This window comes from Actinacidiphila paucisporea (assembly GCF_900142575.1).
Taxonomy (GTDB): Bacteria; Actinomycetota; Actinomycetes; order Streptomycetales; family Streptomycetaceae; genus Actinacidiphila; species Actinacidiphila paucisporea.
This window is the reverse complement of record NZ_FRBI01000001.1, coordinates 120,194-344,899: the sequence shown is the minus strand read 5'-3', so window position 1 is coordinate 344,899 and position 224,706 is coordinate 120,194. Positions and strand designations below refer to the sequence as shown.

Annotated in this window: 215 protein-coding genes, 3 pseudogenes and 1 riboswitch (1 of these 219 running past the window's edge); of the genes and pseudogenes, 77 read left to right on the top strand and 141 right to left on the bottom strand. The window is 72.6% G+C overall.

From position 1 onward, the window contains the following. The 3 genes in view from BUE44_RS01655 to BUE44_RS36290 are tightly spaced (at most 32 nt apart) and all read left to right on the top strand, a layout consistent with a single transcriptional unit that may run on beyond the window. Positions 1-188 carry the 3' end of a MarR family winged helix-turn-helix transcriptional regulator gene (locus tag BUE44_RS01655; protein ID WP_073492797.1) on the top strand. Its footprint begins 370 nt before the window's first position, so 188 of the gene's 558 nt are visible here — the last part of the coding sequence; its start codon lies off the left edge, out of view; its stop codon occupies positions 186-188. Positions 189-220: 32 nt separating this feature from the next. Next, positions 221-793: a sigma factor-like helix-turn-helix DNA-binding protein gene (locus BUE44_RS01650; RefSeq protein ID WP_073492795.1), complete on the top strand. Its 573-nt coding sequence runs from the start codon at positions 221-223 to the stop codon at positions 791-793. Further along, positions 790-1,092, top strand: coding sequence for a hypothetical protein (locus BUE44_RS36290; protein ID WP_073492793.1), 303 nt, complete (start codon positions 790-792; stop codon positions 1,090-1,092). The genes BUE44_RS01650 and BUE44_RS36290 overlap by 4 nt, the downstream gene beginning before the upstream one ends. Before the next feature lie 23 nt (positions 1,093-1,115). Here the strand turns inward: BUE44_RS36290 and BUE44_RS01640 are convergent, their stop codons facing one another. Beyond that, positions 1,116-2,258 (bottom strand): cystathionine gamma-synthase, encoded by a 1,143-nt coding sequence (locus BUE44_RS01640; RefSeq protein WP_073492791.1) that lies wholly within the window; start codon positions 2,256-2,258, stop codon positions 1,116-1,118. 134 nt (positions 2,259-2,392) lie between these two features. Between BUE44_RS01640 and BUE44_RS01635 the strand changes: the two genes are divergently transcribed. Continuing rightward, entirely contained in the window at positions 2,393-2,890 is a 498-nt protein-coding gene (locus BUE44_RS01635) for a hypothetical protein (protein WP_143172455.1), read from the top strand. A 64-nt stretch (positions 2,891-2,954) separates the two neighbouring features. Here BUE44_RS01635 and BUE44_RS01630 read toward each other — a convergent pair whose 3' ends face one another. Further along, positions 2,955-5,018 carry a glycosyl hydrolase family 28-related protein gene (locus tag BUE44_RS01630; RefSeq protein ID WP_073492787.1) on the bottom strand — a complete coding sequence of 688 codons (2,064 nt, stop codon included), beginning with the start codon at positions 5,016-5,018 and terminating at the stop codon, positions 2,955-2,957. Between the two features lie 402 nt (positions 5,019-5,420). Between BUE44_RS01630 and BUE44_RS01625 the strand changes: the two genes are divergently transcribed. Next, complete coding sequence (locus BUE44_RS01625; protein ID WP_235001859.1) at positions 5,421-6,278, top strand: phosphatase PAP2 family protein; 858 nt, start codon at positions 5,421-5,423, stop codon at positions 6,276-6,278. 13 nt (positions 6,279-6,291) lie between these two features. Here the strand turns inward: BUE44_RS01625 and BUE44_RS01620 are convergent. Further along, a pseudogene (locus BUE44_RS01620) lies at positions 6,292-7,013 on the bottom strand (TIM barrel protein); the annotation flags it as partial. Positions 7,014-7,112: 99 nt separating this feature from the next. Here BUE44_RS01620 and xylB point away from each other — a divergent pair. Together xylB and BUE44_RS01610 are read left to right on the top strand one after the other, a co-directional pair. Beyond that, positions 7,113-8,537 carry a xylulokinase gene (gene xylB / locus BUE44_RS01615; RefSeq protein WP_073492785.1) on the top strand — a complete coding sequence of 475 codons (1,425 nt, stop codon included), beginning with the start codon at positions 7,113-7,115 and terminating at the stop codon, positions 8,535-8,537. A 483-nt stretch (positions 8,538-9,020) separates the two neighbouring features. Then, entirely contained in the window at positions 9,021-10,232 is a 1,212-nt protein-coding gene (locus BUE44_RS01610) for an ROK family transcriptional regulator (RefSeq protein WP_079189392.1), read from the top strand. Here the strand turns inward: BUE44_RS01610 and BUE44_RS01605 are convergent. Beyond that, complete coding sequence (locus BUE44_RS01605; protein WP_235001858.1) at positions 10,180-11,535, bottom strand: L,D-transpeptidase; 1,356 nt, start codon at positions 11,533-11,535, stop codon at positions 10,180-10,182. The genes BUE44_RS01610 and BUE44_RS01605 overlap by 53 nt on opposite strands. Positions 11,536-11,915: 380 nt before the next feature. On the opposite strand from BUE44_RS01605, the gene BUE44_RS01600 reads away from it, so the two are divergent. Continuing rightward, positions 11,916-12,179: an LAETG motif-containing sortase-dependent surface protein gene (locus BUE44_RS01600; RefSeq protein WP_073492783.1), complete on the top strand. Its 264-nt coding sequence runs from the start codon at positions 11,916-11,918 to the stop codon at positions 12,177-12,179. A gap of 29 nt (positions 12,180-12,208) precedes the next feature. Here the strand turns inward: BUE44_RS01600 and hutH are convergent, their stop codons facing one another. The 4 genes from hutH to BUE44_RS01580 form a co-directional block, all read right to left on the bottom strand. Next, a complete protein-coding gene (gene hutH / locus BUE44_RS01595) occupies positions 12,209-13,771 on the bottom strand; it encodes a histidine ammonia-lyase (protein WP_073492781.1) in 1,563 nt (520 codons plus the stop codon). A gap of 63 nt (positions 13,772-13,834) precedes the next feature. Next, complete coding sequence (locus BUE44_RS01590; protein ID WP_073492779.1) at positions 13,835-14,995, bottom strand: GGDEF domain-containing protein; 1,161 nt, start codon at positions 14,993-14,995, stop codon at positions 13,835-13,837. 123 nt (positions 14,996-15,118) lie between these two features. Then, positions 15,119-15,919 carry an enoyl-CoA hydratase/isomerase family protein gene (locus BUE44_RS01585; protein WP_073492777.1) on the bottom strand — a complete coding sequence of 267 codons (801 nt, stop codon included), beginning with the start codon at positions 15,917-15,919 and terminating at the stop codon, positions 15,119-15,121. A 122-nt stretch (positions 15,920-16,041) separates the two neighbouring features. After that, positions 16,042-16,599, bottom strand: a complete 558-nt coding sequence (locus BUE44_RS01580) for a TetR/AcrR family transcriptional regulator (protein ID WP_073492775.1) — start codon at positions 16,597-16,599, stop codon at positions 16,042-16,044. 124 nt (positions 16,600-16,723) lie between these two features. On the opposite strand from BUE44_RS01580, the gene BUE44_RS01575 reads away from it, so the two are divergent. Beyond that, positions 16,724-18,166, top strand: coding sequence for an MFS transporter (locus BUE44_RS01575; RefSeq protein ID WP_079189391.1), 1,443 nt, complete (start codon positions 16,724-16,726; stop codon positions 18,164-18,166). A 73-nt stretch (positions 18,167-18,239) separates the two neighbouring features. On the opposite strand, the gene BUE44_RS01570 is transcribed toward BUE44_RS01575, so the two are convergent. Then, the gene (locus BUE44_RS01570; RefSeq protein ID WP_073492773.1) at positions 18,240-19,997 is read right to left on the bottom strand and encodes an acetyl/propionyl/methylcrotonyl-CoA carboxylase subunit alpha; all 1,758 of its coding nucleotides are present in this window, start codon (positions 19,995-19,997) and stop codon (positions 18,240-18,242) included. Between the two features lie 419 nt (positions 19,998-20,416). On the opposite strand from BUE44_RS01570, the gene BUE44_RS01565 reads away from it, so the two are divergent. Next, entirely contained in the window at positions 20,417-20,878 is a 462-nt protein-coding gene (locus tag BUE44_RS01565) for a hypothetical protein (protein WP_107415586.1), read from the top strand. Here the strand turns inward: BUE44_RS01565 and BUE44_RS01560 are convergent. From BUE44_RS01560 to BUE44_RS01550, 4 genes are all read right to left on the bottom strand, one after another. Continuing rightward, complete coding sequence (locus tag BUE44_RS01560; RefSeq protein ID WP_073492771.1) at positions 20,859-21,467, bottom strand: nucleoside triphosphate pyrophosphatase; 609 nt, start codon at positions 21,465-21,467, stop codon at positions 20,859-20,861. The two genes, BUE44_RS01565 and BUE44_RS01560, sit on opposite strands and share 20 nt — an antisense overlap. A gap of 61 nt (positions 21,468-21,528) precedes the next feature. Beyond that, a complete protein-coding gene (mmpB, locus tag BUE44_RS39180; protein WP_265737143.1) occupies positions 21,529-21,660 on the bottom strand; it encodes a morphogenic membrane protein MmpB in 132 nt (43 codons plus the stop codon). An 80-nt stretch (positions 21,661-21,740) separates the two neighbouring features. Then, a complete protein-coding gene (locus BUE44_RS01555) occupies positions 21,741-21,959 on the bottom strand; it encodes an acyl-CoA carboxylase subunit epsilon (protein ID WP_407639981.1) in 219 nt (72 codons plus the stop codon). A 121-nt stretch (positions 21,960-22,080) separates the two neighbouring features. Next, on the bottom strand, positions 22,081-23,670 hold the full coding sequence (locus BUE44_RS01550; RefSeq protein ID WP_073492769.1) for an acyl-CoA carboxylase subunit beta: 1,590 nt from the start codon (positions 23,668-23,670) through the stop codon (positions 22,081-22,083). A 189-nt stretch (positions 23,671-23,859) separates the two neighbouring features. On the opposite strand from BUE44_RS01550, the gene BUE44_RS01545 reads away from it, so the two are divergent. Next, positions 23,860-24,759, top strand: coding sequence for a biotin--[acetyl-CoA-carboxylase] ligase (locus BUE44_RS01545; RefSeq protein WP_073492767.1), 900 nt, complete (start codon positions 23,860-23,862; stop codon positions 24,757-24,759). 118 nt (positions 24,760-24,877) lie between these two features. Beyond that, positions 24,878-25,993, top strand: a complete 1,116-nt coding sequence (locus tag BUE44_RS01540) for an adenylate/guanylate cyclase domain-containing protein (protein WP_073492765.1) — start codon at positions 24,878-24,880, stop codon at positions 25,991-25,993. A 189-nt stretch (positions 25,994-26,182) separates the two neighbouring features. Here BUE44_RS01540 and BUE44_RS01535 read toward each other — a convergent pair whose 3' ends face one another. Together BUE44_RS01535 and BUE44_RS01530 are read right to left on the bottom strand one after the other, a co-directional pair. Then, positions 26,183-27,025, bottom strand: coding sequence for a DeoR/GlpR family DNA-binding transcription regulator (locus tag BUE44_RS01535; protein ID WP_107415585.1), 843 nt, complete (start codon positions 27,023-27,025; stop codon positions 26,183-26,185). A 170-nt stretch (positions 27,026-27,195) separates the two neighbouring features. Further along, positions 27,196-28,656, bottom strand: coding sequence for an NAD(P)H-quinone dehydrogenase (locus BUE44_RS01530; RefSeq protein ID WP_073492763.1), 1,461 nt, complete (start codon positions 28,654-28,656; stop codon positions 27,196-27,198). Between the two features lie 134 nt (positions 28,657-28,790). On the opposite strand from BUE44_RS01530, the gene BUE44_RS01525 reads away from it, so the two are divergent. The 3 genes from BUE44_RS01525 to BUE44_RS01515 all read left to right on the top strand — a co-directional run bounded on the left by BUE44_RS01525 (position 28,791) and on the right by BUE44_RS01515 (position 32,089). Beyond that, complete coding sequence (locus tag BUE44_RS01525; RefSeq protein WP_073492761.1) at positions 28,791-29,228, top strand: gamma-glutamylcyclotransferase; 438 nt, start codon at positions 28,791-28,793, stop codon at positions 29,226-29,228. A gap of 146 nt (positions 29,229-29,374) precedes the next feature. Next, positions 29,375-30,184 carry a purine-nucleoside phosphorylase gene (locus BUE44_RS01520; RefSeq protein WP_073492759.1) on the top strand — a complete coding sequence of 270 codons (810 nt, stop codon included), beginning with the start codon at positions 29,375-29,377 and terminating at the stop codon, positions 30,182-30,184. Between the two features lie 240 nt (positions 30,185-30,424). After that, complete coding sequence (locus tag BUE44_RS01515; protein WP_073492757.1) at positions 30,425-32,089, top strand: phospho-sugar mutase; 1,665 nt, start codon at positions 30,425-30,427, stop codon at positions 32,087-32,089. 75 nt (positions 32,090-32,164) lie between these two features. Here the strand turns inward: BUE44_RS01515 and BUE44_RS01510 are convergent, their stop codons facing one another. Next, positions 32,165-32,869, bottom strand: coding sequence for a PH domain-containing protein (locus tag BUE44_RS01510; protein WP_073492755.1), 705 nt, complete (start codon positions 32,867-32,869; stop codon positions 32,165-32,167). A 755-nt stretch (positions 32,870-33,624) separates the two neighbouring features. On the opposite strand from BUE44_RS01510, the gene deoC reads away from it, so the two are divergent. From deoC to BUE44_RS01495, 3 genes are read left to right on the top strand one after another with little or no spacing between them, the layout of a single operon-like run. Next, positions 33,625-34,635 carry a deoxyribose-phosphate aldolase gene (gene deoC / locus BUE44_RS01505; RefSeq protein ID WP_079189438.1) on the top strand — a complete coding sequence of 337 codons (1,011 nt, stop codon included), beginning with the start codon at positions 33,625-33,627 and terminating at the stop codon, positions 34,633-34,635. A gap of 5 nt (positions 34,636-34,640) precedes the next feature. Then, complete coding sequence (locus BUE44_RS01500) at positions 34,641-36,188, top strand: aldehyde dehydrogenase family protein (protein WP_079189390.1); 1,548 nt, start codon at positions 34,641-34,643, stop codon at positions 36,186-36,188. After that, complete coding sequence (locus BUE44_RS01495) at positions 36,175-37,059, top strand: aldehyde dehydrogenase family protein (RefSeq protein ID WP_073492751.1); 885 nt, start codon at positions 36,175-36,177, stop codon at positions 37,057-37,059. The genes BUE44_RS01500 and BUE44_RS01495 overlap by 14 nt, the downstream gene beginning before the upstream one ends. A 9-nt stretch (positions 37,060-37,068) precedes the next feature. Here BUE44_RS01495 and BUE44_RS01490 read toward each other — a convergent pair whose 3' ends face one another. Continuing rightward, positions 37,069-37,452 carry a hypothetical protein gene (locus tag BUE44_RS01490; protein WP_073492749.1) on the bottom strand — a complete coding sequence of 128 codons (384 nt, stop codon included), beginning with the start codon at positions 37,450-37,452 and terminating at the stop codon, positions 37,069-37,071. A gap of 125 nt (positions 37,453-37,577) precedes the next feature. On the opposite strand from BUE44_RS01490, the gene BUE44_RS01485 reads away from it, so the two are divergent. Then, complete coding sequence (locus BUE44_RS01485; protein WP_235001856.1) at positions 37,578-38,192, top strand: ATP-binding protein; 615 nt, start codon at positions 37,578-37,580, stop codon at positions 38,190-38,192. Positions 38,193-38,281: 89 nt separating this feature from the next. Here the strand turns inward: BUE44_RS01485 and BUE44_RS01480 are convergent, their stop codons facing one another. Continuing rightward, positions 38,282-39,007 carry a SigE family RNA polymerase sigma factor gene (locus tag BUE44_RS01480; protein ID WP_073492745.1) on the bottom strand — a complete coding sequence of 242 codons (726 nt, stop codon included), beginning with the start codon at positions 39,005-39,007 and terminating at the stop codon, positions 38,282-38,284. 209 nt (positions 39,008-39,216) lie between these two features. On the opposite strand from BUE44_RS01480, the gene BUE44_RS01475 reads away from it, so the two are divergent. The 4 genes from BUE44_RS01475 to BUE44_RS01460 all read left to right on the top strand — a co-directional run bounded on the left by BUE44_RS01475 (position 39,217) and on the right by BUE44_RS01460 (position 42,726). Next, positions 39,217-39,894: a response regulator transcription factor gene (locus BUE44_RS01475; RefSeq protein ID WP_198535922.1), complete on the top strand. Its 678-nt coding sequence runs from the start codon at positions 39,217-39,219 to the stop codon at positions 39,892-39,894. After that, positions 39,891-41,426: a sensor histidine kinase gene (locus tag BUE44_RS01470; protein WP_073492743.1), complete on the top strand. Its 1,536-nt coding sequence runs from the start codon at positions 39,891-39,893 to the stop codon at positions 41,424-41,426. The genes BUE44_RS01475 and BUE44_RS01470 overlap by 4 nt, the downstream gene beginning before the upstream one ends. Beyond that, complete coding sequence (locus BUE44_RS01465) at positions 41,423-42,022, top strand: hypothetical protein (RefSeq protein ID WP_073492741.1); 600 nt, start codon at positions 41,423-41,425, stop codon at positions 42,020-42,022. The genes BUE44_RS01470 and BUE44_RS01465 overlap by 4 nt, the downstream gene beginning before the upstream one ends. A gap of 101 nt (positions 42,023-42,123) precedes the next feature. Beyond that, a complete protein-coding gene (locus BUE44_RS01460; RefSeq protein WP_073492739.1) occupies positions 42,124-42,726 on the top strand; it encodes a VanZ family protein in 603 nt (200 codons plus the stop codon). Positions 42,727-42,771: 45 nt separating this feature from the next. Here BUE44_RS01460 and BUE44_RS01455 read toward each other — a convergent pair whose 3' ends face one another. Together BUE44_RS01455 and BUE44_RS01450 are read right to left on the bottom strand one after the other, a co-directional pair. Further along, complete coding sequence (locus tag BUE44_RS01455) at positions 42,772-43,008, bottom strand: hypothetical protein (protein ID WP_073492737.1); 237 nt, start codon at positions 43,006-43,008, stop codon at positions 42,772-42,774. 92 nt (positions 43,009-43,100) lie between these two features. Continuing rightward, positions 43,101-44,294, bottom strand: a complete 1,194-nt coding sequence (locus tag BUE44_RS01450; RefSeq protein ID WP_073492735.1) for an adenosine deaminase — start codon at positions 44,292-44,294, stop codon at positions 43,101-43,103. 101 nt (positions 44,295-44,395) lie between these two features. Between BUE44_RS01450 and BUE44_RS01445 the strand changes: the two genes are divergently transcribed. Continuing rightward, positions 44,396-45,193 (top strand): dienelactone hydrolase family protein, encoded by a 798-nt coding sequence (locus BUE44_RS01445; protein WP_073492733.1) that lies wholly within the window; start codon positions 44,396-44,398, stop codon positions 45,191-45,193. 421 nt (positions 45,194-45,614) lie between these two features. Here the strand turns inward: BUE44_RS01445 and BUE44_RS01440 are convergent, their stop codons facing one another. From BUE44_RS01440 to BUE44_RS01385, 12 genes are all read right to left on the bottom strand, one after another. Continuing rightward, positions 45,615-46,892, bottom strand: a complete 1,278-nt coding sequence (locus tag BUE44_RS01440; protein ID WP_073492730.1) for a thymidine phosphorylase — start codon at positions 46,890-46,892, stop codon at positions 45,615-45,617. Between the two features lie 154 nt (positions 46,893-47,046). After that, positions 47,047-47,448, bottom strand: a complete 402-nt coding sequence (locus BUE44_RS01435) for a cytidine deaminase (protein WP_073492728.1) — start codon at positions 47,446-47,448, stop codon at positions 47,047-47,049. Continuing rightward, positions 47,445-48,731, bottom strand: a complete 1,287-nt coding sequence (locus BUE44_RS01430) for an ABC transporter permease (protein ID WP_073492726.1) — start codon at positions 48,729-48,731, stop codon at positions 47,445-47,447. The genes BUE44_RS01435 and BUE44_RS01430 overlap by 4 nt, the downstream gene beginning before the upstream one ends. Then, positions 48,728-49,837 carry an ABC transporter permease gene (locus BUE44_RS01425; RefSeq protein WP_073492724.1) on the bottom strand — a complete coding sequence of 370 codons (1,110 nt, stop codon included), beginning with the start codon at positions 49,835-49,837 and terminating at the stop codon, positions 48,728-48,730. Before BUE44_RS01425 ends, BUE44_RS01430 begins: the two co-directional genes overlap by 4 nt. Beyond that, complete coding sequence (locus BUE44_RS01420; RefSeq protein WP_407639980.1) at positions 49,834-51,585, bottom strand: ABC transporter ATP-binding protein; 1,752 nt, start codon at positions 51,583-51,585, stop codon at positions 49,834-49,836. Before BUE44_RS01420 ends, BUE44_RS01425 begins: the two co-directional genes overlap by 4 nt. Positions 51,586-51,712: 127 nt before the next feature. Then, complete coding sequence (locus BUE44_RS01415) at positions 51,713-52,798, bottom strand: BMP family lipoprotein (RefSeq protein WP_073492722.1); 1,086 nt, start codon at positions 52,796-52,798, stop codon at positions 51,713-51,715. Positions 52,799-52,951: 153 nt separating this feature from the next. Next, positions 52,952-54,160: an amidohydrolase gene (locus BUE44_RS01410; protein WP_073492720.1), complete on the bottom strand. Its 1,209-nt coding sequence runs from the start codon at positions 54,158-54,160 to the stop codon at positions 52,952-52,954. 188 nt (positions 54,161-54,348) lie between these two features. After that, positions 54,349-55,911 carry a glycosyltransferase gene (locus BUE44_RS01405; RefSeq protein ID WP_079189389.1) on the bottom strand — a complete coding sequence of 521 codons (1,563 nt, stop codon included), beginning with the start codon at positions 55,909-55,911 and terminating at the stop codon, positions 54,349-54,351. A gap of 233 nt (positions 55,912-56,144) precedes the next feature. Continuing rightward, positions 56,145-57,299: a hypothetical protein gene (locus BUE44_RS01400; protein ID WP_073492718.1), complete on the bottom strand. Its 1,155-nt coding sequence runs from the start codon at positions 57,297-57,299 to the stop codon at positions 56,145-56,147. Between the two features lie 76 nt (positions 57,300-57,375). Further along, positions 57,376-58,329 (bottom strand): N-acetylneuraminate synthase family protein, encoded by a 954-nt coding sequence (locus BUE44_RS01395; protein WP_407639979.1) that lies wholly within the window; start codon positions 58,327-58,329, stop codon positions 57,376-57,378. A 49-nt stretch (positions 58,330-58,378) separates the two neighbouring features. Further along, on the bottom strand, positions 58,379-59,629 hold the full coding sequence (locus tag BUE44_RS01390; RefSeq protein ID WP_073492716.1) for an acylneuraminate cytidylyltransferase: 1,251 nt from the start codon (positions 59,627-59,629) through the stop codon (positions 58,379-58,381). Positions 59,630-60,095: 466 nt separating this feature from the next. Beyond that, positions 60,096-61,394: a DUF6716 putative glycosyltransferase gene (locus tag BUE44_RS01385; RefSeq protein ID WP_235001855.1), complete on the bottom strand. Its 1,299-nt coding sequence runs from the start codon at positions 61,392-61,394 to the stop codon at positions 60,096-60,098. Positions 61,395-61,579: 185 nt separating this feature from the next. On the opposite strand from BUE44_RS01385, the gene BUE44_RS01380 reads away from it, so the two are divergent. From BUE44_RS01380 to BUE44_RS01370, 3 genes are read left to right on the top strand one after another with little or no spacing between them, the layout of a single operon-like run. Then, a complete protein-coding gene (locus tag BUE44_RS01380; RefSeq protein WP_073492711.1) occupies positions 61,580-62,608 on the top strand; it encodes a glycosyltransferase family 2 protein in 1,029 nt (342 codons plus the stop codon). Next, the gene (locus tag BUE44_RS01375; protein ID WP_073492709.1) at positions 62,608-63,984 is read left to right on the top strand and encodes a polysialyltransferase family glycosyltransferase; all 1,377 of its coding nucleotides are present in this window, start codon (positions 62,608-62,610) and stop codon (positions 63,982-63,984) included. Before BUE44_RS01380 ends, BUE44_RS01375 begins: the two co-directional genes overlap by 1 nt. Then, complete coding sequence (locus BUE44_RS01370; RefSeq protein WP_079189388.1) at positions 63,981-65,216, top strand: acyltransferase family protein; 1,236 nt, start codon at positions 63,981-63,983, stop codon at positions 65,214-65,216. Before BUE44_RS01375 ends, BUE44_RS01370 begins: the two co-directional genes overlap by 4 nt. On the opposite strand, the gene BUE44_RS01365 is transcribed toward BUE44_RS01370, so the two are convergent. Then, positions 65,192-66,772, bottom strand: a complete 1,581-nt coding sequence (locus BUE44_RS01365) for an acyl-CoA mutase large subunit family protein (RefSeq protein WP_073492707.1) — start codon at positions 66,770-66,772, stop codon at positions 65,192-65,194. The two genes, BUE44_RS01370 and BUE44_RS01365, sit on opposite strands and share 25 nt — an antisense overlap. Before the next feature lie 217 nt (positions 66,773-66,989). Between BUE44_RS01365 and BUE44_RS01360 the strand changes: the two genes are divergently transcribed. Continuing rightward, entirely contained in the window at positions 66,990-67,898 is a 909-nt protein-coding gene (locus BUE44_RS01360) for a L,D-transpeptidase family protein (protein WP_073492705.1), read from the top strand. Between the two features lie 157 nt (positions 67,899-68,055). On the opposite strand, the gene BUE44_RS01355 is transcribed toward BUE44_RS01360, so the two are convergent. Further along, complete coding sequence (locus BUE44_RS01355; protein WP_073492703.1) at positions 68,056-68,982, bottom strand: hypothetical protein; 927 nt, start codon at positions 68,980-68,982, stop codon at positions 68,056-68,058. Positions 68,983-68,991: 9 nt separating this feature from the next. Further along, positions 68,992-69,765: an RNA polymerase sigma factor gene (locus BUE44_RS01350; RefSeq protein ID WP_235001854.1), complete on the bottom strand. Its 774-nt coding sequence runs from the start codon at positions 69,763-69,765 to the stop codon at positions 68,992-68,994. A 145-nt stretch (positions 69,766-69,910) separates the two neighbouring features. On the opposite strand from BUE44_RS01350, the gene BUE44_RS01345 reads away from it, so the two are divergent. The 7 genes from BUE44_RS01345 to BUE44_RS01315 all read left to right on the top strand — a co-directional run bounded on the left by BUE44_RS01345 (position 69,911) and on the right by BUE44_RS01315 (position 75,996). After that, entirely contained in the window at positions 69,911-70,861 is a 951-nt protein-coding gene (locus BUE44_RS01345; protein WP_073492701.1) for a DUF4253 domain-containing protein, read from the top strand. Positions 70,862-71,102: 241 nt separating this feature from the next. Then, positions 71,103-71,873, top strand: a complete 771-nt coding sequence (locus BUE44_RS39465; protein ID WP_073492699.1) for a 2-oxo-4-hydroxy-4-carboxy-5-ureidoimidazoline decarboxylase — start codon at positions 71,103-71,105, stop codon at positions 71,871-71,873. A gap of 50 nt (positions 71,874-71,923) precedes the next feature. After that, positions 71,924-72,304, top strand: a complete 381-nt coding sequence (gene sdhC, locus BUE44_RS01335) for a succinate dehydrogenase, cytochrome b556 subunit (protein WP_073492696.1) — start codon at positions 71,924-71,926, stop codon at positions 72,302-72,304. A gap of 3 nt (positions 72,305-72,307) precedes the next feature. Further along, positions 72,308-72,787 (top strand): succinate dehydrogenase hydrophobic membrane anchor subunit, encoded by a 480-nt coding sequence (locus BUE44_RS01330; RefSeq protein ID WP_073492694.1) that lies wholly within the window; start codon positions 72,308-72,310, stop codon positions 72,785-72,787. Between the two features lie 27 nt (positions 72,788-72,814). Then, positions 72,815-74,572 (top strand): succinate dehydrogenase flavoprotein subunit, encoded by a 1,758-nt coding sequence (sdhA, locus tag BUE44_RS01325; protein ID WP_073492692.1) that lies wholly within the window; start codon positions 72,815-72,817, stop codon positions 74,570-74,572. After that, positions 74,572-75,354: a succinate dehydrogenase iron-sulfur subunit gene (locus tag BUE44_RS01320; RefSeq protein ID WP_073492690.1), complete on the top strand. Its 783-nt coding sequence runs from the start codon at positions 74,572-74,574 to the stop codon at positions 75,352-75,354. The genes sdhA and BUE44_RS01320 overlap by 1 nt, the downstream gene beginning before the upstream one ends. 204 nt (positions 75,355-75,558) lie before the next feature. Then, positions 75,559-75,996, top strand: a complete 438-nt coding sequence (locus tag BUE44_RS01315; RefSeq protein WP_073492688.1) for a hypothetical protein — start codon at positions 75,559-75,561, stop codon at positions 75,994-75,996. 28 nt (positions 75,997-76,024) lie between these two features. On the opposite strand, the gene BUE44_RS01310 is transcribed toward BUE44_RS01315, so the two are convergent. Next, positions 76,025-77,104, bottom strand: coding sequence for an aminoglycoside phosphotransferase family protein (locus BUE44_RS01310; protein WP_073492687.1), 1,080 nt, complete (start codon positions 77,102-77,104; stop codon positions 76,025-76,027). Between the two features lie 212 nt (positions 77,105-77,316). Here BUE44_RS01310 and BUE44_RS01305 point away from each other — a divergent pair, with 212 nt between their 5' ends. After that, positions 77,317-78,039 (top strand): TetR/AcrR family transcriptional regulator, encoded by a 723-nt coding sequence (locus tag BUE44_RS01305; protein ID WP_079189385.1) that lies wholly within the window; start codon positions 77,317-77,319, stop codon positions 78,037-78,039. A gap of 44 nt (positions 78,040-78,083) precedes the next feature. Beyond that, positions 78,084-79,643 carry an FAD-dependent monooxygenase gene (locus BUE44_RS01300; RefSeq protein WP_073492685.1) on the top strand — a complete coding sequence of 520 codons (1,560 nt, stop codon included), beginning with the start codon at positions 78,084-78,086 and terminating at the stop codon, positions 79,641-79,643. Positions 79,644-79,752: 109 nt separating this feature from the next. On the opposite strand, the gene BUE44_RS01295 is transcribed toward BUE44_RS01300, so the two are convergent. From BUE44_RS01295 to BUE44_RS01285, 3 genes are read right to left on the bottom strand one after another with little or no spacing between them, the layout of a single operon-like run. Beyond that, positions 79,753-80,583 (bottom strand): carboxymuconolactone decarboxylase family protein, encoded by an 831-nt coding sequence (locus BUE44_RS01295; protein ID WP_073492683.1) that lies wholly within the window; start codon positions 80,581-80,583, stop codon positions 79,753-79,755. A 24-nt stretch (positions 80,584-80,607) separates the two neighbouring features. Then, complete coding sequence (locus BUE44_RS01290) at positions 80,608-82,143, bottom strand: sensor histidine kinase (RefSeq protein ID WP_073492681.1); 1,536 nt, start codon at positions 82,141-82,143, stop codon at positions 80,608-80,610. Positions 82,144-82,147: 4 nt separating this feature from the next. Next, entirely contained in the window at positions 82,148-82,888 is a 741-nt protein-coding gene (locus tag BUE44_RS01285; RefSeq protein WP_073492679.1) for a response regulator transcription factor, read from the bottom strand. Positions 82,889-83,057: 169 nt separating this feature from the next. Between BUE44_RS01285 and BUE44_RS01280 the strand changes: the two genes are divergently transcribed. The 4 genes from BUE44_RS01280 to BUE44_RS01265 all read left to right on the top strand — a co-directional run bounded on the left by BUE44_RS01280 (position 83,058) and on the right by BUE44_RS01265 (position 87,287). Then, positions 83,058-85,265, top strand: a complete 2,208-nt coding sequence (locus BUE44_RS01280) for an MMPL family transporter (RefSeq protein WP_073492677.1) — start codon at positions 83,058-83,060, stop codon at positions 85,263-85,265. A 179-nt stretch (positions 85,266-85,444) separates the two neighbouring features. Continuing rightward, the gene (locus BUE44_RS01275; protein WP_073492675.1) at positions 85,445-85,879 is read left to right on the top strand and encodes a hypothetical protein; all 435 of its coding nucleotides are present in this window, start codon (positions 85,445-85,447) and stop codon (positions 85,877-85,879) included. After that, on the top strand, positions 85,880-86,461 hold the full coding sequence (locus BUE44_RS01270; RefSeq protein WP_073492673.1) for a thiol-disulfide oxidoreductase DCC family protein: 582 nt from the start codon (positions 85,880-85,882) through the stop codon (positions 86,459-86,461). Positions 86,462-86,471: 10 nt separating this feature from the next. Next, positions 86,472-87,287 carry a TetR/AcrR family transcriptional regulator gene (locus BUE44_RS01265; RefSeq protein WP_073492671.1) on the top strand — a complete coding sequence of 272 codons (816 nt, stop codon included), beginning with the start codon at positions 86,472-86,474 and terminating at the stop codon, positions 87,285-87,287. Between the two features lie 12 nt (positions 87,288-87,299). On the opposite strand, the gene BUE44_RS01260 is transcribed toward BUE44_RS01265, so the two are convergent. Then, on the bottom strand, positions 87,300-87,614 hold the full coding sequence (locus tag BUE44_RS01260) for an SCO4848 family membrane protein (RefSeq protein WP_073492669.1): 315 nt from the start codon (positions 87,612-87,614) through the stop codon (positions 87,300-87,302). 152 nt (positions 87,615-87,766) lie between these two features. Here BUE44_RS01260 and BUE44_RS01255 point away from each other — a divergent pair, with 152 nt between their 5' ends. Next, positions 87,767-89,209, top strand: coding sequence for a D-alanyl-D-alanine carboxypeptidase family protein (locus BUE44_RS01255; RefSeq protein WP_073492658.1), 1,443 nt, complete (start codon positions 87,767-87,769; stop codon positions 89,207-89,209). A gap of 41 nt (positions 89,210-89,250) precedes the next feature. Here the strand turns inward: BUE44_RS01255 and BUE44_RS01250 are convergent, their stop codons facing one another. The 4 genes from BUE44_RS01250 to BUE44_RS01235 all read right to left on the bottom strand — a co-directional run bounded on the left by BUE44_RS01250 (position 89,251) and on the right by BUE44_RS01235 (position 92,411). After that, a complete protein-coding gene (locus BUE44_RS01250; protein ID WP_073492656.1) occupies positions 89,251-90,204 on the bottom strand; it encodes a YihY/virulence factor BrkB family protein in 954 nt (317 codons plus the stop codon). Further along, complete coding sequence (locus tag BUE44_RS01245) at positions 90,192-90,650, bottom strand: GtrA family protein (RefSeq protein WP_073492654.1); 459 nt, start codon at positions 90,648-90,650, stop codon at positions 90,192-90,194. The genes BUE44_RS01250 and BUE44_RS01245 overlap by 13 nt, the downstream gene beginning before the upstream one ends. A 143-nt stretch (positions 90,651-90,793) precedes the next feature. Further along, positions 90,794-91,762, bottom strand: coding sequence for a decaprenyl-phosphate phosphoribosyltransferase (locus BUE44_RS01240; protein ID WP_073493386.1), 969 nt, complete (start codon positions 91,760-91,762; stop codon positions 90,794-90,796). Next, entirely contained in the window at positions 91,755-92,411 is a 657-nt protein-coding gene (locus BUE44_RS01235; RefSeq protein ID WP_073492652.1) for a phosphatase PAP2 family protein, read from the bottom strand. The genes BUE44_RS01240 and BUE44_RS01235 overlap by 8 nt, the downstream gene beginning before the upstream one ends. 496 nt (positions 92,412-92,907) lie before the next feature. Here BUE44_RS01235 and BUE44_RS01230 point away from each other — a divergent pair, with 496 nt between their 5' ends. Both BUE44_RS01230 and BUE44_RS01225 read left to right on the top strand, forming a co-directional pair. After that, positions 92,908-94,290: an FAD-binding protein gene (locus tag BUE44_RS01230; RefSeq protein ID WP_073492650.1), complete on the top strand. Its 1,383-nt coding sequence runs from the start codon at positions 92,908-92,910 to the stop codon at positions 94,288-94,290. Between the two features lie 22 nt (positions 94,291-94,312). Beyond that, positions 94,313-95,068, top strand: a complete 756-nt coding sequence (locus tag BUE44_RS01225; RefSeq protein WP_073492648.1) for a decaprenylphospho-beta-D-erythro-pentofuranosid-2-ulose 2-reductase — start codon at positions 94,313-94,315, stop codon at positions 95,066-95,068. A gap of 49 nt (positions 95,069-95,117) precedes the next feature. Here BUE44_RS01225 and BUE44_RS01220 read toward each other — a convergent pair whose 3' ends face one another. Together BUE44_RS01220 and trpS are read right to left on the bottom strand one after the other, a co-directional pair. Continuing rightward, on the bottom strand, positions 95,118-95,699 hold the full coding sequence (locus BUE44_RS01220) for a 2'-5' RNA ligase family protein (protein ID WP_073493384.1): 582 nt from the start codon (positions 95,697-95,699) through the stop codon (positions 95,118-95,120). 113 nt (positions 95,700-95,812) lie between these two features. Continuing rightward, on the bottom strand, positions 95,813-96,826 hold the full coding sequence (gene trpS / locus BUE44_RS01215) for a tryptophan--tRNA ligase (protein WP_073493382.1): 1,014 nt from the start codon (positions 96,824-96,826) through the stop codon (positions 95,813-95,815). Positions 96,827-97,142: 316 nt separating this feature from the next. On the opposite strand from trpS, the gene rocD reads away from it, so the two are divergent. Beyond that, entirely contained in the window at positions 97,143-98,327 is a 1,185-nt protein-coding gene (rocD, locus tag BUE44_RS01210) for an ornithine--oxo-acid transaminase (RefSeq protein WP_073493380.1), read from the top strand. 198 nt (positions 98,328-98,525) lie between these two features. Further along, the gene (locus BUE44_RS01205) at positions 98,526-99,356 is read left to right on the top strand and encodes a hypothetical protein (protein WP_073493378.1); all 831 of its coding nucleotides are present in this window, start codon (positions 98,526-98,528) and stop codon (positions 99,354-99,356) included. On the opposite strand, the gene BUE44_RS01200 is transcribed toward BUE44_RS01205, so the two are convergent. Then, positions 99,322-99,804 (bottom strand): carboxymuconolactone decarboxylase family protein, encoded by a 483-nt coding sequence (locus BUE44_RS01200; RefSeq protein ID WP_073493376.1) that lies wholly within the window; start codon positions 99,802-99,804, stop codon positions 99,322-99,324. The genes BUE44_RS01205 and BUE44_RS01200 overlap by 35 nt on opposite strands. Positions 99,805-99,853: 49 nt before the next feature. Between BUE44_RS01200 and pdxR the strand changes: the two genes are divergently transcribed. Beyond that, entirely contained in the window at positions 99,854-101,299 is a 1,446-nt protein-coding gene (pdxR, locus tag BUE44_RS01195; RefSeq protein WP_073492646.1) for a MocR-like pyridoxine biosynthesis transcription factor PdxR, read from the top strand. 27 nt (positions 101,300-101,326) lie between these two features. Here pdxR and BUE44_RS01190 read toward each other — a convergent pair whose 3' ends face one another. The 5 genes from BUE44_RS01190 to BUE44_RS01170 all read right to left on the bottom strand — a co-directional run bounded on the left by BUE44_RS01190 (position 101,327) and on the right by BUE44_RS01170 (position 106,894). Continuing rightward, positions 101,327-103,051, bottom strand: a complete 1,725-nt coding sequence (locus BUE44_RS01190; protein WP_073492636.1) for an LCP family protein — start codon at positions 103,049-103,051, stop codon at positions 101,327-101,329. 187 nt (positions 103,052-103,238) lie between these two features. Continuing rightward, complete coding sequence (locus tag BUE44_RS01185; RefSeq protein WP_073492634.1) at positions 103,239-104,228, bottom strand: malate dehydrogenase; 990 nt, start codon at positions 104,226-104,228, stop codon at positions 103,239-103,241. Between the two features lie 193 nt (positions 104,229-104,421). Further along, positions 104,422-105,246 carry a helix-turn-helix domain-containing protein gene (locus BUE44_RS01180; protein ID WP_079189381.1) on the bottom strand — a complete coding sequence of 275 codons (825 nt, stop codon included), beginning with the start codon at positions 105,244-105,246 and terminating at the stop codon, positions 104,422-104,424. Between the two features lie 396 nt (positions 105,247-105,642). Continuing rightward, positions 105,643-106,041, bottom strand: coding sequence for a DUF3017 domain-containing protein (locus tag BUE44_RS01175; protein ID WP_073492628.1), 399 nt, complete (start codon positions 106,039-106,041; stop codon positions 105,643-105,645). Further along, a complete protein-coding gene (locus BUE44_RS01170) occupies positions 106,034-106,894 on the bottom strand; it encodes a bifunctional methylenetetrahydrofolate dehydrogenase/methenyltetrahydrofolate cyclohydrolase (protein ID WP_073492564.1) in 861 nt (286 codons plus the stop codon). Before BUE44_RS01170 ends, BUE44_RS01175 begins: the two co-directional genes overlap by 8 nt. Positions 106,895-107,035: 141 nt before the next feature. Here BUE44_RS01170 and BUE44_RS01165 point away from each other — a divergent pair, with 141 nt between their 5' ends. Next, positions 107,036-107,704 carry an RDD family protein gene (locus tag BUE44_RS01165; RefSeq protein ID WP_073492562.1) on the top strand — a complete coding sequence of 223 codons (669 nt, stop codon included), beginning with the start codon at positions 107,036-107,038 and terminating at the stop codon, positions 107,702-107,704. A 101-nt stretch (positions 107,705-107,805) separates the two neighbouring features. Here the strand turns inward: BUE44_RS01165 and purH are convergent, their stop codons facing one another. Both purH and purN read right to left on the bottom strand, forming a co-directional pair. Beyond that, positions 107,806-109,383 (bottom strand): bifunctional phosphoribosylaminoimidazolecarboxamide formyltransferase/IMP cyclohydrolase, encoded by a 1,578-nt coding sequence (purH, locus tag BUE44_RS01160; RefSeq protein ID WP_073492560.1) that lies wholly within the window; start codon positions 109,381-109,383, stop codon positions 107,806-107,808. Next, positions 109,380-110,018, bottom strand: a complete 639-nt coding sequence (gene purN / locus BUE44_RS01155) for a phosphoribosylglycinamide formyltransferase (RefSeq protein ID WP_073492558.1) — start codon at positions 110,016-110,018, stop codon at positions 109,380-109,382. The genes purH and purN overlap by 4 nt, the downstream gene beginning before the upstream one ends. 302 nt (positions 110,019-110,320) lie before the next feature. Here purN and BUE44_RS01150 point away from each other — a divergent pair, with 302 nt between their 5' ends. Next, positions 110,321-111,088 carry a hypothetical protein gene (locus tag BUE44_RS01150; protein ID WP_073492556.1) on the top strand — a complete coding sequence of 256 codons (768 nt, stop codon included), beginning with the start codon at positions 110,321-110,323 and terminating at the stop codon, positions 111,086-111,088. 576 nt (positions 111,089-111,664) lie between these two features. Here the strand turns inward: BUE44_RS01150 and BUE44_RS01145 are convergent. Further along, positions 111,665-112,882 (bottom strand): cell division protein PerM, encoded by a 1,218-nt coding sequence (locus BUE44_RS01145; RefSeq protein ID WP_073492553.1) that lies wholly within the window; start codon positions 112,880-112,882, stop codon positions 111,665-111,667. A 128-nt stretch (positions 112,883-113,010) separates the two neighbouring features. Here BUE44_RS01145 and BUE44_RS01140 point away from each other — a divergent pair, with 128 nt between their 5' ends. Beyond that, positions 113,011-113,955 (top strand): SigE family RNA polymerase sigma factor, encoded by a 945-nt coding sequence (locus tag BUE44_RS01140; RefSeq protein ID WP_073492551.1) that lies wholly within the window; start codon positions 113,011-113,013, stop codon positions 113,953-113,955. Positions 113,956-114,029: 74 nt separating this feature from the next. Here the strand turns inward: BUE44_RS01140 and sucD are convergent, their stop codons facing one another. From sucD to BUE44_RS01115, 5 genes are all read right to left on the bottom strand, one after another. Beyond that, complete coding sequence (sucD, locus tag BUE44_RS01135; protein WP_073492549.1) at positions 114,030-114,917, bottom strand: succinate--CoA ligase subunit alpha; 888 nt, start codon at positions 114,915-114,917, stop codon at positions 114,030-114,032. A gap of 21 nt (positions 114,918-114,938) precedes the next feature. Then, a complete protein-coding gene (gene sucC / locus BUE44_RS01130) occupies positions 114,939-116,111 on the bottom strand; it encodes an ADP-forming succinate--CoA ligase subunit beta (RefSeq protein ID WP_073492546.1) in 1,173 nt (390 codons plus the stop codon). Between the two features lie 293 nt (positions 116,112-116,404). Continuing rightward, positions 116,405-117,592, bottom strand: a complete 1,188-nt coding sequence (locus BUE44_RS01125; RefSeq protein WP_073492544.1) for a VWA domain-containing protein — start codon at positions 117,590-117,592, stop codon at positions 116,405-116,407. Next, positions 117,585-120,005: a DUF5682 family protein gene (locus tag BUE44_RS01120; protein ID WP_235001852.1), complete on the bottom strand. Its 2,421-nt coding sequence runs from the start codon at positions 120,003-120,005 to the stop codon at positions 117,585-117,587. The genes BUE44_RS01125 and BUE44_RS01120 overlap by 8 nt, the downstream gene beginning before the upstream one ends. Further along, positions 120,002-121,114: an ATP-binding protein gene (locus tag BUE44_RS01115; protein ID WP_073493372.1), complete on the bottom strand. Its 1,113-nt coding sequence runs from the start codon at positions 121,112-121,114 to the stop codon at positions 120,002-120,004. The genes BUE44_RS01120 and BUE44_RS01115 overlap by 4 nt, the downstream gene beginning before the upstream one ends. Positions 121,115-121,252: 138 nt before the next feature. Between BUE44_RS01115 and BUE44_RS01110 the strand changes: the two genes are divergently transcribed. The 3 genes from BUE44_RS01110 to BUE44_RS01100 all read left to right on the top strand — a co-directional run bounded on the left by BUE44_RS01110 (position 121,253) and on the right by BUE44_RS01100 (position 125,553). Further along, positions 121,253-122,608 carry an SWIM zinc finger family protein gene (locus tag BUE44_RS01110; protein ID WP_073493370.1) on the top strand — a complete coding sequence of 452 codons (1,356 nt, stop codon included), beginning with the start codon at positions 121,253-121,255 and terminating at the stop codon, positions 122,606-122,608. A gap of 279 nt (positions 122,609-122,887) precedes the next feature. After that, positions 122,888-124,462, top strand: coding sequence for a DUF5691 domain-containing protein (locus BUE44_RS01105; protein ID WP_073492542.1), 1,575 nt, complete (start codon positions 122,888-122,890; stop codon positions 124,460-124,462). Between the two features lie 245 nt (positions 124,463-124,707). Continuing rightward, the gene (locus tag BUE44_RS01100) at positions 124,708-125,553 is read left to right on the top strand and encodes an LLM class flavin-dependent oxidoreductase (protein ID WP_073492540.1); all 846 of its coding nucleotides are present in this window, start codon (positions 124,708-124,710) and stop codon (positions 125,551-125,553) included. A 124-nt stretch (positions 125,554-125,677) separates the two neighbouring features. Here BUE44_RS01100 and BUE44_RS01095 read toward each other — a convergent pair whose 3' ends face one another. From BUE44_RS01095 to BUE44_RS01065, 7 genes are all read right to left on the bottom strand, one after another. Continuing rightward, positions 125,678-125,920, bottom strand: a complete 243-nt coding sequence (locus BUE44_RS01095) for a hypothetical protein (RefSeq protein ID WP_073492538.1) — start codon at positions 125,918-125,920, stop codon at positions 125,678-125,680. A gap of 122 nt (positions 125,921-126,042) precedes the next feature. Continuing rightward, a complete protein-coding gene (locus BUE44_RS01090; RefSeq protein ID WP_073492536.1) occupies positions 126,043-126,447 on the bottom strand; it encodes a growth inhibitor PemK in 405 nt (134 codons plus the stop codon). 192 nt (positions 126,448-126,639) lie between these two features. Continuing rightward, positions 126,640-127,152, bottom strand: a complete 513-nt coding sequence (locus BUE44_RS01085) for a hypothetical protein (RefSeq protein WP_073492534.1) — start codon at positions 127,150-127,152, stop codon at positions 126,640-126,642. A 12-nt stretch (positions 127,153-127,164) separates the two neighbouring features. Further along, positions 127,165-127,674 carry a hypothetical protein gene (locus tag BUE44_RS01080; RefSeq protein WP_073492532.1) on the bottom strand — a complete coding sequence of 170 codons (510 nt, stop codon included), beginning with the start codon at positions 127,672-127,674 and terminating at the stop codon, positions 127,165-127,167. Positions 127,675-127,716: 42 nt separating this feature from the next. Then, complete coding sequence (locus BUE44_RS37345) at positions 127,717-129,087, bottom strand: hypothetical protein (protein WP_073492530.1); 1,371 nt, start codon at positions 129,085-129,087, stop codon at positions 127,717-127,719. A 13-nt stretch (positions 129,088-129,100) separates the two neighbouring features. Beyond that, entirely contained in the window at positions 129,101-129,613 is a 513-nt protein-coding gene (locus BUE44_RS37750; RefSeq protein WP_200804302.1) for a hypothetical protein, read from the bottom strand. Positions 129,614-129,931: 318 nt separating this feature from the next. Beyond that, positions 129,932-130,339, bottom strand: coding sequence for a cobalamin B12-binding domain-containing protein (locus BUE44_RS01065; RefSeq protein ID WP_073492526.1), 408 nt, complete (start codon positions 130,337-130,339; stop codon positions 129,932-129,934). Positions 130,340-130,940: 601 nt separating this feature from the next. Between BUE44_RS01065 and BUE44_RS01060 the strand changes: the two genes are divergently transcribed. Beyond that, positions 130,941-131,654 carry an esterase/lipase family protein gene (locus tag BUE44_RS01060; protein ID WP_073493368.1) on the top strand — a complete coding sequence of 238 codons (714 nt, stop codon included), beginning with the start codon at positions 130,941-130,943 and terminating at the stop codon, positions 131,652-131,654. Between the two features lie 139 nt (positions 131,655-131,793). Then, a complete protein-coding gene (locus BUE44_RS37745) occupies positions 131,794-133,266 on the top strand; it encodes a M23 family metallopeptidase (RefSeq protein ID WP_073492524.1) in 1,473 nt (490 codons plus the stop codon). 57 nt (positions 133,267-133,323) lie between these two features. On the opposite strand, the gene pcrA is transcribed toward BUE44_RS37745, so the two are convergent. Beyond that, positions 133,324-135,744, bottom strand: a complete 2,421-nt coding sequence (pcrA, locus tag BUE44_RS01050; protein ID WP_073492522.1) for a DNA helicase PcrA — start codon at positions 135,742-135,744, stop codon at positions 133,324-133,326. A gap of 202 nt (positions 135,745-135,946) precedes the next feature. On the opposite strand from pcrA, the gene BUE44_RS01045 reads away from it, so the two are divergent. From BUE44_RS01045 to BUE44_RS01035, 3 genes are all read left to right on the top strand, one after another. Further along, positions 135,947-137,086: a C40 family peptidase gene (locus BUE44_RS01045; protein WP_073492520.1), complete on the top strand. Its 1,140-nt coding sequence runs from the start codon at positions 135,947-135,949 to the stop codon at positions 137,084-137,086. 131 nt (positions 137,087-137,217) lie between these two features. Continuing rightward, positions 137,218-137,374, top strand: a riboswitch (cyclic di-AMP (ydaO/yuaA leader). A gap of 7 nt (positions 137,375-137,381) precedes the next feature. Beyond that, positions 137,382-138,431 carry a C40 family peptidase gene (locus BUE44_RS01040; protein WP_073492518.1) on the top strand — a complete coding sequence of 350 codons (1,050 nt, stop codon included), beginning with the start codon at positions 137,382-137,384 and terminating at the stop codon, positions 138,429-138,431. Between the two features lie 328 nt (positions 138,432-138,759). Beyond that, on the top strand, positions 138,760-139,926 hold the full coding sequence (locus BUE44_RS01035) for a C40 family peptidase (RefSeq protein ID WP_079189380.1): 1,167 nt from the start codon (positions 138,760-138,762) through the stop codon (positions 139,924-139,926). A gap of 70 nt (positions 139,927-139,996) precedes the next feature. Here BUE44_RS01035 and BUE44_RS01030 read toward each other — a convergent pair whose 3' ends face one another. Together BUE44_RS01030 and BUE44_RS01025 are read right to left on the bottom strand one after the other, a co-directional pair. Then, positions 139,997-140,689, bottom strand: a complete 693-nt coding sequence (locus tag BUE44_RS01030) for a LuxR C-terminal-related transcriptional regulator (protein ID WP_073492516.1) — start codon at positions 140,687-140,689, stop codon at positions 139,997-139,999. Continuing rightward, complete coding sequence (locus BUE44_RS01025; RefSeq protein WP_079189379.1) at positions 140,686-142,038, bottom strand: ATP-binding protein; 1,353 nt, start codon at positions 142,036-142,038, stop codon at positions 140,686-140,688. The genes BUE44_RS01030 and BUE44_RS01025 overlap by 4 nt, the downstream gene beginning before the upstream one ends. A 147-nt stretch (positions 142,039-142,185) precedes the next feature. Between BUE44_RS01025 and BUE44_RS01020 the strand changes: the two genes are divergently transcribed. Together BUE44_RS01020 and BUE44_RS01015 are read left to right on the top strand one after the other, a co-directional pair. Continuing rightward, complete coding sequence (locus BUE44_RS01020) at positions 142,186-143,487, top strand: PspC domain-containing protein (RefSeq protein WP_073493362.1); 1,302 nt, start codon at positions 142,186-142,188, stop codon at positions 143,485-143,487. Next, positions 143,484-143,702 (top strand): hypothetical protein, encoded by a 219-nt coding sequence (locus tag BUE44_RS01015; protein ID WP_073492514.1) that lies wholly within the window; start codon positions 143,484-143,486, stop codon positions 143,700-143,702. The genes BUE44_RS01020 and BUE44_RS01015 overlap by 4 nt, the downstream gene beginning before the upstream one ends. Here the strand turns inward: BUE44_RS01015 and BUE44_RS01010 are convergent. The 9 genes from BUE44_RS01010 to BUE44_RS00970 all read right to left on the bottom strand — a co-directional run bounded on the left by BUE44_RS01010 (position 143,650) and on the right by BUE44_RS00970 (position 159,415). Then, a complete protein-coding gene (locus BUE44_RS01010) occupies positions 143,650-144,213 on the bottom strand; it encodes a DoxX family membrane protein (RefSeq protein WP_079189377.1) in 564 nt (187 codons plus the stop codon). The two genes, BUE44_RS01015 and BUE44_RS01010, sit on opposite strands and share 53 nt — an antisense overlap. Before the next feature lie 151 nt (positions 144,214-144,364). Continuing rightward, the gene (guaA, locus tag BUE44_RS01005) at positions 144,365-145,969 is read right to left on the bottom strand and encodes a glutamine-hydrolyzing GMP synthase (RefSeq protein ID WP_073492512.1); all 1,605 of its coding nucleotides are present in this window, start codon (positions 145,967-145,969) and stop codon (positions 144,365-144,367) included. Between the two features lie 417 nt (positions 145,970-146,386). Beyond that, entirely contained in the window at positions 146,387-148,213 is a 1,827-nt protein-coding gene (locus tag BUE44_RS01000; protein WP_073492510.1) for a GMC oxidoreductase, read from the bottom strand. 16 nt (positions 148,214-148,229) lie between these two features. Then, complete coding sequence (locus BUE44_RS00995) at positions 148,230-149,849, bottom strand: succinic semialdehyde dehydrogenase (protein WP_073492508.1); 1,620 nt, start codon at positions 149,847-149,849, stop codon at positions 148,230-148,232. A 338-nt stretch (positions 149,850-150,187) separates the two neighbouring features. Then, positions 150,188-151,726, bottom strand: a complete 1,539-nt coding sequence (locus BUE44_RS00990; RefSeq protein WP_073492506.1) for a serine/threonine-protein kinase — start codon at positions 151,724-151,726, stop codon at positions 150,188-150,190. Positions 151,727-151,836: 110 nt separating this feature from the next. Continuing rightward, positions 151,837-153,825, bottom strand: a complete 1,989-nt coding sequence (locus tag BUE44_RS00985) for a protein kinase family protein (RefSeq protein ID WP_073492504.1) — start codon at positions 153,823-153,825, stop codon at positions 151,837-151,839. 106 nt (positions 153,826-153,931) lie between these two features. Beyond that, the gene (locus tag BUE44_RS00980; RefSeq protein WP_079189376.1) at positions 153,932-155,845 is read right to left on the bottom strand and encodes a serine/threonine-protein kinase; all 1,914 of its coding nucleotides are present in this window, start codon (positions 155,843-155,845) and stop codon (positions 153,932-153,934) included. An 85-nt stretch (positions 155,846-155,930) separates the two neighbouring features. Then, entirely contained in the window at positions 155,931-157,625 is a 1,695-nt protein-coding gene (locus tag BUE44_RS00975; protein WP_073492500.1) for a serine/threonine-protein kinase, read from the bottom strand. Between the two features lie 83 nt (positions 157,626-157,708). Then, positions 157,709-159,415: a glycerol-3-phosphate dehydrogenase/oxidase gene (locus BUE44_RS00970; RefSeq protein WP_073492498.1), complete on the bottom strand. Its 1,707-nt coding sequence runs from the start codon at positions 159,413-159,415 to the stop codon at positions 157,709-157,711. Positions 159,416-159,686: 271 nt separating this feature from the next. Here BUE44_RS00970 and BUE44_RS00965 point away from each other — a divergent pair, with 271 nt between their 5' ends. Both BUE44_RS00965 and BUE44_RS00960 read left to right on the top strand, forming a co-directional pair. Next, a complete protein-coding gene (locus BUE44_RS00965; RefSeq protein ID WP_073492496.1) occupies positions 159,687-160,958 on the top strand; it encodes a nucleotide sugar dehydrogenase in 1,272 nt (423 codons plus the stop codon). A 190-nt stretch (positions 160,959-161,148) separates the two neighbouring features. Next, complete coding sequence (locus BUE44_RS00960; protein WP_073492493.1) at positions 161,149-161,775, top strand: hypothetical protein; 627 nt, start codon at positions 161,149-161,151, stop codon at positions 161,773-161,775. A 95-nt stretch (positions 161,776-161,870) separates the two neighbouring features. Here the strand turns inward: BUE44_RS00960 and BUE44_RS00955 are convergent, their stop codons facing one another. The 4 genes from BUE44_RS00955 to BUE44_RS00940 all read right to left on the bottom strand — a co-directional run bounded on the left by BUE44_RS00955 (position 161,871) and on the right by BUE44_RS00940 (position 166,435). Then, positions 161,871-162,992, bottom strand: coding sequence for a GuaB3 family IMP dehydrogenase-related protein (locus BUE44_RS00955; RefSeq protein WP_073492491.1), 1,122 nt, complete (start codon positions 162,990-162,992; stop codon positions 161,871-161,873). A gap of 333 nt (positions 162,993-163,325) precedes the next feature. Then, positions 163,326-164,825 carry an IMP dehydrogenase gene (guaB, locus tag BUE44_RS00950; protein WP_073492489.1) on the bottom strand — a complete coding sequence of 500 codons (1,500 nt, stop codon included), beginning with the start codon at positions 164,823-164,825 and terminating at the stop codon, positions 163,326-163,328. A 108-nt stretch (positions 164,826-164,933) separates the two neighbouring features. After that, positions 164,934-165,551, bottom strand: coding sequence for a sigma-70 family RNA polymerase sigma factor (locus BUE44_RS00945; protein WP_073493360.1), 618 nt, complete (start codon positions 165,549-165,551; stop codon positions 164,934-164,936). A 272-nt stretch (positions 165,552-165,823) separates the two neighbouring features. Then, positions 165,824-166,435 (bottom strand): response regulator transcription factor, encoded by a 612-nt coding sequence (locus tag BUE44_RS00940; RefSeq protein ID WP_003948568.1) that lies wholly within the window; start codon positions 166,433-166,435, stop codon positions 165,824-165,826. Between the two features lie 474 nt (positions 166,436-166,909). Between BUE44_RS00940 and BUE44_RS00935 the strand changes: the two genes are divergently transcribed. Then, the gene (locus BUE44_RS00935) at positions 166,910-167,212 is read left to right on the top strand and encodes a WhiB family transcriptional regulator (RefSeq protein ID WP_073492487.1); all 303 of its coding nucleotides are present in this window, start codon (positions 166,910-166,912) and stop codon (positions 167,210-167,212) included. 157 nt (positions 167,213-167,369) lie between these two features. On the opposite strand, the gene BUE44_RS00930 is transcribed toward BUE44_RS00935, so the two are convergent. Beyond that, positions 167,370-168,284 (bottom strand): LysR family transcriptional regulator, encoded by a 915-nt coding sequence (locus tag BUE44_RS00930; RefSeq protein WP_073492485.1) that lies wholly within the window; start codon positions 168,282-168,284, stop codon positions 167,370-167,372. Positions 168,285-168,310: 26 nt separating this feature from the next. Between BUE44_RS00930 and BUE44_RS00925 the strand changes: the two are divergent. The 4 genes and pseudogenes from BUE44_RS00925 to BUE44_RS00910 form a co-directional block, all read left to right on the top strand. Further along, positions 168,311-169,213, top strand: a pseudogene (locus tag BUE44_RS00925) (aminotransferase class V-fold PLP-dependent enzyme); the annotation flags it as partial. Positions 169,214-169,578: 365 nt separating this feature from the next. Further along, complete coding sequence (locus BUE44_RS00920; RefSeq protein ID WP_073492483.1) at positions 169,579-170,382, top strand: GNAT family N-acetyltransferase; 804 nt, start codon at positions 169,579-169,581, stop codon at positions 170,380-170,382. A gap of 177 nt (positions 170,383-170,559) precedes the next feature. Then, on the top strand, positions 170,560-171,222 hold the full coding sequence (locus tag BUE44_RS00915) for an MOSC domain-containing protein (RefSeq protein ID WP_073492481.1): 663 nt from the start codon (positions 170,560-170,562) through the stop codon (positions 171,220-171,222). A 25-nt stretch (positions 171,223-171,247) separates the two neighbouring features. Then, entirely contained in the window at positions 171,248-172,057 is an 810-nt protein-coding gene (locus BUE44_RS00910) for an SDR family NAD(P)-dependent oxidoreductase (RefSeq protein ID WP_073492479.1), read from the top strand. A 57-nt stretch (positions 172,058-172,114) separates the two neighbouring features. Here BUE44_RS00910 and BUE44_RS00905 read toward each other — a convergent pair whose 3' ends face one another. The 3 genes from BUE44_RS00905 to groES form a co-directional block, all read right to left on the bottom strand. After that, the gene (locus BUE44_RS00905; protein ID WP_073492477.1) at positions 172,115-172,927 is read right to left on the bottom strand and encodes an SAM-dependent methyltransferase; all 813 of its coding nucleotides are present in this window, start codon (positions 172,925-172,927) and stop codon (positions 172,115-172,117) included. Between the two features lie 92 nt (positions 172,928-173,019). Next, positions 173,020-174,639: a chaperonin GroEL gene (groL, locus tag BUE44_RS00900; RefSeq protein WP_073492474.1), complete on the bottom strand. Its 1,620-nt coding sequence runs from the start codon at positions 174,637-174,639 to the stop codon at positions 173,020-173,022. A 133-nt stretch (positions 174,640-174,772) separates the two neighbouring features. Next, complete coding sequence (gene groES / locus BUE44_RS00895; RefSeq protein WP_033177833.1) at positions 174,773-175,081, bottom strand: co-chaperone GroES; 309 nt, start codon at positions 175,079-175,081, stop codon at positions 174,773-174,775. A 253-nt stretch (positions 175,082-175,334) separates the two neighbouring features. Here groES and BUE44_RS00890 point away from each other — a divergent pair, with 253 nt between their 5' ends. After that, positions 175,335-176,522 carry a class I SAM-dependent methyltransferase gene (locus BUE44_RS00890; RefSeq protein ID WP_073492472.1) on the top strand — a complete coding sequence of 396 codons (1,188 nt, stop codon included), beginning with the start codon at positions 175,335-175,337 and terminating at the stop codon, positions 176,520-176,522. 75 nt (positions 176,523-176,597) lie between these two features. On the opposite strand, the gene BUE44_RS00885 is transcribed toward BUE44_RS00890, so the two are convergent. The 5 genes from BUE44_RS00885 to tsaB all read right to left on the bottom strand — a co-directional run bounded on the left by BUE44_RS00885 (position 176,598) and on the right by tsaB (position 180,075). Beyond that, a complete protein-coding gene (locus BUE44_RS00885; protein ID WP_073492470.1) occupies positions 176,598-177,428 on the bottom strand; it encodes a polysaccharide deacetylase family protein in 831 nt (276 codons plus the stop codon). Between the two features lie 80 nt (positions 177,429-177,508). Continuing rightward, positions 177,509-177,781, bottom strand: coding sequence for a hypothetical protein (locus BUE44_RS00880; RefSeq protein ID WP_073492468.1), 273 nt, complete (start codon positions 177,779-177,781; stop codon positions 177,509-177,511). Beyond that, positions 177,778-178,887 (bottom strand): tRNA (adenosine(37)-N6)-threonylcarbamoyltransferase complex transferase subunit TsaD, encoded by a 1,110-nt coding sequence (gene tsaD, locus BUE44_RS00875; RefSeq protein ID WP_073492466.1) that lies wholly within the window; start codon positions 178,885-178,887, stop codon positions 177,778-177,780. Before tsaD ends, BUE44_RS00880 begins: the two co-directional genes overlap by 4 nt. Next, positions 178,880-179,353, bottom strand: a complete 474-nt coding sequence (gene rimI, locus BUE44_RS00870) for a ribosomal protein S18-alanine N-acetyltransferase (protein WP_073493357.1) — start codon at positions 179,351-179,353, stop codon at positions 178,880-178,882. The genes tsaD and rimI overlap by 8 nt, the downstream gene beginning before the upstream one ends. Positions 179,354-179,409: 56 nt before the next feature. Beyond that, the gene (gene tsaB / locus BUE44_RS00865; protein ID WP_073492464.1) at positions 179,410-180,075 is read right to left on the bottom strand and encodes a tRNA (adenosine(37)-N6)-threonylcarbamoyltransferase complex dimerization subunit type 1 TsaB; all 666 of its coding nucleotides are present in this window, start codon (positions 180,073-180,075) and stop codon (positions 179,410-179,412) included. Positions 180,076-180,208: 133 nt separating this feature from the next. Here tsaB and BUE44_RS00860 point away from each other — a divergent pair, with 133 nt between their 5' ends. Then, complete coding sequence (locus BUE44_RS00860) at positions 180,209-180,757, top strand: hypothetical protein (RefSeq protein ID WP_073492462.1); 549 nt, start codon at positions 180,209-180,211, stop codon at positions 180,755-180,757. A 73-nt stretch (positions 180,758-180,830) separates the two neighbouring features. Here the strand turns inward: BUE44_RS00860 and BUE44_RS37340 are convergent, their stop codons facing one another. The 4 genes from BUE44_RS37340 to alr all read right to left on the bottom strand — a co-directional run bounded on the left by BUE44_RS37340 (position 180,831) and on the right by alr (position 184,095). Beyond that, entirely contained in the window at positions 180,831-180,995 is a 165-nt protein-coding gene (locus tag BUE44_RS37340) for a hypothetical protein (RefSeq protein WP_159450223.1), read from the bottom strand. Positions 180,996-181,151: 156 nt separating this feature from the next. Continuing rightward, entirely contained in the window at positions 181,152-181,694 is a 543-nt protein-coding gene (gene tsaE / locus BUE44_RS00855) for a tRNA (adenosine(37)-N6)-threonylcarbamoyltransferase complex ATPase subunit type 1 TsaE (protein WP_073492460.1), read from the bottom strand. Positions 181,695-181,751: 57 nt separating this feature from the next. Beyond that, positions 181,752-182,960 carry an alpha/beta fold hydrolase gene (locus BUE44_RS00850; RefSeq protein WP_073492457.1) on the bottom strand — a complete coding sequence of 403 codons (1,209 nt, stop codon included), beginning with the start codon at positions 182,958-182,960 and terminating at the stop codon, positions 181,752-181,754. Next, positions 182,953-184,095, bottom strand: a complete 1,143-nt coding sequence (alr, locus tag BUE44_RS00845; RefSeq protein WP_073492455.1) for an alanine racemase — start codon at positions 184,093-184,095, stop codon at positions 182,953-182,955. The genes BUE44_RS00850 and alr overlap by 8 nt, the downstream gene beginning before the upstream one ends. Positions 184,096-184,166: 71 nt before the next feature. On the opposite strand from alr, the gene BUE44_RS00840 reads away from it, so the two are divergent. Both BUE44_RS00840 and BUE44_RS00835 read left to right on the top strand, forming a co-directional pair. Continuing rightward, the gene (locus tag BUE44_RS00840; RefSeq protein ID WP_073492453.1) at positions 184,167-184,589 is read left to right on the top strand and encodes an SRPBCC family protein; all 423 of its coding nucleotides are present in this window, start codon (positions 184,167-184,169) and stop codon (positions 184,587-184,589) included. Further along, positions 184,586-185,047 (top strand): MarR family winged helix-turn-helix transcriptional regulator, encoded by a 462-nt coding sequence (locus BUE44_RS00835; protein WP_073492451.1) that lies wholly within the window; start codon positions 184,586-184,588, stop codon positions 185,045-185,047. Before BUE44_RS00840 ends, BUE44_RS00835 begins: the two co-directional genes overlap by 4 nt. A gap of 342 nt (positions 185,048-185,389) precedes the next feature. Here the strand turns inward: BUE44_RS00835 and BUE44_RS00830 are convergent, their stop codons facing one another. Both BUE44_RS00830 and BUE44_RS00825 read right to left on the bottom strand, forming a co-directional pair. Then, the gene (locus BUE44_RS00830; protein WP_073492449.1) at positions 185,390-186,829 is read right to left on the bottom strand and encodes a bifunctional ADP-dependent NAD(P)H-hydrate dehydratase/NAD(P)H-hydrate epimerase; all 1,440 of its coding nucleotides are present in this window, start codon (positions 186,827-186,829) and stop codon (positions 185,390-185,392) included. A gap of 71 nt (positions 186,830-186,900) precedes the next feature. After that, a complete protein-coding gene (locus BUE44_RS00825; RefSeq protein ID WP_073492447.1) occupies positions 186,901-187,269 on the bottom strand; it encodes a holo-ACP synthase in 369 nt (122 codons plus the stop codon). 106 nt (positions 187,270-187,375) lie between these two features. On the opposite strand from BUE44_RS00825, the gene coaA reads away from it, so the two are divergent. Together coaA and BUE44_RS00815 are read left to right on the top strand one after the other, a co-directional pair. Next, complete coding sequence (gene coaA / locus BUE44_RS00820) at positions 187,376-188,350, top strand: type I pantothenate kinase (protein WP_073492445.1); 975 nt, start codon at positions 187,376-187,378, stop codon at positions 188,348-188,350. A gap of 16 nt (positions 188,351-188,366) precedes the next feature. Then, a complete protein-coding gene (locus BUE44_RS00815; protein ID WP_073492443.1) occupies positions 188,367-189,305 on the top strand; it encodes a DUF389 domain-containing protein in 939 nt (312 codons plus the stop codon). 55 nt (positions 189,306-189,360) lie between these two features. Here the strand turns inward: BUE44_RS00815 and glmM are convergent, their stop codons facing one another. From glmM to BUE44_RS00795, 4 genes are all read right to left on the bottom strand, one after another. After that, positions 189,361-190,719, bottom strand: a complete 1,359-nt coding sequence (glmM, locus tag BUE44_RS00810) for a phosphoglucosamine mutase (protein WP_073492441.1) — start codon at positions 190,717-190,719, stop codon at positions 189,361-189,363. Positions 190,720-191,014: 295 nt separating this feature from the next. After that, positions 191,015-191,530: a 30S ribosomal protein S9 gene (gene rpsI / locus BUE44_RS00805; protein ID WP_073492440.1), complete on the bottom strand. Its 516-nt coding sequence runs from the start codon at positions 191,528-191,530 to the stop codon at positions 191,015-191,017. Between the two features lie 39 nt (positions 191,531-191,569). Beyond that, positions 191,570-192,013 carry a 50S ribosomal protein L13 gene (rplM, locus tag BUE44_RS00800; RefSeq protein ID WP_073492438.1) on the bottom strand — a complete coding sequence of 148 codons (444 nt, stop codon included), beginning with the start codon at positions 192,011-192,013 and terminating at the stop codon, positions 191,570-191,572. Positions 192,014-192,332: 319 nt separating this feature from the next. Then, positions 192,333-193,955: an ABC-F family ATP-binding cassette domain-containing protein gene (locus BUE44_RS00795; protein WP_073492436.1), complete on the bottom strand. Its 1,623-nt coding sequence runs from the start codon at positions 193,953-193,955 to the stop codon at positions 192,333-192,335. Positions 193,956-194,052: 97 nt separating this feature from the next. Here BUE44_RS00795 and BUE44_RS37740 point away from each other — a divergent pair, with 97 nt between their 5' ends. Continuing rightward, complete coding sequence (locus BUE44_RS37740; protein WP_200804300.1) at positions 194,053-195,369, top strand: hypothetical protein; 1,317 nt, start codon at positions 194,053-194,055, stop codon at positions 195,367-195,369. 270 nt (positions 195,370-195,639) lie between these two features. On the opposite strand, the gene truA is transcribed toward BUE44_RS37740, so the two are convergent. From truA to rpsJ, 32 genes are all read right to left on the bottom strand, one after another. Continuing rightward, entirely contained in the window at positions 195,640-196,491 is an 852-nt protein-coding gene (gene truA, locus BUE44_RS00785; RefSeq protein WP_073492434.1) for a tRNA pseudouridine(38-40) synthase TruA, read from the bottom strand. Between the two features lie 81 nt (positions 196,492-196,572). After that, on the bottom strand, positions 196,573-197,085 hold the full coding sequence (gene rplQ, locus BUE44_RS00780) for a 50S ribosomal protein L17 (RefSeq protein WP_073492432.1): 513 nt from the start codon (positions 197,083-197,085) through the stop codon (positions 196,573-196,575). A gap of 290 nt (positions 197,086-197,375) precedes the next feature. Continuing rightward, a complete protein-coding gene (locus tag BUE44_RS00775; protein WP_033177813.1) occupies positions 197,376-198,398 on the bottom strand; it encodes a DNA-directed RNA polymerase subunit alpha in 1,023 nt (340 codons plus the stop codon). Between the two features lie 126 nt (positions 198,399-198,524). Next, positions 198,525-199,151 carry a 30S ribosomal protein S4 gene (gene rpsD / locus BUE44_RS00770; RefSeq protein WP_073492430.1) on the bottom strand — a complete coding sequence of 209 codons (627 nt, stop codon included), beginning with the start codon at positions 199,149-199,151 and terminating at the stop codon, positions 198,525-198,527. 27 nt (positions 199,152-199,178) lie between these two features. Further along, positions 199,179-199,583, bottom strand: coding sequence for a 30S ribosomal protein S11 (gene rpsK, locus BUE44_RS00765; protein WP_006376016.1), 405 nt, complete (start codon positions 199,581-199,583; stop codon positions 199,179-199,181). Positions 199,584-199,652: 69 nt separating this feature from the next. Beyond that, positions 199,653-200,033, bottom strand: coding sequence for a 30S ribosomal protein S13 (gene rpsM / locus BUE44_RS00760; protein WP_073492428.1), 381 nt, complete (start codon positions 200,031-200,033; stop codon positions 199,653-199,655). A gap of 188 nt (positions 200,034-200,221) precedes the next feature. Then, the gene (gene rpmJ / locus BUE44_RS00755) at positions 200,222-200,335 is read right to left on the bottom strand and encodes a 50S ribosomal protein L36 (RefSeq protein ID WP_003956441.1); all 114 of its coding nucleotides are present in this window, start codon (positions 200,333-200,335) and stop codon (positions 200,222-200,224) included. A gap of 29 nt (positions 200,336-200,364) precedes the next feature. After that, positions 200,365-200,586, bottom strand: coding sequence for a translation initiation factor IF-1 (gene infA, locus BUE44_RS00750; RefSeq protein ID WP_003956442.1), 222 nt, complete (start codon positions 200,584-200,586; stop codon positions 200,365-200,367). 168 nt (positions 200,587-200,754) lie between these two features. After that, entirely contained in the window at positions 200,755-201,597 is an 843-nt protein-coding gene (map, locus tag BUE44_RS00745) for a type I methionyl aminopeptidase (RefSeq protein ID WP_073493351.1), read from the bottom strand. Between the two features lie 144 nt (positions 201,598-201,741). Continuing rightward, entirely contained in the window at positions 201,742-202,401 is a 660-nt protein-coding gene (locus tag BUE44_RS00740) for an adenylate kinase (protein WP_073492426.1), read from the bottom strand. Then, positions 202,401-203,717, bottom strand: a complete 1,317-nt coding sequence (gene secY, locus BUE44_RS00735; protein ID WP_073492424.1) for a preprotein translocase subunit SecY — start codon at positions 203,715-203,717, stop codon at positions 202,401-202,403. The genes BUE44_RS00740 and secY overlap by 1 nt, the downstream gene beginning before the upstream one ends. Before the next feature lie 190 nt (positions 203,718-203,907). Beyond that, positions 203,908-204,360, bottom strand: coding sequence for a 50S ribosomal protein L15 (rplO, locus tag BUE44_RS00730; RefSeq protein ID WP_073492422.1), 453 nt, complete (start codon positions 204,358-204,360; stop codon positions 203,908-203,910). Positions 204,361-204,362: 2 nt separating this feature from the next. Continuing rightward, a complete protein-coding gene (gene rpmD / locus BUE44_RS00725; protein WP_031524772.1) occupies positions 204,363-204,545 on the bottom strand; it encodes a 50S ribosomal protein L30 in 183 nt (60 codons plus the stop codon). Next, positions 204,545-205,150 (bottom strand): 30S ribosomal protein S5, encoded by a 606-nt coding sequence (rpsE, locus tag BUE44_RS00720; protein ID WP_073492420.1) that lies wholly within the window; start codon positions 205,148-205,150, stop codon positions 204,545-204,547. Before rpsE ends, rpmD begins: the two co-directional genes overlap by 1 nt. A 52-nt stretch (positions 205,151-205,202) precedes the next feature. After that, complete coding sequence (gene rplR, locus BUE44_RS00715; RefSeq protein WP_073492418.1) at positions 205,203-205,586, bottom strand: 50S ribosomal protein L18; 384 nt, start codon at positions 205,584-205,586, stop codon at positions 205,203-205,205. Between the two features lie 2 nt (positions 205,587-205,588). Continuing rightward, a complete protein-coding gene (gene rplF, locus BUE44_RS00710) occupies positions 205,589-206,128 on the bottom strand; it encodes a 50S ribosomal protein L6 (protein ID WP_033177807.1) in 540 nt (179 codons plus the stop codon). 21 nt (positions 206,129-206,149) lie between these two features. After that, positions 206,150-206,548: a 30S ribosomal protein S8 gene (gene rpsH, locus BUE44_RS00705; protein ID WP_033177924.1), complete on the bottom strand. Its 399-nt coding sequence runs from the start codon at positions 206,546-206,548 to the stop codon at positions 206,150-206,152. Between the two features lie 209 nt (positions 206,549-206,757). Next, positions 206,758-206,943 carry a type Z 30S ribosomal protein S14 gene (locus BUE44_RS00700; protein WP_073492416.1) on the bottom strand — a complete coding sequence of 62 codons (186 nt, stop codon included), beginning with the start codon at positions 206,941-206,943 and terminating at the stop codon, positions 206,758-206,760. A 2-nt stretch (positions 206,944-206,945) separates the two neighbouring features. After that, on the bottom strand, positions 206,946-207,506 hold the full coding sequence (gene rplE, locus BUE44_RS00695) for a 50S ribosomal protein L5 (RefSeq protein WP_033177805.1): 561 nt from the start codon (positions 207,504-207,506) through the stop codon (positions 206,946-206,948). Next, positions 207,506-207,829 (bottom strand): 50S ribosomal protein L24, encoded by a 324-nt coding sequence (gene rplX / locus BUE44_RS00690; RefSeq protein ID WP_033177804.1) that lies wholly within the window; start codon positions 207,827-207,829, stop codon positions 207,506-207,508. The genes rplE and rplX overlap by 1 nt, the downstream gene beginning before the upstream one ends. A gap of 3 nt (positions 207,830-207,832) precedes the next feature. Beyond that, positions 207,833-208,201 (bottom strand): 50S ribosomal protein L14, encoded by a 369-nt coding sequence (gene rplN, locus BUE44_RS00685; RefSeq protein WP_073492414.1) that lies wholly within the window; start codon positions 208,199-208,201, stop codon positions 207,833-207,835. 121 nt (positions 208,202-208,322) lie between these two features. Further along, entirely contained in the window at positions 208,323-208,610 is a 288-nt protein-coding gene (gene rpsQ, locus BUE44_RS00680) for a 30S ribosomal protein S17 (RefSeq protein WP_033177803.1), read from the bottom strand. Continuing rightward, positions 208,610-208,843, bottom strand: coding sequence for a 50S ribosomal protein L29 (gene rpmC, locus BUE44_RS00675; RefSeq protein ID WP_073492412.1), 234 nt, complete (start codon positions 208,841-208,843; stop codon positions 208,610-208,612). The genes rpsQ and rpmC overlap by 1 nt, the downstream gene beginning before the upstream one ends. Then, positions 208,843-209,262, bottom strand: coding sequence for a 50S ribosomal protein L16 (gene rplP / locus BUE44_RS00670; RefSeq protein ID WP_033177801.1), 420 nt, complete (start codon positions 209,260-209,262; stop codon positions 208,843-208,845). Before rplP ends, rpmC begins: the two co-directional genes overlap by 1 nt. 5 nt (positions 209,263-209,267) lie before the next feature. Next, positions 209,268-210,104 carry a 30S ribosomal protein S3 gene (gene rpsC, locus BUE44_RS00665; protein WP_073492410.1) on the bottom strand — a complete coding sequence of 279 codons (837 nt, stop codon included), beginning with the start codon at positions 210,102-210,104 and terminating at the stop codon, positions 209,268-209,270. Next, positions 210,104-210,451 (bottom strand): 50S ribosomal protein L22, encoded by a 348-nt coding sequence (rplV, locus tag BUE44_RS00660; RefSeq protein WP_073492408.1) that lies wholly within the window; start codon positions 210,449-210,451, stop codon positions 210,104-210,106. Before rplV ends, rpsC begins: the two co-directional genes overlap by 1 nt. Before the next feature lie 44 nt (positions 210,452-210,495). Then, positions 210,496-210,777: a 30S ribosomal protein S19 gene (gene rpsS, locus BUE44_RS00655; RefSeq protein ID WP_033177798.1), complete on the bottom strand. Its 282-nt coding sequence runs from the start codon at positions 210,775-210,777 to the stop codon at positions 210,496-210,498. A 12-nt stretch (positions 210,778-210,789) separates the two neighbouring features. Next, complete coding sequence (rplB, locus tag BUE44_RS00650; protein ID WP_073492405.1) at positions 210,790-211,626, bottom strand: 50S ribosomal protein L2; 837 nt, start codon at positions 211,624-211,626, stop codon at positions 210,790-210,792. 46 nt (positions 211,627-211,672) lie between these two features. After that, the gene (gene rplW, locus BUE44_RS00645; RefSeq protein ID WP_073492403.1) at positions 211,673-211,999 is read right to left on the bottom strand and encodes a 50S ribosomal protein L23; all 327 of its coding nucleotides are present in this window, start codon (positions 211,997-211,999) and stop codon (positions 211,673-211,675) included. Next, positions 211,999-212,682, bottom strand: coding sequence for a 50S ribosomal protein L4 (gene rplD / locus BUE44_RS00640; RefSeq protein ID WP_073492401.1), 684 nt, complete (start codon positions 212,680-212,682; stop codon positions 211,999-212,001). The genes rplW and rplD overlap by 1 nt, the downstream gene beginning before the upstream one ends. Positions 212,683-212,687: 5 nt before the next feature. Next, positions 212,688-213,332, bottom strand: coding sequence for a 50S ribosomal protein L3 (rplC, locus tag BUE44_RS00635; protein WP_073492399.1), 645 nt, complete (start codon positions 213,330-213,332; stop codon positions 212,688-212,690). 13 nt (positions 213,333-213,345) lie between these two features. Continuing rightward, positions 213,346-213,654 carry a 30S ribosomal protein S10 gene (gene rpsJ / locus BUE44_RS00630; protein ID WP_073492397.1) on the bottom strand — a complete coding sequence of 103 codons (309 nt, stop codon included), beginning with the start codon at positions 213,652-213,654 and terminating at the stop codon, positions 213,346-213,348. A gap of 542 nt (positions 213,655-214,196) precedes the next feature. Here rpsJ and BUE44_RS00625 point away from each other — a divergent pair. After that, positions 214,197-215,411, top strand: coding sequence for an acyltransferase family protein (locus BUE44_RS00625; protein WP_073492395.1), 1,215 nt, complete (start codon positions 214,197-214,199; stop codon positions 215,409-215,411). Positions 215,412-215,483: 72 nt separating this feature from the next. On the opposite strand, the gene BUE44_RS00620 is transcribed toward BUE44_RS00625, so the two are convergent. Beyond that, positions 215,484-217,931: a peptidoglycan recognition protein family protein gene (locus BUE44_RS00620; RefSeq protein WP_073492393.1), complete on the bottom strand. Its 2,448-nt coding sequence runs from the start codon at positions 217,929-217,931 to the stop codon at positions 215,484-215,486. Between the two features lie 331 nt (positions 217,932-218,262). On the opposite strand from BUE44_RS00620, the pseudogene cpt reads away from it, so the two are divergent. Both cpt and BUE44_RS37730 read left to right on the top strand, forming a co-directional pair. Continuing rightward, positions 218,263-218,775: pseudogene (gene cpt, locus BUE44_RS37735) on the top strand (chloramphenicol phosphotransferase CPT); the annotation flags it as partial. A gap of 69 nt (positions 218,776-218,844) precedes the next feature. After that, complete coding sequence (locus BUE44_RS37730; protein WP_200804312.1) at positions 218,845-219,273, top strand: SRPBCC family protein; 429 nt, start codon at positions 218,845-218,847, stop codon at positions 219,271-219,273. Between the two features lie 23 nt (positions 219,274-219,296). Here the strand turns inward: BUE44_RS37730 and BUE44_RS00605 are convergent, their stop codons facing one another. From BUE44_RS00605 to BUE44_RS00580, 6 genes are all read right to left on the bottom strand, one after another. Beyond that, positions 219,297-220,577: an acyltransferase family protein gene (locus tag BUE44_RS00605; RefSeq protein WP_143172454.1), complete on the bottom strand. Its 1,281-nt coding sequence runs from the start codon at positions 220,575-220,577 to the stop codon at positions 219,297-219,299. A 67-nt stretch (positions 220,578-220,644) separates the two neighbouring features. Further along, positions 220,645-221,415, bottom strand: coding sequence for a hypothetical protein (locus BUE44_RS37335; RefSeq protein ID WP_073492391.1), 771 nt, complete (start codon positions 221,413-221,415; stop codon positions 220,645-220,647). Further along, complete coding sequence (locus tag BUE44_RS00595; protein WP_107415595.1) at positions 221,412-221,900, bottom strand: SigE family RNA polymerase sigma factor; 489 nt, start codon at positions 221,898-221,900, stop codon at positions 221,412-221,414. The genes BUE44_RS37335 and BUE44_RS00595 overlap by 4 nt, the downstream gene beginning before the upstream one ends. A 239-nt stretch (positions 221,901-222,139) precedes the next feature. Then, positions 222,140-223,435 carry an MFS transporter gene (locus tag BUE44_RS00590; RefSeq protein ID WP_073492386.1) on the bottom strand — a complete coding sequence of 432 codons (1,296 nt, stop codon included), beginning with the start codon at positions 223,433-223,435 and terminating at the stop codon, positions 222,140-222,142. Positions 223,436-223,503: 68 nt separating this feature from the next. Further along, positions 223,504-223,770, bottom strand: coding sequence for a DUF397 domain-containing protein (locus BUE44_RS00585; RefSeq protein WP_073492384.1), 267 nt, complete (start codon positions 223,768-223,770; stop codon positions 223,504-223,506). Further along, on the bottom strand, positions 223,767-224,633 hold the full coding sequence (locus BUE44_RS00580) for a helix-turn-helix domain-containing protein (protein WP_073493347.1): 867 nt from the start codon (positions 224,631-224,633) through the stop codon (positions 223,767-223,769). Before BUE44_RS00580 ends, BUE44_RS00585 begins: the two co-directional genes overlap by 4 nt. Between the last annotated feature and the right edge of the window lie 73 nt (positions 224,634-224,706).

Below are 224,706 nucleotides of genomic sequence, written 5' to 3'. Positions count from 1 at the left end.
AGGTCACCGACGGCTGGACGACCGGTGAGCGGGAGGTCTTCACCGACCTTCTCGTCCGGTTCAACACCGCGCTCGCCGACTGGCACGCCGGCCTCGGCCGAGGCGACGACGACGCTCCGGGAGCGGCGGAGGGTGCACCGCGTACGGATGGTGCGTACGAGCCGCAGGGGGACACGCAAGGGGCTTGACCCGGGATACCCGGTTGCCGTCCCATGGCCGCGTGGGCAAGCGCCGGGCGGCAGCGGAGATCCGACGGGACGCCGAATTCGCGGCGTTCACCGCCGGGGCGGCGGGCCGCCTGCTGCACACCGCCACCCTGCTCACCGGCGACCGGGAGCAGGCCGAGCGGCTGCTGACCGCGACGCTGGCGCGTACCTACGCCGACTGGCTGCGGATGGGCGCCGAGGACCCGTACGACCAGGCGCGGGCGGAGCTGGTACGCCGCTTCGCCGGCCGGCCGTGGTGGCGGCGCCCGCGCGGCGGAGTGCTCGCGCGGCTCACCCCGCAGGAGCGGCTCGTCGTCACGATGCGGTATTTCGAGGGCGTCGCGGAGGAGCAGACGGCGGCGCAGCTGGGCCTGGCCACCGACCGGGTCAGGGCGATCTGCGCCAGGGCCGCCGCGACCCTGCGCAGCCACCGCTACGACCCGGCGGGACCGGCCCCGCCGGCCGCCGAAGGCGCCCAGGGCGCACCGCTGCCGGGACGACGCGGGGAACCGCCGCGCACGGTGGCCGAGGCGCGCGACCGCGCGGACCGGGCCGCCCGCCCGCCGGCCGGGCAGGTGGCGCCGTGAGGGCGCCGAACCGGCGGGACGACGAGGTGCGGCAGCTGCTCGACACCCCGCACCCGGCGGTGCCCGCGGGACTGGTCGCCGTGGCGGCCGCGCGGGGGCGGCGTACGGTACGCCGCCGCCGCGTCGGGCTGCACGTGCTGTGGGTGCTGCTGGTGGCCGCGGTGGTGGCCGGCGTCGTCGCCGCGGTGCTCACCTGGCCCGCCCACCGCGCCCCGGCCGGCAACCCCGGCGACGGCACGTGGTGGTCGCCGGTGGGCCTGGGCCGGCTCGCGGCGCCGCGCCTGCCGTGGGGCGAGTAGGGCGCCGCGAGGGCCCTACCGGGTCAGCCCAGCGCCTGGGTCAGGTCGGCCAGCAGGTCGTCCAGCGCTTCGATGCCGACCGACAGGCGTACGAGATCCGCAGGCACTTCGAGGGCGGAGCCGGCCACCGAGGCGTGCGTCATCCGGCCCGGGTGCTCGATCAGCGACTCGACGCCGCCCAGCGACTCGCCGAGGGTGAAGAGCTTCGCCCGGTCGCACACCGCGACCGCCGCGTCCTCGCCGCCGTCGACCCGGAAGGACACCATCCCGCCGAAGGCCCGCATCTGCTTGGCGGCGACCTCGTGGCCGGGGTGCTCGGGCAGCCCCGGGTAGTAGACCTGGTGCACCCGGGGGTGCGCGGCCAGCAGCTCCGCGACCCGGGCTGCGTTGGCGCTGTGCCGGTCCATGCGGACCGCGAGGGTCTTGATGCCGCGCATCACCAGCCACGCGTCGAAGGGCCCGGCGACCGCGCCCATCGCGTTCTGGTGGTAGGCCAGCTCCTCGCCGAGGGCGGTGTCGGAGGTCACCAGGGCGCCGCCGACGACGTCGGAGTGGCCGCCCATGTACTTGGTGGTGGAGTGCACCACGACGTCGGCGCCCAGTGCGAGCGGCTGCTGGAGGTAGGGGCTGGCGAAGGTGTTGTCGACCACCAGCCGCACCCCCGCCTGCCGGGCCACCCCGGCGAGCGCGGCGATGTCGGTGACGCCCAGCAGCGGGTTGGACGGCGTCTCGACCCAGATCGCCTTCGTCTCGGGCCGGACCGCGTCCCGTACCGCCTGCACGTCGGAGGTGTCGGCCACCGACCAGGTCACGCCCCAGCGCTCCACGACCTTCGCGAACAGCCGGAAGGTGCCGCCGTAGGCGTCGTTGGGGATCACCACGTGGTCACCGGGCGCCAGGAGGGTACGCAGCAGGCAGTCCTCGGCCGCCAGACCCGACGCGAAGGCCAGGCCGCGGACGCCGCCCTCCAGCGCCGCCAGGTTCTGTTCGAGGGCGGTCCTGGTCGGGTTCGCCGACCTGCTGTACTCGTATCCGCCGCGCAGGCCGCCGACGCCGTCCTGCTTGTACGTCGACACCTGGTAGATCGGCGTGACGACGGCGCCGGTGGTCGCGTCGGCCGGCTGCCCCGCGTGGATGGCAAGGGTCTCGAAGTGCTGATCGCTCATGCCGCCGAGCGTAGTGCCCCGCGGCGCCCGGTCCGGGGCAGGAATCCACCGGCGTGGCCCCGGCTCTGGTAGTCATGTGCGGTGGCGGGTAGGGCGACTGACCGGGGGTGGGCTGGGTGCACGGGGGCAGGCCGGTGACGATCGACGACACGGTCTGGGCGCGGATGGGGCCGGAGGCGCGGGTGCGGGCCGCGGTGGGTCTGCTCGACGGGCGCGGCGACGCGGCGGGTGCGCGGCCGCTGGGGCTCGGGGTGCGGGAGATCATGGAGATCGAACGCGACCAGCCGGGACCCGTCGGAGCCGCCTACCGCTGCTTCCTGACCATGACCGGCGGCGGCTTCGGCCGTTTCCTGGTCAGCAGCGACGTCTTCTACCCGCTGATGCTGGGCCTGCGGGAGGCCGCGGAGGACCTGCTGGCCGAGCGCGCGGTGCCGTTCCGCTTCGAGGCCGGCGACCGGGTGGTGCTGATGCACCAGGGCTACCGCTTCGACTTCCTGCGCGGCCCCGGGCCCGACCCCGAGGTGTGGTCGTACAACGAGCCCGACGGCCCCTTCGCGGGGCCGAACGCCACCGGTGAGCGCTTCACCGACTGGCTGCGTGCGGCGGCGGAGCGCGAGGCGGGCCTGCGCTGACGGGCGCCGCGCCGCGCCGACCCGGCCGGCCGCTGTCCGGAGCGGCCGGCCGGGGGTTTCGCGCCTACCAGGCGGACGGGGCCGGGGGCGGGACCACGGCCGGGCGGTCGTTGCAGGTGATGGTGTTGGGCAGCTCCCAGGGGGCCAGCCAGGGGCCCGTCGTGCCGCCGCCGTCGTTGCCGCCGAGGTCGGTGACGGTGAACTCGGAGCCGGTGGCGGGGAAGTTGAAGGAGCCGCAGTTGTTGACGCCGACGGCTCCGACATTGCGGGCGTCGACGTTCTCGAAGGTCGCGCCGCCCTTGGCGCGGGCGCTGAGCACCGAGGTGCCGGTGCCGTCGACCTGGATGTCCTTGAAGTGGACGCCGGTGATGGAGTAGAGGTCCTTCACCGGGAAGTCGCTGACCAGCATGATCGCGTTGTAGGTGCTGTCGAGGAAGTGGTCGCCGGTCACCTGGATGTCGGCGTCGATGTTCTTCTCCAGCGCGTAGAACCAGATCGCGCCGAGCCCGATCTTCCAGTTCAGCTCGTACGTACCGGCCCTGACCGTGGTGTTGTCGGTGATCGACAGCTTGCCGGTGAAGGCCTCGGAGCCGAAGCGGGAGCCGACCTGGAGGGCGCTGCCCTCGCGGATCGGGTCGGCGATCAGGTTGGCCGAGACGGTGTTGTCGGAACCGCCGTAGACGGCTATGCCGTTGGCGAGCACCGGGGTCTGCACGGTGTTGTGGTCGATGGTGTTGTCCGCGTCCTCGGTCTTCTCCGACCACATCGCGAGCGCGTCGTCGCCGGTGTTGCGCAGGAAGTTGCCGGCGATGGCCGAATGCGTCACGCCGGTGTGGAAGTTGATGCCGTCGGCGATCTGGTCCACGATCACGTTGTCCGTGATCCGCAGGTTGCTCATCGGCCCGTCGAACCACATGCCGACCTTGGTGTGCTGGATGTACAGCCCGTCGATGGTGGAGTCGCTCAGCGACCCGCCGATCCCGTTGACCTGGTCGGTGTCGATCCGCTCGCGCACGTCGCCCTGGATCGCGAAGCCGGACAGGTGGACGTCGGAACTGCCGCCGGCCGCTGCGTCCTTGCCGTAGAAGCCGACGCCGGTGTGTACAGAATTGTCGGGCGCCGGGGTGGCGAGGTCCACCTGGTGGCCCTTGATGACCGTGTACCAGTTGCCCGCGCCCTCGATGGTGACGTGGTCGACGACGATGTGCCGGTTCACCTGGTAGGTGCCCGGCGGGATGTAGACCTTCAGGTGGGCGCGCCGCGCGAAGGCGACGGCCTTGTCGATCGCGTCGGCCGACTCCCGCCGCCCGGTCGGGTCGGCGCCGAAGGCCAGCACGTTGGCGGCCAGCAGATCGACCTTCGGCGGTGCGACCAGCTGCGAGTCCATCAGGTCCACGGTGGTGGCCGCGGCCCCGGCCGGCACGCTCAGCCGTACGGTCTGGCCGGCCTTGTACGTACGCCCGAGCAGCAGGCGCTGCTCGTCGTAGAAGTGGTTGGGCCGGAAGGGCTTGGCGAAGACCGGCGTCGGCGTGGTGGCCTGCGGGACGCAGCCGCACTCGGTGACCCAGTAGTCGGGGTGCAGGAGGTCGGCGTCGGGGTCGTTGGAGAACGGGTACTGGTTGTACAGCCAGGCATATTGCGAGGTCAGCGTCATGGTCCTGGCCGCGCCGCCGTCGACGGCGACCTTCAGCGGCGAGGTGCGGCCGCCGCCCGCGGGGGCGTCGGGGATGCTGTAGCGCACGTTGATCGCGTTGGCCGCGGCGGGCAGCGTGAAGTCCACGTACTGCCCCGGCTGCAAGGTCACCGCGCTGCGGCCGGACGCCTCGGCGGGCAGCGTGTACGCGTCCCGCCCGGGCCCGATGACGGTGCCGTCGGTGACCGCGTTCTCGGCCTCCTGCTCGGCGAAGCCGACACTCGCGCCGCGCCCCGCGGTCAGTGCGGGGTCGAGCGCGGCCCGGGTCACCACGGCCTTCGCGGCGCTCTTGCCGGCCGTACCGGCGACCGCCGTACCGCCGGCCAGCACGCCGAGCGCGGCCGCCGCGGCGGTCACCGACGCGACGGTCACGACGGCTCTTCGCCGCGGACCTCTTGACCATCTCGCCACAGCACCGGTGATGCTCCGTGACATCGAAAGCTCGATTCTCTCGGGACAGGCTCAGGTGGGGGTTCCCTACGCCCCCGGCGCCCGCGGCCTCCCCGGTCTGACAGCGGTTCACCGGCGGGCGCCGGGGTGAGGCGAATTTAGGTCGGCGCCGTCCGTTTCCACAAGGCTCGTGCGAGCGTATTTCGCAAGTTTGCCGCCCAACTTCATGACAGTGCGCGATTTTTGCGTCCACCGATACGCGCGTTGCGCTCGGCCACCACCGTGCAGTACCCGCGGCCCGCGCCGTGACGCGCTTTCCCGAACCCGCCGTGCGACGTCGGCCTCCCGGACATCGCGTGCGGGTTTTGCGGGGATGGCCGGCAGCGGTCGGCTTCACGTCGGTTCTGCGGGGCAGGCGGTGGGACGAACGCTGGGTCCGGGCTGTCGGTGGAATCGGTGGAGGGGCAGGGCTGCGGTATGGGGTGGGGAATCGGGACGTCGTCGGTCGTCGTCGGCAAGCACCACTTCCCCAGACCCCCGCGGGTCCCGCTGCCCGCCAGACTGCCGCGGCTACTGCCCGAACTGCTGCTGCTCGTCGCCGTCAACGCGGTGTACAAATACGGGCGCAAGGTCGCCAACGGACACACGGACGAGGCATACCGGCACGCCGACTCGGTCTGGTCCTTCGAGCGGGGCGTGCACCTGCCGAGCGAGGCCTCCGTGCAGCGGCTGATGCTGCACAGCGAGACGGTGATCCACGCCGCCAACTACCTCTACGCCACGGTCCACTTCCCGGCCATGGTCATCTTCCTGGGGTGGATGTTCGCCAAGAAGCGTGCGCACTACCTGTGGATCCGGCGGGCCATCGTGATCCAGACGATGCTGGCGCTCATCGGGCACCTGTTCTTCCCGCTCGCCCCGCCGCGGCTGCTCAAGAGCGACGGCATGGTCGACACCGCGGCGGCCTACGGGCCCGCCGTCTACGGCAAACCCGACGGCGACTCGCTGGCCAACCAGTTCGCGGCCATGCCGTCACTGCACGTCGGATGGGCGCTGGCCATCGCGGTCGGGCTGATCGCCGCGTACCGCTCGCGGTGGCGCTGGCTGTGGCTGCTGCACCCGCTGGTCACCATGCTGGTGGTGGTCGGCACCGCCAACCACTACTGGCTGGACTGCATCGTCGGCTGCGCCCTGCTGGGCGTGGGCCTCGCCGTCATCCCCGGCCCGGTCACCGACCCGCCCGAGCTGCCGGCGGACCGCAGGCACTGGGCGTGGCCGCTCAAGCGACGGCCGGTGCAGGACTGACCGCCGGGGTGCCACCGTCGTAGTCCTCGGTGCGCGGCGGCTTGAAGTCGAAGTGCCGCACGCGGGCCCTCGTAGCCCGCCGACCCCAGCAGGTCCACCAGCCAGAACGCCGACCGCAGGTCACCGGCGCCGAAGCGCAGGTCCTGGTCGTACTTGATGCCGGTCTGGCCGTTCAGGTCGATGTGGAAGAGCTTCTTGCGCCACAGCGCCTGGGCGATGCCGTACGGGAAGTTCAGCCCGGCCATCTGCTCGTGGCCGACCTCGGGGTCGACGCCGACCAGCTCGGGGCGCTCAAGGGTGTTGATGAACGCCAACGCGTGGCCGACGGTCGGCAGCAGGATGTCGCCGCGCGGCTCGTTCGGCTTGGGCTCGATGGCGAACTTCAGGTCGTAGCCCTGCTCGGTGACGTAGTCGCCGAGCAGGTCGAAGGCCTCCCTGAAGCGGTCGAGCGCGACCCGTACGTCCTTGGCGGCGCCGGACTCGGCGCCCTCGCGGCCGCCCCAGGCGACATAGACCTCGGCGCCCAGCTCGGCGGCCAGGTCGATGCTGCGGATGGTCTTGCGCAGCGCGAAGCGGCGCACGTCCCGGTCGTCGGCCGTGAAGCCGCCGTCCCAGGTCGATCGTCGCGCGGGTCGCCTCACCGAAGGGGTCGCGTCCCAGCCAGCCCACCGTCCACAGGCCGAAGGTGAACTTGTGCTCGGGTCCCGGGGTGAGGTTCGTCTCGGAAGTCCTCACGGCTCGCTCCTATTCGTCAGACTGTTGAACAAATTAGTATGCGAGGCCGATGATGGGAACTGGCAGCTCGCTACGGGCTCCGGAAGGGACAGGAATCACATGGGGTCGGACAGCGCATCGCACGGACCGGTCGTCCTCGGGATCGACAGTTCCACGCAATCCACCAAGGTGCTGGCGGTGGACGCCGAGACCGGCGCCGTCCTGGCGTCCGGCCAGGCGCGGCACACCGTGAGCACCGGCGCGGCACGGGAGACCGACCCCGAGGTGTGGTGGTCGGCGCTGCAGGACGCGCTCGGCCAGCTGGGTGAATGGGCCGGCCGCGCCGAGGCGGTCTCCGTCGGCGGCCAGCAGCACGGGCTCGTGGTGCTCGACGCGGCCGGGCGGCCGCTGCGGCCCGCCATGCTCTGGAACGACGTGCGGTCGGCCCCGCAGGCCGCCGCGCTGGTCGACAAGTACGGCGCCGGGCACTGGGCCCAGCGCTTCGGCTCGGTCCCCGGCGCCAGCTTCACCGTCTCCAAGTGGGCCTGGCTCGCCGAGCACGAGCCGGCCGCCGCCGAGGCCGCCCGCGCGGTGCGGCTCCCGCACGACTTCCTGACCGAGCGCCTCTCCGGTGCCGCCGTCACCGACCGCGGCGACGTCTCCGGCACGGGCTGGTGGCGCTCGGACACCGAGGCCTACGACGAGACGCTGCTCGCCGAGATCGGCCTCGCGCCCGACCTGCTGCCCACCGTGCTGGGGCCCGGCGAGCGGGCCGGCACCGTACGCGACGGGCTGCCGCTGCGGGCCGGCGCGGTCGTCGCCGCCGGCACCGGCGACAACGCCGCCGCCGCGCTCGGCCTCGGCCTCACGCCCGGCCGCGCCGCCCTCAGCCTCGGCACGTCAGGCACCGTCTACGCCGTCTCCCGGCAGCGGCCCACCGACGCCGGCGGGGTGGTGGCCGGCTTCGCCGCAGCCGACGGCGGGTGGCTGCCACTCGCGTGCACCCTGAACTGCACGCTCGCCGTCGACAAGGTGGCCGCGCTGCTCGGCCGGCAGCGGGAGGACGTCGAGCCCGGCGGCTCCGTCGCCTTCCTGCCCTTCCTCGACGGCGAGCGCACGCCGAACCTGCCGTACGCGTCCGGCCTGCTCACCGGCCTGCGCCACGACACGACCGCCGGGCAGGTCCTCCAGGGCGCCTACGACGGTGCGGTCTACGCGCTGCTCGGCGCCCTCGACCAGGTCCTCGCCGTGGACGGCGGCGCCCCCTCCGACGAGCCGCTCCTCGTCATCGGCGGCGGCTCGCGCGGCGTCGCGTGGCTGGAGACGGTACGCCGCCTGTCCGGCCGCCCCGTCCAGGTCCCCGAGGCCGCGGAACTCGTCGCCCTCGGCGCCGCGGTCCAGGCCGCCGCGGCGCTCACGGGTGAGGCGGCCCCGGCGATCGCGTCCCGCTGGTCCACCACCGCGGGCCGCACCCACCCCGCCCTCCCCCTCGACGAGGCCGCCCACACCCGCCTGGCAGCCGCGCTTCCCTTGGCCGGAGCGTAACCGGGTGCCCCTTGCGCATGTGGCCGCCCCGCAGTGCCCTGCGCCCCTGGGGGCACCTCCAGCGCTTCGCCTGGGGGTGCCCCCACGCGCCCCCGAAAAACGCGTCCCCTCGTGCGCAGAGGTCCAGCCCCCTGGCGGGTGGCAACGCTGGGCGTAGGTGGACGCAGGACCCAAAGGGGCGCGGGGAACTGCGCGCCCCGCCGTATAGGCGGGAAAGAAGGCAACGCACCGCACGGGGCAGCACCCCACGCGAAGCGCTGAGGGAGAACGGAGCGCCCCGCCGTCAAGGCGGAAAGCAAGCAACGCACCGCAAGGGGCGCGGCTGGGGGGGCAGCGGCACCGTCGGGGGTGGGACTCTTCCAGGGGTGCGGGGGGGGTCACCCCCGAAGCGCCGTGGACGCGCGGGCGTACTGGCGACAACCGGACCGGAGGGACATCGTGGGGAAGGGCACGGGCGCACAAGCCGGCCTTCGGCAGCGAAACATGGCACTGGTCACCCGGGCCCTCGCCGCGGGCGAGAAGGTGACGAGGGCCGCGGTCGCCGCGGAGGTGGGTCTGACGCGGGCCACCGTGTCGACGCTCGTGGACGAGCTGATGGCCGCGGGGCTGGTGGAGGAGCAGGGCGCGCAGCGCCCGGGAACGGTCGGCCGCCCGGGAACGGTGCTGGCGCTGGCCGAGACGGGCCCGGCCGGCATCGGGGCGGAGATCGGCGTGGACCACCTGGCGGCCTGCGCGGTGGACCTGCGCGGCAAGGTGCGGGTCCGCGCGCAGCGTCCGGCGGCGAACCGCGGCCGCCCGGCGGCGGCGGTCCTGGAGGAGCTGGCGGAGCTGACGGCCGGGGTCACCGCGGAGGCGGCGAAAGCCGGCCTGCACCCGGTGCGTACGACGGTCGCGGTGCCGGGACTGATCGGCCCGGACCGCGGCACGGTGCTGCGGGCGCCGAACCTGGGCTGGGAGGACGTGCCGCTGGCCGCGGCTTTCAGCGAGGGCGCGGCCGTGGAGAACGAGGCGAACCTCGGCGCCCTGGCCGAGCTGTGGCTCGGCGGCCACGACGGCCGCCTCACCGACTTCGTGCACGTGTCCGCCGAGATCGGCATCGGCGCCGCCCTGGTCGTGGAGGGCCGCCTCTTCCGCGGTGCCCGCGGCTTCGCGGGCGAGCTGGGGCATGTGCCGGTGCGCCCCGACGGGCCGCGCTGCTCGTGCGGTGCGACCGGCTGCCTGGAGACCTACGCTGGCGAGGAGGCGCTGCTGCGGGCCGCCGGCGTGCGTACCGGGCGCGGCCCGGCACTGAAGGCGGCGGCTGTCGCGGGCGACCCCTCGGCACTGCGTGCGCTGGAGGAGGCAGGCGCCGCCCTGGGCATAGCCCTCAGCGGTGCGGTCAACCTGCTCGACCCGCAGGCCGTGGTGGTCGGCGGCCCGCTCGCGGACCTCGCGCCCTGGTTGCTGCCGGGCGTGCGCCGCGAGCTGGCCGCGCGGGTCACGGACCGCCAGTGGCGTGCCCAGGACGTGCTGATCTCCCGGCTGGGCCATGACGGCGTGCTGCGCGGGGCCGCCTACAGCTCGGTGCGTACCGTGCTGGACGACCCCGCGGCGTGGATCCGTACGGTGACGGAAGGCGCTGAGGGCGCCGAGGGCGGGGGGCTTACAGAGCCGAGCCCGCCACCCACTGGCTCCACGTCATGTTCCAGCCGTTGAGCCCGTTGCTGGGCTGGATGACCTTGTCGGGCGAGTTGACGACCGTGACGACGTCGCCGATCAGCGAGTTGTCGTAGAACCACGCGGCGTCGGTGGTCGGGTCGCCGCCGCCCTTGAGGTCCTCGATGCCGATGCAGCCGTGGCTGGTGTTGGCCGTACCGAAGACCGACGGGTCGCCCCAGTAGTTGCCGTGGATGAAGGTGCCGGAGTCGCTCAGCCGCATGGCGTGCGGCACGTCGGGGATGTCGTACTCGCCCTTGCCGTCCGCGTCGGTGAAGCCGACGGTGGCCCCGTTCATCCGGGTGGTCTGGTCCTTCTCCTCGATGACCATCTTGCCGTCGTAGGTGGTGTGGCCCGCGCCGCCCGCCGAGATGGGGATGGTCCTGATGACCTGGCCGTCGCGGACGACGGTCATCATGTGGGTCTTGGTGTCGACGGTGGATATCTGCGAGCGGCCCACGTCGAAGCCGACGGTCTTGTGCTGCACGCCGTAGACGCCGGGGGCGCCCTTGACGCCCTTGAGGTTCAGGTCGAGGGTGACGTGCGAGCCGGCCGTCCAGTACGTCTGGGGGCGCAGGTCGAGCCGCTTGGAGCTGAACCAGTGGCCGACCACCGGCTGCCCGCTGCTGGACGTCACGCTGATGCCGCGCTGCACGGCGGCCCGGTCGGCCTTGGATATCGCGTGGTCGAAGTTGACCGACACCGGCATCCCGACGCCGACGGTGGAACCGTCCTCGGGCGTGAAGTAGCCGGTGAAGGTCGACGGCGTGGCCGCGACGGTCGCGAAGGTGGAGGTCGCCGCGGCGGGCTGGCCCGAGGCGTCGGTGGCGGCTGCGGCGATCGTGTACTGGGTGCTGTGCGACAGCGGGCCGGACGGGGTCCAGCTCTTCTTGTCGGCGGACAGCTTGCCCGCGACCGCGTGCCCGGTGGCCTTGGCCTTCATGGTCACCGACGTCAGGGCGCCGCCGCTGACGGAGACCTTCACCGCCCCGGTGACCTTGGCGCCGGTGGCGCCGGTCTTCGGGGTGATGGTGATCTTCGCGGCGGAGGTGTGCTTGGCCGCCGCGGCGTCCTGGCTGGCCTGGGTGAGCGGGGACGGGGACTGGCTCGGCGTCTGCGTCGGGGCCTGGGCGGTCACCGACGGGCTGGCCGACGCCTTGCTGTCCGCGTGCGCGCCGCCACCGCTGTTGCACGCGGCGAGGGCGACGCTCCCGCCGATCAGCACGGCCGCGGCCGCGAGCGTGCGGCGCCGGGTGATCTTCGGGTGCTTGGCGGGGGCAGATCCGTTGTCGGGCGGCGTCACGCATCTCTCCAATGGGGCTGGGGTCCTCCGCGGCGGCACACCACGGGCTTCTTCCGTCCCTATGGAAACAGCCACCTCTGTGCAAATCACCCTTTCCGGTCATAATTGTGTCCTTTCACACGCTGAGAGGGCGGGCGGCCCCTTGGAGGGGACTCTCCGTGCCCGCGGCAGCCCGCTGCGTGGCGGTGCCGACCCCCCGTCCGCCGCCGCCCGCCGGGAGCCGACGGGGCGCTGACGGGGCGCTGACGGGGCCTTGCCGCCGCCGCGCGGCCGGCTGTCGAAACCGGGCAGGCCAGGCCGGGACACGACTTCCCAAGGGGTGGGCGGAGTCACTACCATCGGCGACCACGGTCAAGTCGTCGCAACCCCTGGGGGTTCCATTGGCCTCGCCCCGCCCTTACGTCGCCGCAGTCGCCGCGTCGGTGCTGGCCGCGCTGTATTTCGTACCGTCCGCGAGCGCCAGCCCCCAGCACGCGCCCGCGACGTCCCGCCATGCCGCACCGGCGTCGGCGCGGCAGCTCGATCTCGCCGACACCGGCAGCATCGACACCACGCCGTACGTCATCGGCGGCTCGGCCTTCCTGGTCCTCGGCGCCGGCCTGGTCGTCGACGCGACCCGGCGGACCCGCCGGGCCGCGCTCTGACCTGCCGCTCACGCGGTGGGCGTCACCCGTTACGCCAGCGGTCCGGTGACGCCCTCCGCCGCGCGGACCAGTGCGCCGGACCGTACGAAGACGTGCGCCGCCTCCAGGTCGGGTGACAGGAAGCGGTCCCGGCCCGGACCCGGCACTCCGGCCTCCCGTACGGCCGCGAGCACGGCGGCCGTGGCGGGCGCGGGCCTGCCGCCGGCGATGGCCCGCAGCTCCAGCGCCCGGGTGGCCGCGAACATCTCCACGGCGATGATCCGCGCCAGCGCGTCGACCGCGGTACGCAGCTTGCGCGCCGCCGACCAGCCCATCGACACGTGGTCCTCCTGCATCGCCGAGGAGGGGATCGAGTCGACCGAGGCCGGCACCGCGAGCCGCTTCATCTCGCTGACCAGCGCGGCCTGCGTGTACTGGGCGATCATCAGCCCGGAGTCGACGCCCGGGTCGTCGGCCAGGAACGGCGGCAGCCCGTGCGACCTGTTCTTGTCCAGCAGCCGGTCGGTACGCCGCTCGGCGATCGACCCGAGGTCGGCGGCGGCGATCGCCAGGAAGTCCAGCACGTAGCCGACCGGGGCGCCGTGGAAGTTGCCGTTCGACTCCACCCGCCCTCCTCCGGGGCCCTCGACCAGGACGACGGGATTGTCGACGGCCGCGGCCAGTTCGCGCTCCGCGACCAGCCGGGCGTGCGCGAGGGTGTCCCGGCCCGCACCGGCCACCTGCGGGGCGCAGCGGATGGAGTACGCGTCCTGCACGCGGGGCGCGTCGTCCTGGTGGTGCCCGGTCAGCCCGGAACCCGCGAGCATCTTGGCCATGTTGGCCGCGGAGGCCGCCTGCCCGGGGTGCGGCCGGATCGCGTGCAGCTCGGGGGCCAGCACCCGCTCGGTGCCGAGCAGGGCTTCGAGCGACAGTGCGGCCGTGATGTCGGCCGCGGTGAACAGCCCGGCGAGGTCGGCGCACGCCATCAGCAGCATGCCGAGCATGCCGTCGGTGCCGTTGATGAGGGCCAGGCCCTCCTTCTCCCGCAGCTCCACCGGCTCGATCCCGTGCGCGGCGAGCAGTTCGCCCGCCGGCCGCACCTCCCCGTCGGGCCCCTCGGCCTCCCCCTCCCCCATCAGCACCTGGGCGCAGTGGGCGAGCGGCGCGAGGTCCCCGGAGCAGCCGAGGCTGCCGTACTCGTGGACCACCGGGGTGATCCCGGCGTTCAGCAGCGCGGCCATCGTCTCCGCGACGACCGGCCGCACGCCCGTGCGGCCCGACGCGAGCGTCTTGAGCCGCAGGAACATCAGCGCGCGCACCACCTCGCGCTCCACGCGCGGCCCCATGCCGGCGGCGTGCGAGCGTACGAGCGAGCGCTGGAGCTGGGCCCGCAGCTCGGGCGAGATGTGCCGTACGGCGAGCGCGCCGAAGCCGGTGGACACGCCGTACACCGGCTCCGGCCTGGCGGCCAGTGCCTCCACGACCTCCCTGGCCGCCGCCATGCCGGCCACCGCGGCCGGCCCCACCTCGACGACGGCCCCGGCGCGGGCCACGGCGAGGACGTCCTCGGGGGTGGCCCCGTGAGGGCCGATCACCACGTTGTGCATATTCATATTCACGCACCCTAGGCACTGAATCCCCGGCTGTCACCCTCCGGGTGCTCCCCTCCGGCGGCCTCATTCGGGGGCGCGGTGCCCGCGCAGGTGGCGGCGGTCCGCGGGCGGGGCGGGCGGCGGGGAGTCCGCGAGGTGCAGGACCGGGTCCTCCGGACCTTCGCGGCCGGCGACGACCGGCTGCGGCGACCGCAGGGCCTTGGCCCGGTATTGGGCCGCGTCGGCGAGACGGAAGAGGCGCCGCGCGGACCGCACGGGCCCGATCGGGTCGGCGGTGGAGGCCACACCGCAGGCGACCCCTTCCCCCACGTCGAGCTCGGCCGCCCGCACGCACAGCTCGCCCGCCGCCCGCACCACCTCGTCCGCGGCACTCCCCACCGCGACGATGCAGAACTCGTCACCGCCCAGCCGCGCCGCCAGGCTGCCGGGGAGCATGGCGCCGCACAGCGAGAGGAGGGACCCGAAGCGCTCCAGCAGCCGGTCGCCCACCGCGTGGCCGAGCTGGTCGTTGACCTTCTTGAGGCCGTTGAGGTCGCAGACCATGAGGCTGACGGCGGTGCCGTCGGCCCGGTGCTGCTCCAGGGCCTCGTCGAGGCGCTGGTCGACGGCCCGGCGGTTGCCGAGGCCGGTGAGCGGATCGGTGAAGGCCAGCCGCTGGACCTCGGCCAGCCGCTCGGTCTGGGCGATGCCGGACGCGATGACCGCGGCGAGCACGGTGGCGAAGTCGGCGTCGGGCCGGGCGAAGGGCGGCTCACCGTGGCCGCGGGCGACGTACACCTCTCCCCACGCGCGCCCGTGCAGCACCAGCGGCGCCACGACGCAGCTGCCGCGGCCCCGGCGGCGCAGGGCCGCGGCCCGGCCCCAGCTGCTGCCCCCCGGCGAGGCACCCGTGCCCTCCGACGTCTCGACCCAGGCGTGCGGTTCGCCGCCGCGCGCCCAGCTGCCGTGCAGGAATTCGGCGATCTCGGGGAAGTCGTGCACCGAGTACGTCTCGTCGGCCGGCTCGGGCTCCTCACCGGGGGCCAGGTCGCCGTCGTTGACCAGCACCCGCAGCCGCCCGGTCTCCCGCTCCCACGCCGAGACCGCCGCGAAGGACCCGCCCATCGCCAGCCGCGCCCGGTGCGCGCCCGCGCGGGCCGCGTCCTGCGGGGTCTGCGCGGTCGCGAGCGCCTGCGCCAGCTCGACGACAGCCCGGAGCCGTACGTCGGCCGTCCCGTCCACCATCTCCCCAGGCTAGAGAGCTTTGCCCGACTTCGAACGCCGGATACGCCGAACGGCCGCCCGCCCGGACCCGGCCCCCGGGGACGGCCTCGCGCACCGGCCCGGCCGCCGTCCGGCCGGCCCGCCCTACGGGTTCGGCCACCGCGGCGGTCGGCGTTCGTTGAAGGCCGCCACGCCCTCCGCGCGGTCGCCGGAGAAGGCCACCGTGCGCCAGGCCGCGTCCTCGACGTCGAGGCCGGCGCGCAGGTCGAGGCCATGGCCCAGGCGCAGGGCGCGTTTGGCGGCACGCAGGCCGACCGGGGAGTTCGAGGCGATGCGTGCGGCCAGGGCGAGCGCGGCGGTCCTGGCGGTCTCGCCCTCGGGGGCGAGCTGGTCGACCAGGCCCAGGTCGAGGGCCTCGGGCGCGGGGACGCGGCGGGCGGTGAAGACGAGTTCGGCCGCGCGGGCGGCGCCGACGCGGCGCGGGAGGAGCTGGGTGCCGCCGCCGCCGGGGATGACGCCGACGGAGACCTCGGGCAGGCCGAGCACGGCCGAGGCGTCGGCGACGATCAGGTCGCAGGCGAGGGCCAGTTCGAAGCCGCCGCCGAGGGCGTAGCCGTGCACGGCGGCGACGGCGGGCATCGGCAGGTCGAGCACGCCGGTGTACGCGGCGCGGGCGTACGGCCGCTGGCGGCCCAGTTCGGCGTCGGTCAGGGAGTTGCGCTCCTTGAGGTCGGCGCCGACGCAGAAGGCCTTCTCGCTGGAGGAGCTGAGGACGGTGACGCTCACCGTCCGGTCGGCCGCGAGCGCGGCGCACGCGGCGGCGATGGCCTCGGCCATGGCCGTCGAGACGGCGTTCATGGCGGCGGGCCGGTCGAGCACCAGCTCGGCCACCCGCTCACCGTGGCGCTCGACCCGCACCCACTCGCCGTACCGCACCTCACCCATCGGACCGCCTCCCGGTTAACGACCGTGAACGCGGCCATCCTCCCACGGGCCTCCCGGGCGGGCCGCACCCCCGCCAGGTGCGGCGTGACCGCCCGTCACCGCGAGGGCCTGTCCGACAAGGCCTAGGCCGGCGGGGCCTCGCGGGGCGCCAGGATGCCGTTGACGGCGAGGGACATCAGGCGGTCGAAGGTCTTCCTGTCCTCGGGGTTCTTCTCGGCGCACAGCACGAGCGCCGACGTCAGCTTGAGCAGGTCGGACACCTCGATGCCGTCCCGGACCGCGCCGGACTCCTGCGCCCGGCTCAGCAGCGCACCCCCGGACTGGCGCAGCTGCGCCTTGCACTGGAGCATCCGGCCGTCGGACTGGGCGAGGATCGCCGAGGACAGGCCGCGGTACATGGCGGAGTGCGCGCCCACCGCGCGCAGCCAGGAGAAGAGCGCGTCGGCCGGGTCGTCCGCGCTGATCAGGTCGTCCGCCCGCTCGCTGAGCGATTCGAGCTCGCGGATGAAGACCGCGTTCATCAGCGAGTAGCGGTCGGGGAAGTGCCGGTAGAGCGTGCCGATCCCGACTCCTGCGTGGCGGGCGATGTCCTCTAGCGCGACGTCCGTGCCGTGCACGATGAAGGCCTGCTTGGCCTCCTCCAGCAACCGGTCGTAGTTGCGCTGTGCGTCTGCCCGCATTTCCGTCCCGCCTCCCGGGTGCCGGGGATCGCTTCCCCGAATCCGATTGTAGAACCGGAGGAAGTCTCCGTATAGTTACCGGAGACGACCTCCGTTTGTCTTCTCCGCTGGAGGCTTAGCAGCCATGTCCACGCACGCCGTGCGCGACCAGAGCTCGACCACGACCACCACCCGCGAGCCGGCCCCCTCCCGCTTGCACGCATTCTTCGCCCTCGCCGCGATCCTCGGTACCCAGTTGATGCTGCTTCTCGACGCCACCGTGGTGAACGTCGCCCTGCCCGGCATCGGTACCCACCTGGGCTTCTCGCCCACCGGCATGTCCTGGGTGCTCAACGTCTACACCCTCGCCTTCGGCGGTCTGCTGCTGCTCGGCAGCCGGATCGGCGACCTGATCGGCCGGCGTACCGCGCTGGTCTGGGGAGTCGCGGCCTTCACGCTCGCCTCGATAGCCGGCGGTGTAGCCAACGACTCGACCACCCTGCTGGTCGCCCGCGGCTTCCAGGGCGCCGCCGCCGCGCTGGCCGCGCCCAGCACCCTCGCGCTGATCGCCACCTCCTTCCGCGAGGGCAGCGAGCGCAACCGCGCGCTCAGCGTCTTCTCGGCGATCTCGGGCGCGGGCTCGGCGGTCGGCCTGACCGTCGGCGGCATGCTCACCGACTGGGGGTCCTGGCGCTGGGTGTTCTTCGTCAACATCCCGGTCGGCATCGCCATCGTGCTGCTCGCGCCGCGCTTCATCAAGGAGACCGAGCGGCACCGCGGCGGCCGCTTCGACATCGCCGGCGCGCTGACCGGCACCCTCGGCATGGCCTCGCTGGTCTACGCCTTCATCCGGGTCGGCGAGAGCAGCTGGAGCGACACCCGGGCGCTGACCACCTTCGTGATCGCCGTCGCGCTGCTCGCCTCCTTCCTGGTCAACGAGACCCGGGTGGAGCGGCCGCTGGTGGTGCTGCGGCTGTTCGCCGACCGCAACCGGGCGCTGGCCTACGCGGTGATGCTGCTGCTGGTGGCCGGGATGTTCGGCACCTTCTACTTCTCGACGCAGTATCTGCAGACCTTCCTCGGCTACAGCCCGCTGAAGACCGGCTTCGCCTTCCTGCCGCTGGCCGGGCCGCTCTTCCTGGCCGCCAGGATCGCGCCGCACGCCCTGGCCCGCTTCGGCGCCAAGCGGGTGGCGGCCGTCGGCTCGTCGCTCACCCTCGTGGGCGCCGTCTGGATCACCCAGCTGAGCGCGTCCGACGGCTACGCGCAGGGCATCCTGCCGACGCTGATCCTGATGGGCGTCGGCATGGGCTGGACGGTGATGCCGCTGAACACCTTCATCCTGTCCGGTGTCGAGCCCAAGGACGCCGGGTCCGCGTCCGGCCTGCTGCAGACCATGCAGCAGGTCGGCGGCAGCCTCGGCCTGTCGGTGCTCGTCACCGTCTTCGGCACGGTGTCGCGGCGGCACACCCAGAACCCGTTCATCCACGGCGCCACGGCCGCCTTCACCCTGTCGGCGGTCTTCACCGGCATCGCGCTGGCACTGGTGCTGTCGCTCAGGCAGCCGCGCGTGCAGGTCCTGAACTGAGCCGTAGGTAGGGCACACAAAGCGGCGCGGCACCCCGGTCCGGGGTGCCGCGCCGCTTTGTGTGCCCTACCGATCAGTCCTTGATCTCGCAGATGACCGCGCCGGAGGAGACCGACGAGCCGACCTCCGCCTTGAGGCCGATGACGGTGCCGGAGCGGTGCGCGTTGAGCGGCTGCTCCATCTTCATCGCCTCCAGCACCACGATCAGGTCGCCCTCGCTGACCTGCTGGTTCTCCTCGACCGCGACCTTGACGATGGTGCCCTGCATCGGCGAGGCCAGCGAGTCGCCGGACGCCGCAACGCCGGCCTTGGCCGCCGCCCGCCGCTTGGGCTTGGCGCCCGCGGCCAGTCCGGTGCGGGCCAGCGTCATGCCCAGCGACGCGGGCAGCGACACCTCGAGGCGCTTGCCGCCGACCTCGACCACGACCGTCTCGCGGCCCTGGGCCTCCTCCTCGTCCAGCGCCGGACCGGTGAAGGGCGGGATCGTGTTGACGAACTCGGTCTCGATCCACCGGGTGTGGATGGTGAAGGGGCCCTGCGGCGGCGCGAACGCCGGGTCCCTGACCACCGCGCGGTGGAAGGGGATCGCGGTGGCCATGCCCTCGACCTGGAATTCGTTCAGCGCCCGGGCCGCCCGCTGGAGCGCCTGCTCCCGGGTGGCGCCGGTGACGATCAGCTTGGCCAGCAGCGAGTCCCAGGCCGGGCCGATGACGCTGCCCGCCTCGACACCCGCGTCCAGCCGCACACCGGGTCCGGAGGGCGCGCTGAAGCGGGTCACGGTGCCGGGCGCGGGCAGGAAGTTGCGGCCCGGGTCCTCGCCGTTGATGCGGAACTCGAAGGAGTGGCCGCGCAGCGGCGGGTCGTCGTACCCCAGCTCCTCGCCGTCGGCGATCCGGAACATCTCCCGCACCAGGTCGATGCCGGAGACCTCCTCGGTGACCGGGTGCTCGACCTGGAGGCGGGTGTTGACCTCCAGGAAGGAGATCGTGCCGTCCTGGCCGACGAGGAATTCGCAGGTGCCCGCGCCGGCGTAGCCCGCCTCGCGCAGGATCGCCTTCGACGCGGCATACAGCTGCGCGTTCTGTTCCTCGGTCAGATAGGGGGCCGGGGCCTCCTCGACGAGCTTCTGGTGGCGGCGCTGGAGCGAGCAGTCGCGGGTGGAGACCACCACGACATTGCCGTGGGTGTCGGCCAGGCACTGCGTCTCGACGTGCCGCGGGCGGTCCAGGTAGCGCTCCACGAAACACTCGCCGCGCCCGAAGGCGGCGACCGCCTCGCGCACCGCCGAGTCGTACAGCTCGGGGACCTCCTCCAGGGTGCGGGCGACCTTCAGGCCGCGCCCGCCACCGCCGAAGGCGGCCTTGATGGCGATCGGCAGGCCGTGCTCCTTGGCGAAGGACACGACCTCCTCGGCGCCCGAGACCGGGTCGGGCGTGCCGGCGACCAGCGGCGCACCGGCCCGCTGGGCGATGTGCCGCGCGGCGACCTTGTCGCCCAGGTCGCGGATCGCCTGCGGCGGCGGGCCGATCCAGGTCAGACCGGCGTCGAGCACCGCCTGCGCGAATTCGGCGTTCTCCGACAGGAAGCCGTAGCCGGGGTGCACGGCGTCGGCCCCCGACTCGGCGGCCGCCCCGAGCACCTTCGCGAAGTCCAGATAACTGGTGGCTGGTGTGTCGCCGCCCAGTGCGTACGCCTCGTCGGCCGCGCGGACATGCGGCGCGTCCCGATCGGGGTCCGCGTAGACGGCTACGCTGGCGATCCCGGCATCCCGGCAGGCACGGGCGACGCGTACTGCGATTTCACCGCGGTTGGCGATGAGCACCTTGCGCACGATGGCTCCCTCCATGAAACAAGCCGAGTTTAGGTACTGGCCACACTTGGTGCCGAGGCACCCCTGCACGTGAGCTTGCCCACACGGAGGGTGATCCACGGGCCACAACAACCCGTGAACGCCTGCTCAGTCCACGGTACGGCCCCGCTCCCACCGATGTCCCGCACTACCGGGCGTGGGGGGCAACTCGCTTGAAGTCCGTGCACCGCGCTGACGTTCTTTTGTGGGAACCCCACGAATAGTGCGCGAAAACTTTGCGGCCGGCTCGCCCTGAAGAGTGACGCCCCGCGCGCCGCCGGCCCCCCGGCGGGCGGCCGGTGACCCGCCGTCGGCCGCCGGCCGGTGCGCGGACCCTTGCCCGCGCTCTTACTCGTGAGTAGCCTGCGACGCGCAGGATTCGGCCGCGGAGGGGGACAAGTGTGCGCAGAGGTATAGCCGTCGGCACCGCCGTGGTCCTGGTGCTCGAAGCCCTCACGATCGGCTTCGTGAACTGGATCATGGGCCTGGCCGTACGGCACCAGAAGATGTCCCTCGGCGGGCTCGACCCCGACGCCATGGCTGCCGGATCCTGGGTGGGCGGCGGGCTGTTCGCCCTCTTCCTGATCACCTGCGCGGTCCTGGTGGCCCGTATCGCGCTGCGCGACCGGATGTCCGGCCGGGTGGGCCGCATCGTGCTCATCGTCTGCGCGGTGGTGCACGGCGTGGTCGGCGCGATCGTGGTCGGCCTGGTCGGCTGGTACGCCTTCGTGGTGCTGATGCTGGTCCTCGCCCTGCTGGTCGGCACGCTGCTGCTCTACGCACCCGAGGACCGTCAGGAGGCCGCCCCGCCCGCCGCTCCGCCGGCGGCGCCCGGCGCCCCGGTCACGTCCACAGGTCCGTGATCCGCACCCCGAGGTCGGACAGCAGCGAGCGCAGCAGCGGCAGCGACAGGCCGATGACATTGCCCGGGTCGCCGTCGACGCCCTCCACGAAGGGCGCGGAGCGGCCGTCCAGGGTGAAGGCGCCCGCCACGTGGAGCGGTTCGCCGCTGGCCACGTAGGCGGCGACCTCGGCGTCGTCCGGGGTCCCGAACCGCACGGTCGTGGACGCCGTCGCCGACACCTGGCGGCCGTCGGCGGTGTCGATCACGCAGTGGCCGGTGCGCAGCACGCCCGAGCGGCCGCGCATCGCCTGCCAGCGGGCGGTCGCCTCGGCGGCGTCGGCGGGCTTGCCCAGCGCCTCGCCGTCCAGGTCGAGCACCGAGTCGCAGCCCACGACGATCTCGCCGCCGTCCAGCATGCCGCCGGACGCCACCGCGGCGGCCTTCGCCTCGGCCAGCACCCGGGCCAGCTCGGCGGGGCTGTCCGCGCTGATCGCGTCCTCGTCCACCCCGCTGACCAGCACCCGCGGGTCGAACCCGGCCTGCTTGAGCAGGCCGAGCCTGGCGGGGGAGGCGGAGGCGAGGACGAGCACGCGGCGATTCGACGTCATCGCACCATCGTAGGCAGCGCCACCGGCCGCCGGACGCCCGTCCCCGTACGTCCGGTGGCGCTCACCATCGCAGCAGCGCCAGGGCCATCAGCCCCGCGACCACCGCGGCGACCAGCATCGCCCGGCGCAGCATCTTCAGAGCGTGCCGCATCTCCGCGGAGGGCTCGTCGCGTTGATCGTCCGGCCACAACATGTCTCCCAGGTTGCTCCGGGGGGCACCGCCGCGCCTGAGTACGCGTACTCAGCCGCGGCGGGTCGCTCAGGCCGGGCAGTTCAGGCCGGGCCGCCCGGCCACGCCGACATCCGCCACGCGCCCGGGCCGGGGGCGGGCAGCGCCCGCGGGACGTTGCGGGCCGGGGCCGACCAGCCGGCGGGGCGACCGGCCGGGCCGTCCTGCTCGACCTCCAGCGCCGCGACCCGCGCCTGGACCAGCGCCACGACGGCGGCCAGCTCCTCCGGCGTCGGCCTGCCGCGCTCCACCTTGATCACCACGGAATCGTTCCTTCCCGGTCGGTGCCCTGCCCGCTCTGATGCCCTGACGCCCCGCTGTCCCCGCTGCCCTGCCGCTCCCGCCGCTCCCGCCGCTCCCGCCGCTCCCGCCGCTCCCGCCGCTCTACAGCGGGATGTTGCCGTGCTTCTTCGGCGGCAGGCTCTCCCGCTTGTTGCGCAGCGTCCGCAGCGCCTTGACCAGCTGCGCGCGGGTCTGCGAGGGCGCGATGACCGCGTCCATGTAGCCCCGCTCGGCGGCGATGTAGGGGTTGAGCAGGTGGTCCTCGTAGTCGGTGATGAGCTGCTGGCGCAGCTCATCGGCGGCCTGCGGGCTCTCCGCCTCGGCCAGGGTGCGGCGGTGCAGGATGTTGACGGCCCCCTGCGCGCCCATCACGGCGATCTGGGCCGTGGGCCAGGCCAGGTTGAGGTCCGCGCCCAGGTGCTTGGAGCCCATCACGTCGTAGGCGCCGCCGTACGCCTTACGGGTGATGATCGTGATCAGCGGAACCGTGGCCTCGGCGTAGGCGTAGATCAGTTTGGCACCGCGCCGGATGATGCCGTCCCACTCCTGGCTGGTGCCGGGGAGGAAGCCCGGGACGTCGACGAAGGTGACCACGGGGACGTTGAAGCTGTCGCAGGTCCGCACGAAGCGCGCGGCCTTCTCCGACGCGTTGATGTCCAGGCAGCCGGCGAACTGCAGCGGCTGGTTGGCCACCACGCCGACCGGACGGCCCTCGATCCGGCCGAAGCCGGTGATGATGTTCGGCGCGAAGAGGTCCTGGGTCTCCAGGAACTCGGCGTCGTCCAGCACGTGCTCGATGACCTTGTGCATGTCGTAGGGCTGGTTCGCCGAGTCCGGGATCAGCGTGTCCAGCTCCAGGTCCTCCGCGGTGACCTCCAGGTCCGCGGCGGCGGCGAAGGAGGGCGCCTCCTCCAGGTTGTTGCTCGGCAGGTACGACAGCAGCGCCTTGACGTACTCGAAGGCGTCCTTCTCGTCGCCGGCCAGGTGGTGGGCGTTGCCCGAGGTGGAGTTGTGGGTGCGCGCGCCGCCCAGCTCCTCCATGCCGACGTCCTCGCCGGTCACCGTCTTGATCACGTCGGGACCCGTGATGAACATGTGCGAGGTCTGATCCACCATCACCACGAAGTCGGTGATGGCCGGGGAGTAGACCGCGCCGCCCGCGCACGGACCCATGATCAGGCTGATCTGCGGGATCACCCCGGAGGCGTGGGTGTTGCGGCGGAAGATCTCGCCGTACATCCCGAGCGAGGTGACGCCCTCCTGGATGCGGGCGCCGCCCGAGTCGTTGATGCCGATGACCGGGCAGCCGGTCTTCAGCGCGAAGTCCATCACCTTGACGATCTTCTCGCCGTAGACCTCGCCGAGCGCGCCGCCGAAGACCGTGAAGTCCTGCGAGAAGACCGCGACCGGGCGGCCCTCGACGGTGCCGTAGCCGGTGACGACGCCGTCGCCGTAGGGGCGGTTGGCCTCCAGGCCGAAGCTGGTCGAGCGGTGCCTGGCCAGCTCGTCCAGTTCGGTGAAGGAGTTGTCGTCCAGCAGGAGTTCGATCCGCTCACGGGCGGTCAGCTTGCCCTTGGCGTGCTGTTTCTCCACCGCCCGCCCGGATCCCGCGTGGTTGGCCTCCTCGATACGGCGGCGGAGGTCCGCGAGCTTCCCCGCGGTCGTGTGGATGTCGTGGTCCGGCTCGGCCATGGAGGTTGGCTCTCCTGCTCTCGGCGGCTCTTCTTAACTCGTGAGTAACGCTGTGTTCCGTAGCGTAGTGGCGACTCTCGGGTACGGGCACTGCGGCGTTCACCACACTGCACCACCGTGCCCCCGAGCGGGCGGCGGCACTCCCCCGGCCCGGCGTGTCACCGGCGGCCGCGCTCGTAGGGTGGACGCATGACGTCCAGCCGCTGGTCCGACCTCGCCCGACCGCCGCTCAACGCCGCGGCGCTGCGCCGAGCCGTGGTCACCCCCGACTCGCTGTGGACCGCGCTCGACGTGGTCGAGGCGACCGGCTCCACCAACAGCGACCTGACCGCCAGGGCCGCCGAGGGCGCCGCGGAGGGCGCGGTGCTGGTCGCCGAGGAGCAGACCGCCGGGCGCGGCCGCCTGGACCGCCGCTGGTCGGCGCCCGCCAGGTCGGGGCTGTTCCTCTCGGTGCTGCTGCGGCCGGGCGAGGCGGCGCCCGCCCCCGACGGCCGCGGCGGCGCAGGGATGGCGGCCGGCGTACGCGAACCGGTGCCCGTGCACCGCTGGGGGTGGCTGCCGCTGCTGGCCGGGGTCGCCACCGCCACCGCGCTGTCCCGGGCGGCCGGCGTCGACACGGCACTCAAATGGCCCAACGACCTGCTGGTCACCGTCGACGGCGAGGAGCGCAAGGCCGGCGGCATCCTCGCCGAGCGCACCGGCGGGACCGGCGTGGTCATCGGCATCGGCGTCAACGTCTCGCTGCGCACCGAGGAGCTGCCCGTTCCCACCGCCGCCTCCCTCGCGCTGGCCGGCGCCCAGGGCACCGACCGCGACCCGCTGCTGCGGGCCGTCCTGCGCTCCCTCGCCGACTGGTACGACGCCTGGCGCGCGGCCGACGGCGACCCGGCCGCCTCCCGGCTCCAGCAGACCTACGCGGCCGGCTGCGCCACGCTGGGCCGCCAGGTGCGCGCCGAACTGCCCGGCGGGCGCGAACTGGCCGGCACCGCGGTCGCCGTCGACGGCGACGGGCGGCTGGTGATCGCCGGGCCGGACGGCGAGCAGCCGGTCGGCGCCGGCGACGTCGTGCACCTGCGGCCCTCCAGGTGACGCAGGGCGCCGGCGTCCCGGTGACAGTGAGGTGCGGCACACCTGCCGTATCGTGGACTCGCTGCGTCGTCTCGATGATCGGAAGGGCTGTGCGCAGGAGTTCCTCAGGGGCCGGGCGATGAGCGTGGACGACCCGGGCCCGCCCGTTCCGGACGAGCCGTCCGACGTCGATCCGGGTGCGGAAGCCGACCCGGACGGCGAAGCCGTCACGGACACCGGCGAGCATCCGCTCGCGCTGCGGCTCGAAGAACTCATCCTCGGCGCACCCCGCCAGTACACCCCCTTCCAGGCGGCCCGCGCCGCCGGCGTCTCCATGGACCTGGCCGCCCGCTTCTGGCGGGCCATGGGCTTCGCCGACATCGGCCAGGCCAGGGCGCTCACCGAGGCCGACGTGCTCGCGCTGCGGCGGCTCGCCGGCCTGGTCGAGGCCGGGCTGCTCTCGGAGTCGATGGCCATCCAGGTGGCCCGCTCCACCGGCCAGACCACCGCCCGGCTCGCCGACTGGCAGACCGACTCCTTCCTCGAAGGCCTCACCGAGCCGCCCGAGCCCGGCATGACCCGCGCCGAGGTGGCCTACCCGCTGGTCGAACTGCTGCTGCCGGAGCTGGAGGAATTCCTCGTCTACGTGTGGCGCCGCCAGGTCGCGGCCGCCACCAGCCGGGTCGTCCAGTCCGACGACGAGGAGGCCGTCGACCGCCGCCTCGCCGTCGGCTTCGCCGACCTCGTCGGCTTCACCCGGCTCACCCGGCGCCTTGAGGAGGAGGAGCTGGGCGAGCTGGTCGAGGCCTTCGAGACCACGGCCGCCGACCAGGTCGCCGCGTACGGCGGCCGGCTGATCAAGACCCTCGGCGACGAGGTGCTCTTCGTCGCCGACGACCCCGGTACGGCCTCCGAGATCGGCATCCGGCTCATCGAGACGATGACCGGCGACGAGACGATGCCTGCGCTGCGGGTGGGCATGGCCTTCGGCACGGTCACCACCCGCATGGGCGACGTCTTCGGCACGACGGTGAACCTGGCGTCCCGCCTGACCTCGATAGCGCCACGGGACGCCGTCCTGGTCGACGGCGACTTCGCCGAGGCCCTCGCCGAGGCCGGGGACGCGCCGCTGTCCGAGGCGGACGTGGACGCCGCCGACGCGGAGAAATACCGCTTCGCGCTCCAGCCGATGTGGCGCCGCCCGGTCCGCGGGCTCGGCGTGGTCGAGCCGTGGCTGCTCACCCGGCGCGGGTGAGCGGCCGCGCCGCTGCCGCGTGATCCGCGGTCGGTCCGCGCGCGGCGACGTATGCGGTGCGCCGCGAGACGGAGGGCCGCGAGACGGAGGGCCGGTCTCGTACCCGGTCGTCCCCGCACGGGCCGGGCAGCGCCGCAAGGCGCCGTAAGCCGTGGCCGCGTGTCCGCCGGGGGTGGCGGGAGGCAGCCCTCAGCGCGGGCGCAGGTCCGCCAGGCGCGGTACGGACGGCGGGCGCAGCGGGTGCGGGCGGCGCGGGGTGGGGAGGGGCGGCGCCGATTCGCTAGGGCACGCGGGGGCCACCGCGAGCTGGACGCCGCGGTCGGCGAGCGCCTGGAGTTCGGTCGCCGCGCGCTCGTCGCCGGGCGGCGGCTCGTCGGTCACCAGATGGGTGATCAGGTCGGTCGGCACGGTCTGGAACATCGTGTCGGACCCGAGCTTGGTGTGGTCGGCCAGGACCACGACCTCCGCCGCGGCCTGCACCAGCGCCCGGTCGACGCTGGCCGACAGCATGTTGGACGTGGACAGCCCGCGCTCGGCGGTGAGCCCGGCGCCGGACAGGAAGGCCCGGGAGACCCGCAGCCCCTGCAGGGACTGCTCGGCGCCGCTGCCGACCAGGCCGTAGTTGGAGCCGCGCAGGGTGCCGCCGGTCATGACCACCTCGACCCGGTTGGCATGCGCCAGCGCCTGGGCGACCAGCAGCGAGTTGGTGACCACGGTGAGGCCTGGCACCCGGGCCAGCCGCCTGGCCAGCTCCTGTGTCGTGGTGCCCGCGCCGACGACAATGGCCTCGCCCTCTTCCACGAGCGAGGCCGCGAGATCGGCGATGACCGTCTTCTCCGCGGTCGCCAGGTGGGATTTCTGCGGGAAGCCGGACTCACGGGTGAAGCCACCCGGCAGGACCGCACCGCCGTGCCGGCGGTCCAGCAGTCCTTCTGCCTCCAGCGCCCGCACGTCGCGGCGCACGGTCACTTCGGAGGTCTGGACGACGCGGGCGAGTTCCCGGAGCGACACCGCTCCGTTGGCTCGCACCATTTCGAGGATCAATTGGCGACGTTCTGCAGCGAACACGGAACCGACAGTAACCCCAACCACAGCTACTTTCAGCGTTTTGCACCAGATGGAGGAAGTTACGCGTGAATCAGACCGTCCCGTGCTATACGCCGACCGTACGTTCGCTTGCGCCGTAGCACCGGCGCCGGGGCCTACGACAGGCCCTGGTCCTGGCCGCCGGCCTTGCGGTTGTGCAGCTGCCGCGCGACCTCGGCGATCGAGCCGGACAGCGAGGGGTAGACGGTGAAGGCGTTGGCGATCTGCTCGACCGTCAGGTTGTTGTCGACGGCGATCGAGATCGGGTGGATCAGCTCGCTCGCCTTGGGCGCGACGACCACGCCGCCGACCACGATGCCGGTGCCGGGGCGGCAGAAGATCTTGACGAAGCCGTCCCTGATGCCCTGCATCTTCGCCCGCGGGTTGCGCAGCAGCGGCAGCTTCACCAGCCGCGCGTCGATCCGGCCGCTGTCGACGTCGGCCTGGGAGTAGCCGACGGTGGCGATCTCCGGGTCGGTGAAGACGTTCGAGGAGACCGTCTTGAGGTTCAGCGGGGCCACCGCGTCGCCGAGGAAGTGGTACATCGCGATGCGGCCCTGCATGGCCGCGACCGAGGCGAGCGCGAAGATGCCCGTGACGTCACCGGCCGCGTAGACGCCGGACGCGCTGGTACGGGAGACCTTGTCGGTCCAGATGTGGCCGGACTCGGTGAGCTTCACGCCCGCCTCCTCCAGGCCCATCCCCGAGGTGTTGGGGATCGCGCCGACCGCCATCAGGCAGTGCGTGCCGGTGATGACCCGGCCGTCGGTGAGCGTCGCCTCGACGCCGTCGCCGACCCGCTTGACGGACTGGGCGCGGGAGCGCGACATCACGTTCATGCCGCGGCGCCGGAAGACGTCCTCCAGGACCGCCGCGGCGTCCGGGTCCTCGCCGGGCAGCACCCGGTCGCGGGACGACACGAGGGTCACCGTCGAGCCGAGGGCCTGGTAGGCGCCGGCGAACTCCGCGCCGGTCACGCCGGAACCGACCACGATCAGCTCGCGCGGCAGCTCGTCGAGGTCGTAGACCTGGGTCCAGTTCAGGATGCGCTCGCCGTCGGGCATGGCGTCGGGCAGCTCGCGCGGGCGCGCGCCGGTGGCGACCAGCACCGCCTCGGCGGTGAGCCGCTGCTCGGTGCCGTCGGCGGCGGTGACCACGACCGTACGGGTGCCCTCGGCGGTCTGCGGCCCGTCGAGCCGGCCGCGGCCGCGCATCACGGTGGCGCCCGCCCTGGTCACCGCGGAGGCGATGTCGTGCGACTGGGCCAGCGCGAGGCGCTTGACCCGGCGGTTGACCTTGCCCAGGTCCACCCCGACGACCCGCGGGGCGCCGTGCAGCGGCGGGGTGTCGTCGGCGACGATGATGCCCAGCTCTTCGTACGACGAGTCGAAGGTCGTCATCACCTCGGCGGTGGCGATGAGCGTCTTGGACGGCACGCAGTCGGTCAGCACCGACGCACCGCCCAGCCCGTCGCAGTCGACGACGGTCACCTCCGCCCCGAGCTGCGCTGCCACCAGCGCCGCCTCGTAGCCGCCGGGTCCGCCACCGATGATCACGATCCTTGTCACGTACCCCATTGTCCCGCACGCGCCAAGTGTTCACCGCCAGGGGGGACGGCCCCGGCTTCCTGTTCGGGTTCCCGCCCGGGGGCGCACCTTCCCCGCGCGCTTCGTCGCGCCGGGGTCCGGGCCGCTCCCGTACCCTCGTCCTCATGTCGCTCTACGCCGCTTACGCAGGCAACCTCGACGCGCGGCTGATGACCCGCCGCGCCCCGCACTCCCCGCTGCGGGGCACCGGCTGGCTGGACGGCTGGCGGCTCACCTTCGGCGGCGAGCAGATGGGCTGGGAGGGCGCGCTCGCGACCCTGGTCGAGGACCCGGCCAGCCAGGTCTTCGTGGGCCTGTACGACATCGCGCCGGTCGACGAGGAGTCGATGGACCGGTGGGAGGGCGTGCCGCTGCAGATCTACCGGCGTACGACCGTACGGGTGCACACCCTGGACGGCGACCTGGCGGCGTGGCTCTACGTGCTCAACGACTACGAGGGCGGGCTGCCCTCGGCCCGCTACCTGGGCGAGATCGCCGACGCCGCCGAGTCGGCCGGGGCGCCGCACGACTACGTGATGGGGCTGCGCAAACGCCCCTGCTGACCTGCCGCGGACCCGCGGAGGCCGCCGCTCGCGGCCCTCGCGGCGGCCGGGCGCGGCGGGCCGTCAACTGTCGGATGCTCCTATTTCGGGACTGGTCCATGTCAGGCCGTCTACGCGCGTAGGCCCTGACAGGTTACGCTCAGCGCGTGAACGCTTCTGTGAATCCCGACCCCTATGCCGCGGCCGACGCCGCCGCCGCCAGTCTGCGCGCGCTGACCGGCGCGCAGACGCACGACGTCGCCCTGGTCATGGGCTCGGGCTGGGTGCCCGCCGCCGACCAGCTCGGCACCGCGGACGCCGAGCTGCCGATCACGGAGCTGCCCGGTTTTCCGGAGCCCACGGTGGCCGGCCACGCGGGCCGGGTCCGCTCGGTACGCGTCGGAGGCGTCCGCGCCCTGGTCTTCCTGGGCCGCACCCACCTGTACGAGGGCCGGGGCGTCGCGAGCGTCGCGCACGCGGTGCGCACGTCGGTGGCCGCCGGCTGCAAGTCGGTCGTCCTCACCAACGGATGCGGCGGCCTGCGCCCCGGCTACCGCCCCGGCCAGCCGGTGCTCATCAGCGACCACATCAACATGACGGCGACCTCGCCGATCGCCGGCGCGAACTTCGTCGACCTGACCGACCTCTACTCCCCCCGGCTGCGCGCCCTGTGCCGCGAGATCGACCCCACCCTCGAAGAGGGCGTCTACGTCCAGCTCCCCGGCCCGCACTACGAGACGCCGGCGGAGATCGGCATGGTCCGCGCGATAGGCGGCGACCTGGTCGGCATGTCCACCGCCCTGGAGGCGATCGCCGCGCGCGAGGCGGGGGCGGAGGTGCTGGGCATCTCCCTGGTCACCAACCTCGCCGCCGGTATGACCGGCGAGCCCCTCAACCACGAGGAAGTGCTGGCTGCGGGGCGCGAGTCCGCGACCCGCATGGGCACGCTTCTGGCCGGCTTGCTGGCCCGCCTATGAGGCTGCCGCTGGGCTTGGGGGGTGCCACTTGCCGTGGCGGTGCGTCTTTCCCACCGATGGGGGCTGGGCGACCCGCCACAACGTCGCCGCAGGCAGGCGACGCACCGCACGGGGCAATCACCCCAGGGGCGCAGGGAACTGCGCGACCAGCCACGACGTCGCCGCAGGCGGGCGACGCACCGCACGGGGCAATCACCCCAGGGGCGCAGGGAACTGCGCGACCAGTCATGACGGACCTGCATGGAGGCAACCGTGGAAGACCTGCTGGCCGAGGCCCAGGCGTGGGCGGCGGAGGACCCGGATCCGGAGACTCGGGCGGAGCTCGATGACCTGCTCGCCCGGCAGGACGTCGAGGAGCTGACCGACAGGTTCAGCGGCACGCTGGAGTTCGGCACCGCGGGCCTGCGCGGAGCGCTGGGTGCCGGGCCCAACCGGATGAACCGGGCCGTGGTGATCCGCGCCGCCGCCGGCCTGGCGGCGTACCTGCGCGAGAACGGCGGCACCGCCGCCGTGATCGGCTACGACGCCCGCCACAAGTCGTACGACTTCGCCCGCGACACCGCCGCGGTGATGGTCGGCGCGGGCCTGCGCGCGTACCTGCTCCCCCGCCCGCTGCCCACACCGGTGCTGGCGTACGCGATCCGCCGTCTCGGCGCCGACGCGGGCGTGATGGTGACCGCCAGCCACAACCCGCCGCAGGACAACGGCTACAAGGTCTACCTGGGTGACGGCTCCCAGATCGTGCCGCCGGCGGACGCGGAGATCGCCGCCGGGATCGCGGCGGTCGGCCCGCTCGCGACCGTACCGCTGGCCGCGGACGGCTGGGACGTGCTCGGCGAGGACGTGCTGGACGCCTATCTCGACCGCGCGGTCGCGGTCCTCGCGGAGGGCGGCGCGCGCGAACTGTCCACCGTCTACACGCCGATGCACGGCGTCGGCCTCGAAATCCTGGCCGCGGCCTTCGCACGGGCCGGCTTCCCCCCGCCGCTCGCCGTCGCCGAACAGGCCGCGCCCGACCCGGACTTCCCCACCGTCGCCTTCCCCAACCCGGAGGAGCCGGGCGCGATGGACCTGGCCTTCAAGACCGCGCGGGACGCGAACCCCGACCTGGTCATCGCCAACGACCCGGACGCCGACCGGTGCGCGGTGGCCGTGCCCGACCCGGCCGCGGACGCGGGCTGGCGGATGCTGCGGGGCGACGAGTTGGGCGCGCTGCTGGCCGCGCACCTGGTACGGCGGGGCGCCGCGGAGCCCGGCCGGGACGTCTTCGCGGCGAGCATCGTGTCGTCGTCGCTGCTGTCGAGGATCGCGGCGGCCGCCGGTGTCGGCTACGAGGACACCCTGACCGGTTTCAAGTGGATCGCCCGCGTCCCGGGCCTGCGGTACGGCTACGAGGAGGCGCTCGGCTACTGCGTCGACCCGGCCGGGGTCAGGGACAAGGACGGCATCACGGCGGCGCTGCTGATCGCGGAGATGGCGGCCGAACTGCGGGCGGAAGGCCGCACGTTGGGCAACGTCCTGGACGAACTGGCCGTCGCGCACGGTTTGCACGCCACCGACCAGCTCTCGGCGCGGGTCGCCGACCTCTCCCTGATCGGCGACGCGATGGCGCGGCTGCGCGCCCACCCGCCGGCCCGGCTCGCCGGCCTGGACGTGGTGTCGGCCGAGGACCTCCAGCAGGGCGCGGACGGCCTGCCGCCCACCGACGGCCTGCGCTACCGCCTCGCCGGGGAGGCGGTGACGTCGGCCCGCGTCGTGGTCAGGCCCAGCGGCACGGAGCCGAAGATCAAGTGCTACCTGGAGGTCGTGGTCCCCGCCGGCACGGACGTGCCCGCGGCCCGCGCAAGGGCGGCGGCGCTGCTGGCCGCCATCAAGCCCGACCTGGCCGCGGCGGCGGGGCTGTAGACCGCGCCGCGAGGAGGCGGCCCTCCTGAGGGCGCTGCGCCGCTGTGTCAGCGAAAGGGCCGGGCCAAAGGGTCCTCAGCCGATCGCCAGCAGGACGATCAGGACGATCGCGCCGGCCGCCGCGGGGGCCAGGACCTCCCAGCACCAGCGCACCACCGGCCTGGTGGACTCCTCGGCCGCCGGGGTGGCCTCGGCCCGCTCGGCCAGCTCCCGCAGCTCGGACAGCGCCTGGTCCGACCAGGCACGGATGGTCGGGTCGGCCCCCGGCACGGGCCGCGATGTACGGCCGTACGCGGGCCGGCGCCCCGCCCCCGGCGTGAAGGCGTCGTCACCGGCCGCCTTCACCTTCGCGTCCTGCCGAGCGGCACGCTTGCGCGCGCGCAGCGAGACCGGGATGGCCCAGAGCTGGTACTTCTTGCCGCCCGCCAGCAGTTCGGTGGAGTACGAGGAGCGCACCGCGTCCACTCCCGCCCACGGCACCGTGATCGAGCGGAACGGGTTGCGGATCCGGATCCGGTCGGCGTTCGCGAAGACCGCGGGGCGCAGCGTGAGCGCCACGATGAGCGGCAGCGCGAGCAGCAGCGCCGCGATGGCCAGCCACGGGGTGTGGCCCTTGCCGTTGGCGATGGCGTCGCCGCCGAGCCAGCCCGCGACGACGATCAGGCCCACTCCGCCGACCATGCCGGCCATCGAGCGGTAGGCGCGGTCGGCGTACTGCGGCTGCCCGGTGCCGCCACTGCCGGTGGGCGGTGTCGGGCGGTCGGACCTGGGACTCGTCATAACGACCGATTGTGCCTGACGGCGGTGCCTTGCCGGGCCACGACCCGGTTGCGTTCCCGTCTCGACGGTGCGGTCGCTGGCCGCGGGCCGAGCCGGCCACCGGGGGCTGGGCCCCTTCCCTTTGCCAGGGGTCCTCGCGGCCCTGCCCCTCGCGGGGCGTTGCCTGGCTGCCGCCGCATGATGACTGGGCGCGCAGTTCCCCGCGCACCTAGGCCCTGCCCCTTGCGGCATGCGCTTGGCTGCCGCGCCGCCGCGGTTGCTCGCGCAGTTCCCCGCGCCCCCTGGGGGTCCTGCCCCTTGCGGAACGCGCTTGGCTGCCGCCGCATGATGACTGGGCGCGCAGTTCCCCGCGCCCCTAAGCCCTGCCCCTTGCGGCATGCGCTTGGCTGCCGCGCCGCCGCGGTTGCTCGCGCAGTTCCCCGCGCCCCTCGGGGTCCTGCCCCCTGCGGAGCGTGGCTTGGCTGCCGCCGTAACGTGGGCCCCCACCCCGAGGCCCTGCCCCCTGCCGAGGGTTGCTTGGCTGCCGCGCCGCCGCGGTTGCTCGCGCAGTTCCCCGCGCACCTCGGGGTCCTGCCCCCTGCGGAACGCGCTTGGCTGCCGCCGCATCGTGGCTGGGCTCGCAGTTTCCCGCGCCCCCGGGGGGCCCGGCCACCGGGGAGGGAGCGGGTGGCGGCGCGTCGTGGCTAGGGGGGTCGGGGGAGGCTGACCCGAGGGTGGTGTACCGCTACGCGCGTAGATATGCTGGGCTGGTGACCATGTCCTCAGTTGTTCCCGCATATGGCCCCGACGCCCCCGGGCGGCTGGCCGGCCTTGCCGATGTCACGGCGTCGGATGCCGCGCTGCGGCGGTTCCTGCACGGGCTGCCCGGCGTCGATGCCGTCGGCCTCGAAGCCAGGGCCGCCGGCCTCGGCACCCGGTCGATCAAGACGACGGCGAAGGCGTACGCCATCGACCTGGCGATCTCGATGATCGACCTGACGACCCTGGAAGGGTCCGACACCCCCGGCAAGGTCAGGGCGCTGTGCGCCAAGGGCCGCCGGCCCGATCCGACCGATCCGGGGACGCCGCACGTCGCGGCGATCTGCGTGTATCCCGACATGGTCGCGGTGGCGCGCGAGGCGCTGGGCGAGGATTCGGGGATCAGCGTCGCGTCGGTCGCGACCGCCTTCCCGGCCGGGCGCGTCGCGCGCCCGGTCAAGCTCGCCGACACCGCGGACGCGGTCGCCGCGGGGGCCGACGAGATCGACATGGTCATCGACCGCGGCGCCTTCCTGTCGGGTCGCTACATGGAGGTCTTCGAGGAGATCAGGGCCGTCAAGCAGGCCTGTGTGCGGCCCGGAGGTCCCGAGGGAGGGACGGCCGCGCACCTGAAGGTGATCTTCGAGAACGGCGAGCTGTCGACGTACGACAACATCCGCCGCTGCTCGTGGCTGGCGATGCTGGCCGGCGCGGACTTCATCAAGACCTCGACCGGCAAGGTGGCGGTCAATGCCACCCCGCCGAACACGCTGCTGATGCTGGAGGCGGTACGGGACTTCCGCGACGCGGTCGGCGTGCAGGTCGGGGTCAAGCCGGCCGGCGGCATCCGTACGTCGAAGGACGCGATCAAGTACCTGGTGATGGTCAACGAAACCCTCGGCGACGACTGGCTCTCGCCCGACTGGTTCCGCTTCGGCGCCTCCAGCCTGCTCAATGATCTGCTGATGCAGCGGCAGAAGCTCAGCACCGGCCGGTATTCCGGTCCCGACTACGTCACGGTGGACTGATCGTCATGGCCAACCAGAAGCCCAACCGGAGTGCCGACGCGAGTGCCGGCCCGAGCGCCGGCCGCAAATTCGCCTACGCGCCCGCACCCGAATCGCGCGCGGTCGTCGATCTGGCCCCGTCCTACGGGCTGTTCATCGACGGCGAGTTCACCGACGCCGCCGACGGCACCGTCTTCAAGACCGTCTCGCCGTCCAGCGAGGAGGTGCTCGCCGAGGTCGCCAGGGCCGGCGAGGCCGACGTCGACCGGGCCGTGAAGGCGGCCAGGAAGGCGTTCGCGAGCTGGGGCGCACTGCCGGGCGCCGAGCGCGGCAAGTACCTGTTCCGTATCGCCCGCATCGTCCAGGAGCGCTCGCGCGAGCTGGCCGTCCTGGAGTCGCTGGACAACGGCAAGCCGATCCGCGAGACGCGGGACGTCGACCTCCCGCTGGTCGCCGCGCACTTCTTCTACTACGCCGGCTGGGCCGACAAGCTCGCCTATGCCGGCTACGGCCGGGACCCGCGCCCGCTGGGCGTGGCCGGGCAGGTCATCCCGTGGAATTTCCCGCTGCTGATGCTGGCCTGGAAGATCGCGCCGGCGCTGGCCGCGGGCAACACCGTGGTGCTGAAGCCGGCCGAGACGACACCGCTGTCCGCGCTGTTCTTCGCGGACATCTGCCGCCAGGCGGGGCTGCCGCGCGGCGTGGTCAACATCCTGCCCGGCTACGGTGACGCGGGCGCCGCGCTGGTCGCGCACCCGGACGTCGACAAGGTCGCCTTCACCGGCTCCACGGAGGTCGGCCGGGCCATCGCGCGTACGGTCGCGGGGTCGCGCAAGAAGGTCACGCTCGAACTGGGCGGCAAGGCCGCGAACATCGTCTTCGACGACGCGCCGATCGACCAGGCCGTCGAGGGCATCGTCGACGGCATCTTCTTCAACCAGGGCCATGTGTGCTGCGCCGGGTCGCGGCTGCTGGTGCAGGAGTCGGTGCAGGAGGAGGTGCTCGACGCGCTCAAGCGGCGGATGGGCACGCTGCGGGTCGGCGACCCGCTGGACAAGAACACCGACATCGGGGCGATCAACTCCGCCGAGCAGCTGGCCAGGATCACCGCGCTGGCCGAGGCGGGCGAGGCCGAGGGCGCCGAGCGCTGGGCGCCGGCCTGCGACCTGCCCTCCGCGGGCTACTGGTTCGCGCCGACCCTCTTCACCGGCGTCACCCAGGCCCACCGGATCGCCCGCGAGGAGGTGTTCGGCCCGGTGCTGTCCGTGCTGACCTTCCGCACCCCGGCGGAGGCGGTCGAGAAGGCCAACAACACGCCGTACGGCCTGTCGGCCGGCATCTGGACCGAGAAGGGCTCGCGCATCCTGTCGATGGCGAGCAAGCTGCGGGCCGGCGTGGTGTGGGCCAACACCTTCAACAAATTCGACCCGACCTCGCCGTTCGGCGGTTACAAGGAGTCCGGTTACGGCCGGGAAGGCGGCCGTCACGGCCTGGAAGGCTACCTGGCCGACGCGGCCGACCTGACGGGCGGACCCGCGAGCGAGAAGGAGAGCGCGACCCATGAAGGTGTCTGAGCAGCAGTCGCGCCTTTCGGTGTTCAAGACCTACAAGCTGTACGTGGGCGGCAAGTTCCCGCGTAGCGAGAGCGGCCGGGTGTACGAGGTGACGGACCCCAAGGGCGGCCGGTGGCTGGCCAACGCACCGCTGTCGTCGCGCAAGGACGCCCGTGACGCGGTGGTCGCGGCCCGCAAGGCGGTGCCCGGCTGGTCGGGCGCGACGGCGTACAACCGCGGACAGGTGCTCTACCGCGTCGCGGAGATGCTGGAGGGCCGCCGCGAGCAGTTCGCGCGCGAGGTCGCCGAGGCCGAGGGGCTGTCGAAGTCCAGGGCCGCCGCCGCGGTGGACGCGGCGGTGGACCGCTGGGTCTGGTACGCCGGCTGGACCGACAAGATCGCCCAGATCGCGGGCGGCGCCAACCCGGTGGCCGGCCCCTTCTTCAACCTCTCCACCCCGGAGCCGACCGGCGTGGTGGCGGTGCTGGCCCCGCAGGAGTCCTCGCTGCTCGGCCTGGTCTCCGTGCTGGCCCCGGTGATCGCCACCGGCAACGCGGCCGTCGTGGTCGCGGCCGAGCGGTCCCCGCTGCCTGCGCTGTCCTTCGGCGAGGTCCTGGCCTCCTCCGATGTGCCCGCCGGTGTGGTGAACATCCTCTCCGGCCGCACCGCGGAGCTGGCCGCCCCGCTGGCCGCCCACCAGGACGTCAACGGCCTGGACCTGACCGGCGCGGCCGCCGACCTCGCGGTCGACCTGGAGGTGTCGGCGGCCGACACCCTCAAGCGCGTCCGCCGCCCCGCGCCCGCGCCGGAGGACTGGACCGCCGACCCCGGTACGGGCCGGCTGACGGCCTGGCTGGAGACGAAGACGGTCTGGCACCCGATCGGCGTCTGACGCCGGTGCTCAACTGCCGGTCAGCGCACCGCTGGCCGGGCCGACGACCGGCAGGGTGGCCAGCGAGCCGCCTCGCGTGACGGGGTCGGTGACCGCGGTGGTGGACAGCGGCTGGAAGTCGGCGACCTGCGTGCCGAGGCCGTTGTCCAGCGGGTCCACGCCGGTGTTCGAGAGCGGGTCGAGGGTCAGGTGGCGGACCGGGTCCACGCCGGACGCCAGCGCCCCGGTCGCGGTCCCGGTCGGCAGCGTGTCCGGCGGGAGCGCGGATTCGAGGGCGGTCGTCCCGGCGGGCGCCGGGGCGACCGGGGTGGCGGCGGCCGCGGCGCCGACGGGCGCGAGGGTCGCCGCGGCGGCGGTCAGGGTGAGGGCGAGAGCGGTACGCAGGGAGGGCATGGGCACCTGGGCTTGGTCGGGGGCGGAGACGGGTCGTTCTGGCTCAGCGTAACGGAACGGGCGCGATACGTAGTTACCCGGTGGCGGGGGATCACCCGGGCGGGGATGCGGGAGAATGGCTTCCCGTGAGTTCACTTCCCGCCCGCGTGATCCTGCTCGCCGGGCCGTCCGGCTCGGGCAAGTCCTCGCTCGCCGCCCGCGCCGGGCTGCCGGTGCTCGCCCTCGACGACTTCTACAAGGACGGCGACGACCCGTCGCTGCCCGCCCTTCCCGGCGGTACGGGGACCGACTGGGACGCGCCGGGCTCCTGGCACTCCGCGGCCGCGGTGGCCGCCATCGCCGCCCTGTGCGCGGAAGGCGCCGCGGACACCCCGGTCTACGACATCGGCGCCAGCGCCGCCACCGGCCGCGCCCGGCTGGACCTCGGCGGTGCGCCGCTCTTCGTCGCCGAGGGGATCTTCGCCGCGGAGATCGTCGGCCGCTGCCGCGAGCTGGGTCTTCTCGCCGACGCGATCTGCCTGCGCGGACGCCCCTCCACGACCGCCCGCCGGCGTTTCCTGCGCGATCTGCGCGAGGGCCGCAAGGCGGTGCCCTTCCTGCTGCGGCGGGGCTGGCACCTCATGCGCGCGGAGCGCGCCATCGTCGAGCGCCAGACCGCACTGGGCTGCCACCCCTGCGACGGTGCCACCGCGCTGGCCCGCATCCATGCGATCCCCGTCGCGGAGCCCGTCGCCCCGTAGATAGGCACGTACGGACGCACGTACGGACACAGCAGGGGGCCGGACGGCATCCCCCCCGCCGTCCGGCCCCCGTCCCCCGTTCCCCCCGTCTAGGCGACGAGCTCACCGAAAGCGGCGTCCTCGTCGCGGCCGAAGCTCAGCGCCTCGTCATCGCGCATCCGGCGCAGCGAGCGCCAGATGCTGCTCTTGACCGTGCCGACGCTGATGCCGAGTATGTCGGCGATCTCCGGGTCGGTGCGGCCCTCGTAGTAGCGGAGCACCAGCATCGTGCGCTGCTGCTCGGGCAGCCGGGCCAGCGCCTGCCACAGGACGGCGCGCAGTTCGGTGCCGCCCATCTCGTCGGTGTCGCCGACCGTCTCGGGCAGCTCCTCCGTCGGGTACTCGTTGAGCTTGCGGCGCCGCCAGGCGCTGATGTGCAGGTTGGTCATGGTGCGGCGCAGGTAGCCGCCGACGGCGGCCTTGTCGCTGATGCGGTCCCACGCCCGGTAGGTGGAGAACAGCGCGCTCTGCAGCAGGTCCTCGGCCGCGAAGCGGTCCCCGGTGAGGTGGTACGCGGTCGCGTAGAGGGAGGCGCGGCGCTCCTGGACGTAGGCCGTGAACTCCGCCTCCGCGTCCGTGGAGGGCGCCGGCGCGGCCGGCTCCAGCGGTGCGATGTACACGGGCCGCTGCCTGGCCACCGTGGTACCCGGGGTGCGTCCGGCGCCACGGGCGTACCCCCGTCCGCTCGCGGCGCCGGACATCTCGGTGGCCCTGGCAACGGAGTGCGCACGCGTCGAGTGGACCGCGGCGCTGGTGGTGCTGAGCAGTGCGTTCATGTCGCGCCCCCGTCGATGGAACCTGCAGCGTGGTTTCCGGCGTCGCAGCCTGTGCGGCGTGCGCTCTTCCGATGTGGCACCAGATTGCCGGTCCAGTTTCATGGGGCTGTCCGCCGAGTGTCACAGGCCCGCAACAGAGGTCCCGCGCGCCGGGCATGAGTCGTCCCCGCACTTCATCAGGCCACCAGAGGTAGGCAACAATGTCCGGCGTGCCCTTCCTGTTGCTGATCGAGGATGACGACGCCATCCGTACCGGTCTCGAACTCGGACTGTCCCGCCAGGGTCACCGCGTGGTGGCCGCGGCGACGGGCGAGGACGGCCTGAAGCTCCTCAAGGAGCAGCGTCCCGACCTGATCGTGCTCGACGTGATGCTGCCGGGGATCGACGGCTTCGAGGTGTGCCGGCGCATCCGGCGCACCGACCAGCTGCCGATCATCCTGCTCACCGCGCGCAGTGACGACATCGATGTGGTGGTCGGACTGGAGTCCGGCGCCGACGACTACGTGATCAAGCCCGTGCAGCCGCGGGTGCTCGACGCGAGGATCCGGGCGGTGCTGCGCCGCGGCGAGCGGGACAGCACCGACTCCGCCGCCTTCGGCTCGATCGTCATCGACCGCAGTGCGATGACGGTGACCAAGGACGGCGAGGACCTGCAGCTCACCCCGACCGAGCTGCGGCTGCTGCTGGAGCTGAGCCGCCGGCCCGGACAGGCGCTGTCCCGCCAGCAGCTGCTGCGGCTGGTGTGGGAGCACGACTACCTCGGCGACTCGCGCCTGGTGGACGCCTGCGTCCAGCGGCTGCGCGCCAAGATCGAGGACGTGCCGTCCTCGCCGGCCCTGATCCGTACCGTCCGCGGTGTCGGCTACCGCCTGGACACGCCGCAGTGACCTCTGGCCCAGGCGGTGGCAGGTGGGGGTCGCGCTTCCCGCGCTGGACGAGCCTGCGGCTGCGGCTGGTCGCGGTCTTCGCGGCGGTCGCGCTGACCGCCGCGGTGTCGGTGTCCGGCATCGCGTACTGGCTGAACCGTGACGCCGTGCTGACCCGTGCCCAGAACAGCGCGCTGAACGACTTCCGCGACTCCTTGCAGCGCAACGCCGCGCTGCTGCCGGTCGCCCCGACCTGCCAGTCGCTGCAGACCGCGGCGGGCCGCATCGGGGGCCCCGACACCTACCAGGTGGTGCTGATCAGCACCGGGCCCGACGGCCAGGAGTGCGCGGCGCCGTCGAACCGCGACGTCTTCACGCTCGACGACGTACCGGCGACGCTGCAGAAGGCCGTCAACACCGTGCACGGCAACGACCGGAAGTACCACCTGCACTGGGAGCGGATCTCCCTGCAGAGCCGGCCGTATCTGGTGGCCGGCGCGCGGATCAACGGCGACGGGCCGACCGGCTACATGCTCAAGTCGCTGGACGCCGAGCGCAAGGACCTCAACTCGCTGGCCTGGTCGCTGGGCATCTCCACGCTGCTCGCGCTGATCGGTGCCGCGCTGCTCGCGCAGGCCGCCGGCGCGGCGGTGCTGCGCCCGGTGCGGCGGCTCGGCGAGGCCGCGCAGCGGCTGGGCGAGGGGCATCTGGACACCCGGCTGAAGGTGTCGGGAACCGACGAGCTGGCGGAGATGTCGCGGACGTTCAACAACGCGGCGGAGGCGCTGGAGAACCGGGTCGAGGAGCTGAGCGCCCGGGAGGCGGCGAGCCGCCGCTTCGTCGCGGACATGTCGCACGAGCTGCGTACCCCGCTGACCGCGATCACCGCGGTCAGCGACGTGCTGGAGGACGAGGCGGAGGCGCTCGACCCGATGATCGCGCCCGCGGTGCGCCTGGTGGTCAGCGAGACCCGGCGGCTGAACGAACTGGTGGAGACGCTGATGGAGGTCACCCGGTTCGACGCGGGTACCGCGAAGCTGCGGGTGGACGAGGTGGACGTCGGCGAGCAGGTGATGGCCTGCATGGACGCCAGGGCCTGGCTGGACTCGGTGGAGCTGGACGCGCCCCGCGGGGTGCTCGCCACGCTCGACCCGCGCCGGCTGGACGTGATCATGGCGAACCTGATCGGCAACGCGCTCAAGCACGGCGGCTCGCCGGTCCGGGTCACCGTCCGCGGGGACGGCGAGGGCGACGGCGACATCGAGGTGGCGGTCACCGACCACGGCCCCGGCATCCCCGAGGACGTGCTGCCGCACGTCTTCGACCGCTTCTACAAGGCCGACGCCTCCCGGGCCCGCTCCGAGGGCAGCGGCCTGGGCCTGTCCATCGCGCTGGAGAACGCGCACATCCACGGCGGCGGCATCACCGCCGCGAACGACCCTTCCGGCGGTGCCGTCTTCACCCTGCGGCTGCCCCGCCACCCGCGCGAGGAGGAGGCCTCCGACGCGGTCAACGGCGGTTCCCCCGACGGCCTGCCGGGCGGTACGCGATGAGCCGGCGTTCCGGCGCCGCGCTGCTCGCGGTCCTGTCACTGGCCGCCGGCCTGACCTCCGGCTGCGGCATCCGTACGACCTCCGTCCCCGTCGACGCGGGCCCCGCCCCCTCGCGGGTGTCCTGCGCGGTGCCGTCCCCGGAGAATTCGCCCGACGTGGCGGACGCGCAGGTCGTGCAGGTCTACCTGGTGTGCGGGATGCAGACCACGCCGGTGCCGCGGACGGTGCAGGTACGCCCCCGCCCGGCCGACCGGGTCGAGCAGGTCAGGGAGCTGGTCGCGCAGCTCCAGCGCAGCGTGCTCGCGGCCGAGGCGAAGGCCGACTTCAGCACGACCGTCCCGGGCACCCTGGAGGTCACCGGGCCCGAGCCCGGCGACCCCGCCGACGCGCTGCGCCTCGGGGAGCCGATCGAGGACCTGCCGTCCTTCGCGCTGGCGCAGATCGTCTGCACGATCGCCGCGAGCCCGCTCGCCTCGCCCGGCCGCAGCGTCGTCCTCGGCGGCACCGAACACGGCGCCGAGCTCCGCCGCTACACCTGCACCCCCGACCTGCGGACGCGTCCGCAGGCGGCGGACACCGCCGGCAGCCAGACCTGACCGGGCGGGCTCCCGCCGCGCCGGCGGACGCCCCGGGGGCGCGGGGACGTGCGGGGGGTCACACCGGGGGAAGGGGAACCGAACGGTCACATTCCCGCGTCTTGGGCGCTGTGCAGCACGATGGCTCTCCGTACCGGGTGCGCGCGGCCGGGCTCCTGCTGACCGCCGCGTATCTCGCTTTCGCCGCCTGGGTGCTGCTGCGCCCGCACTACGTGCCCTGGGTGCCGTCACCGAACCTGCGGCCGTTCGGCACGATCAGGGCGGACCTGGCGATGGGACCCGGGCAGGCGGCACGCCGCCTGCTGGCCGGGCTCGGCCTGCTCGCCCCGCTGGGCATACTGCTGCCGACGGCCGGCGGCCGGGTCGACACCTCGGGCGTGGCGTCCTTCGTGCGTACGGTCTTCGCCGGGCTGATGGTGTCGATCTCGGTCGAGTTCTCCCAGACCATGGTGCCGGGCCAGCTCTTCGACGTGGACGCGCTGATCCTCAACACGACAGGGGTCGCCCTGGCCCACCTTCTCGTCGTCCCGGCGGTCCGCCGTCACCTACGGCGGCGCGGTGCCCCACAGGGGCGCGTGGACATACCCCGGGGCGAGGCTCCGAGGAGCAACCGGGCCGACCGGCCCGCCACCGTCGCACGGACCGTCACCGACCCGAAGGGGCCGTTGCTGCCGCAGCCGGACCACCGGCCGGTGGGCGGCTGACCGCGCGACTCCACGCGCCCCCGCCGGGTGCGGCCTCACCCGGCGTCAGCCACCGAGCGGCAGGCCTCCGAGGAGCCCGGAGACGGGAGCGACATGGTTGCCGTCGAGGTGGTTGCCGTGGGGCAGCAGGCTCGTGGGGTTGGCCGGGAGGGCCGACGTGCCGACGGGGAGGGCGCCGAGCACAACGGGGGGAGAGGTGGCGGACGCGGTGCCCGCGGCCGCGGCGGCAAAGGCCAGGCCGAGCGCGCCGGCCGCGAGAGTCTTCTTCGATCGAGTCTGCATGACTCCGGAACGTAGCCATCTCCTCGCCCGCCGTGCAACCGGCGTGGCGTGACCGCGCCGCCCGCGGGAACTCCCGGGGGGGCGCCCGCCCCTCAACCCTCGCCGACGGCGGACCCGCTGGCCAGCGGCCTTTCCGCGGTCGTCTGGTCGAAGAGCCATTCGGCCTTCAACTCGGCATAACCGGGCTTGATCACCTCGTTGATCATGGCCAGACGTTCATCGAAAGGGATGAACGCTGATTTCATCGCATTGACGGTGAACCACTGCATGTCGTCGAGGGTGTATCCGAACGCCTCGACCAGGTGCTCGAACTCCAGGCTCAGACTCGTCCCCGACATCAGGCGGTTGTCGGTGTTGACCGTCACCCGGAAGTACAGCCGCCGCAGCAGTCCGATCGGATGGTCGGCATACGAACTGGCAGCACCCGTCTGCAGATTGGACGTCGGGCACATCTCCAGCGGTACGCGCTTGTCGCGGACGTACGACGCAAGCCGACCGAGCGAGACCTGGCCGCCGGGCCCGGCCTCGATGTCGTCGATGATCCGCACCCCGTGGCCCAGCCGGTCCGCACCGCACCACTGGAGCGCCTGCCAGATCGACGGCAGGCCGAACGCCTCACCGGCGTGGATGGTGAAGTGGTTGTTCTCCCGCTTCAGGTACTCGAACGCGTCGAGGTGCCGGGTGGGCGGGTAACCCGCCTCCGCGCCCGCGATGTCGAAGCCGACGACACCCGAGTCGCGGTAGGCGTTGGCCAGTTGGGCGATCTCCTGCGAGCGGGCCGCGTGCCGCATCGCGGTGAGCAGCGCCCCCACCCTGATCCGGTTGCCCCCGGAGCCCCCGGCCCGGAAGGTGCCCCCCTCCCGCGCCCGCCGCTCCCCCTCGCGGAAGCCGGCGTTGACCGCCTCCACGACCTCTTCGAGGGTGAGGCCGCCTTCGAGGTGCTGCTCCGGCGCGTACCGCACCTCGGCGTAGACGACGCCGTCGGCCGCCAGATCCTCGGCGCACTCGGCGGCGACCCGGAAGAGCGCGTCACGGGTCTGCATCACCGCGCAGGTGTGCGCGAAGGTCTCCAGATACCGCTCGAGCGAGCCGGAGTCGGCGGCTTCCCTGAACCACGTCCCGAGCTTGTCGGGGTCGGTCTCCGGGAGCGCGTCATAGCCCGTCTCACGTGCGAGGTCGACGACGGTGCCGGGACGCAGGCCACCGTCCAGGTGATCGTGCAGCAGCACCTTGGGGGCACGTCGGATCTGTTCCCGGGTCGGAACGCCCGGTTTCGGGTTCTGCATGGTCGAAACTGTACGCCCTACGCGCGTAGAACTCGCGGACAGGGCAAATATTTTCCGCCCGGCCATACTGTGCACACCCCCGGGTCTGCCATCGTTGCGCCATGGCTTCACAAGCATTACCGGCGCGTGGCGCACGGCTCGGGCGCCCGGTCGCGCCCGGCCTCGTGCCGCCGGCCCGGCAGCGCGGGAGATCCGACGAGGGCGCCACCGGCGCCACCGTCCGCGCCGTCGTGCTCGCGCTGCCGGGCGGCGACGCGCTGAGCACCCGGCGCCGCTCCCCCGTCGCCGCCGCCGTCATGTGGCCGCTGGCCAGGCACCTGGTCCGCCAGGGCCACGCCGACGGGGTCGCCGCGCACGTCGTCCACTACCGCTTCCGCGGCTGGAACGGCGGCCACGCGCATCCCGCGGAGGACGCGGAGTGGGCCGTGGGCGAGGCGGTCCGCCGGTACGGCGACGTGCCGGTGTGCCTGCTCGGCATGGACATGGGCGCGCGCGCCGCACTCCACGCCGCCGGGCACCCCGCGGTGGGCTCCGTGGTGGCCCTCGCGCCCTGGCTCCCAGGCGGCCCGGAGCCCGAGCCGGTCAAGCAGCTGATCGGCCGCCGGGTGCTGCTCGTGCACGGCACGCAGGACGATTCCACCGACCCCGACCTCTCCTACCGCTTCGCGGAACGGGCCAAGAAGGTCAACCGGCAGGTCTGCCGCTTCGAAGTGCACTCCGACGGCCACGGTCTCCACCAGCACCGGGCCGAGGTCTTCGCCCTCACCACGGACTTCGTCCTCGGCTCCCTGCTCGACCGCCCGTACGCCCGCCCCGTCGCCGACGCGCTTGCGGCTCCGCCGCCCCTGGGACTGCGCATGCCCCTGGCCACGGGTTTCGGCCGCTCAATGCGCCCCTAGCGCCGGCAGGACCCCGCAACTGCCCCTTGAGGTGCGCCCCTTGCCCGCGGCCGCGTCCCCTGAGGTGACTGCCCCTTGCGGTGGCGTTCGCATCTTTCCCGCCTTCTCGGCGGGGCGCTCCGTGTCCCCCAGCGCTCCGCCTGGGGTACCCCCACGCGCCCCTTTGGGTCCTGCGTCCTCCTACGCCCAGCGATGGCCCCTGCCACGGAGCCAGCCCCTTGCGCAGGAGGGCACGCGTTTTTCAGGGGCGCGGGGAACTGCGCGCCCCGCCGAAGAGGCGGGAAAGGAGCAACGCACCTCAAGGGGCAGCCCCCAGGGGCGCGTGGGGGTACCCCCAGGCGGAGCTCGGAGGGAGAACTGCGCGCGCAACCGTCGTGCGGCGGCACCCGGGGGCCGGGAACGGCGACCCCGCAGGGGGTGTTCAGGCGATCCGGTCCAGCACGATCGGCCCCGCCGTGAAAGCCGTGGGCTCGGGCGAGACCGAGAAGGCGCCCTCCAGAGCCTCCTGCGCGTACGGGAACTTTTCCGGCGTGTCCGTGTGGAGCGTCAGCAGCGGCGTGCCCTCCTGGACGTGGTCGCCCGGGCGGGCGTGCCATTCGACGCCGGCTCCCGCCTGGACGGAGTCCTCCTTGCGGGCGCGGCCGGCGCCGAGCCGCCACGCGGCGACGCCGACGGCGTAGGCGTCCAGCGCGGTGAGCACCCCGGTCGCGGGGGCGGCGATGACGTGCTGCTCGCGGGAGGTGGGCAGCGCGGCGTCGGGGTCGCCGCCCTGCGCGCGGATCATGCGGCGCCAGACGTCCATCGCGGAACCGTCCGCGAGGGACTTGGCGGGGTCGGCGTCCGGGAGGCCGGCGGCGGCGAGCATCTCGCGGGCCAGGGCGAGGGTGAGTTCGACGACGTCGGCGGGGCCGCCGCCGGCCAGGACCTCGACGGACTCGCGGACTTCGAGCGCGTTGCCGGCGGTCAGGCCGAGCGGGACGGACATGTCGGTGAGGAGCGCGACGGTGCGCACGCCGTGGTCGGTGCCGAGGCCCACCATCGTGGCGGCGAGTTCGCGGGCGTCGGCGAGGGACTTCATGAAGGCCCCGGAGCCCACCTTCACGTCGAGCACGAGCGACCCGGTGCCCTCGGCGATCTTCTTGGACATGATGGAGGAGGCGATCAGCGGGATCGCCTCGACCGTGCCGGTGACGTCGCGCAGCGCGTAGAGCTTCTTGTCGGCGGGTGCGAGGCCGTCCCCGGCGGCGCAGATGACCGCACCGGTGTCGCCGAGCACAGCGAGCATCTCCTCGGTGGACAGTGACGCCCGCCAGCCGGGGATGGACTCGAGCTTGTCGAGGGTGCCGCCGGTGTGGCCGAGGCCGCGTCCTGACAGCTGCGGCACGGCGGCGCCGCACGCGGCGACCAGCGGGGCCAGCGGGAGGGTGATCTTGTCGCCGACGCCGCCGGTGGAGTGCTTGTCGGCGGTGGGCCGGGCGAGGGAGGAGAAGTCCATCCGCTCGCCGGAGTCGATCATCGCGGCGGTCCAGCGGGCGATCTCGGCGCGGTCCATGCCGTTGAGCAGGATCGCCATGGCGAGCGCGGACATCTGCTCGTCGGCGACCACGCCGCGGGTGTACGCGTCGACCACCCAGTCGATCTGCTCGTCGCTGAGCCGGCCGCGGTCGCGCTTGGTGCGGATGACGGTGATGACGTCCATGAATGTCCTCGCGGAGTGGGGCCGCCGGGCCGGTCCGCCCGGGTGGGCGGACCGGCGCGGCGGCCGGTGGTGTGGGCGGGCCGCCGGGCGGCGCGGGCGGGGGCCGTAGGGGCGGCGGCGCGATGGGCCGGCCGCCCCGGCGGACAGGGGCCCGCTACCGCCGGAGGTCTTCCGCCCCGAAGGCGTCGGGCAGGATCTCGCGCATGGGGCGGACCCCGGAGGCGGTGTCGACCAGCAGTCCGGGGCCGCCGTTCTCCCACAGCAGCTGGCGGCAGCGGCCGCACGGCATCAGCAGGGAGCCGTGGCGGTCGACGCAGGTGAAGGCGGTGAGGCGGCCGCCGCCCGAGGCGTGCAGGGCGGAGACCAGGCCGCATTCGGCGCACAGGGCGACCCCGTAGGCCGCGTTCTCGACGTTGCAGCCGACGACGGTGCGCCCGTCGTCGGTGAGCGCCGCGGCGCCGACAGGGAAGCCGGAGTAGGGCGCGTAGGCCCGCTTCATGACGTCCCTGGCGGCGGCGCGCAGCGCCTCCCAGTCGACGGTGGCGGGGAGTGTCATCCGCCTTGCCCCTTCCGGTACGGCAGCCCGTCCGCCTTGGGCATCCGCAGGCGTTGCGCGGACAGGCCCATGACCAGCAGCGTGGCCACGTACGGCGACGCCTGGACGATCTCGTCCGCGACGGTGTCGGTGGTCAGGTACCAGACTGCCAGCAGTACCGCGAAGCCCAGCGCGAAGCCCGCCGACAGGTACGCCTTGCGGACGTACTTCCAGATCGCCATCGCCAGCAGCAGCACCGCGAGCAGCAGGAGCAGCGCGTGGACGGAGTCGCTGCCGCTGCGCAGCTGGAGGCTGTCGGCGTAGCCGAACAGGCCCGCGCCCATGGCGAGGCCGCCGGGGCGCCAGTTGCCGAAGATCATCGCGGCGAGGCCGATGTAGCCGCGGCCGCTGGTCTGGCCTTCGAGGTAGAAGTGCGTGCCGATGGCCAGGAAGACGCCGCCGAGCCCGGCGAGGCCGCCGGAGACCATGACGGCCACGTATTTGTACAGGTAGACGTTGACGCCGAGGGATTCGGCGGCGACCGGGTTCTCACCGCAGGAGCGCAGCCGCAGGCCGAAGGACGTACGCCACAGCACGAAGAAGGTGGCGACGAAGAGCACCACGGCCAGCAGCGTCAGCGAGGAGATGCCGGTGACCAGGCCGCCGACGATGCCGGCCAGGTCCGAGATCAGGAACCAGTGGTGCTTCTCCAGGCTCGCCATCCAGTGGGAGAGGCCTGGCACGGTGAAGGACTTGATGTCGTTGATGGGGGGCGACTGCTTGGGCGTGCCGCCCTCGGTCGCCGCCTTGCCGACGTTGAAGATGCGCTTGGCGAGATACGCGGTGACGCCCGCGGCCAGGATGTTGATGGCCACACCGGCGATGATCTGGTCGACGCCGAAGGTGACGGTGACGATCGCGTGCAGCAGGCCGCCCGCCATGCCGCCGAGGATGCCGGCGAGTACGCCCATCCACGGGTTGAGGCTCCAGCCGGCCCAGGCGCCGAAGAAGGTGCCGAGGATCATCATGCCTTCGAGGCCGATGTTGACCACGCCGGCCCGCTCCGACCACAGGCCGCCGAGGCCGGCGAGCGCGATCGGCACGGCGCCGGTCAGGGCGCCGGCTATCTGCCCGGAGGAGGTGACGTCGTCGGCGCCGGCGATGGCGCGCACCGCGGAGACCACGATCAGCGCGGCGGCCACGACCAGCATGATCACCGGGACGGAGAGCCGGGTCCTGCGGGCCTTGCCACCGGCCGTGCTGGGTGCGGCGGGCGGCGGGGTCTGGGTAGCGGTGGCAGTCACGCCGTCACCTCCTGCTTGTCGTCGGAGCCGGCCGCGGCGAGTTCCGCTCCGACCTGGCGCTGCTGCCGTGCGAGCCCGTAGCGGCGCACCAGCTCGTAGGCGATGACGACGGCGAGCACGATGGCGCCCTGGATCACGCCGACGATCTCCTTGTCGTAGCCCTCGAACTCCAGGCCGTTGGAGGCGCGCTCCAGGAAGGCCCAGAGCAGCGCGCCGACCGCGATGCCGATCGGGTTGTTGCGGCCGAGCAGCGCCACCGCGATACCGGTGAAGCCGATGCCGGCCGGGAAGTCGGTGCTGAACTGGTAGGACTGGTTGAGCAGCGTCGACATGCCGACCAGGCCGGCCATCGCGCCGGAGATCAGCATGCTGACGATGACCATCTTCTTCACGCTGACGCCGCTGGCCTGCGCCGCGGACTCCGAGCGGCCCACCGAGCGCAGGTCGAAGCCGAAGCGGGTGCGGGACAGCACGAACCAGTAGACGACGCCGGCGAGGCCGGCGAAGACGATGAAGCCGACCACCGGGTCGGTCTGGGTGGTGAAGTTGAACAGGTGGCTGCCGGACGGGATCGGCTTGGTGGTGATGGTGTTGGCCAGCTTGTCGGTGACCCCGAGTCTGCCGTCCTGCAGGAAGTACCCGATGACGATGCCCGCGATCGAGTTGAGCATGATCGTGGAGATGACCTCGCTGACCCCGCGGGTCACCTTCAGCACGCCGGCGATCGCCGCCCACGCGGCGCCCACCACCATGGCGGTCAGGATGATGATCGGGATCTGGATGATGCCGGGGATCGACATCGAGCCGCCGACGGCGGCGGCGAAGAAGGCGGCCAGGCGGTACTGGCCGTCGACGCCGATGTTGAACAGGTTCATCCGGAAGCCGATGGCCACCGCGAGACCCGACAGGTAGTAGGGGGTCGCCTTGTTGAGGATGTAGACCTGGCTGTCGGACTTGCTGCCGTAGGTCAGCATCACGTGGAAGGCGTGGAAGGGCTCCTTGCCGCTGGCCAGCAGCACCAGCCCGGTGACGATCAGCGCGCCCAGTACGGAGAGCACCGGTGCGGCCAGGCCCAGCAGGACCCGGTCCTTGTCGAACTTCTTCATCGGTCCTCTCCCCCGGACTCCCCGGACTCCCCGGACTCGCCGGGCGCTTCCGGATCCTCCGGCTGGTGTGCGAGGTGGCCCGCGGCCGCTCCGGTCATGGCGGAACCCAGCTCCTGCGGGGTGATGGTGGCGGGGTCGGCGTCGGCGACCAGCCGGCCGCGGTACATCACCCGCAGGGTGTCGGACAGGCCGATCAGCTCGTCCAGGTCGGCGGAGATCAGCAGCACCGCCAGGCCCTCCCGGCGGGCGGCCCTGATCTGGTCCCAGATCTGCGCCTGCGCGCCGACGTCCACGCCCCGGGTGGGGTGCGCGGCGATCAGCAGCTTGGGCAGGTGGCTCATCTCGCGGCCGACGATCAGCTTCTGCTGGTTGCCGCCGGACAGCGACGCGGCCGGCACCTCGATGCCGGGCGTGCGGACGTCGTACTCCTCGACGATCCGCTCGGTGTCCCGGCGGGCGGCGCCCGGGTCGATGAGGAAGCCGCGGCTGTTGGGGCGCTCGGTGACATGGCCGAGGATGCGGTTCTCCCACAGCGGCGCTTCGAGCAGCAGGCCGTGCCGGTGGCGGTCCTCGGGGATGTAGCCGACGCCGTCCTCGCGGCGGCCGCGGGTGGGGGTCCGGGTGATGTCCTTGCCGTCCAGCGTCAGCACGCCGGCGTTCAGGCCGCGCATGCCCATGACGGCCTCGACCAGTTCGGCCTGGCCGTTGCCCTCGACGCCGGCGATGCCGAGCACCTCGCCCTTGTGGATGGTGAAGGCGATGTCGTCGAGGACGGTCCGTTCGACGCCCTCGGAGTCGGTCTCGAACATCCGCAGGCCCTGCACGGTGAGCATCGGCTCGGTCGTGACGGTGGACTCGCGGGTCTCCGGCGAGGGCAGTTCGCTGCCGACCATCAGCTCGGCGAGCTGCCTGGCGGTGGTCTTCTTCGGGTCGGCCCCGCCGACGGTGGTGCCGCGCCTGATGACGGTGATCTCGTCTGCGACGGAGAGCACCTCGCCGAGCTTGTGCGAGATGAAGATGACGGTCAGGCCCTCGGACTTGAGCCCGCGCAGGTTCTCGAAGAGCGCGTCGACCTCCTGCGGGACCAGCACCGCGGTCGGCTCGTCCAGGATCAGGATGCGGGCGCCGCGGTAGAGGACCTTGAGGATCTCCACCCGCTGGCGGTCGGCCACGCCCAGGTCCTCGACCAGCACGTCGGGCCGCACCCCGAGGCCGTAGGCGTCGGATATCTCCGCGATACGCGCGCGGGCGCGGCCGCCGATGCCGTACGTCTTCTCGCTGCCGAGGACGACGTTCTCCAGCACGGTGAGGTTGTCGGCGAGCATGAAGTGCTGGTGCACCATGCCGATACCGCGGGCGATGGCGTCGCCCGGGTCGCCGAAGACGGCCGGCTCGCCGTGGATCGCGATGGTGCCCTCGTCCGGCTTCTGCATGCCGTAGAGGATCTTCATCAGGGTGGACTTGCCGGCGCCGTTCTCGCCCACGAGGGCGTGCACGGTGCCGCTGCGCACGGTGATGTCGATGTCGTGGTTGGCGACGACACCGGGGAACCGCTTGGTGATGCCGCGCAGCTCGACGGCGGGTGGACTCGTGGACGCGTTGATGGCGCACTCTCCTCGGGGGAAAGGCTCGGGGCGGTGGCGGGGCTCGCTGGGGGCGGCGCTCGGGGGTGGTGGTCGAACGTATCGCGGGAGGGAAGGCGAAGGGGCCGCGGGCAGAACGCTACGCGCGTAGCACCGGCTTTTCACAGCACGGATCCGTCACGACCGGACGGACCCGGGCGGAAAACGGTCCGGACCGTGACCGAGGCCCGGCGGGGGGCTGCCGCCGCAGCATCCCCCCGCCGGGCCTCGTCGGCCGTGTCGACTCACCCGGTCACGGGGTGGAGCTGACCTTGATCTGGCCGGAGACGATCTTCTGCTTGGCCGCGTCGATCTGCGCCTGCACGTCGGCGAGGAAGCCGCCGGAAGTGGCGAGCGACACACCGCCGTTGGCGAGGTCGTAGGAGTTGGTGCCGACCTTCGGCTTGTTGTCCTTCTTCACCGAGTTGATCAGGTCGTAGACCGCCACGTCGACGTTCTTGATCGCGGAGGTGAGCAGGCTGTTCTTGTACTTCGCCAGCGCCGGGTCCTGGAACTGGTCGGAGTCGACGCCGATCGCCCAGGCACCGGACTTGCCGGCGACCTTCTGGATCGAGCCGTCACCGGACAGGCCGGCGGCGGTGTAGATGACGTCGACGCCCTTGTCCAGCATGCCCTGGGCCTTGGCGGCGGCCGACGTCGCGTCGTTGAAGCCGCGCGGGTCGGTCTTGTACAGGTACTCGCGGGTCAGCTGGACGCTGGACTTGGTGTCCTTGACGCCCTGGGCGAAGCCCGCGTCGAAGGTGCCGATCAGGGTGTTCTGCACACCGCCGATGAAGCCGACCTTGCCGGACTTCGTCTTCAGCGCCGCGGCCACACCGGCGAGGTAGGAGCTCTGCTCGGTGGCGAAGACCATGCTGTCGACGTTCGGGGCGTCGACGACGGAGTCGACCAGGCCGAAGGTCACGTTCGGGTACTTCTTGGCGGCCGTCGTGACCGACGGGCCGTAGGTGTAGCCGACGGCTATGACGGGGTTGTAGCCCGCCGCGGCCAGCGACTCCAGCCGCTGCACGCGGTCGGACTCGGTCTCGCCGTTGCTGGCGGTAAGCTCCTTGGAGTCGAGCTTCAGCTCGCCGTCGGCCTTGTCCAGGCCGCGGGCCGCGGAGTCGTTGAACGAGTGGTCGCCACGGCCGCCGACGTCGTAGGCCATGCCGACACCCTTGGACTTGCCGCCGCCACCGGCCGAGCTGCTGCTGCTCGCGCTGCCGCTGCCGCCGGTCGAGCCGCTGTCCGACGTGGTGCTGCTGCCGCACGCGGTCGCGGTCAACGCGAGAGCCGCGGACACCACACCCGCGGCAGCGATCTTGGATACCCGGCGCAAGAGGGTCCCCTTCGGTTCGGAGCGCCCCGTCCGGCGCTGGCTAAGCGGGAGCTTAACGCGCGTAGATGTCAGGTAAAGACCGAATGAAGGCCTGTTATCGGATCGACGCATTTCCGCCAGGTGAAGCTCCCGTAGCCACCTCCTCACCCGGTGTCAGACCAGCAGCGCAACCCCGGTGAACAGCTCCACGCCGACCGTGATCGCGCCCTCGTCGGCGTCGAAGTCGCCCTGGTGCAGATCGCGCTTGGCGGTGTCGCCCACCGGCCGCACCCCGAGCCGGGCCAGCGCGCCCGGCACCTGCTCCAGATACCACGAGAAGTCCTCGCCGCCCAGGCTCTGCTCGGTGTCCTCCACCGCGTGCAGGCCGCGCCGGGCGGTCATCGCGTCCCGCAGCAGCTCGGTCGACACCGCCTCGTTCACCACCGGAGGCACCCCCCGCTGGTAGGTGATCGCGCACTTGGCGCGGTACATCGCGGCGACCTGGTCGATCACCTCGTGCACCAGGTCGGGCGCCTCGTGCCAGGCCACCAGGTCCAGGCAGCGGACGGTGCCCTCCAGCTCGGCGTGCTGCGGGATGACGTTCGCCGCGTGGCCGGCCTCGATACGGCCCCACACCACGCTCAGGCCCGAGCGCGGGTCGGCGCGGCGGGTCAGGACGGTCGGCAGCTCGGTGGCCAGCTTGGCGGTCGCCATCACCAGGTCGGTGGTCAGGTGCGGTCGGGCGCTGTGCCCGCCGGGCCCGTCCAGGGTGAGCAGCAGCTTGTCGGCCGCCGAGGTGATCGGCCCCTGCCGCAGGCCGATCCTGCCGACCTCGACCTTGGGGTCGCAGTGGACGGCGAAGATACGTTCCACCCCGTCGAGCACGCCGGCCTTCACCGCGTCGAGCGCGCCACCCGGCATGACCTCCTCGGCCGCCTGGAAGACCAGCCGCACCGGCCGCGGCAGCCGCCCCCGCGCGGCCAGATCCGCCAGCACCAGGCCGGCGCCCAGCACGACGGCGGTGTGCACGTCGTGCCCGCACGCGTGCGCCCGGCCCTCGACGGTCGAGCGGTATTCCACGTCCTTGGTGTCCGGCACCGGCAGCGCGTCGATGTCGGCCCGCAGCGCCAGGCGCCCCCGATCCGGGTCGTCGGGACCGATGTCGCACATCAGCCCGGTCCCGCCGGGCAGCACCACCGGTCTCAGCCCGGCGAACTCCAGCCTGGCCCTGATCTTCTCGGTGGTCCTGAACTCCTGCCGGCTCAGTTCCGGGTGTCGGTGCAGGTCGCGGCGGAACGCGATGAGTTCATGGCGCAGTTCTTCGGACAGCGCACCGGACGGCGCTGTGGGTGAGTCGTTCACCCCAGTCAGCGTAGGCCCCATGAACAGCTCCTCTGGGCTGATCGGACAAAAACACGGGCGTCTGGAGGTGAAGAAGTAGCCCGATCGGCGCATACCCGGTCATCCTCAGGGGTATGTCCTCCCTTTTAGGGTTCGGACGTGAACACCCCCATACTCGCTCAACGAGCAGCCGCCCGCGAGGCAACGCGGCCCCGTACGGCCGGTGGGCCCTACGGCCCCAGCAGGCGGCCGTAGAGGTCGAGCAGCCGGGCCGACTCGGTCTGCCAGGACCATTCCCGCAGCACGTCGACGCGGTCGTACGCCTTCCGGTAGCGGCGCGGGTTGGTCAGCACCGCGCCGACCGCGCGGACGAAGTCGGCGGTGTCGCCGGCCCGGAAGACCTCGCCGTTGCCCAGCTCCAGGGTCGCCGCGGCCATCGCGCGCACGTCGCTGACCACCACGGGCAGCCGGGCGTGCGCGTACTCGAAGTAGCGGGTGGCCAGCACCGACTGGTGGTGCGGCAGCTTGTGGACCGGCAGGACGCCGATGTCGGCCGAGGCCAGGAAGGCCGGGATCTCCGCGACGGGCACGTACGGCAGCACGTGCAGCCGGGCGTGGACGCCGAGCTGGGCGGCGCGGTAGCGCAGGGCGGCCAGGCCGGGGTGCGAGGGGTCGGGGACGACGAAGGCCGCGTGCAGGTCGTAGAGCTTGGGCAGCGCCTCGATGACGGTCGCGGGGCCGCGGTCGGGCGCGACCGGCCCGGCGTGCACCAGCAGCGGTACGTCGGGCGCCAGCCGGCAGCGGTCGCGGACGCCGTGCGGGTGCCGGGGCATGGCCTCGGCCAGCGGCGGGGCGTTGCGCACCACCGCCGGGGTCGCCGGCAGCCGGTGCCTGGCCCGCAGCTCGCGGGCCAGGCCCTCGCCGACGGTCACCACGCCGTCCGCCTCGCGGGCGAACGACCGCTCGTGCGCGTCGCCGGCGACGTCCGCCCTGCGGGTCGGGGCAGGGGTGCGCGGCGGCACGTCCCACACCACCTCGACGCGGTGCCCCGTCCCCTCCGCGCGCAGCGCGGCCCTGATCGCGACGCCCAGCGCCCGGTGCCCCAGCGCGTGGATGAGGTGCGGGCGCACCTCGTCGAGCACCGGGCCGTAGGCGACCTCCTCGTCCAGCAGGCCCGGGTCGAGCCGGCGCCAGGCCCTGCGGCCGAGCAGCAGCCGGGTCAGGTCCGTCATCAGGTTGTCCAGCCGGGCGTCCGGACTGCGCCGCCGGCGTACCGCCGCCAGGTACTGCGCCGCCCGCACCCGCGTCCAGCCGGCCCGCACCCCGTAGCGCACCCAGGCCAGCGCGTGTCCGCACCGGGCGAGCGCCAGCAGCGGCAGCGGGCGGTGCACCAGGTTCAGCTCCGCCGCGCGGGTCACCAGCAGCGCCCTCGCCGCCTCGATCCGCACCGTGCGGTGGTCGTGCGCGCCGGCACTGCGATAGGCCAGCGGCCAGCGCAGGCCCGGTCGCGGGCGCCGCACCCGGTGGTTGCCCAGCACCCCTCGCACGACGACCTGCCGCACGTCGATGCCGCGCGGCGCCACGGTCGCGGGCGCCTGCCCCACGAGGGTGACGCGGTAGCCCGCGGCCTGCGCCGCCGCCGCCACCCGCAGGGCCCGGGAGTCACCGTCGACGCCGCCGCTGGTGACCACCGCGACACCGCGTGCGGCCGGGGCCGCGGCGGAGTCCGGGCCCGCGTCGAGACCGGGGGCCGAGAGGTGCGCGAGTTCGGTGCCGCGTAATGATCCCGCCATTCCCGTACTCAATCCTACGGAGATGATCATTGGGTTACGTGCGGTTGGCCGCGGAGCGAACGAGGCGTCAGGTGCCGCCTGCGCCAGTTGCGGTGTGCTGCTTGTCCGCGGCCGCGTTGTGGCTGGTCGCGCGGTTCTCCCCCAGAGCTTCGCGTGGGGGTACCCCCACGCGCCCCTTCGGGCCTGCGTCCTCCTACGCCCGGCGTTGCCTCGGCCGCGGAGGGTGGCTGAGGTCAGGGCGTCGGGGTGGCCGCCGGGGGGAGGTTGTGGAGGTCGCGGGCGGAGTCGGTGATGTCGCTGAGGAAGGTGTGGGCGCGGGGCGCGGCGCCGGCCGTGAGCCAGGCGGGGTCGATGTCCACGACGGTGATGCCGACGCCCGTACCGTCGAGGACGAGCGGCAGCGTGTGGACGACCGTCGAGGGGAAGGACAGCACGCGGCGGCCGGTCGGGCCGCGGCGGGCGACGAGTTCGAGCGGGAGGTCGGGGCGGACGATCTCCAGGCCGGTCTCGGCGGCCAGCCGGTGCAGCTTGTCCTGCGACTCCTTGCGATGGGCGAAATACCGCTTCGCCCCGTACGTCGCGGCCAGTCCGGTGACCACCGACAGGTAGTGGCCGGGGTCCACGACGCCCGTCTCGACCAGCGACGTCCCGATCAGGTCGGTGCCGTCGAGCACGCCCGGCGGCCCGAAGCGGCTGCGGGTCCACGCGAAGCGGTTGGTGCGCAGCGCCATGCCGGGCGGCGGCGTCGCGGGCATGGCGCTGAAGAGTTCGACGTGCCGCCGGCGGCCGGGGGTGAGCCGGCGGCGGGCGGCGGACGCGAAGATCCCGAAGGCGGCGTCCACCGGGGAGCGGCGCCGCCCGCTGCGGTGCCACCGCACCAGCCGGCCGCCGCGGGAGAGGATCTCGGTGAACTCCATCGTCGCGGTGCCGTCGTCCACGACGGTGAGCCGCCTGGCCCGGCACAGCGGCAGCAGTACCTGCACCAGCCGGGAGAACGGGTCGCCGATGACCAGCAGCCTGACCCGGACCAGCAGGGGCGCGAGCGCGACCGCCGTCCGCAGCAGGCCGCCGCGGCCGCCGCGGGCCTCGTACCAGCGGACGACCGCGCCCTGGTCGCGGGCGAGTTCGGCCATCCGCCGCAGCTGGCCGCGGCTGGTCGGGTCCGCGGGCGAGAGCACCACGACGGTCAGCGGCAGCGCGGCGGGTTCCCGTACGGCAGCGGCGCCGTCGTCGTCGGCGCGGCCGTCACGGGCGGCGGGGATCGCGGGCGGATGTATGTGCGCCCACTCCAGGACGTTGAGCAGCTGAACGGGTGACTCGACCAGCGCTACGGCCCCGGTGCCCGGTCGGGGCGTCGGGAGGGTGCCGGAGGCGGGGGTGTCGGTCATCGACTCGTTCCTTGTCCTCACTCGTGGTCGTCCTGGTGCTTCCCGCGGTCTCCGCCGCCCGTACCGCGTCCGCAGGTCAGACGGAGGCGCTCACCGCGCCGGACTCGGCGTCCTCGGTCTCGGCGACCACGCCGGCGACGCGGCGCAGCTTCTTCATCGGGCCCAGCTCGCCCTCGTAGACCTTCTTGACGCCGTCGCCCAGCGACGTCTCGATGATGCGGATGTCGCGGACCAGCCGCTCCAGGCCGGTCGACTCGACCGAGGCGGCCTGGTCGGAGCCCCACATGGCGCGGTCGAGGGTGATGTGGCGCTCGACGAAGACGGCGCCGAGCGCGACGGCGGCCAGCGTGGTCTGCAGGCCGACCTCGTGGCCGGAGTAGCCGACGGGCACGTTGGGGTACTCGTTCTGCAGGGTGTTGATCATCCGCAGGTTGAGCTCCTCGTGCTTGGCCGGGTAGGTCGACGTGGCGTGGCAGAGCACGATGTTGTCGCTGCCGAGCACCTCGACGGCGTGCCGGATCTGCCGGGGCGTCGACATGCCGGTGGACAGGATGACCGTGCGGCCGGTGGCGCGCAGCGCGCGCAGCAGGTCGTCGTCGGTCAGACAGGCGGACGCGACCTTGTGCGCGGGCACGTCGAACTTCTCCAGGAAGGCGACCGACTCGACGTCCCACGGGGAGGCGAACCAGTCGATGCCGCGCTTGCGGCAGTACGCGTCGATCGAGCGGTAGCCGGCCTCGTCGAACTCGACGCGGTGGCGGTAGTCGATGTACGTCATCCGGCCCCACGGGGTGTCCCGCTCGATCTCCCACTGGTCGCGCGGGGTGCAGATCTCCGGGGTGCGCTTCTGGAACTTGACCGCGTCGCAGCCCGCGGCGACGGCCGCGTCGATGAGGGCGAACGCGTTCTCCAGGTCGCCGTTGTGGTTGATGCCGATCTCGCCGGTGACGTACACGGGCTGGCCGTTGCCGATGTGGCGGGAGCCGACCGGGCGCAGATTGGAGGGCAGGGAAGCGAGGGGAGAGGTCACGGGGGAGTTCCTTACGGGGTTCGGGACTGACGGGGGTGAGGTGGCCGGGTCAGCGGGCCAGAGTGGGGCCGAGCAGCCACGCGGCGATCTCGCGGATCGCGCCGTGGCCACCGTCGACCGTGGTGATCGCACGGGCGGCGGCCCGTACGACGTCGTGGGCTCCCGCGACGGCGACGGGCCAGCCGACAAGGCCGAAGCACGGCAGGTCGTTGACGTCGTTGCCGGCGTAGAGCACGCGCTCGGGCGCTATGCCGTTCTCCTCGCACCACTGCTTGAGCGCGAGGTCCTTGCGGTCGATGCCGTGCAGGACGGGGACGCTGAGCTTCCTCGCCCGGGCGGCGACGACCGGGTTGGTCTCGGTGGACAGGATGAGGACGGGAAGTCCCGCACGGCGCAGGGCCGCGATCCCGAGCCCGTCACCGCGGTGCACGGTGACGGCCTCATGTCCGTCCGCGTCGATCAGCACCCGGTCGTCCGTCTGGGTGCCGTCGAAGTCCAGGACGACCGCGTCGACGTCGTCGCGGGTCGGGGTGGCCGCCGTCGGGTCGAGCAGCGGGGCCAGGGCGCGGGCGCGCCGGAGGTCGGCGGGCTCGTCGATCTCCAGCACCTTCGCGGGGTCGGTGCGGACCAGGGCGGTGCGCCCGAAGAAGCGGTGGCCGGCGGCGCGGAAGCCGGCGGCGCGCATCGCGTAGGCGGCACCGGTCTCCAGCAGGTCCTGCGGGCGGTCCTGGCGGCGCGGGCGGGTGGCCTTGTCGTGGTTGACGCCGTAGGCCGAGCCGCTCTCGGCGACATCCTCGGCCGGCTCGCGCCAGATGAAGCCGTGGAAGGGGGCGACGGTGTGCGCGGTGTCCGCGCCGCCGTCGACCACCGCGGCGACTACGCCGTCGATCTCGTCGGAGGTGAGGAACGGGCTGGTGCACTGGACCAGCAGCACCACGTCGGTGCTGCCGGCGGACAGCGCCTCGTGGGCGTCCATCGCGTGCAGCACCGCGGCCTCGCTGGTCGCGGTGTCGCCGGCTATGGCAACCGGGCGCAGCACGACCTCGGCGCCGGCCGTGCGGGCCGCCTCGGCGATCGACGGGTCGTCCGTCGAGACCACCACGGCGCTGACGCGGCGGGCCCGTACGCACGCCCGGACCGCCCGCACCACCAGCGCCACGCCGCCGACCGGCGCCAGGTTCTTCCCGGGCACGCCCTTGGACCCGCCGCGGGCGGGAATGACGGCCAGCACCCGGGCGCCGGCCTGGACTCCTGCCGCCGGTTCCGCCGCTTCCACCGGCGGGCGGTGCGTCTCACTCATGGGTGACTCCTGTCGTACGTGCGGCTCTTGTGCGGTTCCCCTCCGGGGAGGGGGCGCCTGATAGGGGCGCGGGACTGCATCCGATGTGCGGCCGGCGCCGCGTGGGCACGACCAGCCGTCGACCGGCTGCACGTCGCCACCGTCCGAAAGGGGCTCTTCGCTCCGATCCGGACCACCGGCCGGTGGAGGGTTGCGGGCGCAGTCCTCCCCCAGAGCTTCCGCATGGGGGTACCCCCACCAGAGCTTCCGCATGGGGGTACCCCCACCAGAGCTTCCGCATGGGGGTACCCCCGCGCGCCCCTGGAGGGCACCACCGACGCAGCAGCGCCCCCGCGGCGCCGGCCGCGGATCAGACGCAGCCCCGCGCCCCTGGGAGGCACCCCCTGCCGTGGGGGAACCGCCGAACTGCCGCGCCCCGGGAGGGGGCACCCTGGGCGGCGAGCGCCGCCGCCGGCGCGGAATCGGGTCACAGCTGCCCCCAGCGGCGGATGGTCGGGGCGACCCGCTGAACGCCCTGCCGATAGGCGGTCCTGGCGGAGTTGCGGACGAATTCGCGGACCGCCTGGCGGACCGGGCCCGCCTCGCGGGGCGTGAAGCCGGCGACGGGCTCGCCCTTGGGGGTGAGGCCGTGGCGGGCCAGCAGGCCGGGCAGGTAACCGGGCGCGGTGCGCAGCGTGTAATAAGGGGACAGTGCCGGGAGTTCGGGCAGGTCGAGCAGCGCGGTCACCCGGCCGCGCAGGGCGGCGTAGGGGGCGCTGCCCGCGACGCCGTGGGTGGCGGTCCACTCCGGCGAGGCCTGCGGCAGGCGGCCGTCGTCCAGTTCGTCCCACGAGGCGTAGCAGCCGGAGCCCAGGAAGTGGTGGTTGCCCAGCGACTCGCGGATGCCGAGGTCGGTGAGGACCGCCGTGGGGATGCCGCGGTGCAGCGACTCGAGTGCCGCGGTGGAGCTGACGGTCACCAGCAGGTCGGTGCGGTCCAGGACCTCGGCCATGTTGCCGTAGACCAGGCGCAGGTTGGGCGGCGGATCGAGGGCGGCGACCAGTTTCTGGTAGGGCTGCTCCTCGATGTGGGTGGTGTGCTCGCCCGGCTTGCTGCGGAGCTTGACCAGCACCTCGCGCGACGGGTGCAGCCGGGCGTGGCCGACGGCGCGCCGCAGCAGGTGCAGCCGGTCGGCGCGGCCGTCGGGCACCGAGGGCTGGACGGCGAAGGTGACGGTGAAGGGCCGGCCGCTGTCGGTCCGGTAGGGCTCGCCGCCGAGGAAGGGGAGCGCGGTCTCCACGATGCTGCCGGTGCGGTAGCCGACGCCGTCGTAGACGTCCCTGAACCGCCGTGCGTCGTCCGCGCTGTTGGCCAGGACGACGTCCGCGCCGGCGCGCAGCAGCAGCCCGTCGGCGAGCTTCTCGTAGACCACGCCGACGTATCCGGTCACGACGACCGGGCGGCGGTCGCTGCCCTGCCACGCGCGGGACAGGCCGTGCAGCAGCGCCTGGACGGTGCCGCCGACGCAGGAGACGACCAGCACGTCACAGGTGCCCGCGTGCGTCTCGGCCAGCAGTTCCGCCATGGTCGACTCGGCCATCGAGTCGGCGGGGATACCGAGTTCGGCGAGCTGCCGCGAGGTGGGGGTGGCGCGGCCGCGGAGCAGCCGGGCGTCGAGGCGGGCGTCGGGGTCGATGCGGCGCGCGGTCAGCGCACCCCATTTCCACCGGGTGTCCGAGTCGGCGATCACCGTGACCCGCAGGGGCCCTGTCTTACGTTCTGGCACACGCCGACAGTAGGAAGCAGGCGGGTGGAATGCGCTAATCGCGGGACAACGGGAGGTAAACAGAATGCCGCTACTTCGCGAGTGTTCCGGCGAATTGACCCCCTCACCTGTCGGCCATTTTCCGTTTACCCAAACGTTCCCCTCTCGCCCATCACGCCGCGAGGCGACACCTTAGGATTCGGCGGGTGGTCAAGCTCTCCGTCATCGTGCCCTTTTTCAATGTGCAGCCTTTCGTGCCCGACGCACTGCACAGCCTCCGGGCCAACGCCCGCCCGGATTACGAGTTCCTGCTGATGGACGACGGGTCGACCGACCGGACTCCGCAGCTGCTGGAAGAAGGGGTACGTACGCTCCCAGGAGCGCGCATCATCCGCCGCGAGCACACCGGTGTCTCGGCGCTCCGCAACGCCGGCATCGACGAGTCGCGCGGGCGCTACGTGACGTTCATGGACGGCGACGACTGGTACGCGCCGGGCTATCTGCCGCAACTGGTCGCGGCGATGGACGACCTGGACGTGGACTTCGTCCGTACCGACCACCTCAAGTGCACCGGCAGCCTGCGCAACATCATGCGGGCCCCGCACGGCCGCCGTAACGCGGTGCTCGACCCGCGCGAGACGGTGCTGCCCGCCGACCGGCCGGCGCTGGTCGACTACGCCTACTGCTGGGCGGGGGCCTTCCACCGCCGCATCGTCGACAAGGGCATCGTGCACTTCCCGACCGACCTGCGCACCGCGGAGGACCGTCCGTGGACCTGGCAGCTGCACCTGGGCGCGGAGAGCTGCGCGGTGGTCAACCTCATCGGCGTGCACTACCGGCGCGGGGTCACCACCTCGCTCACCCAGATCAGCGACGAGCGCCAACTGGACTTCGTCCGCGCCTCCGAGCGGATCTTCTCGATGCTGGCGGCCGACAAGGACGGCGAGCGCTTCCTGCCCAAGGCCGTCCGGCAGTTCTGCGCGCTGATCGTCTTCCACCTCGACCAGATCGACCGCTTCGAGCCGGCGATGGCCCGCCGGCTGAAGGCGTCCTGCGCCGCCGCGCTCGGCCGGCTGCCCTCCGACGTGCTGGCCGACGTGCTCGACTCGATGGACCTGGAGCGCAGCGCGAAGATCCGCCGGCTGCGGTGGCGCTTCGGCGGCAGGTCGGAGACGCCCGATCAGGAGACCGGGGCGCAGGACGACGCCGGCACGCCCGGAGCGGTGGTCGCGTGATGGCCGGCGCACGTCCGCACACCCAACTGCTGCTCGCCTCCACCCTCTACGGCGCCGCCACGCTCGCCGCCGCGATCGACGCGGGCGCGCTGCCCGCCGCCGACCGCCGCGTGCTGGTGGTCAGCAACAACTCCGGCGTGCCGGAGACCGCGGAACGCCTCGACGAGGCACCGGGTTTCCGTGCCCTGCGCGGCCGCTTCGACCAGGTGGTGTCCTGGAACGAGGCCATCTCCCCCTTGCACCCCGGCGGTTGGCAGCCCGGCGCCGACGAGGTGCCGATGTGGGAGCGCTACTTCCGGATGCTGTGGGCGCTCGGCGACGACGAACTCGACCTGGTCGTCGAGTCGTTGCAGGTCGCCCCCGCGCTGTCGTTCGCACAGGTCTTCCTCGGCTCGCCGATCTCGGTCTACGCCGACGGCCTGATGTCGTACGGCCCGACCCGCAACAAGCTCGGGCTGCTGGTCGACACCAGGATCGACCGGCTGCTGCACCTGGACCTCGTCCCGGGCCTGGAACCGCTGCTGCTCACCGAGTTCGGGGTGCCCTCGCACATCGTGCCGGGCGCCGACTTCACCAAGGTGCTCGCCGAGGTCGCGGAGGCGGCCGGCGACGCGGGCGGCGACCCCCTGGACGAACTGCCGCACGACGCCGCGCTGCTGCTCGGGCAGTACCTGTCGGCGCTGGGCATACTCAGCGCCGACGAGGAGGAGCAGCTGCACCTGTCGATGGTGCGCGGCGCCGTCGCGCTCGGCCACCGGAAGATCGTCTTCAAACCGCACCCGACCGCGCCCGCCCACTGGACCGAGCCGCTCACGGCGGAAGCCGCGCGGCTGGGCGCCGAGTTGACGGTGCTGAACACCCCGGTGCTCGCCGAGGTGGTCTACCACAAGGCCCGTCCCGCGCTGGTGGCCGGCTGCTTCTCCACCGCGCTGCTCACCGCGTCGGTGCTCTACGGCATCCCGGTGGCCCGCACCGGCACCAGGCTGCTGCTGGACCGCCTGGCGCCGTACCAGAACAGCAACCGGGTGCCGGTCACCATCGTCCACGCGACCCTGCCCGACCTGGCCGACGCCGACGCCGTCCGCGGCTGGTCGCCGCCGTCGCCCGAGCAGGTGGCGGCCGAACTGACGCCGCTGCTGCACACCGTCGGCTACTGCATGCAGTCCCAGGCCCACCCGCGGCTGCGGGACGAGGCCGTGGCCTGGCTCGGGGCGAACCTGACCGCGGAGACCTGGCCGTACTTCAAGCGGCGGCGGCTGACGTCACTGGGGCTGCCCGGGGCGGTCCCGGCCCGGCTCGCGTTCGTGCCCCGCAACCGCACCGTCCGCCGGGTCGCGCGCCGCGCCCGCGCCCTGAAGAAAGCTGCCCTCGGATGAGTCTGCACGTCCCCGACTCGGCCGGTCAGGCCACGGACTCGATCCCCCGGCCCGGCGGCGACCCGGGCGCGCTCCCGGAGGCGCTGCCCGGCCCGCCGGCCGAACCGGCCGCCGCGCCCCGCCCGCGCGGCCGGCTGCGCGCGCTGGACGGGCTGCGCCTGGTGGCCGCGCTGATGGTGGCCCTTTACCACTACGCCGGGCAGGACGGCATCGTCGCCGGCTCCTGGGGCCGTACGCCCCGCGACATCTGGCCGCAGGCGTCGTCGATGTTCAACTACGGCTGCCTGGGCGTCGAGTTGTTCTTCGTCATCAGCGGCTTCGTGATCTGCATGAGCGGCTGGGGCCGCACCGTCAAGGACTTCACGATCTCCCGCATCACCCGGCTCTACCCCGCCTACTGGGCCGCGCTGATCATCTCCACCGTGGTCTACGTGCTGGCGGACTACAAGCGCATCCCCGACACCGACCTGCTGGTCAACTTCTCCATGCTCCAGATGCCGCTGGGCGCCCACCGGGTGCTCGGCGTGTGCTGGACGCTGTGGGCGGAGATGCGCTTCTACGTCCTCTTCGCGCTCGTCGTCGTGTGGCCGGGGGCGTCCAGGAAGCGGGTGCTGCTCTTCTGCGGCCTGTGGATGCTCGCCGCGGCCTACGCGGACGCCTCCGACGCATCGTCCTTCGTCAAGGTCGCGCTGATGCCCGAGTACGCCCCCTACTTCATCGGCGGCATGGGCCTCTACCTGATCTACCGCTTCGGCCACGACGCGGTGTCCTGGGGCATCGTGGTCGGCGCCTTCCTCATCGGCCAGCGCTACGCGGTCGCCGCGAACACCGTCGGCAAGCACGTGCACGTCTTCCACCACCGCACCGCGACCGGGGTGACCCTGGTGGTCTTCCTGTCCTTCCTCGCGGTGGCCGTGGTGACCCTGGTGCCGCGGGTCGCCGCGGTCGACTGGCGCTGGCTGACCACCGCGGGCATCCTGACGTACCCCTTCTACCTGATCCACGAGCACGTCGGCTGGGTCACCATCGACCAGCTGGTGCACCGCACCAGCCTGCCGGACGACGTCATCCTGCCGCTGACCGTCCTGGTGATGCTGGGCGTGGCGTGGCTGGTGCACCTGTCCGTGGAGCGCACGCTGGCGCCGCGGCTCAAGCGGGTCCTGGGCCGCTCGCTCTCCGCCGAGGCCCTGTCCGAGGATCCGGTACGTCAGAAGGCGTCGGTGGGCACGTAGGTGCCCCACACCTCGCGCAGCGCGTTGCAGACCTCGCCGACCGTGGCGCGCGCCCTGAGCGCGTCCTTCATCGGGTAGAGCACGTTCTCCGTGCCCGCGGCGGCTTTCTGCAGCGCGGACAGCGCCGCGTCGACCGCGTCCTGGTCGCGGGCGGCCCGCAGCGCGCCGAGCCTGGCGGCCTGCTGCGCCTCGATCGCCGGGTCGACCCGCAGCGGCTCGTACGGCTCCTCCTCGTCCAGCTTGAAGCGGTTGACGCCGACGACGACCCGCTCGCCCGCGTCGGTCTCCAGGGCGATGCGGTACGCGTTCCGCTCGATCTCGCCCTTCTGGAAGCCGTGCTCGATCGCGGCGACCGCGCCGCCCAGGTCCTCGACCTTCGCCATCAGTTCGACGGTGGCCGCCTCGACCTCGTCGGTCATCCTCTCCACCACGTAGCTGCCCGCGAAGGGGTCCACGGTGGCGGTGACGTCGGTCTCGTAGGCCAGCACCTGCTGGGTGCGCAGCGCGAGCCTGGCCGACTTGTCGGTGGGCAGCGCGATGGCCTCGTCGAAGGAGTTGGTGTGCAGCGACTGCGTGCCGCCGAGCACCGCGGCCAGGCCCTGGACGGCGACCCGTACCAGGTTGACCTCGGGCTGCTGCGCCGTCAGCTGCACGCCGGCGGTCTGGGTGTGGAAGCGCAGCATCAGCGACTTGGGATTCTTCGCGCCGAACTCCTCGCGCATCACCCGCGCCCAGATCCGCCGGGCCGCCCGGAATTTCGCGACCTCCTCCAGGATCGTCGTGCGGGAGACGAAGAAGAACGAGAGCCGCGGTGCGAAATCGTCCACGTCCATACCCGCGGCGACGGCGGTGCGCACGTATTCGATTCCGTCGGCGAGCGTGAAGGCGATCTCCTGCGCGGGCGACGCGCCGGCTTCCGCCATGTGGTAACCGGAGATTGAAATGGTGTTCCATTTCGGGATCTCGGTTTTGCAGTAGGCGAAGATGTCGGCGATCAGCCGCAGCGACGGCTTCGGCGGGAAGATGTACGTCCCCCGCGCGATGTACTCCTTCAGCACGTCGTTCTGGATGGTGCCGGTCAGCCGCTCGGCGGGCACGCCCTGCTCCTCGCCGACGAGCTGGTAGAGCAGCAGCAGGAGGGCGGCGGGCGCGTTGATCGTCATCGAGGTGGACACCTTGTCCAGCGGGATGCCGTCGAAGAGCACCAGCATGTCGTCGATCGAGTCGATGGCGACCCCGACCTTGCCGACCTCGCCGTGCGCGATGGCCGCGTCCGAGTCGTGGCCCATCTGGGTGGGCAGGTCGAAGGCGACCGACAGGCCCATCGTGCCGTTGGCGATCAGCTGCTTGTAGCGCGCGTTGGACTCCGAGGCGGTGCCGAACCCGGCGTACTGCCGCATCGTCCAGGGCCGTCCGGTGTACATCGACGGGTAGACCCCGCGGGTGAACGGATATCCGCCGGGCTCCCCCAGCTTCTCGGCCGGGTCCCAGTCGCCCAGCGCCTCCGGGCCGTAGACCGGCTCGATCGGCAGGCCGCTTTCCGACTCGCGCGTCATGCTTCACGCCTCCGCAGTGCTGGTGGGGTGGGATCGAGGGGGTTCCCGCCACGGACTGTAGCGGCGGGCGTGCACGCCGTGCAGCGCTCCCCGCTGGGACCTTCCTCACAGTCGGCCGCCGGCCGTCGGCCCCGCGTCTCTACCATGGGTGCCGCAACCGCACGGGCCGGAAACGTGTCTAGGGCTGAACAAGGCTCGATCACGGGGATGGAGAGCGATGTCGACCAGTAGGAACAGGGGCAGACGACGGGTCTCGGTGGCGGTGGCGGCCGCCGGCGCGGCACTCGCCATGGCGGTGCTCGCCGCGTGCGGCCCGCAGGACACCGGGGCCGACCCGAAGCCGCCCGCGGCCACGACCACCGCGGGCACCACCGAGCCGGCCACCGGCAGCGCGGACCCGACCACCGCGCCGGCCACGACCGACCCGGCCACCACGCCGCCGACCACCACGGCCGCGCCGACGACGAAGGCGCCGGCCGCGCCGCCGGTCGAGCCTGCCGTCATGAAGGTCGGCTCGACCAGCGCCCAGGTGCGCGAGCTGCAGGCCAGGCTCGGCCAGCTGCGTCTCTTCTCGCGCACTCCGACCGGCTACTACGGCACCGTCACCCAGCATTCGGTCAGCGACTTCCAGGAGCGGCACGGGCTCGCCTCGACCGGCAACGTCAGCCCCGCCACCTGGTCCAAACTGCGCTCACTGACCCACCAGCCCACCCGCAAGGAGCTGTACCCGCCGATCCCGGCCAAGCCGGCGGGCAAGCTGGACGCGCGCTGCATGACCGGCCGCGCGCTGTGCGTCAGCAAGACCAGCCGTACCCTGTCGTGGGTGGTGAACGGCAAGGTCCAGGCGACCATGGACGTCCGCTTCGGGTCGCAGTACACCCCGACCCGTGAGGGCCTCTTCCACGTGGACTCCAAGAGCCGCGACCACGTCTCGACGATCTACCACTCGTCGATGCCGTTCGCGATGTTCTTCAGCGGCGGCCAGGCGGTGCACTACTCGTCCGACTTCGCCGCCCGCGGTTACGCCGGCGCGTCCCACGGATGCGTCAACGTCAGGGACAAGGCCGCGATCGCGAAGCTCTTCGACGAGGTGCGGATCGGCGACAAGGTCGTCGTCTACTGGTGACCCGCCCCCGTGGTGACGGGGAGGAGGCGCGGCCGGGCAGGGGGAATGCACCCGGCCGCGCTCCGTGGTACCCGAACCCGATACGGGGAGAACCGGGGTCAGGGGGGCCGATGACCAGTCGGCCCTACCCCCTACAGCGCACGGACCGTCAGAAGTGTCACCTGCGCGGCGCACGTAACGCGGGGCGCCGCCCGTGGCCGCTGTGGCGGGAGCCGCCGGCGCTGTGCCCCTTTTCCGCCTTTTCCGCCGTCCCCGTCTCGGCGGTCCTGCCGCCGCCGGTCCGGCCCGCCGAGGGTGCCAGGTGCCCGGACTCCTGGTCCTTGTCCGAGGAGTGCCCGTGGCCGGTCCCCCGGCCTGACCCGTAGCCGTGCCCGTGTCCCTGGTGGCCCTTCCCGTGCCGGTGGGCTTCGGCGCCGCCCTGTGCCGGCGGCGACAGCGGCGGCGACAGCGGCGGCCGGCTGCTCCCGCCGAGCGGGCCGGGGCCCGCGGTAAACGGCCCGGCCGTGCTGCCGTCGGGCGACACCGCCGCGGGCGGCCTGGTGTCCAGCGGCCCCGTCCCCGCACCCTCCCCCGGCGTGAACGACCGCGCGACCGCGGCCATCCCCACCGCCACCCCGCCGAGCGCCAGCGCGGAGACCACGGCGGCGGCCATCACCCGCGGGCGCCGCACGGCGAAGGCGGTACGCAGCGCGGCCAGCGGGCGGCCGCGGGACCCGGCGGCCCCGGCCGCCCCCAGGGCGAGCGCGGTACGCAGCACCACCAGCGGGCGGCGGTGCGCCCTGGCGGGCACGGCGCCGCGGGCCCGTCCCGCGGCCGCGCTGCGGAAGGCCGCGAGCGCGGCGGCCTCCCGGGCCGGGTCGAGCGGCGCGTGCCCGTCGCGGGCGGCGGCCAGCAGGCGTACGAGGCGGTCGGCGGGCACGGTCGGCGGGGCCCAGGAAGTGGCGCCGGAGAGCAGCACCTCGGCGGTGCGGGCGTCGGGCCAGGTCCCGGCGCGGGGCGCGGTGGAGTACAGGGGCGGGTGGGGGTGCCGGGCCGGGTGGGGCGGGTCCGTGGATGCGGCTTCGCGTCGAGTGTTGTCGCTCATCCCACTCCCTCACAGCGCCTTGGACGCGGAAAACGTCACATCCGCGTGCGGCCGGTCCGCGGGCCGCTGCTGGGGGACCGCGGCGGTGCCGTCGCCGTACCCGGCCGTCCGGTCGTCTCCGTGTTCTTTCCGGTCCTGCCGGTCAGTCCGGTCCGTCCGATCCGTCCGATCCGTCCGGTCCGTCCGGTCCGCGCGCTCGCCGGGGTCCGCGGAGTCGTACTCCAGGATCTCGGCGAGCCGCCGCAGCCCGCGGTGGGTGGCCATTCTCACCGATCCGGCGCGTTTTCCGAGCACTCGTGCAGCACTGGTCGAATCCAGCCCCATCACCACCCGCAGCAGCACCGCCTCGGCCTGCTCGCGCGGCAGCGCCGCGATCGCGGCCAGCGCCCGGTCGGTCGCGACCGCGTCCAGCGCCTCGCCCGCCGTGTCGGCCCGGTCGGGCAGCTGGACGAGGTCGTCCACCCCGCCGCCGTTCACCGGCCGGCGGCTGCGGGCCCTGATGTGGTCGAGCGCGCGGTTGCGGGCGATCCTGGCCGCCCAGCCTCTTATCGAGCCGCTGCCGGTGCGGTAGTTGGGCAGGTCGCGGGCTATCTGCAGCCACGCCTCCGACGCCACGTCCTCGGCGTCCGCCGGCCCGACCAGACTGCGGACGTAGTTCAGCAACTGCGGCTGGACAGCGCGGTAGACGGTACGGAACGCGGTGTCGTCGCCCCGCTGCGCCGCGCCGACCGCGGCCTCCAGAGACTCGTGCCATTCCACGTCGGGCCCCACCCCCTCGAACACACGGCCAATCCTGCCTCATGAGCGGCTGTGACACTTTTGGTCTGGGATACGCAGTACAAGTCGGCGGCCGGGGACGCTCCTGTGGGGGGAGGCGGCCCCCGGCCGTCGTCACTTCTCCGTGTGCCCCGCCAAGGAGCATTCCCTCATGTCCGTGGCCCGCCTCCCCGACGGCCTCCCCCCGGGGCGGCTGATCGCCGGTTCCTCGCCGGGGCTGTGGATCAGCGAGGAGCCCGTGGTCGCGCCCGGCGGCCTGTGGGCCGCCTGCCAGGCCCAGCAGCGCGCCACCGGCTGGCACCCCGTGCTGATGGCGTGGCCCTGCGCCCACGGCAACGGCCACCGGCCGGCGGAGATCGACGCGGTGGACGTGGCCGAGTCGCTGCACGAGTCGTGGCTGACGTACCGCCAGACCGCGCCACCGCCCGCGGCGCACCGGGGCGGCGCCGATCCGGGGCCGCATCCGGCCCTCGGTGACCCGGCGCAGCGTCACGGCCAGGGCGACCCGGCCTCGCACCCGGGGCTCGCGGACCTCGCGGACCTGGTCGCGCACCCGGCCCTCGCCGACCTCAGCGACCTGACGGAGCTGGCGGCACAGCTCGGCTTCGCGGTGCCGCCGGACCCGAGGGAGACCGCCGCCCGGCTCGGCCCGGCGGGGCCGCCCTACACCCGCTGGCCAGGGCTCGCCGCGCCCGCCGAGCCGCACCCGGGCCCGTCGCCGGACGCGGTGGCGCGGGCCGTCGTCGGCCAGATGCTGCACTACTTCACCACCCGCTTCACCGCGTACGTCGCGCTGGCGCGGGTGGACCGCAGCGCCGACCTGCCCGCCGCGGTGGGCTGGGACGCGGACGCCCCCGCGCTGGAGCTGTCCGCACTGATGCGCAGCTGGGAGGACCGCTTCGGCGCCCGGGTCATCGGCTTCGAGGGCTCGTCGGTCTTCGTGTCGGTGGCCTCCCCTCCGCTGACGTCCCGGCACGCGGCGCACGTCGCCCTGGAACACGTCCTGACCGGCGCGTCGAACCTGAACGACGGCACCTTCCCCTTCTCCGACTACGCGGAGGCGCTGCGCGGCGAGCGGCTGTGGTCCTTCTGGTGGGACTGACGGCCACGCCGACCGGCGCATGACCGCACGGGCCGAGGACGTATACGGGCAGGCCGCCTTACGGGCCGACCGGCGTACGCGGCCAGGCCGGCGCGCCGCGCCCGACCGCGGGGGTCGGCCGCGTCAACACCGGGCCGACGCATGGCTTCGTACGGGTGAAGTTCGCACACCTGCCTGCGCTGTTCGAACCCGCCGCGCCTACAGTGGAGTTCTCCCCCGCCGAATCCGCCGTACGGGGACCGTGCGGCCGTCCCACCACGACCCAGGAGCCCCGCTGCTGTCCAGCGACACCGCGTCCGACGCTCGGCCGTCCCCGCTGACGCGGCTCAACCACGCGCCCCCCGCCGCCGCCGAGGCGGCGCTGCTGGCGTGCTGCGGCAGCCACCGGTGGGCCCGCCGGGTGGCCGCGCACCGCCCGTATCCGACCGTCGAGGCACTGCTGGCCGCGGCGGACGAGGCGGCGTACGACCTGACGCCCGGCGATCTCGCCGAGGCGCTGGCCGGCGAGGCCACCACGGCGCTGACCGACCGCGGCGGCCTGACCGTGCACACAGCGTTGCGCGCCGCCCACGCGCACTACGAGGCGAAATTCGGCCACGCCTTCATCCTCGCCCTCGACGAGCACACCGCCGCCGACCCGGGCGCGGCCCTGGACCAGACCCTGGCGAGCCTCCGCGAGCGGCTCGGCCACGACGAGGACGAGGAGCGGGTGGTCACCGCCGAGCAGCTGCGCCGGATCTGCCGCACCCGGCTGGTCCGGCTGGCCGGCGGAACCGCCCGGTCCGCCCGGTGCGCGGGACCCGCGGGAGCCGGCGGACCCACAGCTTCCGATTCCGGTGGCACCGGGCCGAGCAGCGAGGACTGGCATACGGACCATTCCGAGCGGGCATTCGAGCCGCCCCGTTCACCCGACCGTGCGGGATCGATCACACCTGGCCTACCCCGCGGTACCGACCCCGTATCGCGTCGCTACGATGGCCGGGGCCGGTGGACCGTACCCGGCCGGGCGTGACCGACACCCCTAGCCGGCACCCCTCGCCCCGCTCCCGGAGGGTTTTTTCCGTGCCGGCTGGAACGCTTTACCGCGGCCGGGAAGGCATGTGGTCGTGGGTGGCTCATCGAGTCACCGGTGTCCTCATCTTCTTCTTCCTGTTCGTGCATGTCCTCGACACCGCTCTGGTGCGCGTCTCCCCCGAGGACTACGACAAGGTCGTCGCCACCTACAAGACCCCGATCGTCAGCCTGCTGGAGTACGGCCTGGTCGCCGCGATCCTCTTCCACGCGCTGAACGGCCTGCGGATCATCGCCGTCGACTACTGGACCCAGGGCCCGCGCTACCAGAAGCAGATGCTCTGGACCGTGGTCGGCCTGTGGTTCCTGCTGATGGTCGGCGCGATCTACCCGGTCCTGGGCCACGCCGCACGAGTCCTGTGGGGGAACTGATCCATGTCCACTGACGTCTCCGACGCCGTCGAGCTGACCGGCTCCAGCGTCGCCCCGTACAGCCCGGAGAATCCCGCGCCGGTCATCGAGCCGCCGCGGACCCGCACCAAGCGCACCCCGCGCAGCAGCCGCACGAACTTCGAGATGTACGGCTGGCTGTTCATGCGGCTGTCCGGTGTGGTGCTCGTCGTGCTGGTGCTCGGCCACCTGCTGATCCAGCTGGTGCTCGACGGCGGTGTGCAGAAGGTCGGCTTCGCCTTCGTCGCCGGCCGCTGGGCGTCGCCGTTCTGGCAGTTCTGGGACCTGGCCATGCTGTGGCTCGCGATGCTGCACGGCGGCAACGGTCTGCGGACCGTCATCAACGACTACGCCGAGCAGGCCAACACCCGCGTCTGGCTCAAGACGCTGCTGTTCACCGCAGTGGCGTTCACCATCGTGCTCGGCTCGCTGGTGATCTTCACCTTCGACCCGAACATCCGCTAAGCCAGGGCTGGACAGGGAAAGCGACCCATGCAGATCCACAAGTACGACACCGTCATCGTCGGCGCGGGCGGCGCCGGTATGCGCGCCGCCATCGAGGCCACCAAGCGCAGCCGCACCGCCGTCCTGACCAAGCTCTACCCGACCCGGTCCCACACCGGCGCCGCCCAGGGCGGCATGGCCGCAGCCCTCGCGAACGTCGAGGAGGACAACTGGGAGTGGCACACCTTCGACACGATCAAGGGCGGCGACTACCTGGTCGACCAGGACGCCGCCGAGATCCTGGCGAGGGAGGCCATCGACGCGGTCCTCGACCTGGAGAAGATGGGCCTGCCCTTCAACCGGACGCCCGAGGGCCGGATCGACCAGCGCCGTTTCGGCGGCCACACCCGCAACCACGGTGAGGCCGCGGTCCGCCGGGCGTGTTACGCCGCCGACCGCACCGGTCACATGATCCTCCAGACGCTGTACCAGAACTGCGTCAAGGAGGGCGTGGAGTTCTTCAACGAGTTCTACGTCCTCGACCAGCTGCTCACCGAGGTCGACGGCGTGCAGCGGTCCGCCGGCGTGGTGGCGTACGAGCTGGCCACCGGCGAGATCCACGTCTTCCAGGCGAAGGCCGTGATCTACGCGTCCGGCGGCACCGGCAAGTTCTTCAAGGTGACCTCCAACGCGCACACCCTCACCGGTGACGGCCAGGCCGCCGTCTACCGGCGCGGGCTGCCCCTGGAGGACATGGAGTTCTTCCAGTTCCACCCGACGGGCATCTGGCGCATGGGCATCCTGCTGACGGAGGGCGCCCGCGGAGAGGGCGGCATCCTCCGCAACAAGGACGGCGAGCGCTTCATGGAGAAGTACGCCCCCGTCATGAAGGACCTGGCCTCGCGCGACGTCGTCTCCCGGGCGATCTACACCGAGATCCGCGAGGGCCGCGGCTGCGGCCCCGAGGGCGACCACGTCTACCTCGACCTGACCCACCTGCCGCCGGAGCAGCTGGACGCGAAGCTGCCGGACATCACCGAGTTCGCCCGCACCTACCTGGGCATCGAGCCGTACACCGACCCGATCCCGATCCAGCCCACCGCGCACTACGCCATGGGCGGCATCCCCACCAACGTCCAGGGCGAGGTGCTGCGCGACAACACCACCGTCGTGCCCGGCCTGTACGCGGCCGGCGAGGTCGCCTGCGTGTCCGTGCACGGTGCGAACCGGCTCGGCACCAACTCGCTGCTCGACATCAACGTCTTCGGCCGCCGCTCCGGCATCGCCGCCGCGGAATACGCCCACGCCAACGACTTCGTGCCGCTACCCGAGGACCCGGCCGCCCAGGTCGAGGCCCAGGTCGAGCGGCTGCGCACGGCCACCGGCAACGAGCGGGTCGCCGAGATCCGGCGCGAGCTGCAGGAGTGCATGGACGCCAACGTGATGGTCTTCCGCACCGAGCAGACCATCAAGACCGCCGTCGAGAAGATCGGCGAGCTGCGGCAGCGCTACCTGAGTGTGTCCATCCAGGACAAGGGCAAGCGGTTCAACACCGATCTGCTGGAAGCCGTCGAGCTGGGCAACCTGCTCGACCTCGCCGAGGTCATGGCCGTCTCCGCGCTGGCCCGCAAGGAGTCCCGCGGCGGCCACTACCGCGAGGACTTCCCGACCAGGGACGACGTCAACTTCATGCGGCACACGATGGCGTACCGCGAGGTGGACGACGCCACCGGCGCCGAGTCGATCCGCCTGGACTACAAGCCGGTCGTGACGACCCGCTACCAGCCGATGGAGCGTAAGTACTGATGAGCACCCCGAACTCTCCGACGCTGGACAAGCACTCGTCCGCCCTGGACGCCGCCGAGGCCTCCGCGTCCCACCTGATCACCGTCACCCTGCGGATCCGCCGCTTCAACCCCGAGGTCTCCGACCACGCGGAATGGGTCGACTACCAGCTGCCGATCGACCCCAAGGAGCGCGTCCTGGACGCCCTCCACAAGATCAAGTGGGAGATCGACGGCACGCTCACCTTCCGCCGCTCCTGCGCCCACGGCGTCTGCGGCTCCGACGCGGTCCGCATCAACGGCCGCAACCGCCTGGCCTGCAAGACCCTGATCAAGGACATCAACCCCGAGAAGCCGATCACGGTCGAGCCCATCAAGGGCCTCACCGTCCTCAAGGACCTCGTGGTCGACATGGACCCCTTCTTCCAGGCCTACCGCGACGTGATGCCCTTCCTCATCACGAAGGGCAACGAGCCCACCCGCGAGCGCCTCCAGTCCGCCGAGGACCGCGAGCGCTTCGACGACACGACCAAGTGCATCCTCTGCGCCGCCTGCACCTCCTCGTGCCCGGTCTTCTGGAACGACGGCCAGTACTTCGGCCCCGCGGCCATCGTCAACGCCCACCGTTTCATCTTCGACTCCCGCGACGAGGGCGGCGAGCAGCGCCTGGAGATCCTCAACGACAAGGACGGCGTCTGGCGCTGCCGCACCACCTTCAACTGCACGGACGCCTGCCCGCGCGGCATCGAGGTGACCAAGGCCATCCAGGAGGTGAAGCGAGCGCTCATCACGCGCCGCTTCTGATCCCCGCTTCCCGGCACGAAGGCCCGCTCTCTCGCTGTGCGAGGGGGCGGGCCTTCGTCGTAGCGCTCCGGTGGTTTCAGTGGCCGCCGGTCCGCTGAGTGCGCGGTGTGGCCGGGCTGAAAGCGGGCGGCCGCAAGCTCTGTCCCAGAAGGAAACGGCGAGCCCCACCGGGGGGCCGCGAAGATCCCGAGGAGCAGACCGCCCATGTCCGTCACCGCCACCTCCACCTCCACCGCCACCCTCGCCCTCACCGACCAGGACAAGCTCACCCTGCGCACCGCCGCCTACGGGGCCGTCTCCCTGATGGCCGCCGCCGACGCCGCCGGCTCACCCCACAAGGCCGCCAAGCACGGCTCCATCGCCCTGGCCACCGCGATCGGCCCGATCGGACACGTCCTCGCCGAGAGGTCGCGCATCGGAAACCTCGGCGGCAAGTCCACCGCCGAACTCGCCGACCGCGTCCTGCCCGCCCTCACCGCCACCATGAGCCTGCTCGCCGAGCAGGCACCCGCCGAGGCCGACAACTTCCGCGGCACCGTCATCACCGCCATCACCGCGGCCGCCCGTACCCACAAGGGCGAGGCCGCCCCCGGCATCGCCGAGATGATCCGCAAGATCACCGCGGCCCTGGACGCCGCCTGACCGCACCGGGACCGGCTCGGCGGCCTACCTACGGACGGGCGGCCGGCGCCGGGCCGAGGGTGGGCCAGCGGGTGAGCATCCGCTCGCGGAAGGCGGCGGCAAGGGTGCTCAGGCCGGACAGGTCGGGGTGGCCGGCGGTCAGCCGGCCCACCACCGCCAGGCGGTGGGCGAGGCGTTCACGGGCGGTCACGGTGCCCCAGGTCCAGTCCTCGGCGGGGAGGCGGGACAGGTGGTCCGTGCCGTCCCGGTGGGCGCGTTCGACCAGGGCGTCGCCCCTGACCAGCCAGCCGGCGCACGCGTCGGCAAGGGCAGGGGCGGTGCCGAGGCCTGGGCCGGTGCTCGGGCCTGGACTGAGGCCGGCGCTGAGGCCGGGAAGGTCGGTGCCGGTCTCGGCACGCCAGGTCGCCAGATACGCCCGCTCCGCCCGCTCCAGCAGCGCCTCCGGGGCGGCGGTGACGCACCAGCAGGTGGGGAAGCCGATACGGAGGTAGGCGAGTTCGACCAGGCCGCTGCCCCAGGACGCGTGCTCGAAGTCGATGAACCGGACGCCGTCGGCGGTGTGCAGGTCGTTGCCGGGGCACGGGTCGCCGTGCAGCAGAGCGTGGCCGGGGGCCTCGGCGAGGCGGTCGGTCAGGGCGTCCAGTTCGGCGGGCACGCCGGGCGGGACGGGGACGCCGAGCCGGTCGGCGAGGCCGAGGAAGGCGCCGGTGTCGGAGGCGTCCGGGCCCTGCCAGCGGGGCAGGATCCCGGTGACCTCGGGACCGGCGGAGGCGTGCAGCCGCGCGAGCGCGGTGGCGTAGTCGACGGTCCAGCCGGCGGGCGGCCGCCGGTGGCCCACGTGTTCCAGCACCATGACCCGCGCGTCGGCATCCGTCCCCAGCAGCGCGGGCACGACGGGCGTCTCGGCCCGCAAGGCCAGTCGCAGCGCCGCCACTTCGCGGGCGTAGCGCTCGCCGGCGTCGTCACCGCCGACGATCTGCTTCACGACCGCGGGCCCGGCGCCCAGTTCGACCCGCCAGACCCGCGACCGCGGGCTGCTGCCCAAGCGTCGCGCCCGCCGCGGCGGACCGAGCGCGTCCCGCAACCCGTCCCCGAACGGCAACCGCATCGGCACACCTTTCCTCACCCGGAACGCGTCACGTCCCGTCCCCGCACCACGCGCAAGCCACCGTATCGACACCGGGCGCGGGATCCCTCCCACTATCGGGGTGAGCGTCCCGGCCCCCTTTACGGCGACGACACTGAGATGATCTTACTGATTCGGCAAAGTTGTCCACAGGTCTTTTTTTCCGCGTCGGCAAAACTGCTACGTTGGCAAACATGAACAGCACGGACGGCCCGGCGGACGCGACCGGCATCCCGGAGGGCATCACGGAAGGTGCCACGGCACGCGCCACGGAAGGGCTTCGCGAGCGGAAGAAGCGGCAGACGCGGGCCGCGCTGAGCCACGCCACGATCGCGCTGGCCATCGAGCGCGGCTGGGACGACGTGCGGACGGAGGACATCGCCGCGGCGGTGAATGTCTCGGAGCGCACCTTCCGCAACTACTTCTCCAGCAAGGCCGAAGCGGTCGCCGCCACCCACCTGGACCGGATGCTGCGGGTCGCGCGGGCCCTGGACGAGCGGCCGGCGCGCGAGCCGATGTGGGAGTCGATAAGCGCCTGCGTCCAGGCGGAGTTCGTACCCGAGGGGCCCAAGCCGGTCGACCCGGCGGCGGGCAGGCGGCACACCGACGCGATCTGGAAGCTGCTCTCGGACCCCGCCGTCCAGGGCGAGGTGCTGCGGGCCGACCAGTCCGCGCAGGTGGTGCTGGCCGAGGCGATCGGGAAGCGCACGGGGACGGACCCGCGGGTCGACCTCTATCCGAAGCTGGTCGCCGCCTGCGTGAGCGCCACGCTCGGTACGGCGATGAACCACTGGCTGAAGGCCGATCCCCCGGTCCCGCTGGGCCCGCTGATAAGCGAGGCCCTCGAACAGCTGACGACGGGCCTGCCCGTGCCCGTCACCACCGGGAACCGCCCACCTGACCGTCCGAACACCTGACTGCCTGACCGTCGTACGAGAAGAGTCGAGAGGAGTGCGTCCTGATGGCCGACGAAGTTGATGTCGATGTCGTGGTCGTCGGCGGGGGTCCGACCGGACTGATGCTGGCCGCCGAAGTGGGTCTGCTGGGCGTGCGCCCGGTCGTGCTGGAGAGCCTGCCGGAGTCGGGCCGGGAGCCCCGGGCGAACGGGCTGGTCGGGCAGGTCGTCCCGGCACTGGACCGGCGCGGGCTGTACGAGAGCCTCAGCGGCAGCGCCGGTCCGCCGGCGCCCAACAGGGCCTACTTCACCTTCGCCGGGCTGCCGCTCGACCTGAGCGGGCTGCCGCACAGCCCGGTCTACACGGTGGCGGTCCCGCAACAGCGGATCGTGCAGGTGCTGACGGCCCGCGCGCTCGACCTGGGCGCGGACATACGCACCGGACACGAGGTGACGGGCCTGACGCAGCGGGAGGACCGCGTCGAGCTGGAGGTGACGGGGCCCGCCGGGCCGTACCGCCTGACGGCCCGCTATGCCGTCGGCGCCGACGGGGCCCACAGCGCCGTGCGCAAGCTCTCCGGGATCGGCTTTCCCGGCGTCACCTACGACCGGTCGGTCTCCCGGCACGCGCATGTGAGCGTGCCCGCGGAGTGCGTGGGCCCGGACGGGCTGCGAGTGCCGGGGGTCGGCGCTGTCCCGCCGTTCGTGCCGCGGCGCACCGAGCGGGGGTCGTTCACCTGGGCGCCGCTGCCGGGCCGGCCGCCGCTGATGGCGACCGTCGAGTGGGAGCCCGTCGAGGGCGACGAGCCGATGAGCCTGGCGGAGATGGCGGCGAGCATGGGAAGGGTGCTCGGCGGCGAGGTGCCGGTGGCGGCGCCCGAGGGTCAGGGACCGTTCGTGCTGCGCCGGCTGACCGGAGGCAACACGCGGGTGGCCGAGCGCTTCAGCGAGGGCCGGGTCTTCCTGATCGGCGACGCGGCCCACGTCTACGCCGCCGGTGGCGGCCCGGGGCTGAATGTCGGGCTCCAGGACGCGATCAACCTGGGCTGGAAGCTGGCGGCGCAGCTCGCGGGCACCGCGCCCGAGGGACTGCTGGACAGCTACGGGACCGAGCGGACCGCGGCCGCCCGCCGCACGCTGCTCTCCGCTCAGGCGCAGGCCGCCCTGCTGGCACCGGGAAGGGACGTGGACGCGCTGCGGGCGGTGGTCGGCGAGCTGCTGGCGGACCGGGCGGCGGCCCAGCGGGTCGCCGACCTGATCGCCGGGTCCGACCTGCGCTACGACATAGCCGCCGACGGCGCCCACCCGCTGGTCGGCACCCAGGCCGAGGACCTGCCGCTGACCACTCCGACAGGTCAGCTGCGGCTGGCCGAACTGGCCCGTACCGGACGCCCGTTGCTGCTCGACCTCACCGAGACCGCGACGGCGGCGAAGGCGGCGGCGGCCTGGTCCCCCCGGGTGGACGCGGTGACGGCGCGCGCCCAGCCCCCGGCCGAGGCCGGCTTCACGGCGGCGCTGATCCGCCCGGATGGGTATGTCGCCTGGGCGACGTCGGACCTGGCCCTGGGAGCGGAAGACCTGGCGCAACTGCGGGCGGCGGGTGCCCGGTGGTTCGGGGTGGAGTGAGCGCGGGGGCCCGTGGTCGGCGGGTGTGCGCGGCCCGCGGGCGAACGGGCGGAGGCTTCCGGCGGCTACGCGCGCACGGCCGCTGACGCGCGGACCCGGACGGCGGGTCCTAACCCTTGGCGTCCTGCTCGGCGAAGATCTCCCGGGCGGCGGCGACGCCGTTGAGGGCGGCGGGGAAGCCGGCGTAGCCGGCGAGCTGGGTGAGGAGGGCGATGATCTCCTCGCGGGTGCCGCCGACGTTGAGGAAGGCGCGGAGGTGGACGCGCAGTTGGGGGCCGGCGGTACCCAGGGCGGTGCACATGGCCACGGAGGCGAGTTCGCGGGTGGGGAGGTCGAGGCCGGTGCGGGCGTAGACCTCGCCGAAGACGTGTTCGACCAGGAAGCGGCCGAGGTCGGGGGCCAGGTCCGCCAGCGAGTCCACCACGTGGGGACCGGCCGGGCCGTCGACCTCCTGGAGCAGGGCGATGCCGCGGGCGTAGCGGTCGGCTTCCGGCGTCTTCTCGGTGGCCGGGGCGGCCGCGTCGGGGTCCGGGTGGGCGGCGAAGACCTCGCGGGCCGCGGCCAGGGCGTTGAGCGCGGCCGGGTAGCCGGCGTAGACGGTGGCGTGGATGAAGGTCTCGGTGATCTCCCGCCGGGTGCAGCCGACGTTGAGGGCGCCGGCGATGTGGAAGCGCAGTTGCGGGGCCGCGTTGCCCAGGGCGGCCAGCGCCGCGATCGTGCCGATCTGCCGCTGCCGGGGGGTGAGGCCGGGCTGCGACCAGATGTCGCCGTAGCCGAATTCGACGGTGAAGCGGGCCAGGTCGGGCGCGATCTCGGCGATCGGGTCGAGCACCGCGGGGTGCTCGGTGCCGGTGACCAGGCTGAGCGCGGCCAGTCCGCGGGCGTAGCGGTCCTCGGGAGCGGTGGCGGAGGTGGAAGCGGGGGCGGTCGGTGGTGTCATGGTCAGGACGCTAGAAGCTGGAGTTCACTCGAAGGCAAGCCCGTTCTGCGACACGGCCGCCGGCTCCCGTTTCGGAGCAGCCGGGAGGAGCGGTCCGCGGGCCCGGGGGAGGGTGATGCGGACGGTGAGGCCGCGGCCGGGTGCGGTGTCCAGGGTGACGGTGCCGTGGTGGGCTTGGACGACGGCCTGGACGATCGCCATGCCCAGGCCCGCCCCGCCGGTGTCGGGGGCGCGTTCGGGGTCGGCGCGGAAGAAGCGGTCGAAGGCGCGGGCGGCGTCCCGCGCGGCGAGCCCGGGGCCGGAGTCCGCGATCCGCAGCCGGACCGCGGACGGGTCGGCCTCGACCTCGATGACCAGCGGCGCGTCCGACGGGGTGTGGACGCGGACGTTGCTGAGCAGGTTGCCGACGACCTGCCGCAACCCCGCCTCGTCGCCGAGGGCGTACGCGGTCAGGTCGTCGGCCGGCAGCAGCAGGGTCTGCGGGCGGCCGGGCTGCTGCGCGGCGAGGTCGGCGGCGGCGTCCCGTACGAGGGTGCACAGGTCGACCGGCTCGAAGTCCAGTGCGGGGCGCTCCTCAAGGCGGGCGAGCGCGAGGAGTTCGTCGACCAGGCGGCTCATCCGCATGGCCTCGGCGGAGACCCGGTGCAGGGCGCGGTCCTTGTCCTCGGCGTCGAGCATGCCCTTCTCGTAGAGCTGGAGGTAGCCCTGGACGGAGGCCAGCGGGGTGCGCAGTTCGTGGGAGGCGTCGGCGAGGAAGTGCCGCAGCTGGGCGGTGGCCCGTTCGCTCTCGGTCACGGCGGTCTCGATCTGGTGGAGCATCGCGTTGAGCGCGGTGCTCAGCTCCCTGACCTCGCTCGACCCGTGCCGTGCGGTGGCGATCCGCCGCGACAGGTCGCCCTCGGCGATGGCGGAGGCGGTCTCGACCATGGTCTCCAGCGGGCTCAGCCGCCGCCTCGCGGAGGTCAGCGAGCCGATCGCCAGCAGGCCGAGCAGGCCGAGCCCGGCGGCGGACTCCCACACCAGCAGCTTGTGGATGGCGTGTTCGAGCCCGCTGTAGCGCATGCCCTGGACGACCATGCTGCCGTCGCTGAGCCGGGTGACGATGACCCGGTAGTCGGTGCCGTCGGCGCGGACGTTGACCGCCTTGCCGCTGCGGGCGAGCGCGGCCGGGTCGGGCAGGGCGCGGTTGAGGTCCTCGCGGATGCGGCTGTTGGCGCCGCCGCTGTTCTCGCACACCGACGAGTTGCGGCCGTCGGAGTCCAGCACCTCGAAGAGGTCCTGTTTGAAGGCCTTGGCGAAGGACAGGCCGCTGTCCTTGCCGCCCTGCAGGATGTCGGCGAGCGTGCACAGCTGCTGGAGCCCGTGGGAGGTGACCGGCGCGCTGCTCACCGACCGCTGGGATTCGCGCAGGGTGTTGTCTATCTCGCTGCCGAGCACCGTGTAGGTGGCCATCACGCTGAAGGCGGCGGTCGCCAGCAGCCCGAGCGCGACGAAGGCGACGTTGGCCAGGGTGAGCCGGGCGCGCAGCGTCTTCGGGCGGGGCAGCAGCCGGCTGCTCACGGTGTCACGCCCGTTCCACCGCCCGCAGCCCGTAGCCGACGCCGCGCCTGGTCTCGATCATCGGCGGCCCGAAGCGGTCGAGTTTGCGCCGCAGGTAGGAGATGTAGGTCTCCACGACGGTCGAGGACACGACGGTCTCGTACTGCCAGACGTGCTGGAGCAGCTGCTCCTTGGAGATGATCCGCCCGGCGTGCCGCAGCAGGTGCCGCAGCAGGTTGTACTCGGTGGGGGTCAGCTCGACGGGTTGGCCGGCCCGGCGGACCGAGTAGGTGGCCTCGTCCATCTCCAGGTCGCCGTGCCGCAGCACCCGGTCGGCGACGCCGGTGGCGCGCCGGGTGCGGCGCAGCACGGCGTGCACCCGGGCGACGACCTCGTCCACGCCGAAGGGCTTGGTGATGTAGTCGTCGCCGCCGAGCGCGAGCCCGGCCACCACGTCCCGGGGGGCGTCGCGGGCGGTGACGAAGATCACGGCGAGGTCGGCGGTGCCGGGGTCGGCGTCCCGCTCCGCGGCGTGCTCGGCGCGCAGGGCGCGGCAGACCTCCCAGCCGTTGCCGTCGGGCAGCATCACGTCGAGCAGCACGAGGTCGGGCCGGTGCTCGCGGACCGCCACGAGCGCCTCCCGCCTGGTGGCGGCGCAGTGCACCGTGAAGCCGTTGTAGCTGAGCGTGATGCGCAGGATGTCCGCGATTCCGGGTTCGTCCTCGACGACGAGCACCGTGGGAGCCGTGCCGACAACTGTCTCCATGCGGTCCAGTATCCGCGTACGCGGCCTCGCCGGCGGGCGCGAACCTTGGAGTTCCTTGAGAGAAGTCGTTTCGGCTTGGGTCCGGGCCCGGCGACCGCTGAGTCTGGAGGGGGGCGAGTGGATCCAAGGCAAAACCATGTGTGAAGACAACAGGGATGGGGGATAGATCGTGGCCGCTCTGGCGCGATGGTGCTTCCGGCACAAATGGCTGGTGATCCTGCTGTGGGTGGCGGCGCTGCTGGGGGCCAGCGCTGCGGGGAAGATCGCCGGCAATACGTATTCGAATGTGTTCTCGCTCCCCAACACCGAGTCGAGCAAGGTCATGGACCTGCTGGACAAGGCGGTGCACGAGCAGTCGGGCGAGTCCGACACCGTGGTGTGGCATGTCGACTCCGGCTCGGTGCGGGACGCGTCGGTCCAGCAGCGCATCACGTCGATGCTGGACAAGGTCAAGCACCAGAAGGACGTCGGTCAGGTCGTCAGCGCCTACGACCCCGCGGGGTCCGCGCAGATCAGCAAGGACGGCACGACGGCGTACGCGAAGGTGACGTACGACGTGCTCGGCTCGGCGCTGGAGAAGTCGCAGGTCCAGAACCTGGTCGACACCGCGCACGGCGCGCGCGCCAGCGGGCTCCACGTGGAGCTGGGCGGCGACATCATCAACACGGTCGAGCAGCCGCCGGCCGGGCTGAGCGAGTTCGTCGGCATCGGCGCCGCGGCCGTGGTGCTCTTCCTGGCGTTCGGCTCGCTGTTCGGCATGCTGACGCCGATCGTCACCGCGCTGTTCGCCATCGGCATCTCCTCCGCCATGATCACCCTGCTCACCCACACGATGAACGTGCCGGACTTCGCCGGACAGCTGGCGATGCTGGTGGGTCTGGGCGTGGGCATCGACTACTCGCTGTTCATCGTGACCAGACATCGCAAGGGCATCCTGAGCGGCAAGTCGCCGGAGGATTCCGCGGTCACGGCGGTGAACACCTCGGGCCGGGCGGTGCTCTTCGCCGGCGGCACGGTCTGTATCGCGCTGCTGGGCATGTTCACGGTCGGCCTGAGCTTCCTCTACGGCGTGGCGATCTCGGCCGTGATGACCGTGGTGGTCTCGGTGCTGGGCGCGGTCACGCTGCTGCCCGCGCTGCTCGGGGCGTTCGGGATGCGGGTGCTCAGCCGCCGCCAGCGGCGGAAGTTCGCCGCGAGCGGACCGCATGTCGGCGACGCGGTCGGTCCCGCGATGCGCTGGTCGACGTTCGTGCAGCGGCACCCCAAGGTGCTGGCCTCGGTCGCGGTCGTGGTGATGGTGGTGCTGGCGATCCCGACGCTGTCGCTGCGGCTCGGCTCGTCCGACCAGGGCAACGACCCGACGGCCAACACCACCCGCAAGGCGTACGACCTGCTCGCGGACGGTTTCGGGCCCGGCTTCAACGGGCCGCTGACCATCCTGGCCGAGGTGCCGGGCGGCGCGAAGGACAAGGCGGCGCTCGACAGCCTGGTCACCACGCTGGACCACACCAAGGGCATCGCCTACGCCGCCGCGCTGCCGATGCAGCCGAACAGCAAGGTGGCGCTGGTGACCGCGGTGCCGACGACGTCGCCGCAGGACAAGGCCACGACCGAGCTGATCAACCACCTGCGCGACGACGTGGTGCCGGCCGCCGAGAGCGGCAACACGATGAAGGCCTATGTGGGCGGTCCGACCGCCATCTTCAAGGACTTCGCGTCGGTGCTCGGCAGCAAGATGCCGATCTTCATCGGGGTGATCATCGCGCTGGGCTTCGTGCTGCTGCTGCTCGCCTTCCGCAGCCTGGTCGTCCCGCTGACCGCGGCGGTGATGAACATGGTCGCGGCGGCCGCGTCGTTCGGCGTGCTGGTGGCGACCTTCCAGTGGGCGTGGGGCGGCAGCGTGCTGGGCGCGAGCCGGCAGGGGCCGATCGACGCCTTCCTGCCGGTGATCATGCTGGCGCTGCTGTTCGGCCTGTCGATGGACTACCAGGTCTTCCTGGTCAGCCGGATGCACGAGGAGTGGGTCCACACCAAGGACAGCGCCCGTGCCATTCGGATCGGCCTGGCCGAGACCAGCCGGGTGATCAACTCGGCCGCGGTGATCATGATCTGCGTCTTCGGGGCGTTCGCGCTCAGCGGCGTCCGGGTGCTGGGCATGTTCGGCATCGGGCTCGCGGGGGCGGTCGCGCTGGACGCGTTCATCCTGCGGTCGGTGCTGGTGCCGTCGCTGATGCACCTGTTCGGCAAGGCGAACTGGTGGCTGCCTGCCTGGCTGGACAAGCGGCTGCCGCACATGGCGGTCGAGCCGGCCGAGGACGAGCCGGCTTCGCCGCAGGGCGGGACGCCGGACAGGGCGCTGGTGACCTCCGCCGACTGACGCACACCCGCGGGGTCTCTCCCCCGCCGCTCCCGGCCCGGCTCCGATCCCTCGGAGCCGGGCCGGTTCGTTTTCCCCGCGGCACCCGTGGCTAGCTTGAACGTGTTCAACAACAGCGCTATGGTCGTCCTGTTCGGAGTTTTGAACACGTTCAAGGAATGTCGAGGGGTGGAATTCACATGGACCTGACCGTCCTCGCCTACGCCGTCTACCTGGTGGTCAGCATCGGGCTGACCGTCTGGGTGGCCAGGACACTCAGCACCAACGGCCGGATCTTTCTCGCCGACGTGCTGCACGGCGACGAGAAGCTCGCCGACGCCGTCAACCATCTGCTGGTCGTCGGCTTCTATCTGGTGAACCTGGGCTTCGTCGCCCTCTACCTGAAGTCGGCCGACACGGTGGAGGACGCCCGCCAGGTCTTCGAGCAGCTCTCGGTCAAGCTCGGAGTGGTACTGCTGGTGCTCGGCGTGATGCACCTCGGCAATGTCTACGTCCTCAACAAGATCCGCCGCCGCGGCCTGATGGAGCGCGAGCAGTTCCCGCCGGTGGACCCCGACGGGCACACCGAGACCGCGGGCGGCGGCTGGACCGGCCCGAAGCCCGCGGGGGCCTAGATGGCCGCCGAGGAGGCCGTGGCGGCGCCCAGCGCGCGGGGGCGGGTGCCGCTGCGCGGGCTGACCGTGCTGTACGACCCGGACTGCCGGCTCTGCGCCTTCGTCGGCGACTGGCTGGCCGGGCAGCGCAAGCTGATCCCGGTCCGGCTGGTCCCGGTCGGCTCGGAGCGGGCCCGCCGGCTCTTCCCGGCCCTCGACCACGACGGCGCCACCCGCCGGGAGATCACCGTCGTCGGCGACACGGGCCAGGTCTACGTCGGCGACACCGCCTGGGTGGTGTGCCTGTGGGCACTCGCCGACCACCGCGCCCTCGCCCACACCATGAGCACCCCGGCCGGCCGCCGGCTGGCCAGGGCCGCGGTGCTGGGCGTCGCCAGATACCGCGGCGCCGACCGGACCCCCAGGCAGCCCGGCGGGCACTCCGGCCGCCGGCCGGCGCCCCCGGGGGCCGACCGGATACCGGTCCGCACGGCCCGCATGCCAGGCGACCCGTCGCGTACCGCCTGGGTCTACGAGGGCAACGGCGGCTGGACCGCCCGCAGGCCCGGCGACTGCGCGGACGGGTGCGAACCGCCCGGATAGGCTCACCGTGATGGAGGACAACAGCAGCGGTACGACGACAGGACCGACCCCCGGCCCCGCCACGGGGGCCGGGGCCGCCGAGGAGCTGCCCGGCGGCCGGGCGCGGCCCAAGACCGGCAAGAGCGAGCAGACCCGGGCGCTGATCCTGGAGACCGCGATGCGGCTCTTCAGGGAGCGCGGCTACGACAAGACCACCATGCGGGCCATCGCCCAGGAGGCGGGCGTCTCGGTCGGGAACGCGTACTACTACTTCGAGTCCAAGGAGTTCCTGATCCAGGGCTTCTACGACCGGATGACGTACGCGCACGCGCTGGACGCCACGGCCCGCATGGCGGGCGAGCGGGACTTCGACGCCCGGCTGCGTATCGCCCTGGACTCGTGGCTGGACTGCGCCGCCGACTACCACGGGTTCGCCGCGCAGTTCTTCCGCACGGCGGCCGACCCGGACAGCTCGCTCAGCCCGTTCTCCCGGGAGTCGCATCCGGCGCGGGCCACCGCGGTCGACCTCTTCCGCGACGTCCTGACCGGCTCGGACCTCGCCCCGAAGCTCGACGCCGAGCTCGCCGAACTCCTCCCCGACCTGCTCTGGCTCCACCTGATGGTGGTCGTCCTCTACTGGGTCTTCGACCGCACCCCCGACACCGCGCGCACCCGCGAGTTCGTGCGCCGCTCCACCCCGCTGGTCGCCAAGCTGATCTCGCTGTCCCGCTACCGGGTCTTCCGCCCGATGGTCCGCGACGCCAAGGGCCTGATCCAGGACTTCATCCTGCCGACCTTCGGGCGTACCACCGCCGCCCGCGGCCCGGCTCCCTCCCGGCGCGACTGACCCCGGCGCGGCTCACTTCCCTGCAGGTGCCGGGTCCTGCGGCTGCGGCTGCGGCTCGGTCACCGCGGGCCGCCGGCCGTCCTTCCGCGCGCGCAGCGCACGCAGGCCGCGGACGCCGATCACGCCGATCGCCGTACCGAAGACCGTCGAGACCACCGCCAGCGTCAGGTGGATCCAGAAATACGCCGTCGGAGACGAGTGGTCACCGTGCCGGAAGGCCAGACCACTGGTGTCCTTCCACAAATTCTTGACAAAGGTGACCCAGACGATCCACGACCACACCCCGAAGGCGGCGAGGAACCAGGACACCGGGCGACTGAGCTTCATAAGTCCCAGTATGAGCGGCGTCGCGCCGCACCCGAAGTCCGGGGGCGGGGGGGCCGTCGGAGCCGGGGGCGGCTCCTGGGGCGGAGGGGATCACCTGGGTGCGGGGTAACCCTGGGCAGGGAACGGACAGCTGAGCCCTGTACGTTCTTGCGGTGCCTACGTCTCAGACCGCGCCACCCGCCCGACGCGCGCTGCGCCATCGCATCCTGGCCGTCACCGCGACCGCCGTGCTGCTGGGCGGCACCCTCACGACCGGGGTGGCCACGGCCGCCCCGGAGCGCGGGCCGAAGGTGCCGCAGCCGCCCGCGCGGATGTCGACGGTCGGCGGCGACCGGCTCGGGCTGCCGGGCACCCAGGTGGACCTGTCGGGCGGTGTGCCGGCGCTGCCTGCCAAGCTGACCGCCCGGTCGTGGGTGGTGGCCGACGCGGAGACCGGCGACATCCTCGCCGCGCACAACGCGCACTGGCAGCTCGCCCCGGCCAGCACCCTGAAGATGCTCTTCGCGGACGCCGTGCTGCCCAGATTCCCGTCGACCGAGCAGCACGTCGTCGCCGCGAGCGACCTCAACGGCATGGGCGACGGCAGCAGCCTGGTCGGAATACAGGAGAACCAGGGCTACTCGGTGCGCGACCTGTGGCTCGGGGTCTTCCTGCGCTCGGGCAATGACGCCGTCCACGTGCTGGCGGCGATGAACGGCGGCGTGCCCAAGACCGTCGCGGACATGAACGCCCTGGCCAAGGAGCTGCAGGCGAACGACACCCACGTCGTCACGCCCGACGGCTACGACGAGCCGGGGCAGCACAGCAGCGCGTACGACCTCACGCTCTTCGCCCGGCAGGGCCTGCAGAACGCGGACTTCCGCGCCTACTGCTCCACGGTCGTCGCGCAGTTCCCCGGCGACTACAAGAAGGACAAGAACGGCAAGCCGACGAAGGTCCGCGACTCGTTCCAGATCCAGAACACCGACCGCCTGCTCAGCGGCGACTACGACCTGAAGCGCTACCCGGGCATCGCGGGCGTCAAGAACGGCAACACGACCAACGCGGGCGCCACCTACACCGGCGTGGCGGAGCGCGGCGGCCGCAAGCTGCTGGTCACCGTGATGAACCCGGCGCCCGGGCACAACAACGTCTACCGCGAGGCGGGCGCGCTGCTGGACTGGGGCTTCGCGGCGGACGCCACCGCCAAACCGGTCGGCACCCTGGTGCCGCCGCTGAGCCAGGTGAAGGCGTCGGCCTCGCCAGTGCCGACCTCCTCCGCGGCCAAGCGGATCGACGCGTCGACGAGCACGTCGTCGTCCTCGTCGAGCGGCCTGTGGACGGCCGCCGGCATCACCGCGGGTACGGCGCTGCTCCTGGCGGTCGTCATCGCCGTCATCCGCCGCCGGCGCCCGCTCCCCGGCATCGTGCCGGACGGCGGAACCGGCATCGTGCCGGACGGCGAAACCGACGCCGGAGCGGACGACGAAACCGACGCCGGAGCGGACGACGGAGCGGACGGCGGAACCGGCGGCGAAACCGGCGGCGGGTCGGAGGGCTCCGGCGGGCCGAGCCGCCGCGCCGGCCGTGGAACGCGCCGTCGCAAGCGCGGCTGACCCGGCCGCCCGCCGGTCGGCTCGGCTGCGGCTCCCCCGGTTCACCGCGCCCAGCGGGTCGCGCCCCCCTCGGGCTCGGGCCCGGGGGGCTCGGGCGGCGGCTGGTCGGGGGCATGGCGCGGGGTGACGGTCCAGGCGGCGCAGTACAGCAGCAGCTTGGCCATGAAGTTGAACCACAGCAGCAGGGCGACCGGTGTGCCGAAGGCGCCGTAGATGTTGCGGCCGGCGACCCGTTGCAGGTAGCTGGCCAGGGCGACCTTGAGGACCTCCAGGCCCACCGCGCCGATCAGTGCCGCCACGATCACCGGCTGGCGCGGCGGGTCGACGCCCGGCATCAGGGTGAGGAGGTAGAGCAGGATCAGGAAGTCGGCGACGACCGCGAGGATGTAGCCGACGACGGTCAGCAGGACCCGCCCGCTGCTGTGCTCGGACAGGCCGATGCGGTCGGCGGTCCAGTTGACGGCTGCGGTGGCGAAGCCCGACGCGCCGAGCGAGACCAGCACGGCGACGCCGAGGCCGAACAGGATGCCGGCGTCGGTGAGCTTGCCCACCACCACGTTCTCGTCCGACCGGTCCTTGCCCCACACCGCCCGCAGGCAGTCCCGCAGCGAGCTGACCCAGCCGATGCCGGTGAAGAGCAGCACACCGGACGCGATCAGGCCGACGGTGCCCGCGTTGGCGACCAGCCCGGTGATGTCGATCTGGTCGGCGATGCCGGGGATCTGATCGGTGAGCTTGTGCTCCAGGCGGTCGAGCTGACTCTGCGTCAGCAGCGCGGCGCCCACCGCCGCGGCGACCGTGATCAGCGGGAAGAGCGCCAGGAAGCTGGTGAAGGTCATCGCGGCGGCCAGCCGCGTCCAGTGCACGTCCAGCAGGTGCGCGAAGGCCCGCCAGGCGTGCGTGCGCATCACCCGGTCGACCAGGTGCTTGAGGCGCCTGTCGTACCACGGCCCGAGCCGTGGACCGATCCACGGGATTCGGGTCAGCCAGTCCATGGCGGTCGGTTACCCTGCGCGGGCCCCCGCACGCTCCGCCTGCCCCGGCCGGCGGTACGGAAGACCAGGGTGCGGGTGCCCCAGAAGCGCAGGGCGGTGGCCAGCACCATGCCGACGCCGGCGCCCGACACGATGTCCGCGCGCGGGCTGGTGAAGCCCAGGACGTAGTGCGAACCGGCCAGGCAGAGCAGTTGGACGCCGGCGCCGGCGGCGTTGACGGCGAAGAAGACGCCGTAGCGGCGGGCCCGCCCCGCGGTGGGGGCGCGGCGGCGGTAGGTGCCGAGCGCGTTGCCGAGGTAGGCGATGGTGCAGCCGGCGAAGAAGGACAGCGACTTGGCGGTGAGCGGCCCGACACCGGTGTGGCCGCGCAGCCAGACGAAGAGTGCGAGGTCGGCGGCGAAGGCGGCGCCCCCGGCGAGGGCGAAGCCGGCTATCTCGGGGAGCATGCGGCGCAGCCGGGCCGGGCGGCTGGCACGGCGCGGTGGGCCCGGCGGCCCCGGGCGGCTCGGCGATGGACGCCGGGCCGCCCGCCGCGGTACGAGGCGCGGCGGGCGCCGCAGTGTGCGTCGGGGTGACTCGGTGCGTGCGCTCATCTGTTGACCGCGGCGAGCACGTACAGCGCGCCCCAGGCCAGGCCGATCACCACGAGGGCGCGGTCGCGCAGCAGTACGTCCTCGGGGGCGCCGGCCGAGCCGGCGTCGGCGAAGACCGCGTAGCGCAGCACCGACAGGATGAACGGGATCATCGACAGCTGGCGCCACGGGAGCAGGCCCGAGGCCGAACCGCCGGTCTCCATGGCCCACAGGCAGTACGCCAGCATGCCGACGCCCGCCGCCAGCTGCCACACGAACCGCAGGTAGCCCGGGGTGTACTCACCGAGCAGCGCGCGCGTGGCGCCGACGTCGCCGCCTTCGCCGGAGACCAGTACCAGCTCCGAATAGCGTTTGGCCGCCACCATGAACAGCGCGCAGAAGCCGGAGGTGATCAGGAACCAGCGGGACAGGCCGATACCGAGGGCGACCCCGCCGGCCATCGCGCGCATCAGGAAGCCGGTGGTGACGATCACCAGGTCGACCACCAGCATGTGCTTGAGCCACACGCAGTAGGCGAGCTGCATCACCACATAGCCGGCGAGCAGGCCGGCGGTGTCGGCGTTGCACGTCAGCGCGGCGGTGACGGGCGCGGCCACCGCGAGCAGGCCGCCCGCGGTATAGGCGGCGCCGACGGGCACCTGCCCGCAGGCCACCGGACGCCGCCGCTTGACCGGGTGGGCCCGGTCGGCGTCGGCGTCCCGGGCGTCGTTGATCAGGTAGACGGCCGACGCGCACGCGGTGAACAGCACCAGCACGACGCCGAGCTGTACGGAGTCGCGCAGCGACAGCAGCCGCCCCGCGGCGAAGGGCGCGGCGAGCACCAGCCCGTTCTTGACCCACTGCCGCGGCCGCGCGGTCCGCAGCAGACCCCCGGTCAGCTCCCGTGCGGGCTTGCCCCGCGCCACGACCCCGGCCACCCCGGTGGCGGCGGTCTCCTCGACCAGCACGGCTGAGGGTTCACCCACGGGACCCACCGCCTGCGGCCGCGGCCGGCAGCACATGCGCGGCGACCACCGCCACGGACCGGGCGCCCGCGCCGGTGACGGCGAACCGGGCAGCGGCGCCGGCGCCCGGCAGGACGTGCCACCCGGCTCCCGCGGGCCCCCCGGCGCCCAGCGTCCAGGCACGGCCCATCCGGGCCGCCGCGGCCCCCAGCAGGGCGCCGCAGGCGACGTCGCTGGGGTAGTGGACCCCGGCGACGAGCCGGGAGACGCAGATGGCGGCGGCGAGTACCGGCACGGTGGCCGCGCCCGGGAGCAACGCGCCGAAGGCGACGACGGCGGCGGCCGAGGAGGTGGCGTGCGAAGAGGGGAAGCTGTGCCGCCCTGCGGTCCGCACGAGGGGCGCGGCCCCGGGGATACGCGGACGGGGGCGCCGTACCAGCCGCTTGATGCCCATGCTCGCCACGTGCGCGGCGGCGACGACGGCGGTGGCCCGCACCCACGCGCGGCGGCGCTCGCTGTCGCCGAGTGCGCCGGCGGCGCCCGCGGCGATCCACACGGCACCGTGCTCGCCGGTCCGCCCGAGCACGCGGACCGCGTTCGCGATCCGCGGGTCGCCGCCGCAGTCCCGCAGGAGGCCGACCAGCCGCAGGTCGAGGCGGGCGGCGGTCACGACGCGGCCCTTACGCGGCCGGGCGCCGGGAGCCGTCCGGCGCCGAGGTCCGGCACCGCGCGGCGGGCGCCCCCCGCCGGAGCCGGGCGCGGTCGTCAGGCCGCGGGAGGGGCCGGGCGGGCCGGCCGGGAGCGGGGTGGTGGGCCGGGATATCGAGGTGCCGCGCTGTGCGGCGGAGTCGGATCGGCGCATCGGCGGTTTTCTCCCTCCGCGTGATGGTCCGCGGCATGGGCGCGGGGCGGGTCCCGCGGCGGTGGCCGCGAGGGTCCCGGTCCCGCGTGCGTGGCCGCGGGTCGTCCGCGGAGCTCTTCCGCGGTGCGCACGCCGGGCGTGCGCGCACCGTCCGCACGCGGGGTGCGACGTGTCGCACCGCGATGCGTCCAGCCCCGGGTTATTACCGTGCGGGCCTCCCGCTCACGCAGCGGCACTCACCCTTTACGGTGAGAAACGCCGCAAAACCCCCTTTTGCTATCTTCCGGGCGATACGGTCAGCGATATGCCCGTACCCTTCGCCGCCGACCCTCCCGCCGAGGCCATCTCCGTCACTGGTTGGGGCCGCACCGCGCCCAGCTCCGCGCGGGTGCTGCGCCCCGGCACGTACGAGGAGGCGGTGCGCGCCGTGCGCGAGTGCGGCGGGCGCGGGGCGATCGCCCGCGGGCTCGGGCGGGCGTACGGGGACGCGGCGCAGAATGCCGGGGGCGCGGTGCTGGACATGACGGGTCTGGACCGCATCCACGAGATCGACGCGGTCAACGGCCTGGTGGTGTGCGACGCGGGGGTGTCGCTGCACCGCCTGATGCAGGTGCTGCTGCCGCTCGGCTGGTTCGTCCCCGTCTCCCCCGGCACCCGCTACGTGACCGTGGGCGGCGCGATCGGCGCCGACATCCACGGCAAGAACCACCACACCTCGGGCTCCTTCTGCCGCCATGTCCGCGCCATCGAGCTGCTCACCGGCGACGGCGAGACCCGGCTGGTCACCCCGGAGGACGAGCCCGACCTGTTCTGGGCGACGGCCGGCGGCATGGGGCTGACCGGCGTCGTGCTGGCCGCCACCGTCGAGCTGCTGCCGGTGGAGACGTCACTGATGACGGTGGACACCGAGCGGGCCACCGACCTGGACGACGTGATGGCCAGGCTCACCGCCGACGACCACCGCTACCGCTACTCGGTCGCCTGGATCGACCTGCTCGCGCGCGGCGCGCGGACCGGCCGCGCGGTGCTGACCCGCGGCGACCACGCCCCGCTCGACGCGCTGCCGCCCCGCCTGCGCGCCGAACCGCTGGCCTTCAGCCCCGGCGCCCGCCTCCCCGCGACCCCCCGCTTCCTGCCCGGGGGCCTGCTCACCCGCCGCAGCGTCGGCCTCTTCAACGAGTTCTGGTACCGCAAGGCCCCGCGCGAGCAGCGCGGCAGGCTGCGGAAGCTGTCGTCGTTCTTCCACCCGCTGGACGGCCTGCCCGACTGGAACCGGATCTACGGGCGCGGCGGCTTCGTGCAGTACCAGTTCGTCGTCGGCCACGGTGAGGAGGACGCGCTGCGCCGGATCGTGCGGCGCATCGGCTCCCGCCGCTGCCCGTCCTTCCTCGCGGTGCTCAAGCGCTTCGGCGACGCCGACCCCGGCTGGCTGTCCTTCCCGGTCCCCGGCTGGACCCTGGCCCTGGACATCCCGGCCACCCTCCCGGGCCTGGCCGCCTTCCTCGACGAGCTGGACGACGAGGTGGCGGCCGCCGGCGGCCGCGTCTACCTGGCCAAGGACGCCCGGCTGCGCCCGGACGTGCTCGCCAGGATGTATCCGCGCCTCGACGCCTTCCGCGAGCTGCGAACCCGCTACGACCCGCGCGGCGCCATCACCTCCGACCTCGCCCGCCGTCTGGGCGTGTGACCCCGACTTCCGTGGAGAGCCCATGAAGGACGCCTTCGGTGCCCCGCAGTCCCTGCTGATCCTCGGCGGCACCTCCGAGATCGGCCTCGCGACCGCCCGCCGCCTGATCACCCGCAGGACGCGCACGGTCTTCCTCGCCGGCCGCCCCTGCGAGCAGCTGGAGGCCGCCGCCGAGTCGCTGCGGACGATCGGCGCGCTCGTCACGACCGTGCCCTTCGACGCGCTCGACCCCGCCTCGCACGAGGTCGCCCTCGGCAAGGTCTTCACCGAGGGCGACGTCGACATGGTGCTGCTCGCCTTCGGCGTCCTGGGCGACCAGGCCCGCGACGAGCAGGACCCGCTGGCCGCCGTCCACGTCACCCAGGTCAACTACACCGGTGCCGTCTCCGCCGCCCTGGTCAGCGCGGCCGCCCTGCAGGCGCAGGGCCACGGCTCCCTGGTCGTCCTCTCCTCGGTCGCCGCCGAGCGCCCGCGCCGCGCCAACTTCATCTACGGCAGCAGCAAAGCGGGCCTCGACGCCTTCTGCCAGGGCCTGTCCGACGCCATGCACGGCTCGGGGGTGCATGTAATGACGGTCAGGCCCGGATTCGTCCACACCCGCATGACCGAGGGCCGCCCCGCCACCCCGCTGGCCAGCACCCCGGACGAGGTCGCCGCCGCCATCGAACTGGGCCTGCGCCGCCGCAGCACCACGATCTGGGTGCCGGGCACGCTGCGCCTGGTGATGGCGGCCGTCCGCCACCTCCCGCGCCCCGTCTTCCGCCGCCTGCCGGTCTGAGCGCCCCCGCCGCGGCGGGACGCGACGGTCCCGCCGGACGGCCCCGCCGTCAGAGGCGGGTCGCCTCACGGGGCACCGGGACCGCTTGCTGGTGGGGCACCGTGGGGACCTCCGCGGCGAAAGGGTATTCACGCATCTTGCGCCACACGCCGTCGCCGCCCTGCTCGTAGAGGGCGAAGCCGGTGGTGGTCCATTCGGCGGCGAAGTCGGCGAGCTCGCGCTGGGCGCGGTCCATGGCTGCCTCGGGGATGCCGTGGGCGACGGTGACGTGCGGGTGGTAGGGGAACTGCAGCTCACGGGCGACGGGGCCGGACCTGACCTGCTCCTGGAGGTCGGCGCAGACGGCGGCGCCCTCGGCGAGGCGGACGTAGACCACCGGGGAGAGCGGGCGGAAGGTGTCCGTGCCGCGCAGGCGCATCGGGAAGGGGTGCCCCTGGGCTGCGACCTGGGCCAGGTGCCGCCGGAAGGCCGGGAGCTCGGCGCAGCCGACGTCGGTGGGGGGCAGCAGGGTGATGTGGGTGGGGATGGCGTACGCGGCCGGGTCGCCGAAGCCCGCGCGCCGGTCCTGGAGCAGCCGTCCGTACGGCTCCGGGACCGCGATGGACACGCCGATCGTCGTGGTGGTCTCCAAGGCGTTCACCCCTTTCCCCCAGGTCGGTGCCGGCGGCACAGGTCGTCGCCGTCGTCATGCGCGTCGCGCCTACCCCGTATCCCCGTTGTCCCCCGCCGCTCTTGCGCCCGGTGCTAGTGCTTGGCCGGCACCAGGCCCATCCGGTCGTACGCAGCCGCCAGTGTCTCGGCCGCGACGGCCCTGGCCTTCTCCGCGCCCTTGGCCAGGACGGAGTCCAGGGTCTCCGGATCCCCCAGATACTCCCTCGTACGCTCGTGGAAGGGTGTGACCCACTCCACGAAGATGTCCGCGAGGTCGGTCTTGAGCGCACCGTAGCCCTTGCCCTCGTACTGCTGTTCCAGTTCCGGAATTCCGGTACCGGTGAGGGCGGAGTGAATGGTGAGCAGATTGCTGACGCCCGGCTTTTCCGTTTCGTCGTACCGGATGACCGTGTCGGTGTCGGTGACCGCGCTGCGGAATTTCTTCGCCGAGACCTTCGGGTCGTCCAGCAGGTTGACCAGGCCCTTCGGGGACACGGCCGACTTGCTCATCTTCGCGGTCGGGTCCTGGAGGTCGTAGATCTTCGCGACCTCGCGCACGATGTGCGGCGCCGGAATGGTGAACGTGTGACCGTAGCGGCCGTTGAAGCGCTCGGCCAGGTCGCGGGTCAGCTCGATGTGCTGGCGCTGGTCCTCGCCGACCGGGACGCTGTCGGCCTGGTAGAGCAGGATGTCGGCCACCTGCAGGATCGGATAGGTGAACAGGCCCACCGTGGCGCGGTCGGCGCCCTGCTTGGCGGACTTGTCCTTGAACTGCGTCATCCGGGAGGCCTCGCCGAAGCCCGTGATGCAGTTCATCACCCAGCCGAGCTGCGCGTGCTCGGGCACGTGGCTCTGGATGAACAGCGTGCAGCGGTCCGGGTCGAGACCCGCGGCCAGCAGCTGCGCGGCCGCGAGCCGCGTGTTGGCGCGCAGCTCCGCCGGGTCCTGCGGAACAGTGATCGCGTGCAGGTCCACGACCATGTAGAAGGCGTCGTGCGACTCCTGGAGCGCCACGTACTGCCGGATCGCACCGAGGTAATTCCCCAGGTGGAAGGAGCCGGCGGTGGGCTGGATACCCGAGAGGGCGCGGGGACGTTCGAGGGCCATGTTCACCATTCTCTCAGGTCGGCGCACACTCCCACACCCCTGAACGGAACCGGCGGATCTGCGACGGGACGGGGTTTTCGCCGAAAGGTTTCACGCCAACATCGCTGAGCGACGATAGAAATGGGGCAGCACGCCCCGTGGGCACACCCCGCCCCGCTCCCAGGCAAGGGCCTGGCTCCTGACGCACGACGAACGGAGTACGCACGTGAGCACCAGCACCTCAGGCTCTCCCGCCACCGCGGGCACCTCCTCCCCCGCCGCCTCCCCCGATCCCGCCGCCTCCCCCGGTTCCGCCACTTCCGCCACCGAGCGGCAGATCGCCGCCGCCGAGGCGCACAGCGCGCACAACTACCACCCACTGCCGGTGGTCATCGCCGAGGCGGAGGGCGCCTGGGTGACCGACGTCGAGGGCCGCCGCTACCTCGACATGCTCGCCGGCTACTCGGCACTCAATTTCGGCCACGCGCACCCGCGGCTCATCGCCGCGGCCAAAGCGCAGCTCGGCCGGGTCACCCTCACCTCCCGCGCCTTCCACCACGACCGGTTCGCGCAGTTCTGCGCGGAGCTCGCCGACCTGTGCGGCATGGAGATGGTGCTGCCCATGAACACCGGCGCCGAGGCGGTGGAGACCGCCGTCAAGACCGCGCGCAAGTGGGGCTACCAGGTCAAGGGCGTGCCCGAGGGCCGGGCGAAGATCGTCGTCGCCGAGGGCAATTTCCACGGCCGCACGACGACGATCATCAGCTTCTCCACCGATCCGGAGGCGCGGGCCGGCTTCGGGCCGTACACACCCGGCTTCGAGGTCGTCCCCTACGGCGACCTCGACGCCCTCGACGCCGCCGTCGACGCCGACACCGTCGCCGTCCTGCTGGAGCCGATCCAGGGCGAGGCCGGCGTCCTCGTACCGCCGCCCGGCTATCTCGCCGGGGTGCGGCGGCTCACCGCGGAGCGCGGGGTCCTTTTCGTCGCCGACGAGATCCAGTCCGGCCTCGGGCGGACCGGCCGCACCTTCGCGTGCGGGCACGAGGACGTCGTGCCCGACATGTACGTCCTCGGCAAGGCGCTCGGCGGCGGGGTCGTGCCGGTCTCGGCCGTCGTCTCCTCACGGGACGTCCTCGGCGTCTTCCGTCCCGGCGAGCACGGGTCCACCTTCGGCGGGAATCCGCTGGCCTGCGCGGTGGGCCTGGAGGTCATCGCGATGCTGCGGTCCGGCGAACACCAGCAGCGGGCGGCCGACCTCGGCGACCACCTGCACCGGGAGCTGGGCGCCCTCCTCGGCACCGGCGCGCTGACCGCGGTGCGCGGCCGAGGCCTGTGGGCGGGCCTCGACATCCCCCCGGCCCGCGGAACCGGCCGCGCCATCTCCGAGTCCCTCCTCACTCGCGGCGTCCTCGCCAAGGACACCCACACCTCCACGATCCGCCTGGCACCCCCCCTGATCATCTCCAAGGACGACCTCGACTGGTCCCTGACCCAACTCCGCACCGTCCTCACCAGCTAGCCCCCCGCGTGGGCCGCCACCTGGGGGCGCGTGGGGGTACCCCCAGGCGAAGCGCTGGGGGGAGAACGGAGCGCCCAGCCACGACGCCGGGGAAGGCGACCGCCCACCGCAAGGGGCTGGCCCCCCGGCCGACGGGAACGGCAGGGCCGGTCCGGGACAAGCACGTCACGGCCGTAAGGTCGTGACGTGATCGTCGGGATGGTGGCGGGCCTAGGCGCAGCCATGTGCTTCGGAGTGGCGTCGGTGTTGCAGGCGCGGGGCGCACGCGCGGCGGAGCCGGGCAGCGGGTCGGGGGTGGACACGCGGCTGCTGGCGCGGGCGCTGGCCCAGCGGGAGTACCTCGCCGGACTGGGCCTGGACGGTATCGGGTTCGGGCTGGAGCTGGTGGCGCTGCTGACGCTGCCGATCTACGCGGTCGGCGCCGCGCTCGCCGCGAGCCTCGCGGTGACCGCGGTCGCCGCGACCCGGCTGCTGGGCGCGACCCTGCAGAGGGTCGAGTGGGCCGCCGTGGGCGCGGTCTGCGGCGGCCTGGCGCTGCTCGGGCTCGCAGCGGGCGGCGAGGGCGGCGGCCACGGCAGCAGCGCCCTGCAATGGGGCACGCTGGCCGCGGCGGGCGCGGTGCTGCTGGTGGGCGCCGCCGGCGGCCGGCTGCCGGGGCGAGCGCGGGCCGCCGTGCTGGGGTTGGGCGCCGGCCTGGGCTTCGGGGTGGTCGAGGTGGCGGTCCGGCTTATCGACGGCGTGACCGGACCGGCGCTCTACGCCCTGCTGCTCGGCGGCGGCGCCGCCTTCCTGCTGCTGACCTCGGCCCTGAGCCAGGGCTCGGTCACCACGGCGACCGCGGGAATGGTCATCGGGGAGACGGTCGGGCCGGCCCTGGTCGGCGTCCTGGCGCTGGGCGACGGCACCCGGGCCGGCTGGGCGCCGGCCGCGGTCGCCGGCTTCGCACTGGCCGTGGTGGGCGCCCTGGTGCTGGCCCGCTTCGGTGAGGGCGGCGCTACGACCGCGTCGCCGGCGACATCCGGCAGGTGACGCCGATGCGGTTCCAGGCGTTCATCGCCACGCCCATCGCGATGAGCCGCGGCATCTCGTCCTCGTCGAAGAGCTTCGCGGCCTCGTCGTAGACGTCGTCGGGCACGCCGTGGGCGCCCAGGTGGGTCATCGCCTCGGCGAGGGCGAGGGCGGCGCGTTCGCGGGCGGTGAAGAAGGGGGTCTCGCGCCACACCGTCAGGCCGTACAGCTTCTGCTCGGACACGCCGGCCTTGCGCGCGTCGGCACTGTGCTTGTCGACGCAGTAGGCGCAGCCGTTGAGCTGCGAGACGCGGATCCTGACGAGTTCGCGTACGACCGGGTCAAGGCCCAGGGCCGCGGCCTTGTCGAGGGCGAACATCGCCTGGTAGAAGTCCGGCGCCTTGTCCATCAGGTCGATCCGTCGCGCCGGTGCGGGAACGGCTGCGTCAGCCGGGGGAATCGTGGTCATGCAGCCACCGTAGGCGCGAAGTGGCACCGCCTCGTGGTCCACTTGGGGCATGAACGAGTGGGCCACTCCGCAGCGCGGCAGCGGTAGCTACGACCTGCTGCTCGACCTGACCGGGCAGCGTACCCGGGCGGGTCTGGAGGAGGCGCTTCGCGCGGCCGTACGCGACGGGCGGCTCGCGCCGGGCGCCCGCCTGCCGTCCAGCCGCGTCCTGGCCCACGATCTGGGCCTGGCCCGCAACACCGTCGCCCACGCCTACGGCCAGCTCGTCGCCGAGGGCTGGCTCACCGCCCGGCAGGGCTCGGGCACGACGGTGGCGGCGCGGCCCGCCGTTCCGGTGCGCCGCCCCGCCCAGCGCCCCGCGGAGCCGCCGCGCGACGCGCCCACCGACCTCGTGCCCGGCCGCAGCGGGCTGCCGTACGTCCTGTGGCCCGGCTCGCCCGACCTGGCGTCCTTCCCGCGCACCGCCTGGCTGCGGGCGGCCCGCCGCGCGCTGACCGCCGCGCCCAACGAGGCCTTCGGCTACACCGACCCGCGCGGCCGCCCCGAGCTGCGCACCGCGCTGGCCGACTACCTCGCCCGAGTCCGCGGGGTCCGCACCGACCCCGAGCACCTGGTCGTCTGCACCGGCTACACCCAGGCCGTCGGCCTGCTCGCCCGCGCCCTGCACGGCCGCGGCGCCCGGCGGGCCGCCGTCGAGGCGGTCGGCCTGCCCGACACTCCGACGCTGCTGCGGGCCGCGGGGCTGGAGCCCGTCGCCCTCCCCGTCGACGCGGACGGCGCCCGGGTGGAGGACCTCGGCCCCGGGATCCCCGCGGTGCTGCTCACCCCCGCGCACCAGTTCCCGCTGGGGGTGAGCCTGTCCCCCGCGCGCCGCACGGCCGTCGTGGCCTGGGCCAGGTCCACCGGCGGCATCGTCGTCGAGGACGACTACGACGGCGAGTTCCGCTACGACCGGCAGCCGGTCGCCGCGCTCCAGGCGCTGGCCCCCGACCACGTCGTCTACGCCGGCACCGCGAGCAAGAGCCTCGCCCCGGGCCTGCGGCTGGCCTGGCTGGCCGTGCCGCCGCACCTGCTGGAGGCGGTGGTGCGGGAGAAGCGGTTGGCCGACCACCAGTCCGGGGTGATCGACCAGTTGACGCTCGCGGAGTTCATCCGGGCCGGGGCGTACGACCGGCACGTGCGGCGGGTGCGGATGCGCTACCGCGCCCGGCGGGACCGGGTGGTGGAGGTCCTGGCGCTGCGCGCGCCGGGCGTGCGGGTGTCGGGCATCGCGGCCGGGTTGCACGCGGTGCTCGACCTCCCGCCGGACGGTGCGCCTCTCGACGCGGTGCTCGCCCGCGCGCACCGCCTGGGCCTCGCCGTCCCCGCCCTCACCGCCTTCGGCTCCGCCCCTTCCCACCCGCCTGCCCTGGTCGTGGGTTACGGCACGCCGCCTGACCACGCCTTCCCCACGGCGCTCGGCCTGCTGTGCGACGCGCTCACCGCACGGGCCTGACCCCGTACGCCCGTGGCCCGGTGGGGGTCAGGGGGCGGAGTCCTTGACGCGGGGGGAGATGGCGTACGCGTGGCTCGGGGAGGTGGAGTGGCGTGGGTGGTCCGAGGTGGTGACGTGGCCGGACGCGTCGACGCCTATCACGTCGTTGAATTTGCTCACCTGCGCGCACGCGCCCTTGGCGCTGCCGAGTTGGGAGTTCGTCCCGGTGAGTGCCGACTTCTGGTCGGCCGCGGAGATCGGGGCCTTGCCGCCGGGGAAGGTCGTGCCGGTCGGCCAGTCGGTGCCGAGCAGGAGGACGATGCCCGTGCCCGTGGCGGACTGCTTGAGGGCCGCGGCGGGCAGGCCGAGGGCCGAGGCGACGCTCTTGGCCTGGGCCTGCTGAGCCGCGGGGTAGCTGAGCGTCGTGGTGGTGGACGGGGGGCCGTCGCCGGAGGTGGTCTCGCGGCTGAAGCCGCGGGAGACCAGCTCCGCGGCTATGACGGCGGCCCGGTGGTCGACGCCGCCGCCGTTCTTGACCTGGACCGCGATCGTGGACGGCGGAATCGTGGGCGCGGCGGAAGGCGCCGCCTTGGCGCCGCTTGCCGTGGTGAGCGACTGGTCGTCGGCGATCGTCTTGAACAGCGTCGAGGCACCCGGGTTGACCAGGTGCAGCTCGGAGACACCGTTGACGGTGACGCTGGCGGTCTGGAGGGTGGCGAAGGTGACCCGGTCGGTGGGGACCTTGTTGAGGTCGGTGCCGAGGCCGATCAGCTTGGTGACGGAGTCGAGCGAATTGTCGACGGTGAGCGCCTTGGTCGCGGCGTTGGCGACCTTCCACATCCTGCTGGGGCTGGTCAGCGTGCCGTCGTCCTTGAGCTTGTTGAGCAGCGCGGTCAGGAAGACGTGCTGGCCGACGGTGCGGCCCTCGCTGTCGCTGCCGTCGCCGAAGCCGTGCCGGGTGCGCAGGAACTCCAGGGCCGCGTCGCCCTGCAGGACGTGCGAGCCCTTCTTGAGCTTGAGGTGGCTGTAGGGGTCGTAGATGTCGGCGCTCACGCAGACCTTGACGCCGCCGACCGCGTTGGACATGTTCACCACCCCGGAGAAGTCGACCATCATGAAGTGGTCGATGGGTATCCCGGTGAGCTCGTGGACGGCCACGACACTGCAGCCGGGGCCGCCGGCGAGGGCCGCGTTGATCATCTGGTCGTGCTGCGGGCCCATGCTTCGGTGGCCGTCGTCGTGGCAGCCGTCCCAGTCCGCCCGCAGGTCGCGGGGCACGCTCATGACGGTGGCGTTCGAACGGTCGGCGGATATGTGGACGACCATCTCCACGTCGGCGCGCTGCCCGGACGCCGTCTTGCAGGCGCCGCCGAGCTTGCAGTCCGCCGCGTCGGTGCGGCCGTCGGAGCCGATCACCAGGATGTTGATCGGGGTGCGGCCGAAGGCGTCGGCCTTCTCGTGCCCGGCGCCGTCCTTGCCGTTCGCGGACAGGTCGTCGGACTTGATGTTGCTGTTGAGCTTCCAGTAGACGTATCCGGCGGCGCCGCCCGCGAGGAGGATGACGAAGGCCATGGCCAGCCCGACGATCTTCAGGGCCCGATGGCCGCCGCGCCGCTTCCGCCCCTTGCGGAGGGCGGCCCGCCCGCCCGGGGGCCGGTCGGAACCGCGCCCGCCGGCGGTCGCGGGGGCGTAGGGGGCCGTGCCGGCGCTGTGGGCCCCGGTGCGGCGCCGGTCGGTGCCGCGCCTGCGTGTCCCGCGGGAGGAGTCGCTCATCGTCGGTTCCTTGCGACGTCGGGTCCAGCACAGGCTGGGTCGGCCGACATCTACGACCGGTGAAACCCCCACCAGGTTGCATTCCGCTTACGATTTTCGTTTTGTGTACCTGGACACACGGCGGCCCCGCCGCTGAGAAAACAGCGGCGGGGCCGAGGCCGGGGCCGTACGAGCGGCCGCGTACGACTCAGATCAGGCCGAGCTCGCGTACCGCGGCACGCTCCTCCTCCAGCTCCTTCACCGACGCGTCGATCCGCGGCCGCGAGAAGGCGTTGATGTCCAGGCCCTGGACGATCTCGTAGGCGCCGTCCTTCGTGGTGACCGGGAAGGACGAGATGAGGCCGGCCGGGACGCCGTAGGAACCGTCGGAGACGATGCCCATCGAGGTCCAGTCGCCCTCGACGGTGCCGTTCACCCAGGTGTGGACGTGGTCCAGGGCGGCCGACGCGGCGGAGGCCGCCGAGGAGGCGCCGCGGGCCTCGATGATGGCCGCACCGCGCTTGGCGACGGTCGGGATGAAGGTGTCGGCCAGCCACTGCTCGTCGTCGACGACCTCGGCGGCGTTCTTGCCCGCGACCTCGGCGTGGAAGATGTCCGGGTACTGCGTGGCGGAGTGGTTGCCCCAGATGGTGACGCGCTTGATGTCGGACACGGCCGCGCCGGTCCGCTTCGCCAGCTGCGCGATCGCCCGGTTGTGGTCCAGGCGGGTCATCGCGGTGAAGCGCTCCGCCGGGACGTCGGGGGCGGCGGACTGCGCGATGAGCGCGTTGGTGTTCGCCGGGTTGCCGACCACCAGGACCTTGATGTCGTCGGCCGCGTGGTCGTTGATGGCCTTGCCCTGCGGCTTGAAGATGCCGCCGTTCGCCGCCAGCAGGTCGCCGCGCTCCATGCCCTTGGTGCGGGGGCGGGCGCCGACCAGGAGCGCGACGTTCGCACCGTCGAAGGCGACGTTCGGGTCGTCGGTGATGTCGATGCCGCGCAGCAGCGGGAAGGCGGCGTCGTCCAGCTCCATGGCGGTGCCCTCGGCGGCCTTCAGGCCCTGCGGGATCTCCAGCAGCCTGAGCCGCACCGGCACGTCCGCGCCGAGCAGGTGGCCCGAGGCGATACGGAAGAGGAGGGCGTAGCCGATCTGGCCGGCCGCTCCGGTGACGGTGACGTTGACGGGAGTGCGAGTCATTGCCTTCTCCTGGCCTGTGCTGCGGTCTGCTGCGGTCTGCGCGGGCGCGGGTTGGCCGCTACGGCAGTGGCCCGAGCGGCCCAGAACGCGGATCTCTCGTCGTCAAGAGAGCCACCCGTCAGGCTATCGCGCGCCGCGCCCGCCGTCGGACCGCGGTCGTGTGGCGGCGGTCACCGCCACCGCGCCGCCCGGCTCAGCCGACGCAGACGCCCAGCAGTATCAGGCCCAGGCACAGGCCCGTGTGCGTCGGGCTCGGCGTGGCACTGGGCGTGGCAGTGGCGGTGGGCGTCGCGCTGGGGGCGGCGGAGGTCGTCGTGCCCGGCGCCGTCGGTACGGGGGTACCGCTAGGCGGCGCGCTCGTCGCCGTGGCCGCGGGCGCCGCCGGCGTGGCCGGGCCGGGCGCGGGCGGCACCGCGGCGGCCGTGTCGACAGGGGCGCCCGAGCTGGTGTCGGCGCCGCCGGGCCCGCCCGGGTCCTGCGCCGCCGGCGTACGGCCGCGTGGCGGCGCGGACGGCAGCGGGGCACCCGACGCGGTGCCGCCCTTGCCCGGGGAGTCGGCGTCGCCGCCGGGGGCGCGGCCGTTGCTCGTACCGGCCATCAGCACGACCGCCAGCAGCGCGGCCACCGCCAGCACGCCCGCCGCGGCGAGCAGCAGGAAGCGTCTGCGGCGGGCCGGCATGGCGTCCTGCGCGCTCAACGGGTCGAGCGGGTCAGGCTGCGGCACCGGCTTGTCCCGGCCGCGGTCGCCCGTGCCGGTCGAGGCCTTCTCCGCGAGCTTCCACAGGGCGCCGACGCGGTCGTAGTCCGCGCCGCACGCCTGCGCCAGCACCTCGACGGCGGCCAAGGGCGGCACTTTGGCCGCCGCGAGATAGCCGGCCCACGCGTCGGCGGACTCGGCCGTGCGCGCGGCCAGGGCCGGGACGGTCAGGCCGCTCCTGTCCTTCATCCTGCGCAACTGCGTCGCCAAGCGCCGCATGTCCAGGGGGATGCGGTCTGCCAGTGGCTCCCACTGCCCCATGCCGCACCCTTCGCCGAATACCCAGCCCTACGCTATCCGTTCGTGCCCGCACGAGTGGTCTTACCCGCAAGCTCCCACTCGCGGGGGCCACTTGTGCTAAAGGGGTGCCCCGGCTTTTCCGCTACGACCTGCGCCCAGTTCCCCGCGCCCCCAGGCCCTGCCCCTTGCGGTGGGCGGTCACCTTCCCACCGCCGTGGCTGGCCGCGCAGTTCCCCGCGCCCCTCAAAAACGCTCACCCTCCGCCGCGAGGGCAGCCCCTCAGGGGCGCGAGGATCTGCGCGACAAGCCACGACGCACCGGCAGGCAAAGGCGCACCGCAAGAGGCACGGCCCCAGGCGCGCGGGGGCCACGGGGCCGCACCGGGAAGAGGGGAAAAGCAACCGGCAGGGGACCGGTTCAGCGGACCGAGAAGTGGATGATGTCCTCGAGGAAAGGGATCCGTATCAGCGGATCGGGCTGAGCCATCAGCGCCAGCAGGACGATGGCGACGCCGAGAATCCCGTACGTGATCACATCAGTGAACCGGCTGCGTACGGCGAGCATGCCGACGGACTGCATGCCCCACCTCAGGACTCCGCCGAGGAGCAGGGAGACCCCCAGCACGATCGCGCCGGCGCGAAACGCCCCGGCGGCCGTGGTGACGAGGCCGATCACCGCGCCGGTGATGACCAGGAGGATGGGCCACTGGCGGGCGGGAGCCGGGGCCGTGCCGGGGGCGGCGCGGCCGCCGCCTTCGGGTCGGGGGGTGGAGGTGGTGACGGCGGGGCGGCCGCCGGGGCCGAGGTCGTCAGGCACGGGGGGCCGCCCGTTCGGCCGTTTCCACCACGTTCTGCAGGAGCAGCGCCCGGGTCATGGGGCCGACGCCGCCGGGGTTGGGCGAGAGCCATGCGGCGACCTCGGCCACACCGGGGTGGACGTCGCCGACGATCTTGCCGTGCTCGTCGCGGCTGACGCCGACGTCGAGGACGGCGGCACCCGGCTTGACGTCCTCCGGCTTGACGATGTGCGGCACGCCGGCCGCGGCCACGATGATGTCGGCCTGCCGCAGCTGCGCGGACAGGTCGCGCGTGCCGGTGTGGCACAGCGTGACCGTGGCGTTCTCGGACTTGCGGGTGAGCAGCAGGCCGATGGAGCGGCCGACGGTGATGCCGCGGCCGACGACCACGACGTGGGCGCCGTTGATGGCGACCCCGTGCCGCCGCAGCAGTTCGACGATGCCGTTGGGGGTGCAGGGCAGTGGCGCGGCCACGCCCAGCACGAGGCGGCCCAGATTCGTCGGGTGCAGCCCGTCCGCGTCCTTGGCCGGGTCCATGAGTTCGAGCACCCGGTTGGTGTCGATGCCCTTGGGGAGGGGGAGCTGCACGATGTAACCGGTGCAGGCGGGGTCGTCGTTGAGCTCGCGGACGACCGCCTCGATCTCCTCCTGCGTGGCGGTGTCGGGCAGTTCGCGCTGGATGGAGCCGATGCCGACCTGCGCGCAGTCGCGGTGCTTGCCCGCGACGTACCACTTGCTGCCCGGGTCGTCGCCGACCAGCAGGGTGCCGAGGCCGGGTGCGACACCGCGGGCCTTGAGCGCCTGGACGCGCTCGGTCAGTTCGGACTTGATCGCGGCGGCGGTGGCCTTGCCATCGAGAATCTGGGCGCTCATGCCTCCATACTCCCGGATCGGGGGTGCGCGGGACCAATCCGTCCACTTCCCGTGCACGGTTGCCCCTTGCGCCCCCGACGCGCTGGGCCGGACGATGTGGCGGATCCGTCCCGTCCGTCCCGCTCACTAAGGAACCCGCACGTGAGTCAGCCTCCCGGCCCCCCGAACCCCTACGGCGACCCGCCCCAGCAGCCCTACGGCCAGCCGCAGACCCCCGGCATCCCGCAGCAGCCGTACTACGGCCAGCAGCCGGGTTACGGCTACCCCGCTCAGCAGCCGCCGTACGCCGCCTATCCGCCGGCCGGCGGCCTGCCACCCGGCATGCCGCCGCTGGCGAGCTGGGGGGCGCGGCTGGGCGCGTACCTGCTCGACTTCCTGATGTTCAACCTGGTGCCGACCGGTCTGTACCTGGCGGGGAGCCTGCCGCACAGCAAGAAGGTGCAGGACGCCAAGGACGCCTGCGCCAACCAGGGCATCCCGTCCGGGAACTGCGACGTGCCGAGCATGTCAGGCACCGGTGTGACGCTGGTCCTGGTCGGCGCGCTGCTCAGCATCGCCGTTCTCGTCTTCCTCAGCATCCGCGAGGGCAAGACCGGGCAGACGCCGGGCAAGAAGATCGTCGGCATCCGGCTGCTGCGCGAGGCGGACGGCGCCGCACTGGGCTTCGGCCGCGCCTTCGGCCGCCGCCTGCTGCACGTCCTCGACGCCATACCGTGCGGCCTCGGGTTCCTGTGGCCGCTGTGGGACGGCAAGAACCAGACCTGGGCCGACAAGATGGTCCACACCGTGGTGATCAAGGACCAGTTCTGAGCACCCCGGGCGGCTGACCGCAGGCGTGGCAATGTACCGAGGCCGTACCCCTGGCGCGGGGTACGGCCTCGGTACATTGCGAAGTGCCGCGTGTGGCGAGGTCAGTGGAAGAAGTGCCGCGTGCCGGTCAGGTACATGGTCACGCCGGCCTTCCGCGCCGCCTCGATCACCGCTTCGTCGCGGATCGAACCGCCGGGCTGGGCCACCGCGCGGACGCCCGCCTCGGCCAGGACCTCGAAGCCGTCGGGGAAGGGGAAGAAGGCGTCGGAGGCGGCGTACGAGCCGGCGGCGCGGTCCGCGCCGGCCCGGGCCACCGCGAGCTTTGCCGAGTCGACCCGGTTGACCTGGCCCATTCCCACGCCGACCGTGGCGCCGCCCTTGGCGAGCAGGATGGCGTTGGACTTCACGGCACGCGACGCCCGCCAGGCGAAGGCGAGGTCGGCCAGCTCGTCGGCCGGCAGCGCCTCGCCGGTGGCCAGCGTCCAGTTGGCCGGGTCGTCGCCCTCGGCCTGCAGCCGGTCCTTGACCTGGAGCAGGATGCCGCCCTCGATGGGCTTGTACTCGGCGACCGCGTCGGGCGCGGCGGCGACCCGCAGCACCCGGATGTTCTTCTTGCGCGCCAGCACCTCCACAGCGCCGTCCTCGTAGTCCGGGGCGACGATGACCTCGGTGAAGATGTCGGCGACCTGCTCGGCCATCGCCACGGATACCGGGCGGTTGACGGCGATGACCCCGCCGAAGGCGGACAGCGGGTCGCAGGCGTGCGCCTTGCGGTGCGCGTCGGCGACGTCGGAACCGACCGCGATACCGCACGGGTTGGCGTGCTTGATGATCGCCACGCAGATGCCCTCGTGGTCGTAGGCGGCCCGGCGGGCGGCCTCGGTGTCCACGTAGTTGTTGTACGACATCTCCTTGCCGTGCAGCTGCTCGGCGCCGGCCAGGCCGCCGCCGTCGCCGGTGACGTACAGCGCGGCGGGCTGGTGCGGGTTCTCGCCGTAGCGCAGCGTCTGGCGGCGGGAGAAGACCTCGCCGACGAACTCCGGGAAGGCACTGCTGTCGTCGGCCGCGTAGCCGTCGGCGAACCAGGACGCCACGGCCACGTCGTAGGCGGCGGTGTGCTGGAAGGCCTCGGCGGCGAGCCGCTTGCGGGTGTGCAGGTCGAAGCCGCCCGCCTTGGCCGCGGCCAGCACGTCGGGGTAGCGCGCGGGGCTGGTGACCACGGCGACCGACGGGTGGTTCTTGGCGGCGGCGCGCACCATCGAGGGGCCGCCGATGTCGATCTGCTCGACGCACTCGTCGTCGGCCGCGCCGGACTCCACGGTCTCGCGGAAGGGGTAGAGATTCACCACGACCAGCTCGAACGGCTTGACGCCCAGCTCGTCGAGCTGCCGCCGGTGGTCGTCGAGGCGCAGGTCGGCGAGGATGCCGGCGTGCACCCGCGGGTGCAGCGTCTTGACCCGGCCGTCCAGGCACTCGGGGAATCCGGTCAGCTCCTCGACCGGGGTCACCGGAAGCCCGGCGGCGGCGATCCGGCTGGCCGTCGAGCCGGTCGACACCAGCTCCACACCCGCCTCGTGCAGCCCGCGGGCCAGCTCCTCCAGACCGGTCTTGTCGTAGACGCTGATCAGCGCACGGCGGAAGGGCTTCGTGCCCTGTCCCTGGGTGTCTTCGGCGCTCATGCCGGAATCCGTACCTTTCGTCCTTCGATGCGGTAGCCGTCGCGCGACAGCCGCCCTACGACATCGACCAGCAGCCGCCGCTCGACGTCCTTGATGCGCTCGTGGAGCGTGTCCTCCGTGTCGTCGGCCCTGACCTCGACCACGCCCTGGGCGATGACCGGGCCGGTGTCGACGCCGTCGTCCACGAAGTGGACGGTGCACCCGGTGACCTTGGCGCCGTACGCGAGCGCGTCGCGTACGCCGTGCGCCCCGGGGAAACTCGGCAGCAGCGCGGGGTGGGTGTTGATGAACCGGCCGCCGAAGGCCGCCAGGAAGTGCTTGCCGACGATCTTCATGAAGCCCGCCGACACGACGAGGTCGGGTGCGTACGCGGCGGTCGCCTCGGTCAGCGCCGCGTCCCAGGCGGCGCGGTCGGCGTGGTCGCCGACCCGCACCACGAAGGTCGGCAGTCCGGCGCGCGCGGCCCGCTCCAGGCCCGCGATGCCGTCGCGGTCGGCGCCGACCGCGACGATCGTGGCGCCGTAGCCGGGGTCGGCGTCGATGGCGTCGAGCAGCGCCTGCAGGTTTGTGCCGGAGCCGGAGACCAGGACGACGAGGCGGGCCGGGGTGCTGCGGGCGGGAGTGTGGGCGGCCACTGGCGGGGCTCTTCTCTCGCTGAGATCGTTCGGATGATCGTACGAGTCGGGGATTGGCCGGATTCCGGGGAACCCTACGAGACCGCCGACCGTCAGCAACGATACCGGCACACCGAACGGCCCCCACGGGACGGGGGAGCGCGCGCGAGGTAGCGTCTGGCGGGAGCACGGGACTTCGCGCGCGCTGCGCGCGGGTGAACGTGATGTATCCGACACCTGTGTCACGTATGACTTGTAGAGCTGACGGAGCAGGACGGAGCGGGGCGGCGTTGAGCCCGGTACGAGGAGTCGAGCCCAAGGGGATGGCGCATCACATCATGAGCAGCGGCCGTAATCGTCTCGCGCTGCGCGCGCCCGAGGGCGACCAGGACCAGGACAACCCGTTCGCACCGCCCCCCGAAGGGGCGCCGGACCGGCCCTGGCAGCCCAGGCGGCCCGATGGATCGGGCGACGCCGACCCGGGTTCGTCCGGCGGTACGCCCCCGCCTCCGCCACCCGGGCGGCGGCCCGGGGCGCCCCAGGCATGGGGCAGCCAGTGGGGCAACCGGCAGCCGCAGGACGGCCGCCCCGACCCCGAGCGGGGCCCGAGCGGCCCCCAGGGCAGCGGCCCGCGCTTCGACCCCACCGACCCGGCCCAGCGCCGCTCCCGCTACGCGCTGGTCTGCGGCGGCTGGGGCCTGATCTTCGCGGTCCTCGGCTGGGTCGAGGTCGGCCTGCTGCTCGGCGCGCTCGCCCTCTACTGGGGCATCAGCGCCCTGCGCATGTCCCCGGAGGACCGCGCCCAGGCCCGCGCCACCGCGGCGTCGGCCCTGGCCGACGCCACGCAGACGCCGCGCCCGACCCCGCCGGCGCCCGGGCCGGACGCGCAGCGCTCCTTCATGACGGCGGCGTGGACCGGCATCGTCACCAGCGCGGTGACGATCGCGATCGTCGCGTCGTCCTTCGCGCTGCATCTCGCGTACCGCGACTACTACACGTGCAAGAAGGACGCGTTGACGACGCCTGCGTCCCAGGCCTGCCAAACGCTTCTCCCGAAGCCGTTGCGCAGCGTCCCGGCCTTGCGCGGATAGCCCGCGGGGGTCCCCGCGGCCGTGGGGTGCGTGCCCCTTGCGGTGGGCGGTCGCCCTTCCCACGGCCGTGGCTGGTCGCGCGGTTCTCCGCGCCCCGGGGGGGCAGCCCCCTGGCGTGGGCGGTCACCTTTCCCACCGCGGTGGCCAGAGCTACGCCTGGGGGTGCCCCACGCGCCCCTGAGGGGCAGCGCCTTGCGGCGCGTCGCTTGCCTGCGGCCGCGTCGTGGCTGGTCGCTCCGTCTCCCCCAGAGCTTCGCCTGGGGGTGCCCCACGCGCCCTTGAGGGGCAGCCCCCTGGGGTGGGCGGTCGTCTTCCCCACCGCCGTGGCTGGGCGCGCAGTTCCCCGCGCCCCTTTGGCGCGCGTCATCCGCTGTCCGGCGTTGGTGGGGGGACGACCGGCCGCCGCGAGGGGCAATCACCCAGGGGCGCGTGGGGGTACCCCCAGGCGAAGCTCTGGGGGAGACGGAGCGACCAGCCACCGTGGGCCGCAACCGTGGAATCCGTGGCCGCACCCCGCAGGGGGTGGTGGGGAACTGCGCGGCAAAGCCACCGCGTAAACCGCCCCCTCGGGAGGGGTCAGGTGGGGGGATGGGGCGGCATCGGGGGGTATGCCAGGTGGGCCGGGCGGGTGCGGGTGTAGGAGAGCAGGGTGGATGCCGGGAGGGAGAGGACCAGGGGCCAGGCCGTGGCTGCGGCTGCGGTGAGCCACCAGGCGGGGCCGAAGGACGCGAGGGTGCCGGCGCCCAGCGGGCCGCCGGCGAAGGCGGCCAGGACGGCGCAGGCGGCGCCGCAGACGGCGGAGCCACCCGCGCTGACCAGCGCGGTGCGGCGCACGCCGAGGCGGGCCCTGACGCAGCAGTGGGCGACCGCGGCGCCGGCGAGCACCGGCACCGCGAGTGCGGCCCAGCCCACCGCGTGGGCGCCCGGCGCGGGCACGGCGGCCAGCAGGGGGAAGCGGGGCAGGAGCGGGTGCGGGGAGACGCCGCCGGGGGCGACGGCGTGGCCGGCGCCGAGCAGGAAGCCCGGCCCGAGGGCGTACGCGGCGCACCACACCGCGAGGTTCGGCACCAGGAGGACGCACAGCAGCGCGAGGGCCGCCTGCCCGGCGATCGGTGCGCTGAGCTGGCCAAAAGCGTGTCCGGCGGCGCCGGCGTGCCAGGCGAGGGCGGCGCCGCCGATGAGGGCGCCGCCTCCGACGAGGATCCCGGTGGCGATGCCGCCGGCCCGTAGCGCGAGGGCGGCGTCGGCGCCCCACGGCACGTACCGTTCCAGCGGTGGGCGCCCGCTGCCGGTCCAGGCGCCCGCGGCGGTCACCGCGGCGGCGAAGAGCGGGACGTATACGGCGGCCGAGAGGGCGTCGACCCGCAGCGGCCCGCTCGCGGCGTAGACGGCGACGGGCGCCGCGACGCCGAGGTAGCCGCCCATCACCCAGCCCGCGGAGCGATGCGTGCTGCTCCCCACGGCGGACGCGACCCCGCGGTGGAGCAGCCACGCGGGCAGCGCGGTGAGCAGCAGCGGGGTGACGCCGATGGGGGCCGGCACTCCGGAGAGCGTGCCGTCGCGTACCAGGTCGGCGCCCTGCGCGAGCAGCCACAGGCCAGTGGCGATGTGCAGGGCCCCGCCGAGCCCGCTGTCGGGGTAGGGCGAGGCGACCCAGAGCAGCAGGACGACCGCGGCGAGCGCGGCGAGCGCGAGGCCGGCGGCCGCCGCCCCGGCCGCGACGGCCGACGCGCGGGCCGCGGCGAGCGCCCGGCCGGTCGTGGCGGGCGGGTGCGCCGATGCGTGTTCCGTCATATGGGTCACGACGCCCCATGGTGTCAATAACACCCGTTTCGCCCGAGCAACGGGCGATCGGTCGACGTGTCGCCCATGATGTGCCGTAAACGTGCTTTCTTCGGATCGTCGGATGAAAGGCCTCACCGGTGAGCGGGCGCAAACGGTCACACAAGAACCGGTCCCAGCCGACCCCGCGCCCCGCCACCCGCGGGGCCACGGCGACCACCCCCACTCCCCCGCCGGGCCCCAAGAGCTCCCGCCCGCGCAAACCGGGGCCCGCGACGGGCCGCCCCGGCGCACCCCCGCCCGCGCCGATACGGGTACGGGTCGTCTACCGCCCGGTCGCCGCCACCGTCCTGCCCGCCGAGGAGGAGGCCGCCGACCCCGAGGGCGCCTTCGACGCCCTCTACCGGCACAGCGCCGCGGCCTTGCGGCGGCAGGTCGCCGTACTGACCGGGGACCGGGCGCTGGCAGCGCGGGCCGTCCGGCGGGCGTTCGACCTGGCGTGGCAGCGGTGGCCCGAGGTGGCGCGGGACAGCGACCCGGCGGGGTGGGTGCGGGCGGCCGCGCACACCTACGCCCTGGCGCCCTGGCAGCGGGTGCTGGGCAAGCGGCGGCCGGGACGGCGCAAGGCCGCGACGTCGCAGGACGCCCTGCGGTGGGCGCTGGTACGGCTGCACCCGGAGCGGCGGCGGGCGCTGCTGCTGCACGACGGGCTCGGGCTGAGCCTGCGGGTGACGGCCGCCGAGGTCGAGTCGAGCACGACGGCCACCGCGTCGCGGATCGTCGGCGCCCGACGGGAGCTGGCCGCGGCGGCGCCGGACGACTACGACGGCGGCGACGCCGGACCCCACCTGACGGTCCTGCTGGCGGCGCAGCCCGACCCGCCGGCCGGTGAGCCGGAACCCCGTGGCGTCAGGGAGGACAGCGAACGCGGCACCCGGCGGCGTACGGCCGGCGTCTTCGCGGCGGCCGGCGCGATGGTGCTGGCCACGGCGGTCGGCATGATCGCCCTGCCGCAGCACGGCGCGCCGCCGCCGCGCGGCCCCGCCCTGGAGCGGCCGGCGGACCGGCCGCCGGCGGGCGGCTGACCGGACCGGACGACGAACGGCGTGGGCCCGCACCTTTCCGGGGGCGGGCCCACGCCGTGGCGGGTGGCCTGCGGTCAGCCGACGAGGATCTCGCGGGCCAGCCGGGCGGTCTCGGACGGGGTCTTGCCGACCTTGACGCCCGCGGCCTCCAGGGCCTCCTTCTTGGCCTGGGCCGTGCCGGAGGAGCCGGAGACGATGGCGCCGGCGTGGCCCATGGTCTTGCCCTCGGGCGCGGTGAAGCCGGCGACGTAGCCGACGACCGGCTTCGTCACGTGCTGCTCGATGAAGGCCGCGGCCCGCTCCTCGGCGTCGCCGCCGATCTCACCGATCATCACGATCAGGTCGGTGTCGGGGTCGGCCTCGAACGCGGCAAGCGCGTCGATGTGCGTGGTGCCGATGATCGGGTCGCCGCCGATGCCGACCGCGGACGAGAAGCCGATGTCCCGCAGCTCGTACATCATCTGGTACGTCAGCGTGCCGGACTTCGACACCAGGCCGATGCGGCCGGGCTTGGTGATGTCGCCCGGGATGATGCCGGCGTTGGACTGGCCGGGGGTGATCAGGCCCGGACAGTTCGGACCGATGATCCGGGTCTTGTTGCCCTTCTGCTGCGCCAGCGCCCAGAACGCGGCCGAGTCGTGCACCGCGACACCCTCGGTGATCACGACGGCCAGCGGGATCTCGGCCTCGATGGCCTCGACCACGGCGTCCTTGGTGAACTTCTCCGGGACGAAGATGACGGTCACGTCCGCGCCGGTGGCCTCCATGGCCTCCTTGACGCCGCCGAAGACCGGGACCTCGCGGCCCCCGTCGAAGGTGACGGTGGTGCCGGCCTTGCGCGGGTTGACGCCGCCGACGATGTTCGTGCCGTCGCCGAGCATCAGCGTGGTGTGCTTCATGCCGGTGGCGCCGGTCATGCCCTGGACGATGACCTTGCTGTCCTTGGTGAGGAAGATAGCCATGGTTGTCTGTGTCCTCGTCCCTTACTTCGCGGCCAGCTCGGCGGCCTTGTCGGCCGCGCCGTCCATGGTGTCCACCCGCTGCACCAGGGGGTGGTTCGCGTCGGACAGGATCTTGCGACCCAGCTCCGCGTTGTTGCCGTCCAGGCGTACGACCAGCGGCTTGGTGACTTCCTCGCCCCTGGACCCGAGCAGCGCCAGGGCCTGCACGATGCCGTTGGCGACCTCGTCGCAGGCGGTGATGCCGCCGAAGACGTTGACGAAGACGGACTTGACGTCCGGGTCGCCGAGGATGATCTCCAGGCCGTTGGCCATGACCTCGGCGGAGGCGCCGCCGCCGATGTCCAGGAAGTTGGCGGGCTTGACGCCGCCGTGCGCCTCGCCGGCGTAGGCCACCACGTCGAGGGTGGACATGACCAGCCCCGCGCCGTTGCCGATGATGCCGACCTCGCCGTCGAGCTTGACGTAGTTGAGGCCCTTGGCCTTGGCCTTGGCCTCCAGCGGGTTGGCGGCGGCCTTGTCCTCCAGCGCCTCGTGCCCGGGCTGCCTGAAGGCGGCGTTCTCGTCCAGCGAGACCTTGCCGTCGAGCGCGACGATCTTGCCCTCGCCGGTCTTGACCAGCGGGTTGACCTCGACCAGCAGGGCGTCTTCCTTGATGAAGACGGTCCACAGCTGCTGCAGCACATCGGCGACCTGGTCGGCGATGTCGGCCGGGAACTTCGCGGCGGCCACGATCTCGGCGGCCTTCTCCGGCGTCACGCCCTCCAGCGCGTCCACCGCGACCTTGGCCAGCGCCTCCGGGTTCTCCTCGGCGACGACCTCGATCTCGACACCGCCCTCGACCGACGCCATGGCGAGGAAGGTGCGGTTGGTGCGGTCCAGCAGGAAGGAGACGTAGTACTCCTCCTTGATGTCCGCGGTCTCGGCGAGCATCACCTTGTGGACGGTGTGGCCCTTGATGTCCATGCCGAGGATGGCCTCGGCCTTGGCGACCGCGTCGGCCGGGTCGGCGGCCAGCTTCACACCGCCGGCCTTGCCGCGCCCGCCTACCTTGACCTGCGCCTTGACGACCGCACGGCCGCCCAGTCGCTCCGCCGCCGCGCGCGCCGCCTCAGGCGTGTCGATGACTTCACCGGCCAGCACCGGTACACCGTGCTTGGCGAAGAGATCCCTCGCCTGGTACTCGAACAGGTCCACGCGCGTCCGTCTCCCTTTTCCCTGGAATTCCCTGGAATCCGCTGGATGTAAGCCTGGATGTCATCCGCATCGGCAGGAGGCTGCCGCCATGAGTACAGCGCCGCCTGCCGGCTGGGCGTGCCGCTACGGGCAGGGCGACCGCACGTCACCAGCTGTCACCAGGGAAGCGCACGCGGTGTCCGAGTACGCGGCATGTCCGTCTTGCAGGTTATCGCCGTGCGCGGGTGGGTCCTAAATCGCGGATCACTTGTGAGCGGTGAGAACGGTCACAGGGTGCTGGTCGCTTCGCCCTTTCAGGCCTCGGGTATCGGGATGCGGCGCTTCTCGATCGCCGCGGCCATCACCTCGGGGAAGAGGTCGGGGGTGCAGGCGAAGGCGGGCGCGCCGAGTGCGGCCAGCGCCGCCGCGTGCTCCCGGTCATAGGCGGGCGCGCCCTCGTCGGACAGTGCGAGCAGCGCCACGAACTGCACCCCCGACGCCTTCATCGCCGCCACCCGCTTGAGCATCTCGTCCCGTATCCCGCCCTCGTAGAGGTCGCTGATCAGCACGACGACCGTTTCGGCCGGACGGCTGATCAGCGACTGGCAGTACGCCAGCGCCCGGTTGATGTCGGTCCCGCCGCCGAGCTGGGTGCCGAACAGCACGTCGACCGGGTCGGCGAGCTGCTCGGTCAGGTCCACCACGGCGGTGTCGAAGACCACCAGCCGGGTGTCGATGGACCGCATCGAGGCCAGGACCGCGCCGAAGACCGAGGCGTAGACGACGGAGGCGGCCATCGAACCGGACTGGTCGATGCACAGCACCACGTCCTTCTTCACCGAGCGGTCGGCGCGCCCGTAACCGATCAGCCGCTGCGGCACGACCGTGCCGTGCTCGGGCAGATAGTGCCGGAGGTTGGCCCGGATGGTGCGGTCCCAGTCGATGTCGTGGTGCCGGGGCCTGCTGACCTTCGCCGACCGGTCCAGCGCCCCGGTCAGCGTGGCCCGGGTGTGGGTGGCGAGCCGCGACTCCAGGTCCTCGACCACCTTCCTGACCACGGCCCGCGCGGTCTCCTTGGTCGTCTCGGGCATCGCACGGTTCAGCGACAGCAGGGTGCCGACCAGGTGCACGTCGGCCTCCACCGCCTCCAGCATCTCCGGCTCCAGCAGCAGCGCGGACAGCCCGAGCCGGTCGATCGCGTCACGCTGCATCACCTGGACGACGGAGCTGGGGAAATACCGCCGGATGTCGCCGAGCCACCGCGCGACCTGCGGCGCCGAACCCCCGAGTCCCGCCCCCCGGTCCCCGCCCCGCTCCGGCCGGCCGCCGCCGGCCCCGCCCGAGCCGTACAGCGCGGCGAGCGTACGGTCCATCGCCGCGTCCCGCCCCACCAGCTCGTGGCCCGTTCCCTCGCCCGCGGGTCCGCCGCCCAGCACCAGCCGCCACCGCCGCAGCCGCTCGCCGGCCTCCTCGGCCTCCCGGGTGCTCCCCTTGTCACTCATTGCCCGCTCCCCCATCCCCGCGCGTGCCCAGGTCGGTCGTCGTGGTCGTGCCCAGCAGCAGCCGCACCGTGTGCGCCGCCGCGTCCGCCCTGGCCGGGTGCAGGGTGGGGCCGAACCCGGGCAGGCCGGGCTCCGGCACCCTGCCGCCCGGCTGCCGGGCCGCGGACGGGCCGCGGCGCACCAGCTCGCCGACCGTGCGCCGCACCCCCGGCTCGAACTCGGCGAAGGTCCGCCGCAGCAGCGGCAGCACATCGCCGAACGCCGCCGCCGACACCCCGGCCAGCCACCCGTCCACCAGCGCCAGCAGCTTCTCGTCGTGCACCAGCAGCATGCCGCCGCCGGCCAGGAAGCCCTCGACCCAGCCCGCCGACTCGGCCGGGCCCGTCCCCGGCGACAGGGCCAGGCCCATCAGCCGGGCGGCCTGGTCCGCCTCCAGCCGGCCGTCATCCCGCAGCAGCCGGGCGGCGGCGCCGCGCAGCAGCCCCGGTATGCCGCCGTCGCGCTCGGCCACGCTGCGCAGCGCGGCCGCCCAGCGGTCACGCAGCGCCTGGTCGGGCAGCAGGGCGACCGACCGGTGCACCTCGTCGACCAGCGGGCGCATGGCCGCGGCGCCGTCCGCGTCCAGACCCGCGCAGGCCGGCGGCAGTCCGACGCAGATGCGCAGTGCCAGGCCCGCCGCGACCTCGCCGAGCGCCGCCGAGTCCGTGCCGCGCACATCGCCGTAACGCACCGCCCGCACCAGCGCGGGCAGCGCCGCCGCCAGGTGCGCCACGTCCATGTCCAGCGCCGCCCGGTCGGCCAGCACCCGCATCACCACCGGCAGCGCGTCCGGCAGTCCGGCCAGCAGGCACGCCTCGGCCGTCGCCGTGACCTCGGCGAGGGTGCCGGAGTGCGCCGCCGCGTCCGCCGCCTTCGCCGCGGCCGCCGACGCCACCGTCGTCCCCCATATCCCCGCCTCGGCGACCCGCACCGCCAACTCCGGCTCCCAGCGCAGCCGCCAGGTCTCACGGAAGGTGCCCTTGTTGTCCCGGCCCCTCGCCGGCTCGCCCCAGCCGATGCCGAGCAGCACCAGCCGGTGCAACAGCCGGCTGCGGGCCGCGTCGGTGTCCTTGCGCAGGTCGAGGTCCACCTCGCGCTCCAGCGCCTCCGGCTTGAGCCGCAGGGTGCGCTGCTCCCTGGCCAGGTCGCGGGCCAGCGGCACCGCGGGCGCGTCCGGCGGGACCTCGCCGAGCACGTCGCCGACCACCAGCCGGTCCCTTATCAGCGCGAGCGGCACGTCCGATCCGTCGCACATCACAGCCCGGATCGCGTCGGTGGTCTCACCGAGCCCGGCCAGCGGCCGGCCGCGCATCGCCGCGAGCGTGTCGGCGAGCCGCACCGCCTCGATGACATGCGCCGACGAGACCGGCAGGTCCTCCTCGCGCAGCAGCCCCGCGACCTTCGTCAGCCACCGGGTGACCGGCCGGTCGGCGGCGGTGAACAGATGGCGATACCAGCCCGGCGAGTCGATCCCGGCCCCGTACCCGCTGGCCCTGGCCAGCCTGCGGTGCGTCCAGGGCACCCACGTCGTCTCGACCTTCGCCTTCGGCAGCCCTTTGAGCAGCTGCCGGTCCGCGGCCACCGCCGCACGCCCGGCCAGCGCGGGCACATGCCAGGCCCCGCACACCACGGCCGTCCGCTCGTAGGCCCGCCGGGCCTCCCGCAGCCGGAGCCGCATATGCGCCTCCCGCACCGGGTCGTGGGTGTGCCCGCCGTCGCCGTGGATCGCCCGGATGGCGCCCATCGCCTCGGCCAGCGCGGCGAACGGCGCCAGCGGGTCGCCCGCGTCCGCCCCGCTCCCCCGGTGCTCGACCGCGTCCTCCCACCACCGCTCCGGGTCGTCGTAACCGGCCGTCTCGGCCAGCACCGCCAGCGGGTCGACCCGCACGTCGGCGCCTGCCGGCTCCGCGGCCGCCGGGTCGGGCTCCTCCTCCCCGGTCGCCGGGCGCAGCGCCAGGCTGTGCGCGGCCGGCAGGTCGATGAAGCGCACCTCGGCGCCCGCCTTCGCCGCCCACCGCAGGGCGACCCACTCGGGCGAGAACTCGGCGAAGGGCCAGAACGCGGCCCGCGCCGGGTCGTCCACCACATGCGCCAGCAGCGCCACCGGCGGCCGCATCGCCGGATCACCGGCCAGCCCCACCAGCACGTCGGCCTCCGGCGGCCCCTCGATCAGCACCGCCTGCGGCCGATACGCCTCCAGTGCCCCCAGCACCGCCCGCGCGGAACCCGGGCCGTGATGCCGCACCCCGAGCAGCACGACGTCCTCCGGCGCCGCGGCCGCCTCGTCGGCCGCCTGCGCCACGGCGGTGGCCGCCGCCCGGTCGGCGGCGTCCCGCGGCGCGACCAGGGGCAACCGGTCCGTGGTCCTGGTCATGCCGACACCTCCCGGCAGGCGCGGTAGAAGTCCTTCCAGCCGTCCCGCTCCCTGACCACCGTCTCCAGATACTCCTGCCACACCAGGCGGTCGGCCGCCGGGTCGCGGACGACCGCGCCGAGGATGCCGGCCGCGATGTCGCCCGCGCGCAGCACCCCGTCGCCGAAGTGGGCTGCGAGTGCCAGGCCGTTGGTCACCACCGAGATCGCCTCGGCCGTGGACAGCGTGCCCGAGGGCGACTTGACCTTGGTGCGGCCGTCCTCGGTGACGCCGCCGCGCAGCTCGCGGAAGACGGTGACGACCCGGCGGATCTCGTCGGCGCCGCGGGGGGCGGCCGGCAGGTCCAGGCCGCGGCCGATCTGGTCGACCCGGCGGGAGACGATCTCCACCTCGTCCTCCGCGCTGGCGGGCAGCGGCAGCACCACCGTGTTGAACCGGCGGCGCAGCGCGCTCGACAGGTCGTTGACCCCGCGGTCGCGGTTGTTGGCGGTCGCGATGAGGTTGAAGCCCCGGACGGCCTGCGTCTCCGCGCCCAGCTCCGGTATCGGCAACGTCTTCTCCGACAGGATCGTGATCAGCGAGTCCTGCACGTCGGCCGGGATGCGGGTCAGCTCCTCGACGCGGGCGATCCGGCCCTCGGCCATAGCCCGCATCACCGGGCTGTGCACCAGCGCGTCCCTGCTGGGGCCGTGGGTGAGCAGCTGCGCGTAATTCCACCCGTAGCGGATCGCCTCCTCGGGGGTGCCCGCCGTGCCCTGCACGAGCAGCGTCGAATCACCACTGATCGCGGCGGCCAGGTGCTCCGACACCCAGGTCTTCGCGGTGCCCGGCACGCCGAGCAGCAGCAGCGCCCGGTCCGTCGCGAGGGTGGTGACGGCCACCTCCACGATCCGTCGCGGCCCCACGTATTTGGGTGTGACGACCGTGCCGTCCGGCAGCGTCCCGCCGAGCAGGTAGGTGGCGACCGCCCACGGGGACAGCTTCCAGCGCGCGGGGCGCGGGCGGTCGTCAGCGGCGGCGAGCGCGTCAAGCTCGGCAGCGAAGGCCTCCTCGGCATGCGGCCGCAGGACCTGCTCGGCGCCGGCCGCGGCGCTCGTCATTGCGGTCATGGCTCTCCCCCACTCGTCGGTGCGGACCCTCTCGATCCGCACTTCCACCACCATGCACCCGACCACTGACAATCCGTCACAGCGCGCTATCCGCGCAGGTCGGAGCGATTGTCAGTGGTCGGTCCTAGCGTGGTCGGCATGGAGGAAACGGAAGGTCGGTGGACAGCGGACCAGGTGCTCGCACTCGCGCCTGACGCGGCGTCACAGTCCGCGGGCGCGCGGCTCGCGGCGCCCGCGCCGTGGTCGGGCACGGGCGCGGCGGGCGCCGCGGTATGGGGCCTGTGCGCGGGCAGCGGGAGCAGGCCGTATCAGACGGTGGTCGATCTGAGCGGACCGGCTTTCGCGTGCTCGTGCCCGAGCCGGAAGTTCCCGTGCAAGCACGCGCTGGGACTGCTTCTGCTGTGGGCCGCGGGGGACGGAGTGCCGGTCGCGGCGGGGGCGGCCGCGCCGGAGTGGGCCGAGCAGTGGATGGCCGCGCGGCGCAAGAAGGCGGAAGCGGCCGCCGCCGCGGGGACGGAGGCGGGTCCGGAGCCGGGCGCCGCCGTCCCCGCGCAGGACGCGGCCAGGAAGCGGGCCGAGCGGCGGGCGGTCCGGGTGGAGGGCGGTGCGGCCGAGCTGGAGCAGCGGCTCACCGACCTGCTGCGGGGCGGTCTCGCGGGCTCCGACCGGGCCGGATATCAGCAGTGGGACGAGATCGCGGCCCGCATGGTCGACGCGCAGGCGCCCGGACTCGCGTCCCGCGTGCGGGAGTTGGGGGCGGTGGCCGGCTCGGGGGGCGACTGGCCGTCGCGGATGCTGGAGGAGGCGGGCCTGCTGCACCTGCTGGCCCGCGGCTTCCTCGGCCGCCAGCGGCTCCCTGCGCCGCTGGCAGAGACGGTCAGGACGAGGATCGGCTTCACCGTCGACTCCGCGGAGGTGCTCGCGGGGCCGCTGGTCAGGGCGAAGTGGCTGGTCCTCGCGCAGTACGACACGGCGGACGAGCGGCTGACGACCCGGCGGATCTGGCTGTACGACGGGGCGTCGGGGCGGTTCGCGCTCCTCCTGTCCTTCGGTGCGGCCGGCCGCGCACCCGAGCTGGCGCTGCCCGTCGGCGCGGTGCTGGACGCCGAGGTCGCCTTCCACCCGGCCGCGGTGCCGCTCCGCGCGGTCCTCGGCACGCGGTACGGCACGGGCGTGCCCGAGCAGGCGCCACCAGGTACCACGGTCGGCGCCGCGCTCGACTCCTACGGCACCGCGCTGGCCGACGACCCCTGGCTCGACGCCTGGCCCGTCCTGCTGGCCGACGTCGTCCCCCTCCCCGGCCAGGACCGCTGGCAGGTGGCCGACGCCGCCACCGACGCGGCGGTGCCGCTGCTCGGCGCCGACCACTGGCGCTTGGCCGCCATATCGGGGGGGCACCCCGTCACCCTCTTCGCCGAGGCCGGCGCCACCGGTTTGCGCCCGCTGGCGGGGTGGACCCGGGACTCTCCGAGGGGGGTGGCGTTGCCGGCCTGACGCCAGTGCGCGGGTGGTGACGGCGCGCGGGGGCCGGGCGCGCGGTCTCCCCGAATCGCCGAAGGCGCGAGGGCCGGCGAACGCGACCACGAGGGGCGGGAAAAGAAGGCGACGGATCACAGGGGCCGTCGTCCAGGGGCGCGCGGGAACCCCCGGGCGAGGCTCTGCGGAGAACGGAGCGAGAGGCCACGACGAAGCGTCGTGAGGCCGCGGGCGGTCACCGCCTCGAAGGGGCAGAGGGTCATCGCGGTCAGCAGGCACGTACGAGGAGGGGTTCGGATGGACGGCGGATGGGACGACCTCGTCGGGAGCGCGTTGCTCGGGACGGAGCGGCGGCGGCCGGGTGGAGTGGTCGGGGATGCCGCGGAGGCGGCCGCGGGGCTGCTGGACGCCGCGGCGGCGGGGGTCGTGCGGCGGCGGGCCGGGTTGCTGCCCGGGGTCGCCGGGGAGCGGCCGGCGGTGGCGGCGGACGACCGGCGGGCGGAGTTGCCGGAGGCGGCGCGGCGGCGGCTGGGGCTGCTGCTGGCCGACCGCACCGGCGGGTCCGGCGGCAACCGGCGGGGTTCGGCGCCGAATCTGGCCGAGCTGCTGCCGCAGTGGCTGGCCGCCGCTCACCGGGGGGGCTATGCGGCGCCGCCGGAATTGCTGCCCGCGCTGCTGGACGCGGCCCGGGCGCGTACCGACCTGCGGGCGGACGCCCTGGCCTTCGCCGGCCCACGCGGGCACTGGCTCGCGGGGCTGAACCCGGACTGGAAGTACGCCCTGCGGGCCGGCGCCGGGGCGGTTTCCGGCCCCGGCCAGGAAGGGCCCGAGCAGGCGGAGAAGCTGTGGGAGGAAGGGCTGTTCGCCGAGCGCGTCGCCCTGCTGGGCCGCCTTCGGCTCACCGCGCCGGACACGGCGCTGGCGCTGCTGGCCGCGACGTGGAAGACCGAACGGGCCGAGGACCGGCTGATGTTCCTGGACTCGTTGCGCACCGGACTGTCCGCGGCGGACGAGCCGTTCCTGGAGCAGGCGCTGACCGACCGCAGTCGCAACGTACGGGCGACGGCCGCCGAGCTGCTCTCCGCGCTGCCCGGGTCCGCGCTGGCCGCGCGGATGGCGGCCCGGGCCCGCAGCTGCGTGTCGCTCGGGCCCGACGGCATCGTGGTGGAGGCGCCCTACGAGTGCGACGCGGCGATGGAGCGGGACGGGGTGGCGCCGCGGCCGCCGAACGGGCGGGGTGAACGGGCCTGGTGGCTGGCCCAGTTGGTGGACGCGACCCCGCTGGCGACCTGGCCCGCGCGGTTCGGGGGCCGCACACCCGAGCAGATCATCGCGCTGCCCGTACTGGACGACTGGCAGCCCGACCTGCACGCGTCCTGGTGCCGGGCCGCCGTCCGGCAGCGGGACGCCGGGTGGGCGCGGGCACTGCTCGGACCGCCGCCCGCCGCGGCCGCGCCGCTCGCCGCGGTCGGCGATCCCGCGAAGCTGCTGTCCATACTGCCGGGGGACGAGCGGGCCGAGTGGGTCGCGGCCTTCATCGCGGCGCACGGGCTGTCCGAGGCGTTCCAGATGCTGGGGGTGTGCGCGGTGCCGTGGGCCGCGCCGCTGGGGCGGGCGGTGGTGGACGCGCTGGACATCGCGCGGGACGCGGGCAGTTACCCGTGGAGCTTCAGCGGGGTGATGGGGCTGGCCGAGCGCTGCCTCGACCCGGCCGCGGCGGAGCAGGTCGCCGCGCTGGCCGGGGGCGGGGAGGAGCCGGCGGACTCCGCGCCGGGTGCGGTGGCTTACTGGGGGGAGGCGTTCCAGCGGCTGAGCGGTACGTTGCGCTTGCGCGCGGCCATGCTCAGTGAGCTGCGCCCGACTCAGCTGTGACCACCGGCGGTGGCGCGAGGGACCCGGACCTACCCCCGGGTGAGGGCTCGACGCGTAGTCCCCGCGCCCCTGGGAGGAGCGGCCCCGAATCAGCCTGTCCGCCCGAACCGACTCGCCCTAGGATGAGGTCACTTCGATGAGACGTTCCCCCAGAAGCACGCCGCAGAACGGGAGCGTCCCACCTCGCTGAGGTGCCGGAGGGGCGGCAGTAACTTTGCTGATCCTTCCTTTCGGAGGTCTCTGTCATGAACGTCGGTCTCGGTCTGCCCATCGGCGACCCTGCCACCCTACTCACGTGGGCCCAACGCGCTGATGCCGGCCCTTTCAGCACGCTCGGCCTGCTGGACCGGCTCGTCTACCACAATCCTGAGCCCCTGGTCGCACTTGCCGTCCTCGCGGGCGCCACCTCCCGCATCCGCGTCCAGACCGAAGTGCTGCTCGCCCCGCTGCGCGACACCGCTCTCCTGGCCAAGCAGGCCGCCACGCTGGATCGGATGACCGGTGGCCGCCTGGTCCTCGGCCTGGGCATCGGCGGCCGGGACGACGACCACCAGGCCACGGGCATCGACAAGCGCACCCGCGGCCGACGCCTCGACGAGCAGATGGCGGTGATGCGCCGCCTGTGGTCCGGCGAGCCGTACGGCGACGGCGTCGGCCCTGTCGGCCCCGCGCCCGCCCGGCCCGGCGGCCCCGAGGTGCTCTTCGGCGGCTTCAAGCCCGCAGCGATCGAACGCGTCGCGCGCTGGGGTGACGGCTTCCTCGCCGCTGCGGCGCCCTCCTGGGCGGGCGGCCTGTTCGACACCGCCCGCAGGTTCTGGAGGGAGTACGACCGCGACGGTGAGCCGCGCATCGTCGCGCAGGTCAACGTCGCGCTCGGCCCTGCGGAGGTGATCGCCGATGCCCAGGCCAACATGCACGCGTACTACACCTTCACCGGCATGGCCGACCGGATGGTCGACGGGCTGCTCACCACGCCGGCCGCGATCCGCGAGGCGATCGCCGCCTTCGCCGATCTCGGCGCCGACGAGGTCATGCTCTACTGCTACGGCCAGGACCCGAGCCAGGTGGACCGCCTCGCCGACATCCTCTGAGTGAAGGCGAGTAGGTGACCGGCAGGCCCTCAGCGGCGGGCCTGCCCGCGTTTGCCGCGCAGGATGGCGGGGGTGAGGTCGGGTCCATCGATCTCACCCCCACCATTCCTCCAGGAGGCCGGCGTCACCTGTTCAGCGCGCTGAGCGGGAAGCCGGTCCGTGCGTCGATGTCGTAGGCCGACCAGTCCTTTACTTTGCGGATCGCGAACTCAGCCGGATCGACGTTGACGGCCGCGATGAAGGCAAGGCCGCTTTCGAGTCGCTGATAGCCGACGGAGAATCCCTCCAGCTCCGCGGTCTCCGCGGCACGGGTGTGCGAGTTGCCACAAGGATGGCGACGCAGGAATTCCCTGACTCGTTGAGTCAATGCCGAATTCCGCTTGTGAAGGTCCGCTCCGCCAGAGGCGCGCGGGCCTGAGGTGAAGTCAGGGCCCAGTGGATTGTCTCGCCCGAGATCGCCCACGCCGTCGCGGGCGTCGGCTTCTTCGGCTACCCGAGTTCACCGAGACGGAGGGCATCCCTTATATCGCTGAGCTTCGCGGTCGTGGCCGGGGTCTGTTCCTGCGCTTGTTCGGCGAGTCGGAGGGCGTCGTCAATCTCGCTGAGCTTCGCGGAGGACAGGACGGCCTCCCGCTCTATCAGGTCGTCCCGGGACACGGTGGTCTGCCACGTGCACGGGGTGAAGCCTGGACGCGGGAACGCGAGCCGCAGCACGCCCTCGAACGGCAGTCCTTCACCGGTGCCCACCATCACTTCGATGCCCAGACCGCTGATGTCGACGCCCGCCGGAGCGACGACCTGCATCACCCGGATCCCGGACGTGTCCTCTCCCGACAGCGTTACGACCAGTCTCCGCTCGTCGAACTGAACCCACCAGACTTCGCCACGTTGCACAAGTCCTCCAGATACAGGACGGCAGGCAAACGCTGCGCGACCCTGACGCGCTGTGGAGACAGGTGCGGCCACCGTTGATCATCGGCGTGTGAAGACACACGACCATGCGGTGACCGCAGGACTCGATCCCAGACCGGCCACTACCGGCTGCAAGCCGCTCAAGCATAAGGATCACGACCTACGGCTGGAGTACTAGAGCTTGCCTCGGCGCAGGCCGTGCCAGGTCCAGCCGGCGGTGAGGACGGTCTGCTGGAGGGTGTGCTTGAGGTCGTCGGTGTCGAAGCGGTAGGACTCGCGTTTTTCGTGCGGGCCGGCCGGGGTGCGGGCGAGGTCGTAGCCGACGAACTTCTGGTGGATCTGGCCGCGGGCGTGCGAGGTGGTGCGCTTGCGCGGGGGGTCTTCGCCGGTCAGGGTGAATTCGGAGTGGAAGTCCATCGTGTGGACCTCGGCGGCCTCGGGGACCAGGCGGAGGCGGATCTGGAAGTCCTCGCACTCCTGGACGCGGCCGAAGACGCCTTTCCTGGTCAGCTTCACGAGCTGGAATTCGGCGACCAGGTCGACGCCTTCGGGGGTGCCGTCGCGGATGACGTACCGGGCGTCCGGGGTGTTGAGCGCGAGCAGGGCCGCGCGGACGTCCGCCGCGGTGCGCGGGGCGACGCCGGGGGCGGGCGCCAGGGTGGTGTTCTGGCGGTTGAAGAGGCTCACGAGTCGTCCCGCCTACGCAGTCGGTTCCGGTGCTGACCCGGTGTCCGGGCCGACGGTGCGGACGAAGTCCTGGAAGTCGCCGAGCACGTCGTCGTGCTGGCCGGCGGTGGCGGTCAGGGCCAGCCGGATCACGGCCCGCTGATGCGGGTCGTCGTCGTCCAGCAGGGCCAGGTAGACCTGGGTCTGGAGGAGGGCGTGCCGCACACCGTCGATGACGGTGGTGAAGGACATCTGCTGGGTCAGGGCGGGCGCGGCCTCCGAACCGGTCTCCTGGCGGCCGGTCAGCACGACCGAGTCGGCGATGCCGCGCATGCGCTGGACCGACGCTTCGGCGATGTCGGCCAGCGGGGTGTCGTCGGGGCGGTATTCGCCGTCGATGGTGATGTTGGCGGTGAAATGGCCGTCCGGCTTCGCGTAGAGGGCGACGAAGGCCACGTCGGGGGCGCCGACCTCGTCCGGCGGGGCGGGGCGCCAGTCGTCGGGGAGCCGGAACGCGATCGGCACCGGCAGGGTCGTGGACATGTCGGACTCCCTTTCAACCGGCTGCTTCAGCCGAGCCGTACGTCAGAACAGGCTGCCGATGCCGTGCCCGATGGACTTGGCCACGCCGCCGGCTTCGCCTGCCACCTTGCCGACATCATGCGCGATATTCCCCGCCGCGTCGGCGGCGTCGTTCGCGGCGTCGGCCACCTTGTGCGGGTCGACGGTGAATTCGAAGCCCACTTCGCCGCCGAGTCCGACGGCCGCGCCCACCTTGCCGCCGAAGTGGTATTTGCCGTCCTCGCCCTTGCCGAAGTCGACCTTGGCGTCGGCGCCGACGCCCGCCCAGCCCTCGGCTGTCGTGCCCGCGCCGATCCCGCCGGCCTCGACGCCGCCGGCGACCGAGCCCTTCGCGCCGGCGAAGGCCTTGACCCCGGCGCTGCCGCCCTGGGGGCCGATCTTGACGCTGCCCGAGGCCTCGGCGCCGGCGAGTCCCGCGGCCCGGCCGTAGACGCCGACGTCGCCGGCCTCGATACGTCCTTCGGTCAGCGCCCGTGCGCCCGCGGAGGCCTCGACGGTGGCGCCGACACCCTTCTGGGTGAAGCCGTAGTTGGCGGAGGCCCTGGCTCCAAGGTTGGCGTCGGCGATGCCGGACAGTTTCAGCGAGCCGTCGGTGAGGGTTCCCTTGGCGGTGACGTGGCCGAGGTCGGCGTAGACCTTCGCCGAGCCCTGCTTGCCGTAGGCGGTGCCGCTGGTGGAGACGCCCGCGTTGGGGCCGAGGACGGTGGTCGAGCCGTCGGCGTGCCAGCCGTCGGTTTTGGTGGTGCCGGCCTTGCCGTGGGCCGGGACCGGCGGCAGCTCGGCGTCGGCGTGCGCGTTGAAGCCGCCGAAGCCGCCGCCGTCCGGGGAGGTGTCGCCGGACGCGCGGCTGAGGGCCAGTTTGACGCTCTGGTCCGCGTCGTCGACGGCGTGCACCGCTGTGGCTATCGCGGCGGTCCACTCCCGGGCGGCCTGCGCGTACTGGGCCGTCAGGGTGGCGTAGTCCGGGTCGTGCCGGTAGTCGAACCGTTCCTTCTCGGTGAGCTTGTCGAAGCCGACGTAGGTGGCGGTGCCGGAGCCGTCGACCTTGAAGTCCTTGGCCTCGGCGTCGGCGACCAGGTCCTTGACGGCCTTCTGCCGCGCCGTCAGCTCGGTGTGGGCCTCCTTGAGGATGCCGGCGATGGCCAGCGCCTCGGTCTTGGCCGCCGCGAACTCGAAGGAGGTGGCCGCGGAGCCGCTCTGCTGGGCGCCGAAGGCGACGCCCAGCCAGTTGCCGTTGGCCAGGGCGCCCTGGACGTGCTTCTGGTAGTCGCTCTGGAGTACGCCGAAGCGCTCGCCCATCTTCTGCCAGGTGTCGGACACGTCCGACAGCGGCGACAGGTCGGCGGTCATCACGTCGTGGTAGGTCAGCGGCACGGTCGGTCCCCGGTCACATCTGGTCGAGGCTGGTGGGCAACGGCTGGAACGCGGGGTTCGTACCGATCGGCGGGTCGGTGACCAGCGGATTCGCACCGGCCGCCGGATTCGTACCGACGGCCGGGTTCGTACCGGTCAGCGGGTTCGTCACCAGCGGGTTGCCCGCGGCGGGGTGCGTGCTCAGCAGCGGGTTCGTCACCAGCGGGTTCGTGCCGACGCCCAGGTCGGTGCCGACGCCGAGGTCCTGGCCCTGGAAGAGCACCTTCGTGCCGCGCAAGGCGCTCAGTTCCGACTCGAGGCGGCTCATCAGGCGGCCGGCCTGGCCGCGCCAGGTGGTCATCGCGGTGGACAGGCCGGTGTCGGTGGCCCAGGCGGACAGGCCGGGCAGGCCGGTGTCGGGTTTGGCGTCGTTGAAGATCGGTGGAGGCGCCGGGGCGACCATCGGCGGGTGCACCGCGCCGCCGCCCTCGCCCATGCAGCCGGCCGACCGGGTGTCAGGGAGCAGGTTCTGCTCCATATACGTCACGGCCCGCTGCTTGTCGCTCGCCGAACTCGCCAGCGTCGACCCCTGCGCATGCTGTCCTTCGCTGCCCCCGGAACCCACGGGTCGTCCCCCTCGCGCACGCGCAGCCCCCACCCGCCGGGCGCCGGGCGGGCGCGCAGCGGGTGCCTCGGCAGCACCTTATGGGTGCCGCGAGTGCGGAAGACAACCTTCCAGTGACGCTGGGAACATCCGTGGCCCGAGCTTTGCCCGGGCCATCCCCCGTCACACCAGCACCGCAGCAGGCGGAAGGGCACCGGCCGCGGGCGCGGAAAAAATTCCGGGAACCCGGCCGCGCGGCGTTCAGGCGGCCGTCGGGATGTTCGCGTTGACCCACGCCACGACATCGCCCGTCGGGGTGCCCGGGGTGAAGATCGCGGCGACGCCGAGGGCCTTGAGCGGGGGGATGTCCGCGTCGGGGATGATGCCGCCGCCGAAGACCTTGATGTCCTCGGCGTCGCGGTCCTTGAGCAGCTCGATGACCTTGGCGAAGAGGGTCATGTGGGCGCCGGACAGGATGGACAGGCCGATGGCGTCGGCGTCCTCCTGGATGGCGGTGTCGACGACCTGCTCGGGGGTCTGGTGGAGGCCGGTGTAAATGACCTCCATGCCGGCGTCCCTGAGTGCGCGGGCGATGACCTTGGCCCCGCGGTCGTGGCCGTCGAGTCCAGGTTTCGCGACCACTACGCGGATCGGACCGGACACACCCATCTCTGCCTCCATGCGTATGACTCGCGGCCGTGACTGCGCTGCGTGAACGTGTGTGAACGAACGTTATCGTCCGCGTCCGGTGCCCGTCAGTTTTACGGAAGGCACCGAGGGGGAAATCACACAGTGGGACAGATTCCCCAGATGTCGGGCCGACGGCGGCCTCCCAGGGCGTAGGGACACGTCCGGGCCGTCCGGCGACCCGCCGGGTTCTCTGAGGAGCCGCTGTCAGGACGCCGCATTGCCGCGCTCGCCAGCCGCAGGGCGCGGTGATGCGGCATCCGCGGACCGTCCGCGGGCGCCGGCTTCTGCGATGGCGTCCGGGGTCGGTGCGGACCCCGGCCGCGACGGGAGGTGGGCCATGGCCGGCCAGTCGTCAGGGGCGGAGCAAGGCGCGGGGAAGACCGTGGGTAAGGCCGCGGGCAAGAGTTCAGGCAGGGCCGCGGGCAAAGGCTCAGGCAAAGGCTCGGGACACGGCCCACGGGCGGGCGCGGACCGGGAGGAGGCCCCCGGCGAGGGGTCGGGAAAGGGCTCGGACGGCGCGGGCGCGGGCAGCACGGGGAGCCGCCTGTGGCACGGCGTCGGCCTGGCCCGGGCCACCGCGATGGACCTGGCACTCCTGGCGGGCCATCTGGTGCTCTATCCGACCGGCATGCTCCCGGAGCGCGACCAGGCCCGGGAGGCGGTCAGGGCACACCCGCCCGTGCTGCTGCTGCACGGCTTCGTGGACAACCGTTCGACCTTCGCGGTGCTGCGCCGCTCGCTGCACCAGCACGGCTGGCCGCAGGTCCAGGCGCTCAACTACTCGCCGCTCATCGGTGACATCCGCACCGCCGCCGAGCTGCTGGGCCGCCATGTGGAGGAGATCTGCGCGCACACCGGCCGCCGCCGGGTGGACATCGTCGGGCACAGCCTCGGCGGGCTGATCGCCCGCTATTACGTGCAGTGCCTGGGCGGTGACCTGCGGATCCGTACGCTGGTCACGCTGGGTACACCCCATGCCGGCACCCGGGCGGTGCCGGCGCTGGCGCCGCATCCGATCATCCGGCAGATGCGGCCGGGCTCGGACGTGCTCGCCGAGCTGGCGGGACCCGCTCCCAAGTGCCGCACACGGTTCGTGGCTTTCTGGAGCGATCTGGACCAGCTGATGATCCCGGTGGAGGCCGCCTGCCTGATCCACCCGGACCTGCCGGCGGAAAACGTCAAGGTCAGCGGGGTCGGACACCTCGCGCTGCCGGTGCACGGGACGGTCGTCACCGAGATCCGCCGGGCCCTTGCGGGGACCGGGCCGCTGCGCCCGGCCATCGAGGCGGCATAACGGACACATAACGGTCGAATATCGACCGAACGCCGGGCAAGCCGGACGTCAGGTTACGGGCAGAGATTGTCGCCGCCACCTACAGCGGGCTACAGTCACCGCTAATTCTCCTGCTGCCGAGGCGAAAGAGAAGCTGGCGGTGAACGAACGTCCCCCCTCGGGGTACACCCCCGACTACGACGCCTACACGTACGACGCCTATTCCACGGGCGCCTACCAGGCTGTCGGCACCCTCTTCGCGGACGACACCACGACCGGGACGTACGGGTACATCCCGCCGCAGACCCCCTTTTACGGCTACGACCAGCTGCAGGCCCCGGCCCCGCAGCAGAGCCAGGACTACGCCTACGGCACCGGCTACAGCTACGACCACGGCCGGCTGCCGGACGCGCAGCCCGAGCAGCAGCAGAGCTACGACCCGTACGGCTACCCGGCCGGCGCCACGTACTACGACACCGGGACGTACGACGCCCAGCAGTTCGCGTCGTACCAGCAGCCGCAGGCGCCCCAGCAGGACTGGGACTCCGGCGCCTACCCCGCGTACGGATACGGCTACGCCTACGACGCCAGCGGGGACACCGGGGTCTACGAGCAGTTCCCGCAGCAGCAGTACGAGCAGCAGCAGTACGAGCAGCCCCAGCAGACCCGGCAGCAGCACGCGTACGAGCAGCAGCCCCCGTACGAGTACCAGGAGCCGGCCCCCGAGCCGCAGCACGGGACCGGGGTGGCCGCCGAGCCGGACGCGTACGCGTACACGTACGAATATCCGCGAACGCACGAGCCCGACCTCGCAGCGGTCACCGACCACGCCGAGGAGCCGGCGGCCGCCGCGGAGCGGCACGACTACGCCGCCGACGGCTTCGAGCCCGGAGTGCCGGCGGCCCGCAGCCGCCGCCGCAAGCCCGCCAAGCGCTCCGCGCTGCTCACCGTGGCGGTGCCCTCGGTCGCCGTGATGGGTGTGGCGGCGGTCGGCGCGGCCGCCGTGACCGGGGTGGGCGTGGCGCAGGACACGGGCAAGGCCCAGGCCGACGCCCCGACGGCGACCGGCAAGGCGCCGACGACCCAGCTCGACCGGCAGCTCGCCGGGGTGAGCCAGGACGCGAGCGACTTCGCGGACCGCGCCAGCCGCACCCAGGAGCGGATCGACCTCAAGGACCGGCAGGCGGCGGCGAAGCGCGCGGCCGCCGCGGCGGCGGCCCGCAAGGAGGCGCTGCGGCCGAAGTTCGTGCTGCCGGTCAAGCAGAAGGGCCTGAGCGCCTACTTCGGGCAGGCCGGCGTCAACTGGATGGCCGTGCACACCGGCATCGACTTCCCGGTGATGGTCGGCACCCCGGTGGTGGCGGTGACCGACGGCACCGTCCGCACGCAGTGGAACAGCTCGTACGGCAACATGGCCATCGTCACCGCCCCGGACGGCACCGAGACCTGGTACTGCCACCTGAGCAGTACGAAGATCCGCAGCGGTTCGGTCAAGGCCGGCACCGTCATCGCCTACTCGGGCAACACCGGCAACACCACCGGACCGCACCTCCACCTGGAGGTACGGCCGAACGGCGGATCACCGATCGACCCGCTGCCGTGGCTGCTCAAGCACGGTCTCGACCCGCGGTAGGCAGGCGGCCGGCAGGCCGAACGCGGGGGTAGGCGGGCGCCCGGGTGAGCAGACGCCCTACAGCTTCTCCACCGGCGCATACCGCAGCAGCAGCTGCTTGGGGCGCTCGTCGCCGAAGTCGATCGTCGCCTTCTCGTCGCCCGGCTGCCCGGTGACCGAGACGACCGTGCCCAGGCCGAACTGGTCGTGCGTGACCCGGTCGCCCACCTTCAGCGAGATGACCGGCCGGTCGCCGACCGAGCGCCGGGTCGCGAACCCGCCCGAGGCCCCGCCGCGCCGCCCGCCGTCCGCACCGATCGTGCTGGACACCGAGGCGGCCGCCTTCGACACCGGAGCGCCGGCGGCGGACCCGGTCCGCTTCCACTCGATGAGGCTCTCCGGGATCTCCTCGAGGAAGCGCGACGGCGGGTTGTACGACGGCTGGCCCCAGGCGCTGCGCATCATCGAGCGGGTCAGGTAGAGCCGTTCGCGGGCGCGCGTGATGCCGACGTACGCCAGCCGCCGCTCCTCCTCCAGCTCCTTGACCTGTCCCAGCGCCCGCATGTGCGGGAAGACGCCGTCCTCCATGCCGGTGAGGAAGACGACCGGGAATTCCAGGCCCTTGGCGGTGTGCAGGGTCATCAGGGTGATGACGCCGCCCGCCTCCGCGTCGTCGTCGGGGATCTGGTCGGAGTCGGCGACCAGGGCGACGCGCTCCAGGAAGTCGGACAGGGTGCCGGGCTCGTCCTCGCCCCGCTCCTGCTCGAACTCCAGCGCCACGGCCGCCAGTTCCTGGAGGTTCTCCACCCGGGTCTCGTCCTGCGGGTCGGTGGAGGCCTGCAACTCGGCGAGGTAGCCGGTGCGTTCCAGCACCGCTTCCAGGACGACGGCGGGCCCCGCGCCCGATTCGACGATGGTGCGCAGCTCGTCCATCAGGGTGTTGAACCGCCGGACCGCGTTCGCCGAGCGGGCCGCCATGCCGTACGCCTCGTCAACCCGGCGCAGGGCGGCGGCGAATGACACCTTCTCACGCAGCGCGAGGGCGTCGATCATCGCCTCGGCCCGGTCGCCGATGCCGCGCTTGGGCACGTTGAGGATGCGGCGCAGCGGCACGCCGTCCTCGGGGTTGGCCAGCACCCGCAGGTACGCGAGCACGTCGCGGACCTCGCGCCGCTCGTAGAAGCGGACGCCGCCGACGACCTTGTAGGGCAGGCCGACCCGGATGAAGACCTCTTCGAAGACCCGGGACTGCGCGTTCGTGCGGTAGAAGACGGCGACGTCACCGGGCCGGGCGTCGCCCGCGTCCGTGAGGCGGTCTATCTCGTCGGCGACGAACTGCGCCTCGTCGTGCTCCTGGTCGGCGGCGTAGCCGGTGATGACCGGGCCGTCGCCGGACTGGGTCCACAGGTTCTTCGCCCGCCGCCCGGCATTGCGCTCGATGACGGAGTTCGCGGCGGACAGGATCGTCTGCGTGGAGCGGTAGTTCTGTTCGAGCAGGATCGTGCGGGCGTCCGGGTAGTCCTCCTCGAACTGGAGGATGTTGCGGATGGTGGCACCGCGGAAGGCGTAGATCGACTGGTCGGCGTCACCGACGACGCACAGCTCCGCCGTCTCCTCGCCGGTGCCCACCAGCTCGCGCACCAGGGTGTACTGGGCGTGGTTGGTGTCCTGGTACTCGTCCACGAGGACGTGCCGGAAGCGCCGCCGGTAGTGCTCGGCGACGTCCGGGAAGGCCTGCAGCAGGTTGACGGTGGTCATGATGATGTCGTCGAAGTCCAGCGCGTTGGCCTCGCGCAGCCGGGCCTGATACAGCGCGTAGGCCTCGGCGAGCTTCTTCTCGACGGCGTTCTCCGCCTGGGCGGCGAAGGTCTCCTCGTCGATGAGCTCGTTCTTGAGGTTGGAGACCTTCGCGCTGAAGGACTTCGGCGGATACTGCTTGGGGTCCAGGTCGAGGTCCCGGCAGACCAGGGCCATCAGGCGCCTGGAGTCGGCGGCGTCGTAGATCGAGAACGACGAGGTGAAGCCGAGCACCTTCGACTCGCGGCGCAGGATGCGGACGCAGGCGCTGTGGAAGGTGGAGACCCACATCACCTTCGCGCGCGGGCCGACGAGCTGCTCGACCCGCTCCTTCATCTCGCCCGCGGCCTTGTTGGTGAAGGTGATCGCGAGGATCGAGCCGGGGTGGACGTGGCGGGCCGAGAGCAGGTGCGCGATGCGATGGGTCAGCACCCTGGTCTTGCCCGAGCCCGCGCCCGCGACGATGAGCAGCGGCCCGCCGGCGTGCTCGACGGCGGCGCGCTGCTGGTCGTTGAGCCCTTCGAGCAGCTGCGCGGGGTCGGTGGCCGGGCGCGGGGCGCCGTCGCGGTAATACGCGTCGCGCCCGCCGCCGCCGTCGCCACCGAAACCCCGGTCCTCCGGGGGCGGAGGCGCGTCGGGGTCGGCGGGTTCCGGCGCCACATGCAGACCGGGCAGGAAGTCGTCGTCAAAGAGGCTGCTCATCGCCTCCTGAGTCTAGGCGCCCCCACCGACACCGGGCGCCCGCTTCCCCCTGCACACCCCACTCGTAGCCCTCCCTTACCCAGCGTGACATCCCTCCTTGATTACGAAAAGGTATCGGGCCTATCGGACACCGCTCTTCCCAGCGGTGGCGGCGCCCGGCTACCGTGCCGCACCAGGCAGCGCCGAAAGGAGTCCGCCGGGCATGGCGACACACCGTAAGTCCCGTACCGCGATACTGACCGCCCCGCGCACCGCCGTGGGGCTGACGACGGCCGCCCTGGCCACCGTGACCCTCTTCTCCGAGACCGCGGGCGCCGCGCCGGCCGCCCCCGCCCCGCAGCAGTCGATCGCCGCGGTGCAGGCGAAGGTCGACGCGCTCCAGCACCAGGCGGAGGTCGCCACCGAGGCCTACAACGGCGCCAAGGAGAAGGTCAGCCGGCAGAACGCCACCGTCAACAAGCTGCTGACGCAGGCGGCGCAGAAGACGCAGGCGCTGAACGACTCGCGCCGGCTGCTGGGGCAGTACGCGGCGGCGCAGTACCGCAGTGGCGGCGACGACTCGGCCGGGCGCTACCTGCTGGCGACCGACCCGCAGGACCTGCTGGACCAGGCGCATCTGGAGAACCTGCTGGGGCAGCGGCAGAAGACGGCCGTCGAGTCCTACCGCGTGCAGCAGGCCGCGGCCACCCAGCAGCGCATCGAGGCGGCCAAGAGCCTGGCGACGCTGACCACCCAGCAGGCGCAGCTGCGCAGCGCCAAGGCCGATGTGCAGTCCAAACTGGGCGCCTCGCAGAAGCTGCTCAACAGCCTCACCGCGCAGGAGAAGGCGCGGCTGGCGGCGCTCCAGGCCAAGCGGGAGGCGGAGGCCAGGCAGAAGGCCGCCGCGCTGGCGAAGGCGGAGAAGGCCAGGGCCGCGGCCGCGGCGAAGCTGGCGGCCGCCAAGAAGCCGGCCGGCGGGACGACCACCACCCCGGCCGCCACCCCGGCGAACGCGTCGGTGAGCGCCAAGGCCATCGCCTTCGCGCGCGCCCAGCTGGGCGAGCCGTACGTGTGGGGCGCGACGGGCCCCAGCTCCTGGGACTGCTCGGGCCTGACGCAGGGCGCCTACAAGGCGGCCGGCATCGACCTGCCGCGGACCACCGGTGAGCAGGTCGGCGTCGGCACCCGGGTGTCCACGTCGAACCTGGAACCGGGCGACCTGATCTTCTTCTACAGCGACCACAGCCACGTCGGCATCTATATCGGCGGCGGCAACATGATCCACGCTCCGCACACGGGAACGGTCGTCAAGGTCGCCCCGATCACCGAAATGCCGATCTATGGCGCGGTTCGTCCTTACTAGTCGAATCACCAAAGGTGAGATCACGAAGCGATTTCGGTCACGTTGCGATCCCAAACTTCCCAACTTCCGGCGAAGTTGAGTACGGTAACCCGCTAGGTGACGCGTTCACCGCCGGTGAAAGTGCCGGCACCGCGCCGCCTCCGCTCAATCCGGCCCAGGCCGGAACCGGGGACCCACCACGCAGAATTGGGGTGAATCGGGACAGACGCCAGCTGGTGTCCGACCCGTAGGGCTACCTTTCCAGCCCGAACCCGACAGCTAACCCGGTCGGCGGTTCACGGAAGGAGTCGCCTTCGTGGCGTCGCACCGCAAGCCGCGTCCGCGGATACTCGCCTCGACCGCCCCCCGCGCGGCGGTCGGCGTCACCGCCGCGGCGATCGCCTCGGTCACCCTGCTCAGCGAGAGCGCGACCGCGGCGCCCGCCAAGCCCTCCATCTCCGAGGTCAAGGCGCAGATCGACACCCTGAACCAGCAGGCCGAGGTCGCCACGCAGGACTACGACCAGGCCAAGGAGCAGACCGACACGCAGCGGGCCAAGACCGACCAGCTGCTCGCCCAGGTCGCCCAGAAGACCGAGCAGATGAACGCGTCCCGCCGGGTGCTCGGCCAGTTCGCGAGCGAGCAGTACCGCAACGGGGGCATCGACCAGACCGTGCAGCTGCTGCTCGCCGCCGACCCCGAGCAGTTCCTCAACGAGTCGCACATGGTCAGCCAGCTCTCCGCGACCCAGACCGACGCACTGAAGAACTTCCGGATCCAGCAGGAGCAGGCGTCGATCCAGCGGGCGCAGGCCACCGCGAGCCTGACCCAGCTCACCAACTCGCAGAAGCAGCTGGCCACCCAGAAGAAGACGGTGCAGACCAAGCTGGCGGCCGCGCAGAAGCTGCTCAACAGCCTCACGGCGGCGCAGCGCGCGAAGATCGCGAGCATACACAAGGGCTCGTCGTCGACCTCCTCGTCGAGTCCCTCCTCCTACACCTACAACGGCCCCGCGAGCGGCCGCGCCGCCGAGGCCATCGCCTTCGCGCTGGCCCAGCGCGGCAAGCCGTACGTCTTCGGCGCCACCGGCCCCGGCTCGTTCGACTGCTCGGGCCTGACCCAGGCGGCCTACCGGGCGGCGGGCATCTCCCTCGGCCGGACCACCTACGACCAGGTCAAGGACGGCGTCCCCGTCTCGAAGGCCGACCTGCGGCCCGGCGACCTGATCTTCTTCTACTCCGGCGAGTCCCACGTGGGCATCTACCTGGGCAACGGCCAGATCGTGCACGCCCCGCACACCGGCGCGGTCGTCGAGGTCGCCCCGATGAGCTGGATGCCCTTCGCCACCGCCCGCCGCGTGGCCTGACGGCCGCGGGCGGCCGCCGGCGCGCAAGGCACATCCGCGGGCGCGCGCGGCGGGAAACGGACCTTCGGTCAGGCTGGGTCCGTTTCCCTTGCGCTCACCCGTCGAACGGCGGTCGTTTCCGTGCAGGGGACGACCGATACAGGGCAGTCCCGGTCACCGTGGCCCGGTGCGCCCCCGGGCAGGTTTAGCGTCGCTCCTCAGGTGGCCGACACCCCACTGCCGTCCGGTTTCGGGCGGCACCGGTCACCCCCGCCGAAGGCCCGGCGGTGTCCTGCTCCCCCGTGCAGGCACCGCCGGGCCGTCCCCTCGGAAGGAGTGACGGCCCGCGATGGCCTCACACAGTCCCACCCGCTCGCACCGCGGGAAGCGCCCCGCCTTAACCGGCAGCGGCACCCCGGGGCCCCTCGGCCCCACCCGCGACAGCACCCGCAGCACCACCACCCGCACCACCACCCGCACCACCGCCCGGATCGGCGTCACCCTCGCGCTCGCGTCCGCCGCCTCCGTCTCGCTGCTCGGTGAGACCGGGCACGCGGCGCCGAAGCTCACCCCGGACCAGGTCAGGACGAAGGTGGCCGCGCTCTACCAGCAGGCGGAGCAGGCCACGGAGGACTACGACGGCGCCAAGGAGCAGGCCGCCACGGCGAATTCCGCGGTCTCCGCCCTCCAGGACGAACTGGCCCGCAAGACCGCGACGTGGAACAGCACCAGGGACGCGCTCGGCAGTATCGCCGCCGCCCAGTACCGCTCGGGCGGTATCGACCCGCTGCTGCAGCTCGCGCTCAGCTCGACCCCTGACACGTATCTGGCACGGGCGTCGTATCTCGACCAGGCCGGCACCCAGCAGAGCACCGTGCTGGCCCGACTGGCTTTCCAGCAGCGGGACATCGCCGCAACCCGCGCCCGGGCCCAGGGCAAGCTGGCCGCGCTGCGGGACGCGCAGGCCAGGGTCGCGGACCACAAGCGCACCGTGAATTCCGAACTCGCCGCCGCCCAGGCGCTGCTGGCGCAGCTGACCGCGGCCCAGCGGGCGGCCGTCGCGGCCGACGACGGGCCGGGCCGGGCGGCCGGTAGGCACGCGCCGGGCACCGCGGCCGCGAACCGGAACACCGTACGCGTCCCGCTCGCCTCCATCGCCGCGCCCTCCCCGCGCGCGGCCCGCGCGGTGGCCTTCGCCTACGGCGCGCTGGGCCTGCCCTACGTGTGGGGCGCCACCGGACCGCACGCGTACGACTGCTCGGGCCTGGCCCAGGCGGCCTGGCGTGCCGCCGGGGTGTCGCTCCCCCGCACCACCTACACGCAGATCACCGCGGGCCCCCGCGTCTCCCGGTCCCAACTCCAGCCGGGCGACCTGGTGTTCTTCTACTCGGGCATGAGCCACGTCGGCATCTACATCGGCGGCGGCAACATGATCCACGCACCGCACCCCGGCGCGTCGGTCCGTGTCGCCCCGATCAGCGAGATGCCCTTCGCCGGGGCGGTGCGACCCGGCTGAGCCGGGCGCGGTGGTCGGACGCCCCCGACCGGCGCGGCCCCCCGGGTCGGACGGGACGCCGTGGCGCCCGTCAGACCAGCCGGCGGGCCGTCGCCCAGCGGGTCAGCTCGTGGCGGTTGGAGAGCTGGAGCTTGCGCAGCACCGCGGAGACATGCGACTCGACGGTCTTCACCGAGATGAAGAGCTGCTTGGCGATCTCCTTGTATGCGTATCCGCGGGCGATCAGGCGCAGGACCTGGCGTTCGCGCTGCGTGAGGCGGTCGAGGTCCTCGTCGACCGGCGGGGCGTCGGTGGAGGCGAAGGCGTCGAGGACGAAGCCGGCCAGGCGGGGGGAGAAGACGGCGTCGCCGTCGCGGACGCGGAAGATGGAGTTGATCAGGTCGGGGCCGGTGATGGTCTTGGTGACGTAGCCGCGGGCGCCGCCGCGGATGACGCCGATGACGTCCTCGGCCGCGTCGGAGACGGACAGCGCGAGGAAGCGCACCGGGTGGTCGGGGTCGGCGGCCAGGGCGGCGCAGCGGCGCAGCACCTCGACGCCGCCGCCGCCGGGCAGGTGGACGTCGAGCAGGACGACCTCCGGGCGGGTGGCGGTCACGACGGTCACCGCCTGGTCGACGTCGGCGGCCTCGCCGACGACCTCGACGCCGGTCTCCGCGGTGGCGCCGATCTCGGCCTGCACGCCGGTGCGGAACATCCGGTGGTCGTCCACCAGGACCACCCTGACGTGCCGCTCCCCCTGCGGGGCCGATTCCGTGTCCGTCATGCCGTCACCCTCTCCATCTCAAGTTCGACTTCGGTGCCGCCGCCCGGCGCGGAGCGCAGCCGCGCCTCGCCCCCGTTGCGCCGCATCCGGCCGATGATCGATTCCCTGACGCCCATCCGGTCGTCCGGCACGGCGTCGAGGTCGAAGCCGGGCCCGTGGTCGCGCACCGACACGAAGACCTGGGTGTCCTCGACTTCGGCGTAGACCTGTACGGCCGCCCCGCCACCGTACTTGGCGCCGTTCACCATGGCTTCCCGCGCGGCCTGCGTCGTCGCGACGAGGCGGTCGTCCAGCGGGCAGTCGCCGACGCAGACCACCTCCACCGGTACCCCGTGCGCGTCCTCCACCTCGGCGGCGGCGGCCCGCACCGCGTCGGCCAGGGTCGTCGGCTCGTCGTCGCGGCCGGTGCCCTCGGGGCGGTAGAGCCAGGCGCGCAGCTCGCGCTCCTGGGCGCGGGCGAGCCGGGAGACCTCGCGGGGGTCGTCGGCGCTGCGCTGGATCAGGGTGAGGGTGTGCAGCACCGAGTCGTGCACGTGGGCGGCGACCTCGGCCCGCTCCTGGGCGCGGATGCGCATCAGCCGCTCCGCCGACAGGTCCTGCGTCATCCGCACCAGGTACGGCCCGGCTATCAGCGCGACACCGACCAGGACGGCGAGCGCGGCCTGCAGGATGCCGCCGACGTGGGTACCGGTGCCGCGCACCACGATGAAGCCGGTGACGCCGGCGATGACCAGCGCGACACCGCCGGCCGCTCGTACCAGCGGCCAGAAGCGCTTGCCGTGGCTCATCTCGACCCAGCGGGCCTTGCGGGCGTTGTCGGCCTGCCGCCACACCAGGGCCACGCCGAGCCCGACGATCAGCAGCGGCCACACGGCACGGTTGGCGGCGCCGAGGTTGAGGTTGTCGATGAGGATGCCGGTGCCGACCGCGAGCGCGATCAGCGCCATGACCTGGCCCTTGTCGGGCCGTTTGCCGGCCAGCCAGGAGCGGGCGTCGCGCGGCTCCTTCGCCTCGGCGACACCGCCGATGCCGAGCGGCACGAAGAACCAGAAGACGGCGTAGAGCAGCACGCCGATGCCGTTGAAGGCGGCGAGCACCAGGAAGAGCGCCCGCACCCACAGCACGGGCAGCCCGAGGTGCCCGGCGAGCCCGCGGGCGACGCCGCCGACCATCCGGCCCTCGGAGCTGCGGTAGAGCTTGCGCACGCCGGGGTCGGCGGACTCCGGCGGGTTGAGGAAGGACGCGCCGGTACGGCCGCCGGGGGCGCCCGCGGGCGGACCGGCGGGCGTCCGCGCGCCGCCGCCCGGCGGTCCCGTGTGCGCCCCGGACGGGGCACTGCTCGCTGACATACCCCGATCGTCACACGTATGGACCCGCCGGGGCATCAGGGTCGGACCCCCAAGGGTCGCCCCGGGTGGCGGACCAGGGTCGGATCAGGGTCCGACCAGGGTCGGGGCAGGTGCCGGGCGGCGCCGGGAGGCGCCACCATGGTGGCCATGACGTACGAGCCGCACGACGAGGCAGCACCCACCGGTGCCACCCGCGCCACCGCCGGGGAGGAATCGGCGCCCGAGGAGAGCGCGCGCCGACCGCGTATCGCCCGGGGCCGGGAGCACAAGGTGCTGGCCGGCGTCTGCGACGGCGCGGGCCGCTACTTCGGCGTCGACCCGGTGATCTTCCGTATCGTGCTCGCCGTCCTGTCGCTGACCGGCGGCATAGGCCTGATCATCTACGGCATGGGCTGGCTGGTCATCCCGCAGGAGGGCGAGGAGCAGAGCGAGGCGCACCGGCTGATGTCGGGGCGGATCGAGGGGGCCCCGCTGACCGCGGTCCTGATGGCGCTGGTCGGCTGCGGCCTGTACGCCTCGATGCTCGGCAACGGCGCCAACCAGGCCTTCTCACTGATCCTGCTGTTCGCCACCGCGAGCGCCGTCTACTGGTCGACGCAGCGCAGGCGGGCGCCCGGCGAGGCGGCCTCGCCGGCGGCGGCCGCGGGCGTGGTGGACGCGCCGCCCGCCGTCCAGGCGCCGCCGGAGCCGGGCGGGTCGCCGTCCTGGTGGCGCGACCCGCTGGCGAAGGAGCCGCCGCCGTATCTGTGGGGCCCCGACGACGGGCCGTACGGCGACATCGACCGGCAGGCGTGGCGGGACCGGAAGAAGGCGGTCAGGGCGGGGCAGGAGCGCAACTGGCCGTTCGCGCTGGCGGTCCTGCTGCTGACGGTAACGGCGCTGGCGGTCGGCACCGGGGTGTCCTGGCCGTACCAGCCGGTGCGCGTCAGCGCGGAGATCGGCCTGGCGTCGGCGCTCGGCGTGCTGGGCGCGGCCTTCGTGGTCGGGTCCTTCGCCGGACGGGCCAGGGGCGGCACCGCATTCTTCGCGGTGCTGACGCTGGCGGCGCTGGTCGGCGTCACCTCGCTGCCCAGGACCGGCCACGGCGTGGGCACCACCACCTGGCGCCCGGTCACCGCGGCGGGCGTGCACCAGCTGTACGAGCGCGGCACCGGGCGCGGCCTGCTCGACCTGCGCGCGCTCCCGCTGGACGGCGGCACCGTGCACACCCACCTCAAGGTGGGCGCGGGCCAGGCGGAAGTGCTGCTGCCACCGGGCGCCACCGTGGTGCTCGACTACGACCTCGGCGCCGGTGAGACCGTGCTGCCGGGAAAGGTGAATCACGGCGTGGACGTCAAGACCGGACAGCACCGCACGGTGACGCTGCGGCCCCCCGCGGGCACCGCGTCGACCGGCACCCTCGACCTGCGGGTCGAGGTCGGCGTCGGCCGGCTCAAGGTGGTCCGGTGAACAGGCACCGCTTCGAACCCGCGGCCCTGGTCATGGGCCTGGTCCTGATCACCCTGACCGTCTTCTTCCTGCTGGACGCGGGCGGCGTGTGGGACCTGCGCCCCTCCCGCTCAGGCCCGCTGGCCCTCGGCGGCCTGGCACTGGCCGCCGCGGCCGGCATCGTCACGCAGGCGGCGCGGTCCGTACGGGCCCGCCGTGCACGGCGGCGCCCGTAGCGTCCGCGGTGGCGGTACGCGCCGCCGGCACGGCGCCACCCTGCCGGCGGCGGCGCAGCCACCGGTCGAGGGACACGGTGGGCGCCCCGGCCAGCACCAGCGGCAGCCACGCCATCAGGTACGCCAGGTCGTTGCCGTAGTAGTACGGCGACGTGGACCAGCTCACGGTCAGCCACAGGCTCAGCGAGATCGCCGCACCGCCGGCCGCCGCGACCCGCCCCAGCAGCCCGACCAGCGTGCCGAGGCCGACCGCCAGCTCGCCGAGCGCTATCGCGTACCCGAACGGATGCGGCGCCTTGAGCGCGAGGTCGATCATCCCGGGGATCGCGGCCGAGTCGTGCGACCCGTGCAGGATCTGCACCAGCGACCCGCTGGCACCGTCGGAGAGGAAGGTGTCACTGGTCAGCTTGTCCAGGCCGGCGTAGATGAAGGTCACCCCGAGGAAGACCCGCAACGGCAGCAGAGCATGGCGCCGGGCGGTCTCCCGCCAGCTGTCGATGGTGTCGCGCATCGTCTCCCGCCTCTCCCGCCGCGCGCGTGTCGTCGAGCGGAAGCGGCCTTCCGGTGCGCGGGCGTCCGAGAGTCATACGTACACCAGCGCGCTGTGACTCACCCGAACGGCGAGAAGTCCGCGGGAGGCGCGGAAGACGGCCGCCCGGCGGCTACTCCCACTCGATCGTGCCCGGGGGCTTGCTCGTGATGTCGAGGGTGACCCGGTTGACGTCCTTGACCTCGTTGGTGATGCGGGTGGAGATACGGGCCAGGATGTCGTAGGGCAGGCGGGACCAGTCGGCGGTCATCGCGTCCTCGGAGGAGACCGGGCGCAGCACGATGGGGTGGCCGTAGGTGCGGCCGTCGCCCTGGACGCCGACCGAGCGGACGTCGGCGAGCAGTACGACCGGGCACTGCCAGATGTCCCGGTCCAGGCCGGCCGCGGTCAGCTCCTCGCGGGCGATCGCGTCGGCCTCGCGGAGCAGGTCGAGGCGCTCGCGGGTGACCTCGCCGACGATGCGGATGCCCAGGCCGGGCCCGGGGAAGGGCTGCCGCTGGACGATCTCCTCGGGCAGGCCCAGCTCCTGGCCGACCATCCGGACCTCGTCCTTGAAGAGCTTGCGCAGCGGTTCGACCAGCTGGAATTCCAGGTCCTCGGGGAGGCCGCCGACATTGTGGTGCGACTTGATGTTGGCGGTGCCGGTGCCACCGCCGGACTCCACCACGTCGGGGTAGAGGGTGCCCTGGACCAGGAACTCCACCGGGTGGTCGCCGGGCGCCTCTGCGACGATCTCGGCCTGCGCCTGCTCGAAGACCCGGATGAACTCCCGGCCGATGATCTTGCGCTTCTGCTCGGGGTCGGACACCCCGGCCAGCGCGGACAGGAAGCGCTCGGAGGCGTCCACGACCCTGAGCTGCACCCCGGTCGCGGCCACGAAGTCCTTCTCGACCTGCTCGGTCTCGCCCTTGCGCATCAGCCCGTGGTCGACGTAGACGCAGGTCAGCTGGCTGCCGATGGCCTTTTGGACCAGGGCGGCCGCGACGGCGGAGTCGACGCCGCCGGACAGGCCGCAGATGGCCCGGCTGCTGCCGACCTGGGCGCGGATCAGCGCGACCTGCTCGTCCACCACGTTGGTGGTGGTCCAGGTCGGGGCCAGGCCGGCGCCGCGGTAGAGGAAGTGCTCGAGGATCTGCTGGCCGTGCGTGGTGTGCAGCACCTCGGGGTGGTACTGCACGCCGTAGAGCCGCTTCTCGTCGTTCTCGAACGCGGCGACCGGGACGACGTCGGTGGAGGCGGTCACCGTGAAGCCCTCGGGCGCGGCCGAGCACGCGTCGCCGTGCGACATCCACACCGACTGCTGGTCGGGGGTGCCCTCGAAGAGCGTCGAGGCGGCCCTGGAAACGGTCAGCTCCGTACGCCCGTACTCGCGCGCCCCGGTGTTGTCGACGGTGCCGCCCAGCGTCGTCGCCATCAGCTGGAAGCCGTAGCACATGCCGAAGACCGGCACCCCGGCCTCGAAGAGCGCCCGGTCCAGCGTCGGCGCGCCCGGCTCGTAGACCGACGAGGGGCCGCCGGACAGGATGACCGCCTTCGGGCCCTTCGCCAGCATCTCGGCGACCGGCATGGTCGAGGGCACGATCTCGCTGTACACCCGCGCCTCACGCACCCGGCGGGCGATGAGCTGGGCATACTGCGCCCCGAAGTCGACGACGAGGACGGTGTCCGTCGCGGCCTCGGTGCTGGGGTCGGGGGCGGCGGGGGTCGCAGATGCCACGGGCTGCCTTCCGGCGGTTGCTGCAATGGGGTCGGATACCAATTCTACCGTCGCCCCGATCGGCCCCATGACCTCGCACACCCGGCGACCCTTTCGAGGGGGATCACCCAAACGGCACGTGACCGGGCGGTGGCCCCTTCGTTGGAGGTGGTGTCCGTGCCAGCCAGGGGCGGTAACCCAACACCACGCGTGGAATGGACACCGCCCAGACGCAGCTGGGCGGGGTGTGACCGGTGCGATGAGGCGGGCCGCAGCAATGCGCCCGCCGTGGGACCTCGCCTCGGTGCAAAGGTGACCGGACGGCAGGGGACAGCAGCCCGGTCACGACTCTAAAGAGGCGGTCGGTGCCGGGGACGCCCGGAACCGGCCGCTCTGCGAAGAGAACACCACGCAGCACACATTACAGCGTGTTCCGCACTATTTGTCAGGAACGGTCTGCGCCGGCGGCACCGCGGGAACGGGCAGCAGCGGCAGCCGCAGACCGCCGAAGGCGTCCTCCGGCACCACCGGGGCGGTCGGCCTGACCGCGGCGATCCTGCGGTAGGCCTCGCCCTGGGCCGGCCGCGGGTCCGCCTCGCCCCGGTTCGGCCACAGCGACATCGCCCGTTCCGCCTGCGCGGTGATGGTCAGCGACGGGTTCACGCCGAGGTTCGCCGACACGGCCGCGCCGTCCACCACATGGATGCCCGGGTAGCCGAAGAGCCGGTGGTAGGGGTCGATCACGCCGTGCTCGGCGTCCTCGCCGATCGGGCAGCCGCCCAGGAAGTGCGCGGTCATCGGGCGCTGCGTGGCCTCGCCGACATTGCTGCCGGGGAAGCCGTTGATCTGCTCGGCGATCAGCCGGGCCGCCTGCGCGCCCTCGGGGATGTGCACCGGGTTGGGCTCGCCGTGGCCCTGCCGCGCGGTCAGCAGCCCCTTGCCCAGGCCCTTGGTCTTCCGGTACGTCGCCAGCGAGTTGTCGCTGGTCTGCATGACCAGGCCGATGATCGTGCGCTCCGACCAGCGGTAGTTGGACAGCGAGCGCAGCGCCACCACCGGGTGCTTGACGTTGTTGCCGAGGAATTCCAGCCAGCGCGGCACCCTGCCGCGGTAGGGCGCGGCCAGCAGCGACAGCGAGCCCATCGCGTTGGAGCCGCGGCCGTAGCGGACCGGCTCGATGTGGGTGTGGTCGTTGGGGTGCACCGACGAGGTGATGGCCACGCCCCGGGTGAAGTCCAGCGTCCGGTCCGGGTGCTTCCTGCGGTAGCGGCCCGGCGTGGTCTGGGCGCCGACCAGCGCCTCCGAGTTCGTCCGGGTCAGCTCGCCGAGCCGGGCCGACATCCGGGGCAGCCGGCCGGCGTCCCGCATGGCGTGCAGCAGCGTCTGCGTGCCGTACGTGCCCGCCGCGACCACCACCTGCCCGGCCCGCAGTGCCCGCCGCTCGCCCTTCCTGCGGCGGTCGGTGGGGACGGTGGTGACCCGGTAGCCGCCCTCGGGGTCCTCGGCCAGGTCGACGACGGTGGTCATCGGGTGGACGACCGCGCCTGCCTGCTGCGCCAGGTGCAGGTAGTTCTCGTTGAGGGTGTTCTTGGCACCGTGCCGGCACCCGGTCATGCACTCCCCGCACTCGGTGCACGCCTTCCTGGACGGCCCGGCCCCGCCGAAGTACGGATCGGGGACCTCCTCGCCGGGCTTCGCCTTCTGCCGGCCGTCCGCGTCCTCACCGTCACCGAAGAAGACGCCGACGGGGGCCAGGTGGAAGGTGTCGCCGACACCCATCTGCTCGGCGGCGGCCTTCAGATGCACGTCCGAGGGCGTGACGGTGGGATTGAGCCGCACCCCGAGCATGCGCCGCGCCTGGTCGTAGTACGGCGCCAACTCCTCCTGCCAGTCGGTGATGCGGCCCCACTGGCGGTCCTGGAAGAAGGCGGCGGGCGGCACGTAGAGGGTGTTGGCGTAGTTGAGCGAGCCGCCGCCCACCCCGGCGCCGGCCAGCACCAGCACATTGCCGAGGACGTGGATGCGCTGGATGCCGTACAGGCCGAGCGCGGGCGCCCACAGGTAGTTCTTGACGTCCCAGGAGTTCCTGGGCAGTTCGTCACGGGCGAAGCGGCGGCCGGCCTCCAGCACCGCGACCCGGTAGCCCTTCTCGGTCAGCCGCAGCGCCGAGACGGCGCCGCCGAAGCCGGAGCCGATGACGATCACGTCGTAGTCGTGGCCGTGGCCGTCGTCGCGGCCGCTGTCCTTGGCGTCTTCCTGTGACATCCAGTGCCTCCCGCGCTCAGCGCATCCGGAGCTTCTTCATCAGCCGCAGCGAACGGGTCAGGAAAGCCGCGTACTTCTCGTCGTCCATGCCGAAGGAGGGCGCCATGGGGAGCAGCCGCTGCGTGGCGACGGTCTGGGCCTCGGTGAACTTCAGGATGCCCTCCGAGCCGTGCCTGCGGCCCAGCCCCGAGTCCTTCATGCCGCCCATCGGGGCGTGCACGCTGCCGTAGGCGGCGGCGTAGGCCTCGTTGACGTTCACCGTGCCCGAGCGCAGCCGGGCCGCGATACGGGCGCCGCGGCGGGTGTCCCGGGTCCAGACGCTGGAATTGAGGCCGTAATCCGTGGAGTTGGCCCGCTCGACCGCCTCCTCCTCGTCGCGGAAGCGGTAGACGGAGACGACCGGCCCGAAGGTCTCCTCGGTGCACACCGCCATCGGCGCCTCGACGCCGTCCAGGATCGTCGGCTCGTAGACGTACGGCCCGATGTCCGGCCGCGCCCGGCCGCCGGCCAGCACCTTCGCGCCCTTCTCGCGCGCCTCGTCCACGTGGCGCGTCACCACGTCCAACTGCCGCCGCCCCACCAGCGATCCCATGCCCGCGCCGTACGCCAGCGCCGTGCCGAGCCTCAACGCCTTCGTCCTGGCGGCGAATTTCGACAGGAAGGCGTCGGCCACCGTCTCGTCGACGAACAACCGCTCGACGGAGATGCACAGCTGGCCCGCCGAGGCGAAGCAGGCGCGGACCGCGCCGTCCGCGGCCTTGTCCAGGTCCGCGTCGCGCAGCACCAGCAGCGCGTTCTTGCCGCCCAGCTCCAGGCTCGCCCCGATCAGCCGGGCGGCCGCGCGCTGCGCCACCTCGCGGCCCGTGCGGGTCGAGCCGGTGAAGGACACGTAGTCAGCGTGGTCGACCACCGCGGGCCCGACGACCGGTCCGTCGCCGATCACGATCTGCCACACGCCCTCGGGCAGTCCCGCCTCGATCATCCGCTCGCGCGCCCACAGCGCGGTCAGCGCGGTCTCGGTGTCCGGCTTCATCACGACGGCGTTGCCCGCGACCAGGGCGGGCAGGGCGTCCCCCACCGACAGCTCGAACGGGTAGTTCCACGGGGCGATCTGCCCCACCACCCCGCGCGGCTGGCGCAGTTCGACCGTACGGGTCAGCGTCGGGATCGCGCCCTGGTGCCGCTTCGGCCCCAGATACGCCGGGGCCTTGCGCCCGTAGTGCCGCGCCGCCATCGCGACGACCTGCACCTCCTCGTGCGCGTGCAGGCGGGCCTTGCCCGTCTCGACCTGGATGAGGTCAAGCACCTCGGCCTGCCGCTCCAGGACCAGGTCGTGGAACCTGAGCAGTACGCCGGCCCGCCGGCGGACCGGCGTCCGCGCCCACGCGGCCTGGGCGCTCCTGGCCCTCCTGAACGCCTCCGCGACATCGTCCGGCGACGCCTCCGGATACTCGGCGAGCCGCTCGCCGGTGAGCGGCGTATGGCTCACCGTCCTGGTCTCCCCCAGCAGCCCGCGCGTCAGCCGCGCCACCACCTCGGGTGTGACGACGTCTCCCGCACTCCGCGCCCCGGCCGGTGCGGCCGGGTTCCCGTCCTGCGGTGCGATCGCTTCTGCCAGCTCCGGGGAATCCGTCATGCGGGTGAGGTTACGATGCCGGGTCACTGCGTGGCTACCCGTGAGTAAGCCCCATTCCGACCGTGACCCGATTCCCCGGCCTGCCCGGCCGGGCCTGGGGTAACCCTCGGTAGCGCCACCCCCGTCCCCGGGGGCCCCGGGGGGTGCGTGCCCCTTGCGGTGCGGTGCTTGCTTTCCCGCCTTCCCGGCTGGGCGCGCAGTTCCCCGCGCCCCTGAAAAACGCGTGCCCTCCTGCGCAAGGTCCAGCCCCCGGCAGGGGCCAACGCTGGGCGGAGGAGGACGGAGCGCCCCGCCGAAGAGGCGGGAAAGAAAGCAACGCACCGCAGGGGGCAATCGCCTCAGGGGGTGAAGGTGGTGCGGGCGGTGTCGAAGGTGGTGCGGGTCGATTCGACCTGGGTGACCGGGCCCGACACCCACATGTCGTACATGCGACCGTCCTGCGTCCAGCACAGGTCGAAGGTGCGGCGGGCGCCGCTGCCGTCGGCGAAGCCGTCGTAGGTGAACTCCCACAGCGCGGCCTCCCGGCCGTTCTGCGTGGTCCGGGTGATGACGCCGTCACGGTAACCGGCGTAGGGGCCGTGCGCGCCGAGCGCCTCGACGTGCTGGGCGTGCATGACGGCGTACGGGCCGCCGGGGTCGGGGGCCTGGACGCGCTCGCCGAAGCGGAAGGCGCGGTCGGGCGACCAGTAGTAGACGCGGGGTGCGGCCTCCTGCCGCGTGTAGCCGGCAGGAAGGGCGACGGAGAAGCCGCGCTTGTCGGTGACCGTACGGAAGCCGGCCGGCAGGGCCGGCGCCGGCGTGGTGGCCGCGACCGCCGGCGCCGGGGTGGGCGTGTGCGTCGAGGGCGCGGTCGTCGGCGGCGGTGCTGCGGCCGCGGGGTGGGCGCCGCTGTCCCGGGTGACCACGAGCGCCGCCGTGCCGCCCGCGACGACGGCGATGAGGATGGCGGCCCCCAGCACGGCGAGCACCCGGCGCTTGCGGCCCCGCGGCCGGGGCGGCGGCTCATCGACGGGGAGTTCGGGTGTCGGCGCGTCCGGGGTGGGCGGCTCGACGCCGGTCTCGGCGTAGGCGACCAGGACGGTCTGCACGTCCGCCGCGGCCATCCGGCGGGCCGGGTCCCGTTCGAGCAGCGCGCGGACGACCGGCAGCAGCGGGCCGACCGTCGCCGGCGGCGTGATGTCGGCGAAGGCGACGGCGTGCACGATCTCGCCGATCGACTCCCGCTGGAAGGGCGAGTGGCCCTCGACGGCCGCGCACAGCAGCGCGCCCAGCGACCACAGGTCGGACTCGGGCCCCGCGGGCCGGCCCGACATCCGCTCGGGCGCGGTGTATTCGGGCGAGCCGACGAACGCCCCGGTCTCGCTGATCGTGGCGCTGCCCGGTATGCGGGCTATGCCGAAGTCGGTGAGGACGACGCGGCCGCTGGTGCGGTCGATGAGGACGTTCGCCGGCTTGACGTCGCGGTGCTGGATGCCGTGCGCGTGCGCGGCGAGCAGCGCGCCGGCGACGGCCGCGCAGATCCTGGCGGCCTCGCGCGGTGCCAACGGGCCGTCCTCGCGCAGGACATCGGCCAGAGAGCGGCCCTCGACCAGCTCCATCACGATCCACGGGCGGCCGTCCTGCTCCACGACGTCGTGCACGACGACCACGTGGGGGTGCCGGATCCTCGCGACGCTGCGGGCCTCACGCAGCGCCCGGTCGTGCTGGCGGCCCGACTCCGGGTGCAACTCCTTGACGGCCACCTGCCGGTGGAGCAGTTCGTCCGTCGCCGCCCATACGGTGCCCATGCCGCCGCGGCCGACGCGTGCGGTGAGGCGGTAACGCCCCGCGACGACATCCCGCGGTGCCGCGGCGCCCCGCCCCCCGTCACTCGCCATGCCCCCATCATGCCGCACCCCTCCGGGGCGGCGCCCCGATTCGCCCCGAGCTGCTCGGCCCGGCGGCCCGGCGGCCCGCTGGGCAGCGGCGGCGGTCAGGTCACGTCAGGTCACGGCGCCGTGTAGGTCTCGACGACCTTGTCGAAAGCGCGCTGCACGGCGGCCCGCTGGGAGTCGGGGCCGTAGATGAGGATCACGTGGTAGCGGCCGCCGATCTGGACGGCGAGGTTGCGGGCGTAGATGGACACCTGGTCGGCGTTCCGCCAGGTGTACTCGCCCTCGGCGGCGGGGTGTCCGGCCACGGTCACGGCCTGGAGGCCGGCCGCGGAGGACCAGGAGGACGCGCGGAAGTCGGCCAACTCGGGCTCGACCAGCTGGTAGGCCACCGGGTCGTCGGTGTCGCCGGACGCCTTGTCGCGGCCGGGCACGACCGTCATCGTGAGGTCGCTCCCGGCGTAACGCACCTGCCCCCTGGCATTCTTGCCGGCGCGCTGCCATCCGGTGTGGACCGCGACGGTGAAGCCGGCGGGGTCGGTGCGCAGCGCGAAGTCCGAACCCAGGTCGGGGGGCGGCGGCGCCGCCGTGGTGGCCGCGTGGGTGGGGGGCTTGGCCGGCGGCTTGGCCACGGTGTGCGACGGCGACGCGGACGGCGAAGAGGACTTGGGCTTGTTCCCGCCGGAACCCGGCATCTGCGCCGGTACCGTACGGTCCCCGCCCGAGCCGCCGTTGGTGTCGTCGCGGTGCGGCAGCAGCAGGACCACGAAGACGACGAGCGCGACCAGCACCGCCAGGACCAGCACCAGCAGGCGGGCGCCGAGCCGGCGCGGGACGGCGGAGCCGGCGGCGGACGTGGAGGAGACGATCTGCTCCTCGTGGTAATGCTCCTGCCGGACCTCGCTGCGCCGCACCTTCTCCCGCTTGGCCTTGGCGACCTTGGCCTGCTTGCCGCGGGCGTGCCTGCGGTGCTGGAGGCCGGCGGGGTCGGCGGCCTCGCGGCGGCGGCGCCTGACCAGCTCGCCCTTGCGGCGCTTGACCGGCAGCTTGGCCGGGTCGGTGGGGACCTGGACGGTGTGGGCGCCGATCTCCGGCTCGGGCGCGGAGCGGATGAGGGAGCGGAGCCAGCCGCCCAACTCCTCGGCCTCGGGCCGCTCTTCGGGGTCGGGCCGCAGGAGGGACTCGACGACGGGGCGCAGCGGCCCGCACTCCTCGGCGAAGGCCGGCGGTTCGGCGCACACCATCTGCACCAGCTCGGCGGCATTCTCCTCGGGGTAGGGCGGGTGGCCCTGGACGCTGCGGAAGAGCAGGGAGCCCAGCGCCCACAGGTCGGCGGCGGGGCCGACGGGGGGCGACAACTGCCAGTTCTCGTGCACCGGGTGGGCCTGCTCCGGCGCCCAGCGCTCGGTGACGGCGCCGACGACGGTGATGCGGTTCTGCCGGGCCCGTTCCTGTTCGAGCGCGGAGCGCGGGCCGTGCCAGGCGGCCGGGTCCCGTACGCCCGGCTCCGCCGCCTCCGCGGAGCCGCTCATCGCCGGTACGTGCTCGGGCTGTTCGGGCAGCGGGTCGTAGCCGCAGAGGGCTTCCTGAGCGGCGCCGGCCGCCAGGCCGCCGAGCATGGCGCGGCCGTCGTCGCAGACCAGCACCGTGCCCGCGGTGACATTGCGGTGGGTCCAGCCGCTCGCGTGCAGCGCGCGCAGCGCGGTGAGGACGTCGGAGGCGACCTCGGCGGCGCGGTAGGCGTCGATGGGGCGTTCGGCAAGTAAGGCGCCGAGCGGGCGGCCGGACACCAGTTCGCTGGCGATCCACAGGCTTCCGTCCTCGACGAAGATGTCGAAGACCTGCACCAGCCGCGGGTGGTCGGGTATGGCGGCGGCGGCGCGGGCGGCCTCCAGGGCGCGGCGGGAGCTGTCGTCCAGGCCGTCGGGGTCGCCGTCGTCGGTGAATTCGGCGGCCACCACCTCGGGCAGCAGCACCTGGTGGACCAGGACCTCCTGGCCGCTGTAGGTGTCGAAGGCGCGGGTCTCCACGAGTTCGTACTCGTCCGCGGGCGGCCTGGGCAGCCGGTAGCGGTCGGCGAGCACCCGCCCTGCGTATTCGTCCACGGCGCCCCCTCCCTGACCCGGTCGGACTGCGGTGCGAACCGGTCACGTCCGGGCGGTTCCGGATGCGTACAGTTCGCGCCCCTTCACGATACGTGCTGCGGCACGCTCACTCGGCCGGTTTGAACGTGTAGAAGACGACGTCGCGGATGTGCCGGTTCGCGTCGCTGTTCCACGAGTCGGCGGGGAAGTCGAGCAGCAGCGCGTATCCGTGGTGAGCGTCCGTCACCATGCCCCGGTTCTGGACCCGCACGTGCGTACCCGTACCCGTAAGGGTCCGTTTGTACTCCCAGTCAGCGGCGTCGTATCCGCGGTAGGAGACCTTGTGGACGCCGATCAGCTGGTAGTCCTTCAGCCTCGGGCCGACCGACTGCGAATCGCTCTGCCATTTAGCGAGCGCGCTGGGGCCGGGCTTCGAGGTGAAGTCGATCAGCAGTTCGCCGCCCGCGGGACCCTGGAAGAGCGTGCCCGTGCTGTAGCGGTTCTGGCTCGCGGGCACCTGCCTCCAGTCCGCGGGGATGGCCACCGAGGACTTCCCCGCGCCCTGGACGAGGGTGAAGCCGGTGGGTGGGTTGCCCGGCCCGCCTGCCGGGTCGACCGTCGCGGACGGCGTGCCGCCCTTGCCCGCGGAGTCGCCGGAACCTCCGGAGCCCTTACCGGAGTTACCGGAGTCGCTGGTGGGCGTGGTCGCCGAGGGCGACGGCTTGCTGCTGCCGCCGCCTGCCGTCTTCGGCGCGGACGTCGGAGCGCTCTTGTTGCTGTCGCCGCCTTTCCCGCCACCGGAGTTGGCGAGCGCCATGCCTATCACCGTGCCCAGCACGGCGAGTACGAGGACGGCGACACCGATCAGCAGGGTGCGGCGCGGTACGACGTCGGTGAGCGAGCCGCGCCCGGGCTGCGGCAGGCCGGCCGACGCGCCCGGCTCCGGCGCGGGCTCGGGCGCGGGTTCGGCCGCCGCTTCGGCCGCGGCCGCGGCCGCGGGCTTCGCGTCGGACTTGGCGGGCTTCGCGTCGGACTTCGCGGGCTTGGCCGCCGCCTTGCGCACCGCGCGCAGCGCCTCGCGCACCCTGGCCTGCTCGGCCGCCGTCTGCGGCGCGTCGGTGGGCGCGTCGGTCGGGGTCGGCTGAGGGTCGACGGGCAGCACGGCCGTGGGGGCGTCACCGGCGGGCGCGGGCGGTGCCACCGGCCGATCGGGGGCCTTGGCGACGCGCTCCAGCATCGTGCGGGCGGCCCGCTCGTCTAGGCGCTGCTCGGGGTCCTTGGCCAGCAGGCCGGTGATGACGGGGGCGAGCGGTCCGGCGTTGGGCATCTCTCCGACCGGCTCGGTCATCACCGCGGTCAGGGTGGCGATCGCCGAGCCCTTGTCGTAGGGCGGCCGGCCCTCGACGGCGGCGAAGAGCAGCACGCCCAGCGACCACAGGTCGGCGGGCGGGCCCGGCTTCTGGCCGCGGGCGCGCTCGGGCGAGATGTACGAGGGCGCGCCGACCAGCATGCCGGTGGAGGTGACCGACGGGTCGCCGTCGATCTGCGCGATGCCGAAGTCGCCGAGCACGACCCGCGAGTCGTCGGCGATGAGCACGTTGGACGGTTTGACGTCGCGGTGCAGGATGCCCTCGCGGTGTGCGGCGGACAGCACGTCGAGGATGACGAGCCCGACTTCCGCCGCCCGCTTGGGAGTCAGCGGCCCGTCCTCGCGGATCGCGTCGGACAGCGACCTGCCCTCGATCAGCTCCATCACGATCCACGGCCGGTCGTCCTCCTTGACGACGTCGTAGACGGTGATGGCGCCGCTGTTGCGGATCCGGGCGGTCGCCTTGGCCTCGCGCAGGGTGCGCGTGACCATGCGGCGCTTCTCCTCGTCGTCAACGTCGCCGGGGAAGCGCAGTTCCTTGACGGCGACGGTACGGCCCAGGGTCTCGTCGACCGCGCGCCACACCGTGCCCATCCCGCCTCTGCCCAGTACGCCGTCGAGGCGGTACCGGTCGGCGAGCACGCGTCCGTCGGTACCTTCAACCTCGCTCATGGGTTCCCTCTGCAGTCCTGCGGTGTGGATCCCCATCATCCCCGAAGGGGACGCGGAGACGCGAATACGGATGTCGGGCAGCGCGTCAGTCCTGCTGCCGGAAGCCGGCCAGCGCATTGTCGAACACCGGACTATACGTATCCCATTGGGACTTCGGCGCGGACAAGTACACCGCGTACTCGCGGCCGCCCTCCTTGCCGAACCCGAAGTCGATCGCGCGGAAGACGGTGCCGGTGGTGGAGCCCTTGAAGGTGAACTCCCACAGGCCGGCGTCCTGACCCGACGAGGTCTTGGTGGGCAGCATCCGCATGCGGTGGTAGTTCTTCACCTGGCTCGCGGTCTGCGGCTCCAGTTCCTTCCAGTGCTGGTAGGGGTCGGGGCCGGCGAAGTTCAGGGCGCTGATCTTGAGGGCGACGGTGTCGGTGGGGTCGACGTAGCTGACCTGGTCGCCGTTGTCGGTGACGTTCTTCGTCCAGTGGTCGGGCACCGGGACGCTGTAGCCGCGGTTGGCCTGGTGCTCCAGGTGGTAGCCGTCAGGGACGGGCGGCGGCTCCGGCGTGGTCGTGGCCGGCTCGGTGGTGGGCTCCGTGGTGGGCTCCGTGGTGGCCGGGGTCGTCGCGGTGGTGGTCGGGGCGCCGGTCGTGCCGCCGTTGCCGCCGTCCCCGCCCGCGGCGTCGGAGCGGTCGGCCCGGTCCACGGCGTAGGCGATGCCCCCGGCGATCACGGCGACGGCGAGCGCGGCGGCGACCCAGCGGCCGGGGCGGCGGCGGCCGGGGCCGTGCTGGGCGTGCTGCGGTTCGTGCGGGTGCTGCGCGTGCTGGCCGTGCTGGCCCGTCGGGTGCCGGCCCTGTCCCGGCGGCTGCGTGCCACCGCCGGTGTCGGGGCCGGCCGGCGGCTCGGACGAGGGGAGCCGCTCGGTGAGGCCGACCTGCTCGACCAGCGCGGTGTCCTGCTCCCCCGCCGGTATCCGCAGCATCCGCTCGGCCTCTTCGGCCGACAGCCGCTCGCCGGGCTCCTTGGCCAGCAGCCCGGCGATCACCTGGGTCAGCGCGCCGGCGTTCGGCGCCGGCACGACGGGCTCCTCGGCGATGGCGTAGGCCGTCTCGATGGCGGTCGGGCGGCGGAAGGGCGACTCGCCCTCGACGGCCTGGTAGAGCGTGGCGCCCAGCGCCCACAGGTCGGCCCCCGGCCCCGGCATGGCGCCCCGGATGCGCTCGGGCGACAGGAAGTCGATGGAGCCGATCAGTTCGCCGGTGCGGGTGAGGGTGGAGGTGCCGGACGCCTGGGCGATGCCGAAGTCGGTCAGCACGACCCGGCCGTCCTCGCCGAGCAGCACGTTGCCGGGTTTGACGTCCCGGTGGAGGACCCCGGCCCGGTGGGCGGCCCGCAGCGCCGCGATCATGCCGCGGCCTATCCGGGCGGCCTCGGCGGGCGGCAGCGCGCCGCGCTGCTTGAGCAGTTCACCCAGGGTCAGCGAGGGGACGTATTCCATGACGATGGTCGGCAGGCCCGCGTCGTCCACCACGTCGTGGACGACGATGACGTTGGGGTGGCTGATCCTGGCGGCGGCGCGGGCCTCGCGGCGGGTGCGCTCGAAGAGCGTGGCCACCTCCTCCTCGGCCAGGTGCGGCTGCGGCGGGTGCAGTTTCTTCACCGCGACCTGGCGGTCGAGGAGTTCGTCCTCGGCCCGCCACACCGTGCCCATCCCGCCGCGGCCGATCCGCTCCATGAGCCGGTAGCGGCCCGCGATCAACCGCCCCTCGTCCGCGGGTCCCACCATGTCGCGCTCCTCCGTCTGTCCCCCGCCCACGCGTTCCGGGAGAGCCTTTCGCGCACTCTCCGTCGCGTCCAGACGCCGTGCGCCTAGAGGGGAACGATATCCGGCGCCCCGAGCCTGGCGGCATCCGCGGTCAGATCATCGGGCTGCAACTGGGATTCGCGTTCGGCCTCCACCCGCTTCTCGTAGTACTCGACCTCCTTGTCGATCTGGTGCTCGTCCCAGCCGAGCACCGGCGCCATCAACTCCGCCGCCTCGCGGGCGCTGCGGGTGCCGCGGTCGAAGGTCTCGATGGAGATGCGCGTCCTGCGGGCCAGCACGTCGTCCAGGTGCCGGGCGCCCTCGTTCGCCGCCGCGTAGACGACCTCGGCCCGCAGGTAGTCGTCCGCGCCGCCCAGCGGTGCGGCCAGCGACGGGTCGTCGGCGATCAGGTCGAGCACCTCGCTGGTCAGGCTGCCGTAGCGCTGGAGCAGGTGCTCTATGCGGGCCACGTGCACGCCGGTGCGGGCCGCGGTCCTCGCGCGGGCGTTCCACTGCGCCTGGTAACCCTCGGCCCCGGCCAGCGGCACGTTCTCGGTGCAGCACTCGGCGACCCGGTAGTCCAGGCCGTGCACGGCCTCGTCCACCGCGTCCTTGGCCATCACGCGGTAGGTCGTGTACTTCCCGCCGGCGACCACCACGAGTCCGGGTACCGGGTGGGCCACCGTGTGCTCCCGGGACAGCTTGCTGGTCGCGTCGGACTCGCCGGCCAGCAGCGGGCGCAGCCCGGCGTAGACGCCCTGGACGTCGTCCCTGGTCAGCGGGGTGGTCAGCACCGCGTTGACGTGGTCGAGCAGGTAGTCGATGTCGGCGCTGGAGGCCGCCGGGTGCGCCTTGTCCAGCTCCCAGTCGGTGTCGGTGGTGCCGACGATCCAGTGCCTGCCCCAGGGGATGACGAAGAGCACGCTCTTCTCGGTGCGCAGGATCAGGCCGCTGCTGGAGTGGATCCGGTCCTTCGGGACCACCAGGTGGATGCCCTTGGACGCCCTGACGTGGAACTGCCCGCGCTCGGCTATCAGCGCCTGGGTGTCGTCGGTCCACACCCCGGTCGCGTTGACCACCTGCTTGGCCCTGATGTCGTACTCGCCGCCCGCCTCGCCGTCGTGCACCCGGGCGCCGACGACGCGCTCGCCCTCGCGGAGGAAGTCGACGACCCGCGCCTGGTTGGCGACGTGCGCGCCGTAGGAGGCGGCGGTACGCACCAGGGTCGCGACGAAGCGCGCGTCGTCGACTCCGGCGTCGTAATACTGCAGCGCGCCCACCAGCGCGTCCTTGCGCAGCGCGGGGGCGATACGCAGCGCGTGCTTGCGGGTCAGGTGGCGGTGCAGCGGCAGGCCGCGGCCGTGGCCCGATGACAGCGACATCGAGTCGTAGAGGGCCACGCCGGAGCCGGCGTAGAGCCGCTCCCAGCCCTTGTGCTGGAGCGGGTAGAGGAAGGGCACCGGGTGCACCAGGTGCGGCGCGAGGCGCTCCAGCAGCAGTCCGCGCTCCTTGAGCGCCTCGCGGACCAGCGCGAAGTCCAGCATCTCCAGATAGCGCAGCCCGCCGTGGATCAGCTTGCTCGACCGGCTCGACGTGCCGGCGGCCCAGTCGCGGGCCTCGACCAGTCCGGTCGACAGTCCGCGGGTCGCGGCGTCCAGCGCGGTCCCGGCGCCGACGACGCCGCCGCCCACCACCAGGATGTCCAGCTCCTTCTCCGCCATCCGGGTGAGGGCTGCTTCCCGCTGGGCCGGTCCGAGTGTCGTCGTACGCATCCGTAACCTCCGTGCCTGCCGATGCTGATTCGGGCTCTCGGTGGGTTCTGCTCGGGCTCCGCCGGGTGCCTGCCCCGAGCCGGCGGGAGTGATCCTCCTTCGATAGTGACCGGCGCGGCGGCGTGCTGCCAGGCCAGGCGGCCGGGCGGCCGGTCCGCAGCCGTACGACCCCGTACGGCGCGGCGGTGGTCATATCAGTCATTTGTCTGGTTAGCCTGTTTTGAAGCCATGTGTGAGCCCATTCGTGGTGGTCGCCAGGGAGGACACCCCCATGCCCGCAGACCTCGCCGTACTCGGACTCGGCAGCACAGGACTCCCCCTCGCCCAGGCGGCGAGCGCCGCCGGCGTCGGTGTCATCGGCTACGACCCCGACCCCGCCGCCGTCGCCGACATCAACGCCGGCCGCGTACCGGCCGGCTCGCTGGCCGCCCCCGACCTGCGCAGGATGCTGGCCGGCGGCTTCCGCGCCACCGCCGACCCGGCGGTGCTCGGCCGGGTGCGTACCGCGGTGATCTGTGCGCCTACCCCGCCCGGCGAGGACCACGCCCTGGACCTGTCCGCGGTGGCCGCGGCCGCCCGCGCGCTGGCCGCGCAGCTGCGGCCGCACACCACCGTCGTGCTGGAGTCGGCCGTCTACCCGGGTACCACCGAGGGCTACCTGCGGCCGCTGCTGGAGACGCACGGCCTGCGGGCCGGGCGCGACTTCCACCTCGCCTACTCCCCCGGCCGCCTCGACCCCGGCAACCGCGCCTTCCAGCTCGCCAACACCCCCAAGGTCGTCGGCGGCTGCACCTCCGCCTGCACGGAGGCCGCCGCCGCCTTCTACAGCCGCTTCACCGAGCGCATCGTGCGCGCCCGCGGCACCCGCGAGGCCGAGGCGGTCAAGCTGCTGGAAACCAACTACCGGCACGTCAACATCGCCTTCGCCAACGAGATGGCGGTCTTCTGCCACGACCTGGGCGTCGACCTGTGGGACGTCATCAGGTGCGCGGAGACCAAGCCCTTCGGCTTCCAGGCCTTCCGCCCGGGACCCGGTGTCGGCGGCCCCGCCGCGCCCCTGGACCCCAACGCCGCACCGCACTTCACCCCGCCCGCGCATCCCCGGCTGCCCGGCCATCCACTGCGGATGGTCGAACTCGCCCAGGAGGTCAACGCGCGGATGCCGCGCTACGTCGTCCAGCGCGCCGCGGCGCTGCTCAACGAGCACGGCAAGTCGCTGCGCGGCGCCCGCGTACTGCTGCTCGGCGTGACCTACAAGGCGGACCTCGCCGACCAGCAGGGCGCCCCCGCACGGGAGATCGGCGCCCGGCTGCTCGAACTCGGCGCCCAGCTCTGCTACCACGACCCGTACGTACCCCAATGGCGGGTGACGGACCGCCCGGTGCCGCGCGCCGACTCGCTGTGGGAGGCCGCCGCGGAAGCCGATCTGACGCTGCTGCTCCAGCACCACCGCACGTACGACCTCCAGGGCCTGGCGGTCAAGGCGCAACTGCTGCTCGACACCCGTGGCGCCACCCCGGCTGGAGCCGCCGCCCGGCTGTGACCCGAGGGTCGCGATCGCCCGGGTGGGGCGGGGACGTGCGGGTCCTGTAACGACCGGATCAATCTTCTTGTCCGACTGTCATTCCCCCCTGCTAGATTTCGGCGTCACCGTTCGCACCGGGGCATGCACGCGTCACCTTGCGCCGCCTGCCGTGCGAACCTCACGCCTTTCCGTCCCCGGGGGATCCTTCATGAGCGCCAACTACCCGCCGCCGCAGCAGCCGCCCGGCCAGAACCCGTACGCCCAGCAGCCGCCGCAGGGCCCGCCCGCGCCGCCGCAGCAGCCGTACGCGCCGTCCCCCTACGCCGCCCCGCCACAGGGCGGCGCCGCCCCGGGAGGCTTCAACGCGCCCGCCCCCGGCGGCTTCAACGCCGCCGCCTACGCACCGCCCGCCCCGATCGGCGCCGCACCGGCCGGCAACCCCGGCCTGGGCGTCGCGGCCGGCATCGCGGCCGCACTGATCGCCGCCGTGATCTACGGCCTGCTCATCAAGGGCACCAAGCACGAGATCGGCTACGCGGCCCTCGCCGTCGGCGCGGTCGTCGGCTTCGCGCTCGCCAAGGTCGGCGGCCGCAACCCCGCGCTGCCCTTCATCGGCGTCCCGCTGGCGCTGCTCGGCGTCTATCTGGGCCAGCTGTTCGGCATCGCCCTGCTGATCAGCGACATCTCCGGAGCGCCCGGCGTCGTGTCGCTGTTCACCGACCACTTCAGCGCGCTCCAGGACACCTGGAAGCACGCGATGGACGGCAAGGACTACTTCTTCTTCGCCATCGCCGGCATCGAGGGCTTCGTCGTCACCAAGCGCGTGGCGAGCTGACGCCCGAGGACGCGTGACACGGCAGGAGGGGCCCCACCGCTGTCCGCGGCGGGGCCCCTCCTGCTGTCGCCTGTGCTGCTGCTGTGCCGCCGCGCTCAGCGGTGGTGCGTCGGCGAGACCGTGACCTCGACCCGCTGGAATTCCTTCAGGTCGGAGTAGCCGGTGGTGGCCATCGAGCGGCGCAGCGCACCGAAGAAGTTCATCGAGCCGTCCGGGGCGTGCGAGGGGCCGAGCAGGATCTCCTCGGTCGTGCCCGCCGTTCCCAGGTTCATCCGCTTGCCGCGCGGCAGTTCGGGGTTGACGGCCTCCATGCCCCAGTGGAAACCGCGGCCGGGCGCGTCGGTCGCGCGGGCCAGCGGCGAGCCCATCATCACCGCGTCGGCCCCGCAGGCGATCGCCTTCGGCAGGTCACCGCTGGAGCCGAAGCCGCCGTCCGCGATGACGTGCACGTAGCGGCCGCCGGACTCGTCCATGTAGTCCCTGCGGGCCGCCGCCACGTCGGCCACCGCGGTGGCCATCGGCACCTGGATGCCCAGCACGTTGCGCGTGGTGTGCGCGGCCCCGCCGCCGAAGCCGACCAGCACACCGGCCGCCCCGGTGCGCATCAGGTGCAGCGCCGCCGTGTACGTGGCGCAGCCGCCGACGATGACCGGCACGTCCAGCTCGTAGATGAACTGCTTGAGGTTCAGCGGCTCGTGCGACCCGCTCACGTGCTCCGCCGACACCGTGGTGCCGCGGATCACGAACAGGTCGACCCCGGCGTCCACCACGGCCTTGGAGAACTGCGCGGTCCGCTGCGGCGAGAGGGCGGCCGCCGTCACGACCCCGGCGTCCCGCACCTCCTTGATCCGCTGCCCGATCAGCTCCTCGCGGATCGGGGCCCGGTAGATCTCCTGGAGCCGCGCGGTCGCCCGTACGTCGTCCAGCTCGGCGATCTCCGCGAGCAGCGACTCCGGGTCGTCGTACCTGGTCCACAGCCCTTCGAGGTTCAGCACCCCGAGCCCGCCGAGGTTGCCGATCCTTATCGCCGCCTCCGGCGACACGACGGAGTCCATCGGAGCGGCCAGGAAGGGCAGCTCGAAGCGGTAGGCGTCGATCTGCCAGGCGATCGAGACTTCTTTCGGGTCCCGGGTGCGGCGGCTCGGCACCACGGCGATGTCGTCGAACGAGTATGCCCTGCGGCCTCGCTTGCCCCGACCGATCTCGATCTCTGTCACGTCTCGTGCCTCTCTCTGTGGCCTGCGGCCCCAGTATCCCGCAACCCGGCCACCCGCCGGACTCACCCCGACCGGCCCCGTCCCTTCGCAGGGGGTGCGCTTCCCGCGAGAGGGTGCGCCCCAGGCGCGCGGGGAACTACGCGGCCGGCCCGCCACCGGGGTGCGGGTCGTCACCGGCCCGAAGGGGCTGTTCGGTTCGATCCGGACCACCGGCCGGTGGCCGGCTGAGCGCGCAGTTCCCCGCGCCCCTGGGTTGCCCCCCTGCGGAAGGGGAAGCGGCGCGGTCGCGGAGGCGCACCCTCCTGCGCAAGGGGCCCCGCGGCCGGACCGCGGCTAGCCGTGGTAGTTCGGGGCCTCGACGGTCATCTGGATGTCGTGGGGGTGCGACTCCTTGAGGCCCGCGGCAGTGATCCGCACGAAGCGCCCCTTCGTCTCCATCTCGGCGACCGTGGCGGCGCCCACGTAGCCCATGGTCTGGCGGAGGCCGCCGACGAGCTGGTGGAGGACCGCGGACAGCGGGCCGCGGTAGGGGACCTGGCCCTCGATGCCCTCGGGCACGAGCTTGTCGTCGGAGGAGACCTCGGCCTGGAAGTAGCGGTCCTTGGAGTACGAGCGGCCCTGCCCGCGAGACTGCATCGCGCCCAGGGAGCCCATGCCGCGGTAGGACTTGAACTGCTTGCCGTTGATGAAGAGCAGCTCGCCGGGGGACTCCTCGCAGCCGGCCAGCAGGCTGCCGAGCATGACGCTGCTCGCGCCCGCGGCCAGCGCCTTGCCGATGTCGCCGGAATACTGCAGGCCGCCGTCGCCGATGACCGGGACGCCCGCGTCGACGCAGGCCTGCGCGGCCTCGTAGATCGCGGTGACCTGGGGAACGCCGATGCCGGCGACGACCCGGGTGGTGCAGATCGAGCCGGGGCCGACGCCGACCTTGACGCCGTCCACGCCGGCGTCGATGAGCGCGCGGGCGCCGTCGCGGGTGGCGACGTTGCCGCCGACCACGTCGATGCCGACGCTGGACTTGATCTTGGCCATCCAGTTGAGCGCGTTGCTGTTGTGGCCGTGCGAGGTGTCGACCACCAGGAAGTCCACGCCCGCGCCGACCAGCGCCTGCGCGCGGTCCAGGGCCTCGGGTCCGGTGCCGACCGCGGCGCCGACGACGAGCCGGCCCTCGGAGTCCTTGGCCGCGTGCGGATACTGCTCGGCCTTGACGAAGTCCTTGACGGTGATCAGGCCGCGCAACCTGCCCTCGTCGTCCACCAGCGGCAGCTTCTCGATCTTGTGGCGGCGCAGCAGCGCCATCGCGTCGACACCGGAGATGCCGACCTTGCCGGTGACCAGCGGCATCGGCGTCATGACTTCGCGCACCTGGCGCGCCCGGTCGGACTCGAAGGCCATGTCGCGGTTGGTGACGATGCCGAGCAGCCGCCCGGTCCCGTCGGTGACCGGCACGCCGCTGATCCGGAACTTCGCGCAGAGCGCGTCCGCGTCACCGAGCGTGGCGTCGGGGCGGACGGTGATCGGGTCGGTGACCATGCCGGACTCGGAGCGCTTGACCAGGTCGACCTGGTTGACCTGGTCCTCGATCGACAAGTTGCGGTGCAGCACGCCGACGCCGCCCTGCCGGGCCATGGCGATGGCCATCCTGGCCTCGGTGACCTTGTCCATCGCGGCGGACAGCAGCGGGATGTTGACCTTGACGTTGCGCGAGATGAGCGACGAGGTGTCCACCTCGCTCGGCAGCACCTCCGAAGCGCCCGGCAGCAGCAGCACATCGTCGTAGGTCAGCCCGAGCGCGGCGAATTTCTCGGCTACTCCGTCGGCGTTCAGCGTCATGACACCTTCCCGAATGGTCTTGCCCGGCGAGTTGTTCAATGGTAGTGGCTGCGCCGGCATTCCCTGACCGCCCAGGTGAGAGCCCTACGGCGGCCCCCGGAGCCTGTCCTAGGCGCTCAGACCGCCGGCGCTCGCCGGGTGCGCGGCGGCCGACTCCTCGGCGATGGCCCGCAGCCTGCTGAGCGCGCGGTGCTGCGCGACCCTGACGGCTCCCGGCGACATGCCGAGCACCTGGCCGGTCTCCTCGGCGCTCAGCCCGACCGCGACCCGCAGCAGCACCAGCTCCCGCAGATGCCCGGGGAGCCGGTCGAGCAGTTCCTTGGCCCAGGCGGCGTCGCTGTTGAGCAGCGCGCGCTCCTCGGGGCCGAGCGAGTCGTCGGGCTTCTCCGGCATCTCGTCGGAGGGGACCGCGGTGCTGCCCGGGTGGCGCATCGCGGCCCGTTGCAGGTCGGCGACCTTGTGGGCGGCGATGGACACCACGAAGGCCTCGAAGGGCCGCCCGAGGTCGCGGTAGCGCGGCAGCGCGCACAGCACGGCCAGGCAGACCTCCTGGGCGAGGTCGTCCACGAAGTGCCTGGCGTCACCGGGCAGCCGGGACAGCCGGGTGCGGCAGTAGCGCTCGGCCAGCGGGTGGACGTGCGCCAGCAGGTCGTGGGTCGCGCGCTGGTCGCCGTCGACGGCACGGCGAACGAGGGCACCGATGGCCGGAGTGTCGTCGTCGCGCATCCACCCATGGTGCCTCGCCGCCGGACTTTCCGTCGCATCGCGGCCGTACTTCTGCACCGAAGCGTTATGAGCCGCCGTGGCCGAGGCCGCGGCGGAGTCCGCGGCTGGCTCGGTCATCTCCGCCTTCAGGTGCGCTGTGTGGTCCGCCTTCTGGTCCGCCATGTGAAGCCCCCGCCGATCCCCGAGGAAGTCCATACGTCAAGCATGCGTCCTCCCCCGGGAAACCGAGGACTTGTGGGGGACCGCGCCGTACGGCGTACGGCGTAGCCGGGTCAGCGGACCAGGCCCCAGCGGAAGCCGAGGGCCACCGCGTGGGCCCGGTCGGAGGCGCCGAGCTTCTTGAAGAGCCGTCGCGCGTGCGTCTTGACGGTGTCCTCGGACAGGAAGAGCTCGCGGCCGATCTCGGCGTTGGACCGTCCGTGGCTCATCCCTTCGAGGACCTGGATCTCCCGGGCGGTCAGGGTGGGCGCGGCGCCCATCTCGGCGGACCGCAGCCGGCGCGGTGCGAGCCGCCAGGTCGGGTCGGCGAGCGCCTGGGTGACGGTGGCCCGCAGTTCGGCGCGCGAGGCGTCCTTGTGCAGGTAGCCGCGGGCGCCGGCGGCGACCGCCAGGGCGACGCCGTCCAGGTCCTCGGCGACGGTGAGCATGATGATCCGGGCGCCGGGGTCGGCGGACAGCAGCCGCCGTACGGTCTCGACGCCGCCGAGGCCGGGCATCCTGACGTCCATCAGGATCAGGTCGGACCGGTCGGCCCCCCAGCGGCGGAGCACTTCCTCACCGTTGGCCGCGGTGGTTACGCGCTCGACGCCGGGCACGGTCGCCACCGCGCGGCGGAGGGCCTCTCGGGCGAGCGGGGAGTCGTCGCAGACGAGGACGGAAGTCATGACCGCCCTCCGCAGCTGAACCGCGTCACGTTGTGCCTCCAGGCTGTACGAAGTCTTCACCGTTGGGGCTGACGGCATCGGGCAGCTGCCCGAATCCCGTGGGACCGCTTGGGCCGCCAACCGCTTCCGCCACACTCAACGACCCTCACCCGAAAGAGTTACGAAGTTTGGTCGCCACCATCGGCACTCTACGTGATCATGCGTGTACCAATCACTCACGCCGCAGGTCAGAACGGGTGAGCCGGTCAATTTCCGAGCCTGGGGGCGGACGGCTGCCACGGGGGGCGGCGCGGCGGATACTGCTGAACGGGTGTTATGCCGGACTTTGCACCCTTTGGCCGCTCTTTCCTGATGCGTGGGCGAATCGTCGCTAGATTGGCGATGAGTCATATTTACATCTACTACGACAGTAGATGTACGGTCGGAGACACCGAGGTCGTCTTGGCCGTCACGCACCCGTCGAGGGGATGAGCAATGGCAGACTTCTCCCGCCTTCCCGGCCCGAACGCCGATCTCTGGGACTGGCAGCTGGTGGCTGCCTGCCGAGGTGTCGACAGCTCACTGTTCTTCCACCCCGAGGGCGAACGCGGCGCGGCCCGCAGCGCACGCGAGGCCGCCGCCAAGGAGGTGTGCATGCGCTGCCCCGTACGGGCCGAATGCGCCACCCACGCCTTGGCCGTACGCGAGCCGTACGGCGTCTGGGGCGGGCTCACCGAGGACGAACGCGAGGAGATGATGGGGCGCTCGCGGCACCGGGAGCTCAGTCCGCAGAACTAGCACCTGCGGGGAGGGGGTGCGCTTCCCGGGCGCACGCGTTGCCGGCCGGCCGGATCTCCCAGCGGGCCAGATTCCGCAGAATCGATTCTGCGCTGCCCCGCGAACACCGGCCCAGCAACACCGGCCCCCGCGAGCCCCCGCCCGGCGACGTCCGATCTCACGAACCCCGCCGCAGCGCCGCCCGCGCGAGGCGCGCCAGCATCATGTCCACCGCCGGCACCTGGGCGAGGTCGGGCAGGGTCAGGGCGACGACCTCGCGTTCCACCGCCGGGCGCAGGGTGACCACCGCGACGCCTCGCGACCGCAGTGACTCCAGCGCGAGGCGGGGCAGCACCGCCACACCCAGGCCCGCCGCGACCAGGCCGATCACCGCCGGGTAGTCGTCGGTCGCGAAGTCGATCCGGGGCGTGAAGCCCTCCCGCTCGCACATCTCCACCAGGTGTCCCCGGCAGCGCGGGCAGCCGGCGATCCAGCGCTCGCCCGCCAGCGCCGCCAGATCCACCGGACCCGCGCCGCCCGCCAGCCGGTGGCCCTGCGGGACCACCCCCACCAGCCGGTCGGCGAGCAGCGGGCGCACCACCAGGTCGGCCCAGGACTCCTCGGCCGGCGTCGGCAGGTCCGGGTAGCGGAAGGCCAGCGTGATGTCGCAGTCGCCCGCCCGCAGCATGTCCACGGAACCCGGCGGCTCGGCCTCCACCAGCGACACCTCCGTGCCGGGGTGCCGCTCGCGCATCTCCGCGACCGCGCCGGGCACCAGCGTCGGCGTCCCCGACGGGAAGGACGCCAGCCGTACGCGGCCGGCCCGCAGCCCCGCGATCGCGGCGACCTCCTCCTCGGCCGCCGCCAGGCCGGCCAGGATCCCGTCGGCGTGCCGCACCAGTGCCTCGCCGGCCTGCGTCAGCCGCATCTCGCGCGGCCCGCGCACCAGCAGCGGGGTGCCGGCGGACGCCTCCAGCGCCTTCATCTGCTGGCTGACCGCCGGCTGCGTACAGCCCAGTGCCCGGGCCGCGGCCGAGAACGAGCCGCCCCGCGCCACGGCCCTCAGCACCCTCAGGTGCCGTGCTTCGATCATGGCCCCACCATAAGCACTGCTTAGGCATGACCCCCACAAATCGGCGATGGACTTTGCCTCTCGTCCGGTCCACGCTGAATCTCATGAGCGTCCACGCAGCAGCCGGCCCCGCCACCGCCTTCGGTCGTGCGGTGGCCGCCGAATACCCCGACCTCCCGCCCGGCCGGCTCGACGCCGCCACCCACGCCCTCGCCCCGGCCCGTACGATCGCCGCCCTGCGCCGCGCCCTCGACGCGTGGGCCGCCGGGCGGCCCGACACCGGCGGTTACGAGACCGCCGTCGCCGAGGCCCGCGCCTCCTTCGCCCGCATCACCGGGGCGCCGCTCTCCCAGGTCGCCCTGGCCGGCACGGTCGCCGGCAGCGTCGGCCTCATCGCCGCCGCGCTCCCCGCGGGCGCCGAGGTCGTCGCCTATCAGGAGGACTTCAGCTCCCTGGTGCAGCCCTTCGCCGCCCGGCCCGACCTGCGGCTGCGGCTCGTCCCGCTGGAGGACGTCCCCGGCGCGGTGCGGCCGGGGACCGCGCTCGTCGCGGTCAGCGCCACGCAGTCCGCCGACGGGCGGGTCGCCGACCTCCCGGCGATCCGCGCCGCCGCCGCCGTACACGGCGCCCGCACCCTGGTCGACGCCACCCAGGCGATCGGCTGGCTGCCGCTGGACGCCACGGCGTACGACTACGTCGTCTGCCACGGCTACAAGTGGCTCGTCTCGCCGCACGGGGCGTGCTTCCTCACCGTCCGTGCCGAGGCGGAGTCCACCCTGTCCCCCGCCTTCACCGGGTGGTACGGGGCCGACGACCCGTGGAAGTCCTGCTACGGGCCCGTCGCCGACCTCGCACCCGGCGCCAGGCGCTTCGACGCGCGCCCCGCGTATCTGGCCTACGTCGGTGCCGCGGCGTCGCTCTCGCTCATCGAGGAGCTGGGCGTGGACGCGATCCACGCGCACGACGTCGCCCTCGCGGCGCGGCTCCGTTCCGGCCTCGCCGCGCTCGGATACCGGCCCGTCCGCGGGGACTCCGCGATCGTCGCGGTGCCGGGGGGTCCCCGGCGACGTGGAGCGGCGGTTGCGCGAGGCCGGCCTCGCCTTCTCCTCCCGGGCGGGCAATCTGCGGTTCGCCCCGCACTTCTACAACACCGCGGCGGACGTGGATCTCGTCCTGTCCGCCGCGGCTTAGGGCGTGGCGCGGTTGCCCGCCGGGGGGACGGGCCGCGGTCGGCGGCGGGTCGGCCGGCCGCCGCTCGGCTCCGGGGGCCGGAAAAGCGGTTGGACGCGGTGCGGGCGGATGGTCGAATGCCCGGATGGACACTGCTGAGGCCCTCGCCCTTTTCGACGACCAGTTGCGGCGCAACGCGCCGCCCGAGTCGCCGACGACCAGGATCGACAAGGGAGCCGGTGTCGTACGGCAGGTGGGCGCCGGCGCCCACGAGTGGTGTGGGGTGGCCTGGTCCGATCTGGACGAGGCCACCGCCGACGCGGCCGTCGCGGCCCAGCTGGAGTGGCTGCGCGGCCCGGAGGCGGCGGGCCGCGAGTTCGAGTGGAAGACGTATTCCCACGACCGCCCGGCGGACCTCGGGATGCGGCTGCGCGCGGCGGGCTTCGAGCCGGCGGACCCCGAGACGCTGATGGTCGCCGAGATCAGCGAGGTCGCCGCCCTGACGCGGGGCGCGGAGCTGCCGGCCGGAGTGCGGTTGGAGCCGGTGGTGGACGCCGCCGGTGTGGACCTGGCCGCGACCGTGCACGAGCAGGCGTTCGGTACGAGCGCGGAGCGGCTCCGGGCGAGGATGCTCGACCAGGTCAGGGACCGCGCGGACACCGTCAGCATCGTGGTGGCGATGGCCGGCGACGTGCCGGTGTGCTCGGCGCGGATGGAGTTCGTCCCCGGGACGGCCTTCGCCGGCCTGTGGGGCGGCGGCACCGTGCGGGAGTGGCGCGGCAAGGGCATCTACCGCGCGCTGGTGGCGCACCGGGCGCGTATCGCCGCGGCCCGCGGGTATCGCTATCTGCAGGTCGACGCGTCGGACGACAGCCGCCCGATCCTCGGGCGCCTCGGCTTCTCGGCGCTGAGCGTGACGACGCCGTATCTGATCACGGCACCGGCCTAGGGCCTGTCCGGCGGATCTTGGCGGATCAGCCTGCGACGTCCGGTGCCGTACATCGCAAGGCGGAGAATCGTCCTCGTACCGGGTCGTACAAGGATGATTCGACAACGCAGCGAGGTGCGGTGCCGGGCGTCGCAGGCCCGCCAAGATCCGCCGGACAGGCCCTAGAGGCGGGCACCCGTGCGGCTGCTGAGTGTGAACGTGGGCCGGCCGATACCCAACCCGTGGAAGCGGCTGGCGGCGACGGGCATCGACAAGTGGCCGGTCCAGGGCCCGGTGGCGGTGCGGGCGCCCGGTCCGAAGGGCACCGGGGCGGTGGGGCTGTCCGGTGACCGGGTCTACGACGTCAAGCACCACGGCGGCGACGACCAGGCCGTCTACGCGTACGCCAGGGAGGATCTGGACCGCTGGGAGAAGGAGCTGGGCCGCAGTCTGGCCAGCGGCTGCTTCGGCGAGAACCTGACGACCACGGGCTATGACGTCAATGCCGCGCTGATCGGCGAGCGGTGGCGGGTGGGCACGGCCGGACCGCTGCTCGAGGTGTCCTGCCCGCGGCTGCCGTGCGCCACCTTCGCCGGCTGGCTGGACGAGCACGGCTGGATCAGGCGATTCACCGCGGGCGCCCTGCCGGGCCCGTATCTGCGGGTCATCGAGCCCGGCGAGCTGGCCGCGGGTGACACGGTGGAGGTCGTCGACCGTCCCGCGCACCGGGTGACGGTCGCGCTGGCCTTCCGGGCGATGACCGCGGAGCCCGACCTGCTGCCGGAGCTGCTGGCCGCGGACGCGCTGCCCGCGGAGGACCTGCGGACCATCAGGAAGCGGCTCGCGGGCAACCGGTCCTGACACGCCGTGGGCATACGCTGCCCGCATGACGACTTCCCTGATCACGGGTGCGACGGCGGGTATCGGCGCGGCCTTCGCGCGGCGGCTGGCGGCCGGGGGCGGCTCCGACGGCAAGGGCCGCGGGGGACGGCACGACCTGGTGCTCGTCGCCCGGGACGGCGTACGCCTCGGCGACACCGCGGCCGAGCTGCGCGAGCGGTACGGCGTCGGCGTCGAGGTGCTCCAGGCCGACCTCGCCACCGACGACGGCATCTGCGCGGTCGAGTCCCGGCTGCGGGACCCCGGCAGGCCCGCGGTCGACGTGCTGGTCAACAACGCGGGCTTCGGCAACCGCGGCCGTTTCCTCGACGCGCCGATGTCGGACGAGCTGCGCATGCTCACCCTGCACTGCGAGGCGGTGCTGCGGCTGACCGCCGCCGCGGCCGAGGGCATGCGGGAGCGCGGGCGCGGCTCGGTGATCAACGTCGCCTCGGTCGCGGCCTTCATGCCCCGCGGCACGTACGCGGCGAGCAAGGCGTGGGTCGTCCGCTTCACCGAGGGCGCCGCCCTCGACCTGCGCGGTTCCGGCATCCGCTTCCTCGCCCTGTGCCCCGGCTTCGTCCGCACCGAATTCCACCAGCGGGCGGGCATGGACGCGGACCGCCTCCCGGACTGGGCGTGGCTCGACGCGGACAAGGTCGTGTCCGCGGCTCTCCGCGACCTCGCCAGGGGACGGGTCGTCAGCGTCCCGGACGCCCGCTACAAGACGGCCGTCGCCCTCGCCCGCCACGTCCCGTCCCGCCTCTTCGGCGCCCTCTCCACCGGCGCGGGCCGCAAGTACGACCCGAAGCCGTGAGTTTCGCCCGGGGGTAGCCCCGGGCGCCCCTTCCGGCCTGCCCTCCGGGGGAAGGGGTCAGGGCTTGCGGGCGACTCCGGCCCAGTAGTACGCGGCGCGCTCGTCCTGCGTGAGGGGGGACTCGGGGCGCCAGGCCATGACGGGGACCAGGCCCGGGGAGACCAGCTCCCAGTCGGTGAAGAAGCGCAGGACCTCGGAGCGGTCCCGGGGGACGAAGGTCATGTGGCCCTCTTCCGCGGCGCGGGCGACTGACGCCATGGCCTCGGGGTCGAAGTCCTGGGTGGGGTGGCTGATGGCCACATGGCTGCCGGAGGGCAGCGCGTCGAGGAAGGCGGTGACCGCGGCCCAGGGGTCCTGCTCGTCGCGGACCAGCATCAGGATCGCGACGAGCAGCAGCCCGACCGGCTGCCCGAGGTCGAGGGTGTCCCGCAGCAGCGGCGCGGCCAGGACCTCGCCCGGCTTGCGCAGGTCCGCTTCGAGGTAGACCGTCCGGCCGGCGCCGGGCGTGCCGTTGAGGACGTCGTGGGCGTGCGCCTGGACGATGGGGTCGTTGTCGACGCACACGACCCGGCTGTCGGGGGCGACGATGCCGGCCACCGACGCGGTGTCGCCGTCCGCGGGGATGCCCGTGCCGATGTCGAGGAACTGCCGGATGCCGGCCTCCTCGGCCATGTACCGCACCGCGCGGCCGAGGAATTTGCGGTTCTCCATGGCCATCGCCTTGATGCCGGGTATGGCCTGCTCGATGGCCTGGCCCATCGCCCGGTCGGCGGCGAAGTTGCTGCTGCCGCCGAGCCAGTAGTCGTACATCCGCGCCGAGTGCGGGAGGCTCGTGTCGATGAGGGGGCCGCCGGTCTGATCTTTCGTCATGCGGCCCAATCTGCCGTACGGCGGGGCACGCGAAAAGGGCGGCGCCCGCCGCCCCCCGAGGGGGCAGCGGGCGCGGGCCGGAAAAGGCGAGGTCAGTGCGAGTGGCCGTGACCGCCGGCGGACTCCGGCTCCTCTTCCTTCTTCTCGACGACCAGCGTCTCGGTGGTGAGCAGCAGCGACGCGATGGACGCCGCGTTCTCCAGCGCGGAGCGGGTGACCTTGACCGGGTCGATGACGCCGGCCTTGACCAGGTCGCCGTATTCGCCGGTGGCCGCGTTGAAGCCGTGGCCCTTGTCGAGCTCGGCGACCTTGGAGGTGATGACGTAACCCTCCAGGCCGGCGTTCTCGGCGATCCAGCGCAGCGGCTCGACGGCGGCGCGGCGGACGACGGCGACACCGGTGGCCTCGTCGCCTTCCTTGCCCAGGTTGTCGGCGAGGACCTTCACGGCGTGCACGAGGGCGGAACCACCGCCGGAGACGATGCCCTCCTCGACGGCCGCGCGGGTCGCGGAGATCGCGTCCTCGAGACGGTGCTTCTTCTCCTTCAGCTCCACCTCGGTGGCGGCGCCGACGCGGATGACGCAGACGCCGCCGGCCAGCTTGGCCAGCCGCTCCTGCAGCTTCTCGCGGTCCCAGTCGGAGTCGGTGGTGCCGATCTCCGCCTTGATCTGGTTGACGCGGCCCTCGATCTCGGACTTGTCGCCCGCACCGTCGACGATGGTGGTCTCGTCCTTGGTGATGGTCGCGCGGCGGGCGGTGCCCAGCAGGTCCAGACCGGCCTGGTCGAGCTTGAGGCCGACCTCCTCGGCGATGACGGTCGCACCGGTGAGGGTGGCGATGTCGCCGAGCATGGCCTTGCGGCGGTCTCCAAAGCCCGGCGCCTTGACCGCGACGGCGTTGAACGTGCCGCGGATCTTGTTGACGACCAGGGTGGACAGCGCCTCGCCCTCGACGTCCTCGGCGATGATCAGCAGCGGCTTGGAGCCACCGGCCTGGATGATCTTCTCCAGCAGCGGCAGCAGGTCCTGGATCGAGGAGATCTTGCCCTGGTGGATCAGCACGTACGGGTCGTCGAGGACGGCCTCCATACGCTCCTGGTCCGTCACGAAGTACGGCGACAGGTAGCCCTTGTCGAAGGCCATGCCCTCGGTGAACTCCAGGTCCAGGCCGAAGGTGTTGGACTCCTCGACGGTGATCACACCGTCCTTGCCCACCTTGTCCATGGCCTCGGCGATCAGCTCGCCGACCTGCTTGTCCTGCGCGGACAGGGCGGCGACGGCCGCGATGTCCTCCTTGCCCTCGATGGCGCGGGCGGTGGCCAGCAGCTCATCGGAGACCGCCTTGACCGCCGCGTCGATGCCCTTCTTGAGCGAGGCGGGGGACGCGCCGGCCGCCACGTTCCGCAGGCCCTCGCGGACCAGCGCCTGGGCCAGGACCGTCGCGGTGGTGGTGCCGTCACCCGCGATGTCGTTGGTCTTGGTCGCCACCTCCTTGACGAGCTGGGCACCCAGGTTCTCGTACGGGTCCTCCAGCTCGACCTCACGGGCGATGGTCACGCCGTCGTTGGTGATGGTCGGGGCGCCGAACTTCTTGTCGATGACGACGTTGCGGCCCTTGGGGCCGATCGTCACCTTCACGGTGTCGGCGAGCTTGTTGACGCCGCGCTCCAGGGCGCGACGGGCGTCCTCGTCGAACTTAAGAATCTTGGCCATGCCTGCGAACTACCTCGTCTACTCGTCTAATCACGTCGTCACGGACGGTAAGGACGGCGAAAAAACCGCCCCGGGGACCCGGCCTCAAGGACAGGGACTCCCGGGGCGGGATCACGGCTGTGCAGCCGGGGAATTACTTCTCGATGATCGCGAGAACGTCGCGGGCCGAGAGGACGAGGTACTCCTCGCCGTTGTACTTCACCTCGGTGCCGCCGTACTTGCTGTAGAGCACGACGTCGCCCACGGCGACGTCGAGCGGCAGCCGGTTGCCGTCCTCGAAGCGGCCCGGGCCCACAGCCAGGACGACGCCCTCCTGGGGCTTCTCCTTGGCGGTGTCCGGAATGACCAGGCCCGAGGCCGTGGTCTGCTCGGCGTCGAGCGGCTGGACCACGATGCGGTCCTCAAGCGGCTTGATGGCAACCTTGGTGCTGGCGGTCGTCACGATCCGACCTCCCCCTTCAAAGGGCTCACGGGAGTGTCTGTCTGGGTCGGCGACCTGGTAGGCCCGTCGTCGCGGGTGCCGGACCTGCCCGTCGCTGTTGGTCTGGCACTCAGCGGGGCCGAGTGCCAGAAACGAGACTAGGACGCCGTTAGCACTCGGTCAAGCGGAGTGCCAGCCACGCACTCCATCCGGGTGTCCTCCGGCCCTCCTGCGCCCGGCCGGGCGCACCTCCCGGGTCGGGGAGAATGAGGGGGTGACGCCCGAGGATCTCGAAGGACTGCTGACCGCGGAGGGGCAGGGGCTGCTCGCCGGGCTGCGGGAGCACGACGCCGCGGACGACCTGGCCGTGGCCACCCGGCTGCGGCGTACGCACGGCGCGGACATCGTCGCGGCGGCGCTGGCCCAGACGCGGCTGCGGCAGCGCGCGGTGGCGAAGTTCGGCCCGGTCGACGCGCACCGGATGTACTTCACGCCGCACGGACTCGAACAGTCCACCCGCGCGTCGGTGGCGGCCCACCGGGCCGCCAGGTTCGCGAGCTTCGGGCCCGCGGCGGTGGCCGACCTGTGCTGCGGCGTCGGCGGCGACGTCATCGCCATGCTGCGGGCCGGCCTGGCGGTCACCGCCGTCGACCGTGACCCGCTGACCTGCGCGGTGGTCAGCGCGAACGCCGCCGCGCTGGGCCTGGCCGACCGCCTCGACGTCAGGTGCGCGGACGTGCTCGACGTCGGCACGGGCGGCCTGGACGGCGTGTTCGTGGACCCGGCCCGCCGCACGGCGCGCGGCCGGGTCTTCGACCCCGAGGCGTATTCGCCGCCGCTGTCGTGGGCGCTGGGCGCGGCGGCGGCGGGTTCACCCGGAGCGGTGAAGGTCGCACCCGGCATCCCGCACGAGGCGGTGCCGCCCGCCGCGGAGGCCGAGTGGATCTCGGACGGCGGTGACGTGAAGGAGGCGGTGCTGTGGTTCGACGGCCGCGGCGACCGCGTACGGCCCGGCGGCCGCCGCGCGACGCTGCTCCCGTCGGGCGCCACCCTGATCGGGCGCGGCCTGCCCGACCCCCCGGTGCGGCCGGTCGGGCGCTACCTCTACGAGCCGGACGGCGCCGTCATCCGCGCGCATCTCGTGGCCGAGGTCGCGCAGGAGGTGGGCGGCGGGCTGATCGACCCGACGATCGCGTACGTCACCGCCGACGAGCTGCGGCCCACGCCGTTCGCGACCGCGTACGAGGTCACCGACGTCCTGCCCTTCGGGCTGAAGCGGCTCAAGGCGCTGGTGCGCGAGCGCGAGGTCGGCGTCCTCACCGTCAAGAAGCGGGGCTCCGCGGTGGACCCCGAAGACCTCCGCCGCCGCGTGCGGCCTCGCGGCCCGCACTCCACCACCGTCTTCCTCACCCGCACCTCGGGCGCCCCCACCATGCTCCTCGGCCACCCGGCCCGGCTTTAGCACTCCTCCTCCGCCGGGACGGCGCCCTCGTAGGGGGCGGGGGCCCTGCGCCTGGAAGCGCCGCCCCCGCGGGGGCTAGACGTAGTCGTCGAGGCGGGCCAGGGTGAAACCCTGCGAGGCAATTTGCCGCAGCAGGTTGGCGGTCATCGCCGTCATGGATTCCCCCTTGAGCTGCGCGGGCCCGCGAAAGTGGGCCAGGATGATGTCGCCCGGGTGGAATTTCTTGTCCGGGCGCTGGAACTGCACCTTCTTGATCTGCATCGACTCGCGCCAGAGAATCATCGCCCGCAGGCCGCCGCAGGATTTCACCGCGGTCCGCGTGTCCGCGTTGTAATTGCCGTAGGGCGGCCGGAAGAGCCCGGGCGCCGTCCCGTATTCGTGGGTGAGCTTCGTCTGCTGGAAGCAGATCTCGTGCTTCTGCTGTGCCAACGACCGTCCATGCAGGTCAGGGTGGCTGAGCGTGTGGTTCTGTATCGAATTGCCGAGAGCCTGGAGCGGCCGGAAGAAACCGTAGTCGTTCTTGATGATGTCGTCGGTCAGGAACATCGTGAACGGGATCTTCAGATCCCGCATCATCTGCACGAATTTCGGGTCCTTCTCGGCCCCGTCGTCAAAGGTCAGGAAGACGATCTTCTGGTCGGTCGGTATGTCGCTGACGACGGGTATCGCCCCGTCGCCCGTCCGTATCGGTTTGACCGCGGGCGGCGCGGGCGGCGGGGGGAGGAGCGGGATTCCCCATTTGCGGAAGGCGGCGGCGCGGTCGTCGGCCGGGGCTGGCTTGGGGGCCGACGGGGCCGCCGTGGAGCGGGCCGGGGGCGCCGGGGAGTGCGCGGCATCGACCGCGGAGCAGGCCGTGGTGAGGAGCAGGGCCAGGAGCAGGAAGATTTTTCCGCGTGGTGCGCGCATCGGGGAGGGACCCTACGTCGGGTGCTGCTACGTCATGGTGCGAGCACTCGGCGGGGCGCTCACCTTGGACGAGGCGTTTTTCAGCCCGTCGGTTCCACCGCGACGGAGGTGAACCGCCAGCGGTGGACGTCGCGCCGCACCAGGCCGGCGGGCGGCTCCGCCAGTTCGGGCACGGCATCGTCGTATGCGGCGTCCCACCAGGTCAGTACGAGGACCCGGTCACCGGGAGCGGTGAGGAATTCGCGGCGCAGGAAGCCGCCGGGCAGGGCGGCGGCGGCCTCCCGGGCCCAGGCGAGCAGTTCGGGGCCGCGGCCCTCGGCGGCGGCGGCCTCCCACATGAGGGTGACGCTCATCCGTAGAGGTTGCCTTCGCCGGCCTCGTGCGCGTGTGAGTGCGCGTGAGTGTGCGTGTGGGTGTGGCCCGGCACGGACACCTCGGTGACCGGCAGCGAGGAGTCGGCCGGGAGGTCGAAGGTGGACGAGGGGCGCCCCCTGGCGACCATCTCCGCGCCCAGCGCGGCCACCATGGCGCCGTTGTCGGTGCACAGGCCGGGGCGTGGCACCCGCAGGCGGATTCCGGCGCCCTCGCAGCGCTCCAGGGCCAGGGCGCGCAGCCGGGAGTTGGCGGCGACTCCGCCGCCGATCATCAGATGGTCGACCCCGTTGTCCTTGCAGGCCCTGAGGGCCTTGCGGGTCAGCACGTCGACCACCGCCTCCTGGAAAGACGCGGCCACGTCGGCGACGGGGACGTCCTGGCCGTCCCTGCGGCGGGCCTCGACCCAGCGGGCGACGGCGGTCTTGAGGCCGGAGAAGGAGAAGTCGTAGAGCGGGTCGCGGCCGCCGGTCAGGCCCCGGGGGAAGGCGATGGCGGCGGGGTCGCCGTCGCGGGCGTGGCGGTCGATCGCGGGGCCGCCGGGAAAGCCGAGGCCGAGGACCCGGGCGACCTTGTCGAAGGCCTCGCCGGCCGCGTCGTCGATGGTGGCGCCCAGCGGGCGTACGTCGCCGGTGATGTCGGGGGCCAGCAGCAGCGAGGAGTGGCCGCCGGAGACCAGCAGGGCCATCGTCGGCTCGGGCAGGGCGCCGTGTTCGAGCTGGTCGACGCAGATGTGCGAGGCGAGGTGGTTGACGCCGTAGAGGGGCTTGCCCAGCGCGTAGGCGTACGCCTTGGCCGCCGACACCCCGACCAGCAGCGCGCCGGCGAGGCCGGGGCCCGCGGTCACGGCGACGGCGTCGAGGTCGCCGGCGGCCACGCCGGCCTCCTTCAGCGCCCGCTGGATGGTGGGGACCATCGCCTCCAGGTGGGCGCGGCTGGCGACCTCGGGGACGACGCCGCCGTAGCGGGCGTGCTCGTCGACGCTGGAGGCGACGGCGTCGGCGAGCAGGGTGTGCCCGCGGACGATGCCGACGCCGGTCTCGTCGCACGAGGTCTCGATGCCGAGCACAAGGGGTTCGTCAGGCATGGAATTCCTCAGCCAGGTTCTGTGCCGGGTCGGCGCGGCGCATGACGAGCGCGTTGACGTTGCCCGGCTGGTAGTAGCCCTTGCGGATGCCGATCGGCTCGAAGCCGAAGCGCTGGTAGAGCCGCTGGGCGCGGGCGTTGTCGACCCGTACTTCGAGCAGCACCTCGTGGCATTCCGCGGCGGTGGCCGCCCGCAGCAGGGCGATGAGCAGGCGCGAGCCGAGCCCGGTGCCCCAGTGGTCGCGGGCGACCGCGATGGTCTGGACGTCGCCGGTGCCGGCGACCGCCGCCAGCCCCGCATAGCCGACGATACGGCCGTCCGGGGTTTCCGCGACGACGTACGTGCGGGTGGCGGCCGGGTGCCTGGCGTCGGCGATCTCCGACCAGAACATGCCGCGGGACCAGGCGTCGTCGGGGAAGAGGGCGCCTTCGAGGGCGACCACCCGGTCCAGGTCCCACCAGCGCATGTCGCGCAGGACCACGTCGTCCGGGTCGTTCACGTCGTTCGGGTCGTTCGGCTCGCTCACGTCGGCAGGACCGCCTTGTAGCCGGCGGGCACCTGGGCGTCGGGACGGCGCAGGTAGAGCGGCAGCGGGGGGGCGAAGTCCTCGCCCGCCGCGAGCCGGTGGGCGGCGAGCGCGGCCAGCGCGCCGGCCGACTGGTGGGCGGGGTCGGGGCGGCGGTCGGTGAAGGCCTCGGGGTAGAGCGCGGCGCCCGCGCCGACGGCGGGCAGCGCGAGGACGTCCCGCGGCAGGTCGGCCGCGCGGTTCACCGCGGGCTCGGTGACGCGGGCGGCGGGGCCGTCGTATCGGGCCCAGTAGACCTCTTTGCGGCGGGCGTCGGTGGCGACCGTGAACGGCCCTTCCAGGCCGGCCTCGCCCGCGGCCCAGGCGAGGCCGTCGAGGGTGCACACGCCGTGCACGGGGACGTCCAGGACGTCGCCGAAGGACGCGGCGGTGACCAGGCCGACCCGCAGCCCGGTGTAGGGGCCGGGGCCGACGCCGACGACCACGCCGGTGACGTCGGCGAGCGCGCGGCCCGCGGCGGCCAGCACCCGGTCGATCGCGGGCACCAGCAGTTCGCCGTGCCGGCGCGCGTCGACGACCGTGGACTCGGCGAGCACCCGCTCCCCGTCGTGGAGGGCGGCGGTGACGGCGGGCGTGGCGGTGTCGAAGGCAAGCAGCAGCACGCCCCCAGGGTACGGGCAGCGCCCGTACGGCCGCGGCGGTGGTACGCGGGCCCTTCCGCGGGGCGGCGGAGAGGGCCGCCGCGGCTGCTACCGTCAACGGGGAGCGAGCGCCCAACCCGACCGGAGGACTCCCGTGGCAATCAAAGCCGGCACCCTCGTGACGGGACTGACCGCGGGGGCCATGGTGGTGATCGCGGTGCTGGCCGCGCAGGCGTCGGGTTCGGCCCCGAAGGCCCCGGCTGCGGCGCACTCCTCGGCCCCGCCGCCGAAGTCCGCGTCGGTCAAGCCGAAGCCGAGGACGTATCCGCTGCCCCTGCACTCGGGCGTGGGCAAACGCGTCGTCTACAGCGTCTCCGCCCACCGGGTGTGGCTGGTGGACGACGGCAGCAAGGTGGTGCGCACCTATGCGGTGGTCGCGGGCAATGTGACGCCGTCCAAGGGGCTGCACCACGTCTTCTTCCGGCGCGAGGTGGGTGTCGGCGGCGACGGCAAGCAGGTGGAGCACACGGTGCTCTTCGCGATGACCGGCGGGGTGAACATCGGTTTCAGCGCCGCCGTCGACGGCTCGCTGGCCACGCCGGACCCGGCGAAGCAGAATGCGGCGATCCGGGCGACGCGCGCCGACACCGCCGCGATGTGGCAGTTCGCGACGGTGGGCAGCGCCATCAACGTGCTGCCCTGACGGCGCGACGGATTCCAGCGGGGACACGCGGGCGTGGCATATTGCCACGCCCTGCCGTTTTCACCCGTACGGGCTATGCCGCGTCCTCGTCGGGGACGGTGACCGTAACGGTGGCGGGGACCTCGGGCGACGGCGTGGCGGGCGGCGGGGTGGAGATCCGGCGGGCCGCCTCGGCGGCGGCGAGCACGTCGCGGAAGGTGGGGACGGGCTGGTGGTCCTGGGGGTCGTGGGCCGACATGGTGCCTCCCCGAGCGGTGGAAGTTAGGCAGCCCTAAGCGGGCACCTGGGAACCAGGACACCACGGGTGCCGGTCCCCGCGCAACATCTTCCCGACAGCCTGTCGGTTCATGCCGCGCCCGCTCGGGCCGTCCCGCCGCTCGGGCCGTCCCGGCGCTCAGGCCTCCAGCGCCGCCAGGTCCGTGGCGGCCCAGCGCGGGCCGACGCCGCTGACGGTGACCACCCTGGCGTCGTCGTCGGCCTCGGGCGTCGAACCCACCGTCCGCTCGATGACGACCTGCAGGCGGGCCTCGGACAGCTCCTCGACCTTGCCCTCGCCCCACTCGACGACCACCACCGACTCCGGCAGCGACACGTCGAGGTCCAGGTCCTCCATCTCGTCCAGGCCGCCGCCCAGCCGGTAGGCGTCCACGTGGACCAGGGCCGGGCCGCCGGTCAGCGAGGGGTGGACGCGGGCGATGACGAAGGTCGGCGAGGTGACGGCGCCGCGTACGCCCAGGCCCTCGCCCAGGCCCCGGGTCAAGGTCGTCTTGCCCGCGCCCAGCTCGCCGTTGAGCAGGACAAGGTCGCCGGGGCCGAGCAGCGCGGCGAGGCGTCGCCCCAGGTCACGCATGCGCTCGGCGGTACGTACGGTGATCCGGACGGCGGGGGGGAGCCGGTCCTGAGTGCCCGCGGGGTACGGGTCGTGCGGTGTGCCCATGACCGCGAAGCCTACGCGCCGACCCGCACACCCCGCCCGTCCGTGGCGCGCGGCGGATTACGCCTCGCCCGCCGTCGCCAGCTCGCGCAGCCCGTCGGCGACCGGCGCCTGCACCGAGTCCGCGGCATGGGCGATCAGCAGCGCGAGGGCGGAATTCACCAGCTCGGGCCGCTCGAATATCACCAGGTGCCCGGCGCCCGGCACGATGACCAGCTCGGCGTCCGGCAGCTTCTCGGCGATCTCGGTGCTGTGCGCGCTGGGCGTCAGCAGATCCTTGTCGCCGGCCAGCACCAGGCCGGGCAGCCCGTCGAGCACGGCGAGCGCGTCGCCCTTCTCGTGCTCGGTGAAGGCCGGGTAGAACTCGGCCACCACGTCGATCGGCGTCGACTCGATCAGCCGCTCGGCGAACCGCCCGACCGAGGGGTCCACGTCCGAGCCGAACGAATAGCGCTTGATGATCCCGGCGAAGAGCTCCGCGGTGGCCCGCCGCGCCCGCTCCACCAGCTCGGCCTGGCTGCCCATGATCTTCAGCAGGCCCGGCGCGACCGCCCGGAAGGCCCGCGCACCGGCCGCGGGCAGCCCGAGGGTGACCGCGGCCAGCTTGCCCGAGGACGTCGAGATGAAGCCGACCCCGGCGACCCGCTCGCGCACGTAGTCCGGGTACTGGTCGGCGAAGGCCATCACCGTCATACCGCCCATCGAGTGGCCGACCAGCACCACCGGGCCCTCGGGCGCGGCCGCGTCCAGCACGGCCTTCAGGTCGCGGCCGAGCTGGTCGATGGTCGCGGGGCCGCCCGCGGCCTGGTCGCGGCCGCGCTCGCTGCGGCCGTGGCTGCGCTGGTCCCAGTAGACCGCCCGCACGGAGCCCCGCAGGGCCGCCCGCTGGAAGTGCCAGGAGTCCTGGTTGAGGCAGTAGCCGTGCGAGAAGACCACGGTGAGCGGCAGCGGCGCCGCCCCCACGCCCCGGCGCCCGCGCAGCCAGCCGCGCCGCGCCGACGGCTCGGCCACCTCGACCGGCGTGACGTCCTCGGTCTCGAAGTACAGCTCGGTGCCGTCCTCGGCGGTCGCGGTCCCGGGCACGCCGCGCAGGGTCCCGTAGGGCCCGGTCGCGTCCAGCGCGAGCTGCGCCTTGCGCCGTACGCCGCGCCCGACGGTGGCCCGCTCGATCGCCACGCCGGCGGCGGCCCCCGCGGCCACCACCCCGATCGCGGCACCGACCAGCCCGGCCCGCTCCCACTTCACGCCGACTCCCACCTGCTCAGCCATGCTCCCCGTACACCCGCGGCACCCGGCTGCCGACGCGGGTGACGATCTCGTACGCGATCGTCCCGCACGCCCGCGCCCAGTCCTCCGCGGTCGGCTCGCCCCGGTCGCCGGGGCCGAACAGCACGGCCTCGTCGCCCGCGGCGGCGCAGTCGCCGCCGAGGTCCACCACGAACTGGTCCATCGCCACCCGTCCCGCCACCGTCCGCCACTTCCCGGCCACCAGCACCGGGCCCGCACCGGACGCATGCCGCGGCACACCGTCTGCGTACCCCAGGGGGACCAGTGCAAGCGTCGTCGGACCCGGCGTCACATAGTGGTGGCCGTAGCTGACCCCGTGGCCGCCGGGCACCTGCTTGACGCTGGCCAGCCGGGCGGCGAGCGTCATCACCGGGCGCAGCCCGAAGTCCGCGGGCCCGCCGACCTGCGGCACCGGGGAGATGCCGTACATGGCCACGCCCGGCCGCACCAGGTCGAAGTGCGACTCCGGCAGCGTCAAGGTGCCGGGCGAATTGGCGATGTGCCGCACCTCCGGGTCGAGCCCGGCGTCTGCGGCCTGTTCGAGGGCGGTGCGGAAGACGCCCAACTCGCGGGCGATCGAGGGGTGACCGGGCTCGTCGGCGCAGGAGAAGTGCGCCCACAGGCCGGTGACCCGGATCAGCCCCGCCTTCTCCGCGGCCCTCGCCGCGGCGGTCAGCGCCGGCCACTGCGCGGGCTGCGCGCCGTTGCGGCCGAGGCCGGCGTCGACCTTGAGCTGTACGCGCGCGGTGCGGCCGGCGGCCCGTGCCGCGGCCACCGCCTCCTCCAGCGCCCACTGCGCGCTGACCGTCACGTCGACGTCGGCCTCGACGCATTCCCGCCAGGGGCCGCCCGGCGTCCACAGCCAGCACAGCACCCGGCCGCCGATGCCGGCGGCACGCAGCGCCAGCGCCTCCTCGGGCGTGGCCACGCCCAGCCAGGTGGCGCCGCCCTCCAGCGCGGCCCGCGCGCACGGCACCATGCCGTGGCCGTACGCGTCGGCCTTCACGACCGCCATGAAGGCCGCACCGGGGGCCTTCGCCCGCAGGGCCGCGACGTTCGCCCGCAGGGCCCCCAGGTCGATGTGCGCCCAGCCGCGGCCGCTCGTCATGTCGTTCATCCAGGTCAGTGTCTCAGGCGCGGGTCAGGGTTGCCCTTGACGGCCCGATAGTATGCGCGCATACTAAAGGCGTGACGACTCTGGGAACGGCACACATCACCTCGTCCGCGGCCCCCGACGCCTTCTTCGCCCGCTGGGCGGACATGGCGACCTGGCCGGAGTGGAACGCCGACACCGAGTGGGTGCGGCTCGACGGGCCCTTCGCGCCCGGTGCCACGGGCGTGCTCAAGCCCAAGGGGGCGCCCAAGGTGCCCTTCGTGGTCGCCGCGCTCGTCCCTGGCCGGGAGTTCACCGACGTCTCCAAGCTCGTCGGGGCCCGGCTGACCTTCCGCCACCTCGTCTCCGCCACCACCGAGGGGGCCACCCGGGTGGACGTCACCGTGACGCTCCGCGGCCCCCTCGCCCGCCTCTGGAACCTGGCGCTCGGCAAGGGCATCGCCGCCACCCTCCAGGCCGACCTGGACCGCCTCCGCTCCGCGGCGGAAGCCGCGTGAGCCTCGCGACCGCTTTCGGCTCCGCCGAGGAGAGCCCCGGCCTGCTGCTCTGGCAGGTCACCAACCGCTGGCAGGCCGCCCAGCGCGCGGCCCTGCGCCCCTTCGGCCTCACCCACGTCCAGTTCGTCCTCCTCGCCTCCCTCACCTACCTCCAGGCGTCCGACTCCCCCGTCACCCAGCGCCGCCTCGCCGACCACGCGGCGACCGACCCGATGATGACCTCGCAGGTCCTCCGCGCCCTCGAATCCCGCGGGCTCCTCACCCGCCACCCCCACCCCGGCGACGCCCGCGCCCGCGCCTTGGCGGTGACGCCGGAGGGTCGCGACGTCGCCAACCGCGCGGTGGGGGCGGTGGAGTCCTGCGACGCCGCCTTCTTCTCGGCCCTGGGCCCCGAGACCCCCGCCTTCACGGCGGCCCTCCGCACCCTGCGCAATGGCTGCGCCGCTTCCTCGGGTTGATTGCCCCTGCGGTGCGTTGCTTGCCTGCGGCCGCGCCGTGGTTGCCCGCGCCGTTCTCCGCGCCCCTCAGGTGCTGCCCCTTGCGGTAGGCGTTCGCCTTTCCCACCGTCGTGGCTGGTCGCGCAGTTCCCCGCGCCCCTGGGTGATTGCCCCTTGCGGTGCGTCGCTTCCTTTCCGCCCTTTCGGCGGGGCGCGCAGTTCCCCGCGCCCCTGAAAAGCCCCCCTCTGCGGCGGGCGACCACCTTCCGCAGAGGGCGGCCCCCCAGGGGCGCGTGGGGGTACCCCCAGGCGAGCGACGCACCGCGCGGGGCAGCGCGCGGGGCAGCGGCAGCGGGGCGCAGGCTAGGTGGTTGTGTTGCGCCACGCCGTGGGGAGGGATTCGGCCACGTCGAGGGCGGTGAGGGGGGTGGGGGTGAGGCGGGCCGCCAGGCCGTGGAGGTAGGCGGCGAGGGACGCGGCCGTGGGGGCCGGGAGCGACGTGGCCAGGAGGGAGCCGGCGAGGCCGGAGAGGATGTCGCCGCTGCCGGCGGTGGCGAGCCACGGCGTACCGGTGGGGTTGACCCGGACGGGCTCGGAGGCGGTGGGCGAGGCCACCAGCGTGGTGGAACCCTTGAGGAGGACCGTCGCGCGGAAGGCCGCGGCCAGGTCGCGTACCGAGTCGAGGCGGGAGGCCTCGACGGCTTCGCGGGACCGGCCGAGGAGGGCGGCGGCCTCCCCGGCGTGCGGGGTGAGTACGGTCGGCGCGGTCCGGGCCAGGACCGCGTCGCGGGACATCAGGCGGAGCCCGTCCGCGTCGACCAGCACGGGCACGTCCGCGGCGAGCACTTCCGCGACCGCGGCCCTGGCGGCTGCCGTGTCGCCGAGCCCGGGGCCGACGACCCACGCCTGGACGCGGCCCGCGGCACGCGGGGAGCCGGTGGAGACCAGCGTCTCGGGGTGCCGGGCGAGGACGGCGGCGGCGCCACCCCCGACGTAGCGGACGGCGCCCGCGCCGCCGCGGATGGCGCCGGAGACGGCGAGCACCGCGGCACCGGGGTAGCGGTCGGATCCGGCGACGACCCCGACCACGCCCCGCCGGTATTTGTCGCTCTCGGCGCCGGGCCGCGGCAGCACCGCGGCGGCGTCGGCGTGCTGGAAGGCCTCGATCGCGGGGGCGCCCAGATACGGGTCGAGGCCGATGTCGATGAGCCGCAGGGCGCCGGCGAGTTCGGCGGCCGGGTCGATGAGCAGGCCGGGCTTGTACGTGCCGAAGGTGACGGTGACGTCGGCGCGGACGGCCTCCCCGGTGACCTCTCCGGTGTCGGCGTCGACGCCGCTGGGCAGGTCGACGGCGACGACGGCGGCCCGGGCGTCGTACGCGGCGTTCATGAGGTCGGCGGCCGGCGGGCGGAGTCCGCCCTTGCCGCCGATGCCGACGATGCCGTCGTAGACGAGGTGCGCGCGGGTGACGGCCGCGAGACCGTCCGCGCCGTCCACGACCCGGCCGCCGGCGGCCCGCAGCGCCGCGAGGCCGCCGCCGTGCGCCCGGTCGGGCGCCAGCAGGACCGCGGTGACCCCGGCGCCGCGGCGGGCGAGGCGGGCGCCCGCGTAGAGGGCGTCACCGCCGTTGCTGCCGCTTCCGGCGACCACGACGACCCGGGCGCCGTAGACGCGCCCCAGGACGTCGGCGCCGACCGTCGCGAGCCCGGCGGCGGCCCGCTGCATGAGCGTGCCCTCCGGCAGCCGCGCCATGAGCGCGGCCTCCGCGTCCCGTACGGCCTGCACCGTGTGCGCGTACCTCATGGCGTACCCTCCCGTTCGGCCCTGCACCCGACGATACGTACCGCCTGCCGCCGTGGCACCCCGGCCCGGGGTCAGGCCTCGGCGATGACCACGGCGGAGGCGACGCCCGCGTCGTGGCTGAGCGACAGGTGCCAGCTGCGTACGCCCAGTTCGGCGGCACGGGCGGCGACCGTGCCGGTGACGGTCAGCCGGGGCCGCCCGGACGGCTCGGTGGTGACCTCGGCGTCGAGCCAGCTCAGCCCGGCGGGCGCGCCCAGGGACTTGGCCAGCGCCTCCTTGGCGGCGAAGCGCGCCGCGAGGGAGGCGATGCCGCGCGGGGCGCCGGTGGGCAGCAGCAGCTCGCCGGGGGTGAAGAGGCGTTCCGCCATTCCCGGGGTGCGCTCCATCGCGGCGGCGAACCGTTTGATCTCGGCCACGTCGATCCCGACCCCGACGATCATCCGGCGTCCCTCCCGGGGTGCGTGGCATTGCCGTCCATGCCGCCAGCTTAGGGGGCGGCGGCCCGGCGGCCGGGTGCCGGGCGGCCGCGGGTCGGGCCCTGCGAGGATGCTCACCGTGACGACCACTCCGACCGCGCCGGCCAGCCCCTTCGTCGACCTGACCAGGGCGCAGTGGAGCGCCCTGCGGGAGCGCACGCCCTTGCCGCTGACCGCGGAGGAGGTGGAGCGGCTGCGGGGGCTCGGGGACGTCATCGACCTCGACGAGGTGGTGGACGTCTACCTGCCGCTGTCGCGGCTGCTGAATCTGTACGTGGCCGCGCACAGCGGGCTGCGCGGGGCGCTGAACACCTTCCTGGCGGGGGCGGCGGCCGGGGCGCAGCCGGGGACGCCGTTCGTCATAGGCGTGGCGGGGAGCGTGGCGGTGGGGAAGTCGACCACGGCCCGGCTGCTGCAGGCGCTGCTGGCCCGGTGGCCGGAGCATCCTCGGGTCGAGCTGGTCACCACCGACGGCTTCCTGCTGCCCAACGCGGAATTGCAGCGGCGCGGCCTGATGTCGCGCAAGGGCTTCCCCGAGTCCTACGACCGGCGCGCGCTGACCCGTTTCGTCGCGGACGTGAAGTCCGGCAAGGCCGAGGTGACCGCGCCGGTCTACTCGCACCTGATCTACGACATCGTGCCCGGTGAGCTGCTGACGGTCCGCCGCCCCGACATCCTCATCGTGGAGGGCCTCAACGTGCTGCAGCCCGCCCTGCCGGGGCAGGACGGCCGCACCAGGATCGGGCTGGCCGACTACTTCGACTTCAGCGTCTACGTCGACGCCCGCACCGAGGACATCGAGCGGTGGTATCTCGGGCGGTTCAGGAAGCTGCGGGAGACGGCCTTCCAGAACCCGGACTCGTACTTCACGAAGTACACCCGGGTGGCCGAGGACGAGGCCATGGACTACGCCCGGATGATATGGCGGACCGTCAACCAGCCCAATCTCCAGGAGAACGTGCTGCCCACGCGCAGCCGGGCGACCCTGGTCCTGCGCAAGAGCCAGGACCACAAGGTGCAGCGGCTCTCGCTGCGCAAATTGTGACGCGGAGGCCCCAGGCGTGCTGCACCTGCGAATGATCGTGCCGGCCGACCGCACGGAGGAGGTCGCGACCCTGGTGTCGGCGACCGTCGGCGCCACCCACCTCACGGTGGTCAGGGGCGCCGCCTACGACCCCGTGGGCGACCTGCTGACCTGTGACGTGGCCAGGGAGGCCGCCGACCCGCTGCTGGCGGCCCTCAGGAAGCTCGGCATCGAGGACGCCGGGGCGATCGCGGTCGAGAACGTCGACGTGACGCTGTCGCGGAGCGCGGACCAGGCCGAGCGGGACGCGCCCGGCGAGGGCGCGGACGCGGTGGTGTGGGAGTCGCTGGTCGAGGCGACCCACGAGGAGTCCACCCTCACGTTCACCTATCTGGCGTTCCTGACGGTCGCCACGATGCTGGCCGCCTACGGCGTGATGCTGGACAGCTCGATCCTGATCGTCGGCGCGATGGTGGTCGGCCCGGAGTTCGGCCCGCTGGCGGGTGTCTGCACGGGTCTGGTACGCCGCAGGGGCCGGCTGGTGGCGCGTTCGCTGATGGCGCTCGCGGTGGGCTTCCCGGCGGCGATGCTGCTCACCGGCGGCTTCTCGTACCTGATGAGCGGCCTGGGGCTGTTCACGCAGGCGCGCTTCGACGCCCCGCATCCGGCGACGCAGTTCATCTGGCAGCCGAGCTGGGACTCCTTCGTGGTCGCCTTCCTCGCCGGCATCGCGGGGATGCTGTCGTTGACGTCGGCGAAGTCCGGGGCCCTGGTCGGTGTGGCGATCTCGGTGACGACGGTGCCGGCCGCCGCGAACGCGTCACTGGCCATCTCGTACTCCACCTGGCACGAGGTCTGGGGCTCCAGCCTCCAGCTGGCGGTCAACCTGGCCGGCATCGCCTGCGCCGGCACCCTGACGCTGCTCGCCCAGAAGTGGCTGTGGGCGATGCAGCGCCGCAGGGTGCCGGCTGCGTGACAAGGGGCAGGCGTCAGGCGTCAGGCGTCAGGCGTCAGGCGTCAGGCGTCAGGCGTCAGGCCAGCGTCGACTTGACGATGTCCGCGAGGCGGCCCGCCACCGACCTGGCGTGGTCGATGTCGGCGGCCTCCACCATGACGCGGACCAGCGGCTCGGTGCCCGAGGGGCGCAGCAGCACCCGCCCGGTCGCGCCCAGCTCCGCCTCGGCCTCGGCGACGGCGGCGAGCAGTTCGGGGGCGGTTCCCGCGCGGCTCCTGTCGACGTCCGGAACGTTGACCAGCACCTGCGGCAGCCGCTGCATGACGCCGGCCAGGTCGGCCAGGGTGCGGCCGGTCGCGGTGACGCGGGCGGCGAGCAGCAGCCCGGTCAGGGTGCCGTCGCCGGTGGTGGCGTGGTCGAGCACGATGACGTGGCCCGACTGCTCGCCGCCGAGCGCGTAGCCGTGCTCCTTCATCGACTCCAGGACGTAGCGGTCGCCGACCGCGGTCTGGACGAGGGTGATGCCCTCGCGCTCCATGGCCAGCTTGAAGCCCAGGTTGGACATCACGGTGCCGACGACGGTGTTGCCGCGCAGCTCGCCGCGCTCGCGCAGCGACAGCGCGAGGATCGCCAGGATCTGGTCGCCGTCGACCTCCTGGCCGGCGGCGTCCACGGCCAGGCAGCGGTCGGCGTCACCGTCGTGCGCGATGCCGAAGTCGGCGCCGTGCTCTATGACGGCGGCCTTGAGCAGCTCCAGGTGGGTGGAGCCGCAGCCGTCGTTGATGTTGAGGCCGTCGGGGCGGGCGCCGATGGTGACGACCTCGGCGCCGGCCCGCGAGAAGGCCTCGGGTGACACGCGGGACGCGGCGCCGTGCGCCTCGTCCAGGACGACCTTGAGGCCGTCGAGCCGGTTGGGCAGCACGCCGATGAGGTGGGCGACGTACTGGTCGAAGCCCTCGTCGTAGTCCTTGACCCGGCCGACGCCCGCGCCGGTGGGGCGCACCCAGGGGGCGCCGGTGCGGTGCTCCTCGTAGATCTTCTCGATCCGGTCCTCGAGGTCGTCGTCCAGCTTGTGGCCGCCGCGGGCCAGGAACTTGACGCCGTTGTCCGGCATCGCGTTGTGGCTCGCGGACAGCATCACGCCGAGGTCGGCGCCCAGCGCGCCGGTGAGATACGCCACCGCCGGGGTGGGCAGCACACCGACCCGCAGGACGTCCACGCCCGCGCTCGCGAGGCCCGCCACGACGGCGGCCTCCAGGAATTCGCCCGAGGCGCGCGGATCGCGTCCGACCACCGCGATCGGCCGGTGCCCCGCGAAGGTGCCCGCCTCAGCGAGTACGTGCGCCGCCGCGACCGACAGGCCGAGCGCCAGCTCGGCGGTGAGGTCCGCGTTGGCGATGCCACGCACCCCGTCGGTACCGAAGAGTCGTCCCACTGTGTGTCCTCCGATGCGATACGGCGGCTCTGCCGTGTCGGCCGTGCCCGGCCGTGCTCCAGGTGCGCAGGTGCCGTCCGCCGGCGCCGGCGCCGCGTGCGCGAGCCGGGGGCGGGACGCACCTGCCGGGTGCTTGACGTTTGGCGCCCTGTCATTGGTTGTACCAGTCGTATCACCACAGATATACGACCACGGCGCCGCATGCGAACGCCCCGGAGGCAATGGTGTGCCTCCGGGGCGTTGCACAGCAGCAACAGCAGCGGCGACGGCGTGCCGTCGCGCGCGCCGCTGGCGACTAGCGCTTGCTGAACTGCGGCGCCTTGCGGGCCTTCTTCAGACCGGCCTTCTTCCGCTCGACCGCGCGGTCGTCACGGGTCAGGAAGCCGGCCTTCTTGAGCGGGCCGCGGTTGTTGTCGACGTCGGCCTCGTTCAGCGCACGGGCGACACCGAGGCGCAGCGCACCGGCCTGGCCCGAGATGCCGCCGCCGCTGATGCGGGCGATGACGTCGTAGCGGTTGTCGAGTTCGAGCACCTTGAAGGGCTCGTTGACTTCCTGCTGGTGGACCTTGTTGGGGAAGTAGCCCTCAAGGGTACGGCCGTTGATCTTCCACTTACCGCTGCCCGGAACGATACGGACGCGGGCGATGGACTGCTTGCGGCGGCCGGTGCCGGCAGCCGGCTGCGGGTCGCCGAAGCGCGACGCGAGCGACTCGGAGGTGTACTCCCCCTCGACGGCGTCGGACTCGAAGGTGGTGATCTCCTCGAAGGACTCGTCGCCCTCGATGACGGTCTCGGCAGTGGTCTCAGCCACGATTCTCCTCAGGTTCTTTCTGGTAGCTGGTGGCCGGAACTACTGCGCGACCTGGGTGATCTCGAACGGCACCGGCTGCTGGGCAGCGTGCGGGTGCTGGTCGCCCGAGTAGACCTTCAGCTTGGAGAGCATCTGACGGCCCAGGGTGTTCTTGGGGAGCATGCCCTTGACGGCCTTCTCGACGGCCTTCTCGGGGTTCTTGTCCATCAGCTCGTCGTAGCGCACGGAACGCAGACCGCCCGGGTAACCCGAGTGGCGGTAGGCCATCTTCTGGGTCCGCTTGTTACCCGAGAGGTGGATCTTGTCGGCGTTGATGATGACGACGAAGTCACCCGTGTCGACGTGGGGCGCGTAGATGGGCTTGTGCTTGCCCCGCAGAAGGGTGGCGGCCTGAGTGGCCAGACGGCCCAGGACAACGTCCTGCGCGTCGATGACGTGCCACTGGCGCTGGATATCGCCGGGCTTGGGGCTGAACGTACGCACGGTCGTAGCCTTCGCTTCTTCTCAGTAGTGGTTTCCCCTGACCCGCCGCGAGGACGGTGGGGAAGGGTCCTGACAAGGCCACCCGGACGATCACGACAGCCGTGGCCGCGGACGGGGACGCAACCCGTCTGCCTGCCGCTGGTCATCGGCCCGGTGGACCGGCGTAAGGGCCCCTCACGTGAGATAGAGCAAGCCAATACGCATAACGAACTCGTAGAATACCGGGGCGGGGCCGTACGGGTCAAAACGGGGTCGCCCGCGCCCTGCGGTAACGCTCCTGGGCCGCTACCGGGCCACCCCCCTCCGCCACCCCCGCGCGCTACCGCTTGCGCTCCACCCGGCGCTCGTCCCACACCGGCTCGGCGGTCTCGCGGACCAGGCCGTCGGAGCCGAAGACCAGGTAGCGGTCGAAGCTGCGGGCGAACCAGCGGTCGTGGGTCACCGCGAGCACCGTGCCGTCGTAGGCCTCCAGACCCTCCTGGAGGGCTTCCGCGCTCTCCAGGTCCAGGTTGTCCGTCGGCTCGTCGAGCAGCAGCGCGGTGGTGCCCTCCAGCTCCATCAGCAGGATCTGGAAGCGCGCCTGCTGCCCGCCGGACAGCTTGTCGAAGGGCTGGTCGCCCTGCCGCTCCAGCTCGTAGCGGCGCAGCACCGACATGGCGCGGCCGCGGTCCCGCGAGTGCTCGGTCCACAGGATGTCCACCAGCGGGCGGCCGCGCAGCTCCGGGTGGGCGTGGGTCTGGGCGAAGTGGCCCGCCACGACGCGGGCGCCCAGCTTGTACGTCCCCGTGTGCGCCACGCCCCCGTCGCCGGCCAGCAGCCGCAGGAAGTGCGACTTGCCCGAGCCGTTGGAGCCGAGCACCGCGACCCGCTCGCCGTAGTAGACCTCCAGGTCGAACGGCTTCATCAGGCCGGTCAGCTCCAGCTTCTCACAGGTCACCGCCCGCACACCGGTCCTGCCGCCCTTGAGCCGCATCCTGATGTCCTGCTCGCGCGGCGGCTCCTGCGGGGCGCCCGCGTCCTCGAACCGCTTCAGCCGGGTCTGGGCCGCGTGGTAGCGCGACGCCATGTCGGGGCTGTTCGCCGCCTGCTGCCGCAGCCGCAGCACCATCGCCTTGAGCTTGGCGTGCTCCTCCTCCCAGCGGCGCCGCAGCTCCTCGAAGCGCGCGAAGCGCTCCTTGCGGGCCTCGTGGAAGGTGCTGAAGCCGCCGCCGTGCACCCAGGTCGTGGACCCGGCGGGGCCGGTCTCGACGCTGACGATCTTCTCCGCGGTGCGCGACAGCAGCTCGCGGTCGTGGCTGACGAACAGCACGGTCTTCCTGGTGGCGGCGATCTGCTCCTCCAGCCACCGCTTGCCCGGCACGTCCAGATAGTTGTCCGGCTCGTCCAGCAGCAGCACCTCGTCGGGGCCGCGCAGCAGCGCTTCGAGCACCAGCCGCTTCTGCTCGCCGCCGGACAGCGTCTTGACCTCGCGCCACTGCGCCCGCTCGTACGGAACGCCGAGCGCGGCCATCGTGCACATGTCCCACAAGGTCTCGGCCTCGTAGCCGCGCGCCTCCGCCCAGTCGCCGAGCGCATGCGCGTACGCCATCTGCGCCGGCTCGTCGTCCTGCGCCATGATCGCCAGCTCGGCCGCGTCCACGGCTTCCGCGGCCGCCCTGATACGCGGGTGCGCCACCGAGACGAGCAGGTCGCGTACGGTCCTGTCGTCCCGGACGCTGCCGATGAACTGCCGCATCACGCCGAGGCCGCCGCTGACGGTGACACCTCCGCCGTGCGGCGCGATCTCGCCGGAGATCAGCCGCAGCAGCGTGGTCTTGCCCGCGCCGTTCGGCCCGACCAGTGCCACCGCCGCGCCGTCGCCGACACGGAACGAGACGTCGCCGAGCAGCGCCCGCCCGTCCGGCAGGTAGTACTCCAGGTGCGCTGCTTCCACATGTCCCATGGCCTGAATTCTCCCGTGCGCTCGGAGTGCGCCCAACCCCTTTTCCCCGAACGGCCCCCGGTAGGCCGGTAGCCGGACCGGCAATATGATGCGCGACATGACCGATGGCCCCGGGCAGCAGCAGCCGCCGCAGGAACCGCGCTCCACCACCGATGGCGCCGGCGAGCGCGAAGTGCTGGAGGGACGCGTCATCCCCTCCCGCCCGCAGCCCGAGCGGGACGCCGACCCGCGCCGGCAGTTCCACCGGCAGGCCCCGCCCCCGCAGGCCCCCTCCCCCGGCCCGGCCTGGTCCCCCCAGGCCGAGGCGGCCGCCCAGCCCGGACCGCCGCCGCAGGCCCAGGGCGGCCCCTGGGCGCCCGCCGCGCAGCAGCCGGCACTCGACCCGACGCCCCCGCAGGCGCCTTCGCAGGGGCCTTCGCAGGAGGCGGCGCCGCGGGTCGCGCCGGCGCAGGAGTGGGGGCGGCAGCCGTTCGCGGCGCAGCCGCCGGTGCAGCAGCCGCCCGTCCAGCCGCCGCCCGCGCAGCAGTACGCACCCCCGCGGCAGCAGGGCCCGGCACGGCACGCGGCTCCGGCGGCGCAGCCGCAGGCCCCGCGGGGGCGCACGCCCCAGCCGGAGGCCGGCACGCCCGACTGGGGGGCGCTCGCCGAGCAGCAGGAGGCCACCGGTGCGCGCCGGCGCCGCGTGCTGATGCTCACCGGCGGGATCGTCGCCGTCGCCGTCATCGCCGGCGCTGTCGCCACCGCCGTCGTCATGTCGGGCAAGAGCAGCGACGACAAGCCGGTCGCCGGGCCGTCCTCGTCCGCCGGCACCACCGCGAGCCAGCCGGCGCTCCCGCCCGCGCCGTCCTTGTCCTCCGTGGCCCCGCCGCCGCCGGCGAACCCGCTCGACTACCTCAGCACCGCCGCCAAGGACAAGGCACCACTCACCCCGGACTCACTCTTCCCGGGCAAGCAGTTCGTCTGGCAGGGCCGCACCTACGTCAAGGCCGGGACCGACGTCACGACGGCCTGCGCGAAGAACGCCAGGAAGGCCGTCGCGACGGCCCTCACCGCCAACGGCTGCCAGAAGCTGGTCCGAGCGACGTACACGCAGGGCGGGCTCGCCGTGACGGTCGGCGTCGCCGTCTTCCCCGACGACAGCCACGCCAAGAAGGTCGGCGGCGTCTCCCAGTACCTCGCCCCGCTGGACGGCGGAGGCGTCGCCGACTTCTGCCACGCCGTGCGCTGCCAGATGACGGCGAATTCCGTCGGCCGCTACGCCTACTTCGCCATCGCCGGCTTCAAGAACGGCACGACGCTGGCGGCGAACGACACGGTCGGCAAGCAGGCGGCCAACGATGCGTCCGATTTTGCCTTCGCCCGCATCGTCCAACGCGGCAAGGACGCTGCCGCTGCGGATCCCACGAGGCAGTAGCCCCGCACCGTCCTTCCCCGCGCCCGGGGCGGGCTGCCCCTTGCGGGGCGTTGCTTGCCCGCGGGCGCATCGTGGCTGATCGCGCAGTTCCCCGCGCCCCTGAGGTACTGAGTCCTCTTACGCCCAGGCGTTTGCCGCTGCCAGGGGGCTGGGCCTTTGCGCAGGGGGGGTGCGGGTTTTTTCAGGGGCTCGGGGAACTGCGAGACAGGCCACGGCGGCGGCGCGGGCAGGCGACGCACCGCAAGGGGCAGGACCCTGCTAGGACAGGCCCTAGGCGCAACCCGGCACGGGCAAGGTGCGGAGGTTGCGGGATTCTCGGTTGCGCGCCGCGAGCATCGCGTCGGGGGGGTAGCCGACCTCCTCCAGGGTGAGGCCGTGCGGGCGCACGACGTTCACCGCCGAGTGCCTGACCCGTCCGGCCAGGACCTCCGCGGGGAAGGGCACGGGACGGTGACCGTCACCGACCAGGATCATCGCGCCGACCAGCGCGCGCACCATGTTGTGGCAGAAGGCGTCGGCCCGCACCGTGGCGACGGCCACGCCGTCGTCCCGCCGGGACCACCGCACGTCGAGCAGCGTGCGGATCGTCGTCGCGCCCTCGCGCTTCTTGCAGTACGCGGCGAAGTCGTGCTCGCCGAGCAGCAGCGCGGCCGCCTCGTTCATGGCGCCGACGTCGACCGGGCGGTCGTGCCACAGGACGTGGCCGCGCAGCAGCGGGTCCACCCCGCCGGGGTGGTCGCCGACGCGGTAGGCGTATCGCCGCCAGATGGCGGAGAAGCGCGCGTTGAAGCCGGCGGGCGCCTGGCGGACGCCGAAGACGCGGACGTCCCAGGGCAGCCGCCCGGCGAGGCGCCGGCGCAGCTTGTCGTGCTCGGCGGCCCACACGTCCTCGGGCAGGTCGACGTGCGCGACCTGGCCGCGCGCGTGGACGCCGGCGTCCGTGCGGCCGGCCACGGTCAGCTCGACCGGGCCGGGCAGACGCAGCACCGTGGCGATCGCGGACTCCAGCTCGCCCTGCACCGTGCGCCGGGTGCGCTGCTTGGCCCAGCCGGAGAAGTCGGCCCCGTCGTATGCCAGGTCCAGCCGGACCCGTACGAAGCCGGGTGCCGGGTCGTCACTCACGGGTAGCTCCTCGCCATGGGGAACGGAAGCGGACCCGCACCCCCAGGGGGTACGGGTCCGCCCGTGGAACAGCACCGGGGCTCACGCCTCGGTGTCGGCCTCCGCGTCGTCAGCGGGCTTCGCGTCCTCGACGGCCTCGTCCTTCTTGAGGTCGTTCCGGGCGTCGTCACCGGCCGCGTCCTTCGCGGAACGCTTCGTCGCGGCCTCGGCCTCACCGACAGCGGACTGCTGCACGGTCAGGGCCTCGACCAGCTCGATGACCGCCATCGGGGCGTTGTCGCCACGACGGGGGCCGATCTTGGTGATACGGGTGTAACCACCGGGGCGGTTCTCGTACCGCGGGCCGATCTCGGTGAAGAGCGTGTGCACGATGCTCTTGTCCGTGATCGTCTGCAGCACCTGGCGACGGTTGTGCATGTCGCCCTTCTTCGCCTTGGTGATCAGCCGCTCCGCGACCGGGCGCAGCCGGCGCGCCTTGGCCTCGGTGGTGGTGATGCGGCCGTGCTCGAAGAGCGCCTTCGCGAGGTTCGCGAGGAGCAGCTTCTCGTGCGCGGCGCTGCCGCCCAGACGGGCACCCTTGGCGGGCTGAGGCATGGTCTTTCTCCTTCTCCGCTGCACCGGCCGTGTCAGGTACCGGTGTCAGTGCGAACTGGCGGCTGCCAGCTCGTGGTGTGTCCAGGGCTCCGCCCCGGACGGCGCCCCCCAGGGCGCGGGGAACTGCGCGCTCAGCCCATCACCGGCCGGTGGTCCGGAACGGACCGGGCTGACCCTTCGGGCCGGTGACGACCTGCGGCCCGTCGAGAGCCGGTCGCGCAGTTCCCCGCGCCCCTGAGGGGCAGGTCGTGCCCGGCGGCACCCGGGTGAGCGGGAACCGCCGGAGGCGATCAGTACTGCTCGGTCTCCACGAAGCCGGCGTCGACGTCGTCGTCGGCGCCGAAGGCGTCGGCGGCGGCGGTCGGGTCGAATCCGGGCGGGCTGTCCTTGAGGGCCAGGCCCATGCCGGCCAGCTTCGCCTTGACCTCGTCGATCGACTTCGCACCGAAGTTGCGGATGTCGAGCAGGTCCGCCTCGGAGCGTGCCACGAGTTCACCCACGGAGTGGATGCCCTCGCGCTTGAGGCAGTTGTAGGAGCGGACGGTGAGTTCCAGCTCCTCGATCGGCAGCGCCAGGTCCGCGGCCAGGGCGGCGTCCGTGGGGGACGGGCCCATGTCGATGCCCTCGGCGTCGACGTTGAGCTCGCGGGCCAGGCCGAACAGCTCGACCAGGGTCTTGCCGGCCGACGCCATGGCGTCACGCGGCCGCATGGCCTGCTTGGTCTCGACGTCGACGATCAGCTTGTCGAAGTCGGTGCGCTGCTCGACACGGGTCGCCTCGACCTTGTAGGTGACCTTGAGCACCGGGCTGTAGATGGAGTCGACCGGGATGCGGCCGATCTCCTGGCCCTGCTGCTTGTTCTGCACCGCGGAGACGTAGCCGCGACCGCGCTCGACGGTCAGCTCCATCTCCAGCTTGCCCTTGGCGTTGAGCGTGGCCAGGACCAGGTCGGGGTTGTGCACCTCGACACCGGCCGGCGGCGCGATGTCGGCGGCGGTGACGACACCCGGGCCCTGCTTGCGCAGGTACATCACGACCGGCTCGTCGTGCTCCGAGGAGACGACCAGCTGCTTGATGTTGAGGATGACGTCGGTCACGTCCTCCTTGACGCCCGGCACGGTGGTGAACTCGTGCAGGACACCGTCGACCCGGATCGAGGTGACGGCGGCACCCGGGATCGAGGAGAGGAGCGTACGGCGCAGGGAGTTGCCGAGGGTGTAGCCGAAGCCCGGCTCCAGCGGCTCGATCACGAACCGTGAGCGGAATTCGTCGACGACCTCTTCGGTCAACGAGGGACGCTGAGCGATCAGCATGGTGTGGGTCCTTCTGTCGTGGGCGCCCGCTATTTGACGCCCCCTGTATTACGAGGGTACGGGCGGCACGGCGAAACCGTCGTACGCGAGGACGACGGCGGCCGTACCGCCCGTGACCGTGAGCTGCTACTTGGAGTAGAGCTCGACGATCAGCTGCTCCTGCACCTGGGTGTCGATCACCTGGCGCTCGGGCAGGCTGTGCACGAGGATCCGCAGCCGGCCCGCGTTGGCTTCGAGCCACGCCGGCACGGTCTTGTCGCCGGCCTCGCCCTGCGCCACCGCGAACGGGGTCAGGTTGCGGGACGACTCACGGACCTCGACGATGTCGTTCACGGCCACGCGAGCCGACGGGATGTCGTTCTTGCGGCCGTTGACGGTGATGTGTCCGTGACGGACCAGCTGACGGGCGTGGTCGCGGGACTTGGCGAAGCCGGCCCGGTAGACCACGTTGTCGAGGCGGGTCTCAAGGATGCGAAGCAGGTTCTCACCGGTCTTGCCGGACTTCTGGTTCGCTTCCTTGTAGTAGTTCACGAACTGCTTTTCGAGAACACCGTAGATACGCGCGCACTTCTGCTTCTCACGCAGCTGAAGCAGGTACTCGCTGTCCTTGGTGCGCCCGCGCCCGTGCTCACCCGGGGGGTAAGGACGGATCTCGATCGGGCACTTCGCGCTCTCGCACTTAGCTCCCTTGAGGAAGAGCTTCTGCTTCTCCCGACGGCATCGCTTGCAGTCGGCCCCGGTATAACGCGCCATTGTCTCAGTTCTCCTGTTATCAGCTGGTCAGACGCGGCGGCGCTTCGGCGGGCGGCAGCCGTTGTGCGGGGTCGGGGTGACGTCCTGGATCGATCCGACCTCAAGGCCGGTGGCCTGGAGGGAGCGGATCGCGGTCTCGCGGCCGGAGCCGGGACCCTTCACGAAGACGTCCACCTTGCGCATGCCGTGCTCCTGCGCGCGGCGGGCGGCCGACTCGGCGGCCATCTGCGCGGCGAAGGGGGTGGACTTGCGCGAGCCCTTGAAGCCGACGTGGCCGGCGGAGGCCCAGGAGATCACGTTGCCCGCGGGGTCGGTGATCGAGACGATCGTGTTGTTGAACGTGCTCTTGATGTGGGCGTGCCCGTGAGCGACGTTCTTCTTTTCCTTGCGGCGCACCTTCTTGGCTGCGCCCTGACGGCCCTTAGGAGGCATGTGTCACGTTCTCCCGGTGGAGGTGGTCGGTCCTTTGGCGAAGACCGCTGGTAAGGGTCCTGCTGAGGACTACTTCTTGCCCGGCTTCTTCTTGCCGGCGATGGCGCGACGCGGGCCCTTGCGGGTGCGGGCGTTGGTGTGAGTGCGCTGCCCGTGGACGGGCAGGCCGCGGCGGTGACGCAGACCCTGATAGCAGCCGATCTCGACCTTGCGGCGGATGTCGGCCTGCACCGAACGACGGAGGTCACCCTCGGTCGTGTAGTTGTCGTCGACCCACTTGGCGATCTTGACGAGGTCTTCCTCGGGAAGGTCGCGCACGCGGATGTCGGGGCTCACACCGGTGTTCTTCAGGATGTCCTGGGCGCGCGAACGCCCGATGCCGAAGACATAGGTGAGGGCGATCTCCACGCGCTTCTCGCGCGGGAGGTCAACGCCTGAAAGGCGTGCCATGTGTGTGGCTCCTGGTGAAGTCGGAGGTCTTCCGCAGCGCCGGTTCCCGGGCGGCCGTGTCAGGTACCGGACGGGTCCCCGGCCTCCGCCGGGGGTGTCGTCCCCATCGGTCTGGGGACGGGCACTGCGTATGTACGTGTGTGCGTCGCGCGAATCACTGCGGCGGTGCAGAAGGAGCAGGTCGTACGTCAGCCCTGGCGCTGCTTGTGGCGCAGGTTGTCGCAGATGACCATGACCCGGCCGTGGCGGCGGATCACCTTGCACTTGTCGCAGATCTTCTTGACGCTCGGCTTGACCTTCATGGGATGTCAGGTTCTCCGGGTCTTGAGATCTACTTGTATCGGTAGACGATCCGTCCGCGCGTCAGGTCGTACGGAGACAGCTCCACGACGACCCGGTCATCCGGAAGGATACGGATGTAGTGCATCCGCATCTTGCCGCTGATGTGCGCGAGGACCTTGTGACCGTTCTGCAGCTCCACCTTGAACATGGCGTTCGGCAGAGACTCGATCACGGTGCCCTCGATTTCGATGGCGCCTTGCTTTTTGGCCATGTCCTGCTTTCGGGATCGGCTACCTTGATCGGCTCCAGGCATGCCGGAAGACATGCGAGAGCCGACGTGTCAGTCTACGACACGGCTCCCGGAAAGACGAATCCACTGTGTATGCCCATGGGGCAAGATCGTTACGCGTGGGTCTCCCCGGGGCCTGCCAGGGTGGGGCTAGGTCAGGGCCGCGGGGTCGGCGGGGACCGTGATGCCGTATTCGGCGAGCTTGGCGCGGCCGCAGTCCGGTGAGGTGAGCACCAGCGGGCCGTCCTCGGTCAGGGCGATGGTGTGCTCCCAGTGCGAGGACCAGGAGCCGTCGTCGGACTTCACCGTCCACTCGTCGTCCATGACGTGGGTGTGCGGGGAGCCGAGGGTGACCATCGGCTCGATCGCCAGGCACACCCCGGGGACCAGCTTGATGCCCCGGCCGCGCTTCTTGGTGACGTAGTTCAGCAGGTGCGGGTCCATGTGCATCTCGGTGCCGATGCCGTGGCCGCCGTAGTCCTCGACGATGCCGTACTTGCCCGAGGCGGGGCGCGGCTGGCGGCGGATGTAGCCCTCGATGGCCCGCGAGATGTCCTCCAGCCGGTTGCCCTTGCGGAAGGCGGCGATGCCGGCCCACATGGACTCCTCGGTGACCCGGCTCAGCTCGATCAGCTCGGGCGCGTGGCCGGTGCCGACGAAGCAGGTGAAGGCCGCGTCGCCGTGCCAGCCCTCCACGATGGCGCCGGCGTCGATGGCGATGATGTCGCCGTCCTTGAGCACCGTCTCGCGGTCGGGGATGCCGTGGACGACGACGTCGTTGACCGAGGTGCAGATGGTGCCGGGGAAGCCGCCGTAGCCGAGGAAGTTCGGCTTGGCATCGTGGTCGGCGATGACCTTGGCCGCGACGTCGTCCAGGTCCTTGGTCGTCGCCCCGGGCACGGCCGCCGCGCGGGTCGCCTCGTGCACCGCCGCGACGACCAGTCCGGCCCGCCTCATCGTGGCGATCTGCTCCGGGGTCTTGATCTCCACCATGCGGCTGACGCCTTCCTTGTCCTCGGGGTCCTCGGTGCGTGCGGTCACGGGCACGTACGCCCGTTCAACGATACGGCCGTGGTGCCCGTCCGGGCACCACGGCCGTATGCCGTGCTGTGCTGCTGCCGCCGTCGCGGGCGGGGGTCAGTCCTCGCGCCGGTCCTGGAGCGCGTCCATCGCGCGCTTCGTGACGTCGGCGACCGGGCCGAGCGCGGAGATCGTCACCACGAGATTCTGCTGCTTGTAGTAGTCGATGATCGGCTCGGTCTCGCGGTGGTAGACGTCGAGGCGGTTGCGGACCTTGTCCTCGGCGTCGTCGCTGCGCTGGTACAGCTCGCCGCCGCACTCGTCGCAGACGCCCGGGGCCTTGGGCTGCTTGTACTCGACGTGGAAGACGTGCGCGCTGTCGTTGCGGCACACCCGGCGGCCGGCGATGCGCTTGACGACCTCGTCCTCCGGGACCTCCAGGTCCAGCACGCCGTCGAGCTTGATGCCGTGCGCGGCGAGGTAGGCGTCGAGCGCCCGGGCCTGGAACTCGTTGCGCGGGAAGCCGTCGAGCAGGAAGCCGCCGGCGGCGTCGGGCGCGTCCAGCCGGTCCTCCGCCATGCCGATGGTGACCTCGTCGGGGACCAGGTCGCCCGCGTCCATGTAGGCCTTGGCCTTCTTGCCCAGCTCGGTGCCCTGGCTGATGTTGGCGCGGAACAGGTCGCCCGTGGAGATGTGCGGGATCGACAGGTTCTTGGCGAGGTACGCGGCCTGCGTCCCCTTGCCCGCGCCGGGCGGCCCGACCAGGACGATACGCATCAGCGGAGGAACCCTTCGTAGTTACGCTGCTGTAGCTGGCTCTCGATCTGCTTCACCGTCTCGAGACCGACACCCACGATGATCAGGATGCTGGTACCGCCGAGCGGGAAGTTGCCGTTGCTGCCGTTGAAGATCGCGATGGCGACCGTCGGCACAAGAGCGATGAGGCCCAGGTACAGCGCCCCTGGCCACGTGATGCGGTTCAGCACGTAACTCAGGTATTCGGCGGTGGGGCGACCGGCACGGATGCCCGGAATGAACCCACCATACTTCTTCATGTTGTCTGCGACTTCTTCGGGGTTGAAGGAGATCGCGACGTAGAAGAAGGCGAAGAAGACGATCAGCAGGAAGTAGGCCGCCATGTACACCGGGTGGTCGCCCTTGGTGAAGTTGCGGCTGATCCACTGGGCCCAGCCCGCGGTCGAGCCGGAGAACTGCACGATCAGCGCCGGGATGTACAGCAGCGACGACGCGAAGATGACCGGGATGACACCGGCCTGGTTGACCTTGAGCGGGATGTACGTGGACGTGCCGCCGTAGGAGCGCCGGCCGATCATGCGCTTGGCGTACTGCACCGGGATGCGGCGCTGCGCCTGTTCGACGAAGACCACCAGGCCGACCATCGCCAGGCCCACCGCGAGGACCGCGAGGAATTCCACCCAGCCGCCGGCGATCTTGCCGGAGACCTTGATCGCCCACAGCGAGCCGGGGAAGCCGGCCGCGATGGAGACGAACATCAGGATGGACATGCCGTTGCCGATGCCCTTGTCGGTGACCAGCTCGCCCAGCCACATGATCACCACGGTGCCGGCGGTCATCGTGGTGACCATCGTGATCGTGGTGAAGATCGACTGGTTCGGCACGATCGAGCCCGCGTTGTTGCAGCCGGAGAACAGGCTGCCGGAGCGGGCGGTGGCGACCAGGCCGGTGCCCTGGAGCACGGCCAGCGCGACGGTCAGGTAGCGGGTGTACTGCGTGATCTTCGTGGTGCCGGCCTGGCCCTCCTTCTTGAGGGCTTCCAGTCGCGGGATCACCACCGTCAGCAGCTGGAGGATGATGCTCGCCGTGATGTACGGCATGATCCCGAGCGCGAAGATGGTCAGCTGCAGCAGCGCGCCGCCGCTGAACATGTTCACCAGCCCGAAGAGGCTGTTGTTCCCCTTCGTCTCCTTGATGCAGGCGTTGACGACCGTGTAGTCGATGCCCGGCACCGGTACATGCGCTCCGAGGCGGTAGACCACCACGATGCTCAGAGTGAACAGCAGCTTCTTGCGCAGGTCGGGCGTCCTGAACGCCCGTGCGAACGCGGTGAGCACGGTGCCTCCTGCACCCCCCGCGCGAGGGCGGAAGGACGGTTTATGAGGTTTCTGACGACAGCAGCGTCGGTCAGCCTACCGGCGACTTGGCCCCGCAAGGAATGACCAACCGGGGAAGGAAAATCACAGGAACGAACGACCGGGGATGCCCAGAGGTTTCTGGGCATCCCCGGTCGTGTCCGTGTCGGGCTCAGATGAGTTCGACGACGGTGCCGCCGGCGGCGGCGATCTTCTCCTTGGCGGAGCCGGAGACCGCGTCAACGGTCACCTGCAGCGCCACGGAGACCTCGCCGGTGCCGAGCACCTTGACGAGCTGGTTCTTGCGCACCGCACCCTTGGCGACCAGGTCGGCCACGGTCACCTCGCCACCCTCGGGGTAGAGGGTCGCGAGCTTGTCCAGGTTGACGACCTGGTACTCGGTGCGGAACGGGTTCTTGAAGCCCTTGAGCTTCGGGAGGCGCATGTGGAGGGGCATCTGCCCGCCCTCGAAGCGCTCCGGAACCTGGTAGCGGGCCTTGGTGCCCTTGGTGCCACGACCGGCCGTCTTGCCCTTGGAGGCCTCACCGCGACCCACACGGGTCTTCGCGGTCTTGGCACCCGGGGCGGGACGCAGGTTGTGGATCTTGATCGGGTTGTCACCCATGATCAGTCGACCTCCTCGACCGTGACGAGGTGGCGGACGGTGTGGACCATGCCGCGGATCTCCGGGCGGTCCTCCTTGACCACGACGTCGTGCAGGCGCTTGAGCCCGAGCGAACGCAGGGTGTCACGGTGGTTCTGCTTGCTGCCGATGTAGGACTTGGTCTGCGTGACCTTCAGGCGCGCCATCACACACCCACTCCGGCACGAGCCCGCAGCAGTGCGGCGGGCGCGACGTCCTCGATCGGCAGGCCGCGGCGGGCCGCGATCTCCTCGGGCCGCTGAAGGCCCTGGAGCGCCGCCACCGTGGCGTGCACGACGTTGATCGCGTTGTCCGAGCCGAGGCTCTTGGACAGCACGTCGTGGATGCCCGCGCACTCCAGTACGGCGCGCACCGGGCCACCGGCGATCACACCGGTACCGGGGGAAGCCGGCTTGAGCAGGACGACGCCTGCGGCCTTCTCGCCCTGGATGGGGTGCGGGATGGTGCCCTGGATACGGGGGACCTTGAAGAAGTGCTTCTTGGCCTCCTCAACACCCTTGGCGATGGCGGCCGGCACCTCCTTGGCCTTGCCGTAACCGACACCCACGGTGCCGTCACCGTCGCCCACCACGACCAGCGCGGTGAAGCTGAAGCGACGACCACCCTTCACAACCTTGGCGACGCGATTGATCGCGACGACACGCTCGACATAAGCGGTCTTCTCGGCCTGCTGGCCGCCGTCCCGCCGGTCCTTACGGTCCCGTCGCTCGCCGCCACCGGCACCGCTACCGCGGCGCTGGGGTCCAGCCATTGGAATTACCTCTCGATTCTTTAGCGTTTCTCCGCTAGCTAACGGAACCGGCTCAGAACTTCAGACCGGCTTCGCGGGCGGCGTCCGCCAGGGCGGCGATGCGCCCCGCGTACTGGTTGCCGCCACGGTCGAACACGACAGCCTCGACGCCCTTGGCCTTCGCACGCTCGGCCACGAGCTGGCCGACCTGCTTAGCCTTGGCGCTCTTGTCGCCTTCGCCGCCGCGGATGGACGCGTCGAGGGTCGACGCCGACGCGAGCGTGTGGCCCGCGAGGTCGTCGATGACCTGCGCCACGATGCCCCGGTTGGACCGGGTCACGACCAGGCGCGGACGCTCGGTCGTACCGGAGACGCGCTTGCGCACCCGGATGTGGCGACGCTTGATCGCAGCACTCTTGTAGGCCTTGCCCTTGGCGATCTTTACACCGAATGCCATGGCTACTTACCCGCCTTTCCGACCTTGCGGCGGATGACCTCGCCGGCGTACTTGACGCCCTTGGCCTTGTACGGGTCGGGCTTGCGCAGCTTGCGGATGTTCGCTGCGACCTCGCCGACCTTCTGCTTGTCGATGCCCTCGACGGAGAACTTCACCGGGGACTCGACCTTGAAGGAGATGCCCTCGGGGGCCTCGACGAGAATCGGGTGGCTGTATCCGAGCGCGAACTCCAGGTTGGAGCCCTTCGCCTGGACGCGGTAGCCGACTCCGCTGATTTCCAGCTGCTTGCTGTAGCCCGCGGTCACGCCGGTGATCATGTTCGCCACCAGCGTGCGGGACAGGCCGTGCAGGGCCTTCGAGACACGCTCGTCGTTGGGGCGGGTGACCAGCAGAGTGCCGTCCTCGCCCTTGGCGATGTCGATCGGCGCGGCAACGGTGTGGGTGAGGGAGCCCTTGGGGCCCTTCACCGCAACCGTGCGGCCGTCGATGGTGACGTCCACTCCGGCGGGAACCGAGATGGGCAGCTTGCCGATGCGCGACATTGCTATACCTCGCTTTCCCGGTTACCAGACGTAGGCGAGGACTTCCCCACCCACGCCCTTCTTCTGAGCCTGCTGGCCGGTGAGCAGACCGTGCGACGTGGAGATGATCGCCACGCCGAGGCCGCCGAGCACCTTCGGCAGGTTGGTGGACTTCGCGTAGACCCGCAGACCCGGCTTGCTGATCCGCTTGATGCCGGCGATGGAGCGCTGGCGCTCCGGGCCGAACTTCAGCTCAAGGACGAGGTTCTTGCCGACCTCGGCGTCCTCGACCTTCCAGCCGGTGATGTAGCCCTCCTGCTGGAGGATCTCCGCGATGTGCGACTTGATCTTGCTGAACGGCATGGTGACGTCGTCGTGGTACGCCGAATTCGCGTTACGCAGACGGGTCAGCATGTCCGCGATGGGGTCGGTCATGGTCATGAAGTGGCCCTGGGCCTCTCTCGCCGGGGTTTCCTGGTGCTCCATCCCTCTCCCCCGGGCAAACCGGGGACGGGTGCGGTGCGGTGGACCTACGGCGTAGTAAGTCGATGCGGGCGGCGGGCGCCCAACCCTTCTACCCTACGGGAAGAAAGGGCGGGGTCCCGCCGTCCATCTGCTTACCGAGAGTTCCTGGTGGTCCCGGGTGGGACTTACCAGGAGCTCTTGGTCACGCCCGGCAGCTCGCCGCGGTGGGCCATCTCACGAAGGCACACACGGCACAGGCCGAACTTGCGGTAGACGGAGTGCGGCCGGCCACAGCGCTGGCAGCGGTTGTAGCCGCGCACAGCGAACTTGGGCTTGCGAGCGGCCTTAGCGATCAGAGCCTTCTTCGCCACGGTCAGTTCTCCTTGAACGGGAAGCCGAGGTGACGAAGGAGGGCACGACCCTCGTCGTCGTTGGTCGCCGTGGTGACCACGGTGATGTCCATGCCCCGGACCCGGTCGATCTTGTCCTGGTCGATCTCGTGGAACATGACCTGCTCCGTGAGACCGAAGGTGTAGTTGCCCCGGCCGTCGAACTGCTTCGGCGACAGGCCGCGGAAGTCGCGGATACGCGGCAGCGCCAGCGACAGCAGCCGGTCCAGGAACTCCCACATGCGGTCGCCGCGCAGCGTGACGTGCGCACCGATCGGCTGACCCTCGCGCAGCTTGAACTGCGCGATGGACTTGCGGGCCTTGGTGACCTGCGGCTTCTGGCCGGTGATCGTGGCGAGGTCGCGGATGGCGCCCTCGATCAGCTTGGAGTCGCGGGCGGCGTCGCCCACACCCATGTTGACCACGATCTTGGTCAGGCCGGGGATCTGCATGACGTTCTCGTACGAGAACTGGTCACGCATCTTGCCCGCGATCTCCTCGCGGTAGCGCGTCTTGAGACGCGGTGAAGTGGTGGTGGCAGTCATCAGATGTCCTCACCGGTCCGCTTGGCAACGCGGATCTTGTTGCCCTCGTCGTCGAACCGGTAGCCGACGCGGGTCACGACCTTCTTGCCGTCCTTCTCAACAACCAGCTGCACGTTGCTGACGTGGACGGGCGCCTCGGTGGTGATGATGCCGCCGGTCTTCGAACCGCGGTCGGTCGCGCCGGCCTTGGTGTGCTTCTTGACCCGGTTGACACCCTCGACGAGGACGCGGTCCTGAGCGGGGTAGGCCACGATGACCTTGCCCTGCTTGCCCTTGTCCTTACCGGTGATGACCTGGACCAGGTCGCCCTTCTTGATCTTCATCGGTTACAGCACCTCCGGCGCGAGCGAGACGATCTTCATGAACTTCTTCTCGCGCAGCTCACGACCCACCGGGCCGAAGATACGGGTGCCGCGGGGGTCGCCGTCGTTCTTGAGGATGACGGCGGCGTTCTCGTCGAACCGGATGTACGAGCCGTCGGCACGACGGCGCTCCTTGACAGTCCGGACGATGACCGCCTTGACGACCTCGCCCTTCTTCACGTTGCCACCGGGGATCGCGTCCTTGACGGTGGCGACGATGACGTCACCGATTCCCGCGTAGCGGCGACCCGAACCGCCGAGAACACGGATGCAGAGGATCTCCTTGGCACCGGTGTTGTCAGCAATACGGAGTCGCGACTCCTGCTGGATCACGTCTATCTCCTGATGTGTCGCGTCGGTTCCCGGCGGGGGGCCGCTGCCTCGCGGTCGCGGCCCCGCCGCCGAGCCTGACGGAACGGTCCTGAGCGGATACCCGCTCAGGGATTACTCGGCCTTACTTGGCCTTCTCAAGGATCTCCACGACGCGCCACCGCTTCGTGGCGGAGGTCGGCCGGGTCTCCATGAGGAGGACCCGGTCGCCGATGCCCGCGGCGTTCTGCTCGTCGTGCGCCTTCAGCTTGTTGGTGCGGCGGATGACCTTGCCGTACAGGGCGTGCTTGACGCGGTCCTCGACGGCGACGACAACGGTCTTGTCCATCTTGTCGCTGACCACCAGGCCCTCACGGGTCTTGCGGAAGCCGCGCTGCTCGGTGCTGGTCTCAGTCACATTCTTCTCGCTCATCAGGCGCTCTCCACCGTCTCCACCGTCTCGATGCCCAGCTCGCGCTCACGCATGAGGGTGTAGATCCGGGCGATGTCCTTGCGGACGACCCTGAGCCGGCCGTTGTTCTCCAGCTGCCCGGTGGCCGCCTGGAAGCGGAGGTTGAAAAGCTCCTCCTTGGCCTCGCGCAGCTTGCCGACGAGCTCCTCGTCGCCGAGCTGGCGCAGCTCGGTCGCCTTGGTACCGGCCGCCATCACGACTCACCTGCCTCGCGCCGCACGATGCGGCACTTCATCGGAAGCTTGTGCGCGGCGCGGGTGAGCGCCTCGCGGGCAACCTTCTCGTTCGGGAAGGACAGCTCGAACATCACCCGACCGGGCTTGACGTTCGCGATCCACCACTCGGGGGAACCCTTACCGGAACCCATGCGGGTCTCGGCCGGCTTCTTCGTCAGCGGACGGTCCGGGTAGATGTTGATCCAGACCTTGCCGCCGCGCTTGATGTGCCGGGTGATGGAGATACGAGCGGACTCGATCTGCCGGTTGGTCACATACGCGGGAGTGACGGCCTGCAGGCCGTACTCGCCGAACGCCAGCTCCGTGCCGCCCTTGGCCATGCCACGACGGGTCGGGTGGTGCTGCTTGCGGTGCTTGACCCTGCGGGGGATCAGCATGGTACTTAGCCTTCCGTTCCGGGGGTCTCCGCGGCCGGGGCCTCAGCGGCGGGCGCCTCGGCCTTGGGGGCCGCGCCTTCCGTCTGGGGACGACGACCACGGCCACCGCGCTCGCCACCGCGCTCGCCACCGCGACGCTGCGGACGCTCGTTGCCGCCACCGCGGGCCGGACGGTTGCCCGCCCTGGCGGCCGCGTTGTCGGCACGGACCTCGGCGATGTTCTTGACGTCGCCCTTGTAGATCCACACCTTCACGCCGATCCGGCCGAAGGTGGTCTTGGCCTCGAAGAAGCCGTAGTCCACGTTCGCCCGCAGCGTGTGCAGCGGGACGCGGCCCTCGCGGTAGAACTCCGAGCGGGACATCTCGGCGCCGCCGAGACGGCCGCCGCACTGGATCTTGATGCCCTTGGCGCCGGCCTTCAGCGTGCCCTGCATGCTCTTGCGCATGGCACGGCGGAAGGAGACGCGGGAGGACAGCTGCTCGGCGACGGCCTGGGCCACCAGCTGAGCGTCCATCTCGGGGTTCTTGACCTCGAGGATGTTCAGCTGGACCTGCTTGCCGGTCAGCTTCTCCAGGTCACCGCGGATGCGGTCGGCCTCGGCGCCGCGGCGGCCGATGACGATGCCCGGACGCGCGGTGTGGATGTCGACGCGGACGCGGTCGCGGGTGCGCTCGATCTCCACCTTGGAGATGCCGGCCCGCTCCATGCCCTGCGTCATCATCTTGCGGATGGCGACGTCTTCCTTGACGTAGTCCTTGTACAGCTTGTCGGCGTACCACCGGGACTTGAAGTCCGTGGTGATGCCGAGCCGGAACCCGTAAGGGTTAACCTTCTGGCCCATTACCGGGTCCCTTCCTTGCTGGCGACGACCACGGTGATGTGGCTGGTCCGCTTGCGGATCCGGTAGGCACGGCCCTGGGCACGCGGCCGGAACCGCTTCAGGGTCGGGCCCTCGTCCACGTACGCCTCGCTGATGTACAGCGACTCGGCGTCCGTGTGGTCGTAGTTGTGCGCGGCGTTGGCGATGGCGCTGTCGAGCACCTTGCCGACCGGCTCGCTCGCGGCCTGCGGGGTGAAACGCAGGACCGCCTGAGCCTCCGTGGCATTCATGCCACGGATGAGGTCCACCACACGGCGGGCCTTCATGGGCGTGACGCGGATGTACCGCGCCTGGGCCCTGGCTTCCATGGTCGTCCCTTCAGTGTCTGTCTTCGTCACGGTTTTCAGCCCGCTCAGCGACGCCGCGACTTGCGGTCGTCCTTCTCGTGCCCGCGGAAGGTGCGGGTCGGTGCGAACTCGCCGAGCTTGTGGCCGACCATCGACTCAGTGACAAACACCGGGACGTGCTTACGGCCGTCGTGCACCGCGATCGTGTGGCCCAGCATCGCCGGGATGATCATCGAGCGGCGGGACCAGGTCTTGATGACGTTCTTGGTGCCTGCTTCGTTCTGGACGTCCACCTTCTTGATCAGGTGGTCGTCGACGAAGGGCCCCTTCTTGAGACTGCGCGGCATCTAAACCCGCTCCTAGCGCTTCTTGTTCGTCTTGCGGCGGCGGACGATGTACTTGCTCGATGCCTTCTTCGGCGAGCGCGTACGACCTTCCTTCTGACCCCACGGGGAGACCGGGTGGCGACCACCGGAGGTCTTGCCCTCACCACCACCGTGCGGGTGGTCCACCGGGTTCATGGCGACACCGCGGACGGTCGGGCGTACGCCCTTCCAGCGCATACGGCCGGCCTTGCCCCAGTTGATGTTCGACTGCTCGGCGTTGCCGACCTCACCGATGGTGGCGCGGCAGCGGACGTCGACCATCCGGACCTCGCCGGACGGCATACGAAGGGTGGCCATGGTGCCCTCCTTCGCCAGCAGCTGGACCGAAGCGCCCGCGGAGCGGGAGATCTTCGCGCCGCCACCGGGCCGCAGCTCGATCGCGTGGATCGTGGTACCCACCGGGATGTTGCGCAGCGGCAGGTTGTTGCCCGGCTTGATGTCGGCGTTGGGGCCGTTCTCGATCCGGTCGCCCTGCTGGAGCTTCGCGGGGGCGAGGATGTAGCGCTTCTCGCCGTCCGCGTAGTGCAGCAGCGCGATGCGCGCGGTGCGGTTGGGGTCGTACTCGATGTGCGCGACCTTGGCGGGCACGCCGTCCTTGTCGTGCCGACGGAAGTCGATGACACGGTAGGCGCGCTTGTGGCCACCACCCTGGTGGCGAACGGTCACACGACCGGCGTTGTTACGGCCGCCCTTGCTGTGCAGCGGGCGGACCAGCGACTTCTCCGGCGTGGACCGCGTGATCTCGACAAAGTCGGCGACGCTGGAGCCACGACGGCCCGGGGTCGTCGGCTTGTACTTGCGGATACCCATTTCTCAGTCCTCGGATGATTCCGGACTTCTGAACGGCCAGCCTCCGTTAGGAGACCGGGCCGCCGAAGATGTCGATTCGGTCGCCCTCGGCGAGGGTCACGATGGCGCGCTTGGTGTTGGCCCGCTTGCCGAAACCGGTGCGGGTGCGCTTGCGCTTGCCCTGCCGGTTGATCGTGTTGACCCCGGTGACCTTGACCTGGAAGACCGTCTCGACGGCCTGCTTGATCTGGGTCTTGTTGGCACGCGGGTCGACGACGAACGTGTACTTGTTCTCGTCGAGCAGCGCGTAGCTCTTCTCGGAGACCACCGGCTTGATCAGCAGGTCACGGGGGTCCGTGTAGGTCTTGCTGGTGATCACGGTCTGCTCGGCCATCAGGCGTCGCTCCCTTCCAGCTCGGCCGCGTCGACGATTTCGACGTCCTCGTCACCGGCACCGGTGAAGCGGTCGAACGCGGCCTTGGTGAAGACCACGTCGTCGGAGACGAGCACGTCGTACGTGTTCAGCTGACCGGCCTCCAGGATGTGCACCTGGGGCAGGTTGCGTGCGGACAGCCAGCCGGCCTCGTCGGCCCGCTCGATGACCAGGAGCACGTTCTTGCGCTCGCTGATCTTGCCGAGCAGCGTCCTGGCGGCCTTGGTGGACGGCGCCGTACCGTCGATCACGCCGGTGACGACGTGAATGCGGTTGTGCCGCGCCCGGTCGGTCAGGGCGCCGCGCAGGGCGGCCCTGATCATCTTCTTCGGGGTGCGCTGCGAGTAGTCGCGCGGTACCGGACCGTGGACGACGCCACCGCCGGCGAACTGCGGCGCGCGGGTCGAGCCCTGGCGGGCACGGCCGGTGCCCTTCTGGCGGTACGGCTTGCGGCCACCACCGCGGACCTCGCCACGCGTCTTGACCTTGTGCGTGCCCTGACGGGCCGCGGCCAGCTGCGCGACGACGACCTGGTGGATCAGCGGGATGCTGACCTTGGCGTCGAAGATCTCGGCCGGGAGCTCTACGGTCCCGGTCGTGTCGCCCGCGGGCGACAGGATGTCAATGTTCTTTGGGGTCGTCATATCCCTCAAGCCCCCTTGGCCGCGGTGCGGACCAGGACGAGGCCGCCGTTCGGGCCCGGGACGGCGCCCTTGATGAGGAGCAGTCCCTTCTCCGCGTCAACGGCGTGGACGGTCAGGTTCTGAGTGGTGACCCGCTCGTTGCCCATACGGCCCGCCATGCGCATGCCCTTGAAGACACGCCCAGGGGTGGCGCAGCCGCCGATGGAACCCGGCGAGCGGTGCTTGCGCTGGACGCCGTGGCCGGCGCCGAGGCCCTTGAAGTTGTGACGCTTCATGACACCGGCGAAGCCCTTGCCCTTGCTCTTGCCGGTCACGTCCACCTTGATGCCGGCCTCGAACACCTCAGCGGTGATCTCCTGGCCGAGCGTGTACGTGGCCGCGTCAGCGGTACGCAGCTCCACCAGGTGGCGGCGGGGGGTGACGTCGGCCTTGGCGAAGTGACCCTTGAGGGGCTTGTTCACCTTGCGGGGGTCGATCTCGCCGAAGGCGATCTGGACCGACTCGTAGCCGTCGGCGTCATTCGTACGGACCTGGGTCACGACGTTGGGGCCGGCCTTGACCACGGTCACCGGGACGACACGGTTGTTCTCGTCCCAGACCTGGGTCATGCCGAGCTTCTCGCCCAGGATGCCCTTGATCTGCTTGGTCATCTTTCCGCGCCTCTCAGAGCTTGATCTCGATGTCGACGCCGGCCGGAAGGTCCAGGCGCATCAGCGAGTCAACGGTCTTGGGCGTCGGGTCGAGGATGTCGATCAGGCGCTTGTGCGTGCGCATCTCGAAGTGCTCGCGCGCGTCCTTGTACTTGTGCGGCGACTTGATGACGCAGTACACGTTCTTCTCAGTGGGCAGCGGCACCGGGCCCGCGACCTGCGCACCAGTACGCGTCACCGTCTCGACGATCTTCTTCGCCGAGGAGTCGATGACTTCGTGGTCGTAGGCCTTGAGCCGGATGCGGATCTTCTGTCCCGCCATGGCTACTCCGTAGTCCTTGTCTCTATTCAGCTCCGGCATCCGCTTGCTCCGACCCACGCGGTCGGGCGTGTCGCGCCCCTCGCCATGGTTTTCCGCATGCGGAATTCCCTGACCAGGGGGTTGCGTGGGAGAAATCACCCACCGGATGCCTGGCCGGAGCCGCACTGACACTTCCCGGAAGATTCCCGTACGTCCGCCCCAGCGCTGCCCACCTGGGCAGTTAGGGCGACGAGTACCGTGGGACTCGCTTCCGGTCCTCCCGACGGGAGGCGCGCAGCATCGGCGCTCGACCGAGCAACTTGGGTAGTCTGCCATACCGGCCGCACCCGGCGCCAATCGAGCCGGGAAGCTTACCCCTCTGTGTTCAGCCCGCAAACGCGGGCAGCCATACGGTGTCGCACATCTGAGCAACCGCATCGCACACGAGGACAACCATACGTACGCCACGGTGGTCGAACCCCCAAAGGCCGGCCCAGCACCGAGTTCGCTCTCGGTATGCCGCCGGCACATTCGTCAACTCGTCGAGAGGCCCACTCGTGAGTATGACCAGCCGCACGCCGAGGCAGCCGCTGCCCGAGCAGGTCGAATCCCCGGCCCGCGCCTCGCCCGGACCCGCCGAGCCGGCCGCACGCGGGGCACGGCTGGCGGCGGTGGACATGCTCCGTCTGGTGGCGGCGCTGGCAGTGGCGTCGTTCCACTACCTGGGCACCGAGAGCCCGGCGTACTGGGGCACCGCGCCGACCGACTTCGCCTCCCCCGTGCACCGGATGTCGATGTACGGCTGGCTGGGCGTGGAGGCGTTCTTCCTGATCAGCGGCTTCGTCATCTGCATGAGCGCCTGGGGCCGCACACCCGGGCAGTTCGCGGTATCCCGGCTGTCGCGCCTCTACCCCGCCTACTGGTGCGCCCTGGCGCTGGTCGTCCTGTGCATGGCGGTGACCGTACGCGGCAGCGGCGGGCTGCGTGAGGCCATCGCCCCGCGGGTGGTCGCCGCCAACCTGACCATGGCCCCGGGGGCGCTGCATGTCGAGCCGCTCGACGGCGTGGCCTGGACGCTCTGGGTGGAGGCCCGGTTCTACCTGCTCATGGCGGTGGTGCTCGCCTTCGGCTTCACCTACCACCGCATGCTGGGCTTCTGCACGGTCTGGCTGGGAGTCGCGGCCGCCGGCGCCGAGATGAGCAACCGGGTGGTGGGCGAGATCGCCCTCACCGACTACGCCGGCCTGTTCGTCGCCGGCATCGCGGTCTACCTGATGTACCGCTTCGGCCAGAACCTGCTGCTGTGGATGGTGCTCGGCCTGGCCTGGCTCTTCCAGCTCAGCGAGATGTACGGCAGGAGCAGCGCCCACGTTCTCGACACGGGTTCCACGCAGCACACGTCCTGGCTGGTCTGCACGGTCCTGCTGACCGGCTTCCTCGCGCTGCTCATGCTCGCCACGATCGGCCCGCTGGCGAAGCTGCAGTGGCGCTGGCTGGTCACCGGCGGGGCGCTCACCTACCCCTTCTACCTGGTGCACCAGAGCATCGGCGTGCCGATGGGCAAGGAGCTGTCGGCCCACGTGTCCTGGCTCGGCCCCTGGTCCACGGTGCTGCTGACCCTCGGCTCGATGCTGCTGCTGGCCCGGTTGATGAACGGTCTCGTCGAGAAGCCGTTCGGCAAGCTCATGCGCAAGCACCTGGCCAAGGGGCTCAACCCGCCCAGGGTGCGCGCGGAGGCGGAGGCGGCCAGGGCGAAGGCCGGGGCGGCGAGCGCCTGACCGGCACGGCGGTGACGGCGACGGGGGCCCGGCCGATCGGCCGGGCCCCCGTCGTCATGTGGGCGGACCGGGTCAGCCGGTGTAGTAGCCCATGATGTCCGCGATCAGATCGACGGTGCCGTAGGCGTTCCAGAAGTCGACCTTGCCGTTCACGACCGGCACGACGACCAGGTTCGGGATCGTCTCGCCCTTCACGAAGTTCAGGTTCGACGCGCTGGTGCGGGTCGTACCGTCCGGATAGACCGACACGAAGCTCGACGCCGTGGGACCGGTCGCCGTCACGTTCAGCACCACCGCGGTCACCCCGCTGACCGGCACGCCGTTGTCGCCGGTGACCGGCAGGCTCACCAGCGCGCCCGGACCGACCTTGCCGGTGCGCACCCCGATGCCGCTGCGGGTGTCCATCAGCCGGCGCGGGCCGAGGTTGCTGTACTTCGCACCGGTGGTGGCCGAGGTGTAGTAGCCGGAGATGTCGGCGATCAGGTTCACGCTGCCGCCGTGGTTGTAGAAGTCGACCTTGCCGTTCACGACCGGCACGACGACCAGGTTCGGGATCGTCTGGCCCGGCGTGAAGTTCAGGTTCGACGCGCTGGTGCGGGCCGTACCGTCCGGATAGACCGACACGAAGCTCGACGCCGTGGGGCCGGTCGCGGTCACGTTCAGCACCACCGCGGTCACGCCGGAGGCCGGCACGCCCGTGCTGCCGCCGGTGACCGGCAGGCTCACCACGCCACCGGGACCGACCGCACCCTTGCGCACACCCGTGCCGTACCTGGTGTCCATCAGCCGGGTCGGCGTCAGGGTCCGGTACGTCGAGCCCGTGGTGTCGGCGGTGTAGTAGCCGGTGACGTCCGCGATGACGTTGACGCTGCCGCCGTGGTTGTAGAAGTCGACCTTGCCGTTCACGACCGGCACGACGACCAGGTTCGGGATCGTCTGGCCCGGCGTGAAGTTCAGGTTCGACGCGCTGGTGCGGGCCGTACCGTCCGGATAGACCGACAGGTAGCTCGACGCCGTGGGGCCGGTCGCGGTCACGTTCAGCACCACCGCGGTCACGCCGGAGGCCGGCACGCCCGTGCTGCCGCCGGTGACCGGCAGGCTCACCACGCCACCGGGACCGACCGCACCCTTGGGCGCACCCGTGCCGTACCTGGTGTCCATCAGCCGGGTCGGCGTCAGCGGGTGGAAGGTTGTCGCGGGCGGCGGTGCGTCGGCGACGACGGTGGTCGCCGCGCTGGTCGCGGCCTTGCCCGACTGGTGGATGCCCTGGACGCTGACGGCGTGCGTGCCCACCGGAAGCGTGACGGTCGCCGACCGCGCGGTGCCCGCGACGGTGGTGGCCGCGGTGCCGTCGACCAGGACCTTGAAGGCCGAGATCAGCGAACTGGGCGTCGAGGTGGTCCAGTTGACGGTGGCGGGCCCGGTGGTGTGGTAGGTCCCGCCGTCCAGGTAGGCCGCCCCGCTCACCGAGCTGACGGCCAGGCCGGCGACCGGCCCCGCGGCATAGCTGCGGATCGTGCCGAGCTGCGCGTAGAGCATGTCGCCCGGGCACTCGGTGGCCACGCCGTCACGGTGCGCGGAGATCGCCGCGAAGGGGTACGACTGCCCGGCGGTGAAGGTCCGGCCGGTGCCGCTGGTCTGGGTGGTCTGGGTGGTCAGCGTCACCGTGCTCGACGGGTCGACCCCGTACTGCCCGAGCTTCCACGCGGCCACCCGGGCGATCGACGTCAGCGCGGCGTTGCTGGCGCTGACGGACGTGTAGGTGCCGAGCACGGCGATGCCGGCGGTGTCCTGGTTCCACCCGGCGGTGTGCGCGCCCTCGACCGGCTGGTCCACGCCGCCCTTGCGGCCCTCGAAGACCGTGCCGCACTTGTCGACCAGGAAGTTGTAGCCGATGTCCTTCCAGCCCTCGGTCTGCACGTGGTAGGCGTAGATGCCGCGGATGATCGACGGGGAGTCGGCGCAGTCGTAGTCGACGGCGCCGTCGGTGTGGTGGACGAAGATGCCGTGGACGTCGTCCATGTAGACCGGGTCCTCGGGGCTGATCGACTCGTCCGCGCCCCAGCCGGCCCTGTTCACGATCGTCGGCTGCGGCACCGAGGACGCCGGCCCGGTACCGGGCGGGCGCGGGGTGTCCCTCGGCGCGACCGCCGCCTGGGTGCCCCCCGTGCTCGGGGCGTCGCCGACCATGTCGACCCGCAGCCCCGCGGGCAGCGCCCCCGCGCCCCCGTCCACCTGGACCTGGACGCCGTCGGAAGGGCCGACCCACAGCGGCTCGGTCGCGCCGCGCGCCCCGGCTCCGAGGCCGGCCACCGGATCGGACGCGTCCAGCTGGTGCCACCCGGACCAGGCACCTGTCCCGGCGTCCCTGGTGCGCACCTCGACCCGCGCGGGGCCGGCGGCCTTCGGGTCCCGCCACGACACGCCCACCGTGCTGAACGGGTCGGTGCCGCGCCTGCCGAGCACCGCGGAGCCGTCGCTGCTGACGGCCAGTCCGACCGTGTGCACCGAACTCGCCACGGGGCCGGCCGCCCTCGCCCCGGTCACCCCCGCCCCACTGCCCGGCGCCCCCTGCGCCGCCTGCTGAAGCCCCACCATTCCTGACACGCCCACCGCGGCCGCGAGAGCCGCTCCCCACACCCGACGTGTTCTCACATGTCTCCCCTCATGGCACCGTTCAACGTTCGAAGTCCCACAGCGTATGCGACGACACTCCAGCCCCACCGGGCGGTTCCGTACGAAGGAGGTAGGCCGAGGTCGAGGACGCCAACTCGGGCCGCCTGCCTGGGAGTACGCATCATCCCGGCCTCCCGGGACCGCCGGGCCGTACGGTGTCGTGGTGGCCATCCAGGTGATCGTTCTCAACGGCGGATCGAGCTCGGGCAAGTCCTCGCTCGCCCGCAGTCTCCAGGCGGTGCTGCCCGACGCCTGGTTGACCTTCGGCGTGGACGACTTCGTCGACGCGCTGCCCGCCGCACTCCAGGACTCGGACGCGGGCATCGAGTTCGCCCCGGATGGCGGAGTGAGCGTCGGCCCCGCGTTCCGCGCCCTGGAGGCGGCCTGGGTCACCGGTGTCGCCGCGATGGCCCGCGCCGGCGCCCACGTCATCGTCGACGAGGTCTTCCTCGGTGGCCCGGACTCCCAGCGACGCTGGCGCGAGGCGCTGGGCGACCTGCCGGTGCTGTGGGTCGGCGTCCGCTGCGAGCCCGCGACGGCGGCCGCCCGCGAGGCCGCCCGCGGTGACCGCACCACCGGGATGGCCGCCCTCCAGGCGGAGCTGGTCCACCGGGGCGTCGTGTACGACCTGGAGGTCGACACCACCCGCGCCGACCCGGCGGCATGCGCCCGCACCGTCGCCGCACACGCCCAAGGAGAGCGCGGCGTGTCCGGTTCGTTCAAGAAAGGTGCGCCGGCAGCGGCTAGCGTCGTAGCCATGAACGGCATCGCCAAGGAATCGCGCCACCTCAGCGTCCGCATCGCCCGTCCCGCCGGCGAGGTCTACGCGTACGCCGCCGACCCGGCCAACCTGCCCGCGTGGGCGCACGGCCTCAGCGGCTCCATCAGCCCATCGGGGACGGGCGAGGAGTGGGTCGCGGAGTCCCCGATGGGCCGCGTCACCGTCACCTTCACCCCGCGCAACCCCCTCGGCGTCCTCGACCACGACGTGACGCTCCCGACCGGCGAGACGGTCCACAACCCCGTCCGCGTCCTGCCCGACGGCCCGGCCAGCGAGGTCGTCTTCACCATTCGCCACCTCCCCGCCATGACCGACGAGGAATTCGACCGGGACGCCGCGACGGTCGCCGCCGACCTGGACCGCCTCAAGCACGTCCTGGAGGCCGCCCCGCCCGGCGGGGTGTGACGTCGCAGCCGCCGCCCCCCCTGTCACCGGTCCTGAAGGGCACGCCTACCCCCTGCCGGAAGCCGTTGCAGGCGCCGCCTGATGTGGCGCTCCGCCGGCCGCTCCACCGCGACGTGCAGGACCGCCGCGAGCGAGGTGGCGGCGGACAGGACCAGCACGAGCATCACCGCCTTGCCGCCCGCGGTGTGCAGGCGGGCCGCCATGCCGAAGTGCCGGAAGGCGGTGAGCACCATGGAGTGGACGAGGTAGAAGGCGAAGGACCTCTCGCCGAGCCGGACCAGCGCGGGGTGGACGAGCAGGCCGCCGCCGCGTTCGACGTCGCGCAGCGCGGCCGCGGCGATCAGCACCGCGAAGACGGGCACGACGACGGCGTCGAAGTAGTCGGCACCCGGCGGCAGGCCGGGTATCAGACCGGGCTGGAAGACCGAGCGCCAGCGCAGGGCGACGATCACGGCGAGCAGGCCGATGGCCGGTGCGACGCCGAGCACGGGCCGCCGGCCGCGCCTGAGCGCCAGCGCGGCGCACATGCCGACGACGAACATCGGGGTGAGGGCGAGCGGTGAGGCGTAGGTGAGGCGTACGGCCTCGAAGGGGAAGGCGCCGGAGCCGGGCCACGTACGGGTCAGCAGCGTCACCAGCACCATCGCCGCGGCGGTCGCCGCCAGGGACCGGCCCCGCAGCCGGGACAGCAGGCGGATGAGCAGGGGATGGGACAGGTAGAAGAACGCCTCGCAGGACAGCGTCCAGGTGACGATGTTCGCCGTGTAGAAGTGGTGGGTGGTCCACACCTGAGTCAGGGTCAGGGTCTCCACCGTGCCGCCGGGCGAGAAGGCCGCACGGTTCCAGTAGTGGACGATGGCGAGCGCCGGCAGGGTCGTCACGGCAAGCAGCGGCCAGACGCGCGCGAAGCGCCGTACGTAGAAGTTCCGCACCGTGTCGCCGGGACGTGCGGACCAGGTCAGCACGAAACCGGACAGCACGAAGAAGAACGGGACCCCTTCGTAGCCGATGCGCATCAGCGGGGCCAGGACGGGCAGCGGTGCCAGGTCGGACGCGGTGTGGAAGCCGAAGACGCCCAGCGCGGCGAACCACCGCAGGGCCGTCAGCGAGTCGGCGCGCCCGCCGTAGCCCGGGGGCGCCGCCGGCCGGGGTGGCGCCCCGTTCTCGGCCGTGCCGCCTTCCGGGTGGCCGGGCGGCCGGTCCGGCGGGTGCTCGGCCCCCCCGGGCGGGGCTGGTCGTCTGGCCGAGTGGCATGGTCGGGTTCTCCTGTCGGAGGGCAGAGGCCGGAGCGGGCACGGGGGCATGAGGGCAAGCCGGAGCAGCACGTCGCCGTATCGGCGCGGGCTCCGTGTGACGAGGAGGTGAGGGCCGCTACTGCGGCTTGAGGTTCGCCCCTGCTTTCAGCTCGGGGCGCAGGGCGAGGGCGGTCAGTTCCGCCATGGTGAGCAGCGGCAGAGCCGTGGGCGGGGTGGAGCCGTCGTCTGCCGGGAAGCCCGCGGTCTCGGTGACGAAGAGCACCCGCACGTTGCCGGTCGCCAGCAACGCCGCGTAGGCGCGGGCAGTGGAGTTCCCGTAGCCGTCGAAGGTTGCGTGTGCCATCTTCTCGGCCCTGAGGTGCCCCGTCCCGGCACGGGACGTGGAGCATGACAACTGGCCCACGGCGGGCTCGCAGGCCAGGCTGGGATCGACCGTGAGGCCCCAGACGAACTGGAGCGTGCCCGTTCTCCCACCACGGACGATGCGGTAGACGCCGTCGAGGTCGCCCTGGTCGGGGCTCTCGTTGACGAGGCTCCGCACCTTGAACGCCGTCACCCCGCCGGGCAGGATGCGGCGCACGATCGCTTCCGCGTCGGAGCCCCTGCCCCTCGGCGTCGCCTTCGCGGTCGTCTTCTCCGGCTGCGAGGCCTGGATCGGCGGTGACGCGGCCTGCGTGCGCAGACCCGTGCCGGGCAGTTCGGTCGCGGTGAAGGCGAGGACGGCGGCGGCCGCCGTCGCCGCCCCCGCCACCAGGCCCCGACGTCGTCTGCGCAGCTGGGCCGCCCGATGGAACACCGCTTCCACGGGAAGCCCACCCGCGGGCGGAGCGACTCCGTCGACCGCGTGTTCCAGGAGTTCCCGCGTCCGGCTGTTCTTGTCGCTCATGTCATCGTCTCCAGGACGTCAGTGCGCAGCACTGCCAGGCCCCTGGCAGCGTGGCTCTTGACCGTGTTCTCCCGCAGGTCCAGCTGCCTGGCGGTTTCCCCGACGCTCAGGTCCTCCCAGTAGCGCAGGACGAGCACCACACGCTGCACGGGTGTGAGCCGGGCCAGGGCCGCGCGCACCGCGATGCCGACGTCGGGGTCGCCGTCGGCGGAGGCGCCTTCCTCGGGAAGCTCCCCGTACGGCTGCTCCCGCCGCCAGAAGCGCCGGCGGGAGGCGATGAAGGTGTTGACCAGCGTCTTGCGCGTGTACGCGTCGACGTTGTCGACGCGTTGCAGCCGGCGCCAGTTGAGCACCACCTTGACCAGGGTGCTCTGGACCAGGTCCTCCGCCTCCTCACGGTTTCCGCACAGCAGGTACGCGCTGCGGAAAAGGGCGGTGCGCCGGGCCGAGACGAATGCCGCCAACGCGTCCTGGCTGTCGTTCACCACACCTCCGCCGCCCGGCCCCCGCGGGCTCCTGCCTTGTCCAATGCGGTGGGCGGTGCGGAGGGTTGCGGTCCACTCCACCAGCAGGGAGTGACCTGCGTCACACCGGAAGCTGCGGCGTCAGTCGCCGGCCTCGACGATCGTCCAGGGCCGCATCAGGTCGTCGTCCTCGTGCTCAAGGCTGTGGCAGTGGCGGACGTACCCGTTAGGGCTCTTCGGTGCCACCGCCCCCGGCGCCGTCACGGGGCGACCCCGAGAGCGGGTGCGGGAGTGTCGCGCAGGCGGCGGAGCGGGGAGAAGAAGAGGAACCAGCCGGCCGCCCAGGAGCCGGCGAAGGCCAGCCAGAGGGTGGGCCGTATACCGATCTGCGCGCCGAGGACCCCGCCGAGAAGGGCGCCGAGCGGCCGCGTGCCCCACACGATCCACCGGACGGCCGCGTTCATCCGGCCCATCAGCTCCGGCGGTGTCACCGACTGCCGATAGCTGAGCTGTGCGACGTTGAAGACCATCGCGGAGAAGTACGCGGCGCCCCAGCCCAGCGGGAAGAGCAGCACCCCCCAGCCCCGCCACGCAGCCGCCGCGACGACCTGCGGCGCGCTGAGCACCAGCATCGACACCCACAGGACCCGCGCCGTGCCGATCCTCTTGGCGAGCCGACCCGCGCACGCTCCGCCGACGACCCCGCCGACGGCCGCGCCCGCCACGATCAGCCCGATCAGCGCGGGACGCACGTGCAGCACCCGGATGAGGAAGATCGTCGCCAGCGCCGCACTCATGCCGTTGAAGAGGTTCGCGGTGGCCGTGCACAGCACGATCTTGCGCAATATCGGGTGCCGGAGAACGAATCTCAGCCCCTGGGCGATCCTGCTCAGCAGCGTCTCCTCCGCCCGCCCCGCGGGCGGCGGCTCCTCGCGCGACCTGATCCCGACGATCGAGGCGACCGAGAAGGCGTACGAGGCCGCATCCGCCGTCAGAGCCCCCGCGGCGCCGAAGGCCGCGACCAGTGCCCCGCCCAGGCCGGGGCCCCCGAACTGCGCGAAGGCCTGGGTGGTCGCCAACTTCCCGTTGGCCTCGATCCGGTACTCGGCGCGAACCAGCGACGGCACGTAACTCTGGTACGAGACGTCGAAGAACACAGTGCACACCCCGGCCGCGACGGCGACGGCGTAGAGCTGCGCCATCGTCAAGCCGCCGAACGCGCCCACCACCGGGATCGAGCCGATGATCAGCAGGCGGAGGAGGTCGCAGGCGATCATGATGGCCCGCTTGGACCCGCGGTCCACCCATGCCCCCGCGGGCAGTGCTATCACCGCGAACGCCACGGTAGTGGCGGCCGTCAGCAACCCGACCTGAAAGGTGCTCGCCTTCAGTGCGACGACCGCGACCAGCGGCAACGCGAGCTGCGTGACCGCCGAGCCCATCTCGCTGACCGCTTGACCGCTCCAGAGCAGGACGAAGTCCCGCTGCCGCCACAGGTTCGGGCCGCCGTCGAAGTCGGTTCCGGTGTACCGGAGTTCGTCCGCTGTTCCTGACATCACGTCAGCCTAGGGGTGCACTTGCGGCTGAGCCCGCGCCCGCGGTGTGACGGGTTACGCGGTGCGGCTCAGACCTCGCGGGTCGCCGCGTACGCCAGGAACGAGGACCAGGCCTCTGGCGTGAACGAGAAGCGGGGGCCCTCCGGGTCCTTCGAGTCCCGTACGAGTATTGCGCCACCGGACGCAGCGACCTCGACACACTCCGGACCGTCGTTCGTGCTGTAACTGCTCTTCACCCAGGCGACCTCGACGCAGTCGTTGTTGTTGCTCCCGCTGTAGCTGCTCTTGGTCCACTCCGGTACGCACCCGGCTCCGGCAGAGGTCTTGAGGGTCATGTGTCTCCCCGCAGTTTCTCGATGAGGGCCAGCGACTGGCGCGGTGTGAGGGCCTGCGCTCGGATCATGCCATAACGCATCTCAAGGACTTGTACCTCCTTCGGGTCGGAGATCAAGCGACTGGTCAATTGAACTTCGTTGTGCCCAACAGTCATGCCGCCCTTGAGCTTCAGCACCTGTAGCGAACCTCCCAATCCGGCGTGCTCCTCTGTGCCGGTGGGCATCATCTGAATCTCGACATGCCGCAACTTCCCGAGGGCCAGCATGTGTTCGAGCTGTCGCTTCAGGACCATTTTGCCGCCGACCGGCCGCCGCAGGACCGCTTCTTCCTGGACGAAAGTCAGCAGCGGTGCTGGCCGTCGCTCGAAGATGCTTTGCCGGGCCATACGCGCGGACACCAACCGATCAATCTCGTCCTCCGAATAGGCCGGTTGCCGCTGATGGAAGTTCGCGGTGGCGTACTCCTCGGTCTGAAGAAGCCCATGCACCACGGTGTTGCCGTACGCGCCCAACTCGACCGCGTTGGCCTCCAACTTGGCCAGGTCGCGGACCTTCTTCGGGTACCGCGCCTCCGCCACGTCCGGCTTCATGGCGGACAGCTTGCCGCCCGCGTCCAGGACGCGGTCCGCGTTGTCGAGGAAGGCCGGTTTGGGGACGCGGACGCCCCGCTCCACCTTGGAGACCATCTCCTCGCCGTAGCCGATCGCGGCGCCGAATTCCGCCTGGGTCAGGCTGGCGGCCTCGCGCCACGCCTTGATCTGGCGGCCGACCGTCTTCATGACGCCGCTGGCGTCGTCCTCAAGGCCGGAGTCCCAGTCGGGACCGTCGGCGCCGTCCGTTGTGTAGTCCTTGCCGTCGACCATGTCGACCCCCACCGTCGCGTCGGTGCGTAGTTTATGCGTAGTTCGCGCCATACAGAGTATGCACGGACATTTG

Bases quoted from the DNA above. Each gene is read 5' to 3' on its own strand.
- BUE44_RS00605 (WP_143172454.1), bottom strand. From the start codon at position 220,577: ATGCCCCCGTGCCCGCTCCGGCCTCTGCCCTCCGACAGGAGAACCCGA.
- BUE44_RS00880 (WP_073492468.1), bottom strand. From the start codon at position 177,781: ATGAGCGTCACCCTCATGTGGGAGGCCGCCGCCGCCGAGGGCCGCGGC.
- rpmC (WP_073492412.1), bottom strand. From the start codon at position 208,843: ATGGCGGCCGGTACCAAGGCGACCGAGCTGCGCCAGCTCGGCGACGAG.
- infA (WP_003956442.1), bottom strand. From the start codon at position 200,586: ATGGCCAAAAAGCAAGGCGCCATCGAAATCGAGGGCACCGTGATCGAG.
- BUE44_RS01060 (WP_073493368.1), top strand. From the start codon at position 130,941: ATGGACCTGGCACTCCTGGCGGGCCATCTGGTGCTCTATCCGACCGGC.
- BUE44_RS01490 (WP_073492749.1), bottom strand. From the start codon at position 37,452: ATGCCCTCCCTGCGTACCGCTCTCGCCCTCACCCTGACCGCCGCCGCG.
- rpsC (WP_073492410.1), bottom strand. From the start codon at position 210,104: ATGGGCCAGAAGGTTAACCCTTACGGGTTCCGGCTCGGCATCACCACG.
- BUE44_RS01260 (WP_073492669.1), bottom strand. From the start codon at position 87,614: ATGAAGCTCAGTCGCCCGGTGTCCTGGTTCCTCGCCGCCTTCGGGGTG.
- BUE44_RS00935 (WP_073492487.1), top strand. From the start codon at position 166,910: ATGGCAGACTTCTCCCGCCTTCCCGGCCCGAACGCCGATCTCTGGGAC.
- BUE44_RS01545 (WP_073492767.1), top strand. From the start codon at position 23,860: ATGACGTCCAGCCGCTGGTCCGACCTCGCCCGACCGCCGCTCAACGCC.
- coaA (WP_073492445.1), top strand. From the start codon at position 187,376: ATGCTCACCGTGACGACCACTCCGACCGCGCCGGCCAGCCCCTTCGTC.
- rimI (WP_073493357.1), bottom strand. From the start codon at position 179,353: ATGCGCTGGTGGGACCTGGACCGGGTGGTCGCCCTCGAAGGCGCCCTC.
- rpmJ (WP_003956441.1), bottom strand. From the start codon at position 200,335: ATGAAGGTCAAGCCGAGCGTCAAGAAGATCTGCGACAAGTGCAAGGTG.
- BUE44_RS01265 (WP_073492671.1), top strand. From the start codon at position 86,472: ATGGAGGACAACAGCAGCGGTACGACGACAGGACCGACCCCCGGCCCC.
- BUE44_RS01000 (WP_073492510.1), bottom strand. From the start codon at position 148,213: ATGTCACAGGAAGACGCCAAGGACAGCGGCCGCGACGACGGCCACGGC.
- BUE44_RS01300 (WP_073492685.1), top strand. From the start codon at position 78,084: ATGGCCGACGAAGTTGATGTCGATGTCGTGGTCGTCGGCGGGGGTCCG.
- rplQ (WP_073492432.1), bottom strand. From the start codon at position 197,085: ATGCCTCAGCCCGCCAAGGGTGCCCGTCTGGGCGGCAGCGCCGCGCAC.
- BUE44_RS01500 (WP_079189390.1), top strand. From the start codon at position 34,641: ATGGCCAACCAGAAGCCCAACCGGAGTGCCGACGCGAGTGCCGGCCCG.
- BUE44_RS01540 (WP_073492765.1), top strand. From the start codon at position 24,878: ATGAGCGTGGACGACCCGGGCCCGCCCGTTCCGGACGAGCCGTCCGAC.
- BUE44_RS01530 (WP_073492763.1), bottom strand. From the start codon at position 28,656: ATGGGGTACGTGACAAGGATCGTGATCATCGGTGGCGGACCCGGCGGC.
- BUE44_RS00920 (WP_073492483.1), top strand. From the start codon at position 169,579: ATGGACACTGCTGAGGCCCTCGCCCTTTTCGACGACCAGTTGCGGCGC.
- BUE44_RS01435 (WP_073492728.1), bottom strand. From the start codon at position 47,448: ATGACACTCCCCGCCACCGTCGACTGGGAGGCGCTGCGCGCCGCCGCC.
- BUE44_RS01640 (WP_073492791.1), bottom strand. From the start codon at position 2,258: ATGAGCGATCAGCACTTCGAGACCCTTGCCATCCACGCGGGGCAGCCG.
- groL (WP_073492474.1), bottom strand. From the start codon at position 174,639: ATGGCCAAGATTCTTAAGTTCGACGAGGACGCCCGTCGCGCCCTGGAG.
- BUE44_RS01105 (WP_073492542.1), top strand. From the start codon at position 122,888: ATGGACGGCGGATGGGACGACCTCGTCGGGAGCGCGTTGCTCGGGACG.
- BUE44_RS01080 (WP_073492532.1), bottom strand. From the start codon at position 127,674: ATGTCCACGACCCTGCCGGTGCCGATCGCGTTCCGGCTCCCCGACGAC.
- BUE44_RS00795 (WP_073492436.1), bottom strand. From the start codon at position 193,955: ATGGGACATGTGGAAGCAGCGCACCTGGAGTACTACCTGCCGGACGGG.
- BUE44_RS01480 (WP_073492745.1), bottom strand. From the start codon at position 39,007: ATGAACGCACTGCTCAGCACCACCAGCGCCGCGGTCCACTCGACGCGT.
- BUE44_RS01580 (WP_073492775.1), bottom strand. From the start codon at position 16,599: ATGCGGGCAGACGCACAGCGCAACTACGACCGGTTGCTGGAGGAGGCC.
- BUE44_RS00930 (WP_073492485.1), bottom strand. From the start codon at position 168,284: ATGATCGAAGCACGGCACCTGAGGGTGCTGAGGGCCGTGGCGCGGGGC.
- rpsH (WP_033177924.1), bottom strand. From the start codon at position 206,548: ATGACCATGACCGACCCCATCGCGGACATGCTGACCCGTCTGCGTAAC.
- deoC (WP_079189438.1), top strand. From the start codon at position 33,625: ATGTCCTCAGTTGTTCCCGCATATGGCCCCGACGCCCCCGGGCGGCTG.
- BUE44_RS01575 (WP_079189391.1), top strand. From the start codon at position 16,724: ATGTCCACGCACGCCGTGCGCGACCAGAGCTCGACCACGACCACCACC.
- BUE44_RS01245 (WP_073492654.1), bottom strand. From the start codon at position 90,650: ATGCTCCCCGAGATAGCCGGCTTCGCCCTCGCCGGGGGCGCCGCCTTC.
- alr (WP_073492455.1), bottom strand. From the start codon at position 184,095: ATGAACGACATGACGAGCGGCCGCGGCTGGGCGCACATCGACCTGGGG.
- BUE44_RS01185 (WP_073492634.1), bottom strand. From the start codon at position 104,228: ATGACTCGCACTCCCGTCAACGTCACCGTCACCGGAGCGGCCGGCCAG.
- BUE44_RS00775 (WP_033177813.1), bottom strand. From the start codon at position 198,398: ATGCTGATCGCTCAGCGTCCCTCGTTGACCGAAGAGGTCGTCGACGAA.
- BUE44_RS01390 (WP_073492716.1), bottom strand. From the start codon at position 59,629: ATGAGTGAGACGCACCGCCCGCCGGTGGAAGCGGCGGAACCGGCGGCA.
- BUE44_RS01535 (WP_107415585.1), bottom strand. From the start codon at position 27,025: ATGGTGCGAGCCAACGGAGCGGTGTCGCTCCGGGAACTCGCCCGCGTC.
- BUE44_RS01510 (WP_073492755.1), bottom strand. From the start codon at position 32,869: ATGACGAGTCCCAGGTCCGACCGCCCGACACCGCCCACCGGCAGTGGC.
- BUE44_RS01020 (WP_073493362.1), top strand. From the start codon at position 142,186: ATGACGTACGAGCCGCACGACGAGGCAGCACCCACCGGTGCCACCCGC.
- BUE44_RS00580 (WP_073493347.1), bottom strand. From the start codon at position 224,633: ATGGTCGACGGCAAGGACTACACAACGGACGGCGCCGACGGTCCCGAC.
- pcrA (WP_073492522.1), bottom strand. From the start codon at position 135,744: ATGAGCAGCCTCTTTGACGACGACTTCCTGCCCGGTCTGCATGTGGCG.
- BUE44_RS01465 (WP_073492741.1), top strand. From the start codon at position 41,423: ATGAGCCGGCGTTCCGGCGCCGCGCTGCTCGCGGTCCTGTCACTGGCC.
- BUE44_RS01525 (WP_073492761.1), top strand. From the start codon at position 28,791: ATGTCGCTCTACGCCGCTTACGCAGGCAACCTCGACGCGCGGCTGATG.
- BUE44_RS01120 (WP_235001852.1), bottom strand. From the start codon at position 120,005: ATGACCAGGACCACGGACCGGTTGCCCCTGGTCGCGCCGCGGGACGCC.
- BUE44_RS01295 (WP_073492683.1), bottom strand. From the start codon at position 80,583: ATGACACCACCGACCGCCCCCGCTTCCACCTCCGCCACCGCTCCCGAG.
- BUE44_RS01100 (WP_073492540.1), top strand. From the start codon at position 124,708: ATGAACGTCGGTCTCGGTCTGCCCATCGGCGACCCTGCCACCCTACTC.
- BUE44_RS00625 (WP_073492395.1), top strand. From the start codon at position 214,197: ATGACCAGCCGCACGCCGAGGCAGCCGCTGCCCGAGCAGGTCGAATCC.
- rplB (WP_073492405.1), bottom strand. From the start codon at position 211,626: ATGGGTATCCGCAAGTACAAGCCGACGACCCCGGGCCGTCGTGGCTCC.
- xylB (WP_073492785.1), top strand. From the start codon at position 7,113: ATGGGGTCGGACAGCGCATCGCACGGACCGGTCGTCCTCGGGATCGAC.
- BUE44_RS01440 (WP_073492730.1), bottom strand. From the start codon at position 46,892: ATGGACGTCATCACCGTCATCCGCACCAAGCGCGACCGCGGCCGGCTC.
- BUE44_RS00910 (WP_073492479.1), top strand. From the start codon at position 171,248: ATGACGACTTCCCTGATCACGGGTGCGACGGCGGGTATCGGCGCGGCC.
- BUE44_RS01345 (WP_073492701.1), top strand. From the start codon at position 69,911: ATGTCCGTGGCCCGCCTCCCCGACGGCCTCCCCCCGGGGCGGCTGATC.
- BUE44_RS01145 (WP_073492553.1), bottom strand. From the start codon at position 112,882: ATGACGGAACACGCATCGGCGCACCCGCCCGCCACGACCGGCCGGGCG.
- BUE44_RS00970 (WP_073492498.1), bottom strand. From the start codon at position 159,415: ATGCGTACGACGACACTCGGACCGGCCCAGCGGGAAGCAGCCCTCACC.
- BUE44_RS00990 (WP_073492506.1), bottom strand. From the start codon at position 151,726: ATGGCGAGTGACGGGGGGCGGGGCGCCGCGGCACCGCGGGATGTCGTC.
- trpS (WP_073493382.1), bottom strand. From the start codon at position 96,826: ATGGCCCTCGAACGTCCCCGCGCCCTCTCGGGTATCCAGCCCACCGCC.
- BUE44_RS01585 (WP_073492777.1), bottom strand. From the start codon at position 15,919: ATGGGTGAGGTGCGGTACGGCGAGTGGGTGCGGGTCGAGCGCCACGGT.
- BUE44_RS01425 (WP_073492724.1), bottom strand. From the start codon at position 49,837: ATGAAGAAGTTCGACAAGGACCGGGTCCTGCTGGGCCTGGCCGCACCG.
- sucD (WP_073492549.1), bottom strand. From the start codon at position 114,917: ATGGCTATCTTCCTCACCAAGGACAGCAAGGTCATCGTCCAGGGCATG.
- BUE44_RS00980 (WP_079189376.1), bottom strand. From the start codon at position 155,845: ATGAGCGAGGTTGAAGGTACCGACGGACGCGTGCTCGCCGACCGGTAC.
- BUE44_RS37340 (WP_159450223.1), bottom strand. From the start codon at position 180,995: ATGTCGGCCCACGACCCCCAGGACCACCAGCCCGTCCCCACCTTCCGC.
- BUE44_RS01330 (WP_073492694.1), top strand. From the start codon at position 72,308: ATGTCCACTGACGTCTCCGACGCCGTCGAGCTGACCGGCTCCAGCGTC.
- BUE44_RS00590 (WP_073492386.1), bottom strand. From the start codon at position 223,435: ATGTCAGGAACAGCGGACGAACTCCGGTACACCGGAACCGACTTCGAC.
- rpsS (WP_033177798.1), bottom strand. From the start codon at position 210,777: ATGCCGCGCAGTCTCAAGAAGGGGCCCTTCGTCGACGACCACCTGATC.
- rplD (WP_073492401.1), bottom strand. From the start codon at position 212,682: ATGACGACCCCAAAGAACATTGACATCCTGTCGCCCGCGGGCGACACG.
- BUE44_RS00740 (WP_073492426.1), bottom strand. From the start codon at position 202,401: ATGCGTATCGTCCTGGTCGGGCCGCCCGGCGCGGGCAAGGGGACGCAG.
- BUE44_RS01355 (WP_073492703.1), bottom strand. From the start codon at position 68,982: ATGAGCGACAACACTCGACGCGAAGCCGCATCCACGGACCCGCCCCAC.
- hutH (WP_073492781.1), bottom strand. From the start codon at position 13,771: ATGAATATGCACAACGTGGTGATCGGCCCTCACGGGGCCACCCCCGAG.
- rpsM (WP_073492428.1), bottom strand. From the start codon at position 200,033: ATGGCACGCCTTTCAGGCGTTGACCTCCCGCGCGAGAAGCGCGTGGAG.
- BUE44_RS01405 (WP_079189389.1), bottom strand. From the start codon at position 55,911: ATGGCGGGATCATTACGCGGCACCGAACTCGCGCACCTCTCGGCCCCC.
- rpsE (WP_073492420.1), bottom strand. From the start codon at position 205,150: ATGGCTGGACCCCAGCGCCGCGGTAGCGGTGCCGGTGGCGGCGAGCGA.
- BUE44_RS01170 (WP_073492564.1), bottom strand. From the start codon at position 106,894: ATGAGCGCCCAGATTCTCGATGGCAAGGCCACCGCCGCCGCGATCAAG.
- rplR (WP_073492418.1), bottom strand. From the start codon at position 205,586: ATGGCATTCGGTGTAAAGATCGCCAAGGGCAAGGCCTACAAGAGTGCT.
- BUE44_RS01400 (WP_073492718.1), bottom strand. From the start codon at position 57,299: ATGACCGACACCCCCGCCTCCGGCACCCTCCCGACGCCCCGACCGGGC.
- BUE44_RS01610 (WP_079189392.1), top strand. From the start codon at position 9,021: ATGGCACTGGTCACCCGGGCCCTCGCCGCGGGCGAGAAGGTGACGAGG.
- BUE44_RS01305 (WP_079189385.1), top strand. From the start codon at position 77,317: ATGAACAGCACGGACGGCCCGGCGGACGCGACCGGCATCCCGGAGGGC.
- rpsJ (WP_073492397.1), bottom strand. From the start codon at position 213,654: ATGGCGGGACAGAAGATCCGCATCCGGCTCAAGGCCTACGACCACGAA.
- BUE44_RS00960 (WP_073492493.1), top strand. From the start codon at position 161,149: ATGAGCGCCAACTACCCGCCGCCGCAGCAGCCGCCCGGCCAGAACCCG.
- BUE44_RS01110 (WP_073493370.1), top strand. From the start codon at position 121,253: ATGGAGGAAACGGAAGGTCGGTGGACAGCGGACCAGGTGCTCGCACTC.
- rplO (WP_073492422.1), bottom strand. From the start codon at position 204,360: ATGGGTGACAACCCGATCAAGATCCACAACCTGCGTCCCGCCCCGGGT.
- pdxR (WP_073492646.1), top strand. From the start codon at position 99,854: ATGAACGAGTGGGCCACTCCGCAGCGCGGCAGCGGTAGCTACGACCTG.
- BUE44_RS01285 (WP_073492679.1), bottom strand. From the start codon at position 82,888: ATGGAGACAGTTGTCGGCACGGCTCCCACGGTGCTCGTCGTCGAGGAC.
- mmpB (WP_265737143.1), bottom strand. From the start codon at position 21,660: ATGTTGTGGCCGGACGATCAACGCGACGAGCCCTCCGCGGAGATGCGG.
- BUE44_RS01190 (WP_073492636.1), bottom strand. From the start codon at position 103,051: ATGAGCGACTCCTCCCGCGGGACACGCAGGCGCGGCACCGACCGGCGC.
- rplF (WP_033177807.1), bottom strand. From the start codon at position 206,128: ATGTCGCGCATCGGCAAGCTGCCCATCTCGGTTCCCGCCGGAGTGGAC.
- BUE44_RS01450 (WP_073492735.1), bottom strand. From the start codon at position 44,294: ATGCAGAACCCGAAACCGGGCGTTCCGACCCGGGAACAGATCCGACGT.
- BUE44_RS01205 (WP_073493378.1), top strand. From the start codon at position 98,526: ATGGTGGCGGGCCTAGGCGCAGCCATGTGCTTCGGAGTGGCGTCGGTG.
- purH (WP_073492560.1), bottom strand. From the start codon at position 109,383: ATGAGCGCCGAAGACACCCAGGGACAGGGCACGAAGCCCTTCCGCCGT.
- BUE44_RS01225 (WP_073492648.1), top strand. From the start codon at position 94,313: ATGAAGGACGCCTTCGGTGCCCCGCAGTCCCTGCTGATCCTCGGCGGC.
- BUE44_RS01250 (WP_073492656.1), bottom strand. From the start codon at position 90,204: ATGGACTGGCTGACCCGAATCCCGTGGATCGGTCCACGGCTCGGGCCG.
- rpsK (WP_006376016.1), bottom strand. From the start codon at position 199,583: ATGCCTCCTAAGGGCCGTCAGGGCGCAGCCAAGAAGGTGCGCCGCAAG.
- BUE44_RS01630 (WP_073492787.1), bottom strand. From the start codon at position 5,018: ATGTCACGGAGCATCACCGGTGCTGTGGCGAGATGGTCAAGAGGTCCG.
- BUE44_RS37730 (WP_200804312.1), top strand. From the start codon at position 218,845: ATGAACGGCATCGCCAAGGAATCGCGCCACCTCAGCGTCCGCATCGCC.
- BUE44_RS01150 (WP_073492556.1), top strand. From the start codon at position 110,321: ATGGCGCATCACATCATGAGCAGCGGCCGTAATCGTCTCGCGCTGCGC.
- BUE44_RS01410 (WP_073492720.1), bottom strand. From the start codon at position 54,160: ATGGGGCCTACGCTGACTGGGGTGAACGACTCACCCACAGCGCCGTCC.
- BUE44_RS37335 (WP_073492391.1), bottom strand. From the start codon at position 221,415: ATGAGCGACAAGAACAGCCGGACGCGGGAACTCCTGGAACACGCGGTC.
- rpsD (WP_073492430.1), bottom strand. From the start codon at position 199,151: ATGGCGCGTTATACCGGGGCCGACTGCAAGCGATGCCGTCGGGAGAAG.
- BUE44_RS01360 (WP_073492705.1), top strand. From the start codon at position 66,990: ATGTCGACCAGTAGGAACAGGGGCAGACGACGGGTCTCGGTGGCGGTG.
- BUE44_RS01180 (WP_079189381.1), bottom strand. From the start codon at position 105,246: ATGGGGCAGTGGGAGCCACTGGCAGACCGCATCCCCCTGGACATGCGG.
- BUE44_RS01230 (WP_073492650.1), top strand. From the start codon at position 92,908: ATGCCCGTACCCTTCGCCGCCGACCCTCCCGCCGAGGCCATCTCCGTC.
- tsaE (WP_073492460.1), bottom strand. From the start codon at position 181,694: ATGGGCACACCGCACGACCCGTACCCCGCGGGCACTCAGGACCGGCTC.
- BUE44_RS01495 (WP_073492751.1), top strand. From the start codon at position 36,175: ATGAAGGTGTCTGAGCAGCAGTCGCGCCTTTCGGTGTTCAAGACCTAC.
- BUE44_RS01550 (WP_073492769.1), bottom strand. From the start codon at position 23,670: ATGGCCGAGCCGGACCACGACATCCACACGACCGCGGGGAAGCTCGCG.
- BUE44_RS01270 (WP_073492673.1), top strand. From the start codon at position 85,880: ATGGCCGCCGAGGAGGCCGTGGCGGCGCCCAGCGCGCGGGGGCGGGTG.
- rplE (WP_033177805.1), bottom strand. From the start codon at position 207,506: ATGACTGCCACCACCACTTCACCGCGTCTCAAGACGCGCTACCGCGAG.
- BUE44_RS01045 (WP_073492520.1), top strand. From the start codon at position 135,947: ATGGCGACACACCGTAAGTCCCGTACCGCGATACTGACCGCCCCGCGC.
- rplP (WP_033177801.1), bottom strand. From the start codon at position 209,262: ATGCTGATCCCCCGCAGGGTCAAGCACCGCAAGCAGCACCACCCGACC.
- BUE44_RS01025 (WP_079189379.1), bottom strand. From the start codon at position 142,038: ATGTCAGCGAGCAGTGCCCCGTCCGGGGCGCACACGGGACCGCCGGGC.
- BUE44_RS00965 (WP_073492496.1), top strand. From the start codon at position 159,687: ATGCCCGCAGACCTCGCCGTACTCGGACTCGGCAGCACAGGACTCCCC.
- BUE44_RS01310 (WP_073492687.1), bottom strand. From the start codon at position 77,104: ATGCGGTTGCCGTTCGGGGACGGGTTGCGGGACGCGCTCGGTCCGCCG.
- BUE44_RS00830 (WP_073492449.1), bottom strand. From the start codon at position 186,829: ATGAGGTACGCGCACACGGTGCAGGCCGTACGGGACGCGGAGGCCGCG.
- BUE44_RS01590 (WP_073492779.1), bottom strand. From the start codon at position 14,995: ATGGTGGACGGGACGGCCGACGTACGGCTCCGGGCTGTCGTCGAGCTG.
- BUE44_RS01320 (WP_073492690.1), top strand. From the start codon at position 74,572: ATGAGCACCCCGAACTCTCCGACGCTGGACAAGCACTCGTCCGCCCTG.
- BUE44_RS01315 (WP_073492688.1), top strand. From the start codon at position 75,559: ATGTCCGTCACCGCCACCTCCACCTCCACCGCCACCCTCGCCCTCACC.
- BUE44_RS01115 (WP_073493372.1), bottom strand. From the start codon at position 121,114: ATGACCGCAATGACGAGCGCCGCGGCCGGCGCCGAGCAGGTCCTGCGG.
- BUE44_RS00975 (WP_073492500.1), bottom strand. From the start codon at position 157,625: ATGGTGGGACCCGCGGACGAGGGGCGGTTGATCGCGGGCCGCTACCGG.
- BUE44_RS00585 (WP_073492384.1), bottom strand. From the start codon at position 223,770: ATGACCCTCAAGACCTCTGCCGGAGCCGGGTGCGTACCGGAGTGGACC.
- rplC (WP_073492399.1), bottom strand. From the start codon at position 213,332: ATGACCAAGCAGATCAAGGGCATCCTGGGCGAGAAGCTCGGCATGACC.
- BUE44_RS01455 (WP_073492737.1), bottom strand. From the start codon at position 43,008: ATGCAGACTCGATCGAAGAAGACTCTCGCGGCCGGCGCGCTCGGCCTG.
- BUE44_RS00825 (WP_073492447.1), bottom strand. From the start codon at position 187,269: ATGATCGTCGGGGTCGGGATCGACGTGGCCGAGATCAAACGGTTCGCC.
- map (WP_073493351.1), bottom strand. From the start codon at position 201,597: ATGGTGGAGATCAAGACCCCGGAGCAGATCGCCACGATGAGGCGGGCC.
- rplX (WP_033177804.1), bottom strand. From the start codon at position 207,829: ATGAAGATCAAGAAGGGCGACCTGGTCCAGGTCATCACCGGTAAGGAC.
- BUE44_RS01560 (WP_073492771.1), bottom strand. From the start codon at position 21,467: ATGACGTCGAATCGCCGCGTGCTCGTCCTCGCCTCCGCCTCCCCCGCC.
- BUE44_RS01375 (WP_073492709.1), top strand. From the start codon at position 62,608: ATGGCCGGCGCACGTCCGCACACCCAACTGCTGCTCGCCTCCACCCTC.
- BUE44_RS01035 (WP_079189380.1), top strand. From the start codon at position 138,760: ATGGCCTCACACAGTCCCACCCGCTCGCACCGCGGGAAGCGCCCCGCC.
- rplV (WP_073492408.1), bottom strand. From the start codon at position 210,451: ATGGAAGCCAGGGCCCAGGCGCGGTACATCCGCGTCACGCCCATGAAG.
- BUE44_RS37740 (WP_200804300.1), top strand. From the start codon at position 194,053: ATGACCGATGGCCCCGGGCAGCAGCAGCCGCCGCAGGAACCGCGCTCC.
- sdhA (WP_073492692.1), top strand. From the start codon at position 72,815: ATGCAGATCCACAAGTACGACACCGTCATCGTCGGCGCGGGCGGCGCC.
- BUE44_RS00940 (WP_003948568.1), bottom strand. From the start codon at position 166,435: ATGACTTCCGTCCTCGTCTGCGACGACTCCCCGCTCGCCCGAGAGGCC.
- BUE44_RS01010 (WP_079189377.1), bottom strand. From the start codon at position 144,213: ATGCGCGACACCATCGACAGCTGGCGGGAGACCGCCCGGCGCCATGCT.
- BUE44_RS01275 (WP_073492675.1), top strand. From the start codon at position 85,445: ATGGACCTGACCGTCCTCGCCTACGCCGTCTACCTGGTGGTCAGCATC.
- BUE44_RS01125 (WP_073492544.1), bottom strand. From the start codon at position 117,592: ATGAGTGACAAGGGGAGCACCCGGGAGGCCGAGGAGGCCGGCGAGCGG.
- BUE44_RS01445 (WP_073492733.1), top strand. From the start codon at position 44,396: ATGGCTTCACAAGCATTACCGGCGCGTGGCGCACGGCTCGGGCGCCCG.
- BUE44_RS01030 (WP_073492516.1), bottom strand. From the start codon at position 140,689: ATGACGGACACGGAATCGGCCCCGCAGGGGGAGCGGCACGTCAGGGTG.
- BUE44_RS01370 (WP_079189388.1), top strand. From the start codon at position 63,981: ATGAGTCTGCACGTCCCCGACTCGGCCGGTCAGGCCACGGACTCGATC.
- rplW (WP_073492403.1), bottom strand. From the start codon at position 211,999: ATGGCCGAGCAGACCGTGATCACCAGCAAGACCTACACGGACCCCCGT.
- BUE44_RS00885 (WP_073492470.1), bottom strand. From the start codon at position 177,428: ATGCGCGCACCACGCGGAAAAATCTTCCTGCTCCTGGCCCTGCTCCTC.
- tsaD (WP_073492466.1), bottom strand. From the start codon at position 178,887: ATGCCTGACGAACCCCTTGTGCTCGGCATCGAGACCTCGTGCGACGAG.
- BUE44_RS00850 (WP_073492457.1), bottom strand. From the start codon at position 182,960: ATGGCTGAGCAGGTGGGAGTCGGCGTGAAGTGGGAGCGGGCCGGGCTG.
- BUE44_RS01065 (WP_073492526.1), bottom strand. From the start codon at position 130,339: ATGGGTGTGTCCGGTCCGATCCGCGTAGTGGTCGCGAAACCTGGACTC.
- rpsQ (WP_033177803.1), bottom strand. From the start codon at position 208,610: ATGAGCGAGAAGAATGTGACTGAGACCAGCACCGAGCAGCGCGGCTTC.
- guaB (WP_073492489.1), bottom strand. From the start codon at position 164,825: ATGACGCTGAACGCCGACGGAGTAGCCGAGAAATTCGCCGCGCTCGGG.
- BUE44_RS01515 (WP_073492757.1), top strand. From the start codon at position 30,425: ATGGAGGCAACCGTGGAAGACCTGCTGGCCGAGGCCCAGGCGTGGGCG.
- rpmD (WP_031524772.1), bottom strand. From the start codon at position 204,545: ATGGCGCGCCTGAAGGTCACGCAGACCAAGTCCTACATCGGCAGCAAG.
- BUE44_RS00905 (WP_073492477.1), bottom strand. From the start codon at position 172,927: ATGACGAAAGATCAGACCGGCGGCCCCCTCATCGACACGAGCCTCCCG.
- BUE44_RS01365 (WP_073492707.1), bottom strand. From the start codon at position 66,772: ATGACGCGCGAGTCGGAAAGCGGCCTGCCGATCGAGCCGGTCTACGGC.
- BUE44_RS00995 (WP_073492508.1), bottom strand. From the start codon at position 149,849: ATGACGGATTCCCCGGAGCTGGCAGAAGCGATCGCACCGCAGGACGGG.
- BUE44_RS01200 (WP_073493376.1), bottom strand. From the start codon at position 99,804: ATGACCACGATTCCCCCGGCTGACGCAGCCGTTCCCGCACCGGCGCGA.
- BUE44_RS00945 (WP_073493360.1), bottom strand. From the start codon at position 165,551: ATGCGCGACGACGACACTCCGGCCATCGGTGCCCTCGTTCGCCGTGCC.